Consider the following 226,386-nt stretch of genomic DNA (forward strand, 5'->3'; position numbering starts at 1 on the left):
GTTCACCCCTGCACCGCTGGCCGAGACGCTCACGGCGGATGACGCCGTCGTAAAGTTCCTGGCGATCACGCGCAAAGGCACGCCGGACGAGTTCCTTGCCGAGGTGCAGCCCGCGGTCCAGCATCTGGTGAGCACCACTCACTCAGCGCCACGGACTGCGATGCTGGAGATGTCCGTTCCCGGCATCAACAAGGCGGTCACTCTGGCTCAGTACGCAGAGTCGCTGGGGATCGAGGCCGCAGATGTTGTGGCGTTCGGGGACATGCCCAATGACGTTGAGATGCTCCGCTGGGCCGGTGACGGTTACGCGATGGCCAGCGGACACCCGGAAGCCATCCTCGCCGCCGGGCAGCAGGCGCCGCATTTTGACGACGACGGCGTGGCCCAGATTCTCGAGGCAAAGCTCAGCGGGCAGCGGGTCTAGTTCGCCGCGGGTGCGGAATCCAGCAGCGTACTGAGTCGCGGTAACGCCGGAAGTCGGCTCCAAACCGGCGTTCCAGATCAGCTTCCTCGTGTGGTCTCACGGCGTAATTCCACAGGAGCGAGCCGATGACGGCGTAGGCGATCACCAGCCACGAACCCAGTATCAGGCCAACAGCTGCTCCTTGGGAGATGCCCGCTACGGCCATGGGGTTCCGGACCCACCTGTACGGACCGGCGATGACCAGGCGGTTGGGCATGGCGGAGGGCAGAGGGGTGCCGCCTCCGGTTGAGGACATGGCCACTGCGGAAGCGACGCCAAGGCAACTGGCCAGAACAAGTATCACCAGACCGGCGGGTGCTGCCGCCGAGGGGAACGGCAGGGACACCAGCCACCGCTGCTCGAGCCACCATATGACGGACGGCAGTACCACCAGGAAAAATCCCCAGAAGAGGACCAACTGACCCATGGTGGCCCCCACGTTGGCTGCCGTGCGGCGGAGCGTGGGTGCCGGACGGAACGCGAACGGTCCCCTGACGATCAGCTCCGTAGGAACCCGGCCCTGCACCACAAGGAACAGCGCTACCACTGAACAAGCAGCCGCGGCCGCCATGATCAGGACACCCCATCCCGCTTCGGTGGTGATGGTGGCGTAGGCGGCCAGGAGGATCGAAACCAGGACCGTCCACCCGGTGGCCACCACGGCGGCTGCCCTGATGCCGAAGGCTGCCACGCCCGATCCGATGACGAACAGGGGGACATCAAAGGCCGCCACAAGTACCGGGTTAAGGCTGCCGAGTGTGGCCCCACGCACGGTTGGTGACAGGAAAACGGAAATCCACCACGCCAGTCCGGCCACGGCTTGTAAAGCGAAGTAGGACCGACCCCAACCCTGTGCCCGTGAAGCCGCAGCAGCCCCGCGGATCACGGGTGCCGCACGCCATCACCGGCCAGCAAGGAGCGGTACCCTTCCTGGTACGTAGGGAAGACGAACTGAAAACCGGTGGCCCGCAAGCGTTTGTTGGAACAGCGCTTGTCACCCGGCCCGGCGTCCGAAGCGCTGTCAGGTGCCGCCGTCGGGGGTTCCGGGCATCCCATCTCCGAGGCGAGGAACCGCATGACGTCGCCCATTTCCGCTGCGAGATCATCGACGCCTACGTAGACGGAATCCGGGGTGGCCTTCATGGTGGTGAGGTGGACGATCATGGCCGCGGCGTCGTCCCTGTGGACACGATTGGTATGCCGGGGCTGGGCCGGTATGACAGCCTTGCCGCTGCGGACCTGATCGATCAGACGAGTGCGTCCCGGACCGTAAATGCCGCCCAGCCGCAAGGAGATGGGCAGAATTGCCGTGCCTTGAGTCCGGGCGAACAACAGCTCCTCGGCTTCCACCAGCACCTTGCCGCTGAACCGCGTGGGTTCCGTGGGCGTGGACTCGTCCACCACAGCTCCGCCGGAATCCTTATACACAGCCGTGGAGGAGACAAAAAGGATCCGGTGCGGCTGGATGGCCTGCCGTTCCAGGGCGTCCAGCACGTTCTTGACGCCGTTCAGGTACGCCGCCCGGTACGCCTCTTCGGTGGAAGCATCAGCGGCGATGGCCACCACAACAATGTCCACGTCTTCAGGCAGTTCCGGCACTGAGGTGGAGAGGTCCGCATACAGGCCGCGGATTTCGGCGGGCAGCTTACCGGGGGATCGGCGCAATCCCACTACGTCCTGTCCCGCAGCAGCGAAGCGGAGTCCAACTTCGGTTCCAAGGTCGCCGCAGCCGGCAATCAACACAGTCATGCCCCTAGTCTGTCAGCCCCGCAGTGTCATCCAGTTCCCAGCTTCCATACAACCTGCGTTCAACTTGCCTCCGTAGGCTTCCAGCCAAGGACCCGTTCGCATGGTGTCTTACACGTCGGAATTTGCAGGGGGAACCATGGCTAAGCGCCGGATCAATAACGTCAACACCGCACCTTTGCGGCGGATCGAACCGGATCATCACTGGCGTTCGCTTCGCCAGGGCGATCGCGTCAAGGTGACCTTGACTCCCGGCTTCGAGTCGGCAGGTGTTGTGGACGCCGTCACCGGCGATGCCACGGCAGTGTGGGTGGAGCTCGACGGCGGACGCGGCCGCACGCTGTTACACGTCAGTGACGGTGTGGCGATCGTTCCGCAATCAACGACGGCGGCAGTCCCGCAGGAGAGCTAAACCCACCTTTGCAATGGGCTACGCTACGGGAGTGACGCTGCCCTATTTCCTCCGCAAGGACGGTTCCGTGGGCCCTCTGGCCTTCGCCCACCGGGGTTTCTCCTTGGATGGACTGGAGAATTCCATGGCCGCATTCCGCGCTGCAGTGGAACTGGGCACCGTTCACCTGGAGACGGATGTCCACACCACCTCTGACGGCGTACTCCTGGTGTTCCACGATTCCTCCCTGGACCGCGTGACTGATTCTGCAGGCCGTATTGCCGAGCTTTCTGCGTCTGAGGTCTCCGAGGCACGCATTGGCGGCGTGGAGCCCGTGCCAACCTTTGACGAACTGGTCACCTCGTTGCCCCAAGCCCGGCTGAATCTGGACGTCAAGGATTGGAACTCCGTAGGCCCCATGGCTGCGGCTATTGAGAAGCATGGCGTCCATGAGAGGGTTCTGGTCACCAGCTTCTCGGACAGGCGCCGCCGCGCAGTCCTTTCAAGGCTTTCCCGTCGTGTGGCCTCCTCTGCGGGCAGTTCACTCACTGCGCTCTTCGTTGTTCTTGGGCCGGTGCTTCCGGTTCCTTTGGCGCGCAAGCTGCTCTCCGGCGTCGACGTTTTCCAGGTTCCTGTCCGATACGGACGCTTGCCCGTGGTGACGCCGGGGTTTATCCGGCGCGCACACCGGTTGGGCCGGCAGGTTCATGTGTGGACCGTCAATGATCCGGCGGAGATGGAACGGCTGCTGGACCTTGGGGTGGACGGGCTCGTGTCCGATCGGCTGGATCTTCTCAAGGAAGTCCTGGTGCGCCGGGGCCAGTGGGTCTGATAGAGGGTTGCGTAGATTCCCGCGTGTCCTGATAGAGCGTCAGGTTTGGGGACGCTCTCTCACATCACCTGGGGGTTTGCGGGGTTGCTCTCTCACATCCCTCGGGTTTCGATCGCGGCCGGCCGGATTTGGCTGGCGCGGATCCTCTCCAGGTCGAACTTGTTGCTGCGGTCGAAGGTGAAGATGCCGTTCTTCTCCTGAAAAACGTCCGTGAGCTGGGTGTAGCAGTACCCGAACATGTCCGGGTTATCCAGCAGAACAGAGCAGAGACCGTCAAACCGGGTGTAGAACTCTTCCTCACTGCTGACGCGCTGGCCGTAACCCCATGAAGAGGCAACGTCGCTTCCGTCCACCGCCTGCCGGGCCTCAACCTCGTTCCACCAGATCCCGCCGAATTCCGAGACGAAATAGGGCTGGCCGGCGTAGGGGACTGAGTAGTCCTCGCCGTCGGCCTTGCGGTTGATATACGGCTTCCCTTCGGCGAGGCCTTGCTGTTCCATCCGGAAGCGGTCCGGGTCCTGCTCATACGAGTGGGAATCGTAGATGTCCGTTTCCCGGATGCGGTGGGAATAGCCGGAAGCATCAATGACCGGGCGTGTGGGATCCGCGAGCTTGGTGGCCAAGAACATCGCCTCGGTAACGTCGTCGAGGACTGTCAGGCGGTCGTGCAGAACCTGATGGGTCTCATTAAGCGGGCACCAGCCGATGATGGAGGGGTGGTTAAAGTCGCGTTTGAGCACTTCCAGCCATTGCGCCACGAAGCTCGCTGTGGGCTTCTGGTTGTGCCCCACGGTTCCTCCGCCGGAGACGCCCCAGTCGCCGAACTCCCCCCACACCAGGTAGCCGAGCCGGTCAGCGTGGTAGAGAAAACGCTCCTCGAAGACTTTTTGATGCAGCCGGGCGCCGTTGAAACCAGCAGCCATGGACAATTCGATGTCCTTGATCAAGGCTGCGTCATCCGGAGAAGTCATCAGCGACTCGGGCCAATAGCCCTGATCCAGGATGAGGCGTTGGAAGACTGCCTTGCCGTTGATGCGAACAACTTTGCCGTCCAAGGCAACGGACCGCACAGCTGCGTAGCTGCTGATGTGATCAACAGTGTTGCCGGCGGAATCCATCACGCTGACCTCGAGGTCATACAGGAAGGGATCTTCAATGGACCAAGGACGCAAGGACTCACGGGGGATTTCCAGCCGAAGGGAGGGTGTAAGGTCCAGGTCTGCTCTGGCCGTGGCCTCTACATGTACATCAGCCTTGTCGCTGAGGACGGCGGTGACAGTGTGCCCGTTCCGGTTCTGGCTGACGGGCACCTCAAGTGTGATGCTGGAGTCTGCCAGGTTGGGGGTCATCCGGAGGCGCTTGATGTGAACCTCGGGCACTGCCTCCATCCACACGGTTTGCCAGATTCCTGTGGTCCGGGTGTATTGGCAGTGGGTGTTGTTGTACCAGGTGGCTTGTTTGCCGCGGGCCTGCATCTCGTGGCGGGAATCCCTGGCCCGCACCACGATCACTGCCTCCGTTCCGGGCTCGGCCACTCCTCCAAGATCCGCAGTGAAAGGCGTAAAACCTCCCCGGTGCCTGGCGACTTCCACCCCGTTCACCCACACCGTGGCGTCGTGATCCACAGCGCCAAAGTGAAGCAGCACGTTCTGGCCTTCCCACTCCTGAGGGATGGTGACCGACCGCCGGTACCAGACTGCTTCCATGAAATCGACGTGTTCGATCCCCGAGAGCGCAGATTCCGGCGCGAACGGAACCAGGATTTCGCTGTTGAGTTCTCGGGTGGTGAGCCCGCGTTCCAAACCGGAGTCACCGGCGTCGATCTCAAATTCCCAAGTGCCGTTGAGGTTCAGCCACTTGTCGCGGACCAGCTGCGGGCGGGGGTGCTCGGGCTTGGGCAAGGTTCGGTTACGCGGGTCAGTCAAGGGATCTCCTTCGAAGGGATGCTTACGTCCTTTACAACGTTAGAATCATTTGCTCCGGGATGCCATAGGCCTTTGAGGTGGCATTACAACGCTCTCAACCCGCTATTGCGTTGTTGGGCAACGACGCCGCAGCGGGTTGACGACGACATTACTGGCGCGCCGCAAAATCACCGGCGGTCTTGAGTCCCACGCCTCGCCGCGCAAGGATGAATAGCGTGACCCGATTCCGTTTAGCCATCCTTGATGATTACCAGCAGGTCTCCGGCGATTACGCCCCGTGGGATTCACTGCTCGACGACGGCGTGAAGGTCAGCGTCTTCAGCGCACCTTTCCGCTCAGAAGAGCAAGCCGTGGCGGCCTTGGCGCCTTTCGACATCATTGTGGCCATGCGCGAACGCACGCGCTTTCCACAGGACGTCCTCGAGGCCCTGCCCAACCTGAAGCTGTTGGTGACCACCGGCATGGCGAATGCGGCGATTGACCTTGAGGCAGCGGCAGAACGCGGGATCGTGGTGTGCGGTACAGCGGGCTCACCTGCGGCCGCGCCCGAACTGACCTGGGCCCTGCTGCTTGCCTTTGCCCGCAACCTGTCTGTGGAGGAGAACTCGCTGCGGGCTGGTAGCTGGCAGACCGGCGTCGGGTTTGAACTCGAGGGTAAAACCCTGGGAATTGTTGGTTTGGGAAAAATCGGCAAGCGAATGGCAGGCTACGCCAGGGCGTTTGGAATGGATGTGCTCGCGTGGAGCCAGAACCTGACCGCGGAAGATGCCGAGGCTGCCGGCGCCCGCAAGGTCAGCAAAGAGGAATTGTTCAGCGAATCGGACGTGGTGACGCTCCACCTGCGGCTGTCCGAAAGGACCGAGGGAATTGTGGGCTCGGAGGAACTTCGGCTCCTGGGTCCGGACGGTGTGTTGATCAATACCGCACGCGGCCCCTTGGTGGATGAGGCAGCACTGATCCGTGCCTTGGAAGAGGGTTGGATCCGAGGTGCTGCCCTGGACGTTTTCGACGAAGAGCCTCTCCCCGCCGGGCATGCGCTGCTGCATTCGCCAAGGACGGTTCTCTCGCCGCACATCGGCTACGTAACGCGCGAGAGCTACCGGCAGTTTTACGGTGGGGCGTTCGAGGATGTGAAGGGTTGGCTTGATGGCGCCCCTGTTCGGGTGATCAGCGCGTAGTCCGGCGGTTCGCTTGCCGCGGAAGCGGGCGCGATTATCAGGAGCGACCCTGAACTGCGCGTCAGGAAGGTCCGGACGACTGAACCAGCCGCTACGTTACGCTGTGGGCAAGCGCTTTCCGAATGAAGCTGGCAAGATGGACCCATGCGTATTCTCATCGCCCCGGACAAGTTCAAGGGATCCCTGACCGCCGCCGAAGCCGCGTCAGCCATGGCCGAAGGTGCCTTGCGCGTTTACCCGGATGCGGTGACCACCCAGTTCCCAGTAGCCGACGGTGGCGAAGGGACCCTGGACGCAGCTATTTCGGCGGGCTACGAGGAACGGAACAACGCAGTGGTTGGGCCCATCCTCAAGCCGGTAGGAGCCTCGTGGGCCATCCGCAAGGACGCGTTTGGCGGAGCGAGCGCAGTGATCGAGACTGCCATGGCATCCGGCCTGGCGCACATGGAACCCACGCCCGAGAACTCGCTGCGCGCCCACAGCTACGGCTGCGGACAGCTCGTGGCTGCAGCCCTCGATGCCGGGGCCACGGAAATCGTGCTCGGACTGGGCGGCTCTGCAATGTCCGACGCCGGCAGCGGCGCCTTACGCGCTTTGGGGCTCAAACCCCTTGATGCAGCCGGCAATGTGGTGCCACTCGGCGGAGGTTCCCTGGCCGACGTCGTTGCCTTGGACGTCTCCGAGCTGGATCCCCGGCTGTCCGCCGTGAAGTTCAGGATCGCCGTCGACGTTCAAAACCCGCTGTACGGTCCGGAAGGTGCCGCGCACGTTTTCGGCCCCCAAAAGGGGGCGGATGAGGACGCCGTTGAGAAGCTCGACGCCGGACTCCGCAACTGGGCCTCGCTCCTTCGGGAGGCCACGGGCCGCGACGTCAACGTTCCGGGAGCTGGAGCGGCAGGCGGCTTCCCGGCGTCGTTCCTTGCTTTCACTGACTCTGCGCTGGAAGGCGGCTTCGCGCTGGTGGCGGGGCTGACGGGACTTGCCAAGCACCTGGGCGAGGCCGATCTGGTGATCACCGGTGAGGGATCCATGGACGAGCAATCGCTCACGGGCAAGGCGCCCATTGCTCTGGCTGACGCCGCGAGCGTGCACGGCATACCGGTGATCGCGGTAGCCGGACGCATTACGGTAACGCCGGAAGACCTCGCCAAGCATGGCATTGTTGCTGCAGCCCAGCTGCTGGATGTTGCGCAGCGCAAGGATGGGGTCCCGGATGTAGCCGACGCCGTGGCCAACGCAGCCAAGTACCTTGCGTGGGCCACCAGTCAGGTGCTTGAAGGGGCGTAGTTACTGCCGGTAGCCCTCAACCTCGCTGATAGGGCGCGGTTCAGCGCTGTCCGGGTTCTCCCCGGCATCCCGCTTTGCCCTGCGCTGGCGGAGGAGATCCCAGCACTGGTCCAGCTGGGCTTCGAGCTGAGCCAGACGGGCCGTGCTGTCGCCGTCATCTGACCCGGCAGCGTCGCGGAGGCGGTGCTCTTCCTCAACAAGAGACTGAATTCGTTCCAAAAGGTCCTGCTCGTCCATGTTCTTTCTCCTTCTTCACGCGGCGTTATGTTGAACCTAGTCCTGCTGATGGGGTGCGTCCACCCGTGACCGGCGGCATACTGGGGACATGAAATTTACAACCACCATTGTGGGCGAGGGCAACAAGGCGGGCATCGAAGTTCCGGACGAGGTAGTTGAGGGACTCGGTGCAGGCAAGCGGCCCCCGGTGGTGGTAACCATCAACGGGCAGAGCTACCGCAGCAGCATCGCTGTGATGGGCGGGAAGTACATGGTGGGCGTCAGCTCGGCCAACCGCGAGCTGACCGGGGCGGCGGCGGGGGACACCGTGGAGGTTGGCTTGGAGGTGGATACGGAGCCCCGCGTTGTGGAAGTACCGGATGATCTCGCGGCTGCACTGGATGCCGAGCCTGAGGCGAAGGAATTCTACGGAACACTCAACTACAGTGCCCAACGGCGGTACGTGGAACCGATAGGGGATGCGAAGACGCCCGAGACCCGTGCGCGACGCATCACCAAGGTGGTCTCTGATCTGAAAGCCGGCAAGAAATAGCATTCTAGGCGGGACCATTGAGTGACTGTTCCAGTGGTGTCCACAAGGAGGGAAGGCCGGGTACATGGCCCGGGCTGTTCTGGGTGACCTCCCAGGATCCTTCCGCAGGGTCGGTCCTTAAATGGGGGAGCCAAATTCGAATTACTTTCGTTGAGGATGGTCAAACCCGAAGCGACGTGCCGGAGCAGACGGGCGGGCCGCACCCGTCACTTAAGAGTCAAGCAGGGCCTGAGAAGAACGAGTAAAAGCAGCTCGAGAAAGCTGTCCGTTCCGTTGCAGAGCTCCCCGCGGCCAGCGAGCAAATGAGCACTTCCAATGACGCTGCCGTGAGTTTTGGCTTCGTCACCGGGATCCGAGCCACAGGACCACGGCCAAAAGGACGACATACCCGATTCACCCCGCTGAATCTGAATTGGGCTTGGACCAGCCCGTCCCACAGAGGGTTCGAGTGTCGAACCGACAGGCCTGGTTTCGACATATGCTCTGGGTTTAGTCGGGATTGGGGGAAGGATTCGTACATGAAAAGCCGAACGCGTCATTTGATGGGTCTCGCCCTGTTGCCTCTTGCCCTCGTGTCCTGTGGCGAGGTACCAAGCGAGGAAACCATCAGCTCTGACCCGTCGGGCCGCTGGCACGTGTCCGTTCTTGGCCCCAGGGAGAGTGATGCCTCGATAGAACACTGTTTGGAAGACCCACTCATCGACGAGGCAATTCAGTCTGCCAACTTGCCCTCAACGCATCTCAGCATCAGACTGCTCGAAACCGCTACTCAGAAGGAAGCCGAGCGAATCGCTGATTGCCTCCGAGCGAATGTAGGCAGCGGCAAAGTAAGCATCATCCGACAATAGAGCTGCTTACGGGAGACCAGCACCCCTACGCCGGCCGTCCCGCAGAGGGTTCCTACACTGAAGCATGACAGCTGAGAAGGGGACCGGCCCGACAAGACCGTCCGCCGGGGCGGGTTCCTTAGCCCTAACCGGGAGTGCATCTCTGAACGTAGGTGTCGCCAGCCTCAGATATGACCACCGCTGTTGGAAAGTGCACTGGAACCATGTGCTGCGGGCATACTCGGCCTTGGAAGCGGACTACCAGAACCTAGTGGATCGCAACAAGATGATGTTCGACGTGGACGCATTTTTCATTTTCAGCACCCATCTTCATGAGTGGATGAAGCGCGACATGGCGAAGGAATGCATGCTCACGCCAGAGCAGTTAAATGAGCTGAACAGGCTTTTCTACACAGACCCAGCCCTCGTCCTGGGAAAGGACATCGCGAACACGCAAAAGCACCATACCCGGACAGGTGGAAGAATGGCGTTCGTAGCTGAAGTATCCGTTTACTTCGTAGGTCAGCGCGCAGAAGCGCAGATCCAGGTAGTTGGGGAAGACGCTCCCAAGGATGCCCTGGGGCTTGCAACACAGGCTGTCGCTTCGTGGCAGGCCTTCATAGATGACCACAAGCTCCAGCCGACTTAGCCGTCTTCAGATGGTTTTTTCCGCGCATATAGTGAACGGTGTAATGGTCTGGTGTGAAGACAGGCACGAGGAGTACACAGTCATCTTGGGGCCATTGCCGTGCCATCAGGTCAAGCTGCTCCACGACCTGCGCCAGTGGGGATTTCGGCCCTATGTAGGGTTTCCTCTTTTCATCGAGCATAGGCTCGATGGCCTGTTGCCATTCCGAACCAAGGGTTAGGTGCGGATTCAAGATTGCTTGTAGCTTTTCGGCTTCCGCGTCTCCGTGGCCGCGCTTATCTTCAGTCGTCATTGCTTCTCCTGGGATGCAGAAACCGCCATAGCGAGCAGCTGCGATCACCTTACTCCACGGCCAAATACTCCAACTGCGGCGTCAGAATCCCTGCCCGCCTGCCGACACCAGTCCACCCGGGCGATAAGCGGCCGCCCAGCAGCCCGCAACAGTGAGCTGGGTATTTGCTGGTCGATTCGCTGTAGAGAGCCTGGATTCGGCCATATCAGGAGCGACGGTCCGCCAGGAGCCGTAGCTCACGGAGCGCTCAACGGCGTCATGGCTCTTGCTGGGTCGGCCACTGCCGAAGGCGAAGCAACGGTCCGGTTTGAAGTCATCATTCTCGCTGCTGGGAACCGCCCAATCGCAGTCCTCACGCGAGGGAGAGGAAGAGCTTTTCCAGGTCTTTCTTGTCCATCGTTGCGTCTTTTTGGACAATGCACTGCTCAAGGCCCGTTGCGATGATGGCGAACCCTGCCCGGTCCAGCGCCTTCGATACAGCTGCGAGTTGGGTGACGACGTCCTTGCAGTCCCGGCCTTCTTCAAGCATGCGGGTGACTGCCGACAGCTGGCCTTGGGCTCGCTTGAGCCGGTTGATGACAGGGGTCAGTTCTGAGGGATTGAGTTCCACGGGTTTCTCCAACTATTGATAACTTCCTTCAATCATATACCCCCTAGGGTGTTTTGACTACCCCCGGGGGTATCTGTAATACTCGGTGGGGTATCCACCCGACCCCTTCCGAGAGGCCAACCATGACTTCCAGTTCCGCGGCACCGACCGTCACTGCACTCGCCCCTGAAACTCTCCAGTCCTGGTTCAAAGAGCACCGGGACCTCGTGGTGATCGACGTGCGTTCCGCCGCTGAGTTCGAATCCATGCATATCCGTGGCTCCTACAACGTGCCCTTGCAGCTTTTGTCCGAGCACACGGACGAACTCGCCTCCCGCCTGAGCTCCCGTGTGGTCCTGGTCTGCCAGTCTGGCGTGCGAGCCGAGCAGGCCCGCCAGCGTCTTGCCAAGGCCGGCATCGACACCGCCTACGTCCTGACCGGCGGCGCACCAGGTTTCGCCGCCGCCGGCGGTGACGTGGTCAAGGGCAAGGACCGTTGGGATCTTGAGCGGCAGGTCCGCCTTGTGGCCGGTTCCCTCGTGGTCCTGGGCCTGGCCGGCGGCAGGTTCATCTCCCCGAAGATCCGGACGCTAGCCGGGGTGATCGGCACGGGCTTGACGTTCTCGGCCGCGACCAACACTTGCGCTATGGGCAAGGCCATCTCGGCCATGCCGTGGAACAAGGCCGCCCAGGAACCCACCCGCGAAAGCGCCATCCTCGCCCTGCCCGCGGTCATCAACAAAAGCACGGAAGCCGCAGCCTGATGACAGTCACCCTGCTCCTGGTTCTTGCCCTGTCGGTGGTGATCGGACTCTCGCTCGGCGTCCTGGGCGGTGGCGGATCCATCCTGACAGTCCCAGTCTTGGTCTACGTGGCCGGGTTCGAGGCCAAGGAAGCGATCGCAGCGTCACTGTTCGTCGTGGGCGTCACCTCCGCGGTGAGCGTAATCAGCCATGCCCGCGGGGGCAGGGTGATGTGGCGGACCGGCCTGATCTTCGGCGCGGCCGGCATGGCTGGCGCATTCGTCGGCGGCCTCCTCGGCGGGCATATCCCCGGCCAGATCCTGCTCATCGCCTTCGCCATCATGATGGTGGCCACCTCCGTGGCCATGCTCCGCGGCCGGAAGAAAAAGAATGTCGACGGCGCCGCCGCGCCGGTCAAGCACGAACTGCCCATTGGGCGGGTCCTGCTGGACGGGGCTGTCGTCGGACTCATCACCGGTCTGGTCGGCGCCGGCGGCGGATTCCTCGTGGTCCCGGCCCTTGCACTGCTCGGAGGCCTGCCGATGTCCGTGGCCGTGGGCACCTCCCTGGTGGTCATCGCCATGAAGTCCTTCGCCGGGCTCGCCGGATACCTCACCACCGTCCAGCTCGACTGGGGCCTCACCCTCGGCGTCACCGCCGCCGCCATCATTGGCTCGCTCATCGGCTCCAAACTCGTCGGCCGCATCCCGGAAGCCGCCTTGCGCAAAGCCTTCGGCTGGTTCGTCCTGGCCATGGGAACCTTCGTCCTCATCCAGCAAGCCCCGGCCGACCTCCGGTGGTTCATCGCCGCCGGAGTCGCAGCCCTCGCCGCAGCCACTGCGGGCATCTGCTGGTTCTTCATCAGCTCCTGCCCCCTGCGTAACCGCACCGGCCGCCGCAGCAAAATCCCCTCACCCGCCTGAACTCATCACCACCAAGGAGAACACCATGGGCCTCATCAGCTCTCTGAAAAAAGCCTTCAGCAAGCCCTACACAACGCTCTCAGTCGCTGAGGCCAAGGACCTCCTGTCCTCAGGCGCCGTCCTGATCGATGTCCGCTCCGCCCAAGAATGGCGCTCCGGACGGGCATCCCAGGCCAAGCACATCCCCCTGGACCGACTGCAAACCAGCCCCGCCGGAATCAACAACAACAAACCTGTCATCGCCGTCTGCGCCTCCGGAGTCCGCTCCGCCTCGGCCGCCCGGCTCCTCGCCTCGCAGGGGTACCAGGCCTACTCCCTGCGCGGCGGCATGAGCGCCTGGCGGGCAGCCGGCGAGCCCGTCCGCTAACACCAGCACACAATCTTTCGAAGGAGAAACATCATGGCTGAAATCACCATCACCGAACCGACCAGCGACGCTCCAGCGCCCGCATCCTTGATGTCCGCGAGGACGTCGAAGTCGCCGAAGGCATGATCCCCGGCGCCCTGCACATCCCCATGGGCCAGCTGCAGGCACGCCTGTCCGAACTGGACCCGGCAGTGCCCGTCATCGCGGTCTGCCGCAGCGGCAACCGCTCAACCCGCGTCGCCGACGCCCTCAACGGAGCCGGCTTCACCGCCGACACCATGGCCGGCGGCATGACCGCCTGGACCCGCGCCGGCCTCCCCACCACCTGACCCCTCCGGTCCCCGCCACCCCAGACGCCTTCCACCTACAACGCCCGAAAGGATACGAAAGACGATGGCAACCATCGACATCACCGAAAAGAGCTTCGCCCAGACCCTGGAGAGCAGCGAGATCGTCTTCGTTGACTTCTGGGCAGCATGGTGCGGCCCCTGCCGCCAGTTCGCCCCCACCTACGGCGCCGCGGCAGAACGGCACCCGGACATCACCTTCGCCAAAGTAGACACCGAAGCCGAACAGACCCTCGCCGCAGCAGCGAACATCACTTCCATCCCCACCCTGATGGCCTTTAAGGACAAAACCCTGGTCTTCTCCCAGCCCGGAGCCCTCAACGCCACCGGCCTCGAAGAAGTCATCCGGGCCGTCAAGAACCTGGACATGGATGAACTCCGCGCCCAAGCCGGACCCCAGAACGCCTGATGCGGTGCCAGAGGGCCAGACGTACCGCACGGTAACGGCAGACGAACTCGCCACGATGTGGCCGCGCGCCACCCTGGTGGACGTGCGGACCCGGGAAGAGCATGCCACCGCACACGTACCCGGGAGCCTGAACATCCCCCTGGACGAATTGCCCTTCCGGCTCGCCGACCTGCCCAACAACACGATCCATGTGCTGTGCGGGTCAGGAAAACGCAGCAGCCAGGCCGCACGGATCCTGACCGACCGCGGATACCAGACCGTCAACGTCGCCGGCGGGATCACCGAGTGGTATCGGGCAGGCCACCCCGTCACCTATCAACCCATTCCGGAAAACCCGTCACGGCAACAACCTAGCCACACCCCCGCACGCCAGCGCAGGCTCCTGCACAAGCTGTTTCACAGAAAAACGACCTAGGTCACAACCTGGTTGCGAAATACCCCCAGGGGTATTTAAGCTGGATTCAGAACACACCCCAAACCCCTTTCAACCAAAGGAGATCACCAGATGCTTATCGAGCGCATTTACGATGAAGACCTCGCCCAGGCCAGCTACCTGATCGGCTGCCAGGCCAACGGCACCGCCGTTGTGGTCGACGGCCGCCGCGACATCGCCGTCTACCAGGAACTCGCTGAGAAGAACGGCATGAAGATCATCGCCGTTACCGAAACCCACATCCACGCCGACTACCTCTCCGGCACCCGCGAACTCGCCGCCGCCACCGGCGCGAAGATCTACGTCTCCGGCGAAGGCGGACCTGACTGGCAGTACGGATTCGACGGCGAACGCCTCTACGACGGCGACAAGATCACTATCGGCAACATCAGCATCCAGGCCGTGCACACCCCGGGCCACACACCCGAGCACCTTTCCTTCCTGGTCACCGACGGTGCCTTCAGCGACCAGCCCGGCTACCTGCTCTCCGGTGATTTCGTCTTCTCCGGCGACCTGGGACGTCCCGACCTGCTGGACGAGGCAGCCGGCGGGATCGACACCCGCTTCGAAGGCGCAAAGCAGCTCTTCGCCAGCCTGCGGGACAAATTCCTGACCCTGCCGGACTACGTCCAGGTCCACCCCGCACACGGCGCCGGAAGTGCCTGCGGCAAAGCACTCGGCGCCATCCCCTCCTCCACCGTGGGTTACGAGCGGCTCTACTCCTGGTGGGGCCCCTACCTCGCAGCCAACGACGAGCAGGGCTTCATCGACGAGCTCCTCGACGGCCAGCCCGACGCGCACGCCTACTTCGGCCGGATGAAGCGCGAAAACCGTGAAGGCCCCGTCGTCATGGGAGAACGCGCACCGCTCGAGGAACTGGACACCGCAGACGTCGCAAAGGACCTGGCGGAGGACAAAGTCACGTTCATCGACACCCGCCCCAACAGCGAAGTCCACGAAGGCACGGTAGCCCGATCCCTGAACGTACCCGCCGGGAAGTCCGTGGCCAGTTACGGTGCATGGGTAGTAAACCCCGAGACCGACAAGAACCCTCTGGTACTGCTCGCAGCAGACCAGGAAGAGGCTAAGGACATGTGGGACCACCTGGTCCGGGTCGGCATCGACAACGTTGCCGGCTACGTCACCAGCATCGAAGGACTTCCCATGTCCACGCCGAAGCTGGTCCAGCCAGAAGAGCTGCAGGGTTCTGACGTCGCCTTGGTCGTGGACGTCCGCAACCGCAGCGAACACACCGCCGGGAACATCCCCGGCTCGTACCAGCTCAGTGGCGGCCGGATCATGTGGCACCTGGACAAGCTCCCCACGGACGGAACCATCGTGACCTACTGCCAGTCAGGCGTCCGGAACTCCGTCGCAGCCAGCGCCCTGCGCCGGGCCGGATACGACGTCGTCGAACTCGACGGCAGCTACGCAGCTTGGGACGCTTTCCAGCAGACCCGACAGAACGCCGTATCAGCAAAGTAGCCCTTAAGACCGCCCGGGCAGGACCCCCGTCCTGCCCGGGCCCGCCCGGACGCGTTCCCCCACGCGTCCGGGCACCTTTATGTTCCCGGCACGAAAGCGAGTACTCAGGAATGGCCAGAACAAAGGCGGAAAGCGTGCTGCACTCCACCCGCGCCGCACTGGGCCTGCGACAGAACCTGGCACAGTTCATGCTGCTGGTGGCAGTGAACGCCCTGGTGGGTGGAACGCTGGGCCAAGAGCGCACCGTGCTGCCCCTGCTCGCTTCCCAGACCTTCCACCTGGACCTTTACACAAGCGCCCTGACCTACATCCTCGCGTTCGGTCTGTCCAAGGCCGCGATGAACTACTTCGCGGGCACACTCTCTGACCGGTACGGCCGCAAACCCGTCCTCATCACGGGATGGCTGGTAGCGATTCCCGTCCCGCTTATGCTCATCTATGGCCCGTCATGGGAACGGATCGTTGCCGCAAACGTGTTACTCGGCATCAGCCAAGGCCTGACTTGGTCCACCGCCGTCATCATGAAAATGGACCTGACGGGCCCGAAACAGCGCGGCCTGGCCATGGGCCTGAACGAAGCAGCGGGCTACCTCGGAGTCGCCGTCACTGCCCTCGCAACCGGGTACATTGCCTCCGCTTACGGCCTCCGGCCTGGCCCGTTCCTCCTCGGTGCGGCCTACATCGCCCTCGGGTTAGGCCTATCCGTCCTGACCATTCGCGAGACCCATCACCATGCCAAAACAGAAGCCTTTCAGCACGTCAGTGCACACAGGAAGGCCGACGCCTGCCTCACCACAGGACAGGTTTTCACCCTCACCAGCTTCAAAGACCGCTCACTCTCCGCAGCCAGCCAGGCAGGACTGGTGAACAACCTCAACGACGGCCTCGCTTGGGGCCTCTTTCCAGTCCTCTTCGTCACCTCAGGGCTAAACGTGAACCAGGTAGGGATCCTGGCCGCCGTTTACCCCGCGGTCTGGGGCGCCGGGCAGCTCTTCACCGGTGCCGCCTCAGACCGGTGGGGCCGCAAATGGTTCATCGTGGCCGGAATGATCGTCCAAGCCGCGGGACTCGCCATAGTCGCCGCCTCCCACAGCTTCGGGGCCTGGCTCATCGCCGCTGTCCTCCTCGGACTCGGAACGGCCATGGTCTACCCCGCTCTCCTGGCCGCCGTCGGGGACGTTGCCCATCCCACTTGGCGTGCACGCTCCGTTGGGGTCTACCGGCTCTGGCGTGACGGCGGATTCGCCGTAGGGGCACTCCTGTCAGGTCTTCTCGCAGATCTTTATGGGATCCCCGCAGCCATCGCGACCGTCGCTGCACTCACAGCAGCCTCCGGTCTGGTGGTTGCCGTTCGAATGCGCGGCAGCGACCATCCCGCACGGCAGAAACTGGTCTAGCACGACGCGGCAATCCGCACGGCTGAGCCCAATGCAAAACTGACGGGACGGCACCCACTCCCGACTGCTGAAGTTGTCGACTCTTAGTGAATATCGGGGACGTTTTCTGTAGCGACTTTGGAAGGACCGGCCCGAGCCGGATCTACGTTCGCCCGCTGGATCATTGACGACGCGTCTTCATGGCTTTGAACTGGGCAAATACTTGGTGATCATCTGAACTACCGGATAATCCCGCTGAAGGCTATTACGAATGGCAGAAGACCGAGGATGGCAAGAAGATCCCGAACTATCTGTTCTCCGAAAAGGAACCGTTGCTCGGCTTTGCCGGCCTGTACGAGTTCTGGCCTGATCCGGAGCTGCCCGAGGACGACCCTGAGCGGTGGTTGCTGACCTGCACGGTGCTGACCACAACGACACAGGACGCTGGGGGCACGTCCTTGCGGTCCCATAGGAATCTAATAAAGGCTCTCAAAACCATGTCACGATTCGCCCGGTGGCATCACTTATAGGTAGTGGCAGGCTGCCGGGTGCATTTCGGATGCGGAACCGCAGCCACGGCTGACGGGAAGACGAGACCCTTTCGTCAGCCGGTCACTGCGCATTGGCAAGGCCCCATTTAGTTGGCTGGCCGGCCGTGCGTTTGTCCGCTTGCTCAGCGGACAGTGTGGCCGGCTCCGACCTAGACCCCCTGGGCCGGCCACACGCCTACCTGAGCCGCTCTCATCTGACGGATTCATCAGATGCGCTCCCTGTTCCGCGCCATGAATCGTCCCTGAACTCCACATAGTAAACGCGAGAGTTGTTGCGTTTGGGGGATGATTCATGAAGCAAGAGGAGTGCCGGAACACCCACTGCCTGGAGGGGTGGATCTGGAAACAAATGGGTGAGTTCCCAGATGGGCCTTGCCCGGATTGCTCAGCCGTGGATGAACCCTCCATTCAGAACCCCTCGCCGAAGCAGGTCAAAGCATCCCGGCTCCGGAGCTTTCTGCAGCAGTTTCTCCATGATTAGCCCGGGATCTTCCCGCTGGAGAGAACTACGGTAAGGGTCTTAACTTCGGTGCGGACCTGCGCTATCTTAATCCAACCTGCGTCGGGCTGGCTGGGGAGCGCACGCCACGTCAAACGAAGCGAGGTAAAGCAATGCGCATCAAAATTCTCTCCGCTGCACTGTGTGTTGGTGCCCTGACGGCGTTATCCGCCACTCCGGCATTCGCAGCCGGCCAGGTGGAAAGGGGCCCCGAAAACTCCAACTCCATCTGCTCATACTCTGGCCTGAACGATGAACCGAATGCTGCCTACCCTGAGGGTGGAAGAGTGCAGTCCTACGGACAAGGCGTCAGGCAGGGGCTCAAGGATGAGCTGGCCGCGCGTGGCGAATCGCCCAGCCTTCTCTGCAACGCCAACAGGCTCCCCTGGCAGGACGTGACGGGCAGTCATTGACGTTTGGTTCATGCAAATGGCTGCCTCTTCAGGGCATCACCGCGGGAGGCAGCCATCTGGACCCGTTCCCGCTTAGGCGGCCGCCGGCGTCGTGGATGCTTTCCGGGCTATCAGCCAGGTTCCCGACGGCGACGCGAGGAAGACCGCACCCAGCATGGCCCAGCCCAGAGCACCGTGTTCGACGACGGTGGCGGTCACCACGAGCGGCGCGAGCATAGCTCCCAAGGCAGATCCCATGCCGAACATCCCTTGGTAAGCGCCTGCTTGGAGAGGGTTGGCCAGTTCGAAGCTGAGCCCCCAGGCGCCCGCTTGGGACAGGATTTCGGCGAACGCATGCAGGAGGGCCGCGCCGCACAGCAGGGCGATGGCGGCGATAACCGGCGCCCCTCCCGCCGATGAGTAGAGCACGCAGGCTACAGCCATGAGCGTGCCACTAGTCATCACGATCTTTCCCGCACGACGAGGATGGTCGGTGCCCCGGGAGAGCGGCACTTGCAGCAGGACCACACAAAGGGTGTTGATGACAAGGATGACGGATATGAGGACATCGGGGGCGCTGGTGTCCTGCGAAATCCACAACGGAACGCCCATCTCGGCGAGCCCGAACTGCATGCCGAAAATGCCGGATAGTACGGTCAGCAGTACGTAGCGACGGTCCCTGAAGGGGGAGATTCCGCGCTTCGGTGCAGGCTTGGCGGGATCGCGGCGGGGTGCGTCCACACGCTGGGGGAGGCGGCGCAAGTGCAGGGCGCTCAGGATGTAGACCACGCCTGCGCACACCATCATTGCCCGAAATGCCTCGGCAGTTCCGGCCAACAGCGCGAGTCCGGCGATCATCCCTCCAACGGCAATGCCCAGGTTGGTGATGGTGCGGAGGACGGCCCGCGCATTCACGCGGCTGGGGCCGTCGAAGGCCCGGGCGATGATCGCCGAACGCGTGGCGTTCGCTCCACGGTTCACTCCAACAGCGATGCAAGCGATCACGACGGCGGTGCTGAAGTTGCCGGCGAACGTATAGCTGGCGATCGCCAGACCTTCTATGGTGACCATTCCAACAAGGAGCCGGCGCGCGGAGAAATGGTCGGCGAGGCGACCACCGATATACGACGTGGCAACGCCCACCCCGCTGGACACCGTGAGGATCATGGCGATTTCGAAGGCCGTTAGACCCACGAAGCGGCTGAAGTACAGGACTGTCAGGGTGAGGAAGATGCCGCGGCCAAGTGTGGCTATGAGGATTGCAGAAGCGAGGATCTTGAGCATGGGATCGGAGAGCGCGCCGCGGAGGCTGTGCTTTTGGGCGGGAGCGGTGCTTGCGGGGGATTTGGTCACACATGTAGTTCTGCCATCCCCTGCCATCGCTTGGTATTGATGTAGCGTAGTGCTTCATGTTGAGGTACGAGTTGTCAGAGGCGGATCTGGGCGGCGTGCGTTTTGGTATCTCGCCCCTCTGCGAACTGGGACTCTCATTGAGGGCTATCCGAGACCCCAGCCAGTATCCACTTCAACTGCCTTGGTTGCGCAGAACAGAAGAGGCCCGCGCGCGTTTGGACCTCGATGGATTGCTGGCTTTGGTAGATGACCGATTGTGGACGCCGGACTTCCTGAACCCGCGGCCAGCGTCCCCACTGACCCGGATCGATGACGAGTTTGCTGCATTGGAGCAGATACCCGCCGAGCAATTTCATGGGGACCTGATCCGGGTGCACGGCGCAGTACCCTCCATCTATTCCGGCCCCGTTGGGCCAGCGATCCGGCGCATGGTCCGTATCCTCCGGGAGTTTTGGGACTCCTGCTTCGAGCCGCATTGGCTGCGCATGCGCACCATCCTTGAAGCGGACATCGTCTACCGCGGCCGGCAGATCGCGCAGGGCGGGTTGTTTACCATGCTGAATGATTTGTCCGGCGCTGTGGAATTCGATGGCCACGTGATTTCCGTGAGGTTGAAGAACCCGGCATCCCGGACCGAGAAGACTGACGGACTGGGGTTGACCCTTGTTCCCACCATGTTCACCCGCAGGGCTTCAGCTCCCGTGAACCACGGCGACCCGCCGATGCTCATGTACCCGGCCCGGGGCCAAGGTGCCATGTGGGAGACGGAGCGAATCACCAATCCGGCCGCAATAGTTGCCGTATTGGGCGAGGTCCGGACCAGCTTGCTCACGGCTCTGTCTGCCCCGGCCTCTTCCACAGAGCTGGGCCTTCGCTTTGGCGTTACAACGTCCGCCGTGAATCAGCATCTCAGGGTGCTCCGGGACGCCGGACTCGTCACCTCAACCCGATATGGCCGCAGCGTGCTCTACTTCAGGAGCGAACTGGGGGCAGCGTTGCTGTTGGGGCCTGTTGGGTAAGCGCTGAGGCGGGCCGACGGCGGTGGTCGAGTGCCGCCGTCGGGCGCTTCAGTCCTTGCGCAGGCTGTAGGTGGTGACCACGTTGCCCTTACTGGTGGCGTACTGGTCCTCCAACACAAGCCGATGCAGGGGATCGCCGTCCTGGAAAAGCCGGCGCCCTCCGCCGGCCACAACGGGGTGCGTCATGAGGGTGAGTTCGTCCAGGATGCCCGCGAACAGCAGTTGACGGACCAAGGAGATGCTGCCACAGACGGCTATTTCGCCGCCGTCCCGCGACTTCAGCTCCGTCACGAACTGCTCAACGTCACCCTGGATCAGGTGCGAGTTTTCCCATTCCAGGGGCTCTGTGAGGGTGCGGGAGGCAACGAACTTTTCGATCGGGTTGATGAACGCCGCAAAATCGTCGTCTTGCTGCGCATTTGGCCAGTAGCCCGCCCATTCCTGGTAGCTGACGCGGCCCAACACCACGGTGTCCACGGTGTTGATCATCTCGGTAAGGCCCGTGCCCAGTTCGTCGTCAAAGCTGTCGAACTGGAACTTAAAGGGGTCCTGGACTACGCCATCCACGGAATGGAAGAGGCCGGCGGTGACTTTGCGCATCTGTTTCTCCTGGTGGAGGGCTTTTGATCTCGACGGCGGGGTGTTGAGCGGCGCTGTCAGGCGGCGCGGCTGGTGGTTTGGAGGCTGCGGGAGGGGAGGGCAGTCACGTTGGCGGGTTCCGCGGCAAGGCGAACCGGAACGGCGTGGACTGCGGCGTAGCCCTTCAGCTCATCCAGCGCGTCCTCATCAACGGTTGCCTGGGACAGGTCCATTTCGACGCCGAGGCCGCCACCCAGGCTCTTGGTGCGCTGGACCACCGGGTAGAGCCCTTGGAGGCTCGAGGTAGTCACGCGGCCTGTTGCTGCGATCTGGATCTGTTCACCGTCAACGTCGACGCGAACAACTACGGAGAGCTTCTCGCTGGCCAATGTACTGCCTTTCATCCTTGCTGCCACGCTGCAGCGTCCCCCAGCGTATGTGCCATGTGTGACCTGCGCAACATTACGACGATGGCGGGCGCTTAACGATCCGCGGGGGGTGAACGTGGTTCACCCCCCGTGGTTCCGTGCTGATGGCGGGTTAAGCCGGGGAGAGGAAGCCCGTGAAGTTCAGTGTGCCGGCGCCGCTGTTCAAGAGCGGAATGGGAGCGACGATGCCAGTTGCCGTGGTGCGGATGTCCCAGCAGAGCGTGACGGGGCATTGAAACTGGAGAAGGTTTGGAAGCCCAACCAGGACCATCGTGAAGTTCACGCACAGCTTGGTGGGTGTCACCGGGTAGCCGCTGACGATGGAGCCGCCCACGGGGAAGTTGATGCCCGTAAAGATCGCATTCATGTTGAAAGCGCTGATGGAGCCGAACGTTCCAACGCCCGTGCCAAGACCGGCAGTGGAATTGTAGGTGGTTCCGTCGGACATGGTCAGCGTGGCGCTGGTCATGATGGCCGTGTATGCCGGCTGGAACAGGCTGACATCGCAACCGCTGGAATCGACGTTCAACGCAGAAACTATAGCGAGGGTGCCTGACTTGTTGGACACGATGACCTGCGAGGTGAACGGCAGAGGTATGGCGCCGGGTTCAAAACATCCCGGGCAGGCGGGCGGCAGGACGGAAGCCGAAGCGGCCGGAGCTGCAACGGCCGCTGCGATAACGGGCAGCGACCAAGCCGCACCCTTGGCCACTTTACGTCGGGAAATCATGCTTTTTTCTTGAGCATCAGTCATCTCGATAAGCCCTTTCCGGGGGATAACTAGAATTGGAGAGTCTGGAATACAGCTATTGATGGCTCGAATGCTGCACTATCAATGGACTCTAAATCAGGGCACGGCAGTGGATGATTTGACCAACTCAAATGTCCTAGCTGAATTCGCTGTTTCAATAGCGAAAACTTGTGAAGCACCGTTTCTTGCCTAGGCTTGGCTGGTGGATTCACTCATGTTTTTATCGGCCTTGTCCGGCAGTCTCGCTGCCTGTGTTGCAGTCACGTTTCTCTTCGCGGCCTGGGGCAAGCTCATGTCCCCGGGGTCAGTAGCGGCGGGCATGGAATCCATGGGCATCCCTTCGTTTCTCAGGCACCGGCTAATTGCCCGCGGCCTCCCCTGGATTGAAATTGCCATTGCCGTTGGCCTACTGACCGCCCCTGGCATGTGGTTTCTGCTTTTCGCGGCAGGGGCACTGTTGCTTTCGGCAGCTTTCCTCGCCATAGTGTGGCTGGCGGCGATAAAGAAAGAACCGGCCCAGTGCAATTGTTTTGGCACCAAAAAAACCACCATCGGCCGGTGGACGGTCATCCGGAACGCCGTCCTCGCCATTGCGGCCGGCGCGGCTCTTGCTGGGGGCGGGCCAGGGTTCCTGTGGCGCGCGGACCTGCCTGCTGCTGTGGCGGGTTTCCTTGTTGTGGCCCTGGCGGTACTGGCCGGAGTGGCGGTGGCCCCCGAAATAACCGGCGTGGACGGAGGCTTGCCCGCGGTCAAACGATCCTCCGAACTGGGTCTCCGGGACGTCCGGCTTCAAACGGTGAACCTGCAATCAATTGCACGCGAATCCCCCGTTGTGCTGCTGTTCACCAGGAGGGGCTGCCCCTCTTGCATGATCGCCGGCGATGCTCTGAAAGCATGGCAGGCCCGGACTGCCGGACTTGCCACAGCACGCCTGGTCATGGACGAATCCCCTCAAAGCGCGCTTGAGCTGCATCCCGATCTAGCCGATCATTTGCTCCTTGATTCAGGGAAGATGGCTGCCCGCCTGATGAATATCAGCAAATTCCCCAGTGCGTTCCTGATCGGCCGCGACGGCGAGTTCGCCACCCCGGCCATTGAAGGACCGAAGGATATTGCCGAGTTCCTTGATGTTCTGGGCGACACCCTCATAGCCGCCCAAGTCGGAGCCGCGAAGTAGACCGCGGGTGAGCATGCAGCGAAACGGCAAGTGCCGCCGTCGTACTTCTTGTGAAAGTACGACGACGGCACTTGCCGTTGGTGGGTGGGTGACCGCTACGCTGTCTGGCCTGCGTGCTGGCCTTCGGAGATTTCCTCGACCACCTTGGCGTTGAAGGCCGGAAGGTCATCAGGGCTGCGGCTGGTGACCAGGCCCTGGTCCACCACCACTTCATCGTCAGTCCAGTTGGCGCCCGCGTTCTTCAGGTCCGTCTGGAGCGTGTGGTACGAGGTGACGTTGCGGCCCTTGATCACGGCGGCCTCGATGAGGATCCACGGCCCGTGGCAGATCGATGCCACTGGCTTGTGCTGCTCAAAGAAGGCGCGGGTGAAGTTCTGAGCGTCTTTGTCCGCGCGGAGGTGATCGGCGTTGACGACGCCGCCCGGTAGGACCAGTGCGTCAAAGTTGGAGGCGTCGGCGTCGGCCACTGCAAGGTCCACGTCAAAGGTGTCACCCTTCTCCACGCCGTTGAAACCCTGGAGCTTTCCCTTGGACAGAGCCACGAGGGTGGGCTCGCCGCCGGCATCCTTGACCGCCTGCCATGGGCTGGTGAGCTCCACTTGCTCCACGCCGTCCGTCAACAGGAATGCGACCTTCTTGCCTGCGATGTTGTGTTCTGACATTGTTCCTCCTCCATTGCGCGGCGGAGTGCTTTTTGAGCGTGGGCCACCGCTGTGAGAGTTGTTTGTCTGACCTGTTCAAGCCTAGGGAAAGAGATCTTAGTAAGCAAGCTGACTAATTCTGTGTACTGGCTGGGAGTGTTGCCTAACTATCGAATATCGATAGAATCAGGTTGTTGTTCGATAAAGGAGCGTCCATGGGAAAGCTGTCAATCCTCGCCTTGCGGGTAGTCATCGCGTTAGTACTTGCGGGTTCATTGTTTGTGCAGCTCAGGATGGTCCCGCTGCTTTCAATAGACTTGAGCGAAGCCGGCGCCCCGGATGGTCCGCGCATTGCGCTGCTGGCAATCGTGGTTCTGGGAATCCTGTGTGTTCAGGTGGTTGCTGTCTGTGTGTGGCGTTTGCTGACCATGGTGCGCCGCGGGACGGTGTTCTCCCACAGGGCCTTCCGGTTTGTGGACATCATCTTCGGTGCAATCGCTTTTGCGGCCGTCCTGATGTTTGGCATCGCAGTGATCCTGGCTCCGGGCGAAACAGCCCCGGGCGTGGTGTTGCTGATCTGTGGTGCGGCGCTGATGATCGGGGGAGTGGCACTGGTGGTGCTGGTGATGCGAACGCTGCTCGCCCAGGCTGTGGCGCGGGATGTGGAAGCCGCTGGCCTGCGGGCCGAGCTGGACGAGGTGATCTGATGCCCATCATTGTGGACATTGACGTGATGCTGGCCAAGCGCAAAATGCCCGTAGGAGTGCTCGCCGAGAAAGTAGGCATAACCCCGGCGAATTTGGCAGTACTCAAGAATGGGCGTGCGAAGGCTGTGCGTTTTACTACGCTTGAAGCGCTGTGCGAGGTTCTGGAATGTCAGCCAGGGGACCTGTTGAGATGGGAAGCTGAGGATCGCTGGGATAGCGGAGACCCATCTGCCGGCGAGCCTCGTCCAACAGCTCCATGGTCCCAACCGACTCCTCAGGAGTCATGAACGGGCTCTCGGTCAGCCCGGCCTGCAGGCAACGCGTCACTTCACGCAACTCGTAGCTGAATCCGTGCCCGAGTACCTTAAACCTCTCCGTCCGCAACGTGCCGTTTCGCGGCTGGATGATGATCTCGGCCGGGTTGAACAGGGATGCAGAGGACCGCAACCACCCCTCGGAGCCTCCCACTGTTACTACGCTGGGGCACTCCGCGCCGATTGAGGTGATGAGCTGCGCGTAGGTGCCAGTCCGGTAGTTCAAGGCGAGGGAGTTTTGCAGGTCCACGCCCTGTGGAGTCAAGGATCCGCTGGCAATCAGGCTGTCCGGCTCGCCGAACACTCCCAGCGCCCACGTCAACGGGTAAACAGCCAGATCCAGCAACGCTCCACCCCCGGCGGCCGGATCCCAGATCCGTGATGCGGGATCGTAGGCAGGGACGAAGCCGAGATCGGCCTGAAGCCACCGAGGCTCTCCAATTTCTCCCGAACGCAGGACCTTCATGGCGCGGCAAAAGCTGGGCAGAAACCGGGTCCACACGGCCTCCATCAGAAAAAGTCCCTTATCCCGCGCGAGGTCAGCCAGCTCGCGTGCCTGCGCGGCGTCCATGGCGATCGGCTTTTCACACAGGACGTGCTTGCCCGCGTGGAGCGCTGCCAACGCGACGGCGTGATGCTGCGCGTGCGGAGTGGCGACGTAAACGACGTCGACGGCGGGATCGGCCAGCAGCCGCTCGTAACCGGGCGTCCCGCGTGCGTCAGAGTAGGCCGTGGCAAAACCGAACTTCTCAGCAAAGCTCCTGGCCGAGGCCTCCGAGCGTGAGCTCACAGCCTGGAGGACAGCGTCCTCAAGGAGCGCCAGGTCCTCCACTACGCGTAGTGCAATGGAGCCCGTGGCCACTACTCCCCAGCGGAGGGGGCGGCCTGTTGCGAGCGAAGGTGCAACGGTGCTGACGGGAGCAGGAAGCATGGAATGGCCTTTCAAGGCATGGAGCTAAACGGAATCGCGGATAACGATCGAGGTGGGCATCCTGTTCACGCGCTCTGCCGGTTTACCCTCGATCAGGTTTACCAAGGTCTCGGCCATCTTCTTGCCGAGTTCAACAATGGGATGATGCACGGTGGTGAGGGCAGGGGTCACCGAGGTGGCGAAGGAATCGTCGTCAAAACCGACCACGGCGATGTCCTCCGGGATGCGCAGGCCCCGGCCCTGGATGGCGGTGTAGGCGCCGGCGGCCATCTGATCATTGGCAGCAAAAACGGCGTCAATGGGCACACCGCGATCCAACAGGCGATGCATTGCTTTGGCTCCGGAGGCCAGGGTGAAATCGCCTTCCTCCATCAAACCCTCACCAAGGCCTGACTCCCGCACGGCAGTCCTCCAACCGGCAAGCCGATCCAGGCCCGGGGGCATGTCCTGCGGGCCGGCAATGGTGGCCACGTTCTTGCGGCCGCTCTCAGTCAAAAGTTTGGTGACCTCGTAGGCCGCTTGCTCATTGGCCACATCCACGTAGTAACTCTCCTTGCCGCCCACCAGGGGCCGCCCGGCGAACACCATGGGAAGCGACCCTGAGAGGTGGGTCCAGGAGTTGTCACCACTGTGGTGCGAGACCACCAGCACCCCGTCCACGTTGCCACCGAGCAGGAAGCTGCGGGTCTTCTCAGGTTTCGACTCCGAGGAGATCACCATGTTCAGCGTGTACTCCGTATCGGTGAGATACAGGGCGATGCCCTGCACAACCGAGGCAAAGAACGGATCCGCGAAGACCTTGGACGTGGACTCCGGCACAATCAGCGTGACCGCATTCGCCCTGCGTTTGGCGAGCGAACGAGCAGCACGGTTTGGTGTGTAGTCCAGGGCCAGGATGGCTTTCCGCACAGACTGCGCCAACTCCGGGTCCACGCTGGGGCTGTCGTTGACCACACGGGACACAGTGGCCCGCGAGACCCCGGCCAAGGCAGCCACCATTTCAAGGGTGGGTACCGGCCGGGGGCCGCTGGTGTCCTGCGTCATTGTCATCTCCGGAACGTCAGAAAAAGTAAGCCTCTGAAGGCTACTTTAGGCGCTCACAGTGGCGGTGGCAGATGCCTTGGCCGCCGCAATGACCCGGGAATACGCCAGTCCGCTGTCCTTCACCGTCCGCTCAAAGGTGTCATAGTCCACCCGAACCACCCCGAACCGCTTGCCGTAACCCCAGGACCACTCAAAGTTGTCCAGGAGAGACCACACGAAGTAGCCGCGAACATCGGCCCCTTGGTCCAGTGCCTCCCCAACCGCCGTGATGTGGTCCAGAACGAACTGGGTCCGCTCGGCGTCGTGAACTGCACCGTCGGGACTGACCACGTCCTCGTACGCGGCACCGTTTTCCGTGATGTACAGCGGCGGCAGCATGGGGTATTCCTCGCCCAGACGCACCAGGAGCTTCCGCAGCCCATCCGGGTTGACCTCCCAGTCCATGGCCGTGCGAGGCAACCCGCGGCTCGGGAAGGAAATATCCTCCGAACCGATCCAGCACGACGACGTTGGACGGGTTGCGCCGCCCGAGTGGCCGTCGCCGTGTTCGGCAGTGGGGTGCCCGCTGATCAGGTCATCGTGATAGTGGTTGACCCCCAGGAAGTCGATAGGAGCACCTATGATCTCCAGATCGCCGGGCTTGATCACATCCCGGATGCCAAACTGCTCCAGATCATTCAGGGTGTCCTCCGGGTAGGCGCCCCGGAGGATCGGATCCAGGAAGATCCTGTTCTGCAGCGAATCATAGCGGCGGGCGGCATCAAGGTCCACAGGATCTGAAGGATCCCGCGGGATGGAATTGCTGAGGTTCAGTGTGATCCCCAATTGACGGGCACCCCGGGTCCGCAACTCATTGACCACCAGGCCGTGGGCGAGATGCTGATGATGGACAGCCGCAACAGCCGCCTCCGGTTCCTGGCGCCCGGGTGCGTGCACACCCGCCGCATAGCCGAGGAGCGACGAGCAGAACGGCTCATTGAAAGTGGTCCAGTGCTGAACCCGGTCACCCAGTGCCGAATAGACGTCGTTGGCGTAGTCCACAAAACGGTAGGCGGTGTCCCGGTTGGCCCAGCCGCCCTTCTCCTCCAGCGCCTGCGGCAGGTCCCAATGGTAAAGGGTCAACCAAGGGAGGATGCCGGCGTCGAGCAGTTCATCCACCAAACGTGAGTAGAAGTCCAGGCCTTCAGCGTTCGCGGTACGGCCGCCCGGCCGGACGCGGGACCAGCTGGTGGAGAACCGGTAGGAATCCAGGCCCAACTCCTTCATGATCCTCACGTCCTGGGGCATGCGGTGGTAGTGCTGCACAGCGTCCTTCAGCGTCTCACCGTTGGCAATAGCCCCGGGAATGCGGGCGAAAGCGTCCCACACGGAGTCTTCCTTGCCGCCTTCGTGGCTGGCACCTTCCACCTGGGCTGCGGCGGTAGCCGAGCCCCAGAGGAAGCCCTCGGGCCACACCCTGTTAAAGGGTGTGATGGCCGGGTGGGTTGTTGCTTCGAATGGCATTAGCCCTTCACTGCTCCTTGCATGATTCCGGAAATAAGTTGACGTCCCGCTATGACAAAGAGCGCCAGCAGCGGAAGTGTTGCCATGACGGCACCGGCCAGGACGATCGAATAGTCCACGTAGCGGGCCGACTGCAGTTGGCTGAGCGCCGTCTGCAAGGTGGGGTTGCCGGCGTCGAGCACCAGCAGAGGCCACAGGAAATCAGTCCAGGCCGTCATGAACGTGAACAGGCCCAGGATTGCCATGGCCGGACGCGCGGCGGGCAGCGCCACGTGCCAGAAAGTGGAGATCATGGATGCGCCGTCCATACGTGCCGACTCGATCAGCTCGTCCGGGATCACGTCCACCAAATACTGCCGCATGAAGAACACGCCGAACGCTGTGACAAGAGTAGGGATCACGACGGCGCCGATCTCACCTGTCCAGCCCAGCGTGCGCATCAGCATGAACAGCGGAATGATGCCCAGCTGCGTGGGGATGGCCATGGTGGCGATCACTGCCACCATCAGCCAGTTGCGGCCGCGGAACCGCAGCTTGGCGAACGCATATCCGGCCAAAGTGGAGAATCCCACCACAGAGATGGTGATGATGCCCGAGATCAGGACGCTGTTGCCGAGCGCGAGCCAGAACGGGACGGTGTCAAAAACTTCCCCCACGTTGGTCCAGAAGTTGCCGCCCGGGAACAGCGGCGGCCAGGTTTCACCCAGTGCCTCGTTGGAGCGGCTGCCGATGATCACCGACCACCACAGCGGATACGCCGAGGCCAGGAAGAAGGCCAGCAGCAAACCGTAGGTCAGGAAGCCGGGACGCCTGCCGTTGCCAAAGAGGGCTTTCCGGGTGGCCAGTGCTCGGGAGGTCTGCTGCGGAGCCGGGGTATGTGGCCGGTTCTGAGTGAGGGTCATTTCCCGCTCCTCGGGGTTGAGTCTGGTGCCGCTGCCGCCTGGGCGGTGAGGCCGGCGTCGTCCGCTTTTGCGCTCGCAGCCGAAGAACGCGGCCGACGGCGGCGGCTGGCTGCTCCGCGATCGTCACCGTTGGTGGCGATACGGCGTGAGATCAGCCAGTTCACGATCCCGAAGATCAGAATGATCAGGAACAGCAGCCAGGCGATGGTGGAGGCCTTGCCGAAGTTCTGCCGCTGGAAAGCCATCTCCCACAGGTACAGCACAGTGGTTTGGAACTGCCGGGCGGTTCCACCGGCGGCTACGGGATCGAACAAGCGGGGTTCGGTGAAGATCTGGAGCCCGCCGATGGTGGCCGTGACAATGACGAACACCATGGTGGGCCGGATGCTGGGCAACGTGATGCTGAAGAAGCGGCGCACAGAGCCGGCGCCATCTATTGCGGCGGACTCGTAAATATCCCGCGGAACCGACTGCATGGCGGCCAGAAGAATCAGCGCGTTGTACCCGGTCCAGCGCCAGTTCACCATGGTGGCGATTGCGATGTGGCTGGGAAGGGTGTCGTTCTTCCACATGATGGGATCGATGCCGAAGCTGGACAGGATGTTGTTGATCAGCCCGTACTGCTCGCCGAACATGTTGGTGAAGATCATGGCAACAGCCACGGGAGTCACAACATAGGGGAGCAGGATGCTCATGCGCCAGAACGTCTTGGCGCGAAGGTTCTGGTCCAGGACCGCGGCGATGATGGTGGCCATGATCAGCTGGGGAATGGTGGAGATCAGGAAAATGCTGACGGTGTTGAACAAGGAGTTCCAGAAGAACCTGTCCTGAAGAACCTCAGCGAAGTTCTGGAATCCCACAAACTCTCCCTGGCCTTTGAGCAGGTGCCAGTCGAAGAGGGAAACAAAGAACGTGTAGCCCAGGGGGAAGAGGCCAACCAGGGCAAACAGGATGAAGAACGGGGCGATGTAGAAGTACGGGGACGCCTTCATGTCAAAGACGTTCAGGCGTTGGCGGAAGGTGGGTTTCGGTTTGGTGGCGGCCGCTCTGCCGGCTGCCGGGCGGTTCAAGGTGGTGGTCATGGTCGGGTCTCAGACTCTGTGAGGGGGCCTCCGGTTTCCCGGAGGCCCCACGGCCGGGTGCTGCTAGTTGTTGACCACGAGGTCGTTGAGGAGCTTGACGGCTTCATTCCAGGCTTCATCTGCGGTGCCCTTGCCCGAGTCGAGCATCTTGAGGGCGGGGCCGAAGACGTTCTCCTGGATCACGGAGTCATCCGGACCCTTGAACTGGGCGATGACACCCTCGGCGCGGGATTCGAAGATGGCGCCATAGGGGGCGTTGTTGAACAGTTCGTTCGGCTTGGCTGCTTCCACGATCTTTGCCTGGGCTTCGAGGGTGCTGGGGAAGTTGTTCGCTGCAGCGGACTGCTTGATCTGCTGCTCAGGTGCGGTCAGCCATGCCGCCAGCTTGGCTGCTTCAGCGGGGTGCTTGGAGCTCTTGGGAACTGAGAGGAAAGCGCCGCCCCAGTTGGAGGCACCGCCGGGGAAGACGTCCGCTACATCCCAGCCGCTGGCTGCCCCGCCGCCGGCTGACTCGAGCTGGCCCTTGATGGTGCCGAGCATCCATGCCGGGCATACGTGCGTGGCGAAGGAACCGTCCACGAATGCCTTGCCGTTGCCCCAGTCGAACTGGGTCTGGTTGGATGACAGGCCATCGGCGGTGCCGGCAGCGAGCATGTCAAACTTTGCCCGCATTTCCTTGTTGCCCTCTACGTTCAGCTTGCCGTCCTTGGTGTAATAACCCTCGTCCATCTGGTTGACCATGGAGTTCCATACGAAGCCGGACTGGTCATACCAGGCTTTGCCGGTGGCCGCTTTGTATTGGCGGCCCAGCTCGAAGTACTTGTCCCAGCTCGCGTCCTTGCCGCCAAAGAGTTCTGCAACCTTTTCGCGGTCGCTCGGCAGTCCGGCTGCTTCGAAGAGTTTGCCGTTGAAGCACAGGGCCTGCGGTCCGATGTCCGTCCCATAGCCGATCACGCGGCCGTTGGGGTCAGTGCCCTGCTTGAACTTCCAGTCCACCCAGTTGCCCTTGATGTCCTCGGCGCCGTGCTCCTTGAGGTCCACGAACTGGTCCGAAACCTCCATGATGGAGCCGAGCCAGCCTTCCTCAATGGCCGTGACGTCGCTGAGGCCGGAGCCTGCGGCGAGCTTGGTAAATGCATCTGTCCGGGCGTTGGAACCACGGTCAATGTTGGTGGCCTCGATGGTGACGCCGGGGTTCTGCTTCTCGTATTCGGCATACAGGTCGTCGTATCCGAAGGTGCCGAAGGTGGTCACGGTCAGCGTGACGGGGTTGTCCGCACTTGCCGCTTTGTTGCCTCCGCCGCTGCAGCCTGCGGCTACGAGGGCAAGTGAGGCTACGCCCGCCAGGGCAGTGAATTTCCTTAGTCGCGAAAACTCCACGATCACTCCTTTGTGTGTTCGAGCGACCGTACGCCTAAGGCGAGAGAGCGCTCTCTGGGATGTGGACCCACAGTATGTGCTGCAAGTCACGTACGTCAAGAGAGCGCTCTCTGAGGTTGGCTGTGTGTCTTCTAAAGTCCACTCGCGCCGAGGGGCTAGCTCTCGAGGCTATCGAGAGCTCTTACTGCAGAAAGCTCGCCCCTCGATGAACGCTGTAGCCCGCCACCCCTCCGCCCCTTTATGCTGCAGGGGTCAGTTGCTACCGGTGTTAGCGTTCGAGGGTGCATTCTGTTGAACACGGGGCGGGGACGCCAATCTGATCATCCACGGATTCTGCGTCGATCATCGCCTTCTCGTGGGCCTCGACCCCGTGTTCAGTGCTCACGGTCAGTGGACCGGGTCTACGTGGACTCACTGGGGATGGGCCAATCCTCGGCTGGGCCCCGAGATCGACAGCGCGGATGCCGTGGCCGGAGCCGTTGCCTCCTTTGCCAGCAAGACCTTCAGCGACGAACGGTTTGCGGTCCTCGGGAACTCCTTCGGTGGCAGGATCGCCTGTCACTTGATGGCCGAATTCGTGGAACAGGTGCTGGGCCTGGCGCTCCTTTGCCCGGTGGCGGTTGCGGACCACGGACCACGCCTATCCATGCCGGGCGTCAAGGCCATGTAGTCGGGTTCAGGATCAGACTGCGCTGGCGGGCAGCTATCCACGGGCCATCGTCGCAGTCCTTGGCCGTGCCGAGATTGGAAGAAGGAGAGGGCCCAATAGTCCAATTGCAGACCGCAACTGCCGCGTGGCGTCCCTGGGTCCGCATCCGCTTAGGAGCCGGTCGCCAGACCAGGATCGAACAGAAGCATCCTGGCGCCTGCCTGAGACACCCAGGGTCCTATTCCGGAACAAGCAAGGAATGCTTGTTTGGGTTCTCAAACTAAGAGGGAGGACGGGCACCTTATGGGTGGCCTTTGGTGACTATGCCAAGACTCTTGGCCCTGCCCGAAGGCTGTCGTATAGGCCGACGAGCTGTGGGTGCTGGTATCCGACCGATCCCACCTTCTTGGTGCGTTTGAGCACGTGGGGGTCTCGAAGGACTTCGCTGTTGTGGATGTGTGTTTTGGTGCCGATCAGTCGGATCTTGGATTCGTACGTAAAGCTTCCGGTCAACTTTGATGAGAACTTCTCCTCAACCCAGGAAAAGGTCGAATCTGGGAGCAGTTGGTAGTCAGTTGCCCGGCCAACCAACCCACATACCCAGTCCGCGAATTGGACGCTGGAGTTAACCTTGCTGTCGATGTGGAGGGGAGGCTCGACGATGAGCCGCATCTCATCGAAGTTCTTGGTTCTTGCGTAGATGTGTCCGTACATCTGAGCGACAAGTTCCCGGCGGGACTTCTCGGTGAAGTCGTCCATGAATATAAGAACCTCTTCACCCTTGTGCTCAGCATGGCGACAGATGCGATTGATCGTCTCGCGAAGGGCCTCGACAGTATAGTCCTCCGACGTCTTCTTCGTTTGCTTGACGCTACCCCGGGGCTTTTCGTCACCATAGTAGAAAAGGCTGCCACCATTTGCTTGCAACTTCGTCACCAAACCGGTGAAAGCACGGACCTGTTCGGGGCGCTTGTTGATGCTTCCGGTACTGAAGTACTCAGCGCCTTTTCGTTCCCACTGACTAGGATTTTTATCTTGCTCGATCTCGGTCTTGAAAAGAGTCCGCTTCACCCTGAGGAACTCGGCTCCGAAGTAGCGGGCGTTCTTGGCAGGGATTATGTAGCCGGCGTACCCAAAGACTGGATGATCTTTGTACTTGGCATGGTCCCGACTGACATAGGGGCCCACGTGACCGAACTCGTCCAAGTATGCAATCAGCACGCTAAATCCCCATCCATCTGTTAACGCAAGAACCCACGCACGTGGCGTGGGCTCTTCGAAGTGGTGCGCAATCCATTATTTCAGGAACCGCTACCGAAGTAATACTAGGCACGGTTGTATAAATAATACAAATCCGGGTTGTTTTATTCTGGTGTCGGGATGAGTCATCGAACGTGGACTGCTGACGGGCTGCGCTGGCTCTACTCGGCTCGTGGAAGGCCGGAGGCGGGCACCTAACGGATATGAGAGGTCGCGAAGCGGCCATTGCCTCGTGACTCAATCCCATCGGTGAGTCGAATGGAGCTTTGCGCCCGACGTCCGCAGAGCGGCCAGCTATGCGCCGGAAGTTCCCTACTTCCCCTTCTTCCCGCCCCTCTTAGCCGCAGCGTTCATCGCCGACTTCACCGCAGGCGGCAGTCCCGCTGTCTCGGTTTCCGGCTCAGCGACGGTCCCGCGCCAGCGAGCCAGCCCCTTCATGCCGTGGTAGATCACCAGGGCAGCAGCCGACCCAAGGGCAATGCCCGTGAACTTCAGCTCGCCAATGGTCCAGGTGTAGTCAGCAATGCCGATAATCAGAGCAACAGCAGCGGTGGTCAGGTTGATCGGGTTGGAGAAGTTGACCTTGTTCTGCACCCAGATCTTCACGCCGAGCACGCCGATCATGCCGTACAGCATGGTCGCGGCGCCGCCCAGGACACCGGCCGGGACGGTGGCGATCAGTTCGCCGAATTTCGGGGAGAAGCTCAGCAGGATGGCGAAGATACCGGCCACCCAGTAGGCCGCCGTCGAGTAGACCTTGGTGGCGGCCATGACTCCGATGTTCTCCGCGTACGTGGTGGTACCGGAACCGCCGCCGAACCCGGCAAGTACGGTCGCGGCGCCGTCGGCCATCAGTGCGCGGCCGGAGACGCCGTCGAGGTTTTGGCCGGTCATCGCGGCCACCGACTTCACGTGCCCCACGTTCTCAGCCACGAGCACCAGCACCACCGGCACGAACAGCCCCACCACGCCGATGTGGAATTCGGGCGTCTGGAACAGCGGCAGGCCAATCCACGCGGCGGCGTCCATCTTTTCGTAGGACACCTCACCGCGCATCATCGCCACGATGTACCCCACCACAACACCCACCAGGATGCTCAGGCGCCCCAGGATTCCGCGGAACAGAACAGAAACCAGAATGATCGTCACCAAAGTGATCAGCGCGGTGACGGGTGCGAGGTCGAAGTTGGTCTTAGCCGCGGGCGCGAGGTTCAAGCCGATCAGCGCCACGATCGCACCGGTAACGATCGGCGGCATGAGCCGGTTGATCCATTCGGCGCCAAACTTCTGGACCACCGCACCAATAAGCGCCAGTACGACGCCGGCCAGCACCACGCCGCCCAAGGCGCCACTGACGCCGTACTGCTGTTGGGACGCCATGATGGGGGCGATGAAAGCGAAGCTCGACCCCAGGTAGCTGGGCACCCGGCCCTTGGTGATCACCAGGAAGAGCAGCGTGCCGATGCCCGAGAAGAGCAACGTGGTGGCCGGCGGCATGCCTGTGATGATGGGCACCAGGAACGTGGCGCCGAACATGGCGACTACATGCTGCATGCCGATGCCGATGGTCAAGGGCCAAGCCAGCCGCTCGTCGGGAGCCACCACGTGGCCGGGACGGATGGACTTGCCGTTGCCGTGGAGCTTCCATTTCATGCCGAGCATGCTCATGGCGGGGCCTTCCTCAGAAGAGTATTGGGATTCGGTGCAACATTACCGCCAAATCCCCGCCCGCATGCGGTGGGGACGCGCGTTTAGCGAGGTACCATCCGGAAGAGGAACTTGGTCTTCACCATCACCCACAGCGCGGCGAGCAGCGCGACGTACACGGCAGTGTTCAGCCAGAGGTTTCCGTCCCGCAAGGCAGGGATGTTGGCAATGGCCACAATGAAGAACACGTGCATGATGAACACGTAGAGCGTGGCTTGGCCCAAGGGTATGAAGAACCAGCCGACAGCACGTGACAACGGCTTCCAGAATGCGCTCAACAACGCGTACAAGGCGATGGTGATGAGGAAGACGTTGAGCACCCGTCCCGGCCCCAGGTAAGTCCGGCTGAAGAAGGTGTCGTAAACATACCTGAATGTGGTCTCGGGGATCAGTGCGAGCCTGATGTCCAGCTGGTTGGTCAGGTAAGGCCCGCTCCAGGAGAAGACGGCACAGGCGACCGCCAGGAAAATACACGCGCCGAGCAGTAGCCGTTGGCGTGGATGGGCAAACCACTCAATGATCCGGCGCCGGTAGAACCCGGCGGTCATCCCCACAACGAACAAGAGCTGCCACACCAGAAGCGGGAACGAGTCCTCGAACTGTGAGGGCAACAGGCGGAAACGGAAGATGGAGCCTGCAACGTAAAGCACAACGCTGAGCGTGAGGACCAGCCACGTGAATCCGCGGGATAAAGCCACCAGGATCAGCGGGCTGATGAGCAGCAGGACCACATAAAGTCCCATGATGTTGAACTGCCACGGCCCAACCTGCAGGAGCAGCAGAGCCGGGATAAGGCCCTCCGGAACAGGGAACTGAAGAAGTCCTTCCATCCCAGCGTAAAGATCGTACGTAGTGCCCGCAGCTGCGCGGCCGGCCCCGCCTGTACCTTGATCGGTAAATGTTGTGACTGCTGCGGCGTTGATGAAGGGAAGCAAGCTCAACCCGTACACGATCAGGACCACGGCGAGGGCCGTGAAATACAATTTCCAGGCGCGCTTCGTGGTGCCGTCCACTACATCGCCGAGGTCAGTGGCTATCCGGGGACCATAAACCATCCCCAGAACCACCCCGGAGAGCATCACAAACAGCTCCGCCCCGGAGACCACTCCCAGCGTCTCCTGGCTGAGCAGTTGGAATACGGAGTTAATGCCCACGTGGTTGACCACCACGAATACGATCGCCAGGCCCCGGAGCATGTCGATCCGCGCATCCCGCTTATCTGTGCCGGTGTAGGACCACTTGCCGGCGAAGGATCGCGAGGACAACATCCACAGCGCTGCCACAGCAATCAGTACTGATCCGGCCGAAGCCCAGGCAGCCCAGCCTTGGATGACGGTCCCCGACTTCGGCTGCGGTGCCTCAAGGCCGGGCACGTTGTCCAAGCCCTTCTCAGTAACCGGCCCAATAGTGAGGCCGGAGGTGTCCAAGGAGGTTCGGAAAGGGTCCGCCAGTGAAGGCTCAGCGGTGGCCCTCCAATCGATGGGCACCCCGCCGGGTTGGCGCACATCCGTGGTTTCGTTCCAGACCACTGCCCGGACAGCCCCGTTACCGGGTTCGGCTACTGAGGCGAAGACCTGGTGCCACCACGTTTCCTTGACGTCCAGCTCTGCAGCGCCGCCGGCACCGGGGGAGAAGAAAGCTCCGGTTTCCACCAAGAGCGGCTTGCCGCGGGCTTGAACGTAGCTGCTGTAGAAATTGTCCGTTCCGGCGTCCCCGCTGGAGGTTCCTCCACCGGACGCATGCAGGGCATCGTTGAACTCACCAGCTGCAGGCAGGGTATTCCTGGCAGCCCCTGCGCCGGTGGAATCGTGGTAGACGGACAGCCCCACCCAGTCCACCACGTCATCGCCGGGGTAATAAGGCTCAAAGGCGGAGTCGTCCTGATCCCACACCCCGTTGCCGCTGGTGTCCACCGAAGCGAGGGGCACACCCTTGCCCGGGGTGGAGGTGGCCAACTGAAAGGGGTAGTCCTTTTCAGCCGTCGGCGACCACACCATCACCGGATCCGGCAGTGCAGCCCTGAGCGATGCAGCAACTTTGTCGAAAGCAGCGCGGTACGCTTCCGGCTCCTGCCCCCAACTGACCCACGGGGCGTTCATTTCCGGTGCGAAGCGGACGAACACTTTGCCGCGAAAGCCAGCTGCCGCCGTCGTGATCTGACGAGCAAAAGTGGCCGCGACGTCGTCGTTAATGTCCTTCAGCTCAATCCCGGGGCGAACAGTGAGCAGTGCATGAGAGCCCTGATCGGCGACTTGGGAAAAGTAGCCCCTCAGGTATTCCCGGCCTCCATCGTCCACAGGCATGGACACGTTCTGACCGTAAAGCGCCGCGGGTGCACCCAGCCGCTGGGAGTAGTCCGCCGCCGAGTCCTTGTCCCAGTTCAGCAAAGCACCAAAGAAGCGCGCCCCGGGATCGTCCACGCTTGGCTGCTGCTGGACCGGATTCCGGGTTGGCGTGGACGCCCAAGCCTGCCCGGTTGGCATCAGGAACATCACCAAAAGCATCACAAAAACAGCCAGCGCCCGCTGACGGGCCACTAAGGGAAAGGTAGGCATCAGGCCCCTTCTGGTGTCGTCATTCCCACGGCTGAACGTCCCCCACTGGTGGCAGCTCGTATGCATGATGCTACCGACTTTCGCGCTGTGCCCAACGTCACGGGCCGTCACGGGAAGAGGACAAGGGAACTTGAAGTTGCAACCATGGAAAGCAGAAGTGCCCGGCCGGCTCAGGGTCAGGCCCAGCGAAAGGTTCATGACATGACGATCGCCCACGAAGAAGCAGTCATTGACGCAGCAGCAGTCGACGCCATTTTTGCCGAAGCCCGCACCGCCAACAGCTTCGCCGGTGAGGTCACCGACGAGCAGGCACGTGCCATCTACGAGCTCACCAAGTTCGGCCCCACCGCCTTCAACTCCCAGCCGCTCCGCGTGACCTACGTCCGCTCGGATGAGGCCCGCGCCAAGCTGGTGGACCACCTCTCGCGTGGCAACCAGGCCAAGACCGCGTCCGCACCGCTGGTGGCCATCCTTTCCTACGACACCGACTGGCAGGGTCAGTGGGACAAGTTCCTGCCCGCCTACGGCGCGCCTAAGGCCATGTACGACGCCGATCCCGCTTTCGCCGCTGCTACGGGCAACAACAACGCTCATTTGCAGGCGGGCTACTTCATCCTGGCCGTGCGCTCCCTCGGTTTCGCGGCTGGCCCAATGACCGGCGCTGACTTCTCGGCAATCGACGCCGAATTCTTCCCCGCCGGCGATCAGAAGAGCTTCCTGGTGGTCAACATCGGCCAGCCCGGCCCGGACGCCTGGGGCGAAGCCAAGCCGAAGTTCGCTTACGAAGAAGTGGTTCGCACCGTCTAATTCCCCGGACGCTCTATCACTTCCCTTGGGTGTTTTCCGGACGCTCTATCAGTTCCGCATCCCCAATCGGCAGTCGGTCGCGCCTACGTGCGAGAGGGATCAGGAATTAGCCGCGGGATGTGAGAGATGGTTGGTGTTTTGGCCGGGGGATGTGAGAGAGGGTTTTTGCCGGGCGGTGGCAAACTATGCCTATGCGGAACCTCATTTGGGTGGCGTTCACCGAGCCGGTGGAGCAGGGGCTGGTTTTTTCGCGCAGCGACTGGCCGTTGCACATCACGCTGTTAAGGTTCGACGTCGGCGCTGACCTAAGCGCCGACGTCGCCGATGTCCTTGCGGACCTGGCCGAAGCGCCGGTCAAGGGTGCGCTGGGAACCCTGCTGACCGTAGGCGAAGAGGCGGGCTTCGGGCATATGGGGTCCATCCCGGTGAGTTTGATCGAGCACAATCCGCTGCTTCAGGGGTTGCACCAGGAGATCGTGGACGCTGTGAACAACATCGGCGGCAGGATCGCCACACCGAACTACGTGATGGAACGCTACCGGCCACACATCTCGCATCACGACGGCAAGAGACCGAAGTCCGGAGACGTCGTCGTACTTGACCAAGTAGCCCTGGTGGACATGGCTCCAGACGGCGACCACACCATTCGGCGCATCCTCAGGCTCTGGACGCAGGACGTCGAAGGTGGCTGAAGACACGCCAGCGGGCTGAGGACACCCATATCCAAGCGTCCTCAGCCGTCCCAGGGTCCTTAGTGAATATGCGCGTCGCCAGTGGCCGAAGCCGCTGCAATCGCGGCACGAATGTCAGCCACCAGCCCCGGCGCGAGCTGTGAAATCCACTCGTATGGCTCTTCGGCGCGGGTGGCCCAGCGCTTCCCGATCATGTTCATGGGATGCACCACGATGTTGCCCGTTTTGTGATGCACGGTGGCTTCGGTGGCGCCGTCCGGATAGGTCCCCAGCACCCAGCGAAGCCCGGGAATCTCAGTGATCAAGTGATTTCCAAGAGCGGCGCCCATGATGTTGATCATGGGGTTGGGATCAAAATGGGGCTCATCCTCGCTGTGGCCAACGGTCATCTGCCACAGGGCATCGATGTACTGGAGGTCCGTGCGTGGCTGATCCGTCTCAGGTCCGTCCACCACGGAGCCCACATGCTGGAAGGAACCAAGGAGATCCTCGATCCACTGTTCCTCGGCCGGGGACATCTCCTCAATCAGCGGTCCCGCCACTACGCGATGACCCCGTCCACCAACGCCTTGGCCTCCTGCTGAACCTGGGCAAGGTGATCCGCGCCCTTGAAGGACTCGGCGTAGATCTTGTAGACGTCCTCGGTACCGGATGGACGTGCAGCAAACCAAGCATTCTCGGTGACAACCTTCAAGCCGCCAATCGAAGCGCCGTTGCCCGGAGCCTCCGTGAGCTTGGCCGTGATCTCTTCACCGGCAAGGGAAGTGGCAGTGACATCGGCGGCGGAGAGCTTGCCCAGCTTGGACTTCTGCTCGCGGGAGGCTGCGGCGTCAATGCGGGCGTAAACGGGAGCACCGAACTGATCGGTCAGGCCCTTGTAGAGCTGTGACGGGGACTTGCCAGTAACGGCTGTGATCTCTGATGCCAGCAGGGCCAGCAGGATGCCGTCCTTGTCCGTGGTCCACACGCTGCCGTCCAGTTTGTTGAAGGAAGCGCCGGCTGACTCTTCGCCACCAAATGCGCCTTCGCCGGACAGCAGCCCGGGAACGAACCACTTGAAGCCCACGGGAACCTCAACCAGCTTGCGGCCGAGCCCACCGGCAACGCGGTCAATGATCGAGGACGAGACCAGCGTCTTGCCCACTACGGACTCCGGGTTCCAGCCACTGCGGTTCCGGTAAAGGTAGTCGATGGCAACGGCGAGGTAGTGGTTCGGGTTCATGAGCCCGCCGTCGGGGGTGACAATGCCGTGGCGGTCGGCGTCGGCGTCGTTGCCTGTGGCCACGTCATAGGCTGCGGTGCCATCGGCACCCGCTGCCATCCGCTTGATCAGCGAGGCCATGGCCGATGGCGACGAGCAATCCATGCGGATCTTCTCGTCCCAGTCGAGGGTCATGAAAGCCCACTGCGGATCCACCGTGGGGTTCACAACTGTGAGGTTGAGCTGGTGGCGCTCGCCGATCTCACCCCAGTAGTCAACGGAGGCGCCACCCATGGGATCGGCGCCGATGCGGACACCCGCATCGCGGATCGCGTCAAGGTTCAGTACGGACGGAAGATCGTCCACATAGCTGCTGAGGAAGTCGAACTTGCCTGTGGTCTCTGCAGCCAGGGCATCGTTCAGCGGCATGCGCTTGACGCCCCGGAGCCCGTTTTCCAGCAACTGGTTTGCCCGGTCGGCGATCCATCCCGTGGCGTCGGTGTCGGCAGGGCCGCCGTGGGGTGGGTTGTATTTGAAGCCACCATCGCCCGGAGGGTTGTGGCTGGGGGTGACCACGATCCCGTCGGCCTGGGGGGTTCCCGGCGCGGCCTCGCGGTTGTACTTGAGGATTGCGTGGCTTAGGGCCGGCGTGGGGGTGTAGCCGTGGCGGGCGTCAACCAAAACGGTTACACCGTTGGCAGCCAAAACCTCCAGCGCGGAGTTCTGTGCGGGCTCACTAAGCGCGTGGGTGTCGCGGCCGATGAACAGCGGCCCGGTGATGCCCTGGCGGCCACGGTATTCAACGATTGCCTGCGTGATCGCGAGGATATGCGGCTCGTTGAAGGAAGCCTTCAAGCTGGATCCGCGGTGCCCGGATGTACCAAACGCCACGCGCTGCGCAGGGTCGCCCACATCCGGAGTTACGTCGAAATACGCGTCCAGCAGGGCTGTGATGTCAACAAGGTCCTGGGGTAGGGCAACTGTGCCCGCTCGGCTAGCCATGTGGTCCAGCATGCCAGACGGCGGGGCCCGCTGACACTGAATGTCCGCTGATCAGGCCCCTGTGACGTCGGATGGCGTGGCTCTTCCGCGCCCGGCGCACCCGTTCTCGCCCGGCGCGTCACTGGTTCTCCCGGGGCGCACCCTTTCCCGCCATCCGCTCCAGAGGTTGCGGTTGCGGGCGGCGGGAACGGTAGCGGGGACGAGCGACCACAGTCACAAGCCCCCGCGGCAACGCTAAACAGCGGTGTAGCCACCATCGACCAGTACGTAGGATCCGGTCATGAAGCTGGCCTTGTCCGAGAGGAGGAACGTGGTGACGTTCGCGATTTCTTCGGCCCTACCCAGTCGACCCAGCGGGTGCTTCGCTTCGAGCCCGTTGATGACTTCCTTCGGCGCGGCGGCCAGCAAGGGAGTGTCAATGTAGCCGGGGCCGATTGCGTTGACGCGAAGTCCCTGGGCTCCGTATTCAGCCGCGGCGTTCTTGGTCATGCCCACTACTCCGTGCTTGGCCGCGGTGTAGGCGGCGTTGCCGGGTGCGGCCACAGCGCCGTGGATGGATGCCATGTTGACGATTGCGCCTTCGGAAGCACCTGCAGCAAGGATGGCGGGAACCTGGTAGCGCATTCCGTAGAGGACGCCGCTGAGGTTGATGGCGATCACGCGGTCCCAGTCTTCAATGTCGATTTCTCCAACGGGAGCACTGGCGCCGCCGATGCCTGCGTTATTGACGGCGTAGTTCAGTGCACCGTACGTCTCCACTGCGAAGTCAACAGCCTTCTTGCTGTCCTCGGCCACGGCTGTGTTGCCTTGGAAGGGAACTGCCTTGCCGCCGTCGGCCGTGATCTGCTCGGCCACCCGGGTGGCGGCGTCCAGGTTAACGTCCACAACAACCACGTTGACGCCGTTTTTCGCGAGGTCCTTGCTGATTGCTTCTCCGAGACCGGAGCCTCCGCCGGTGACGAGCGCGGTTTTGCCTTCGAAGTTACCCATGATTCCTCCTTTGCGGGACGGGTCCCGCAGATTTTGTGTTGAGCGCTGATGAGGTCGCCATCAGTGAAAACCAAGTGAGGCTCGAAAAAATTCCATGTGTATGCATATAAGTGATCATGCTCGCACTTGCGTTACCTTCTGTGGTGCCCCCTGCGGCGGTAGTGTTGTGAGCAAAGACCAGATTCAGGGGGATACCTATGTCAGACCAGCCATCAAAGGACAACGAGGATAAGCCTGCAGGCTACGAGCCGCCGCAGTACGTCCCGCCCGCGCAGTTCAGCGCGCCGGAATTCAGCGCGCCGGAGTCCAGCTCGCCGGGGTCCAGCGCACCCTACCCGGGCTCGTCCGCGGAGAGCGGGTCCTCCGGGAACGCCCCTGAGCAGGGCGCGCCTGAGCACTCTGCCTACGGCGCGAACGCCACCCAGCCGCTCCCGCCGTATGAGCAGAGCGCCCACGGGCAGAACCCGTACACACCGGGCGATTACAGCCAGCAGCCCGCCTCGCCCTACGGTCAGCCTCCCAGCCCGTACCAGCAGCAGGCGTTCAACCAGCAGCCTTACGGCCAGCAGCCCTACGGTCAGCCGCAGTCACCCTACGGTCAGCCCGCCTACTACGCCATGCAGGCCGAGCCCAAGGGCCTGAGCATTGCCAGCATGTGCTGCGGCATCGCAATCTACGTTGGCTTCGGGTTCATCCTTCTTCCGCAGATCGCCGCCGTGATCCTGGGCCACCTCGCCCTGAAGCGCGAGCCCTCGGGCAAGGGAATGGCGATCGCCGGTCTGGTGATGGGTTACCTCGGCATCGCCCTGTCAGTCATCTTTATCATTTTCATCATTGGCGTCAGCACAGCCAGCAGCAGCCGCTACGGCTACTAGAGCACGTACGACGGCGACCCTTGCGTCAGGTGTGAATCCCACCTGGACGCGAGGGTCGCCGTCGTTAAGTCGTTAAGAGGAGGTCCGTCAGCCAGGAACCCTAGCGAACGCCGCCCATCAGCTTCTTGATGGCCGGTGATGCCGCAGCGAGGCCAACGGCCAGGACTACAGCAACGCCGCCGATTCCCAGGAAGTACGGGAGCTCATCCTCGGGGTTGTAAAGCCCGGCGAGGATGCCGGCCAAGGTGGTGCCGAGAGAGACGGACAGGAAGAACAGCGCCACCATCTGCGTGTGGAAGGCCTGCGGGGCGAGCTTGGTGCTCACGGACAGGCCAATGGGGGAGAGGAACAGTTCCGCCAAAGTGAACATGAACAGGATTCCCACAAGGGCCAGGAGGGGGGTCTTGTCCTCGCCGGCCAGCGGAATGAAGGCCAGGAATGCCAGGCCCATGATCAACAGGCCTGCGGAGAATTTCAGCGGGGAGCTCGGCTGCTTGGAGCCCAGCTTGGTCCAGAGGGCAGCCATCACGCCGGCGAAGATAATGATGAACACCGGGTTGATGGACTGGACCCAGGCGGCCGGCATTTCCCAGCCGAACAGGTTGCGGTCCAGCTTCTCCTGCGAGTACACGGCAATGAATGTGAACTGCTGCTGGAACAGTGCCCAGAACCCGGCCGATGCGATGAACAGCGGGATGAAGGCGATCACGCGTTTGCGCTCCACGCCGGTCACCAGGGGGCTGCGGAAAATCAGGAACAGGTAGATCACTGCGGCACCGATCGCGGCGTAAGCCATGCTGCTGGCCAGGTTGTTGGCGTTGACCAGTCCGGTGCCGAGCAGGACAGCCACCACAATGAGGATTGCCAGGAAGATCAGGCCGTACTTGGTGCGGTCCTTCGCCGGGAGCGGGTTGGGAACGCGGTGTGCTTCCTCAGGGAGGCGCTTGCGGCCCAGGGAGTAGATGACCAGGCCAATCGCCATGCCCACCGCTGCTGCGCCGAAGCCGACGTGGAAGCCGTAGCTCGTCTGCAGCCAGCCGGTGACCAGCGGGCCGATGAGTCCGCCAATGTTGATGCCCATGTAGAAGATGGAGAAGCCGGCGTCGCGGCGTTCGTCCTTCTCTCCATACAGGCTGCCCACCAAGGCTGTGGCGTTGGCTTTCAGGCCGCCGGAGCCGATTCCTACCAGCACCAAGCCGGCGATCAGGCCCGGAATGCCCGGCAGGAGTGCCAGCGCGATGTGGCCGGCCATGATCATGATGGCTGAGCCGAACAGGACCTTTTCGGAGCCGAAGAGACGGTCGGCGAGCCATGCGCCGAGGATCGTCGACAGGTAAACGCCACCACCGTACGCGCCCACCAGACCAGCAGCGAGCCCCTGGTCAATGGAAAGACCGCCCTGCTCGGCGGTGAAGTACATGTAGTAGAGCAGGATTCCCTGCATGCCGTAGAAGGAGAAACGCTCCCACATTTCCACGGAAAAGAGGCTGGCCAACATCTTTGGGTGGCCGAAGAATGACGTATCGCCCGCTGGCTTTGCGGACTCAGCCGTGGTTTGAGGTGTGCTCATTTTCTCAATGCTGGCACTGACTGCGGGCATTGTCACATCGATGAATGCCCGGGGCAACCACTTTCCATATGTTAGACGCGCGTATCAGCGTGCCTCGAGGACGGCTGCGAGCTGGAGAAGCAACAGTTCGGATCCGGGCCGGCCAATGAGCTGGATCCCCATGGGCAGGCCTCCCGGCGCAGTGTGCACAGGGATGCTGATGGCCGGGAGTCCGCACACGTTCACCATGGAGGACCACGGCGCATACTGGCACTGCCTCTTGTAGTCCTCATCAGCATCGCCTGCCCACTCGCTGGGCCACGGTTCGCCGCTGTGCCCGCCACCGGTAAACCATCCGATCGGCCGCGGCGTCTGCGCCAGGGTGGGCATGAGGATCAGGTCCCACTCCGCATACTGCGCCACGGTGTCGTGCTGGAACTGCCGCAGGAAACTCAGCGCTTCATTGACCTTCGATGCACTCCGCTGTTGCGCCCGACGCCGGAAAGTCCGGGTCAGCGGCGTCAACAACGCTTCGCGCTGGGGTGCTATCCGGGCACTCCCGACGCCGGCAGTCCAGGCTGTGGTGAAGGCCTCCGGATAGCGGTTGTCGTAGCGGATTCCGGCTTGGCCGACGCTGTGGCCGGCCTTCTCGAGCAGCTTGGTCCCCAGCTCCAGTGCAGCGATGGCTTCTTCGTCGATGTGGAACGGATAAATACCGGCCCATGGACTGTCTAAACTGACGCCGATCCTCAGGGGCTCCGGCGCCCGCCCAACATTGGCGAGGTATCCGCCGTCGGGCGCTTCATGCCGGGGGACCAAGGCATCCATGAGCAAGGCCGCATCTGCAGCTGTTCTTGCAAGGGGACCGGCAACCACCAGTTGCGCGGCGTCACCCGCACTGGCACCGGAGGGTACCAAGCCGCGTCCGGGCTTAAGCCCCACCAGGCCGCACGCGCCCGCGGGGATCCGGATGGATCCGCCCCCGTCAGTCCCCGGTGCAAACGGAATCAGTCCTGCAGCAACGGCGGCAGCACTGCCTCCGGAGGAGCCGCCGGAACTGCGTCCCATGGCGTGCGGATTGCGCGACGGCGGTGCCACGCGGTTTTCGCTGTAGGCGGTGAGTCCAAATTCCGGAACCTGGGTCTTGCCCAGCGAGATGACGCCTTGACCCTTCAACGTGGCCGCAAGGACGCCATCCTCCGGCGCTGGTTTGTGCTCCAACGCCGCGCTGCCGTGCGTGGTGGGAACGCCGGCCACGTCAGTGAGGTCCTTGAAAGCGATGGGCATCCCGTGCAGCACCGGGATCTCTTCACGACGTCCCTCCCGGGACAGCTGTGCGTGCAGCCGATCTGCAGCGCCCGCGTCCCTGAGGGCCTGCTCAGCTGTGACGGTGACAAAGGCGCCCAACTGCTTGTTCCTCTCTTCAATTACTGAGAGAAAATGCCCCGTGACTTCACGGGCGGACAGTGCGCCGGAAGCCAAGGCATCACGGAGCTCAACAGCGGTCAGCCGTGACACGTCGTGGAGGAAAGGATCAGCCAAGGAAACGTGGCTCCAACCGTTCCTCCACAGCAACAGCGTCCACGCTCTCGCCGGCACCGGCGGTCACCCGGAAGGCAGCCTTGTTCTTCAGCTCGGACACCACCTCTACAAGTTCAGTGCCCCGGTAAACCAGCCCCACGCCGTCGTCCGTACAGTGGGTTTCGCCCAGCGTTCCGTTGGCTACGAGTTTGTGGATGGCCGGTGCGCGCCTCAGTTCAGAGTCATAGTGGACGCCGCTGGCGTAGGGGAGGAACCCGAGCGCGTCCGTTACAGGCTGAAGCTCCGGGCCAAACGAATCGGTCACGCCACCCCGGTACCAACAAATGGAGCCGGCTGAAACACCAGCCAGGACCACTCCGCTTTCCCAGACCCTCCGGAGGATTCCGTCCATGCCGTGTGCACGCCACACGGCCAGCAGGTTCACCACGGATCCGCCGTTGACCCACACCACGTCCTGGTCCATCAGGTGGGCTTCCGGATCCGCGATGTTGGGCATGGTGAAAAAGTTCAGGTGGCTGAAGTGGAACCCGGCGATGTGTGCCGCCTGGTCCATCTCTGCCGCCCACCAGCGTTGATCCCCTGACGCTGTCCCGATGTGCGTAACCCGCGGCGCACGACCGGTCACGCCGGAAAGCTCAACGGCGTAATGCATCAGGTGATTGAACTCAATCCGGGTCCGTTCGCCCGGCTTATAGCCACCGGACGTCGCCAGAATGGTGGGTTCTCCAGCAGGCAAGGGGACTCCTAAGGGGCTGATGGTGGGTAGCGTTTTGGTTCCGGTCTTCGCGTCCGTCCCAGTCTTAACGTCGTGGCGCCGGGAAGCAAGGGCAACATTCCCGGAGGTGACATTTCACGGAGGTGACAGGTTGGTGCCGAAGTTACGGTGCCACGCCATGGGGACTAGGCTGGATGCTGGACTTAATCGATGGGAAGGGAACGCCATGAGCGACTTCGATACCGTACCTGTGGGCGACATTCCGGAAGGCGCCAGCATCCTGGACGTCCGCGAAGACTATGAATGGGTGGCCGGACACGCCGAGGGTGCACGGCACATCCCCATGGACCAATTGCCGGCGCGCCTGGACGAACTCGATCCCGACGACGACCTCTTTGTTATCTGCCGCACTGGGGGCCGGTCATTCCGCGCCGTCCAGTGGCTGGTGGGGCAGGGCTACTCCGCCGTGAACGTGGCCGGCGGCATGGACATGTGGTTCGAGGCCGGAAAGCCGATGGTCTCGGACAACGGCCTGAAGCCGGTTGTTCTCTAAGACGCACATATAACCAGCAAGGAATATTCAAAAATGCCGGCAAGCTATACGTTCCTGGGCCCCGAGGGAACCTTCACAGAGGCAGCCCTCATGCAGGTCCCAGGGGCTGCCGAAGCCGTCCGGATTCCTTGCAGCAACGTCAACACAGCCCTGGAACGGGTCCGCGCCGGCGAGGCCGATGCGGCCATGGTGCCCATCGAAAACTCGGTGGAGGGCGGCGTCACTGCCACCTTGGACGCGATCGCCGCAGGGCAGGAACTCCGGATCATCCGTGAGGCCCTTGTTCCCATCACCTTTGTGCTGGTGGCGAGGCCCGGCGTCGGGCTTTCCGAAATTAAACGGATATCAACCCATGGCCATGCCTGGGCGCAATGCCGGTTGTGGGTTGACGAGCACCTTCCCAACGCCGATTACGTTCCGGGATCCTCGACGGCGGCCTCCGCCATGGGCCTGCTGGAGGACGATGCCCCGTACGACGCAGCCATCTGTGCCCCGTTGGTTGCTGCTGCACAACCTGGCCTCAACATCCTTGCCGAGGACATCGGCGACAACCCCGAGGCTGTTACCCGGTTCATCCTGGTGAGCAGGCCCGGCCTCCTTCCGGACCGCACAGGCGCGGACAAGACCACCGTTGTGGTGCCCCTGCCGGAAGACCACCCAGGGGCGCTCATGGAAATCCTGGACCAGTTCGCCTCGCGCGGGGTGAACCTCAGCCGCATTGAGTCCCGGCCCACCGGGCAATACCTTGGCCACTATTTCTTCAGCATCGACGCCGACGGCCACGCCACGGACGCACGGGTTGCTGACGCTCTTGCAGGCCTTCATCGGATCAGCCCGGCAACCCGGTTCCTGGGCTCCTACGCCCGCGCAGACAAGCAGCAGGCCGTGGTTGCACCGCACACTTCGGACGCCGCATTCGCCTCAGCGCACGCGTGGGTGGCCTCCATCCTCAAAGGATCCTAGCGGCTGTCCACAGGCGGAACAGCGGCCCTTTCGCAAGGATGCTTCTGTGCGTATGCTTGCCTGATCCATAAACGATGGATGAATGCCAAATGAAAGGAGCGGTCATGTCTGTCCACCGGGATGACAAAGACGGCCAGGGCATGATCGTCAATCCGAAGCCCACCGGCGAGAACCAGGACGACTGGAATGGCGATGAAGCCGATCGCGCAGACCGGCTCCGCTTTGAAGAAGAACAAGCCATGATCAAGGAGCAGGCAGAAGCCCGCGCCGCAGCCAAGGCGGCTACTGAAGAAGCCGACAGGAACGCTGCCCAACCGGACGTCGGCAAAATCTAGACTGTTTGCGCCTTGGGTACCCGTACCAGCAGGGATGCCGGTTCAACTTGGACGGTGACCATTGTGGCCTCGCCCGAGGGGTCGCCGTCGAGCTGCGTGGCCATGGGTTCCTGGCTGCGGATGGTGACTTTGCCGGAGCGGTAGAAGCTCATCATGGGCAGGTTTGCGTTGTGCTTGAACAGGACCTTTGTGTACATGGCGAGCCAGCCGAAGGCGCTGCGTGGGCTCATCACCACAATGTCCAGCATGCCGTCATCGATCATGGCCTGCGGGATGAAGTCGATCCCGCCGGGAATCAAGCCGCAGTTGGCGAACAGCACGCTGCGGATCTTCCGTGACTGCTCGGGCTGGTCATCCATGGTGATGGTGACGCGTTTCCTGCGTCCTGGCAGGTGGCGGACACCGGCCTCCGTGTAGGCGAGCCAGCCCACGGTTTTTTTGAGGTCTTCCTTAGTGTCGCCAACAACCTCGGCGTCCAGGCCCATACCGGCGATCACCAGGAACGTGTGTTTGGCGGACTCACCGGTGATGTCATTGTCCACGCCCATGGTGGCGGTATCGATGTAACGCTGGTGGCCGAACAGTGCCACCTGGATGCAGTCCGCGAGGTCGGTCACGTCCAGGTCCACGTTGCGGGCCAGCAGGTTGCCGGTGCCAAGTGGGATGAGGCCCATGGCAACGTTCTTGTGCGCCAGCGACTCCGCCACAACGCGCACTGTGCCGTCGCCGCCGCACGCAAGAACGACGTCGGCCCCGTATGCCAACGCTTGGCGCGACTGACCGTAGCCGGGGTCTTCCACCGTGGTTTCGAAAAATTTTGGCGCATCCCAGCCGGCGAGATCGCAGGCGTCAATGATGGCCTGGCGGGCTTCCTCGGCGTTGTTTTTCACCGGATTGAGGATGACCGCCACACGCTGGTCCCCGGGGCCGGGCTTGTGTGAGTCCTCCCGGACTGCGCTCCTGATGTGGCGGGCTTTCAATCGGCGCACGCCCCACCAACTGGAGACGGCAAAAGCCACGCCCCCAGCGAGAATCAGGTACAGGATCCAGTCGCTCATGGTGCTCCAACACTATCCTCCTGGGCAGTTCCCTCTTGCCTTGGGCCTGGGGTGGGCGGACTTTGGCCATTGCGGGCCGGAAATCCGCGTGAGATTCGAATACTCTTGTGTGGTGATCGACGTAAAAGACCTCAGCGAAAATCCGGACAAGTTCCGTGCCAGCCAGCGCGCCCGTGGCGCCGACGAGTCCGTTGTGGACGCGATCATCTCCGCTGACTCTTCCCGTCGTGCCGCGCTGATCCGCCACGAAACCCTCCGCGCCGAGCAGAACGCTTTCGGCAAGAAGGTGGCGCAGGCCAAGGGCGAGGAAAAGCAGGCATTGCTGGCAGAGGTCAAGGAACTGGCCAACTCCGTGAAGGCAGCTTCCGCTGAAGCCGCCGCTGCGCAGGCCAAGCAGGAAGAGCTCCTCCGCGTCATCCCCAACCTGGTAGTTGATGGCGTTCCCGAGGGCGGCGAGGACGACTACGTTGTGGTCAAGACCGTGGGTACCCCGCGCGAATTCACTGACTTCGAGCCCAAGGATCACCTGGAAATCGGTGAGCTGATTGGCGCCATCGACATGGAACGTGGGGCCAAGGTCTCCGGCTCGCGCTTCTACTTCCTCCGTGGCGTGGGTGCCCGGCTGGAAATGGCACTGCTGCAGATGGCCATGGAGCAGGCAATCGATGCCGGCTTCGTTCCCATGATCACCCCCACTTTGGTGCGACCCGAGACCATGCAGGGCACCGGTTTTGACGTAAAGCACGACGCCGAGATCTACCGTCTCGCCGAAGACGACCTTTACCTGGTGGGAACCTCGGAAGTAGCCCTTGCCGGCTACCACGCAGACGAGATCTTAGATCTCTCCGCAGGCCCCATCCGCTACGCGGGACAGAGTTCCTGCTACCGCCGCGAGGCTGGCTCCCACGGTAAGGACACCCGCGGCATCATCCGCGTGCACCAGTTCAACAAGGTGGAGATGTTCATCTACACCACCGTTGAGGAAGCTGCTGCCGAGCACGAGCGCCTGCTGGCCTGGGAAGAGGAAATGCTGGCCAAGTGCGAGCTTCCGTACCGGGTAATCGACACCGCTGCCGGCGACCTCGGCATGTCCGCGGCCCGCAAGTTCGACTGTGAAGCCTGGGTCCCCACCCAGAATGCCTACCGTGAGCTCACCTCCACCTCCAACTGCACCACGTTCCAGGCGCGCCGCCTCAACATCCGCGAACGCGTAGTCAATGACGAAGGTGTTTCCAAGGGAACCCGCGCTGTTGCCACGCTGAACGGCACTCTGGCCACCACCCGGTGGATCGTTGCCATCCTTGAGCACCACCAGAACCCGGACGGCTCAGTCAACGTTCCCAAGGCACTCCAGAAGTACCTTGGCGGGCTTGAGGTTCTGCCGGTTCTCTAGTTCCTGGCGGATCCCGCTTTCGTTCGCTTCCTTGACCGCTATACGGCTCGCGTGGCGGCCCGGGCGGGATTTGCCGTTTCCATTTATGCGGGCTTGTGGGCAATCACTATCAGTTCACCCTGCCCGCTTCCCACGTCCTCGCCGGCCCAGCCACCGTGTATGCGGTCAACTGCGAAACCAGCCCTGTCCAGAGTCTGGCGTAGCTGCTCCTCTGTGCGGAATGCGAGGACCGAGATCTCTGTTTCCTCAGCGCTCCCGTTACAGAGTCGGCGCTCGGTGAGAGTAACGAGCCCATCGAATTCTGTGGCACTTTCAACCCAGGATTCCACCATGGAGCCGTCGGGAAGACTGTGTACGCCCCGCGTGTTTGCCGGAGTCCAGCGTTCCCAAGCCCGCGCAACAGGATCGCGGGAATCGAAGACCAAGCCACCTCCAGGGACCAACGCGCGCTGGATGTCGGCAAGCGTTCGGGACCAGTCGCCGTCGTCGGTAATCGCCTGGGCCACATGCGCCGTCATGATGGCCACGTCAAAAAGGCCGCCTCGGGGGATGGCTGCCGAGGTACCGTCAATCCACCGGACGGCTTCCGCGCCGGGCTTTCTTCGGGCAGCCGCAAGGGAGTGGGGGTTTGGATCGATGCCAACAACGCAGTGGCCTGCCGCAGCAACCGCCAGAGTCATTCGGCCGGTGCCGCAACCAAGATCCAACACCCGGCTTTCCGGCCGCTCATTTACGAAGGCCAGAAAAAAGTCGTCATCCTCGGCCCAGCGATTCTCCTGGTCGTAGAGGGCTGAAAGCTGAGCTCCGGTCATTGGTGAAGGCATCCGCCTACCCTAACAACCGCATGTGCTCCCAGGCTGGGACCGGGCCTACGGCAGCTGATCGGCGTTGGCGGCCAGTTTCCGCAGTTCATCCACGTGGGCTTTGAAGGCGCGCTGTCCGTCTTTGCTCAGGTGTACCCATGTTCGGGTACGTGTGTTGACTGCGCCTTTCCGGAGTCCAACGAAACCTGCCTGTTCCAGCACCTTTAGGTGTTTGCTCAGCACGGAATCGCTGAGGTGAAGAGCGTCGCGGATGACGCTGAACTCCACCTCTCCGGCGCCGGCAAGGAGTGCGCAGACCCGTAGGCGGGTGGGGACGTGAATCACCTCGCTGAAGCCGTCGCCCATCAGCGTGCGGTCTCCATCCAGTGCGCCAACTTCGCTTCCATGGCAGGCCCTGCAATGACTGTGAGAACGAACGCCAAAACAGCGGCCGCATAAGCAATCACATCGATGCCACTTAAGGCATGGAGCACCAGGGCGGCAGCGACGATAGCCGTAAAGGCGCCAAGGTAGAGCAGTCCCAGTGTTCGGCTTCCGCGGTGTGTGTAAACATCCACAAGCACCCGGGTTCGCGTGGACTGCAGGAGAGGGAGAACGCAGAAGACGATCACTGAGGCACCAAGGGCCACAGGCGCCCAGGGATACGTCCCGAACAGCACCAGCCCCAGGATGAACAGTGCCATACCCAAACCTTGGGCGGGGTACAGCCAGGCCGGTGATCCCACAAACGGGCCCAAAGCTCGTCGTGATTCTGAAACCGCGAGCAACGCCTGCTGCGCTTCCTCTGGACTTGGCCGGGGTGCATGGTTTGTCATGACTTCAACTTAGACTTTCCGCAACGGAAAGACAAGGCTTTCCACTACGGAAAGAACGGTCCCGGAACAAGCGTGGGAGCAGGAGGTCCCGGTCGGTAAAGGGCACAAAAATGGAAGGGAATTATCCCTTCCATACTCAATTTATAACCCACTGGGGGGCTTGCGGCAAGGCCCCCTACGTGCCGAACAATTGATCCACGAACCCCACCGCCCAAAGAAAAGGGAGTCGTGCGATGCCTGAAATCAGCCCGCTCAGAACCAGTGCCTTCGCGTTGCCTGAGCACCTTGCCCGCAAGGCCGATCCGAACCTGATCGGCAACGACGAACAGCAGTTCGAAGCCATCTCGACCAGTCTGTCTGAGTCCATGAGGGAGTTGTCCGCACATCTCGATGCCACAAGAAAGCAGCCAGGTGGTCGTGGACAGGCGGCCCTGGACCGGGATCAGGAGATTCACCGGATCACCGCGAGACTGCGTGCTCTGAGGCGCTTCGGCTTGGACCTTTGCTTGGGCAGGATGGTCACTGCGGACAGTCCGGAACCGGTCTATATAGGAAGGCTCGGACTAACTGACAGTGCGGGACGCCGGCTTCTGATCGACTGGCGCTCGCCGGCCGCTGAGCCCTTCTTCGGAGCGACCCACGCCAACTCGATGGGATTGGTGAGCCGCCGCAGGTATCGATGGACTCGGAGCCAGGGTGGAGATAGCCGGATCAGCGACTATTGGGACGAAGTATTCACTGCTGACGGCCTTGAGGGCAATGCTGCCCTTGATGAGCAGTCAGCTTTCATCGCCACTTTGGGCAGCAGCCGCTCGCCCCGGATGCGGGACGTCTTGGGGACCATCCAAGCTGACCAGGACCGGATCATCCGTGCAGGTTCACGCGGAGCTTTAGTGGTGGACGGTGGACCGGGAACCGGAAAGACCGTGGTGGCATTGCACCGGACGGCGTACCTGCTCTATTCGGATCCCCGGCTGAACCACCGCGGCAGCCACCGTAAGAGTGACGTTCTCTTTGTGGGCCCACATCAGCCCTACCTGAACTATGTGGCTGACGTTCTCCCAAGCCTGGGTGAAGAGGGTGTGCAGACGTGCACGTTGAGGGACCTTGTCCCGGAAGGTGCCACGGCCGTCGTCGAAAGTGACCCCGAAGTGGTGCGGCTGAAGTCATCCGTGAAGATGGTCAAAATGATTGAGGCGGCGGTGCATTTTTACGAAACGCCGCCAACTGATGGCATGGAGGTGGAGACGCCCTACGCGGATGTATGGCTCAGCAGTGAGGACTGGTTGGAGGCGTTTGATGCCGTGGGACCGGGCACCCCGCACAACGAGGCCCGCGATGACGTGTGGGAGGCACTGCTCACCATCCTGGTGGACAAGCTGGCTGAGCATGACCTTCCGGAGAGCCTGCTGCGCCGCGCGTTCACTCACAACGCGGAGCTGAACGCGGCGTTCGCAAAAGCCTGGCCGCTCCTTGATTACCTGGCGTTGGTGGCGGACTTATGGCGGGTACCGGCGTACCTGCGCTTGTGCGCACCATGGCTGCAGCCTGCCGAAACAGCAATGCTTCAGCGGGAACGCACCGCGCCATGGACGACGGCGGATCTGCCGCTTTTGGACGCAGCCCGCCAACGTTTAGGCGACCCGGAGGATTCGCGGCGCAGAAGGAAACGGAGGGCCGCACTGGCTGCTGAGCGGGAGCTCATGGACCGGGTGGTGGATGACCTGATAGCCGCGGATGACTCCGAAAACCTGGAAATGTACATGCTCCGCGGTGACGACATGCGGGAGACGCTCGTAGACGGGGACGCTTTGGAGCCTGCCGATCCCGATGTTCTGGCAGGGCCGTTCGCGCACATTGTGGTGGATGAAGCCCAGGAGCTGACCGACGCTGAGTGGCAGATGCTGCTTCTTCGCTGCCCTTCGCGGAGTTTCACGGTGGTGGGAGACCGGGCCCAAGCCAGGCACGGGTTCGCGGAATCATGGGAAGAGCGCCTGGGACGGGTTGGCCTTGGCAACGTCAACGTGGCCGCTCTCAGCATCAATTACCGCACTCCGAAAGAGGTCATCGCTGTTGCGGAACCAGCAATCCGCCAAGCGCTCCCGGACGCAAACGTGCCTACCTCGGTCCGCAGCAGTGGCATTCCCGTGGTCCACGATGTAACGAGCCGGCTCAGCACCATCGTGGATGAGTGGCTGGTCCGCAACCCGGAGGGCATCGCGTGCGTCATCAGCCGGAAGGGCACGATGGGCAGGACTCAACAGGACCGGGTCAGCTGGCTCACTCCTGAACTGGCGAAGGGCCTGGAGTTTGACCTTGTGGTCCTCATGGATCCGGAGACGTTTGGCCCGGGCATTGAAGGAGCAGTGGATCGGTACGTAGCCATGACGCGGGCCACCCGGCAGCTGGTGATTCTGGAGGGAATGACCACAATTCACCGTCCGTTAATGCCCGGCTGTGGCCCCGGTCCTAGTTCAGTGTCGGAGGTTTCTGCTCTACTGTAAGCATGACTATTTTGACTGATACTCCAGTTGCTGGCATCGATGACCAGCCAAATAACAACAACAAGTACATGGTGGCGTTGGACGTAGACGGCACTCTCGTGGACCATGACGGCCACATGACAGAGGCAGTTCGCTCTGCTGCGCAGGCAGTGGTGGCCAGTGGCCATGACGTCATGATTGCCACCGGCCGCTCGCTCAATGCCACGCTTCCCATCATCGAAAAAATCGGCCTCGAGCAGGGTTACGCTGTCTGCTGCAACGGAGGTGTGACCCTTCGCCTGGATCCGTCGTTGGATAAGGGTTACGAGATCATCCACAAGGCAACGTTTGATCCCGCACCGGCCTTGAAGGCCCTGCGGGAACGGCTGCCCAACGCAAAATACGCGCTGGAGGACGAGGACGGAAACTTCCTCTCCACTGAGCGTTTCCAGGACGCCAGCTTCGGCGTGGAGTCCATTGGCGTGGACTTCCAAACCATGCTGGACGCCACGGCTGTCCGCGTAGTGGTCTTCAGCAGCGAGAACACCTCGGAGGAGTTCAACGAGGCCATCAGGCACATTGGCCTTTCCGGTGTGACGTACTCGGTGGGGTGGACTGCCTGGCTGGACATCGCGGCCGAGGGCGTCACCAAGGCAAGTGCTCTGGAAGTTCTGCGCCACAAGCTCGGCACGGATCTGGCCAACACGGTGGCAGTGGGCGATGGCCGCAACGACATCGAGATGCTCACCTGGGCCGGGCGTGGGGTTGCCATGGGCCAGGCCCCGGATGAGGTCATCGCCGTCGCGGATGAAGTCACCGCTTCAGTGCTCGACGACGGCGCGGCACAGGTTCTGCGCAGCCTGCTGTAACTGCCACTCGTCTTAGCCGGCCCAACCCGGCATAAGCCGGCGCTTGTTCGCTACCCTCACCGCTCAGCGGCGGGGGTTTCAAACAAGGGCGGGATCAGCAACGCTACTTGAAGTACGTCTGGACCTGCCCGCCACCTGCGGATTCAACAATGGCCTGCGCCACCACCCGTAGCTTGACGTTCCGGTTGCTGGAGGCCTTCTTGATGAGTTCCATGGCTTCTTGTTGGGTGCAGCGGTTTTGGGCGATGATGACGCCCGTTGCCACGTCGATCACCGTGCGGGATTCCATGGCTGCCCGGAGGTTGGTGGCGGTTTGGCTGTGCTCGGCAATCAATACTGCCAAGCGCAGGCCTTTGGATGCCTGTTGCACGTAGTCGTTGACGCGTTGCACGGCGGCTTGGTCGAAGGCGTTCGCGTGTTCGGAATAGAGGTTCAGGCCGGCCCTGGTGGCGTCATCGCTGAGGGGGAACGGTACGGCGAGGACGGATCGGATGCCGTGTTCGGTGACCAACTCGTTGTATTCAGGCCAGGTGGTGTCCTTGGCGAAATCCGGTATGTGCACCTGTGTGATCTCACGGCAGGCGTGCAGGCAGGGTCCGTCCGCGAATTTGTATTGCAGCTCATCCAGCATCTTGGCGCGCTCGCCGCTGCTGGCCACCGTCCCTGCGGAGCGGCGTCGCATCAACGTGATGCCGCAGTAAACCTCGTTGCCAGGGGTGCTGAAGATGCTGGCAGAGTGTCTGGCCAGCTCCTCCAGGAACGCTTCCACGTCCGGTGTGTCGAGCAGCAGGTCCTGGATATCGGCCACCACTGTAGTCGGCTCCGCGAGTTGCGGGTCTTCCATGAGGAAACTCCCATCCATGGTTATGGCTACCTTTCGAGACTAACCCCGCGGACCCGTTGAAAGCTAATAGTAAGTGTGCTTCTCTTTTAAGGAGTCTTGCCGTGGGCTCTCCCTCACCATCAGGTCAAGGATTGAAGCCCCATGCGTCAAGCCCAACCTCTCACCATCCGCGCCAGGACTCCCGAGTGCAAGCCGGAAGGCAGCATCCGGCAGAGTTTCCAGGACAGTCTGGTCCTGGACCACCTCAATCTTGCAAAGTCCATCGCCGCAAGGTACTCCGCCCATACCCATGACCTCGACGACGTCAGGCAGGTTGCGTACATGGGCCTGATCAAGGCCTCCCGCGGGTACGACGAGTCAAAAGGCGTCAGCTTCCCCGCGTACGCCGCTCCCACCATCGCCGGGGAGGTCAAACGCTACCTCCGCGACCATTGCTGGGTGGTGCGTCCCCCACGGACCATTCAAGACGTTCGCCGCCAGGTGCTGGCGCGAACAGAGGAATTGACCCAGACCCTGCAACGCACCCCCTCTCCTGAAGAGGTGGCCGAAGATCTGCATCTGGAACCCTGCCAGGTCCGCGAAGCACTGATGGCAGGGACCAGCAAGCGCCCGGACTCCCTGGATGCCCCCGCGTCCGAGGGGCGTGACGGCCTCCAAGGATCACTTTCAGCTTTCGGATGCCCCACAGACCGGCTCGAGGACGTGCTGGCTCTGCGGAATGCCATCCGCGGCCTCAGCGCAGAGGACCGGCACCTGCTGTACCGCCGCTACTACCGTGAGGAAACGCAGTCCACCATCGCGGAGGCCTTGGGAATGTCCCAAATGCAGGTATCCAGGAAGCTCTCCAGGATTCTGGTTTCGCTCCAAACCCAACTGTTGGACGAAGAAGTCCAACTGCAGGACGGGACGGCCCCCTAACCACACATCGCCCCCAACCCCACATCACCCCCACCCCACATCAACAACCCAGCGCCTCCACGGCGTCCATAACGTCGCGGACGCTGACGGCCAGCAGTGCCGGATCAGGATCGGCTGAGAACACATCACCCCGGCGGAGTTCGACGGCGGTGAGCACCACGTGCGGTCCCGGTGGCGGTCCCCATTCTTCCGCGGGCGCAGGGCCAAACAGCACAACCGAAGGGCGTTCGTACGCGGACGCCAGATGAGCCGCGCCGGTATCGGCGGAAACCACAAGGCGGGCTTCGGCGATGGTGGCCGCAAACTCGGCCAGGCTCTGCCGCCCGGCCAGCAGCCCGACGTCGAGGTTTGTTCCTTTGAGCCCGGCCAAGGCAGCTGTCTCTTCTGCCCGGGCGCGCTCGGACGCGCCACCCGTGAGCACCACCTCGTGCCCCGCTGCGGCAAGTTCCACAGCAACCTCAGCGAACCGCTCCACCGGCCACAGCCTGCTGCCATAAGCGGCACCCACATGCACAACAGTGGCGCCGGGACGCGGTGACCGAACACTGGGACGGTTCAGCCGGTAATCCAGGGGATCGGCGTCGATTCCGTGCCAGTTGAGCAGACGCGTCCAGCGCTCGCGCTCCGGGATCCCGGTAATCCACTCGGGTCCGTCAGCCCCGTTGGAAGCGTGGGCCACCACCCGGTTGGCCTGCAGTTCTTCAATCCGCAAACGGCTCTCCGCGCCGTTCCCGTGAAGGTTCACGGCGATGTCAACAGCACCCCGGGGAACCGTCAGCGGGTCATCGAGCCCAGGGGTTGGCAGGTGGTCAATGCCGCCCACCAACTCCAAAGCCTCGGCAATCCATGCGGGCGCGGCATACAGAATCCGGTGCTCGGGAAAAGCCCGGCGCAAGCCGCGCAATGCCGGGACGGCAACCAGCAAATCCCCCAATTTCAGGGCCCGCAGAGCAAGCAGCAGGGGCTGATCGCTGTTCTCGTTACTGTCCAACGCTGTGTCCAAGGTGGCCTCCCGCTAGGAGTCTAGCGGCAGGAAACTTCTCGGGGCCGCATTGTTTAGCGCCGGGAGAACTGGGGAACGTTGCGGGTATGGGAGGAACCGTAACGTTGAAGGCGGTCCTGTTTGACCGCGACGGAACACTGGTTGTTGACGTGCCCTATAACGGCGATCCGCAGCTGGTGCGAGCCATGGACGGTGCCCTTGAAGCCTTACAGAAAGTGCGTGGGGCAGGACTGGCCGCCGGTGTAGTGACCAACCAGTCCGGCGTGGCACGTGGGCTGTTGACGTTGGAGCAAATGCACTCCGTCAACCAGCGGGTGGATCAGCTGCTGGGGCCGTTCGACGTGTGGGAATTCTGTCCGCACGGACCCCAGGACGGCTGCGCCTGCCGCAAACCCCGGCCCGGGATGATCCTGGCAGCTTGCCGGGCCCTTGGCATCAGGCCGGAGGAGGCTGCTCTTATTGGCGACATCGGTGCTGACATGGAGGCTGCCGCAGCTGCCGGGGCCAGGGCTGTGTTGGTGCCCACTGCCGTTACCCGGCGTGAGGAGATTGAAGCTGCCGGCACTATTGCCGAGGATTTGGGCCACGCCGTGGAGCTCCTTCTCTCCGACGCTCCGGAACGGGAAGCTCCGTCTAACCAGGCGACCGGCCCCGAGACGGACCGGGCACTGATCGAACAGGACGCTCCTGCATGAGCCGCGTCCTGGTGGCCCGTTTGGACAGCATGGGAGACGTCCTCCTGTCCGGTCCCGCCCTGCGAGCCGTGGCAAACGGAACCCGCCCCGATGGCAGCCGGCCCAATGACGTGGTGTTGCTCTGCGGTCCCGAAGGCTCCGGCGCGGCGGAGATGCTGCCCGGCGTGACACAGGTGCACACCTGGGCGTGTCCGTGGATTGTGAATCCGGCACCTCCCGTCACGGACGAGATGACCCGGGGCCTGATCGACTTTGTCCGCAGTTCACGGATTCAGGAAGCGGTCATCCTCACCTCTTTCCATCAGTCCCCGCTCCCGCTGGCCATGCTCCTGCGCCTGGCCGGGGTCAGGAAGATCACGGGTGCCTCAACTGACTATGCCGGCTCACTCCTGGACGTCCGGCTCAAACCCGGGGAGGACTTCCCGGAGGACCAACCCGAAGCGGTCCGTGCGCTCACCATTGCAGAGGCCGGCGGATACGTTCTGCCTCAGGGCGACGATGGGAAGCTGCGCATCACCTCCGGCCCGGATCCTGAAGGGGTGGCTGACGAGCTGGCTGATGAGGGCCCGTACATTGTGGTCCACCCGGGATCCGCTGCACCGGCCCGGGCCTGGCCCGCCCTGCACCACGCCGCCACCGTGGAACTTCTGGAAGCGTACGGGCACCGCGTTGTGGTGACAGGCGGCCCGCGCGAAACCTCCCTCACAGCAACCGTTGCCGGTCCCTCCGCACGGAACCTCGGAGGCGGAACCAACCTGCGGACGCTCGCCGCGGTACTGGCGGGAGCCGCCGTCGTGGTTACCGGAAATACCGGGCCCGCCCATCTGGCGGCAGCGGTGGGGACGCCAGTGGTGTGCCTGTTCGCCCCGGTGGTTCCGGCCATCCGATGGGCTCCCTACGGTGTTCCGCTGGAACTGCTGGGAGACCAAGAGGCTGCATGCAAGAACTCCCGGGCCCGTGTTTGCCCGGTCCCCGGCCATCCGTGCTTGAGCTCGGTAACTCCAGAGCAGGTTGTAGAAGCCGTTGAGAGGCTCCTGGGAGGCGTGTCCTCCCTGTCCACCCGACGAAAGGTTTGGAAACCATGAGGATTCTGGTGTGGCACGTCCACGGCGGATGGATGGAGGCATTCGTCCGCGGCCGGCATGAGTACCTGCTGCCAAAATCGTCCGACGGCGGCGCGTGGGGTTTGGGGCGAGGTGGCCGTGAGTGGCCCGCCGCCGCACAGGAAGTGGATCTGGAAAGCCTGGACCCGGGCAGCGTTGACGCTGTTGTCCTCCAGCGTCCTGAAGAAATCGCCGCCGTAGCCCGCTCACTGGGCCGCCGCCCGGGCGTTGACCTCCCCGCTGTGTACCTCGAACACAACACACCCAAGGGCGATGTCCCCTTTACCTTGCACCCGTTGGCGGACCAGAGCACCATCCCCGTTGTTCACGTGACCCACTTCAACCAGCTCTTCTGGGACACGGGCACGGCAACCACCACGGTGATCGAACACGGCATCCCGGACCCCGGACGCCTGTACACCGGTGAGCGGGAAGAGATGGGCGTAGTTGTCAACGAACCCGTCCGCCGCGGGAGGGTCACCGGGACGGATCTCCTCCCCGGATTCGCCCGCGTGGGGCCGTTGCGTGTCTTCGGCATGGGAACGGAGGCTCTGCCGGAAGCGCTGAACCTGAAGGGATTGGGCCTCAGCGAGGAACGGCTCCGCATTGCCGGGGACGTCCCGGCACCCAAACTCCACCCGGAACTGGCCCGCTGCCGGTTGTACCTCCACCCTCTCCGCTGGACCTCACTGGGGCTGGCACTGCTTGAAGCCATGCATCTTGGCATGCCCGTCCTGGCACTGGCCACCACTGAGGCGAGCCGCGCCATCCCGCACGGCGCGGGGCTGGTCTCCAACGACGTCGAGGATCTCCAGAGGTTCGCCCGGCGGCTCTTGGATGACCCCGACGACGCCTACGCCATGGGCATGGTGGCCCGTGAGGCGGCCCTGCAACGGTACGGGCTGGACAAGTTTCTTCGAGCCTGGGACGAACTCCTGGCCGAACTGCCACAGGGCAACCGTCACGACCCCGGCACGCGCCACGACCACAACGCCCGCCATGACCACAACGCCCGCCATGACACTGAGAGGACGCACCCATGAAAATCTCCATGGTCTCCGAACACGCCAGTCCGCTGGCCGCCTTGGGAGGCGTTGACGCCGGAGGGCAAAACGTCCATGTTGCTGCGCTTTCATCGGCTTTGGCAGATCGCGGCCATCAGGTCACGGTGTACACGCGGCGTGATGACCCCGATCTACCAGGGCATGTGCACGTTGGCCCCGGGCTCACAGTGGTTCACGTGGAGGCCGGCCCGGCACGTCGGATTCCCAAGGATGACCTCCTGCCGTACATGGGAGAGCTTGCTGACGGGATCTGCGCGGATTGGGCAGGCGATGTTCCTGATGTGGTGCACGCCCACTTCTGGATGTCCGGGCTTGCTGCCATCCAGGCCTCCCGCAGGGCAGGAGCTGCCGGCCCCGTTCCCGTAGTGCAGACTTTCCACGCCCTGGGTTCGGTAAAACGCAGGCACCAAGGCGCTGCTGACACCAGCCCACCGGCCCGGGAATGGCTGGAGCCGTGGGTGGGGCGCACCGCCGATTGGGTCATTGCCACCTGCCCGGATGAGGTCTTTGAACTCAAAGCACTGGGCATCAGCCGATCCAAGATTTCCATCGCGCCCTGCGGCGTGGACCTCACCCTGTTCCCTGGAACGTCCGACGCCGAACCCAAGACCCGCACGCACCGGATCCTCAGTGTGGGACGCCTCGTGCAACGCAAGGGCGTGGACCTCATCATCCAGGCTCTGCCGCTCCTGGCGGAGGCGGGTTTCAACGATGTTGAACTGCTGATTGTGGGCGGTTCCGGTGACGCCCTGAACCTCGAAGAAGATCCCGAGGCACAACGTCTCAGAGCCATGGCGAAGGAACTTGGGGTGGAGGACAAGGTGACCATGAGGGGGCAGGTCCCGCGTGATGCCATGCCCGCCATTTTCCGGAGCGCCGACGCCGTGGTGTGCACGCCCTGGTACGAGCCGTTCGGCATTGTGCCCCTTGAAGCCATGGCCTGCGGAGTGCCCGTGGTGGCGGCGGCTGTAGGCGGGCTCAGGGAAACGGTGGTGGATCAGAAAACGGGGCTGCATGTCCCGCCCCGTGACCCCGAAGCACTGGCCGACGCACTGGGGAAGTTGCTGGCTGATCCGGCCCTTCGAGCAGACATGGGCCGGGCGGGAGCACGGAGGGCACGCTCCCGCTACTCCTGGGAACGCATTGCAGCGGACACCGAGAAAGCCTACCGATCCGTTCTGGCGGCCGGGCTTTCCCGGCAAGCCGAGCGTTTGGAACCACTGGAAGGAACAGCGCTGTGACTACTAAGGGAACTGTGACTGCTGAAGGCTCCGTGACCCTCAAAACCGCCCCTTCCTCCGCCGCCCCGAACAGCGTTCCGGCACGATGGACTCCCGATCCCGCCGACTCCAACCACACCGCCGAGGTCACCAAGCACTTGGACAACGTCCTTCCCGCACTGGATTCCCTGCGCTCGCAGTCCGGACTTCTGTCCGAATGGGGAACGGTGCTGGCCAAGAGGCTGCTCTCCGGGCAACGCCTGCTGGCAGCAGGCAACGGCGGATCAGCAGCTGAGGCACAACACTTCACGGCGGAGCTGGTGGGCAGGTTCGATGAAGAGCGCGCACCCTTTTCCGCAATCTCCCTCCATGCAGAGTCCTCCGCAGTCACCGCACTCTCCAACGACTACGGCTATGAAGAGGTCTTCGCACGTCAGGTCAGGGCACACGGCCGAGCCGGTGATGTCCTCATCCTCCTGTCCACCAGTGGCCGCAGCCCCAATCTGCTCAAAGCGGTGCGTGCCGCGAAGGAACGCGGAATCACCACGTGGGCACTCACCGGTGCCGGTCCCAACCCGCTGGCTGACGCCTGCGATCAAGCCGTCACCGTTGACGCCATCTCCGCAAACGCCCAGGAAGGACACCTCATCGCCATCCATGCCGTATGCCGGGCCTTTGACGCAGAGGTAGCCCGGCGGGCCGGCTCAAACTCTGTTGGGGGCGGGCAGCCATGAGAATCACGGTAGTGGGGGACGTCCTCCTTGACGTGGACATCAACGGGGCCGCAACCCGGCTCAGCCCCGACGCGCCGGTGCCGGTGGTGGACGTCGCCGACGTCCGGCGTCGTGCAGGTGGTGCCGGGCTGGTAGCTACCGTGCTCGCGCAGGACGGTCATGACGTTGCTCTGGTCACCGCCCTCTCCGACGACGACGGCGCAAGCCACCTCCGGCGGGCACTGACAGGTGTGGCTGTGCTTGCGGGCGCCCCGCTGGCCCCTACGCCTACCAAGACGCGCGTGCGCATAGGCACACATCCCATGGTCAGGTTCGATCAAGGGTGCGCCCCCGCCCCCGTCCCGGCCACCACCGAGCACATGCTCGCAGCAATAGCCTCAGCGGAGGCAATTGTGGTGGCTGACTACGGCAGGGGAATCACAGCCAACCCCCACATCCGCGCCGCGCTCGCAGAAGCCGCCAAACGCGTGCCCGTGGTGTGGGATCCGCATCCTGCCGGTTCCCAACCCGTTGCGGGAGCCGCGGTTGTCACGCCCAACCTCGCCGAGGCACTGACCTCAGCGAAAGCGGGCGGCTTGGATCCGGCCCGGACAGGGGCTGAAGAAGCCGGCCGGTACTTGCTCGAAAAGTGGGGGAGCACCGCCGTTCTGGTGACCAGGGGTGAAGACGGGGCACTCCTGCTCTCAGCCGATGAGTGGGCGCAGGGCATCCCCGCTCCCAGGACCAACGTCAGTGATCCCTGCGGAGCAGGTGACCGACTGGCCGGCAGCCTCGCCCTGCATTTGGGCCGGGGGCTTGGCCTCGTTCAGGCGGCAACCAAGGCCGTGGAGGATGCATCAGCATTTCTCGCCGCGGGCGGAGCAGCATCGCTGGCGGTGGTGGAAGACGCGCCCGGCCCGGCAACCGAGCCCAGCCCGGCAACCAAGGTGAGTCCGGCAACCAAGGTGAGCCCCGTCGTCGAACTTAAAGGCTTGGAACTCCTTGACCCCGGCGAGCTGGAACCGGACGGCATCCGGCTGGCTCAAGCCGTGCGGAGCAGGGGCGGAACGGTGGTGGCCACCGGAGGATGCTTCGATCTCCTCCACGCAGGCCACGCCCGGACGCTGGCTGCCGCACGCAGCATGGGTGATTGCCTGATCGTGTACCTGAACTCTGATGAATCGGTAAGTCGGCTCAAAGGCGCGCACAGGCCCATTGTGAGCGTGGAAGACCGTGCCGAGTTACTGCTGGCGCTGGAATGCGTTGACGCCGTGGTGGTCTTCGGCGAGGACACCCCCGAGGCCTGCCTGAGGGAAATCCGGCCCGATATCTGGGTCAAGGGCGGCGACTACACCCCCGAAGAATTGCCGGAAGCCCGCTTGGTGTCGGGCTGGGGAGGGCGCTGCGTCACTGTGCCCTTCCACCCGGCACGCTCCACCAGCGGCCTGGCTGCAGCACTGGCCAAGGTCAGCTGACAACAAGCAAGCAACAACCGAGAGGAACCGCATGAACACGCAAACACCCGGCCGCGTCATCGTCACTGGAGGCGGCTCCGGACTTGGCGCCGCGATCGTGGAGGCAATCCGCGACGCCGGCGGAACACCGTTCGTCTTTGACCGGGACGTCAGCAACGTAGCCGGTGCCAAAGCCCTGGAAGTGGATGTATCAAACCGGGAGGCCGTGGAAGCCGCCGTCAAGGAAGCCGCCGAAACCCTGGGTGGCTTGGACGGCGTGGTCACCGCTGCGGGCATTGACCGCTGCGGAAAGTTGGGAGACGTCCCGGCAGAGGAATGGGAAAAGGTCATTGGAGTGAACCTCCTGGGCACGGTATCCGTAGTCCGTGCGGCACTGCCCTATCTGAAAGGATCCCGCGGCAGGGCCATTACCATCGCCTCCACGCTGGGCCTGCGGGCGCTTCCCGACGCCACAGCGTACTGCGCCTCAAAGTTCGGTGTGATCGGCTTCAGCCGTGCCCTGGCCGCAGAAACCGGGGGAGTGATCGGCGTTACCACTATCATCCCCGGTGGCATGAAGACCCACTTCTTTGACGACCGCGATGAACAGTACAAGCCCCAAGATGATTCCAAACTGAACGACCCCGCCAACGTGGCGCAGGCAGTAGTTTTCGCCCTCTCCCAGCCGTTCGGCAGCGAAGTCCGCGAACTCCTTATCTGCCCCGCAGAAGAAGGCTCGTGGCCGTAAGGTCCAGCACGTCCTGAACAACATCGGCCACGGCGATGCCGCTCACCACGGTGTCGTCGTGGCCGCAGTGCGGTGCCGTCCATCCCACCTGGGTAATGTCCGCACCGCAGCGGGGGCACTGAGTTACCCAGGACATGTGCACGCGGTGCATGCTCCTTCCGCGCGGCCCGGCGTTGAAGACGTTCCCCACCCAGAAGATTCCTACCGTCGGCGTCCCCAGCGCCTGCGCCAGGTGCCTGGGCCCGCTGTCGCTGGCGAGCATCACTGTTGCATCCGCCAGCAGCGCGGCCAAGTCCCCGATCTCCAGCTCGCCTGCCACCGAACGCACCGCGTGGTGCTCCGCTCCCGGCAAATGCCGGGCCGCCACTTCGGCCACTTCCTGCGCCAAGGCCTTCTCAGACCTGTCGCCCACCACCAGCACCTGGGCGCCTTCCCGCGCCAACCCAGCCGCAGCCTCAGCAAAGTACGACGCCGGCCAGCGCCTCCGCGGATCGGTGGCACCGGGATGGACTACTACCAGCGAAGACCGCTGCGGGTCACGAAGTCCCGCAATGTTCTGCTGATGCTCCGGCCGGGGGAGCAGGAGAGGGGAGATGATGCTCGGAGCTCCGGCGAGACCCGCCACTTCCAGCCACCGGTCCGGCTCATTCTGGTAATAGATGTAGTCCAGGTTCCGCTCCAGCGGCTCCGCATCCTTGGTGCGCGTGCCCACTGTATGCCGTGCACCAAGACGAAGCAGGAAAGGATTGGAAAACCGTCCGCCACCATGCATTTGGAACGCAACATCGAACTCCCGGGCCCGCATCGCCTCGAAAAAGGCCTCCTGCGCTGCCACATCCTCCGCGTCATCCTCAAAGCGCTCGCCGTTTCGGGGACCGTCATGGACTCCACGCGCTACGGGCAGCATCTCGACGGCGTCAACGGGGCCTTGCGTTGCTGCCACCACTGCGGCATGAATGGGCGTACCCAGGAGCGTGATGGACGCACTGGGATACGCGTTCTTCAGGGCGAAGAGCGCCGGGTAGGTGTAAATCAGGTCCCCCAGCCCACCTCCCCTGAGCACTGCGATTGAAGCGACGTTGCTGAACTTTTCCAGGACAGGACCAACGCCGGGGCTGGGAGTCGTCAACGGTTTTTCCATGGATGATTCCTTTCGCTGGCAAAGATGGCAGGCTGCTTCTTTCGAAAAGCCCGGCCTCCGTGGTTCCGTACGGAAACTCCCGGACCCGGCGTGTGAAGACCGCGCCTAGGGGTACCTGAGGGGAACAGGAAACTGTAAGCCCAATCGGAAGGTACCCCATGGCACGCCTATCCAATCAAGACGGCCAATCTGATCAGGACGGCCCATCCAATCTGGACGGCCCGTCCAATCTGGACGGCCCGTCCAATCCGGACGGCCCGTCCAATCAAGCGGGCCTGGCTCACCAAGAGGGCCTGGCCGACTGGTTGCCGGGTCGCTTGGCCGCGGAACGCCCTGTTGTGACGGTCATTGGCGATTCCATCCTGGACGGCTGGTGGGACGGGACCATTGAAAGGTTCTGCCGTGAAGCGCCGGCCCCTGTGGTGCAGGTCCGGCGCAGGGATTTCGCCCCTGGAGGTGCGGCCAACACCGCAATGAATCTTGCCGCGATGGGGGCTGAAGTGCGCTTTGTGTCGCTGGTGGGAGAGGACAGCGGGGGCCAGACGCTCCTGGACCAGCTCCGGTCCGCAGGCGTGGACGTCTCCCATGTGGTGTCCCACGCGGACATGACCACCACCACCAAGTTCAGGGTCAGCAGCGGCGGCCAGGTGATGCTGCGCCTGGACGATACCGCCACTGAGATCCCCGCTGACGGCCTCCGCCGCATGGCCGCTGCGCTTCCCGCTGCCCTCCCGGGCTCGTCTGCCGTGGTCCTCTGCGACTATGGAGCGGGCGCCTTGGAAGGGGCGGTGAGGGAGGCCCTGCTGGATAATTTGGGTCCGCGGAGCGAGGGATCCCGGCCTGGGGACATGGAGTCCGGCCTTCCGGCGGCCCGGCAGAACACGCTGGTAGTTGTGGACGCACACTATCCCGGACGCTGGGCCAACCTTAGGCCTGATCTGGCCACCCCCAATGCGCAGGAAGCGGCGAGGCTGCTCGGTACCGAGTTCCCGGGTGGAGCAGCCAGATGCCCCTTCGTGGAAGCCCACGCGGACCAGCTTCTGCGCGCCTCAGGCGCGGCCGCCGTCGTCGTGACCTTGGACCGGGAGGGGACGCTGACCATCCGGCCCAACGGTGAATCGCCACAACCGGCAACCCACCGGACGTGGGCCAGGCCGCAGGCGGAAAAGCAGGCATCCGGTGCCGGAGATACGTTCGTGGCGGCGCTGACCATAGCCCGCGCCGCGGGACTGCCGTTGACCACCAGCGTGGATCTGGCCCAAGCTGCCGCGGATGTGGTGGTGCACAGGCCGGGCACCTCGGTCTGCACCACTGATGAGCTGGCAAAGCACCTCCGTGGTTTCGCGGATACAGCCCTGACGGACGCTGAGCTGGCCGCCCAAGTGGAGGAGCACCGCCGGGAGGGCAAACGGATTGTGCTGACCAACGGGTGCTTTGACGTCCTTCACCGCGGCCACACGCGCTACCTCAACCAAGCCAAGCAACTGGGGGACGTCCTGGTGGTGGCGCTGAACAGTGATTCGTCCGTGCGGAAGCTCAAAGGCCCGGACCGGCCCGTCAACCACGAGGCTGATCGTGCGGCAGTCATCGCCGCACTGAGTTGCGTGGACCATGTGACCGTGTTCGATACCCCCACGCCCATACCGCTGATAGATCTCCTCCAGCCGGACGTTTACGCCAAAGGCGGGGATTACACACCGGAGATGCTCCAGGAGACCCAAGCCGTGGAACGCTATGGCGGCACGGTAACCATCCTGGACTACGTGCCGGAGCACTCCACCACAGCTGTCCTGGAACGAATCCGTTCCACAGGCGAAGCGCCAGAGGCCTAAGGAGACGGGCATGCGCATTGTAATCACCGGTGCAACAGGACACGGGGGCACGGAATTGCTGAAGCGGCTCCAAAGGGCACGCTCCGAAGAAGGCGCGGACCTTGAACTGGTGGGCGTTGTACGGCGGCAACCTGACCAGGACGCCGCCCCGTACCACGGCGTGGAATGGCACACCCTGGACATTAGCGCCGCCGAGGATCAGCCTGCTCTGGAATCAGCTTTGGCAGGAGCCGATGCTGTGGTTCACCTGGCATGGTTGATTCAACCGAACCACAACCGGGAGATGCTTCGCCGGACCAACGTGGCCGGAACAGCCCACGTACTCGCCGCCGCGCGCAAAGCTGGAGTAGGGCACGTGGTGTGCGCGTCTTCCGTGGGAGCGTATTCGCCGGCACCAAAAGACCAGCGGACCAAGGAAGGCTGGCCCACCGGAGGCATCCGCAGTTCCCATTACAGCGTGGACAAGGCAGCTCAGGAGAGGCTTCTGGACGGCTTTGCCAAGGAAAACCCGGACATTGTGGTGGCACGGCTCCGCCCCGCGTTGATGTTCAGTGCCGGCGGAGGCAGCGAGGTTGGGCGCTACTTCCTGGGCCGTGTCCTGCCTCGGCTGGTTCCGCGTAAACCTTGGCTGCCGCTGCTGGCCATCCCCAAGGAGATGGTGTTCCAGGCAGCCCACACCGCGGACGTCGCTGACGCCTATTGGCGCGTCCTGGAGCGGAAGGCCGAAGGCGCTTTCAACATCGCCGCCGAGCCGGTCATCGACCCCAACGCGTTGGCCTGGATACTCAACGCCCGGCGGGTGATGCCGTTCCCGCTGGCGGTGCTGCGCGCCGTCGTCGAGGTCAGTTGGCGACTCCGGTTGCAGGTGACCGACGGCGGGTGGGTGGACATGGCCGCCAACGCACCCATCATGGATACGGCCCGGGCGCACACACTCCTGGGCTGGTCCCCCAAGCATTCCTCGCTGGAGTCATTGGCGGAAATGCTGGACGGGATTGGTGCAGGAAAGGGCAGGGAGGCCTCGCCTCCGCTGAAGCCAAGGTAAGCCGTTATTCGGCGGACAACACCACGGTGAGGATCCGGCGCAGACTCATGGCCACCGACGCCGGGGCGTTCACGGGTGATTGGTCAGCGGCGGCCTCGGCCACGGCGTCGCTCAGGGCACCGATGCTGTCCTTTGCCCGTGCCAGGCGATTGGCCAGCTCGCCATTCTCCGCGTCGCGCCAATGATCCACCACCTCCGCCACAGATTCCAAGGCTTCAGAGAGCGGGGCCACCACGGCATCCGGGATGACGGTCCCCGCACCCTCCTCCCAGATGGCGCTGGCCAGGACGTCGGTAATGTCCTGGACGTGGAAAGTGAGCCGTTCAAGAGTGCGCAGGCCGGCGAGGTCGCTCGGTAGGCGGGTTGCACGACGCCGGGACCTGGGGTTCGCTTTGGCGCTCAGTTCCGCTTGATGAACCGCGGTCCGCACGCCCGCCGCTGTCAGCGAAAGTTCGTCGCTGCGGCTGGCCCACGCCTCATGGTTGGGCGGCCAGGACTCTTCCATGGCCCGGGCCATGTCCTTGAGTTGGCGGGAAAGTGCGCCTTGGTGGCCGGCAATTGCGGGATCGATTTCGTCCAGGTGCAGCGGGGGAAAAATCAGCCAATTCACGGCAAATCCGACCGTGACTCCCAAGCCCATTTGGAGGACGTAGGCGAAGGAGAAACCCTCCGCGTTGGAGTCGCCCAGTACCAGCACGAACAGTGCCGCCATGGGTATCCATTCAGATGCCGTACCCAGCCGGGGAAAGCCGCCGATGAGGACACCGAGTCCCACCACCACGGCAACCGCCAAAGCTGTAGGGGCGGCCACGGTGGTGATGGCGAAGGCCATGCCGATTCCCAGCACCAGCCCCGCCAGGCTCTGCAGCCCATGTTTGGCGGAGTCGGCCACGGTGGGGTGCATGCTTACCAGCGCACCCAGCGGCGCATAGTACGGATACTCGGCGGCTGGGCCGGGCATGAACGGTGCGAGGTACCAGGCCAGGCCTGCTGCAACAGCCGTTTTGGCGGCAAACAAGAGGCGGTGGCGGGTCACGGTTTTTCGTAGCGCGGGAATCAGCCGTCGCCTGTTGGGCAGTTGGCTCATCAAACCTACGTTGACAGGTTAGCCCTCCGCTGTCGAGTGGAAAGCGGCGAATGTGGGGCACAGCATCTTTTTGGAAATTTGGGCGATTAGAACCGGGGCAAGCGGGTACAGACCCATTGATAGTAACGATACTTACTATCCCGGCTGCTGTCCGCAGCCTGCCAACTGTGGAAAGAGAGCGACAATGACTGAGAGCCAATCGCCGCAGGACGGAAGCTTCGCGGCGCCACGGACCGGAGCCCATTCAGGGACCGAGCCATTTTCCGGAAGCTACCTCGACTCACCTGACGTTGAGACCCAAACTGCCGGAACCACCGGAATCGGTGGAACCCCCACGGGTTCGGGGACCGGTGCGGGCCATTCCGGCAAGGTAGATACCGCCAAGGAAGAAGCTGCGGGAGTGGCTGGGGCAGTATCGGATGCCGCTGGTGGTGTGGTGGAAACCGCCAAATCCGAGGCCGGCCACGTAGCCCACGAGGTCAAGGTGAATGCACGCCAGTTGCTCACGCAGACCAAGGGTGAACTCACCGATCAAGCCCAGGTCCAGCAGCAGCGTGTTGCCGAAGGTCTGCGATCAATCTCCGATGAACTGTCCACCATGGCCAACTCCAGCCAAAACGGTGGCGTTGCTACGGACCTTGTCCAGCAGGCAGCCCAGCGTTCATCCTCCATCGCCCAGTGGTTGGAAGGCCGGGATCCCGGATCACTCCTGGACGAGGTCAAGGGGTTCGCGCGCCGCAAGCCAGGTACGTTCCTGCTGCTCGCTGCCGGTGCCGGTGTTATTGCAGGCCGCCTCGGCCGGGGCATGGCAGACAACTCACCTGCAGGTGGCACGTCCAGTGGAACCACAGCCACCACTGAGACACCGCGCGCCGCTTACTACCCCACGCAGGGTTATCCCACGCAGGGTGGAGCAGTACCGCCTCCCGCCGTGGACCTTCCCGGGCCCACAACCACCACCGCCGGCTACGGTTCAGCCACCACCACCGGGGTAGCAACTGGTGGCGCTGCTACCGGATACGACGCCGGAACAACGGGCGGATACGACGGCTCCACTCTCCCTTACCCGGAGACGGACGCCGGCGGAGTCAAAGCCCAGGGTGATCCGCTTGCCGGGCCCAACGATCCCGACGGTCTGGAGCGCCCGGATGACCCCCAGTACGGAGGTTCCCGATGAGTAGTCCCGCCGACCTGCCTCACACAACAGCCCATGAGAAAGCGGAAAACCTTCCTCTCGGTGAGCTGCTGAGCGACCTGACGCGCGACGTCTCAACGTTGATGCGCCAGGAAGTGGAGCTGGCCAAGGTGGAAATCAAGGAATCCGCCACCAAGGCCGGGAAGGGTGCCGGCATGCTGGGCGGTGCTGCATACGCCGGCCACATCACCGTACTCTTCCTGTCCATCGCCCTGTGGTGGGCTTTGGGCCAGCTGGTTGGCCTCGGTTGGTCCGCTGTGATCGTTGCGGTCATCTGGGGAATTGTTGCGGCCATCCTTGCTGCCATGGGCCGCAAGGAACTGAACGCCATCAAAGGCATGCCCAGGACTGCTGAGACAGTCAAGGAAATACCCCCCGCTTTGAAACCGAACACTGAGGAGACACGATGACGCAGAACCCCGACGCCCTGCGCGCCGATATCGAAGAAACTCGCCGGCGGCTCAGCACCAACGTGGATGCCGTAGCTGACAAGGTCACGCCTTCACACATCGTTAACCGCCGGGTGGACAAGATCAAGACCGCCGTCTTCGGTGCACGTGATGACGTCCAATACCGTGCCAGCGAAACAGCGCACCACGCGGGGGACGCTGTGTCCGGGGTGGTTTCGGACATCAGTGACGCCCCTCAGGCAATCACTCGAAAGGCCCAAGGCAGCCCCATTGCGGCCGGACTGATCGCTTTCGGCGCCGGTTTGCTGGTTTCGGCCCTGATTCCGCCGTCAGATAAGGAACGCGAGGCTGCCCAGGCTCTGAAGGACGCTGCCCAGCCTTTCACGGACGAGCTGAGCCACGCAGCCCAGGAAGTTGCTGAGCACTTGCGCGAACCCGCTCAGGATGCGATGCAGAACGTTAAGGACAGCGCCACGGAAGCCGCAGCCAACGTCAAGGATGAAGGTCAGGCAGCTGCCGCTGACGTCCAGGACCGTGCGCAAACGGCCAAGGACAACGTCAGCAACCAGTAACGCGCCCCGCCAACCCAACTGAGTAGCAGTTGGCGTCGTTTTGACGGCTCAGAACGACCTGATCTGCTACTTAGTTGGGTTGGTTCTGCGTCTGGGTGGGAGCCGGTGGGTATTCGCCTTTGATGACAAAGTAGGAACCACGGATAACCCCGGCAAGCTTTGATTTCTGCCGGGCAAACTTGAACTTTTCTTCCAGCTCGGTGGGGATCTCCATCCCGTCGGCCAGCTTGAAACCCACGGCCCTTTTCCCGTCCTCGAGGCTGTACATCACGTTGATGGCCAGGCCTGACTCGTAGAAGACGTAGGCCATATGCAGGTCCTCCACCTGGAAGGCAGTGGCTTCCAGTGGCCGGGACCCAATAACAATGTTCCGCTCTTCCCGAAGGATCCGGCTGACGCGGTCAACTACCTCCGGGACCTCACTGGCCGGACTCACCACGAAAACATGGTTGTACTTGTTCTGGAAGTACCGGGCCTCGTTGGCGCGCAACCCGGCGGCAGCCTCAGCAACCGGCGACGATTCCAGGCCGACGGTAGAAACAGTCTTGAAGTCAACGGTGTAGGGCATGGGCTCTCCTGGTTGTCACTTATCCGGTCAGCGCACTTCGAGAATCATCTGAAGCAAACGGGCGGCGGCCGGGCGGGCGGCATGCTCCTCTGCCCACTGCGCACGTGCCAGCGCCTTGCTCACTGCCTGTGTGGTGATACCAAGCTCCTGGGCAACAGCTTTCTGCTGTCCCCGAACACCGGGCGTGAGTAGATCCAGCACCCGCCATTCGGCTGTACTCCGGTGCTGCACAATGTGCCCCAGGAGCCGCAGAACAGCTTCCGCTTCTGAAGCAAGCGCAGCAAGGGGGCCGTCAACTGCCACGGGGACACGTTCTTTGCCGTTGCGAAGACGATCCACCGCCCGCCGCGCGTACACGAGGCCATGTCCCGACGCGTCTTTGACCAGGTTGGGCAGAGGCTCGTTGATGGGCCCTACGCCGATTCCCACGTACCACTGACCGGTCCTGAGCGCGATCAAGGCTGTTTCCACGGCTTGGTGGCTGCATTCCACAATGCCCTGCACCTCATCTTCAACCGAGCGGTCAAAGTCGAGCCGGGCAGGAATGTGGCGCAGGTCCTTGAGCAATTGCGGCACAAGATCGCCGTCGCGGCGGCTGTCGCGTTGGTTGATGGTCAGAGTGAACATAGTGGATCACATGCTACCGGCTGGTAGCGGGTCTGCAAGAGCCAAATTTGCCCCTTGCCGGGCAAAACGGCTCAGTCCAGCGCCGTCCGCCCCGTCAGTACGACGGCGGGCAGCGCACCCGCCGCTGTCCTCGCGGCGTCCGGTATGCCGGCATCCCTCATAGCCCCCTGGATGGCGAGCACCAAGGGGGCAGGGTCCTGGTCCGCGGCGAATACCCAGAAGGTGCCGCGGGCTTGGAAAACCACTGCGCTACGGCCTCCGGCGCCCAGGGAAACCTTGCGGCTGGCAACTAGCCTATGGCCGGGATCAGTGCCGTCAGCCGTGGTCACGGCTTTGATGCTTACGGGCACAATGTCATGCCAGGGAATCACCAAAGTGGTGTGCTTCTGCGAGTACTTGGCCACCATTCCGCGATCAAAAACCAGTAACTTCCGGAAGCTCCCCAGCAGGGACATAGCCCACAGCACCAGTCCTGTCAGCACGCTGGTCAGGGCAAAAAACGCGGGATCGTTGAAGTGTCCGGCTTCCCTGGTGGAACGGATGGGGCTCACGAACTCGGCGATGGTCCCAAACACGAAACCCACAGCAAGGCATGGGAGCAGGATCCTCCAGAAGATCTTCCGTGAGGAGGCAATGTAGCGCAGCTGCCCCAGCTCAGGACCGAGCCTGCGCTCAACCCGGCGAACCAGCCAATTACGGCCGTGCATCCGGGCGCTGGCCGTAGAGGTTGGGCAGGTTTTGCCGATCAGTGGCGGCCGCCTGCTCTGCCGCCGCTACCTTGGGGTCCGGGACCGGCTGCTGGCCTTGGGCGATGCCGGAACGCCGGTCAATGGCTGCGAACTTCGGGTCCCACGTGTCATCCCCGCCGCCGCTTATTGCCGAAGCGATGAGCATCACCACGAAGAACGGGAAGAAGGACCAGCAGATGGCCCGCCAACCGCCCAACCAGGCCCCCGCCGTCGTGCCGTTCTTGATCCGCACGGAGCGCATGCCCGCCGCGGCGTCGCCCACACTGCCCACGGAACCCCAGATCATGCCGTAGACATACAACCCCGCAAACCACAGGACTACGTAGAGCGTCAGCCACAGGGCGTCGTTGTATCCGAGGGCCGAGCCACTGTTCATCATGGATTCCCGGACCACTGCAACAATCACGGCCAGGACCAGGTAGCCCACCAGGAACACCACCGCATCCAACACCCGCCCCCAGAAGTGGGCTGTCCCGGACGCTTTGACAAAATACGTGCCTGTGTCCGTGTGGCGGCGCACGGCACGTCCGGTCAGCGGATCCACCAAGCCAGTGGAAGTTGTGGGCTTAGGAGTGCTCATAAATGGCTTTCAGCTCGACGACGGGATATGGCCTTGGGAGCGGCGCGTTTGGGAGGGAACGTCAGGCCAAGCCCGCCAGCCCGCCCAGAATGCGGGCCAGCGAAGCAGCGGAAGTTTCCTGCAATTCAAAGGTCACGGGTCCGCCCTGCTCCGGAAGATCGGATGTTGTGGAGCCCTCCACGCGTGGAGTCAGCACGTGTACGCCGGACGGGCCGGTGTACACGGTAACTGTGGGGAAATCGTTGGTGTCGGAGTTGAATGCCACCACGTTGCTTGCAGCTTGAGTGTCGGCCAACGCAGTTGCAGCGTGTGCTTCGAACTGAGCTTCCGTGTAAAGGGCGGGATCGGTATCCCTTGCCGCCGACTGCTGGGGATCCACGAACTCGGCCAGTCGCGGAACCAGTTGATCGCGGGTGACCACAGTGAAACCGTGCAGGCCGCTTTCGTCCACTTCTTCGAGCAGGACGCCTTGAACGTGAAGGTAGCCGTAAAGCCAACGCTTGCCGGTGGAGACGGTACGTTCCACGGAGACAACGCTGCTGCCACTGCGGCGCAGGGTGAGCGTTCCGGTGATTTCCTCAGTGGCGTGCAGGCGCGAAGGCTCAGTTTCGCCCTCGAAGAGCACCGGGTACACGAGTTCCTTGGCCAACAGGCCGCGCAGGGCGATAGCGCACATCAATTCCTTGCTGGCATCCTGGGCAGAAAGCCATGGCAGGGCAACCAGTTGCTCGTGCTGAACACCGTCCAGGGCCACAACTTCTTCATCGGTCAGCGTGGGCAAAGGCACGCCAACTGCGCTGGCCGTTGCCAAAACCTTGGATGCTGCCTCAATGTCCCGTTGGGTCCATTTCATGGTGCTGGTGGTCATCCGAATATCCCTCCCACAAAGTTTCCGACTGACTTGGCGGCGTCACTGACCCCGTCTGCCACCTTACTGCCTACGTCCTTGGCGAAGCCCGCCACCTCCTTGGCGCCATCGGCGATGTAGCTGCCGGGATTGCGGGCGAAGTTGCTGATGGAGTCCCAGTTGTCCGCCACGAGGTTGCCCAGAGCCCAAGCACCGGCAACAATGCCGGCGCCAATCACAATGGGAGCGCCAATTGGGCCCAGAAGAGCAGCACCGCCAGCGGTCATGAGCATGATGCTCCCCACGCCGCCCACTACGGACAGGCCACCGGCAATGCGGTCACCGGTGCCGCGCCAACCGTCATGCTGGGGGTTGATGATGTCGCTGATGCCGCCCACAATGTTCAGCGGTGCCGCCAATGCTCCGGCCACCCGCAGTCCCTTGGAGAACTTGCTGGCATCCTGGAAAGCCTGGCTGTAAGGGATATTGGCTTTGAGGTCGGTAAGGACGTCAGTGACTTTCTCCCCATTACGCAGTGCCGTCATGGCGTCGCGCACCACAGTCCCGCCTGCCCGCCAGTTGGTGAGGACTTCGCGCGTCTTCACCCATTCGGCGTTGCCAAGCTTGAGGTACTTGTAAGCCGTCCACAGCGGGGCGGCCACGCCCTTGACGCCCATTGCGGTGTCATAAACGTCCTTGAGGACACCCACCGATGTGCCGGAGCCATCATTGTGGCTGGCGAACTCCTGCTGGTTGGCATGCTTCTTCAGTTGGCTTGCGTTCTCGCGCAGCATGTTGGCGGCCTTGACCAGGCTCTGCCGATGCTGGGAATTCCAATCGCCCTTGAAGACGGTGGCGTCGCGGCCCTGCCACGCGGTGGTGGAGTTGATCGCGTTGGACAACTGTGTGCTCTGCAGGCTGATGGCGTCGGCAGCTTTGCCCATCACGCCTGCCAGACTGCGAAGCTGCGCGATATCAGCGCCATAGAACCCAGCCAATGAAACCCCCTGTAAGCGAGCAATGAAAAGTCTGGTCCCAGCCTAGGCGGACCAGCCAACACCCGCGATGGGGAGACATGCCCATGTGCATAAACCGTTAAAGAACGACGGCGGCCGGTGCGGTTCGCAAGGAACCAAACCAGCCGCCGTCGGGCCTGAATCAGGGTGTGACTAGTGTGCTGCCGGAACGTAACGCTTGATGGAAGCTTCCAGCTCGGCTTCGGCAGCGGCGCGGTCGCCCCAGCCTTCAGCCTTGACCCACTTGCCGGGCTCCAGGTCCTTATAACGAGTGAAGAAGTGCTCGATTTCCTTGATCAGGAATTCGCTGACATCGCTGACTTCCTGGATGTGATCGAACCGTGCATCAACAGGAACGCAGAGGACCTTGGCGTCTCCGCCGCCGTCGTCGGTCATGTTGAAGACGCCGATGGGGCGGGATTCAACAATGACGCCCGGGTGGAGATCGAAGTCCTGGAGGAGCACCAATGCGTCCAGCGGATCGCCGTCTTCGCCCAAGGTGTTCTCAAAGAAACCGTAGTGCGTGGGGTACTGCATGGAGGTGAACAGGACGCGGTCCAGGCGGACACGGCCGGTTTCGTGGTCAACTTCGTACTTGACGCGCGATCCCTTGGGGATCTCGATGGTCACGTCGTGCTTCATGGAATGCTCCTTGACGGGGGTGGGTGGGGCGCGGCACGCAAAAAGCGCGGCCGGCGCCGCCGACTACTATTGAGGATATAGCGAGAGGCCCGGGTTTCTTGAACCGGCGGGGACATTTCAGGACTGACAGGACCAAGCAACTTCCATGATGGGCGTTAAAAAAGGGGGTGCCCGCAAGTGGGCGGCCTCGGCGTGGGGGCGCTTTACATGGCCATTGCTGCTGACCACTGTGTTGCTGTGCCTCGGCGCCGTAGTGGTGGCGGGCATGTTTCCCGGGTTGCTGAGTGCACCAAAACCCGTGCCTTCGGTTCCCGCATGGCAAACGGTGCCTGACCAACTGTCGGACGTCACAAGTGTGGCTCCGTTGGATGCGCAGGCGCCTGTTCCCGTGCCGGCCCAGGTGGCAAAACTCCTTGATGCCACTCTCAAACCCGATGGCGCAGGCAGCATCAGCGGCGTGGTGATGGACGCATCCACAGGCCAGGTCCTCTTTGACCGGGACGCCAATGCCAACCGCATCCCTGCCTCGAACATGAAGCTCCTCACCGCCGTTGCAGCCTTGAAGGCGCTCGGTCCCGAGTCACGGTTCACCACCCGCGTCCTTGCCTCAGAGAACCCCTCCACAGTGGTACTGACCGGGGGAGGGGACGTGCTGTTGGGCTCCGGCGCTTCCGATCCCGCTGCCGTTCTTGGCCGGGCCGGGCTGGCGTCCTTGGCTGCGGACACTGCTGCCGCTTTGACCGCCGCCGGGGTGAACGGGCCGATTACCGTGCAGGTTGACGACTCACTGTTCAGCGGCGCTGTGCTCAACCCGGCATGGAGCCTGGATGATGTGGCCGCCGGGGAAACCGCACCGCTCTTCTCCTTGGCGTTGAACTCAGGCCGCTACGCCCCGGATGTTCTCACCGGACCCCGGCCGCAGGATTCCGCCATCACCACCGCCCAAGCGTTCGCCGGGCAGTTGGCGGCTGCCGGCGTAGCGGTGAGTCCCGGCGTCGAACGCGGCAAAGGCCTCCCCGCCAAAGTGTTCGCTGCCGCTGAATCCGCCACCGTCAGCGAGCAAGTGGACCTCATGCTCGAATCCTCGGACAACTTCCTCGCCGAAGCACTGGGCCGGATGACCGCACTGGCGTCCGGTCAGGCTGGAACGTACGACGGCGCCACGGCAGCCGTGCGGCAAAGGCTGGGGGAGTTGGGGATCGCCACGGATTCGATGCTGTTGGCCGATGTTTCCGGCCTGGCCCTGGAAAATCAGGTCACCGCGCACCAGTTTGCTGAGGTGGTCCGCGCCATCACCAGCGGACCGGATCCTGCTTTGCGGACCGCGCTGGACGGTTTCCCGGTGGCCGGTCTTACCGGGACCCTGGGAGACAGGTACGTGGATGCGGGCACGTCCCAGGGCGCCGGCCTGGTCCGTGCCAAGACCGGGACGTTGAACACTGTGATCGCGCTGAGCGGTTACGTGGTGGATGCTGACGGGCGGCTGCTGGTGTTCTCCTTTATAGGTAATGGACTGGACCCCGGCGCCGCCGGTAACAAAGTGGCCATGGATCGTTCGGCGTCAGTGCTGGCCGAGTGCGGATGCCAAGGCTGATTCCTCAGCGCGGAGCGAACTTAAGGCTCACTGTCAGTTGTATGTGTTCTGATGGACCGTATGGTGTCATCTGCCCGAGATTCGTCAGCAGGGGCCCCGTCCCTGATCAATTGGGACCTGGCCGCCTCTACGGCTGCCCGGCTTGCCCCTCCCGGTCCGGAGCTAAGCGCCGGGGAGATCGGCAAGGCCGTGGACAATCTGCGCTTCAACGCGGATATCTCCGTCCCGCACGTGCACGACATCACCGGCCTGGACGCCGCCAGGGACCTGCGTGACTCGCACGTCCTGGTGGTGGACCGTGCCTCGTGGTCCAAGGCCAACACACAGAGCTTCGCGGTGATGCTGCAACCGGCTCTGAAGAAAATGCTGGAAAGCCGCAGCCCAGCGGCCATGACTCCGGCCGCGGCTGCTGCAAGCGGTGCCATCACCGGCGCCCAGCTCGGCGCGGTCCTCTCCTTCCTCTCCAGCAAAGTCCTCGGCCAGTACGATCCTTTTGCTGCCTTGGCCCCGGATTCCAACGTGCCCCCGGGCGGCAGGCTCCTGTTGGTGGCGCCGAACATCATCTCCGTCGAGCGGGAACTCAACGTCCATCCAGATGACTTCCGCCTTTGGGTTTGCCTGCACGAGCAAACGCACCGTGTCCAGTTTGCGGCCGCACCGTGGCTCCGGCACCACATGCTGGACGAGATCGAGAAGCTCAGCGGAAACCTCCTGGGCAACATGGATACTTTGGTTGAACGCGCCAGCGCCGCGGCCAAATCCCTGCGGGACCGCAACCCCTCAGAGAAGACACCGGGCCGTGGCGCCATTCTGGACCTCCTGCAGAACCCTGAGGAAAAGGCGTCCCTGTCCCACATAACAGCTGTGATGAGCCTGCTTGAGGGGCATGCCAACGTGGTGATGGATGCCGTGGATTCGAGCATTGTTCCTTCCGTGAAGACCATCCGCCAGCGCTTCAACGAGCGCGGCAAGGACCGCGGTGTGGTGGAGAAGTTCATCCGCAACGTCCTTGGCCTGGATGCCAAGATGCGCCAGTACACCGATGGCGCCAAGTTCGTCCGTGAAGTGGTTGCTGTGGCTGGCATGGACGGCTTCAACCGCGTGTGGGAGTCCGCCGAGTACCTGCCAACCGAGGATGAGATCCACAACTCCAAGCTGTGGCTTGAGCGGATGGGGCTTTGAGCGTTCCTGCTGATTCTGGTTCCGTAGGTGGCTCCACCGGCGGGTCCGCCATCGGTTCCGCAGCTAAAGGTCGACGCCGGCCCGGGCGTTTGGCGCCGGTGGTCGGCAAGGCACGCAAGCAGTTGCAGAACGCCTTGGCCTCCGCCGGGTACCCCTCGCATGTCCTGGTGGCCTGCAGCGGAGGGCCTGATTCGTTGGCATTGGCAGCCATAGCCTCCTATTTCGCCAGGCGGGGTCATGTGGACGGCCATCCGGTTTCCGTTGCCGGAGTGGTGGTGGATCATCAGCTGCAGGAGGGCTCAGCCGAAGTCGCGTCCCGAACCGCCGCAATGCTGCGTGAACTGGGCCTGTCTCCGGTGGAGGTACGCACTGTGGAAGTCGCCGCCACGGGTTTTGGGCCGGAGGCTGCGGCCAGGGATGCCCGTCATGCGGCGTTGGAAACGGCTGCGGACCAGCTCGGATGCGATGCGATCCTGCTCGGCCACACCCTTGACGACCAAGCCGAGCAGGTACTTCTGGGCTTGGCCCGTGGATCCGGAACGCGCTCACTGGCTGGTATGCGGCCCGTTCGCGGACGCCTGCTCCGGCCCTTCCTTGGCCTTCGTCGCCAGGAAACCCTGGAAATCTGCCGGGTGGAGGAGCTCTCTCCCTGGCACGATCCCAGTAATTCAGATCCCGCGTTCGCCAGGTCCCGGACACGTGTTGAAGTCATGCCCGTGTTGGAAGAAAAGCTCGGCCCCGGAGTTGCAGAGTCACTTGCCAGGACGGCCGCAATCCTGCAGCAGGACGCCGACTTCCTTGAAGAACTCGCCAGCGAGACCTATCTCTCACTGGTCCAGCCCATGGAGGGCGGCATCTGGCTACCGGAGGACGCCGTCCGCGAGCTGCCCGCAGCGCTGAGGTTCCGTGTCATCGCCAAAGCAGCGGCCGACGTCGGAGGTCAACAACCCGGCTACGGGCGCCTCCACGCTGCGGAAGCGCTGCTGCGGCGGCAAGGCTCCGCGGGTCCCGTTGAGCTTCCCGGCCACGTCAGTGTGTTCCGTTTATCCCTCAGTGATCTGGAGCAGGAACGTGCTGTTCCGGCGGGCGCTGCCGCTGACAGCGTTCCCCGACAGGCCTCCCCCTGTGGGAAGCTAGTATTCCGGCATCAGAAACCGTCCCAACAGTAGCCGCACCGAGCATCAAAACAGGAGCCATTGGTGGATTCAAACGACGTCCAGGCAGATCTCAAGCACGTTCTTTACACCAAAGAGCAAATCCAGACGCGTATCGCGGAACTTGCGGCGCAGATCGACAAAGACTACGAAGGCCGCGACATCCTCATTGTCGGTGTCCTTAAGGGTGCGGTCATGGTCATGGCTGACCTGGCACGTGCCCTGCACAGCCACGTCAGCATGGACTGGATGGCTGTTTCGTCCTACGGGTCCGGTACCCAGTCCTCCGGTGTTGTCCGGATCCTCAAGGACCTCGACACCGACCTCATGGGCAAGGATGTCCTGATTGTGGAGGACATCATCGACTCCGGCCTGACCCTGTCCTGGCTTAAGTCCAACCTTGAATCCCGTGGCACGGCGAGCGTCGAAATTTGCACGGCTTTCCGCAAGCCCACCGCCGCCAAGGTGGAAATCGACGTCAAGTACGTCGGCTACGACATCCCCAACGAATTCGTTGTGGGCTACGGCCTCGACTACGCCGAGAAGTACCGCAACCTGGACTTCGTGGGCACCTTGGCCCCGCACGTTTACGAGTAAAGCACTCCGTTTTCCCGGGTCTTCCCGGGCCCGCCGCCGCTACCTTTTCCGCTCTTCGCGCCCGTAACCTCTGGTGCGTGTGGCGGGAGTGGGTGCGGTGTTGGCGCTTAAGGGGTGCGCTGGGCGGTAGCGGGTGCGGTGGTTAGGGTTCGTGCACCCCTGCCGCTGCGGGTTCGCACTGATCACTTCTTTACGCCGCTACCTTTTCCGCTCTTCGCGCCCGTAACCTCTGGTGCCTGTGGCGGTAGTGGGTGCGGTGTTGGCGCTTAAGGGGTGCGCTGGGCGGTAGCGGGTGCGGTGGTTAGGGTTCGTGCACCCTGCCGCTGCGGGTGGTGGTGTTCCATTTGGCTGTGGTGGCGTTTCTTGGTGCCGCTACCTTTTCCGCTCTTCGCGCCCGTAACCTCTGGTGCGTGTGGCGGGAGTGGGTGCGGTGTTGGCGCTTAAGGGGTGCGCTGGGCGGTAGCGGGTGCGGTGGTTAGGGTTCGTGCACCCTGCCGCTGCGGGTAGCCCTCGCGCTAAACTGAACCATGACCGGTGCTCCCGCCCGTCTCTTGACGTGGCTCGCCGTCATGGCGACTCTCCTCACGGCCTGCACTCCTGCGGTCGATCTCACTGAGACCGATGCCGGGCAGTCACCTGCGTCCTCTTCCGCTCCGTCAACCACGGATGCAGTCGAAGCTGTGCCGTCAACGAGCGCCACCCAAAATCCGGTACCGCCGCAGCCCGCACCTCCTCCACCCGCTGTGCCTCAGGCTTTTGCCCTGAACCTTTACCAAGAGGGAGACTTTGTCCCGCAGTACACCTTCGACTGGTGTGTAGCGGCGAGCATCCAAATGGCGCATAACCTCATTGATGACACCGGAGGCGGAACCTGGACGTCCTCCGCGCAGCAAAGTGAGCTGTGGGAGATGGCCCGTGCACGGTCTTCGAATTCTTTCAACGGTGCAAACCCCCGGGGCTGGGCGCAGGTGTTGACCGAAGTTGGAATGGGCCCCTACTCGGTGGTCAGTATTGCGGGCTACGAGGACGCGTTGCAGACGGCGTCGCGTGCAATAGCCGAAACTGGGCGCCCGGTGGGGCTGGTCATGTGGAGCGGCCGGCATGCGTGGGTGATGAGCGGCTTTGAGTCCGTGGGTGATCCTGCTCAGTTCCCGGAGTTCCAGGTGACTGGGGTTCGCGTCCTGGATCCGCTCTACCCTTACGGCAGTGGACAGTGGGGTCCTTCTCCGGAGCCCAACAGCCTGCTTACGCCGGAGCAGTTGGCCGCACAGTTTGTTGTCCGCGAGCCCCGGCGCTGGAGCTCTGACCTGCCCACTGGTTACCTGCTGGTCCTTCCAGTCGCAGCCTGACTCAGTTGGGTGCTTTACGCCGCGCGCAGGGAGCGAAGACCGCCGTCGTTCAGAATGCGCGCGAACACACGTGGGTTCATCATGTCGGACCAGTCCCAGCGAACAACAGTGAGGCCCAGAGCCCGCAATCCGTTTTCACGGTCCTTCTCCGCCAGGACGGCCTGTTGGATGGTCTGGTTTCCTCGTAGCTCTTGTCTCAGGTACTTTCCGTGACCATCGAATTCCCCCACAAGATCAAGTTCGCGCCACCAGAAGTCAGTTCGGGCTGTTCGTCCGTTTCTCAGCGTAAAAGAGCCTTGGAGGCTGGGCATGGGGAAGTTGAGCAAAATCATTTGGGCTCGACTCATGGATTCACCCACCGACTCGGACTTTTCTGAAGAGAGATCCAGAACCGATTGGGCACGTCGTTTCCTCGAGGCACTGCTGAGAGCGGAGACAGCTTCAGCCAGTTCGTCCATGCGGGCCGGCGGACCCCACGCCCTGTCCTTAGCCCAATTGCCGGCCTCGAGAGCATCGCCCCACCTTTGATTTCGTCGGCTGGAGTCCACAACGGCCAATGCGTCAGCAAAGTTCAGCGCAGCGGCCAGCTCTACTGTGGTGCGCGCCTTGTCTGTGACCTGGAAATCGCCCAGTTGGGCCACCCCGCTATCAAGGGAGCCCAAGCTTCTCCGGATTCCATGCTTCGACCTGCCACCTCTGGGGTCATCAGTAACGGTGCATAAACGCTTCGGCGTACTCAGGATGCCCAGGCCCCACAGGAGCGAAGCCGTCTGGAGGTTAAAGATGGGCGGTGTCCTGGCGGCATTGACCAGTGCAGCAGCTTGAAGTCCATGCCGCTGGCGCTCGTTCAATTCCGCCCAGTAGGCAGCGCGAATGTAGGCGCCCCGTCGAACCCGAACAAGCTCGCCCCGTTTGGCCTGCTTGGCAAGGTGGCGCGCGTCCTGTCCGATGCGCGTCGCATCTGAAGCAAGTATGAGTTCCGAAATGACCATAGGTTCCACGTTTGCCGGTTCTCTGCGAAGTCGAAAGCACCCGACCGAGCTATGTGGAAAATCCGAGCTATGTGGAAAACACGAGGGATCGTAGGCAGGAATCCACCCCCGTTGCCACCCAAATCGCGGGCGAGTGCAGCCAGCACCAATGCATTCCTGCACCCCTTTCCGCCGTTCGCGCCCCACGTTCACCAGGCCCGCACCCGTTCCCGCCATCCGCGCCAGTGGTTACGGGTGCGGGTGGCGGGAGTGGGTGCGCCAGCCCCCGGCCAATAGCCCGCAACAGCACCGGAACTACGCAAAACCCCTGTTCCAGCAAACCCAACACGAGTATCCTGTGTACGCCCAGAGGGAACTTTTGCACTTTCCAATGCGTGAATTACTGGGAACGGTGTATAGCTTGAAACTGAAGCAGCACCACTCGCGCGCAGAAGTTGCGCCTTGCAGCACTACCAGGAGGGACGGGGCAAAACCCCGATCAGATGAAAGCTAAGAGTTTCTTCAAGGGCCCGGGCATCTGGATTGTTGTCGTCGTTGGCTTGCTCCTGGTGGCATTCGCAACACTGGCTCCGGGCGGTTCCACGCGCATTGACACCAAAGAGGGCCTGGAACTCCTTTCCCAAAGCGGAAAGGTTGAGCAGGCCAAGATATTCGACGCCGAGAACCGCGTCGATCTGGTGCTTAAGGACAACCTGAACCTGGATGGCCAGGACAAGGGCAAGAACGTGCAGTTCTTCTACGTCACGGATCGCGGTCCGGATGTGGTCAAGGCTGTTACCAACGCCAACCCGGACAAGGGCTTCACGGATCAGCCGGTGGAGAACAACTGGTTCTCCGGCCTGTTCTCCTTGCTGATTCCTGTACTGCTCCTGGGTGTACTGTTCTGGTTCCTGCTGTCCCGCATGCAGGGCGGCGGCTCCAAGGTGATGCAGTTCGGCAAGTCCAAGGCCAAGCTGGTCAACAAGGACATGCCGCAGGTGACCTTCTCTGACGTTGCCGGTGCTGACGAAGCTGTGGAAGAGCTCCAGGAAATCAAGGAGTTCCTTCAGGAGCCGGCCAAGTTCCAGGCCGTGGGGGCCAAGATCCCCAAGGGTGTGCTGCTCTACGGTCCTCCAGGTACCGGTAAGACGCTTCTGGCCCGCGCTGTTGCCGGTGAGGCGGGCGTCCCCTTCTTCTCCATCTCCGGCTCGGACTTTGTTGAAATGTTCGTCGGTGTTGGCGCTTCCCGTGTCCGCGACCTTTTCGAACAGGCCAAGGCAAGTTCCCCGGCCATCATCTTCGTTGATGAAATCGACGCCGTTGGACGTCACCGCGGTGCCGGCATCGGCGGCGGAAATGATGAGCGCGAGCAGACCCTGAACCAGCTCCTTGTTGAGATGGACGGGTTTGACGTCAAAACCAACGTGATCCTCATTGCCGCCACCAACAGGCCTGACGTTCTGGACCCCGCGCTGTTGCGCCCGGGCCGTTTTGATCGCCAGATCACCGTGGAAGCGCCCGACATGATTGGCCGCGAACAGATCCTCAACGTTCACGCCAAGGGTAAGCCGATGGCCCAGGGGATTGATCTGAAGAGTGTTGCCAAGAAGACCCCCGGTTACACGGGTGCGGACCTGGCCAACGTCCTCAACGAGGCTGCATTGCTGACTGCCCGGTCCAATGCCAACCTGATCGATGACCGCGCGTTGGACGAGGCAATTGACCGTGTCATGGCAGGCCCGCAGAAGCGCAGCCGCGTCATGAAGGAGCTTGAGCGTAAGATCACCGCGTACCACGAGGGCGGCCATGCGCTGGTTGCTGCCGCGTTGCGTAACTCGGCTCCGGTCACCAAGATCACTATCCTTCCCCGAGGACGCGCTCTCGGCTACACCATGGTGATTCCCGAGGACGACAAATACTCGGTCACCCGCAACGAGCTGCTTGACCAGATGGCCTACGCCATGGGCGGCCGCGTTGCTGAGGAGATTGTGTTCCACGATCCCTCTACAGGTGCTTCCAATGACATTGAGAAGGCCACTGCCACGGCTCGCAAGATGGTCACCCAGTACGGCATGAGCGAGCGTGTGGGTGCGGTGAAGCTTGGCCAGGGCGGCGGTGAGCCGTTCCTCGGCCGCGACGCCGCTCAGGAGCGCAACTTCTCCGATCAGATCGCCTACGTTGTGGACGAGGAAGTACGCCGTTTGATCGACCAGGCGCATGATGAGGCTTACGCCATCCTGACGGAAAACCGGGATGTCCTGGATCGTCTGGCCCTGGAATTGCTGGAACGCGAAACCTTGAACCAGGCCGAGATCGCCGAGATCTTCCACGACATCCGGAAGCGCGATTTCCGCGAGATCTGGCTGTCCAAGGAATCCCGCCCGGTACAGTCCATCCCGCCGGTGGAATCGCGCGCTGAGAAGGCTGAACGCGAAGCCCAGGAAGAGGCCAAGAAGGCCCGTCTGGACGAGCCTTTGGACGTCGTGGCGCCACACGCTCAGGGGGTCAGCAGCCAGGATTCATTCCAGGCCCCGCGCCCCGACGGCGGCAACGACCACCCGCATCACGGCTAAGCTTTCTGCTGTGACTCATTTCGACGACGACGACCTCGCCGCCGCCCACGGTTCCGCCGCGGGCTCCACGCACGGCCATAAGGTGGACCGCCCGCGCATTGAAGCGGCTGTTCGCGAGATTCTCCTGGCAATTGGTGAAGATCCTGAGCGTGGGGGCCTCCTGGATACGCCCAAGCGCGTGGCCAAGGCTTACGCCGAGGTCTTTGCAGGTCTCCACCAGCATCCCGCGGAGGTACTCTCCACCACGTTCGACCTCGACCATGAAGAGCTTGTCCTGGTGAAGGACATTCCCTTCTACTCGACGTGCGAGCATCACTTGGTGCCGTTCCATGGAGTGGCGCATGTTGGTTATATTCCGTCACATGACGGCAAGGTGACCGGCTTGAGTAAGTTGGCGCGCTTGGTGGATATCTTTGCGCGGCGGCCTCAGGTGCAGGAACGCCTCACCACTCAGATCGTTGAGGCGCTGGTGAAGCACCTCAACCCGCGCGGTGCGATTGTCGTCGTCGAATGTGAACACATGTGCATGTCCATGCGCGGCATTCGCAAGCCCGGCGCAAAGACCGTCACCAGTGCGGTGCGCGGTCAACTCCATGACCCGGCCACCCGCGCCGAGGCCATGAGCCTCATACTCGGAAGGTAAGCACAATGGACTCCCTCGCTGCAGCACCCGGAACCGGCCCGGCCACAAGCCCGTTGCCGATTCTCCGCAAACCGCGTCCAGCGGCCAGGTTCGAGGACCTGCCCAAGGACCGCACGCTCGTCATGGGAATCCTCAATGTCACCCCGGATTCCTTTAGCGACGGCGGTACTCACCGGACACCGGACACTGCCATCGCGCTCGGCCTGCGGATGTTTTACGCAGGCGCGGACATCATCGACGTCGGCGGTGAATCCACCCGTTCGGGCGCTGAACCGGTTTCTCCTGAGGAGGAACAGCGTCGCGTCATCCCCGTGATCCAGGCGCTGGTGAAGGCCGGCGCACTGGTCAGCATCGACACCATGCACACGTCCACCGCGGCGGCTGCAGTTGAGGCGGGTGCGGCCATCATTAACGATGTTTCCGGTTTGACGATTGAGCCGGATATGCCCGAACTCGTGGCGCGGACCAAGGTTCCGTACATCCTGACGCACCGCCGCGGCGATGCATTGACCATGGACAGCCTCACAGAGTACACCAACGTGACGGAGGACGTGGTGGCGGAGCTTAGCGGCGTCCGTGACAAGTTGTATGCCGCGGGAGTAGCGCCGGAGCAGATCATCATTGATCCGGGTGTTGGTTTTTCCAAGAACGAGGACCAGAACTGGGAGATCCTGAAGAATCTGGATCACCTTTTCTCGCTGGGACACAAGGTCATGGTTGCCGCTTCCCGCAAGCGCTTCCTTGGTTCCCTCCTCACCGTGGCCGGCAAGTCCGCTGCACCTTTGGAGCGCGACGCCGCTACCGCTGCCATTACCGCTTTGAGCGCCACCAAGGGTGCCTGGGCTGTTCGGGTTCACGACGTCGGCCCCAGCCTTGACGCCGTCAAGGTCGCCGCCCGCATTTCCCGCTGATTGGATACCGCTGTGGACAGGATCACGCTCACCGGCGTCACCGCCGTCGGTTATCACGGTGTGTTCGATTTTGAACGCCGTGACGGCCAGCCCTTTGTTGTGGACGCCGTGCTGCATACGGACTTCACCAAGGCTGCTGAGACGGATGATCTGCAGTACACGGCCCACTACGGCGAAGTGGCGGAGCTGATTACCAAGCACATCGAGGGTGAGCCCTTGAACCTCATTGAGGGCCTGGCGGTCAGGATTGCCGAGGGCATCCTGGAAAACTACAACGTGGCTGCCGTGGATGTCACCGTGCACAAGCCCAAGGCACCCATCGAGGTCCCTTTCGGCGACGTCACTGTCAGCGTCCACCGGGAGCGATCATGACGTCCGGCTATACCAAGGCCATTCTGGCCCTTGGCAGCAACCTGGGGGAGCGTAACGACACCTTGTCCACCGCCGTCGCGGATCTGGTGGACCCACCTGAGGTGCGCCTTCTTGGCGTCTCCCCTGTGGTTCAAACCAAAGCTGTGGGTGGTCCGGAGGGCCAACCTGATTTCCTGAACATGGTCATGGCTGTGGAGACCACGCTGAGCCCTATGGAACTGCTGAAGCACTGCCATGCCGTGGAGCAAAAGCATCACCGCACCCGGGAGGTGCGTTGGGGTCCGCGGACGCTGGACGTAGACGTGATCGTGTTCGGCGATGTCACCAGCGATGATCCGGTTCTGACCATTCCTCATCCGCGGGCAGCCGAGCGCGCTTTCGTGCTCTACCCGTGGTCCCTGCTGGAGCCGCATGCCACACTGAACGGCCAAAGCGTGGCTGAACTGGCCGCCGTCGCCGATGACATGCCGGACATCCGGCGTTTCGACGGTTTTGGTGACGTCGCCGGTGTGCCGGCTGCCGGAGCAGTGGAGCAGCCATGAAGGCTATGCGCCCCGTAGTTCTGGTGCTCATCGCCGTCATTGCTGCCGTCATTGGTTGGTTGGCTACGGTGGCTACCAACCGTTTCAGCATGCCAACGCCCGTGCTGCCCGTTTCTGCGCTCATCACCATGGCGGTCATTGCCGGGCTGACGCTGATCATGGGTGTTCGTGTGCTTCGTTGGAGGAACGGCAACAAGAAGAAGCTGCTTGATCCGATCCTGGCGGCGCGGACCCTGATTCTGGCCCAGGCCTGTGCCTACGCCGGTACGCTGCTGCTGGGCTGGCACGCGGGGATCGCCACGGATCTTCTCCGCATTGGTGGTTTGCGCGGCGGTGAAGGGATTCTTTGGAACGCCCTGCTGATGGGCGGCGGCGGCGTGGTAATGATTGTGGTTGGACTCGTGGTGGAGCGGTTCTGCCGCATTCCGCCGGAGGATCTGGAAGGTGGCACGGCCGGACCGGAGACCCGTCGCGGCGAAACCAAAGGTGAAGGCGAGTATGCGTACCGAGGCGATTGATCCCCCCGGTGTCCAGTGGCTTCGGGTTTCCCCGAAGTACGTCACGGTTCGCTTGGTGGAATGGGCAATCGGCAACATTGTGATGTTGGCGGTCCTCAGTTTGCCGCTGATTTTTGTTTTGCTCGGATGGTGGCGGTGGCCGCCGCTGTGGCTAGCGATTACGGTTCCGGCGGTCATGCTGGTGTTGGCGTTGTGGCGGCTGGTCCTGATTCCCCGTCAGGTGCGGGCAATCGGCTACGCGGAGCGCGACGACGACCTCCTTATTCGCCGCGGCATTTTCTTCCAGCGAACCATGGTGGTCCCTTATGGCCGGATGCAATACGTGGACGTCGCGGTGGGACCTGTTGAACGCAGCCTGGGGCTGTGCACGCTCAAACTTCACACGGCGTCGGCGGGAACCAATGCGCACTTGCCTGGCCTCCCCTCAGCAGAAGGGGCACGCTTGCGCGAGCAGCTTTCGGCTCGCGGAGAAGCCAGGCTGGCCGGGCTGTGAGCCTGGAGAGCGACGCCACTGACAGCCTTCCGGGCAAGCCGGAACAAACAGCCGACGGCCACTGGAACCGCGTCCACCCAGCGTCACCGTTCGTTCGCGGCTGGGTGGCGCTTGCCGCCGTCGGCTTCTTCTTTGGCCGGGACGCTTTTGAGAGGATGTTGCAGGGCCGGGATCTGATGGACCCGAACCTCAGCGGGCGGGTGCCGTGGCTCCTTGCGGGCGGCGCCGTGGTGTTGCTGCTGACGGTAGGCGGTTTCATCCTCAGCTGGTACTTCACGCGCTACCAGGTGGCGGAGGGGTATGTTCGGGTCAATACCGGATTCCTGTTCAAGCAGCAACGGCAGGCTCGTTTGGATCGCGTTCAGGCGATCGACATTGTGCAGCCGCTTTTGGCGCGGATTTTCGGTCTTGCTGAACTCAAGTTTGAAGTGGCCGACGCCGGCGAGTCGGCAGTGCGGCTGGCTTACCTTCCGCTGGACCAGGCCAAACAGCTGCGTGCCACCATCCTTGCAAGGGCCGCTGGGGTAGTGACCGGGCCCGAGTCGACCGAGGAAGTCCCGGAAGCTCCCGAGCATATTGTGCTGTCCGTGCCCCCGTCCCGGCTTATCGGATCATTGGTGCTCAGCGAGCAGACCGTCGGAATCCTTGCTGGTACCGCCGTGGTGGTGGCTGTCTCCGTATTCACGCAGAACCAGACACTTTTCCTGGCGCTCATCCCCGGTATCCTGGGAATTGGCGCCGCGTACTGGAGCTCCTTCAATAAGGGCTACAACTTCACGGCCGCAATTTCCCCGGACGGCATCCGTCTTCGATACGGCCTTTTGGATACCCAGGCACAGACTCTGCCTCCGGGACGGATCCAGGCGCTCATGGTCACGCAGCCGCCCTTGTGGAGGATCTTCGGCTGGTACCGGATGGTTGTGAATGTGGCTGGTTACGGGCTGTCCGGCTCTACTGAAGGTGCTTCCCGCACCATGCTGCTTCCCGTTGGCCTCAAGCCTGATGTCCTGCAAATGATGTCGTTGGTGCTGCCCGATCCTGGAGTTGAGGATCCGGAACGGGTATTCACTGACGGGTTGGATGGACTTGGGGCGGCCAAACCTGACTCAGGGCCGGGTGACCAGTTCACCACCACTCCCCGTGGCGCCCGGTTGTTGGCCCCGTTGGGATGGCGCCGCAACGGATTTCTTGCCACTAAGACTGCCTTGCTGATCCGCTCGGGACGCTGGTGGCACACGTTGGTGGTGGTTCCGCATCAGAGGACGCAATCCATGGCACTGCATCAGGGCCCGTTGGCGAGGCGCTTCGGCGTAGCTGATCTTGTCCTCCACACCACGGCCGGTCCTGTTTCTCCCAGGGTGTTCCAAGCCGGCGTTGAGCAGGCTGTGGAGCTTTTCGACCAGCAGGCTGCCCGCGCCCGCGAGGCACGGAAACGGCAAACCAGCGAACAATGGCTGGCGCAGGTTGCCCCGCAAGCCCCGGAGGTCGCGGCCACACTTACGGAACAACCCGCACAGCCGGAACCACCCCGCACTTCACCCCAACAGGAGGAACACCACCATGGCTAGGCCAGGACGACTCGGCGTCGGAATCATCGGCGCCGGCAAGGTGGGTGCCGTATTGGGTGCCGCTCTGCGCGCAGCCGAGCACGCCGTCGTCGGTGTTTCTGCTGTGTCGGAGGCGAGCCGCGAGCGTGCCGAGAACCTGCTTCCCGGCGTGCCGATCCTGGAGATCCAGGACATTGTGGAGCGTTCCGAGCTGGTTTTGCTGGCCGTCCCTGACGACGCCTTGGGTGAGTTGGTGGCGGGACTGGCCAAGCTCGGTGCCTGGCAGCCCGGGCAACTGGTGGCACATACGTCAGGCCGGTTCGGCGTCGGAATCCTCAACCCGGTCCGGGCAGCGGGTGCGATTCCGCTGGCCCTGCACCCCGCCATGACCTTCACGGGCATGAGTTTGGACCTGACACGACTCATGGATTGCACTTTTGGTGTTACAGCGGATGCCGCCATGTTGCCGATCGCCCAGGCCCTGGTGGTGGAGATGGGTGCGGAGCCCGTGGCCATCGCTGAGGCCGATCGAACCCTCTATCACGCATCCCTTGCGCACAGTTCCAATCACATGGTCACGCTGGTGGCGCAGGCGTCGCAGATGCTGCGGGAGATCGGCGTCGAAACCCCGGAGGCCATGCTTGGTCCGCTGTTGCGCGCCACTCTTGAGAACGCCCTGGCATCGGGCGAATCTGCGTTGACAGGACCTGTTGCGCGGGGGGATGTGGGTACCGTTTCCGCGCACGCCCAGGCACTGAAAGAGTACGACGGCGGTGCTGGCGGGGATGTCCTTTCGGCCTACCAGGCCATGGCGCGGGCCACTGCACGCAGGGCGGGAAACCGCGGACTGCTGCGCCCTGAACAACTGAACGATATTGACGAGGCCTTGGGTGCCGAACCCAAGGCTCCGGAAGGAAACTGAACAGCATGGCCATCAAACTCGTGACTACAGCGGCGGAACTGCGGGCCGAAAGCGCCAGGCTGCTGGCCTCCAAGGGTGGCAGTTCCCAGGGCTTGGTGCCCACCATGGGGGCCCTGCATTCCGGTCACGCAGCACTTGCCCGTACCGCCGTGGCGGAGAATGACGTGGTGGTGGCCACCGTCTTCGTCAACCCCTTGCAGTTCGGGGACGCCGTGGACCTGGACCGCTACCCGCGCACGCTTGAAGCGGACATGGCCTTGCTTGACGCCGAGGGCGTGGACCTGGTCTTCGCGCCATCCGTGGACGAGGTTTATCCCGGCGGCCAGCCGCTGGTGCGGGTGACAGCCGGCCCGCTGGGTGAAAAATGGGAAGGCGCCTCGCGCCCCGGACACTTCGACGGCGCCCTGACCGTGGTGGCCAAGCTGCTGCACTACGGGCTCCCGGGAGGTGCTGCAGCGGACGGCTCGACGGCGGCCTACCGCGCCTACTTCGGGCAGAAGGACGCACAACAGTTGGCGTTGGTGAGGCGCATGGTCGCGGACCTGAACTTTCCTGTAGAGATTGTTCCGGTGCCGATTGTTCGTAGTGACGATGGCTTGGCTCTTTCCAGCCGCAACCGCTTCCTTTCCGATGACGAGCGTGCTGCGGCACTGGTGTTGTCCCGTGCTCTACGCCTCATTGAATCCCGCGCAAACGCGCACGAACCGCTTGATCTCGAGTCCGCGGTCGCCCTTGTTGATTCCCAGCCGCTGGTGGAACTGGACTATTTCGACGTCGTTGACCCTGTCACGCTGGAACCGCTCGCGGAGAACTGCAAGGAGACACCCTTCCGTGGTGAAGGTCTGGCGATCATTGCAGCCAAGGTGGGCCCGGTGCGGCTGATCGACAACGCGCCATTGTTCTCCTAGCGTTTGGAATTTTTTCTCCTGACGGGAATTGGATGGGCGTTTAGACTGTTTTAGTCTTCACCGGCACAGATCGCCGGACACCAAATCCAAACCTTGGGGAATCCTCATGTCTACCGACGTCACGTCCGACGCCAACGGCAAGCCTGCATCGGGCGCTTCCGGCTCCGTCACCTCCGCAGAGGCGGCACCACCGGTGGTGCCGGAATCACAAGCGCCGGTCTCGAACGGCCCAGTGTCCGGGAAGATGTCACGCGAATCCGTCACTGTCATCGTCACGCTGTTGGTGGCAACGTTCGTTGTCATCCTCAACGAGACCATCATGAACGTAGCCCTCCAGCGGCTCATGGTCGACCTCCAGGTGAGCGCCTCCACCGTGCAGTGGCTGGCCACTGGCTTCATGCTGACCATGGCCGTGGTTATCCCCACCACCGGGTTCATCCTGCAACGGATGAGTACGCGCGGTGCGTTCATGTTGGCCATGGGACTCTTCAGCGGTGGAACTTTGCTGGCCGCAGTGGCACCGGGTTTCCTGGTGTTGCTGCTGGCACGCATTGTTCAGGCCGGTGGTACCGCCATCATGCTGCCGCTGCTGATGACCACCATCCTCACACTGGTACCGATTTCCAAGCGTGGTGTGGTCATGGGCAACGTGAGCATTGCCATCTCGGTTGCTCCGGCCATGGGCCCCACCGTTTCCGGCATCATCCTGGACAACTTCTCCTGGCGGTTCATGTTCGTGTTCGTGCTGCCCGTTGCCTTGGCTGCGTTCGCGATCGGTGCCAAGTACCTCACTAACGTGGGGGAACGCGAGAAGACCACGTTGGACGTCCCTTCGGTGATCCTTACAGTGCCCGCATTTGGTGGCCTGGTGTACGGCCTGAGTCAGATCGGTGGGGCCGAGGCCGGAGTGGTTCCCGTGATCGCACTGGTAGTTGGCATCCTCTGCCTGGCACTGTTCGTCTTCCGCCAGCTCAAACTCCAGAAGTCCGACGCCCCGCTGCTGGATCTGCGTGCTTTCAAGTTCCGTATGTTCACGGTGTCCACGCTGCTGATGGTGGTTGCCATGATGGCGCTGTTCGGCGGCGTGATCCTCCTGCCGCTGTACCTCCAGAACACCCTGCACTTGCAGCCGCTGGAGACTGGCCTGGCTCTGCTGCCTGGCGGTTTGGCCATGGGCTTGCTGGGGCCGGTCATCGGCCGGATCTTCGACAAAGTGGGTCCGCTCCCGCTGACGGTCACTGGTTCCGTGCTGATGGTTCTGACCCTCTGGCAGTTCTCCCGGCTGGATGAAGGAAGCTCGCTTGGCTGGGTTATAGCCCTGCACGTCGCCCTGAGCCTTGGCCTCGCCATGCTGTTCACCCCTGCATTCACCACTGGCCTGAACCCGTTGCCGCCGCACCTCTACTCCCACGGTTCGGCGATCATCAGCACCGCGCAGCAGGTTTCCGGTGCAGCTGGGACGGCCTTGCTCGTGTCCATTTATGCTGTGGTTTCGGCGTCTTCGGGCGAGGTAGCCGGCATGCAGACAGCATTCCTGGCAGCCACCGTTATCGCCGTTGCTGCCGTGGTGCTCGGCGCCATGATGCGCAAGACCGAAGGCGCCGGAGGCCACGGGGGCCACTAACCCTGCTCACCCCCCTCCGACGCTCTCTCATTTCCCCTGGGTTTTTACCGGACCGTCTTTCAGATCCCTCGGGTTTTTGCCGGACGCTCTCTCACTTTTGTGGGGGAGCGGTTCTGTTTAACGGCAGTGGGTTGGTTGTTAGGTCTTGATGTTCGACGGCGGTGGTTGGCTTTGGGTTCGGGGGCTGGTGGTGTTGGGGTTGGGTGGGGTTGTTGGTGGTGTGATGGGCTTCACGTGGGTTGGTTGTTGGGTGTTTGGCGGGTTTTGGGGTGTTGGTGGGGTTGTTTGCCGTGTGTTTGCGGGGGTTTTGGGTGGTGTTGGGGTGGATTTGGTGTGGGGGTTGGGCGCGTGTAAAGTTATTCGAGTCGCCGCCGCTGATGCGGAAAGATAGCGACCGACTCCCTTTCAAATTCGCCGGTTTCGGTGGTGCTTTTGTGCGCTGCTGGGTGGTGTGGGAGGCCCGGGTTCTGGTTTGCTTTGTGCGGCTGGTTCGGGTAAGTTTGAAAAGTTGCTCCGGAGCGATTCCGGGACCTGTGAGGGTTCTGGTTGGTGCCGGGTGTGTCTGTTGTTTGAGAACTCAATAGTGTGCCAAGTTTGTTGATGCCGATTGTTTTATTGATTGGTTGAAATTATGGCCAGGTCGTCATGCACCCCCGTGTGTGGTGGTCTGGTTTTCAGCTGGTTTCGAATTTTGTGCAGCCGTGTCCGCCGTTATTTCCGGTGGGTGTGGTTGTGTCTGTTTGATTTGTTTTACTTCAACGGAGAGTTTGATCCTGGCTCAGGATGAACGCTGGCGGCGTGCTTAACACATGCAAGTCGAACGATGATCCCAGCTTGCTGGGGGATTAGTGGCGAACGGGTGAGTAACACGTGAGTAACCTGCCCTTGACTCTGGGATAAGCCTGGGAAACTGGGTCTAATACCGGATATGACCATCTGGCGCATGTCATGGTGGTGGAAAGCTTTTTGTGGTTTTGGATGGACTCGCGGCCTATCAGCTTGTTGGTGGGGTAATGGCCTACCAAGGCGACGACGGGTAGCCGGCCTGAGAGGGTGACCGGCCACACTGGGACTGAGACACGGCCCAGACTCCTACGGGAGGCAGCAGTGGGGAATATTGCACAATGGGCGCAAGCCTGATGCAGCGACGCCGCGTGAGGGATGACGGCCTTCGGGTTGTAAACCTCTTTCAGTAGGGAAGAAGCGAAAGTGACGGTACCTGCAGAAGAAGCGCCGGCTAACTACGTGCCAGCAGCCGCGGTAATACGTAGGGCGCAAGCGTTATCCGGAATTATTGGGCGTAAAGAGCTCGTAGGCGGTTTGTCGCGTCTGCTGTGAAAGACCGGGGCTCAACTCCGGTTCTGCAGTGGGTACGGGCAGACTAGAGTGCAGTAGGGGAGACTGGAATTCCTGGTGTAGCGGTGAAATGCGCAGATATCAGGAGGAACACCGATGGCGAAGGCAGGTCTCTGGGCTGTAACTGACGCTGAGGAGCGAAAGCATGGGGAGCGAACAGGATTAGATACCCTGGTAGTCCATGCCGTAAACGTTGGGCACTAGGTGTGGGGGACATTCCACGTTTTCCGCGCCGTAGCTAACGCATTAAGTGCCCCGCCTGGGGAGTACGGCCGCAAGGCTAAAACTCAAAGGAATTGACGGGGGCCCGCACAAGCGGCGGAGCATGCGGATTAATTCGATGCAACGCGAAGAACCTTACCAAGGCTTGACATGAACCGGAAAGACCTGGAAACAGGTGCCCCGCTTGCGGTCGGTTTACAGGTGGTGCATGGTTGTCGTCAGCTCGTGTCGTGAGATGTTGGGTTAAGTCCCGCAACGAGCGCAACCCTCGTTCTATGTTGCCAGCGCGTTATGGCGGGGACTCATAGGAGACTGCCGGGGTCAACTCGGAGGAAGGTGGGGACGACGTCAAATCATCATGCCCCTTATGTCTTGGGCTTCACGCATGCTACAATGGCCGGTACAAAGGGTTGCGATACTGTGAGGTGGAGCTAATCCCAAAAAGCCGGTCTCAGTTCGGATTGGGGTCTGCAACTCGACCCCATGAAGTCGGAGTCGCTAGTAATCGCAGATCAGCAACGCTGCGGTGAATACGTTCCCGGGCCTTGTACACACCGCCCGTCAAGTCACGAAAGTTGGTAACACCCGAAGCCGGTGGCCTAACCCTTGTGGGGGGAGCCGTCGAAGGTGGGACCGGCGATTGGGACTAAGTCGTAACAAGGTAGCCGTACCGGAAGGTGCGGCTGGATCACCTCCTTTCTAAGGAGCTGCTAACAACTGGTTGCTGTGCCTGTATGGGTGTGGTGGTGGTTGTCAGTGTTGCCCATTGCGCAGGCGTCTGTTCTGCGGTGGGTGCTCATGGGTGGAATATCAACAAATCAAAGTTTCTTTGGCATGGCCTTTCCTGGTTGTGTCCTGGTGTTAGTACGGCTTCCTGTGTTCCTGCTTTGGTGGGGGTGTGGGTTGTGTGGAACGCTGCCGGGGCGTGGTTTGTGGGGGTTGTGTTTGGCGCACTGTTGGGTCCTGAGGCAACAGGACCTTTTTGCAGCAATGCATGGGGGCACTTCTGGTGTTTCTTTTGTTCCTGCGGCCGGTTCCTCTGGTCACCGTTGAGCGGCTACTCCTTTTGTTGGGGTGGTTGTGGTGGTTGGGGGTGTGGTTGACGGGGTTGTTGTTTGAGAACTACATAGTGGACGCGAGCATCTGAAACACACGCGTGGCTGGCTTCCTTTTTGGGGGTTGGTTGGTGTGTGTTTCTACAGCAATTTCTTATGAATGAACCTGGCCCTTGTGGTCATGGTTCTCTCGAGTAAGTTTTTGATCTTGTGTGGTCAAGTTTTTAAGGGCACACGGTGGATGCCTTGGCATTAGGAGCCGAAGAAGGACGTAGGAATCTGCGATAAGCCTGGGGGAGTTGATAACCGAGCGTTGATCCCAGGATGTCCGAATGGGGAAACCCCGCACAACGCTGTCATGGTGATTGTGTGACCCGCATCTGAACACATAGGGTGCGTGGGGGGAACGCGGGGAAGTGAAACATCTCAGTACCCGCAGGAAGAGAAAACAATAGTGATTCCGTTAGTAGTGGCGAGCGAACGCGGATCAGGCTAAACCGTTTCCATGTGTGATAGCCGGCGGGCGTTGCATGGGCGGGGTTGTGGGACTTTCCGTTCTGGTTCTGCCGGACCAGTGAGGTGAGGTGCAGGCATAGGTGAACGGTCTTGAAAGGCCGGCCAGAGAGGGTGTGAGCCCCGTAACCGTAATGTTGTGCACGGCCTGGGGAGTATCCCAAGTAGCACGGGGCCCGAGAAATCCCGTGCGAATCTGTCAGGACCACCTGATAAGCCTAAATACTTCCTAATGACCGATAGCGGACCAGTACCGTGAGGGAAAGGTGAAAAGTACCCCGGGAGGGGAGTGAAACAGTACCTGAAACCGTGTGCTTACAATCCGTCGGAGCAGTCGTGAGTAATCACAAGTAACTGTGACGGCGTGCCTTTTGAAGAATGAGCCTGCGAGTTAGTGTTACGTCGCGAGGTTAACCCGTGTGGGGTAGCCGTAGCGAAAGCGAGTCTGAATAGGGCGAGTGTAGTGGCGTGATCTAGACCCGAAGCGGAGTGATCTACCCATGGCCAGGTTGAAGCGACGGTAAGACGTCGTGGAGGACCGAACCCACTTCAGTTGAAAATGGAGGGGATGAGCTGTGGGTAGGGGTGAAAGGCCAATCAAACTCCGTGATAGCTGGTTCTCCCCGAAATGCATTTAGGTGCAGCGTTGCGTGTTTCTTGCCGGAGGTAGAGCTACTGGATGGCCGATGGGCCCTACAAGGTTACTGACGTCAGCCAAACTCCGAATGCCGGTAAGTCAGAGCGCAGCAGTGAGACTGTGGGGGATAAGCTTCATAGTCGAGAGGGAAACAGCCCAGACCACCAACTAAGGCCCCTAAGCGTGTGCTAAGTGGGAAAGGATGTGGAGTTGCGAAGACAACCAGGAGGTTGGCTTAGAAGCAGCCATCCTTGAAAGAGTGCGTAATAGCTCACTGGTCAAGTGATTCCGCGCCGACAATGTAGCGGGGCTCAAGTACACCGCCGAAGTTGTGGATTTCACATAATGCCCTAGCCTTCGTGGTTCAGGGGTGTGGAGTGGTAGGGGAGCGTCGTGTGGGCAGTGAAGTCGCGGTGGAAACCAGCGGTGGAGCCTACACGAGTGAGAATGCAGGCATGAGTAGCGAAAGACGGGTGAGAAACCCGTCCGCCGAATGATCAAGGGTTCCAGGGTCAAGCTAATCTGCCCTGGGTAAGTCGGGACCTAAGGCGAGGCCGACAGGCGTAGTCGATGGACAACGGGTTGATATTCCCGTACCGGCGAAAAACCGCCCATGCCAAGCGGGGGATACTAACCGCCCGGAGCCTGCCCGCCCACCCTTGTGGTGTGTGGGTTTTGGCCGAGCGCGGGACCTGATCCCGGGAGGTAAGCGTATTAACAGGTGTGACGCAGGAAGGTAGCCGGGCCGGGCGATGGTTGCCCCGGTCTAAGGATGTAGGGTCAGGGATAGGCAAATCCGTTCCTGTGTGCTTCGAGCACGATCCTGAGATCTGATGGGACCCCCGTATGGGGGGATCCGGTGATCCTATGCTGCCAAGAAAAGCATCGACGCGAGGTTTTAGCCGCCCGTACCCCAAACCGACACAGGTGATCAGGTAGAGAATACCAAGGCGATCGAGAGAATTATGGTTAAGGAACTCGGCAAAATGCCCCCGTAACTTCGGGAGAAGGGGGGCCTGCCCCGTGATGGAGACTTGCTCTCCGTGAGCGGGTGTGGGCCGCAGAGACCAGGGGGAAGCGACTGTTTACTAAAAACACAGGTCCGTGCGAAGTCGCAAGACGATGTATACGGACTGACTCCTGCCCGGTGCTGGAAGGTTAAGAGGACCGGTTAGCCCTTACGGGCGAAGCTGAGAATTTAAGCCCCAGTAAACGGCGGTGGTAACTATAACCATCCTAAGGTAGCGAAATTCCTTGTCGGGTAAGTTCCGACCTGCACGAATGGAGTAACGACTTCCCCGCTGTCTCAACCATAAACTCGGCGAAATTGCAGTACGAGTAAAGATGCTCGTTACGCGCAGCAGGACGGAAAGACCCCGAGACCTTTACTATAGTTTGGTATTGGTGTTCGGAGTGGCTTGTGTAGGATAGGTGGGAGACGTTGAAACCCGGACGCCAGTTCGGGTGGAGTCATCGTTGAAATACCACTCTGGTCACTTTGGACATCTAACTTCGGCCCGTGATCCGGGTCAGGGACAGTGCCTGATGGGTAGTTTAACTGGGGCGGTTGCCTCCTAAAAAGTAACGGAGGCGCCCAAAGGTTCCCTCAGCCTGGTTGGCAATCAGGTGTCGAGTGTAAGTGCACAAGGGAGCTTGACTGTGAGAGAGACATCTCAAGCAGGGACGAAAGTCGGGACTAGTGATCCGGCGGTACATTGTGGAATGGCCGTCGCTCAACGGATAAAAGGTACCTCGGGGATAACAGGCTGATCTTGCCCAAGAGTCCATATCGACGGCATGGTTTGGCACCTCGATGTCGGCTCGTCGCATCCTGGGGCTGGAGTAGGTCCCAAGGGTTGGGCTGTTCGCCCATTAAAGCGGTACGCGAGCTGGGTTTAGAACGTCGTGAGACAGTTCGGTCCCTATCCGCTGCGCGCGCAGGAAATTTGAGAAGGGCTGTCCTTAGTACGAGAGGACCGGGACGGACGAACCTCTGGTGTGTCAGTTGTACTGCCAAGTGCATCGCTGATTAGCTACGTTCGGATGGGATAACCGCTGAAAGCATCTAAGCGGGAAGCTCGCTTCAAGATGAGATTTCCATACACATTATGTGTGAGAGGCCCCCAGCCAGACCACTGGGTTGATAGGCCGGATGTGGAAGCGAGGACTAAAGACTCGTGAAGCTGACCGGTACTAATAGGCCAACAACTTACACCACACAACACACTGCACGCGTCCACTATGTGGTTCCCGAACAACAACCCACAACAGGTTGTTCCAGGAACCAACAACTGAATAACAACACCACAGTTGAAACAACACCACAGTTGTAACAACACCACAGTTGTAACCCAAAGATTTCCCACCCCACGGGGTCGGGTAACAGAGTTACGGCGGTCATAGCGTGGGGGAAACGCCCGGTCCCATTCCGAACCCGGAAGCTAAGACCCACAGCGCCGATGGTACTGCACCCGGGAGGGTGTGGGAGAGTAGGACACCGCCGGACAACCATTACAGAAAGGCCCCGACCACCAGGTCGGGGCCCTTCGCTCTTAACCACCAAACACCCAACACCCATCAGCTGAGGGCCGCTCTGAGCACCCCCACATAGTGATCAACCTTCCCGAGGTCCACCGCACCGCAGCTCGCTCCTCGAGGTGCGCCCAGAGGCTAGCTCTACAAGATGTCACGCCTGCCCGTAAGCGTCGAGGACGACCACCATGATTGACGTGACCATTATCGAGAGAAGCGGTATCCAAAACGCGATGCTGCGCTTGGTCAGCATCACGATCGTAGCTATTGCTGCTGCGAGTGGGATAAGGAAAATCAGAACGTAGGCAGTGGTTGCCGCCCATGGAGGTATTGAGCGGCTTCCGTCCATCCACTCGGACGCGCCGAGGGCCACAAGCAACTACTGGGCGTGCGCACCCGGCCCGACTGTGGATGTGAAGACGTGACTGTTCTCATCTCTGCTGACCGTGAAGGCCGCCGGGCAGTCGCGTACCTCAGATTCGCAGCGGCCGCGTAGCTCAAGGATCAGATGGCCACCGACTTCCACATCCAGATGCAGAACAGCTAACGCGGGGGCCGCCCTTGGTTCCGTAAATGGGGGCGGCTAGTTGCCGGCTGACTTGGCAGCCTTGGCAGCTGCTTTCGCTGCCTGCTTGCTGGCGCGGACTTTGACCAGGGATTCGGGGTCCACGATGTCGGCGACTGAGAGATACGAGCCCTCTTCGCCGTAGTGGCCGGCGGCTTCGCGCCATCCCTCCGCCTGCAGGCCGCATTGCTTGCCCAGGAGCGCCAGGAAGATCTTTGCCTTTTGATCCCCGAAGCCCGGCAGTGCTTTGAGCCGACGGAGTACCTCGGGGCCGTCAGGGTTTCCGCGCGTCCAAATGGCAGCAGCATCGCCATCCCAGTGAGCGTGTACGGTGGCGGCGAGGTCCTGGACCCGCGCAGCCATGGAGCCTGGGAACCTATGGACTGCAGGCCGTTCCTTGAAAACTTCCACGAACCCGGCGGGATCGTACTCGGCGATGGTCTCCGGATTGAGGGAGCCCAGCCTGGCGCGGATCTTCTCCGGCCCGGCAAACGCCGACTCCATAGTGACTTGTTGATCGAGCAACATACCCGTCAACAACGCAAAAGCGTCGTCACTGAGCAGTTGGTCGGCGGCGGCATCTCCGGTGATGTGCAGTTCCATGCGTTCCATCCTCCCATCAGGCGGCCACGACGTCATTTGTCCCCTCATTGCGACCCTCTTATTGCACCCGCAACGCGTGGATCTGTTGGCAGCTTGAGGTACGCCAGCGCAGACGCGTCGTTAGGTGGTGTTCGACGGCGGTGTTGTGGGGGTTTTGGGGGTGGTGGGGGTGTGGTTGGGGGTGGATTTGCGTTGGGGGTGTGGGGCGTGTATTGTTTTCTGAGTCGCCGGGTGCGAAACGGAAAGCCGGAAGGTGTGTACGGTTCGGTAGGCGGCCAAAAATAACTCTTCTTTTCCAATGGCCCTGTTGGGTGCGCTGCTTTGTGTGGTGTGCTGTGGGTGATGTTTTGGAGGGTCTGTTGTTTGAGAACTCAATAGTGTGCCAAGTTTGTTGATGCCGATTGTTTTATTGATTGGTTGAAATTATGGCCAGGTCGTCATGCACCCCCGTGTGTGGTGGTCTGGTTTTCAGCTGGTTTCGAATTTTGTGCAGCCGTGTCCGCCGTTATTTCCGGTGGGTGTGGTTGTGTCTGTTTGATTTGTTTTACTTCAACGGAGAGTTTGATCCTGGCTCAGGATGAACGCTGGCGGCGTGCTTAACACATGCAAGTCGAACGATGATCCCAGCTTGCTGGGGGATTAGTGGCGAACGGGTGAGTAACACGTGAGTAACCTGCCCTTGACTCTGGGATAAGCCTGGGAAACTGGGTCTAATACCGGATATGACCATCTGGCGCATGTCATGGTGGTGGAAAGCTTTTTGTGGTTTTGGATGGACTCGCGGCCTATCAGCTTGTTGGTGGGGTAATGGCCTACCAAGGCGACGACGGGTAGCCGGCCTGAGAGGGTGACCGGCCACACTGGGACTGAGACACGGCCCAGACTCCTACGGGAGGCAGCAGTGGGGAATATTGCACAATGGGCGCAAGCCTGATGCAGCGACGCCGCGTGAGGGATGACGGCCTTCGGGTTGTAAACCTCTTTCAGTAGGGAAGAAGCGAAAGTGACGGTACCTGCAGAAGAAGCGCCGGCTAACTACGTGCCAGCAGCCGCGGTAATACGTAGGGCGCAAGCGTTATCCGGAATTATTGGGCGTAAAGAGCTCGTAGGCGGTTTGTCGCGTCTGCTGTGAAAGACCGGGGCTCAACTCCGGTTCTGCAGTGGGTACGGGCAGACTAGAGTGCAGTAGGGGAGACTGGAATTCCTGGTGTAGCGGTGAAATGCGCAGATATCAGGAGGAACACCGATGGCGAAGGCAGGTCTCTGGGCTGTAACTGACGCTGAGGAGCGAAAGCATGGGGAGCGAACAGGATTAGATACCCTGGTAGTCCATGCCGTAAACGTTGGGCACTAGGTGTGGGGGACATTCCACGTTTTCCGCGCCGTAGCTAACGCATTAAGTGCCCCGCCTGGGGAGTACGGCCGCAAGGCTAAAACTCAAAGGAATTGACGGGGGCCCGCACAAGCGGCGGAGCATGCGGATTAATTCGATGCAACGCGAAGAACCTTACCAAGGCTTGACATGAACCGGAAAGACCTGGAAACAGGTGCCCCGCTTGCGGTCGGTTTACAGGTGGTGCATGGTTGTCGTCAGCTCGTGTCGTGAGATGTTGGGTTAAGTCCCGCAACGAGCGCAACCCTCGTTCTATGTTGCCAGCGCGTTATGGCGGGGACTCATAGGAGACTGCCGGGGTCAACTCGGAGGAAGGTGGGGACGACGTCAAATCATCATGCCCCTTATGTCTTGGGCTTCACGCATGCTACAATGGCCGGTACAAAGGGTTGCGATACTGTGAGGTGGAGCTAATCCCAAAAAGCCGGTCTCAGTTCGGATTGGGGTCTGCAACTCGACCCCATGAAGTCGGAGTCGCTAGTAATCGCAGATCAGCAACGCTGCGGTGAATACGTTCCCGGGCCTTGTACACACCGCCCGTCAAGTCACGAAAGTTGGTAACACCCGAAGCCGGTGGCCTAACCCTTGTGGGGGGAGCCGTCGAAGGTGGGACCGGCGATTGGGACTAAGTCGTAACAAGGTAGCCGTACCGGAAGGTGCGGCTGGATCACCTCCTTTCTAAGGAGCTGCTAACAACTGGTTGCTGTGCCTGTATGGGTGTGGTGGTGGTTGTCAGTGTTGCCCATTGCGCAGGCGTCTGTTCTGCGGTGGGTGCTCATGGGTGGAATATCAACAAATCAAAGTTTCTTTGGCATGGCCTTTCCTGGTTGTGTCCTGGTGTTAGTACGGCTTCCTGTGTTCCTGCTTTGGTGGGGGTGTGGGTTGTGTGGAACGCTGCCGGGGCGTGGTTTGTGGGGGTTGTGTTTGGCGCACTGTTGGGTCCTGAGGCAACAGGACCTTTTTGCAGCAATGCATGGGGGCACTTCTGGTGTTTCTTTTGTTCCTGCGGCCGGTTCCTCTGGTCACCGTTGAGCGGCTACTCCTTTTGTTGGGGTGGTTGTGGTGGTTGGGGGTGTGGTTGACGGGGTTGTTGTTTGAGAACTACATAGTGGACGCGAGCATCTGAAACACACGCGTGGCTGGCTTCCTTTTTGGGGGTTGGTTGGTGTGTGTTTCTACAGCAATTTCTTATGAATGAACCTGGCCCTTGTGGTCATGGTTCTCTCGAGTAAGTTTTTGATCTTGTGTGGTCAAGTTTTTAAGGGCACACGGTGGATGCCTTGGCATTAGGAGCCGAAGAAGGACGTAGGAATCTGCGATAAGCCTGGGGGAGTTGATAACCGAGCGTTGATCCCAGGATGTCCGAATGGGGAAACCCCGCACAACGCTGTCATGGTGATTGTGTGACCCGCATCTGAACACATAGGGTGCGTGGGGGGAACGCGGGGAAGTGAAACATCTCAGTACCCGCAGGAAGAGAAAACAATAGTGATTCCGTTAGTAGTGGCGAGCGAACGCGGATCAGGCTAAACCGTTTCCATGTGTGATAGCCGGCGGGCGTTGCATGGGCGGGGTTGTGGGACTTTCCGTTCTGGTTCTGCCGGACCAGTGAGGTGAGGTGCAGGCATAGGTGAACGGTCTTGAAAGGCCGGCCAGAGAGGGTGTGAGCCCCGTAACCGTAATGTTGTGCACGGCCTGGGGAGTATCCCAAGTAGCACGGGGCCCGAGAAATCCCGTGCGAATCTGTCAGGACCACCTGATAAGCCTAAATACTTCCTAATGACCGATAGCGGACCAGTACCGTGAGGGAAAGGTGAAAAGTACCCCGGGAGGGGAGTGAAACAGTACCTGAAACCGTGTGCTTACAATCCGTCGGAGCAGTCGTGAGTAATCACAAGTAACTGTGACGGCGTGCCTTTTGAAGAATGAGCCTGCGAGTTAGTGTTACGTCGCGAGGTTAACCCGTGTGGGGTAGCCGTAGCGAAAGCGAGTCTGAATAGGGCGAGTGTAGTGGCGTGATCTAGACCCGAAGCGGAGTGATCTACCCATGGCCAGGTTGAAGCGACGGTAAGACGTCGTGGAGGACCGAACCCACTTCAGTTGAAAATGGAGGGGATGAGCTGTGGGTAGGGGTGAAAGGCCAATCAAACTCCGTGATAGCTGGTTCTCCCCGAAATGCATTTAGGTGCAGCGTTGCGTGTTTCTTGCCGGAGGTAGAGCTACTGGATGGCCGATGGGCCCTACAAGGTTACTGACGTCAGCCAAACTCCGAATGCCGGTAAGTCAGAGCGCAGCAGTGAGACTGTGGGGGATAAGCTTCATAGTCGAGAGGGAAACAGCCCAGACCACCAACTAAGGCCCCTAAGCGTGTGCTAAGTGGGAAAGGATGTGGAGTTGCGAAGACAACCAGGAGGTTGGCTTAGAAGCAGCCATCCTTGAAAGAGTGCGTAATAGCTCACTGGTCAAGTGATTCCGCGCCGACAATGTAGCGGGGCTCAAGTACACCGCCGAAGTTGTGGATTTCACATAATGCCCTAGCCTTCGTGGTTCAGGGGTGTGGAGTGGTAGGGGAGCGTCGTGTGGGCAGTGAAGTCGCGGTGGAAACCAGCGGTGGAGCCTACACGAGTGAGAATGCAGGCATGAGTAGCGAAAGACGGGTGAGAAACCCGTCCGCCGAATGATCAAGGGTTCCAGGGTCAAGCTAATCTGCCCTGGGTAAGTCGGGACCTAAGGCGAGGCCGACAGGCGTAGTCGATGGACAACGGGTTGATATTCCCGTACCGGCGAAAAACCGCCCATGCCAAGCGGGGGATACTAACCGCCCGGAGCCTGCCCGCCCACCCTTGTGGTGTGTGGGTTTTGGCCGAGCGCGGGACCTGATCCCGGGAGGTAAGCGTATTAACAGGTGTGACGCAGGAAGGTAGCCGGGCCGGGCGATGGTTGCCCCGGTCTAAGGATGTAGGGTCAGGGATAGGCAAATCCGTTCCTGTGTGCTTCGAGCACGATCCTGAGATCTGATGGGACCCCCGTTTGGGGGGATCCGGTGATCCTATGCTGCCAAGAAAAGCATCGACGCGAGGTTTTAGCCGCCCGTACCCCAAACCGACACAGGTGATCAGGTAGAGAATACCAAGGCGATCGAGAGAATTATGGTTAAGGAACTCGGCAAAATGCCCCCGTAACTTCGGGAGAAGGGGGGCCTGCCCCGTGATGGAGACTTGCTCTCCGTGAGCGGGTGTGGGCCGCAGAGACCAGGGGGAAGCGACTGTTTACTAAAAACACAGGTCCGTGCGAAGTCGCAAGACGATGTATACGGACTGACTCCTGCCCGGTGCTGGAAGGTTAAGAGGACCGGTTAGCCCTTACGGGCGAAGCTGAGAATTTAAGCCCCAGTAAACGGCGGTGGTAACTATAACCATCCTAAGGTAGCGAAATTCCTTGTCGGGTAAGTTCCGACCTGCACGAATGGAGTAACGACTTCCCCGCTGTCTCAACCATAAACTCGGCGAAATTGCAGTACGAGTAAAGATGCTCGTTACGCGCAGCAGGACGGAAAGACCCCGAGACCTTTACTATAGTTTGGTATTGGTGTTCGGAGTGGCTTGTGTAGGATAGGTGGGAGACGTTGAAACCCGGACGCCAGTTCGGGTGGAGTCATCGTTGAAATACCACTCTGGTCACTTTGGACATCTAACTTCGGCCCGTGATCCGGGTCAGGGACAGTGCCTGATGGGTAGTTTAACTGGGGCGGTTGCCTCCTAAAAAGTAACGGAGGCGCCCAAAGGTTCCCTCAGCCTGGTTGGCAATCAGGTGTCGAGTGTAAGTGCACAAGGGAGCTTGACTGTGAGAGAGACATCTCAAGCAGGGACGAAAGTCGGGACTAGTGATCCGGCGGTACATTGTGGAATGGCCGTCGCTCAACGGATAAAAGGTACCTCGGGGATAACAGGCTGATCTTGCCCAAGAGTCCATATCGACGGCATGGTTTGGCACCTCGATGTCGGCTCGTCGCATCCTGGGGCTGGAGTAGGTCCCAAGGGTTGGGCTGTTCGCCCATTAAAGCGGTACGCGAGCTGGGTTTAGAACGTCGTGAGACAGTTCGGTCCCTATCCGCTGCGCGCGCAGGAAATTTGAGAAGGGCTGTCCTTAGTACGAGAGGACCGGGACGGACGAACCTCTGGTGTGTCAGTTGTACTGCCAAGTGCATCGCTGATTAGCTACGTTCGGATGGGATAACCGCTGAAAGCATCTAAGCGGGAAGCTCGCTTCAAGATGAGATTTCCATACACATTATGTGTGAGAGGCCCCCAGCCAGACCACTGGGTTGATAGGCCGGATGTGGAAGCGAGGACTAAAGACTCGTGAAGCTGACCGGTACTAATAGGCCAACAACTTACACCACACAACACACTGCACGCGTCCACTATGTGGTTCCCGAACAACAACCCACAACAGGTTGTTCCAGGAACCAACAACTGAATAACAACACCACAGTTGAAACAACACCACAGTTGTAACAACACCACAGTTGTAACCCAAAGATTTCCCACCCCACGGGGTCGGGTAACAGAGTTACGGCGGTCATAGCGTGGGGGAAACGCCCGGTCCCATTCCGAACCCGGAAGCTAAGACCCACAGCGCCGATGGTACTGCACCCGGGAGGGTGTGGGAGAGTAGGACACCGCCGGACAACCATTACAGAAAGGCCCCGACCACCAGGTCGGGGCCCTTCTGCTTTAACCACCAGACACTAACAGCGTCCGGCCTAGCGCTAAGGCGTAGGGCTTCCACCGTTGACGTTGAGCGTTTCGCCGATCACGTAGCTGGACTCGGGCGAGGCCAGGAACACATAGGCCGGCGCCAGTTCCGCCGGCTGGCCTGCTCGACCCAGGGGAGTGGATTGTCCGAACTCAGGCAGTTCTTCCTTGGGTTGCCCGCTGCTGACCTGCAGGGGCGTCCAGATGGGTCCGGGGGCTACTGCGTTGACCCGGATGCCCTTGGGTGCGAGTTGATGTGCCAGACCCTTGGTGAAGTTGTTGATGCTGGCCTTGGTGGTGGCGTAGTCCACCAGGGTTGGCGATGGGTTGTAGGCCTGAATGGATGTGGTGTTGATAATGGTTGATCCCGCAGGAAGGTGCGGCAGTGCCGCCTTGGTCAGCCAGAACATTGCGTAGACGTTGGTCTTCTGCGTGTGGTCGAACTGTTCGTCGGTAATCTCGGTCAGGTCTTTCTGTGCAACCTGCTTGCCGGCGTTGTTGACGAGGATGTCTACTCCACCGAGGACAGCTACGGCCGTATCCACCACTTCCTGGCAGGTGGCAGAGTCTTTGAGGTCCCCGGGCACTTTCACGGCTTTGCGTCCGGCTGCTTCGATGATGCCTGCGATTCGTGCTGCATCTTCTTCCTCTTCGGGCAGGTAGGAAAGAACAACGTCCGCCCCTTCCCGGGCGAAGGCGATAGCTGTGGCTGCGCCGATTCCCGAGTCGGCCCCGGTGACAATCGCTTTGCGGCCTTCCAGTCGTCCCGTGCCCCGGTAGCTCTCTTCACCCAGGTCAGCCTTGGGTGTCAGCTCGGCGTCAAGGCCGGGCTCGGGCTGGTGTTGTTTGGGCGGTGAGATCTGCTCGTAGGCGGTGACCGGGTTTCGGAATGTGTACTGGTCAGTCATGGTGGTCCTCCTGTTGCCGAGGTCTGGAACACGGAAGGTGCTGCGTGTGATTCAAGATCGACACAGCACCCACCCCTCAAAAGATAAGGGGGCTTGGTATTTATAGCCTAAGCGGGGGACAAGAGATCTGCCAAGCTGCAATACACCCGTGCACCGTTTGGCCGGCCCGCAGCCGGTACACCTAGCCGGAGAAGAACTCTGACAACTCCGAGATCAGCTTGTCCGGCGCCTTGTTGGGCCCGTCATGCCCGTACCCGGGAAGAATGGTGTAGCTGGACCCGGACAGGATGTCGTGGATCTGACCGCACGCAACACCGAAGTATGCCGGGCTCTTTTCACCCACCACAATGAGGGTTTCCAGGGGCAGCTCAACGAAAGGCTCGGCCGGCATGTCCGCAGCGATGACCGCTTTGATTTCGCGAACGCCGCATGTCATCAGCTCCCGCATCTGCTTGCCCAGAGGCGTGCCGGCGGCAAGCTTGTTTGCCAGGGTCAACATGGACAGGGGCATACGGGCAAAAGCGCCGCCGGTCTCCACTCCCTTGATGAGGATGGCGAGGGCGCGGTCATAGTCTCCCGCCGCCGTCGCGCGTTCATAGTCCGGTGTCCAGTCGGCCTTGACGCTGTGGTTGACCGACACTGCGGGGTCGTACACCGCAAGGCGCTCAACAGGAAGGGTCCGGGCCGCATGCAGCGCCACTGCGCCGCCGAAGCTGTGCCCGAACACATCAGTGCTGGACGTGTGCTTCATGACGTCGTGGAGGTCCCGAATGTCCGCTTCCAGCGTGTAGTCATCAGGTTGTGGGGACGAATCTCCGCGCCCACGCCGGTTGAACGTGTGGACAGGGCGGCCAAGGGCCTCGCTGAGTTTTTGGGCGAAGCGTGCGTAGTCGGTGGCCGTCACCATGGAGGCCGGAACGACGACGACGCCGGAGCCCGCCGCTGCCAGCTCACCGCCGGTGGTGAGTAGTTCCAGGTGTCCGCCGTCTTGGGTCATGATGATGTCGCGCGTCATGACTTGAGCCTAACTGAGCCACCTGACTGTGGGCAGCATGTCAACCCTTATGTGGATAACGAGGGGACGTGCTCAGCCCTTGAAGTAGTCCGAAATATCGGAGACCAGTTCATTGACCGCAGCGGGAACGGAGCCGTGAAAGCCTTTGGGTGAGACTTCCAGGGTGCTGCCGGGAACTGCCCTGTTCAGCCGTGCGGCGGTGACCTTATAAAACCGGGGACTCTTCTTGCCCACCATGAAATGGGTGGTGGGAGGCAGGACCGAAAAATCGCGCGGCGTATCGGCGGCATCGAAAGCTGCTTTGAGTTCGCCCACACCTGAGGGCATGAGTTCGCGGAAGAGCTTGTTGATCCTGGTCCGGGACACCACTGCCATCAACCCGGCCAGCACCGGCTCCGGAACCCGCGCCAAGGCAGTACCGGGGTGCATGCCACGCTTCATCCTGGCCAGTGCCCGCCCCACATCACCTTGATTGACGGACTCAGCGAATCCATCCAGCCAGGCGGTGTCCATGCTGCCATCAATGTTCACAGCGGCGTCGTACACGGCCAGCTTGTCCGGTTGGTGGGCTGTGCCCGCGAATTCCTGGGCTGCGTTCAGGGCAACGGCACCGCCAAGGCTGTGGCCCATGATGTTCCGGGCACCGGTGGCGTCCATGATGGTGCGGACATCGGCGATTTCCGTGGACATGGAGTAGTCCTGCGGCTGTTCAGTGGACTTGCCACGGCCGCGCCTGTCATAGACATCCACGGCCCAGCCTTCACCGAGACCCTTCGCCAAGGCTATGGAGAAGGGGCGGTAGATCAGGGCGGTGAGGAATGCGCCTCCAATGAGCACCACGCGGCGTTCCCCGGGCGCGTTTTCCGTACCGTAGCTGTACAAGGCGAGTTTGCCGCCGTCGTGCGTTTTGATGTCCCGTTCCTTCACCGGAACATCCTAGGTGGCAATGCCGGGTTCTTGCTCCACGGGGTTCCCGGACAGGAACCTCGCGATGCGCGCTGCGAGCCGTTTCCCTGGCCGGAGCGGACCTTCATGGAACTGCAGCGGCACCACAGCGAAGCTGATTGCCGGCACCGCACCGGCCAGCATCCGGCCGGTCTCCGCGAAGTACGACGGGCTCCAGCCGCCACTGAGCATGAGCGTGGGCGTGGACAACTTCATGAAATCGTGAAGATGGGCGTCGGCGTCCAGGACTGCCCGCATTTCCGTGACGGCCGTGGGCAGCAAGGAGCGCATCTCCAGGCCCAGTCGGGTCCGGGCGGAGAGGACGCTGAGTGCCCGGAGCGCACCCATGGGCAGATAGGAAATCGGCCCGGCGGTTCCCAGCCCCTGCACCAGATGGGCCCATGCATGGTCCAGTTGGCCGGACGTGACCGCTTCCTCAAGTTCGGGCCGCCACCGGCTGCTGAGATTGCCGGAGAGGGACACGGCGGCATCGTAGGTAACCAGCTTGTTGATCCGGGCCCGGCGGGCGGCTTGCAGTGCCACAAATCCGCCGTAGCTGTGTGCCACCACATCCGTTGAGCCGCTGTGTTCCATGACCGTCTGAAGGTCCGCGATCTCGGTATCTACGGAGTAGCCCGGCGGTTGTGGCGCAGAATGGCCCCTGCCACGGCGGTTGTAACTGTGCACGGGACGCCCCAGCATCACACTCAGGGTCCGCGCGAACGGCCAGTACAGGGAGTCGGTCACCAAGGTGCCATGAACAAGTACGACGCCGGCTGGTTCAGCAGGTGCCTTGGACCCCGGCAGCGAGGCAGACGAAGCGGGCCGGAAGGTGTGCACCTCAAGCTGCCCGCCGCCGTCGTTCGTTTCAACCGTCCACGTTTCCACAGCCCGAGTCTATGCGTTTCCCCGATCTTGGGGCCCGGAAGTAAAGCCCCGTAATCACCGGTAAACTTAAGGACTGTGACTTCCGCAAACACCCCCGCCCAGAACACCTCCGCAGAGCCCATCGACGCCAGCGAGCAAATGCGCATCCGTATGGAGAAGCGCGCCAAGCTGATCGAACGCGGCACCGAGGCCTATCCGGTGGGTGTTGAACGGACCCATTCCCTGAGCGAAATCCGCGAAAAATACGCGCATCTGGAAGCCGACGAAACCACCGGCGAGATTGTGGGCGTCACCGGACGCGTCGTATTCGTCCGCAACACCGGCAAGTTGTGCTTTGCAACGCTCCAGGAGGGCGGCGTGGACGGCAAGGGCGTTCGCCTGCAAGCAATGCTGAGCCTGGCCAACGTTGGTGAGGAAGCACTGGCCGACTGGAAGGCCCTTGTTGACCTCGGCGACCACGTCTTTATCAAGGGCGAGGTCATTTCCTCGCGTCGCGGCGAGTTGTCCGTCATGGCCGACTCCTGGTCCATGGCGTCCAAGGCCCTGCGCCCGTTGCCTGTCCTGCACGCTGAATTGAATGAAGAAACCCGCGTTCGGCAGCGCTATGTGGACCTCATGGTCCGCGACGAAGCCCGTGAAATGGTGTACAAGCGTGCAGCCATTACCCGTTCAGTCCGCGATACCCTGGACCGCCACGGTTACGTTGAGGTGGAAACTCCCATCCTGCAGCTGGTGCACGGCGGCGCTACTGCCCGTCCGTTCGAGACGCACATGAACGCGTTCGATCAGAAGATGACCCTCCGCATCGCCACTGAGCTTTTCCTCAAGCGCGCCGTTGTTGGTGGCATTGACCGCGTGTATGACATGGGCCGGGTGTTCCGCAACGAAGGCGTGGACTCCACCCACAGCCCGGAATTCACCACGTTGGAATGCTACGAAGCCTGGGCGGACCAGTTCGTCATGGCCGAGCGCATGAAGGAAATCATCCTCAATGTGGCCGACGTCGTGGGAACACGCACCATCCAGACCGACGCCGGGGAAATTAACCTCGACGGCGAATGGGCTTGGATTTCGGTGTACCCGGGTATTTCCGAAGCAGTGGGAATTGAAATCACTCCTGACACCACGGTGGATGAGCTGCTGGCAATTGCCGCCAAGCACGAAGTCAAGGTGGATCCCAAGTGGGACGCCGAGAAGATCGTGGTGGAGCTGTTCGGCGAGATCGTGGAACCCACGTTGTTGAACCCCACGTTTGTGTATGACTACCCGCCCTCCGCCCAGCCGCTGGCCCGCCCGCACCGTGAAGACGGCCGGCTGATTGAGGCCTGGGACCTGATTATTGGCGGCATGGAGCGCGGTACGGCGTTCTCTGAGCTCATTGATCCGGTGATCCAGCGCGAACGCCTCACGGAGCAGTCCCGCCGCTCCGCTGCCGGTGATGAGGAAGCCATGCAGTTGGATGAGGACTTCCTCCGGGCCCTTGAATACGGTGCGCCGCCCATGGGCGGTATCGGGCTGGGTATTGACCGCCTGGTAATGCTGTTCACCGGTGCAGGTATCCGCGAAACCATCCTCTTCCCGTTGCTGAAGCCTGAGGGTCACTGATTATGGAGTACATCGCAGTCCTGGCGCCATCCATTGTGGTGGGATTGATCTTCTGGTTTGCCATGAAGTCGATCTTCAATGCGGACAAATCGGAACGGCAGGCCGAAGCCAAGGCCCAGGCCGAAGCGAATTTGAAAAATTCAGGACCCACATCAGAGGGCCCGGCAGCTAAATAGCTCAATTGGGTTCAGCTAAGGGAAGAGAATCCAATAACGCTTTGACGTGCATGCTTGCCGTGAACGATAATCATCAAAGGAATCCGGGGAATTTCTGATTATCCAACCCTCCAAATGAGAGGCACCTCATGGCACAGAAAGTAAAAATCATCCTCGTTGATGACTTGGATGAAGGGGCTGCGGACGAAACTGTTCGTTTTGGCCTCGATGGCGTGAGCTACGAGATGGATCTGTCCACTGCCAACGCAGCCTCGCTGCGCAAGGCATTGGAGCCCTACGTCGCAAAGGCCAGGAAGACTTCTTCCGGGCGTGCTACCCGGGGCCGTGCAACAGCCGCACGTAACCAAGATTCCGCACAAATCCGCCAGTGGGCCCGTGACAACGGTTACACGGTCAACAGCCGCGGACGTATTCAGGCTGAAATTCAGGAAGCGTACCAAAAGGCCAATTCCTGATTCACCGCTTCAATGCCCCGGCAGTCGCTGCCGGGGCATTGGCGTTTAAGCCCGAAGTTTGTGGAGTCCGGCCCAAAGGCTTGGAATAACCTGTGAATCATCACGGCCGGCAAGCGTTGAATACTGCCGCTAAAGGTTTCAACAAAGCTGCGGTCCGGGAGGTGGGGGAATTGCCCGGGGTCGGCCGCGGCCGCGAGCTGTCAGGCAAGGCGGCAGGGTCCCACCGCAGGCTGGCCCGGGTCAAGGGCTGGAGCCGGATTTATTCCGCAATCACGTCATGTTTCCCCTGTGGCGAACACGCCCCAAAAGTGCTTCTCAGGCACGTAGCATCAAAGTACGTCGTAGCTAGGAGTGTGGCGAAATGTTTGAGAGATTTACGGACCGTGCCCGTCGCGTGGTCGTTCTTGCCCAAGAAGAGGCAAGGATGCTCAACCACAATTACATCGGTACCGAGCACATCCTCTTGGGTCTGATCCACGAGGGTGAAGGCGTTGCTGCCAAGGCGCTCGAGTCCCTGAGCATTTCGCTCGATGGCGTTCGTGAGCAGGTGCAGGAGATCATCGGCCAGGGCCAGCAAGCCCCGTCCGGTCACATCCCCTTCACGCCGCGCGCCAAGAAGGTGCTTGAGCTTTCCCTTCGGGAAGCACTGCAGCTCGGCCACAACTACATCGGTACTGAGCACATCCTGCTCGGCCTCATTCGCGAAGGCGAAGGCGTGGCCGCGCAGGTGCTGGTGAAGCTTGGGGCAGACCTGAACAGGGTCCGCCAGCAGGTAATTCAGTTGCTCTCCGGCTACCAGGGCAAGGAGACCGCAGGCAGCGGCTCCGGCCAGGGCCAGCCTGAAGGTACCCCTGCCGGTTCGGTGGTGCTTGACCAGTTCGGACGCAACCTCACCCAGGCTGCCCGCGAAAACAAGCTCGATCCCGTGATCGGCCGCGAGCAGGAGATGGAACGCGTCATGCAGGTCCTCTCCCGCCGTACCAAGAACAACCCGGTCCTGATCGGTGAACCCGGCGTAGGTAAGACTGCCGTCGTCGAAGGCCTCGCCCAGGCGATCGTCCGCGGCGATGTCCCGGAGACCATCAAGGACAAGCAGTTGTACACGCTTGACCTCGGTTCCCTGGTGGCCGGTTCCCGCTACCGCGGTGACTTCGAAGAGCGCCTGAAGAAGGTCCTCAAGGAGATCCGCACCCGTGGCGACATCATCCTCTTCATCGACGAGATCCACACCCTCGTTGGTGCAGGTGCTGCCGAAGGCGCCATTGATGCTGCGTCCATCCTCAAGCCCATGTTGGCCCGTGGTGAACTCCAGACCATCGGTGCCACCACGCTGGATGAGTACCGCAAGCACATTGAGAAGGACGCCGCTCTTGAGCGCCGCTTCCAGCCGATCCAGGTCAAGGAACCCTCTGTTGCCCACGCGATCGAGATCCTCAAGGGCCTGCGTGACCGTTACGAGGCACACCACCGTGTGACGATCACCGACGGCGCCCTCGCCTCTGCTGCCCAGCTGGCCGAGCGCTACATTTCGGACCGCTTCCTGCCGGACAAGGCGATCGACCTCATCGATGAAGCCGGCGCCCGCCTGCGTATTCGCCGCATGACTGCTCCGCCGGAGCTCAAGGCCATGGACGAGCGTATTGCGGACGTGAAGATGGAGAAGGAATCCGCGATCGACGCCCAGGACTTCGAGGGTGCTGCATCGCTGCGCGACAAAGAGCAGAAGCTCATTGCCGAACGCGCAGAGAAGGAGCGCACGTGGAAGTCCGGCGGCATGGACGACATCTCCGAGGTTGACGAGGACCTGATCGCTGAAGTTCTTGCGAACTCCACCGGTATCCCGGTCTTCAAGCTCACCGAGGAAGAGTCCTCGCGCCTGCTCAAGATGGAAGACGAACTGCACAAGCGCGTGGTTGGTCAGGACGAGGCCATCAAGGCCCTGTCGCAGGCTATCCGTCGTACCCGTGCAGGCCTGAAGGACCCCAAGCGTCCGGGTGGCTCGTTCATCTTCGCCGGCCCCACCGGCGTCGGCAAGACCGAGCTTGCCAAGGCACTTGCCGAGTTCCTGTTCGGTGAAGAGGATGCCCTCATCACGCTGGACATGTCCGAGTACTCCGAGAAGCACACGGTTTCGCGTCTCTTCGGTGCACCTCCGGGCTACGTCGGCTACGAAGAAGGCGGCCAGCTGACCGAGAAGGTCCGCAGGCGTCCGTTCTCCGTGGTCCTGTTCGACGAAGTGGAAAAGGCCCACGCGGACCTCTTCAACTCGCTGCTGCAGATTCTGGAGGACGGCCGACTGACCGACTCCCAGGGCCGCGTGGTGGACTTCAAGAACACCGTGATCATCATGACCACCAACCTTGGTACCCGCGATATTTCCAAGAGCGTGGCCACGGGCTTCCAGTCCGGTACGGACACCCAGACCGGCTACAACCGGATGCGTGCCCGGGTTACGGAAGAGCTCAAGCAGCACTTCCGCCCCGAGTTCCTCAACCGTGTTGACGACGTCGTGGTGTTCCCGCAGCTGACGCAGGACGAGATCATCGAGATCGTGGACCTGTTCGTCACCCGTCTGGAGCGTCGCCTCAAGGACAAGGACATGGGCATCGAGCTCACGCCCGCTGCCAAGGTCCTCCTGGCCACGCGTGGTTACGATCCTGCCATGGGTGCCCGGCCGCTGCGCCGCACCATCCAGCGCGAGATCGAGGACCAGCTGTCCGAGAAGATCCTGTTCGGCGAACTCCACTCCGGCGACATCGTTGTGGTGGACGTTGATGGCGAAGGTGACGACGCCAAGTTCACGTTCGAAGGCAACGCCAAGCCGCGGATCCCGGAGATCGCTCCCACCGCGTAAGCGCACAAGCACAAAAGCCCCGCCCGTTCACACTAAGGAACGGGCGGGGCTTTTGCTTTGACTCGTGCTGAGTTTTTGTACAGGTAATGCCCTTAAGGTGGCTTCATAAGGGCGTTATCTGTACAAAAACTCCGAGGAAGAGGAAGGGAAGAGTGCGGCCATATGCGGGTACTCATGGTGGCTCCGGGAACGCGGGGCGATGTTGCTCCTATGGCCGGGCTGGGGAGTCGCTTGCAGGGGTTGGGCTACGAGGTAGCCATTGCAGCTAATCCCGCCTATGCCCCTGTGGTTGTTGAGTCAGGATGCGAGTTCAGGCCGCTGCCCGGGGACCTGGAAGGGCTGATCAGACAACCAGCGCCCGGCGGCAAGGCATCATCTGCAGGCATGCTCACCTTCTGGCGGAAGCTCACTGAGTATATGGACGACGCCGCCACCGGAACCTTGGCTGCCGCCGAGGCCGGCGCCGACGTGATCATGCCTAACTCGGTGGCGCCCTATGGGTATGACATTGCCGAAGCCCTGGGCATTCCGGCCATCGGCGCACATTTGCAGCCCACGGAGCCAAGCGCGGCTTATCCGCCGGTTCTGATGAATTCTGCCCGGAGCCTTGGCGCACTGGGAAACAAGATCATCGGTGAGCGAGCAGCTGCCGGCCCTGCCCCTTATGACGCTCCGAGTGCCCGCATCCGCAAGGAATTGGGCCTGAGCAAGCAGGGCCGCGCGGTGGGTGAGCGCAGGCGTCGCAAGGCGCATGCAACCATACTTCACGGCATCAGCCCCTCGGTGCTGCCAAGGCCCGTTGATTGGCATGAGGGTTTGGTGATGGCGGGATACTGGTGGCCTGTCATGAAAGCGGATTGGCAACCCCCGGCGGACCTGGTGGACTTTCTCGCGGACGGCCCGGCGCCCGTTTTTGTTGGTTTTGGAAGCAGCGCCCACGTTGATCCCGGGTTCATCCTCGAGGCCACCCGCCGTGCCGGGGTGCGGGCTGTCATCCAGGGAGCGCCGGGTGCCGGTGCCGTACTGGGTGGGGACGCAATCGGCGTCGGGAGTGTTCCGCATGAGTGGCTGTTCCCGCAGATGGCGGCAGTGGTTCACCACGCTGGAGCCGGTACTGCGGCGGCCGGCTTCCGGGCGGGCGTTCCGGCCGTAGGTGTCCCGGTGTATACGGACCAGCCCCTCTGGGCATCCCGAATAGCGGCGCTCGGGGCGGGGCCCCGGCCGATACCCCACAAGAAGCTGACTCCTGAGCGTCTTGGTGACGCGATCAAGGAAACGGTGGGCACGGCGTCGTACGCGCAGCGGGCATCGAAGGTGGCGGCTGCAATCGCTCGGGAAGACGGGACGGTCCCGGTGGTTGACGCACTGCGAAGACTCTCCATTAAGTAGGACCGTAAAGCGGTGGGGTCCAGCCAGCAAAAGGGAATATGTGAAAGTACTGTTTCACTGTGAGTGAACCACTCTGTGATCGGCAGCACAATCAGTGTTGAATCGGACCATGGACTCTGCTGACACTCAAGCAAAGGGCGATCAGCCCGAAACTGCCTTTCACAACATTGACCACTACCTGGCCATCCCCAGGGTCAGTGGCCTCGCCCTCAGCCCGGATGGCAAACGCCTGGTAACCACCGTGACTACGCTGAACAGCAAAGGGACAGAGTTCGCCAGCGCACTTTGGGAACTGGACCCCAGCGGCCGGAACCACGCCCGCCGCATCACCCGGAGTTCCAAAGGTGAGGCCGGCGCGGTCTTCGCTGCCAACGGCGACCTCTACTTCACCTCGGCCCGCCCTGACCCTGAGAGCCCCGACGCGGACCCCGTGAACGCTCTATGGATGTTGCCTGCGGATGGTGGCGAAGCCCGCGTAGTGCACTCACGTTCGGGCGGGGTCGCTTCCGTCATGGCCGCCAAGGACGCCCACGCCACGTTCGTCAACGCAGAGGTCCTGGCCGGATCTACGGACGAGGAGAATGACGAGGAGCGGCGCAAAGCCCGTAAGGACAACAAAGTCTCGGCCATTCTGCACAGCGGCTACCCCGTGCGTTACTGGGACGCCGACCTTGGTCCGGCTGAGCCGCGGATCTTCGCGGTGGAGCAAGGTGACGAAGAGCCCGGCGGCAAGCCATCCACAGTGGACGCCACAGCGCCGCTCAAGCTCCGCAACCTGACGCCCGGCGTCGGCGGGTCGCTGCGTGAAAGCAAAACAGTGGTGAGCCCGGACGGCAAGACCATCTACACCAGCATCACCAAAGCGCTCGCAAAAGCTGACAGCCGCGAGGTGCTGGCCGCCGTCGACGTCGCGACCGGGACCGTTAAGGTGCTGCTGGATCACGACGCCATGAGCTACTTCCCCGGGCCGGTGAGCCCGGACAACAAGACGCTGGTGGTGCAGAGCGAGAGCGACACCACACCCCATCAAGCGCCGCAAGTGAAACTGCACCTGTTGAACGTCGCCGTCGGCGAGACCACGGACCTGGAGCCGCTCGCTCACCAATGGGACCGGTGGCCCAACCCGCTGGCCTGGCTCCCGGACGGCAGTGCGGTGCTGGCAACAGCGGACGACGACGGCGCGTCGCCGGTTTTCCGGGTCAACGTCGCTGACGGTTCAGTCACCAGGGTGACGAACGACGCGGCCGCCTACACCGACGTCGTGGTTTCGCCTGACGGAAGCGCCGCGTACGCGCTCCGGAGCTCGTACGAGTTCCCCGCCGAAGCTGTGCGGATCGATCTCGCATCCGGTGAGGTCCTCCGCCTGCAGGCTCCGGCGGAGCGGCCTGTCTTCAAAGGCAAACTGGAACGCGTGGAAACCACGGCCGAAGACGGCTCCCGCGTGCCCGCCTATCTGGCCCTTCCCGAAGAAGCGTCCACCGCCAACCCGGCGCCGCTCCTGCTGTGGATCCACGGCGGTCCGCTGGGCTCTTGGAACGCGTGGACGTGGCGCTGGAACCCGTGGCTGCTGGTGGCCAGGGGGTACGCCGTCCTGCTGCCGGACCCTGCGCTCTCCACCGGTTACGGACAGGAATTCATCCAGCGGGGCTGGGGGGAGTGGGGAAAGAAGCCCTTCGCCGACCTGATGGCCATCACCGACGCCGTGGTGGCCCGGCCGGACATTGATCAATCTCGAACCGCGGCGATGGGCGGCTCCTTCGGCGGCTACATGGCCAACTGGGTCGCAGGACAAACGGACCGCTTCAAGGCGATCGTCACCCACGCCAGCCTGTGGGCCTTGGATCAATTCGGTCCCACAACCGACGCCGCCCAATACTGGCTCAAGGAAATGACCGTGGAAATGGCGATGGAAAACTCGCCGCACCTGAACGTGGGCAACATCAAAACTCCCATGTTGGTCATCCACGGTGACAAGGACTACCGCGTGCCAATCGGGGAGGGTTTGCGCCTCTGGTACGAGCTCTTGTCCTCATCCGGGCTGCCGGCTGATGAGAACGGACAAAGCCCGCACCGTTTCCTGTACTTCCCGGACGAAAATCACTGGGTCCTGCAGCCGCAGCACGCAAAGATTTGGTACGGCGTGGTTGAGCATTTCCTGGCAAGGCAGGTGCTCGGCAAGGACGTTGCTTTACCGGAGGAGCTGGGAGTGTAGCCGGTTCCTTCCGGGCGACGACCGGGACATTTGCCGCGTGCTCGCTCGTTCCTCGCTTAGACGCACGCTACACAAATGTCCCGGTCGTCGGCCGTCGTGCCCGCACTCCGTCATACGCGGTACTGAAGCAACCGGTACCTGGCTGCCTCTCGTTAGGATGGGGGAGTGAATCCGACCTTCAGCCTCCGCCCTGCCCGTACAAGCGATGTGGCGGCTATCAAGAGGCTTGTGGCGCCCTTGGCCGAAGAGCGGATTCTCATGGCCAAGGAGACGGTGGCGTACTACGAGAGCCTCCAGGAATTCCGGATCGCCGAATCTGACGACGGCGAAGTCATTGGCTGCGGTGCCCTCCACGTGATGTGGGAGGATCTTGCCGAGATTCGCACCCTGGCCGCTGCCGACTCCTGGCGTGGCAGGGGCGTCGGTCACGTTCTGGTGGAGAACCTGCTGGAGGAAGCCCGGGCGCTGGGTGTGAGCCGGGTGTTCTGCCTGACCTTTGAGGTGGACTTCTTCAAGCGCCACGGATTCGAGGTCATGGAGGATCAGTCCGCTGTGGATCCCCAGGTGTACTCCGAGCTGCTGCGCTCGCATGACGAAGGCGTGGCGGAGTTCCTGGACCTCGCCCGCGTGAAGCCCAACACGCTGGGCAACACCCGCATGATCAAGCAGCTTTAGAGCTCCCGCGAGTGCCGCGATCGGCGCTCGATCAACCCTGCCCGATTATGGGTGATTTATTAACCCTTCTCTTATATCCACTTGATGGATAAACTGATGGAGGCTTGCTGGGGAAGCTTCCAATCCATCGGTCAATTGAGAGAAGATCATGCAGTCCCACGCGTCCTTTTCAGATGTTTCAGAACTCCAACTCAACGTGCACGGCCCCGTGTTCACGCCAGCCGATCCGGGTTTTGCTCCCGAAGTAGCGGCCTTCAACCTCTCCACACAGCACCAACCTGATCTTGCCTTCGGCGCCCTCGACGCAGAGGACGTTTCCGCGGCCGTCCGATGGGCGGCTGAGCGCGGCATCCCCGTCTCCGTCCAGTCCACCGGCCACGGTGCCACCAACGCCATTGAAGGCGGCCTGCTGATCAGCACCCGCCGGATGCTGGAGCTAAGCATCGATCCCATCGAGAAGACTGCCCGCGTTGGCGCGGGCGTCCGCTGGAAGGCCGTGGTGGAGCTCGCCGCGACCTTCGGCCTGATGGGGCTCTGCGGTTCCACAACAGACGTAGGGGTGGTGGGCTACACCCTGGGCGGTGGCTTGCCCATTCTGGGCCGCAAGTACGGTTTTGCCTCGGACCACGTGATTGCTTTTGAGCTGGTCACCGCCGACGGCACGCAGCGCCGGGTAACCAAAGACGAGAACCCGGAGCTGTTCCACCTGCTCCGTGGCGGCAAAGGCAACCTGGGGATCGTCACGGCCATGGAATTCCACCTGTTTCCGGCGGCTGACCTCTACGCCGGCGGGATGTACTTCGACGGCGGTTATGCCCCGGAAGTCCTGCGGGCATTCCGGGAATGGGTGCCATCGCTGCCGGTAGAGGCCTCGGCGTCCATGGCGTTCCTTCGCCTTCCGGAGATGGACATGATTCCTGAGCCGCTTCGGGGGAAGTTCGTCATTCATCTCCGCTACGCCTATCAGGGTGACGCGGCAACCGCCTCGGAAGTCCTGGAGCCAATGCGCAGCTGTGCCCCGTTCATGATGGATGCCACGGGACCTTTGAGCCCCACCCAATTTGACACTATCCACCAGGACCCGGACCAGCCTGTACCGGTCCGTGAGCACGGTTTCCTGCTGGATCGCCTGGACGAGCAAGCCGAAGATGCGCTCCTGCGGCACTTTGGCCCTGGTGTGGAAAGCCCTGTTTTGTTGGCGGAGCTTCGTCTCCTGGGCGGCGCGTTGGCGAAAAGTGCTGACGGCGAAGACGTTGTGGGTGGGCGCGACGCTGCGTTCAGCTTCTTCATGGGTGCCATTGCCGCCCCTCCCGTCCTGGATGTTTTGCCGACAGTCTTCAGCGCGGTCCACGAAGACCTCCGCCCGGCAGCGAACGCGGGGACGTTCGTGAATCTGCATGGCCATTTTGTGGACGCTGAAGACAGGGAACGGCCTTGGCTGCCCAGCGCACGCGAACGCCTCAGGAAAGCCAAAGCGGAATTGGACCCGAAGAACATGTTCAGCTTTGGGCACGTTGTGGGGCTTCCGGTCATTGACCAGACCGTGCTGCTGGAGGACGTTGTCACTGCCGGCGGCGACGCCGTCCTGAACAGCTGAAGGGGATGCGGACCATGGACCACAGGGTCACGTTCCCCGACTTCTCCGCATTTCAGATCGATATTCCGCACGGATCATGGCCACACGAATCCACGGGGCGGGATGCGGGTCACTCGAATCCGGATCTGTACTCGGCCTTCTGGCCGGAGTACCAGGCCAGGAACGAGCCCGAGGCGGTATTTGGTCAAGCCGCCGAGGATTAGCGGGACCGGGTAACAGCAACACCGGAAAGGGACGGTCATTGGGGGCTGTCCCTTTCTGTTGTTCAGTGAAGGGCTGACTGCGCTATTTATGCACAACCGCTCCTCAAGGCCTACCGTGCCCACAGCCGCCGGTAGTAGGGTCAGAGCACCAGCCACAGCATGCCCAGGAGCATCACATGAAAAAGCTCATTAATGATCCACGCGCAGTGGTGGACGAGTCCGTTGAAGGTTTTGGCATGGCCCATGCCGAGATCGTGGACGTCCATCCCGACCCCAAGTACGTCATCCGGAAAGGCGCGCCGGTGGCGGGCAAAGTTGCCCTTGTCTCCGGTGGAGGCAGCGGCCATGAGCCCCTGCACGCGGGCTTCGTGGGACTGGGCATGTTGGACGCAGCAGTCCCCGGCGCGGTTTTCACCTCGCCCACGCCTGACCAAATCATCCCGGCGACCGTCGCGGTGGACTCAGGCGCCGGCGTCGTGCATATCGTCAAAAACTACACCGGCGATGTTCTGAACTTCGAAACCGCCGCCGAAATGGCGCAGGCTGAAGGCGTGCGCGTCCGTTCAGTTCTGGTCAACGACGACGTCGCGGTGGAAGACTCGCTGTACACCGCCGGAAGGCGCGGGGTTGGCGGAACGGTCCTTGTGGAGAAGATCGCAGGCGCATCCGCCCAGCGCGGTGACGACCTTGACGCCGTCACGGCGATCGCCGAGCGTGTGGTGGCCAATGTGCGGACCATGGGCGTTGCCCTGTCCGGCTGCACTGTGCCGCATGCCGGTACACCGAGTTTTGAACTCGAAGAAAATGAAATCGAGATCGGCATTGGTATCCACGGCGAACCGGGCCGGCACAAGATTCCGATGGAAAACGCTGATGCCATCACGGACCGCCTCTTGGAGCCTGTGCTCGAGGACCTGGCCCTGGCTTCCGGGGACAAAGTGCTGTTATTCGTCAACGGCATGGGCGGTACCCCGCAGAGTGAGCTGTACATTGTGTACCGGCGCGCCGCGCAGGTGCTGGCCGAACGAGGTGCCACCGTGGAGCGCTCGCTGGTGGGGAATTACGTGACGTCCCTTGAGATGCAAGGCTGCTCCGTGTCCGTACTGCGCCTCGATGACGAGCTGACCAGATTGTGGGACGCTCCTGTCCACACTGCGGCCCTGCGGTGGGGAGCCTAAGCATGGGCCTGGATGTTAATTGGGCGCTGGACTGGCTGAAACTCTCCGGCAAAGCCATGGGTGAACACCGGGTGGAGCTTATTGAGCTGGACAGGGCGATCGGCGACTCTGACCACGGCGAAAACATGGATCGTGGTTTCCAGGCCGTGCTGCAGAAGATCGATGAGACCCCGCCGGAGACGCCGGGAGCCGCATTGAAGGCTGCAGCCATGGCACTGATGTCCAAGGTGGGCGGTGCCGCCGGGCCTCTTTACGGCACGGCGTATTTGCGGGCGGCGACGTCGCTGGGGGACGCCACGGATATCGATTCGGGGGCGCTGGCTGCTGCCCTTGCTGCTGCCCGCGATGGCGTGGTGGCGCGTGGAAAGGCCGAGCCCGGCGACAAAACCATGATTGATGCATGGACCCCGGCGGTGGAAGCGGCCCAACAAGCCGCTGCCGATGGCGCTGACCCGGTTGGCGTCCTGGAAGCGGCGGCTGAGGCTGCGGAAACTGGTGCTGTTGCCACCGACCCGTTGGTGGCCCGGAAAGGCCGGGCCAGCTACCTGGGGGAGCGCAGTGCAGGACATCGGGACCCGGGTGCCGCATCAACGGCGCTGCTGCTTCGCGCGGCCGCAACGGCTGCTACCGGTTCCACGAGTGACACGGGGACAGACGCCGTATGACCGTGGGGATTGTGGTGGTGTCACACAGCAGCAAGATCGCTGAGGGTGCGGTGGAACTCGCCGCGCAGATGGCCCCGGACGTGGAACTCGTGGCCGCTGGTGGAACGGACGACGAGCGGATTGGAACCAGCCTCGAGAAGGTGTTGGCCGCCGTCGAGCAGTCCCTGGTTGATTCGGGGGGCGACGGCGTGGTGGTGCTCACCGATCTGGGTTCGGCGGTGATGACGGCGGAGTCGGCAATGGAGTTTGCCAGTGATCCTGATGCTGTTCTCTTGGCCGATGCGCCGCTGGTTGAGGGGCTCGTGGCTGCCGCCGTAGCCGCCCAGGGAGGTGCCGCCGTCGGCGATGTCTGCAAGGCCGCGGAAGCGGTGGCGTTCGGAACGGTGCCCGCAGGCGTGGGTGGGCCGGAGGTCCCTGACGTCAAGGATGAGCCGGATGCAAGCGGCAATTTTGAGCTCATTAACCCGTTGGGAATGCACGCCCGGCCTGCGGCGAAAATTGCCGGGGGCCTGTCCGGTCTGGACGCGGAGGTGACCGTCAACGGTGTGGATGGCATGTCCATCATGGCGCTCATGGCGCTCATGGCGCTGGCCGCCGGCAAGGGTTCCACGCTGCGTGTTGAAGCAAACGGCAAGGATGCCCTGAAGGCCGTGCAGTACGTGGGCAGATTGGTGGAAGAAGGCTTCGGCGAACTCTAGATCCGGAGAATTTCTTCCCAAATATTGCTAAGTACACTGATTAGTGATGTTGTAGAGGTACAGGTTCACTACAAGGAAGAGGTACGAAACATGGGTGCTGACGACAAGATGGAGAACGCTGGCGAGAAGCTGGGCGGCAAGGCTAAGGAAGCTGCCGGCAAGCTGACCGATAACGAGCGCCTGGAAGCCGAAGGCAAGGGCGACCAGACCAAAGCCGACCTCAAGGGTGCAGGCGAGAAGCTCAAGGATGCCTTCAAGAAGGACTAAGAATCCAGGCAGGGCCGCTGCGATTGCAGCGGCCCTGCCTTGTTTTGAGGCAATTGTTGTTTGAGGCGATTGTTGTTTGAGGCGTCGCCCAGCGGCGCGCTATCTGATGGAGGATCTTCGTGAACATACTGGTGAAACTTTTCGGCCTGGCGGTGAGCCTTGGGGCTGGAACGCTTGCAAACAAGACGCTGGAAGGCATCTGGGAGAAGAAGACCGGTAAGCCCGCCCCCAAGGACGGCACCGACCTGAACGACTCCTTGCCCGGCGTGCTGGTCTTTGCGGTGGTGTCCGCCGGCGTCGGTGCCATAGTTCACGTCCTCACCCAGCGGGGCACCAAGAGCGCCCTGGCACGGATGAAGAAGACTGCAGACGAGGTTTAGAAAATGGCTATAGCTAAATTCCCCAGCGTTGTGATCGATTGTCCCGACGCTGCTGCCCTGGCCGCCTTCTACGGTGAACTCTTTGGTTGGGAGATCGAAGACAAAGGTGACTGGTTTGATATCCGGCCCGCCGATGGCAGCAACTGCATCTCTTTCCAGCAAGTAGAGGTCTACCAAGCGCCGGTGTGGCCAGGACAGACCCTTCCGCAGCAGATGCATCTGGACATGGTTGTTGAGGATTTGGACAAGGGTGAGGAAGTTGCGCTTTCCCTTGGCGCAACCAAGGCCGACCACCAGCCAGGTGAGACGTTCAGGGTGTTCCTGGATCCGGCCGGGCACCCGTTCTGCCTCTGCCTCAGCTAAAGCCCTGCTGGGCTTGGCCCTGCTGCCGGGGTTAGCCCTGCTGCGCCGCCCACTGGTCAACGCGGCGGTTGCTCTCCTCTTCTGAGAGGTCCTCAACGCGCGTCATGATGGACCAGCGCACACCAAAGGGATCGCGAATGCTTGCATAGCGGTCGCCCGAGACGAACGTGGACAGTGGCTCGCGGATGGTGGCCCCGGCTTGCTCAGCCTTCTTGACCAACCCGTCCGCATCCGCGCAGTAGAGGCCCAGCGAATAGCAATCGTCCTCGCCGTTGGGTGCCGGGACCAGGTGGTATTCGGGATTAGGCTCCCCAAGCTGCAGATGGCCGTTGCCGAAATCGAGTTCGGCATGGACCACAACACCGCCCATCTCGGTCTCGCCCACAACCCGGGCTCCGAACACATCGCGATAAAAAGCGATTGCTTCCTTGGCGTTGGGCACAGCAAGAAACGGCGTGAGGCTCGTCAGGCCGTTGGGGATGCCGTGGGTGGTGTGCTCGCCGTGGGCTGCTGTGATGGACTCTGGGCTTGTAATATCTGTCATGGTTATGACGCTACGGGCACCTTGCCTGGATGCGCTTGGATATTTGCGACATCTTTTGGTCCTCCAGGAAGGCTCCCATGGAAGGTTCGTTCAAGGGCATCCTCTATCCGGCGAGGCTGCCCACCTTCCACCGATTTCCCGCCCCTGCTTCCGTAGCCCACCTGGTGCAATGGTTCTGGATTCCGGAGTGGAACATCGAACCCGGCCGGTCATCGCGGCAACACGTGATCGCCTACCCAACGTCCAACCTGGTGGTGCAGGGAGACGCGGTGGAGTTCTCCGGGCCTACAACCCGGGCCGCTTACCGTGACCTTACGGGCCAAGGATGGGCTGTGGGCGCATTACTCCGGCCCGCCGCAGTGCCCCTGTTCGCCGACAACCCGGGAGCCCTCCGCGATCAGGAAGTGGTGCTTCCTTTGCCGGGGTTGCTCACTGCTGTGTCAGCAGCCATGACGGCAATTCAAGGCGGCAAGACGCACGACGACGGCGCTCGCCGCGAGCGGGCAGTGGAAGCCTTTGTTGCGTGGCTGGTTTCCCTGGAATGTGAGGTTGGCGAGGAAGCCATGCTCGCAAACCGGATGATGGACGTCATTGCTTCAGAGCGGGACGTGCTCCTTCTGGACGATGTGGCGGCCCGCCTAGCTGTGTCGCCAAGAACCCTGCAAAGACTTGCCGGTAAATACGTTGGTTTGAGTCCCTCCGCCCCCATAAGACGCCGGAGGTTGCAGGATGCTGCCGAGCTTGCCCGGTCCAATCCAACAGCGGACCTTGCCGCGATCGCCGTCGAACTTGGCTATTCAGATCATGCGCATCTGACGAATGATTTCCGGAAGTATCTGGGCTTTACTCCCAGCAACTACCGGCAGGAGGCCGGCGGCAGCTAGTCACCTGGCGTCGTCGTCGCCCGTGCCCGGTTCGCTGAGCCGCCGGCCGAAGGCGGCCCCCAAGGCGTCAGGCAGGATGTTGGAACCCAGGCCCATGGTCCGGGATTTGAGCGATCCGCCCAGGACATTGCCTTCGCCTTTCATGAGGGCTTTGAATCCCTGTTCGGCCACTTGGGCGGGATCGTCTTTCTGATCGGTGCCCACTTTGGTGTCCAACAGTTCTGCCTTCTCGAAGAAGGGAGTTTCCGTAGGGCCCGGCAGCAGGATGGTGACGCTGACGCCGGTGTCCATGAGCTCGTTGCGCAGGGACCAGGCGAAGGACTGAACGAAAGCTTTGGACGCTCCGTAAATCGCCTGGAAGGGCGCCGGCGTGCGGGCGATGATGGAGGACGTAAAGAGGATCCTCCCAGCACCGCGTGCCACCATGTCCCGGGCCACCCACTTTGCCACTGCCACCGTGGAAGTGACATTGAGATCGATGGTTCGCAACTCCTCGGAAAGATCCGTCTCAACAAAGGGCCCGCCAACTCCGATGCCCGCGTTGATGGCGACAGCTTCAAGAGGCCTGCTGAGCGCGCTGACAGCCGATTGCAAGGCGCCGGAGCCGGGCCTGGCTGCGAGGTCGATCTGCAGCGGGATGGGCGTCCCGCCGAGTCCGTCCAAGCTCCGGGCCGCTTCGCGGATGCTCTCGCCGTCAGCCACCATCACGGTGTCGAAGCCGTTCGTTAGGAATTGCCGTGCCAGCTCCAACCCGATGCCGCTGGAGGCGCCGGTTACCAAAGCAAGGGGGCGTTTACCGTCAGTCATGTTCCGGTGCCTTTCGGAATGCAGTAACGGGCAGGTTACTTAGCATTATCCGGTCTTGTGCCACCTTCAGTGAAGTAAGCACCTTGCCATTGCCGGGTCCGGGCGGCCTGCCGGCTACTGACCTCGGCCCAGGGCGGATACACCCGGAAGCCGCGCTTTCCGCCGGTACCGTCCACGGACACTATCCCGTGCTTGACCAGTGCAGTGGTTGGGAAGGCAAAGTGGCCCGTCCGGGTTCCTTCCCGGACAGCGATCACCAGCAGATCTGCGTCATCTCCTGCAGGAAACGGCTCGGTAGTCCCATCCTCAGCGCGTCGCCAGACGGCTACGAACAGGCCCACCTTGGTGGGGGTCACCTTAGCCACCCGGAACCGGAGCAGCTGCTGCCCGTTTCTGGCGACGGCTGCCCCGTAATCATGATTTTCGGCCTCGGGTACCGGCTTTGAACGGCGTCCGGAGGGCGGGACCAAGGCCTGAAATGCCTCGGCTACGTCGGGATGGATCTCAGGGGCAGGCACGCCCTCATCCTACGTCGCGGCCTCGCCCCGAAATTTCCGCAAGGCTACCGCTGCCGCAATCCTGCCGCATCCAATACCAGGCTGGCCGAGATGACCCGCCCGCATTGTTCGCCGTAGGGAAATTCGCCCTTGGGTTTGAACATCACGGTTCGCCCAGGAATCGCGAGGCCAGCGGGGGAAATTCCGGTCACGGATGCCTCAAGGGAATTTTCGCTGAGGGCCGGAAGCTCCAAGAAACCTTGGAGAGTCCCGTCCGGAGACGACGTCGCGGAGCACACGCCATCCGGCGTGCAGCCTTCATCTACAGACGTAGCCCCGGGGTTCAGCATGAGGTCTTTTTCGGTGCAGATCCCGTCCTGGCAGGCCTTCAACCGAAGCGAAGCAACCTCCGGGGCATAATCGGCCGCCACCGTCAGGGAAACGCCGGCCACATGTCCAATCGCCGGGCAAGCCACAGGCTCCGGGAAGCACCCGGGAAGCAACGCTGCGGTCCCGGCAAGGGTCAAAGCCAATCCGATCCTGCCCATGCTTCAGGGTAGGACTTTGGGCCGTAGGCGTCACCAAAATGCCGCTCCGACAACGCAAACGACGCCTGCATTGTTATGGATGCGGATACCTGTTGCTTCCGCGATACCGGGCCTTCGGAGGACCCCGGCTTGAGGATGCGTGACAGCATTCCTGGACGTTGAAGACGCCCTTCAAGTCGTTGACCGGTACGGCTTCCACATCCGCGATGTCGGCCTGCTGGCCTCGGCGCTGGCCAGGCCGGGCACAACGGTCATGGGCGCAGAAGCTTATTCAGATCTTGCTTTGAAGGCAGCCGCGCTGCTTGAATCCGTCGCCCGGTTCCATTCTCTTATCGAGGGAAACAAACGGACTGCGTGGACGCTCATGGTGCTGCTGCTTTGGGTCAACGGCTACAGGCACGACTTCGCCACAGACGAGGGCTTCGAGCTCGTCGTTGGTGTCGCCGCCGGCACCATCGAACTGCAGGATTCTGCCGCCAAGATTTCCCGGCATCTGGTGCCACGCTGATCTTGCGTCGATTCGCCACACGGGAGCGGCTAGCGAAGTCCCGCGGACAGACGGACGCTCACTCACGTGAGCAGTCCTCCTAAAGAACCTTGGGCCTCGCTCCCGTCGGCAGCGCGACCTTCGCATAACGGATGTCATGACACGAATAATGGCGCCAGCCGCGGCCGACCATCCCACCCAGGAGAGCACCGCAAATGATCAACTGTGGCCTTGGCAGGTTCGTACCCGGCAGAAGCTACGCCGGAAGCCGCAGCCCGCCGTCGTGCATTTCCGCTAAACCGTCCGTCAGCAGGCCTTCGAGGGCCCGCTCGAGTTGTTCGGGCGCCGAGTTAAGCCGGTGCAGTGCGGCGAGGGGAATTCCGACGCCGGACGGTGCGAACCCGAGGTCCGCCGGCGCTTGCTCGAACATCTCGCGGGGGACAGGGGTGGCAGCTTCGCGGAGGACTGCCATCACTGCGCCGCGAACCTGGCGGTCGGTGCCGTGCCATGACTGGCCCTTAGGGGTGTACGACGGCGGCGGCTCACCAGCCGCGAGCCAGGCGCAGCTTGAGCGGACGGGGCAGTCAGCGCACTTGGGGCGGCGGGCCGTGCACACCATGGCGCCAAGTTCCATGACGGACGCGTTCCAGCGGACTGAGAGGTCCTGCTCGGGAGGCAGAAGCGCCTCGGCCAAGCGCATCTCCGCGGCGGTCAACGCAGGAGCAGGGAGCGCGCTGCCGGAGATGAGCCGCGCGTGGACGCGCCGGATGTTGGTGTCCACCACGGTTTCGCGGCGGCCAAAAGCAAAAGCTGCGACGGCGGCGGCTGTGTAGCTGCCGACGCCCGGCAAACCGAGGAGTTCGCCGTAGGTGTCCGGGACGTTGCCGCCGTGCTGCTCACGGATGGCGACGGCGGCCGCGTGGAGCCGCAGTGCCCGGCGTGGATAGCCGAGTCGGCCCCAATGGCGGACGGCTGCGCCCGATGGTTCATCGGCAAGGTGGGAGGGCGTGGGCCAGCGTTCCATCCAGTCGAGCCACACCGGCAGGACTCGAACAACGGGTGTTTGCTGAAGCATTACTTCGCTGACCAGGATGCCCCACGGGCTGCAATCGGGCTCGCGCCACGGAAGGTCGCGTGCAGTCTCGGCGAACCACTGGTCAAGGGCTTCATGGAGGCCTGCCAGCTGGCCTGAATCGGGGAGTGTCATGCTGGAATCCACTGTAGTGGATTCCAGCCCGGGAGGAATCGCCCAGCAGGACCACCGGATGTGGTCCCGGCCAGCTAACGGGAAACGTTCACGGTAACCGTGGTGCCCTTCCCCGGGCTGCTCACAAGGTCTATCTGTCCGCCATGCGCCTCAACGATCGCTTTGCTGATGGACAGCCCCAAGCCGGCACCCGGGATGGCGGTCTTCATGGCGTGGTCGGATCGGAAGAACTTCGTAAACGCCTGCTCCTGTTCTTCCGTAGTCATGCCAATGCCCTGATCGCTGATGGAACAGATGAATCCGCCCTCCTGTTTTCTCAGTGCAACGGTGACTTCACTGCCCCGGGGCGAGAACTTGATGGCGTTGGAGAGCAGCTGATCAACGGCCCGGGTGAACTGGCCCGCATCCACCTCTGCCTCAATCCCGGCTTCGATCCGGTCATTGATGACGATCCCTTTGGCAACCGCCTCCTGCTCGGCAATTCGGGTGGCTTTATCCAGCAGATGGGAGAGGTTGGCCGGTTTCCGCCTTATCTCAAGGTCCTCGGAGGCCACCAGCAAAAGATCGTTGATCAGGGTCAGCAACCGGTGCGCGTTACGCTCTATCACCTTCAAGAACGCCGGATTCGGTTCGTCGCCCATGAGCTGCAGGTAGCCGAGCATGGAGGTTAACGGGGTTCGAAGCTCGTGCGAGACGGTGGCCACGAACTTGTCCTTCGCTTCGAGCGCGGTAACCAACGCAGTGACGTCCGTGAAGGCCAGCACTGACCCTTTTGCCCGGCCGGCGTCGTCGTGAAATTGCCTGGCAGCGACCGAGAAAATCATCGGCCGTTCCTCACTGCCCACGCGTATCAGTTTGTTGGTAAAGCTGCGCCCGGACATGGCAAGTACTGCCGGGCTCTCGGCAAGCTCGGTTACGTCGTGGGCTTCGGCTGCGAAGAACGGATTGTTGCCGGGCAGCTGTTGGGCGGCTTTCCTGTCCGTTCGGAAACGGTGGTTGGTCAAAATGTCATCACCGGCGGCGTCCATTGCCCACACGCCCACGTTCACCGTTTCCAGCACGGCGTCCAAAAGCTGTTGATGGTCCTGGGTGGCCTTGTGCAGGCGTACGAGCTCCCTGTCTTTCTCTCTTTGAACGTCTCTGTGCCTGACCACCACACCTGCCACCAGATGGGCGGTCAGGGCAAAACCGGCCAGGATGACAGGAACAACAATCATCCGAATGAGCTCAGCTTGCGCCACCTCGTGCCCCAAGAGGTAGGGGGATGCGATGATCCCGCCGAGAGGGCCCAGGATAGCCAAAACCAAGCGTGTGGCACTAGCGCTTACGGCGAGCCAGATCACCGGGAAAACCATCAGAAGCGTGACAACGCTCAGGACGGGACCGCCGAGTTCCCGGGTAAGTCCAAGGACAAAGAAGTCCGTCATGGGAATGAGCACAAAGCTCCAGGGAGGAAGCCTGTTCCACGGCAAAGCGGCGCAGGCTGCAAACATCAGCACGTGAACCACCAGCATCAGCTGGAAGGCTGTGTCGGCCATCGTTTCGGGGCTGAAGAGGACAACAAAAAGGATGATCAAACCCATGGCCAACGTCAGGGGCAGCTGGCACACAACAATGGCTTTGCGTCTGCCGATGTTGCCGAAGAAATCATCCAATGGCATGAAAACGGATGTGTCCTGCATGATCGCCAGCCCTCTCCCCGGAAGCCGCCAAATGACAGGCTTGATGCCATTAGCCACAGCATACTCACCAGACCCTGCTGCGGCGGGGTTTGGCGCCACTTACAGGACCCCCGGTCCGCACATCCCGCGCGCATGTCCGACGTCACACAGGCCGGGATGTGGCACTTGCGGCGTGGAGGTTAGGTACCCATGCAGCCGCGAGCCTAGCCTAGAACCATGGCCAACAAGGGTAAGCAACAGTCCAGCGGGCGCCCATCAGCGCCGGCGAAGGGTGCTGCCCCCGTCAAAAGGCGACGGCCGAGCCCGGCCGTGTACCGCCGTCGTCGGCAAGTTGTCTTCGGCGCTCTGCTGCTGGTGATCGCCCTGATCGTGGCAGGCGTGGTGGGGCTCAGCGGCGCGCTGGGCGGGAACCCCGAACCACAGGCCGTCAGCACGGCCGATGCCTCAACGGCGCCCACACCCGGGACTACCCCCACAGGATCAGCGGCACCGTCGCCGTCGGCCTCGCCCGTGTGCGACCTCAACCTGATGACCGTGGCCGCCAAAACCGACAAACCGGCCTACGGCCCCGAGGAAAAGCCGCTGCTGACCATGACCATCACCAACGGCGGCACAGCCCCGTGTGAAGTCAACGTGGGCACCTCCCAGATGGAATACCTGCTGATGAGCGGCTCGGACCGGATCTTTTCCTCAAAGGACTGCCAGGCAGGCGGCGAGGACCTCATCAAGACCATCCAGCCGGGCAAGAGCGAAACCGCAAACTTTCCGTGGCAGCGCAACCGGACGTTGGAAGGCTGCGCCAGCATTGCCGCCACGCCGGGCGCCGGTGGCGCTTACTACACGTTCGAGGCACGCCTGGGAAACAAGGCAAGCCCCAAGGTCGCCTTCCAGCTGAACTAGCGTTTCCGTTGAGTTGAGGCCCGACGGCGGCGCTCGCCTTTAGAGGAAACGGTCCAGCAGGCTCGCCTCAGCCATGCGGCTCAAGCCCTCGCGGACTGTGCGGGCCCGCTGATCGCCGATTCCGTCCACGGTCATGAGGTCATCAATGGTGGCCGCCATGAGGTTCTGGAGCCCGCCGAAGTAGTCCACCAAACGGTCCGCCACAGCCTTCGGCACCGACTTCAGGCCGGACAGTAGACGGTAACCACGCGGCTGAACCACTGCGTCTAGCTGCTCAACCCCACCGGCGAAGCCAATGATGTGGGCAATGCGGCTGAGGTCGATCAGTTCCGTGGGACCCAGATTGAGGAGTGCTTGGACGGCTTCCTCGATTTCCTCGGGCGTAGCGTCCGGATCGGAGTAGTCGCGGATGATCACGTCGCTGCCCGGTCCGCGGCCCATGGTGAGTTCCTCTACCTGCAGGGACAGCAGCCGGCCGTCTTCACCGAGTTCCAGCACGTACTGGGCGATTTCCTCGGAGATGCGGCGAACCATTTCCTGGCGCTGCAGCGTGACGGCAACGTCCCTGACCGTGACCAGCGCCTCGATCTCCAGGGCCGAAAGAGAGCTGGTGACCTGGTCCAGGCGGGCGCTGTACCGCTCCAAGGTTGCCAAGGCCTGGTTGGCGCGGGCAAGGACCTTTTCGGAGCCTTCCAGGACGTGGCGCAAACCGTTTACGTAGAGGGCGATGATTTGCATCGATTGGCTGACGGAAATAACGGGAACACCGGTCTGGATGGCCACGCGCTCTGCCGTGCGGTGCCTGGTGCCTGACTCCTGGGTTTCGATGCTCGAATCGGGCACCAACTGGACTGCGGCCCGGACAATGTTGCTGGCATCCTTGTCGCAGATGATGGCGCCGTCCATCTTGGCCAATTCGCGGAGACGCGTTGGCGAGAAATCGATGCCGATGTCGAACCCGCCCGAACAGATGGAGTCGATGGTGCGGTCGTAGCCCAGCACGATCAGCGCGCCGGTGCGTCCCCGGAGAATGCGTTCCAGGCCGTCACGCAAAGGAGTTCCGGGTGCGACTCTGGCAAGGGTCGCCTTGAGCGACTCTTCCGGGCTCCGGGCCATAGGGTTTCCCTTCGAAGGTGCAAGCCATGGCTCACAGACAAGCTGAATCCGGCGTCAGTGCGCTTAACAAAAATGCCCACATGACGACAAGCTCAATGATAGGGCTTCCAGGCGCCGTTAACCGCACCAGCAAGCCCCAAAGTGGGTCATTTCGTGATGTTCAGCGATGCCTTGAAAGTGCTTTGGCGGCCGTTTGTTGGAAACCCTATTTCCATCAACCGGCCGCCATGCCGCTAGCGCTGGCCGCGGCTAAGACCTGTCAGCAAGGCGTTGCGGGTTTCCTGCCACAGCCCTTGGATGCCTGGTGCAGCCGCGTTTTCTTCCAGATATTTAATCCAATCGCCGTACTCGCTAATGTCCCGCGCGCCTTCGGCCGCCACGGAATCGCAAGCGAATCCCACTGCCGTGCTCCCATCATCCAATGTGATGGACCCCAGCAACATTGGTTCGGGCAACCCGGCCAGGAACGATCCCAGACCGGCCTCGGAAAGCAACCACCGCTCGGCCACCAAGGCGGTTCCCTGGTCAGAGCGAACCACGCCGGGCTTGGGCGGTGTGGTTTCCAGGGCCACCATTCGGTACCGGGCCGCAGTAACCACCCGGCCGTCCCAGAACGCTCCACGCCGCTCGAGTTCCGCAGCCAAGGGCTGGCCCTTCCGGTGGGCACCCACCACAACCAAGGGAACGACGGCGGCGCCCGCGGCAACCGGCCAGGGAACCACTGGCGCGGCAGACCGGGGGGCGGCAGCGCCGGCAGCGAACAGTCCCGGCTTCTCAGGGGTGAGTTCGATTCGCCCGGCAATGTCCGCGGCCACGCCGTCCTCGAACGCTCCGGCGATGACCGTCAGGCCGAACTGCGAGACGCCGCCCTCGTCCGTGACCGTACCTGCCGGCACCGCAACGGCACTGAGATCAAACAGGTTGCAGAAATTGGTGTACGTACCCATCCGGGAATTGACTCCCACGGGATCGGCCGCAACCTCGGCCAGCGTCGGATGAAAAGGAGCTGTTGGCACAACCAGGGCATCGAAGCCCTCCAATCGTTGCATCGCTTCAGTTCTGAGCTGTTCCAAGGTAGCGGTGTCCGTCACGTACCGGTGCGCGGGAACCTTACCCGCAGCGCTGATGATCCCCGCCACTGTGGGGTCGAGCGTGGCGGCAACCCCCTCCGACGCCACCGAGTCAATGAAGCTGCCGACGGCGGCATAGCGTTCGGCCACCAATCCGCCGTCGTACAGCAGCCTTGCTGCCTCGAGGAAAACGTCCAGTTCGATGGGTTCGGCCACCACCCCGGTGGAGCGCAGACGCTCTATTTGTGCCTCGAACTCGAGCACCCACGCCTCCGGAAGCGCAGGCAGGGCAGCGGGATAGGCCACTCGCGGCGAGGGCGGCGCAGCAAGCTTGACGTCCGCGGGCCAGGCGAGGCCCTTCCCGGCCATGATGCCCATGGCGAGCTCGGCAGTGGCGAGGTGGCGGGCGAAGATCGTGGCGGTATCCCAGGAACGGCACGCAGGAACCACGCCTTCGGTGGACACCACGCCGAGGGTCGGTTTGATCCCCACAATCCCTTGCAGAGCGGCGGGAATCCGTCCCGAACCCGCCGTGTCCGTCCCGATGGCAATGTCCACGAGGCCAAGTGCCACTGCTACTGCAGAACCTGAACTTGAGCCGCCGGAAATCCGGTCAGGTCGCCGTGAATCGCGCACAGCCCCATAGGGGCTGCGGGTACCCACCAGTCCCGTGGCGAACTGGTCCAGGTTGGTGGCCCCCAACACTAAGGCGCCCGCGGCGCGAAGCCGCGCGACCGGCACCGCATCCCCGGCGGGCGCTTCACCAAATCCGGGGCACGCCGCCGTCGTGATCAAACCGGCAACATGCACGTTGTTCTTCACGGCGAGCAGGAGCCCGGCAAGCGGCAGGTCCTCCCCGGCGGCCGCAGCGGCGTCGATCCGCGCCGCCTCTGCCAGCAGTTCATCCCGCCCCCGCAGGTGGATCCAGATTTCAGGACGGTCGACGGCGTCAATCGCCTCAAGTGCCGCAAGGACGCGTTCCGCTGTGGTTCCCCGGGAGGTGGTCATGATGCGCTTCCTTCCAGCACGAGTGCGCGTTCCCGAATGTCCACAGGCTCAAGCACCACCAGAGCCTCGCCTGCTACCACCTGCGCGCCGGCCGTGGGCAGGACTTGTTGGACCACACCATCCACCGGAGCTTGGATGACCGTCTCCATCTTCATGGCCTCCAGGGAAACCAACGACTGGCCGGCCGTCACCACGTCGCCAGGTTCCACGTCCACTTTCCACACACTTGCGGCGAACGGGGACGTGACCAAGGTGCCGCCGTCGGGAATCACCACGTCGTCCACCGGCGGGGCCAAGGAAACAGCCTGCTCTGCGCGATCGAACTCGCCGGCTTCCTCCCACGCCTGACGTTCAACGGCGAAGGCGGCTGACTGGGTTTCACGGAACTCCGCAATGGAGACGCTGTTGCGTTCCAGGAAGTCTTCATGCTCGGCCAGCGAGAAAGTCCCTTCCGTGATCTCCACACCCCGGCCCCTGCCGGCAGCCATGTCCGCCCGGAGATCCAACAGTTCCTCAGGGCTGACGGGGTACCAGGAAATACGGTCGAAGAACCGGAGCAGCCACGGGGAACCCGGCTCAAAGGGTGCGGCATCCGCGTAGCGCGACCATACTTGCGTGGTCCGCCCAACAAACTGGTAACCGCCGGGACCTTCCATGCCGTAAATGCACATGTAGGCACCGCCGATGCCTACGGCGTTCTCCGGGGTCCACGTGCGGGCGGGGTTGTACTTGGTGGTGACCAGCCGGTGCCGGGGATCCAAGGGCGTGGCCACCGGCGCTCCGAGGTACACATCGCCCAGCCCCAGCACCAGGTACTCGGCGTTGAAGACGGTATCGAAGACGTCGTTGACGGAGTCCAAGCCGTTGATGCGGCGGATGAACTCGATGTTCCACGGGCACCACGGTGCGTCGTCACGGACACCGGCCATGTAGCGCTCGATTGCTTCGCGGGTAGCGGGGTCGTCCCAGGACAAGGGGAGGCGGACATTGCGGCTGGGCACCACCAGCTCCGAGCTTGCAGGAAGCGAAGCGTCCACCTCCCGCACCAGGCCCAACAGCGTGGAAGTGGGTAGGACCGACGGATCAGCCTTAATCTGCAAGGAACGGATGCCCGGGGTCAGATCCACGATTCCCCGGACCCTAAGACGTTCGAGTTCCTGGTGCAGGGCATGGACGCGTGCCCGCAGGCCGAGGTCGAGCACCATGTCCCCGTACTCCACCAGAAGGTTGTCATCACCGGAACGACGGAAGGTGACTGCAGGCCGTCCGTCGCCTTCCGGCACCCGGCCCAGCACGCCGTCGTCGCCGTCCCCGCGCAGCAGCCCGGTGGTGCCGGAAGCTGTGCCAGACACCGTGCCGGCGCTGAAGCCCGCATCGCCCGGCAGTATCAGCTGCCTCGCGGCGCCGAGTTCCTTTAAGGAAGGTGCCTCAACCGAGCGGATCGGCACGAAGCGGACCTTGTCCCCAGGACGGAGTTGCCCCAGCTTCCAGCGCTCGCCGGTCACAACGGTAACGGGGCAGACGAAGCCACCCAGGCTGGGACCATCCGGGCCCAGCAGAATGGGGGTATCGCCGGTGAAGTCCAAGGCGCCCACCGAGTAGGCGGTGTCGTGAATGTTGGAAGGGTGTAGTCCGGCCTCGCCGCCATCAGTGCGGGCCCACCGCGGCTTGGGCCCGATCAGGCGGACGCCCGTGCGGGCGGAGTTGAAGTGGACCTCGTACTCGGCGGCATAGAGTTCCTCAATGTCTTCGCGCTGGAAGAATTCCGGGGCGCCATGCGGTCCTTCCACCACTTTCAGCTCCCATTGCGACGTAAGCGCCGGGCGGCTCTCCGCGGGAACCGGGCCGGGGACTGTTTCAGGCAGGTGCCCGGTGACCGTGCGGAGCACATCGCTGGCGCGCAGCACACGGCCGCCGTGGCCGCCGAACTGGCCCAACGTGAACGTGGAAGCACTCCCGAGGTATTGGGGAACGTCCAGCCCGCCTTCAAAGAGGACGTAGCCCCTCAGCCCGGATCCGTCCGCGGAGCCCACATCCAGAAGGCCGCCTTCAGGGACGGTGATGGGCTCCCAAGTGGCGGCCGCGTTGCCATTGACCGTCACGGTAACGTCGGCGCCGGTGACGCACACCGTGGTGGCGTGAGTGAAGCGGAGCGCCGGCCCGGCCATGGTGAATTCCAGCCCGGGTGCGCCCTCCGGGTTACCCAGTGCGACGTTGCCCAGCCGGAACGACAAATCATCCATGGGACCACTGGGCGGAACGCCGATCTGCCACAGCCCGGTCCTGCCCGGCCAGTCCTGCACGCTGGTTTGGAGGCCGGGCCGTTCAACGGTGATCCGGGGCTCAGGATCGCCCACGGTGTTCAGGGTTCCAGTGGAATGTTCTGCTGCGCGGACTACTTCCATCCCCGCCACGGTACGCAGCATGCCCAAATTCGTTTCGATACCGTCGATCCGGGTCTCTGCCAGCGCAGCGGCCAGGGCGTCGAAGGCAGCGTCGCGGTTGGTACCGGACGTGATGACCTTGCCCAGCAGGGGATCGTAGCTGGTGGAGACTTCGCTGCCGGTCTCCACCCAGGCGTCAATGCGTACGACGTCGGAGGCCGGGTACTGCGCGTTGGTGACGGTTCCGGCGCTGGGTTGGAAATTCCGGGCGGGGTCTTCTGCGTAGATGCGGGCTTCCACGGCATGTCCTGAGACGGGCACGCTGTCCGGCACGCCCTGAAGCACGGGCTCCTGCTGGGCCAGATTCAGCATCCACTCCACCAAGTCCACTCCGGTGATGGCTTCGGTGACGGGGTGCTCAACCTGCAGCCGGGCGTTGACTTCCAGGAAGGATGCCTCTTGGCGGACGGGATCGTAGACGAACTCCACTGTGCCCGCAGAGCGGTAGCCCACGGAGGCGCAGAGCGCACGGGAGCTTCGGTGCAGTTCCTCCCGCAAAGCCTCCGGCAGATCCGGCGCGGGCGCCTCTTCGAGTACTTTCTGGTGGCGGCGCTGCAGTGAGCAGTCGCGATCACCGAGACTCACTACGCGGCCCTCACCGTCGCCGAACACCTGGACTTCCACGTGGCGGGCATGTTCGATGTAGCGTTCAGCGAAGACTCCGGCGGTTCCGAAGCTGGAGCTGGCTAAACGGGCCACCCGGGAGTAGTTGTCGCGGAGTTCGGCTTCTTCCCGGCAAACTGCCATGCCGATGCCGCCGCCCCCGCCGGTTGCCTTGAGCATGAGCGGGTAGCCGATGGTGGCCGCTGCTGCCACGGCCTGGTCCGCGTCGTCAAGCAGGCCGGAACCCGCGATCATGGGAACTCCGGCGCGTTGAGCGGCATCCCTTGCCGTGTGTTTGGTCCCGAAGATCCGGAGCTGTTCAGGGGTAGGCCCAACAAAGACGAGCCCTGCCGCCTCCACTGCTTCCGCGAACGCAGCGTCCTCGGACAGGAACCCGTAGCCGGGGTGAATGGCGCCGGCCCCGGTGGCCGCCGCCGCGCTAAGGATGGCCTCAACTTTGAGATAGGACTCCTTGGCGGGTGCGGGTCCCAACAGGACGGCCTCGTCTGCGAGCTTCACGTGCTTGGCGCCGCGGTCTGCTTCGGAGAAAACGGCGACGGTGCGCAGCCCGGCTTTCCGGGCGGATTCGATGATCCGGCAGGCGATCTCGCCGCGGTTGGCGATGAGAAGGGTGTGGAAACGGTTCATGCGCGGGCCTCCGGACGTGTGACGATCATGCGCACCGGCGTGGGGTTGAAGCCGTTGCAAGGGTTGTTGATTTGAGGGCAATTGGAGACCAGCACCAGGGTGTCCATCTCGGCGCGGAGGGCCACCCGTTTGCCGGGGGCGGACAGCCCGTCCACGATGCCCAAGGCGCCATCCGGGTCCACCGGCACGTTCATGAACCAGTTGATGTTGGACACCAGGTCTTTCTTGCCCAGGTCCCACTTGGCGCCTTCAATGAGGAAGTTCTCCACGCAGGCGTGCTGTTCATGGGTGTGCTGGCCGTAGCGGAGGGTGTTGGATTCCTGTGAGCAGGCGCCTCCGATGGTGTCGTGGACGCCAACCTCGTCCGCCACCACGGTCATGAGTGCCTGGCCGCTGTCTGCGCGCAGGACTGAGCCGGTGGTGAGGAAGATGTTGCCTTGGGTCGCGATAGTCACGGCGGCCGAGTAGCGGGTGCTGGTGTCTTGGGCCGCGTAGAGAATGCAGTCCACGGCCTGGTTACCGTTCAGGTCCACAATGGTGAGTACGTCTCCGGCCTCAACCACGGCGGACCACGGGCCGCGGGCTTCCACCAGTTCGTCCAGGACCACTTTCCCGGCGACCAGCGCGGGGCCGATATCTGCGATGGTGTTCATGCGGAAGTCCTTGCGTTGTAGTCGAGTTCTGTGTTGTTGAGGGCCAGTCGCCCTTCCGGGCCCAGATCAACAGTGGAGGTTCCGTCCACCAGGGCTGCGAGGTCCTGCGGAGCCCGCCACGCGACGATGTCCACGGCGCTGCCGGTGAACTCCGGACGCGGGTCCAGCGGGTGGGCTGTATTGGCCAGTAAAAGCACCGCGTCCATGTGGAGGAGAAGTTCGACGGCGGCCCCGGCGCCGGCGCTGCCGGCGAATTGGATGCTGCCGTCCCGTTCCACGGTGACGCCTTTGAAGAAGGACACCGACGGCGGTAGTTGCCTTTGGCTGACCCCGTGCTTCATGCCGCCGAGGGTGAGAAGTTCGCGGCCTGCCGGTGACGGGCTATGGGCTGATCCGGAACCGTACTTGGCAGTGTTACCGGCCAGGTTGGTGGTGCCGGTGAGGGCATCGTGCTTACCGGAAGAGTCGGCCACCACGGTTGCCATGAGGCGTCCGGCGTCGGAAAGAAGGGGGTGGCCTGTGGTCATGTAGGCCTGCCAGGGGACTTTGACAGTGTCCGCGACGTTGAGCCGCTCATGCTGGGCTCCACTTCGGATGATGACAGCGTGAACGCAAGCATCGCCGTCGAAGTCGGTGATCCTCAGGCGCGTCCCGCGGGCCAGCTCCAGATGGGTGTAGCGGCCGAAGGCCAGTGTCTCGGCCCAGATGAGGGAATCCTGTGCTTCTGCTGGGAGGTTCCGGGTCAACCGTGCCGGCGCCGTAGCAGGGGGGACGTGGATCATGGTCTCGGCTGTACGCCCGTGCTGGGCCCGTGCGTGCAGTTTGGCGCCGGCCGTCGTGGCGGTCCCGTTTTCCGGGGCCTGTGTTTCAAGAGTCTGTGTCATGGCAATCATTTCTGTGCTTGAACTTTGTCCGTGTTTGAACGTGAACTGGTCTAACCTGTGGGCGGGTCAGCCGGCGTTGACGGCTTCCGCAGCCTTGATCTCCCGAGCCCGGATGTTCCGCCGGACCCAGAGGCCCAGGAGCAGGACGGCGCCCACCATGATGGGGGCGGAGAAGAGCAGGACCCCATGTTCACCGGAGGGGTCGTACACTTCGGGGCGCGGCCAGGAAAGGTTGATGACCATCAGGGCGCCGTACAGCACGGCCAGAATGTTGACCGGCAAGCCCCAGCGGCCCAGCGAAAAGAGCCCAGCTGGCATGGTTTGCCCTACCCTGTCCCAATCGCCGCGGAAACGGCTGAGCAGCTGCGGTACCGTGACCATCAGGTATGCCAGGTACACCATCACGATGCACACACTGCAGAGGGTGGTGAACAGTGCGGAGTTGCCGATGTTGATGGCGAGGATTCCCACGGCCAGGGCACCGATAGCGATGGATGGCCACATAGGGGTTCCCCGCTGCGCGTGGACCTTGGAGAGTAGAGCGGAGGCTGGAAGCTTGCCGTCGCGGGCCATGGAGAACACAAGCCGTGAACCTGCGGTTTGGATGGCCAAAGTGCAGACGAAGATGGCGATTGCCACGTCAACCAGCAGTACTTTGCCCCAGAACGTGCCCAGCACAGCAGTGAGCACGTAGGGTAGCCCCTCGGTGGCTAGCCTGCCGTCGTCCAGGCTTGGTGCTGCCATCAGCGCGGCAATGATCATGAGCCCGCCGCCTATACCGGAGATGATCAGCGCCGAAAGAATGGTTCGCGGGGCGGTCTTGCGGGGGTTCTTGGTTTCCTCCGAGAGTTCACCGGCGGAGTTGAAGCCCACCATGACATAGGTGGCCATCAAACCGGACACCAGGAAGGCACCCACTGCGCCAAGATCCGAGGTTGTGACAACACTGACGTCCGCTACTACCTCCGGGCCGCGCTGCGCGGCTGCGAACAGTGCCAGGATCACCGCGGCGACGCCCACGATTTCGCAGGTCACGCCAATGGAGTTGACGTGTGACATGAGCTTCACGCCCAGGCAGTTGATGAGGGTGGTCAACACCAAGAGTGCGGCGCCGAGGATGACAGCGTTCGCCGCTCCGGTGGGGGACGTCAGGGTGGGGTCACCGCCAACCAGCTGGAAGCCATCCCACAATTGGGGGAGGACCACCTGGAGGGCGATGGCTGCTGCGGCAGCCGTGATGACCTGGGCGATGGACATGAACCAGCCCGCGAACCAGCCCACCACTTCACCACCCACGCGGCGCGACCATTGGTAGACAGCCCCGGACAACGGGTAACGGGCGGCGAGTTCAGCGAAGTTCAAGGCCACAAGGAGCTGGCCCACCAGCACCACCGGCCACGTCCAGAAGAAAGCAGGACCGGCGAAGGAGTAGCCGAAGGCGAAGAGCTGGAAGATGGTGGTGAGGATGGAGACGAATGAAAAACCTGCGGCGAACGAAGCGTAGCGGCCAAGCTTGCGGTGCAGCGTGGGCTGGTAGCCGAGCGCTGTCAGGTCTGCATCGTCGGTGCGGGCGGTCGCCGTCGAAAGGGTGGAAGTCATCAGTTTCTCCGTGTCTGGAACGGGATGTGGAACCAGCCCGGAGCGGTTTCTGATCACCCGTCCGGAATATCGGTCAAGTGATAGTTTTTCAGCGCGGTGTCCCCGCTGCGTTTCGCCCATGTAAAGCCTTGGTTACCGCGGATTTCCAGGATGTAAATGAAAACTCACCTCTCGGGGAGCGCGCCGTGAACGGCCTGTTTGAGGGTGCTGCGATGCAAGAATGAAGGGTGACTACAGCCGGACCGGGACGCCCACGAAAACAGCAGGCAGTGCGCCCGGGAGCCACCGCCCGTGACGAGATATTGGACGCGGCTGCAGAGCTCTTCACCAGCCAAGGGTTCGCCAACACCTCCACCCGGGCCATCGCCGACGCCGTAGGGATCCGGCAGTCATCGCTCTATCACCACTTCTCCACCAAGGATGAGCTTCTGGGTGAGTTGCTCGGCGGGACGGTGTCCACAAGCCTCGCCTTTGCCCGGACAGTAAACGACCACAAGGGCGACGACAGGGATGTACTGGCCGCAGCTGCGCGGTTACACGCGGTGGTGCTGTTCGACGGCTCGCAGCTCTGCAATTCCCGATGGAACCTCGGCGTGCTTTACCACCTGCCGGAGGCCAGGGCCCGGATCTTCCAGCCCTTCATGGCAGCCCGAAACGAACTCAGGACCATTTACGGAGAGTTGGGGCGCGAACTCGCGGCAGTCGCCCGGTCAGACGCAAGCCTGGGCGATACCGCTTTCCGTTTGGTGGAGTCCTTGATCAATCTCCGCGCGGACGGACTGATCGCTGCAGACTCCGCGTCTACCACGGCGGATACGGTCTTGATCCTTGCCGGGCTCAGGGAGGAACTTCCGGGAGTGAGGGCTGCCGGCGCGGAGCTCATCCGGCGGTTCGGAGGCTTGCCAGAACTTATGGCTGGCTAAGCCCTCGATAAGCGACGCCCAAAGGTGCGGGAGAGTCCCCCTCTCGGACGCCATTTCGTGCGACGTAGATGCTTTGTTCATCACTGCTGCCTGTCCTGTCATAGACGTACAGCGTCACTTCATCAAAGAGATCTGCCCGAGGATCGTTAAAGAAAGCCACGGCGTTGGCATTGCACGTGCTGGCTCTTGGCGCGCCGGTGGTATAGAGAGCGTCGATCGCCTCGGGAGGCGTGAATCTTCCGCCCAGGAGTGATCCAGTGCCGGCGAAGGCCTTTTCGCGACCACCCCACCAACGTTCGCTGGCTTGGCTTATAGCGGTATCACGGTTCACCTCTACGTTAACTACGGTGAGGTAGCTGTACTCGCCGGTCAGCAGCCATTCAAGATAACGGTCTTTGAGGATTGGCCATGAGAATGTTCCCTCAATGGCAACGTTCACGCCGTCTTCAATCGATCTCCTCAGAATCGCATTCGCCAGATCGGCAGATTCATTATGGACAAGCGAAGCAAGCTCATTGGGTAAGAGCGTCCGCCCGTCCTCTAACTGCAGACGAAGAAGATCATCAAAAATGCCGTCTCTGCGGGCCTTTTCAAGGAGGTGCTCCTTGATGACATCCGGGTCGATAACTCGATAACCGGTGAGCCCTAGTTTCTCGACCTCGGTCGACTTCCCGGCGCCGGGTGGCCCAGCAGTTATGATCGCCGCAGACCCGTCTTTTCCAAGGTCTGCGGCGTCAGCTGTGTAGCTTTCGATCAGTTCTGTATGGAACTTGCGGCGCTGCTTATCCCGCGCGTCGTAAAAAACCGCTGTTGATCGGTGGGAGTCCCTATTAAGTAAGGACCCAGGCTGTGTCAGACGAATCAACTCGCGCTCGGTGCGCAACCGCGCGTCCATTGCCGTCATCCAGGTCCCCCTTGGTGGTGCCCGCGAAGGACTTGCGAACATGCTCCAAGAGGTAGTCGAAGTCGTCATCACTCAGCAAGCCCCTGTGAAGCGCATCTGTGACTTGCTCCCAAGAGCCTGAGGTTCGAACGCTGAGCGGATTTTCCGGCTCTGCATCCTGCGCGAAACTGTAGTTCCAGCTTACAAGCTCGGTAAGCATCGACGTGTGATCCAGCTGACCGGCAGCGTGCCGTAGGATTACCTCACGCGGCGACCTCGCGACCGCGCCGGGAACTGCTTCAACACGCCGCAGGATTCTGGAAACTTCAGCCTGCGAGATCCCTGCATCATTGGCTATTGCCGTCTGTGAGGCGCCGTTCTTGTGTGCTGCCAACACCTCGCGTATGTGGTCCAAGCGCGCCAATTCCTTTTGCGCGTATGCGATCTGAAGAGGCCTTAGGGTCGTCGGCATGATTGAGTTTCTCCTTCCGCCGAAGGCTATACCAAATGTATAGCTGTACCTCAGTCTTGTCCCACGGCCGCGCACTGTCAACACGAGCTACGTCACTCTGCGATAAGTAGGGAGCCAAACTTCCTGGGTGTTCTAGTAATCCACCTGCCGCTTGAGCTTGTTTCCGAGCCAGAGCATCGCAAAGCTCACCACGACGAAACCCACAGTGATGGCCAACGCAAACACCACCACCCCGCCCCAGCCGCCGGCACGGGAAGGATCAATGAACCAGTACGGGTACCAGTTCACGAACGCGCCACGGATCAGGCTGTAGCTCAGGTAAAACACGGGGTAGATGAGCCAGTACCAAATGTGCCGGGCTTCAAGGCGGGCCCGCGGAGGTTGAAACAGCCAATCAGCCACCATCACCACCGGGATCAGGTAGTGGACCACGAAGTTGACCCACGGAACCATGGATCCCAGGTCCTGCCCCGTCAGGAGTGCACCGAACACAATGCCCACAATGGCCATGGCAATGGTGGCAGTGCCACGGGTGACGTCATCGGCTTCGGTGGGCCGTTTGCGGATAAGAACCCGGTAGCCGCTGATGAGGAGCACAGCGGCGGCGAACAGATTCGAAAGGTTGGTGAAGTAGCTGAAGAAGTTCCAGACATCGAACCCCAGGCTGATGTGGACAGCCAACTGGGTGCCCACCGCCACCAGGGTCAGGAGGCCAAAGAAGAAGCGTCCCCCAATAAGCACATTCCGTTTGGTCATGATCCAATCCTTACCGAATTCCCATTAAGCAGGCTCCCGACACCCCGTAAGGGTTAAGTGATCAGCAGTTCCAGCGCCTCAGCCAGATGGCCTACTTCCTTCACCGAGAAGCCATCCGGAATGACACCCGCGCCCGCCGGGCTCGCCGGAACAATGGCGTGGGTGAAGCCGAGCCGGTGAGCTTCCTGGATGCGCTGGTTGATTCCGGGCACGGGGCGCACTTCGCCGGCAAGCCCCACCTCGCCGAACGCTATGAGCCGTTGGGGGAGGGCCTTCCGTGACTTGGCCGATGCCACAGCCAAGGCAACTGCCAGGTCCGTGGCCGGCTCCGTCAGCTTCACGCCACCCACCGTGGCCACATAGGAGTCGTCCTTATGCAGCATGCAGCCCGCACGCTGCTGAAGAACAGCCAGCAGCATGGCAACCCGGGAACTCTCCAGACCACTGGTAGCTCGGCGCGGCTGCGAATTGGCGCTTTCGGCCAGAAGGGACTGAACCTCGGCCAGCAGGGGCCTGCGTCCCTCCATGGTCACCGTGATGCAGGTGCCCGAAACGGGCTCACGTGTCCGTGAAACAAACAACCCACTGGGATCCGCAAGGCCCTCAATACCAGTCTCATTAAGATCAAAGCATCCGACGTCATCCGTGGCGCCGTAGCGGTTCTTGACGGCCCTCAGCAGGCGTAGACGGGAGTGACGCTCGCCTTCGAACTGGCACACAACGTCCACCAGGTGTTCCAGCAGGCGAGGCCCTGCAATGGTGCCTTCCTTGGTCACATGGCCCACCAGCAGTGTGGTCATGTTGCGTCGCTTGGCCGCGGCGATGATGGAAGCAGCCACCTCGCGGACCTGGGAGACGCCCCCGGCGCTGCCCTCAACATCGGCACTGCTCAGCGTCTGCACGGAGTCCACAATCAGCAGCTTGGGCTCCAGTTTCTCCACCTGGCCCAGTGCCTGACCCAAGTCTGTTTCGGCGGAAAGATAAAGAGTATGGGCGACGGCGTCGATCCGCTCCGCACGCAGCTTTACCTGCGCCGCAGATTCCTCTCCGGTGATGTACAAGACATCCTGGCCTGTGCGGGCGAACTTCGCGGCCACGTCCAGCAGGAGCGTGGACTTCCCGACGCCGGGTTCCCCCGCCAGCAGGATGACGGCGCCGGGCACAAGCCCTCCACCGAGGACGCGGTCAAGCTCATCCACGCCGGTGGGCAGGAAGGCAGCAGTGGTCCCATCCACCTCAGCGATCCGGCGGGCCGGCTCCAAAACGACGGCGGCCGCCGTCGTACGCGCTACAGTGGCGCCGTATTCTTCAACGGTTCCCCAGGCCTGGCACTCACCGCACCGTCCCACCCACTTAATGGCGGTCCAGCCGCATTCGGCGCACTTGTAAGCGGGAGTCTTGGATGCGCGGGAGGTCTTTGTAGCCATGCGTTCAAGGTTAGTGGCGGGGACTGACAGTATTAGCCACCCGCACGCTACAGCGCCGGAAGCACCGCGCGGGCCTCGTCCGGCTCCATGCCGCTGGCCTCCAGCAGGTCCACCATGAGCGGGCGGAACAGCATGACCACTGTTTCGCCCTCAAGGCGCTGCACGTCCAGCATCTTGGGATGCAGCCGCGCAGCGATGTCCGAGAGCTCATTCCTGGCACGGCGCAGATGCACCCGGCGCGTACCTTCGCTTTGCTCGGACAAGCCAATGGTCATCTCATCGATCGCCGCAGCCGTTTCCTGGAGAACCTCGGAGATACTCTCGATCGCTTCATCGGACAACGCGGCATGGTTGATGGCGCTGGTGAGCCGCCGTGCAAACACCCGGCTGTTGCGGAGCGCAAGATCGATGTATTCCAGCGAATGCTCCAAACCGGCGAGTTCGTCACGGTGCCTGCGATGCGCCGGTGCCAGAGTGGCAACCTCACCGGAGGCACGCAGAGTCTGCCGCATCCGGTCCACCAGGGGCTGGCAATTGCGGCCCCGGATCAGGGCGTGCCAAGCCGTGGTTGAGTCACTGTCGATCATGGCTTTAGCGCATTCGCGCAGCACTTCGGCGAGCTCATGGAGAATCTTCTGCACGTCTTTCCGGGGCTCACGCCGCGGATCCTTCGGCACCAGGATGGTCACCAGCAACGCAAAGACGCCACCGATCACGGCATCGAGGCTGCGCGTAAAGGGCCCGCCGGCCGGTGCAGGCAGAAGTACCACCAGCAAGGACTGCAACCCCAATTGGGTGGTGAAGATTGTGCCGCTGTCCAAGAACCTGGCCAGCAGGATGGAGAAAAGCAGGACTATGGCGGCCTGCCAGATCCCCGCGCCCAACCAATGAAGCAAGAGGTCGCCCACCACGATGCCCAGCGTGCAGCCAAGACCCACCTCAATCACGCGGCGCAGGCGCGGATCGCGGGAAAAGCCCAGGGCAATCAAGGAAGAAGTAGCCGCGAACAATGGCCCCTGATGCCCCAGCACGTATTCAGCGAAAGCGTAGGCACCCACGGCACAGACAGTCATCTGGAGGGCAGGGGTCAACGAATTCCGGCTGCGGACCAGGCCCGTCCGGACTCTGGCGCGCAGGAACCTCTTGCTTGCAGAAAATCCCTTTGCGGCAGCCATGCCTCCCAGTCTATTTGCCCAACCCCTGCCAACTACCTCAAGCCAGCCGCCCCTCAAGGTGGCACGCGCCACATAACCCAATGGTCCGCCGTCGTTCACCTTCCGTTCACCTTGGACCGCAGATCCCGTTACCTGCACTCCTTACCTTCAGTAAAGGAACACATTTGGTCCACAGCTCGCGCACGCCGAAATCTCCGTTCGGCCCGCATCGAAGAATCCCTGGAAGGGGCACATCCAAGTGAAGGCAACTCACTTCGGCCGCAACGCGGCAATCGCGGTCATCGCAGCCGGCGCTCTCGCGCTCACTGCTTGCGGTTCAGATAACGCAACGGGCACCACTGGCGGCACCCAGTCTGCAGCCTCCGGCCCCAAGGTCACCGGCACCCTGACCGGAATCGGCGCCTCCTCCACCGGAGCAGCCATGGACGCCTGGAAGGCCGGCTTCTCCGCCGCCAACTCCGGCGCAACTGTTCAGTACTCCCCGGACGGTTCCGGCGCAGGCCGCAAGGCCATCATCGATGGCTCGGCGCAGTTCGCCGGCTCGGACGCCTACCTGAAGGACGAGGAGCTCGAAAGCTCCAAGGCCAAGTGCGGCCCCGAAGGCGCCATCAACATCCCGGTGTACATCTCCCCGATCGCTGTTGCCTTCAACGTCCCCGGCGTCACGGACCTGAAGCTCGACGCCGTCACCGTGGCCAAGATCTTCCGCGGCGAAATCGCCAACTGGAACGATCCCGCAATCGCCGCCCTCAACGAAGGCGTCACCCTGCCGGACCTCAAGGTCACCCCGGTAAACCGCTCTGACGACTCCGGCACCACCACCAACTTCACCGACTACCTCGCAGCTGCTGCTCCCGAGGTTTGGACGGACAAGGCCGCCGGCATCTGGCCTGCAACACTTCCGGGCGAAAACGCCAAGGGCACTTCCGGTGTCGTCAAGGTTGTCACCGACACCCCGGGTGCCGTGACCTACGCCGATGACTCCGCTGTTTCCGGCAAGCTGGGCACCGCGTCCATCAAGGTTGGCGACGAATTCGTCAAGATCTCCGCCGAAGCCGCTGCCAAGGCCGTCGAAGCCGGCAAGCCCGTTGACGGCCGCGCCGCCAACGACGTCGCCATCAAGCTGGACCGCAAGACCACCGCATCGGGCGCCTACCCCGTAGTCCTGGTCTCGTACCACGTTGTGTGCACCACCTACGAGACCAAGGAAGTTGCTGACCTGGTCAAGGGCTTCGAAACCTACGTTGTTTCAGACGAAGGACAGAAGACCGCAGCTGACGCCGCAAAGTCCGCGCCGCTGTCCAAGACGCTGCAGGACAAGGCCAAGGCCGCCATCGAAACCATCAAGGCCAAGGCCTAAGGTTTCCCGGCGGGTTTGCTGAACCCGGCTGAACACTGAAGTTCCCTGTCCCGCGCGAAGTTGCCCCTCGGTCCAGTGGCCGCAGAGCCACTCGCGCGGGGCAGGGAACTTAGCCATGTAAGACCAGTTCACTCCAGAATGAAGGAACGTGAAGTGACCACCAACTCCCTGACAACCTCCCAAGGCGCAGGACGCGCCGGGGACAAGGTTTTCTCCGGGGCCGCCATGGCCGCAGGGTGCCTGATTCTCGCGGTCCTCTTCGGAGTCGCGCTGTTCCTTGTGGTGCAGGCCATCCCTGCCCTCACCGCCCCGGCTGAGGATATCCAAGGCGGTAACGGCTTCTTCGCCTACATCGCCCCGATCGTGGTGGGCACCCTGATTGCCGCCGTGATCGCCCTCGTCATCGCCACCCCCGTGGCAATTGGCGTGGCACTGTTCATCTCCCACTACGCTCCCCGCCGCCTCGCTGCCGGCCTCGGCTACGTAGTGGACCTGCTGGCAGCCATCCCCTCTGTTGTTTACGGCGCCTGGGGTGCTGCTTTCCTGGCCAAGGAAATCTCACCGGCCTACGACTGGCTGGCCACCTACCTCGGCTGGATCCCCATCTTTGAAGGACCGGCCTCCGCCACCGGCAAGACCATCCTGACCGCTGGAATCGTCCTGTCCGTCATGGTCCTTCCCATCATCACCTCCCTGTCCCGCGAAATCTTCCTGCAGACCCCCAAGCTGCACGAGGAAGCCGCGCTGGCGCTGGGAGCCACCCGCTGGGAAATGATCAAAATGGCAGTGCTGCCCTTCGGCCGTCCGGGCATCATCAGCGCCATCATGCTGGGCCTCGGCCGTGCACTTGGCGAGACCATGGCTGTTGCCCTGGTGCTCTCCTCCGGTGTTCTCACAGCCAGCCTCATCCAGTCCGGCAACCAGACCATCGCAGCCGAAATTGCCTTGAACTTCCCCGAAGCCAGCGGCATCAAGGTCAACACGTTGATCGCCGCCGGCCTGGTGCTGTTCATCATCACCTTGGGCGTGAACATGATCGCCCGCTGGATCATCACCCGGCACAAAGAATTCTCGGGAGCCAACTAAATGTCCGCCACAGTAGTCCGCAAGCGCTCAGCGCTCACCAAGGGCCAGCTGCCCAAGTTCGCGCCCTACATTGTCCTGGCAGTTGCACTCATTGTGGGTGCGGCCATCATGGCGCTCATCGGCTTCAACGCCTTCGGCTGGGGCATCGTCTCCGCCATCCTGTTCGCCGTGGGCCTGGTGTCCTGGAGCGGGGTTGTTGAAGGTTCGCGGAAGGCCAAGGACAAGCTCGCCACGTGCCTGGTGGTGGGCTCGTTCCTGATTGCCCTCCTTCCCCTGATCTCGGTGATCTTCACCGTGTTGGTCAACGGCATCCCCGGCCTCATCACCCCCGGCTTCCTGGGCACCTCCATGAACGGTGTCACCGGCGCGTACGACAACAAGGCAGTGGAGGAAGGCGCCCCGGTACTCGGCGGCATCTACCACGCACTGCTGGGCACCATCCAGATCACGCTCCTTGCCACGGTCATCTCCGTACCTGTGGGCCTCCTGACCTCCATCTACCTGGTGGAATACGGCAACGACCGTCCGCTGGCCCGCGCCATCACGTTCTTCGTGGATGTCATGACCGGCATCCCCTCGATCGTGGCAGGCCTCTTCGCGGCAGCGTTCTTCTTCGCCATCGTGGGCCCCGGCACCAAGACCGGTGCGGTAGCCGCCGTCGCGCTTTCAGTCCTGATGATCCCTGTTGTGGTCCGCTCCAGCGAGGAAATGCTCAAGATCGTCCCCAACGAGCTCCGCGAGGCCTCGTACGCGCTGGGCGTGCGCAAGTGGCGCACCATCACCAAAGTGGTTATTCCGACGGCGATCTCCGGCATCGCGTCCGGCGTCACCTTGGCGATCGCTCGCGTTATCGGCGAAACCGCGCCGATCCTGGTGACCGCCGGCTTCGCAACCACCATCAACAACAACGTCTTCGGCGGCTGGATGGCCTCGCTGCCCACGTTCATTTACACGCAGATCCTCAACCCCACCTCGCCGTCCAACCCTGAGCCGTCGGACCAGCGTGCTTGGGGCGCGGCGCTGGTGCTGATCATCCTGGTGATGCTCCTGAACCTCGGAGCCCGCCTCATAGCCCGTCTGTTCGCGCCCAAAACGGGACGCTAGCCGGGCCGGCCGCCGGTTATCCGCAGCGGCCCCCTTCAAACTTCCACACCCCCAAGGAACAAAGGAACACCATGTCCAAGCGCATCGACGTCAAAGACCTGAATGTCTACTACGGCAACTTCCTGGCCGTCGAGGACGTCAACATCAACATCCAGGCCAAGTCCGTCACGGCCTTCATCGGCCCGTCCGGCTGCGGCAAGTCCACCTTCCTGCGCACGCTGAACCGCATGCACGAGGTCCTTCCCGGCGCGCGCGTCGAAGGCGAGGTCCTCCTGGACGGCGACAACCTTTACGGCCCCGGCGTGGACCCGGTGACCGTCCGCACCCAGGTGGGCATGGTCTTCCAGCGCCCCAACCCGTTCCCCACCATGTCCATCCGCGACAATGTGCTGGCCGGCGTGAAGCTGAACAACAAGAAGATCTCCAAGGGCGCTGCCGATGCCCTGGTGGAGAAGTCCCTGGTGGGCGCCAACCTGTGGAACGAGGTCAAGGACCGCCTGGACAAGCCCGGCTCCGGCCTTTCCGGTGGTCAGCAGCAGCGCCTCTGCATCGCCCGCGCCATTGCCGTTGAGCCCCAGGTGATCCTCATGGACGAGCCCTGCTCTGCCCTGGACCCCATTTCCACCCTTGCCGTTGAGGACCTCATCAACGAGCTCAAGGACCAGTACACCGTGGTGATCGTGACCCACAACATGCAGCAGGCTGCGCGTGTTTCGGACAAGACCGCGTTCTTCAACATTGCAGGCACCGGCAAGCCCGGCAAGCTGATCGAGTTCGCGGATACCACCAGCATCTTCAACAACCCTGCCCAGAAGGCAACGGAAGACTACGTCTCCGGCCGCTTCGGATAAGGGTTTTTCAGGTTCCGGCTTCTATGGGGGGAGTCGGCACAGAACGACGGTGGCCGTCGCCTTGGGGGTACGGCCGCCGTCGTTTTTTCTTGCCCAACTGACCAGATGGTTTGGATTAGAGGTCCGCGAGGGGCGAGAACGCCAGCTCCAGGACGAACGCCGCCGCGGCTGTGATCAACGGCGTGGCCACCCAGAACAGCAGGATGCTCCGGACCAGGCGCCTGTTCACGGTGTGAAACCGCTGGTTCACACCGGCACCCAGCACCGAGGCCGTGAGCGTGTGTGTAGTGGAAAGCGGCAAGTGAAACCCGATTGCGCCGATGAACAGCATCACGGACGTCAAAGTCTGCGCCACGAAACCCCGCAGCGGATCCACTCGAATGAGTTTGTGGCCCAGGGTGTGGGAAATCCGCCAGCCGCCAAACATGGTGCCTGCCGTGAGCATGATGGCCGTGAGAAGCAGGATCCAGAGCGGGACGTCGCTGCCGCCGGACAACCCGGCAGCAACCATGGCCAACACCATCACTGCAGCCGTGCGTTGACCATCCTGCAGCCCGTGGCCGAAAGCCACCGCAGCGGTTGCGACGGCCTGCGCCCGGCGGAAACGCCGGTTCACCACGTTGGGCTGTGTGTAGCGGGCAGCCCACGTCACAGGCCACACCAGCAGGTACGCAGCCACGAACGCGATCACGGGGGACAGCACCAACGGCAGCACCACTTGGGTGAGCATGACGTTGTCCATGCCGCCCACCGCGTTGCCGCCCACAAGGACGCTCGCGGCACCGGCCCCAATCAGACCGCCAACCAGTGAGTTGGTGGAGGACAACGGGATCCCGCGCCACCACGCATACACGCCCCACAAGATGGCTGCGGTCAGCGCTGAGGCGAGCATGGTGAGCCCGCTGGTTCCGCTGGGCAGAGTAATCCAGGACTGCGTGAAGGCGAGGATGAAGGTGCCGCTAAGCATGGCACCCACAAAGTTGAAGATCGCGGCGAGCAGGACAGCTATGGACGGTGTCAGGGCGCGGGTCCGCGTGGAAAGCGCGACGGCGTTGGAGACATCGCGGAAGCCGTTGAGGAACGCAAACCCGGAGGCCAAAGCAACTACCAGGACCAGGAAGGCGATGATCACGTCATGATTCCTTGACGATGATGCTGCCTACCTGGGTGGCGACCTTCCGCATGTCCTTGGTAACTTCCACCAACTGGTTGGCGATGTCCCGGTGCCGCGCGAACTGAGTGGACTTCATATCCTTGAGCATCTCGGCCACCCAGATCCGGTGCGAGCGTTCTGCGCGTTTGGCCAAGCGAAGGATCTCAATCCAATAGTCCTCGAGCTCGTCCAGGTCCTCCAGCTTCCGCATGGCGTCCACGGTGAGCTCGGCCTGCCGGCTGATGATCTCCAGCTGGTCCGCAGCGCGTTTGGGCAGTCGATCCAGTTTGTAGAGCGCCACGAGGTCTCCGGCGGCGTCGAGCTTCTCCATGGCCTCATTGAGGTGTCGGGAGAGGGTGTACATGTCCTCGCGGGGGAGCGGGTTCACGAAGCTGGTCCGCATATGCGTCAGCAGCGCGAAATGCAGGTCCAGGGATTTGGACTCGTGCTCATGGAGCTCTTCGGCGAGGCGCTGGTGTTCACTGGCCGGCGCGCCGAGTATTTCGGAGAGCGTTCCAGTCGCGGCAACAATGACGCCGGCCATCTGCGCGAGCAGTACAAGCCCGGCAGGTTCCTGGGGAAAAAGGCGCAGCTTCATTTCGCTTCCGGGCCGGGGACGGATGGGCACGGGCGATGTGACTTGACGCAGCCCGTTTCGGTCCCAACTTTACCGGTCCAATGGTGGCGGCCGCGAAGCCCCGGGGGTGTCGCGGGCACTTCTCCCCATCGCAGCGGACCCAGGAATCATGCGACACTGTTGAAGCACCTGATAAATCCACTCAATGGGGGAACCATGCGACTCAACAATGTCATGAAAATTTCCGGCATCGCCGCAGCCGGCCTGATGGCCCTGACCGCCTGTGGCGGAACCCCGGCAAGCTCGACGACGGCTGCTTCCGAGCCGTCGTCGTCCTCCTCGGCCTCAGCGCCCGCTTCAACGTCAGCCTCGGCGTCCCCGTTGGCCTCCACCTCTTCAGAGGGGGCCGGAACCTCGTCCGGCTCGTACAAGGTTGCTGCCTGGGCGCTGCCGATCTCCGAGGCTGGAGACAAGCTGGGCACCGTCAAGGGCGACAGCTTCAGCGTGGATATCTACCAAGTGGCCACCGATGTGGCGTCCAAGGACAGCATGTTCGTGGACAAGGACACCAAGGAAAACCTGCTCAAGAAGGGCGACCCCGTGGTGTACCTCAACTACGTGGTGACCAACACCTCCTCAGCTGAGATTCCCCTGAGCCACTCGCTGATCACTCCCAACGCCAAGTACACGGACTGGAAGTACCTCGGCGGGATGCCCTCGGACTCCAGCAGCGATGGTTACAAGAAGCACGGTCTTTCGAGCTCCGGCGTGAAGCTGAAGGAGAAGGACCCGTTCGTGCTCAAGCCGGGTGAGTCCTTCAACATTGCGGAGAACTTCGCTTACACCGCTGGCAAGGAAACCGAAATCAAGGTCACCATGACGCCTCAGGGTGCCGATGGCGACCTCGATCACGACAAGAAGGAAACGGCCGAAACCACGGTCACACTGAAATAGTTTTCACCGCGAAGGCCCGGGCCGGCATCAACGCCGGTCCGGGCCTTCTGCTTCCGGGCATAAAAATGGTGCCGAACCGGATACGCCTCTCGGCGGTAGGCCGCTCGAAGCGGCTAAATGTTGAAGCCCGGGGGTTTCGCGGTTCGACACCAGTTTTAGTTTTCACCGTCAGGCGGGCTAAGTCAACATTGACAGGCCGGGTCCGACGTGGGTAGCTTTAGCCCCTTTTTTGGCTAGTCCAGCTCACCCAGGCGCCACGCATTGGCCGCGTGCTCAAGGTCTTCTGCGGTCTTCACCAGCTGATGGGAATTGCGCGTGAGCTTGCTGGCGTGGCCTTCGTTGCTGTGCTCGGCGCCGTCGGCGAGGGTCGCCTGGCCAAGCGCCACCACGCGGCAGAAGGCGGCGGAACGTTCCAGCGCGACGTCGAACTCGCCGTCGAAAGCACCGGACAGGATGGCGTCAGCCATGGTCTTCATTTCATCGGCTCCCGGCGGCTCGGCAGCACCTGCCACCACGTTGGAAACCTGTGCGGTATCGCGGCCGGCCCTGAAGTAGACGGAAATTTTCTCCGGGTTCTGAATAGTCGCGGCGCGGAGGGCGTAAAGCCGCCAGAGGGCGCCGGGCAGAGACCGTGCCGGGCTCTCGGCCCACATTTCGGCAATGGCTTCGAGGCCCTGCTCGTCCGCCAGCTTCACCAAACGGCGGGTGACCTTGGGGTCGTCACTGTCGCGGCCGCGTCTGACCAGCGCCTGGGCAGCGAGGTGGGCTGCCTCCGAGACCCGCGCGGGGTCGGCACCACCTGCGAACGGTTCGAAATCGATGGGCGCGAAGGGCTTGGGCTTGTGGTGCCTGTTTGCTCCGCCGTACGCACGTGATCCTGGCTGTTCGCTCATGAGTTCACCGTACTCCTGTGCTCTGGTGGGGTCGAGTAACGGTTGCCGACGGCGCACGTCACCGTCAGTTCCACAGTGGCCTTGACGTTGGGGTACAGTATTCATGGCTGTTTCAACAGCTGGAGGGCCTTTAGCTCAGTTGGTAGAGCATCGGACTTTTAATCCGTGGGTCGTGGGTTCGATCCCCACAGGGCCCACCCTCCAAATCCCCCGGAACCACACGGTTCCGGGGGATTTTTTATGTGCCCGGATTGTGGGCAGATTCTCCGCGCTGCATCCGCTTCAGCTCGGCAAAGCCGTGGCGGACGGAGGGTGTGGGGCTGCTCATGAGCTGAGGATCTCGAGGATGCCTCTGAAGATCCGGGCGGGCGAGCGGTACCAGGGGAGATGAGTGACCTTCAAGGAGCCGTCCTCGAACTCGGTCACGAGCACCCGATCCTTGGCCACGAAGCGGAAGCGCTTGGAGAGTGGCAGATTCGAGCCTTCGCGCGGATCCCGTACTCGTTCGAATCTCCCGCCGCACAAGGGTGAGGCAGGCGAACAAGGCAGGGTTGCCGCCCTGAAAGTCAGAGCTTGGTGCGGATGGCAGTGATCGCCGCGTGGGGGCGCGCTTCGGGGTCGACGCGGGAGTGTGCGCTGACCATGGTGAAACCGGCCTTCAGTAGTCGTGCCGACATTTCCTCCACAGACCAGAAGTAGGCGGGAGTCACTGCATGCGGGAACGACTCACCGGACGGGCCATCGAAGAATCCGAGTAAGAGGCCCCCGTCGGGCTTGGTGCATCGGGCAAACTCGTCCAGAACCCGGCCAATGTTGGCTGGGGGAGTGTGAATCACCGAGTACCACGCGAGGATCCCCGCCAGCGATTGATCCGGTGTGGGCAGCGTTTCAAATGAGCCCAGAGAGAACGGAACTTCCGGGAAGTTCTGCCTGGCAGTCTCGAGGAACTCCGGGACTAAATCCACCCCTTCGACGTCAACCCCGGCAGAGTGCAGGAAGTTGGTCCACTGCCCAGGTCCGCAGCCAGCATCCAAAACTTTGCCGGACAGGCCACTGGCCCACTCGAGAACGAGTTGCTGATCTTCCGGTTGCGCGCTGTTGATGGAGCCGAAGAGCGAGGTGTATTCGGCCGCGCGCGCAGAATATGCGGCGCTCACGACTACTGAGGACATGTACTCAGCCTAGAGGCCAGCAGTGCTCCCGCTCTCGTTCAAATCTCCCGCCGCACAACGGTGAGGCAGGCGAACAAGGGCGGGACCGGGCGCGGATGCGGCAAGAAATCTCTTGACTCCCGCACCACGGCCACGTCAGCATGGTTTCTATAACGTTGTAGAAACCCGCAAACCAGCCAAGCAGAAAAGGACCCACCCTTTGGGAAACCAAGAGAACCCCACGGCCAAAATCACCATCGACCCCGCATTCGTCGTGGGCCCTGTCAGGAGGAAGACGTTCGGGGCCTTCGTGGAGCACCTCGGCCGCTGTGTGTACACGGGCATCTTTGAGCCCGGGCATCCGAAAGCGGACGACGACGGATTTCGCACCGACGTCCTGGAGCTCACCAAGGAACTCGGCGTCTCCACGGTCCGGTACCCGGGCGGCAACTTCGTCTCGGGCTACCGCTGGGAAGACGGCGTGGGACCCAAGGAAGACCGCCCAACAAGGCTCGATCTTGCCTGGCACTCCAGCGACCCCAACCTGGTGGGTGTGGACGAGTTCGCCAAGTGGTCCGCGAAAGCCGGAGTTGAACCCATGATGGCCGTCAACCTGGGCACCAGGGGCACTCAGGAAGCTCTGGACCTGCTGGAGTACTCCAACATCAAGGGCGGAACGGCCCTGTCCGAACAGCGCAAGGCGAATGGCGCCGTCGAGCCTTACAACATAAAGATGTGGTGCCTCGGGAACGAGATGGACGGCTTCTGGCAGATCGGCCACAAGAAAGCGGCAGAGTACGCGCGGGTGGCTGCTGAAACCGCGCGGGCAATGCGCATGGTCAATCCTGATCTGGAACTGGTGGCTTGTGGAAGTTCGGCGCCCACCATGCCCACGTTCGGCGAATGGGAGCGAGTGGTCCTCAACGAGACCTACGAGCTGGTGGATCTGATCTCGGCGCACCAGTACTTCGAGGACTTCGGGGATCTGCAGGAGCACCTGTCCGCAGGGCACCGGATGGAGGCGTTCATCAAGGATCTGGTGTCACACATTGACCACGTGAAATCGGCGAATAAGTCCGGGAAGCAGGTGAACATTTCCTTTGATGAGTGGAACGTCTGGCACATGTCCCGCGATGAGTCCAAGGCGCCCACCGGTGACGATTGGCCCGTGGCACCCGTGCTGCTGGAGGACCGTTACACGGTGGCCGACGCAGTGGTGGTGGGTGATCTGCTCATCACGCTGCTGCGCAACACGGACCGCGTTCACTCAGCGAGCCTCGCGCAATTGGTCAACGTGATTGCCCCCATCATGACTGAGCCGGGTGGCCGGGCCTGGAAACAAACCACGTTCCACCCCTTCGCGCTCACTTCACAGCACGCCTCAGGAACGGTGCTGAACCTTGCCGCTGAGTCCCCGCTGCTGGAGACCCAAAAGACGGCCGGCTTCACCGCCCTGTCCGCAGTGGCAACGTTGGACGCGGAAGCCAGGCAGGCCGTGGTGTTCGTGGTGAACCGCTCGGCGACGGACGCGCTGACGCTGGACGCCGCCGTCGGAAGCCTCAACCCAAAGAGGGTAATCGAGGCCGTTACGTACGCGAACAAGGACCCGTACTGGCAGGCGACGGCTGACGATTCCACGTCAGTGCTGCCGTCCGAGAATGTCAGTGTAAAGCTCGACGGCGGCCGTCTCACCGCCGAACTTCCGGCTGTGAGCTGGAGCATGATCCGTCTGGAATTGAACCCCTAGGCGATCGCCTGGGACCCGTCCGTGAAGAGCGGAAACGCCGAGATTGGTGTGACGGTGGCTGTCCTGGTGGGCTCCGGTGTCTGCGTTGCAGGCGTCGGAGCCGGCTCTTCGCTGGTCACGATTTCCATGGATTCCATGTCCAGCAGGCGTCGGCTCCCGGTCTCGTCCTGAAGCCAGAAGAGCTCAGTGCCCGCTACTGTTTTGACTACCGTGCCCCGGTGATAGAGACGGCCGTTATGCCAGGCCTCTATGTACTCGCCAGGCTTCAGCGCATGCGGCTCGTCCTGGCTGCCCGGCAGCGTGCCGAAGGCCTGTGCCAAGCTGGCCTGTGTCTTCAGCGCCTGGAAAAGATCCCTGTTTGCAATGCTCATTTCTGCTCCCCTCCGCTGGATGCGTCATCCATGAGATCCAGCTTTACGCATGTATGTTGCGGGCGCGTTGCAGGAAAATGAGCGGTGTGTGTCAGGCTACGGGGAAGCCTGACCATCCTCGGGGGAATCGTTTTCTTTCCCGGATGGCTGCTCGTTCGGCGGGAACTCATCAGAGTAGGGTGCGCGGGGACCAGCCCCGAACATCAGCTCGTTTGCAGCCATGGCAAGAAGATCGCGTTCGAGTTCGGGCAAAGAAAGCATCCCTTGGAGATACGCCTCAACCTCGTACTCACCAACTGATCCGCCGATGCTGAAGTACTGCAGCCAGAGAGCGCCTACGGTGATGCTGGCGCCCGAAAGCACCGCCTTCAGTCTTTGGCGTTGCTCAGGTTCGTTGCTGTCGAAGCCCATACTGCGGCCCTAGTTCCGGTCTGCCGGGATCCCGGCTACCAGCTCCACGCTGACGTCCTGCAGGCTTTGGTTCTTCTGCCGTGAGGTCAGAATCAACTGCTGGAGGGCTCGCTCGTGGGTGATCTTGTGGCGCTCCATGAGGACGCCGCAGGCGCGGTTGACCACGTCCCGGCTGTACAGGGCTGCCTGCAAGCCGGCGCTGATACGTTGTGGTGTTTCAGCGCTTTGAATGTGGGAGAGGAGAGTGGCGGCGGGGGAAGCGAAGAGTTCCATCAGCCCGGCGGTGGCTGCATCAAAAACAGCGGGCTCCGGGGCGTAGACCTTGATAGCGCCGATGCTGTGTCCATTGGCCAGGAGCGGAGCGCTGACCACTGACCTGATGGGCAGTTTGCTGACAGCTGCGCTCCATTCGGGCCACCGGTTATCCGTGTGCACATCGCGGATGAGCACGGTTTCCTCGGACGCCCAGGCTGTAAGGCAGGGTCCTTGCCCCAGCTCATACTGCAGATGATCGGCCTGCTCCACAATGCTGTCCGTAAATCCGGTGCTGCTCCGCCGCGCCTGGGCATCAAGGATGGACACCCCTGCACCCGAGCTTCCTGGCACGGATTCCTTGATGGCCTGGGAGAGATTCTGTACGGCGTGGTCTACTTTTTCCTCCGTGAGGAGTAGCCCCAGGATCCTGCCGATGGCACCAGAGAGTTCATCCAAAGGAAGTTGCTTCTTTGTCATGTCTTCTCCCCAGCCGATTCACGTCGGAAGACCGACGACAGTTCTGTGAGTCCTGGACTCCCGCGTAGCAATTCCAGCCTAATGGTTGAATCTGCCCAAACCCGAACTGCAGAAAGCAATTTTCCTACTCCTCAAATGAAGCAGAAATTCTGCGGTCTCCAGCAATATGGGCGATGACTCCTTCTGCAACTGCGCGCAACTTGATATTGCGATGGCTTGAGGCGCTGACCAGGATTTGGAACGCCGCATCCCGGCTGCAGCGGTTCTGCGCCATAACAATTCCCACTGCGGTGTCGATCGCCGTCCGGGACTCCAGCGCGGCCGTCAGGTTTTCGCGGGCATCGCGCAACTGAGCCATCTTCAGGGCGAGGTGCAACGCCTTCGCTCCCGTTGCGGTGACCCTCTCAGCAGCCAAAATTGCATCGTGGGAGAAGCCATGGGGCAACTTTGAGTAAAGGTTGACTACGGCTTCGGCCGTGCTGTTCAGTTCCATGGGCAAAGCCAAAATAGAACCGACGTCGGTGCAGGCAGCGGCTTTCATATAGTCCGGCCACCGTGTTTCCTGACGAACGTCCGGGACATTGGCGATGGTTCGCGTACGCAGCGCCGTTAGGCATGGGCCGTCGCCGAAGCTGTTTTGGATGTAGTCCAACTTGCGAGCCAAAGGATCGCTATCGGCCACAGCAACCGGCTTTTTCTGCCGAATAACAGTCACTCCGCAGGCTATGACGTTGCCTTTGCTGGTGAGTTTCCTGGCTGTCATGGAGACGAGGTCCTGGAGGAACTCCCGGATATCGGCGTTTTCCACCAGAAGGTGCTGGAGGTGTTCGAGGAAGTCGGTGAGGTTGACACTCTCCTCTTCCATTCCAGAACCTGAAATGTGCTGTGAGGGCTGGGTTTCAGTCATCTAACTTCCTCCGCTGTGTGCCGCGCCATCGACGCTACCGTCCTTCCTGGTGGCCGGTCCCGGCTCTGTCCAGAATGTCACTGGCAATCTCATGAAGCCGTTTATTGCTGTCCCGCGAAGCCAACTGAATGAGGCGCAGCGCGGCGTCACGGCTGCAGCGGTTCTGGACCATGACCAGGGCAATTGCAGCATCAGTGATGGCCCGCGATCTGAGTGCGGACCGCAAATGTTCAGGATACGGATCCTCGGCATGCAGACGCAGGGCCAGCCTCAGAATCCTTGATAAGGACCCGGCATGGGCTTCAACCCGGGCGACCGTGGCGGGGTCGAAAGTCCCCAACTCGGTGGAGTAGCAGTTCAGGGCAGCTTTTGCCCCATCTTCAGTGTGAATGGGCGCAGCCATGATTGTCCGGATGCCCTCACTGGAAATGGCCTGCGCATAATGCCGCCACTGTTCGTCCGAGGGAAGATCCGGGATCAACACCGTGCGCTGTTCGCGCAGCGCAGTGAGGCACGGGCCGTCGTCGAATTCGTATTGCTTTTCATCCAGCCGCCGGGCAGCCTCTGTGCTGCTGGCAACTGTGGTGGGGCCGCCATTACGCTCCACCGTTATGGCGCACAGCATGGGCGAGTCACCCCCAAGCAAGGACGCTGAGATGGTTGCAAGTCCAAGAAGGAACTCAGTGAACCCGGGGCTTTCCAAGAGCAGATCCTGCAACTGTTCAGCTGAAGGCACTGCGTCACTCTGGGCCATGCGGCCTCAATTCCAGCAGCGCCGGAGTCCACGTGTCTCCGGCTGGGCGGCAGTGCGCTCGTGTTCGCGCAAAGCCCGGACATTCAACTCCGGACCATATGCCACACCCGAAATCTCCTACTTTTGACACTACGCCCATGCCATGGAACAAGACAGGGCAAACGACCAGCCGTGATGGAATGTGGAAATCATCGTCCCGTTCCAAGGAGCAGCGTGGGACGTAGTTCGCGCGGCCTTTGGCGACCACGATGTTCCCAGTACCCTCATGGGCGTCACGGTGCTGGGTTACGACCATCAGCTGGTGGAAATTGAGGCGGTTGCTGCCGTGATGAATCCCGCATAGCTCACACATCTGCAACGATGTACTCCGAGCCGAGAGTAAACCGCAGAGAAGGAGCCCCTGCATGGCCGTGACCATGAACGATGTTGCACGTGCGGCCGGAGTGTCCTTAAAAACGGTCTCCAACGTGATCAACAATTACGAGTTCATCCGGCCCGCCACCAAACAGCGAGTCCTTGATGCGATTGAACAGCTCGGCTACGAAGCGAATCTGACGGCACGAAGCCTCCGGTCAGGGAAGACCAGCATGCTCGGCCTGGTTCTTGCCGATCTCTCCATTCCGTACTACGCCGAGTTGGCATCGGACATCATGAAGGCGGCGTGGTCCCGCGGCTACCGGGTGCTGGTGGAGCAGTCAGGTAACGAGGCAGAGCATGAGAAAGCGGCACTCCAGGGCCAGTTCCGCAGCCTCACGGACGGCCTCCTTTTTATCCCCTTGGCACTGGATGCAGATCAGATCATCGCCTCGTCCGGTAAGAAACCGTTGGTCCTCCTGGGCGAATACGTGCAGGATCCGCGCCTGGACATGGTCCTCATCCAAAATCAGGAGGCTGCCGCGGCCGTCACCTCACATCTGCTGGCGGGAGGCCGCCGTCGTATAGCGGTCCTGGGCGCTCGCGACGGCGACGAAACCGGCAGTAACGGCCTCCGCCTCCGCGGATACCGGGCTGCGCTCGCTGCCGCCGGTGTGGAGCATGACCCGGCTTTGGTGGTTCCTTGCGATTGGAGGCGCGACGGCGGTGCTGACGCCACCGCGAGGTTGCTGGACAGCGGCGTGGAGTTCGACGCTGTTTTTGGACTGAACGATGCTGTGGCGTTGGGGGCTTTGCACGAACTTTTGCTCCGGGGCCGGAAAGTCCCTGAGGAGATCGCCGTGGCCGGGTTTGATGACATTGACGAGTCGCGTTTCGCATCGCCGTCGTTGACTACCGTGGCGCCGGGGCGGGCGGAAATTGCGGAGCGCGCCGTTGAACTCCTCATCCAGCGGATCGAAAGCAAAGACGCTTTGGCTCAGGTGCAGCAGCCGCACGCAGCGTTTGAGCTCCGGGTCAGGCAGTCGGCTCCGTAAGGGCCCGCCTTTCCGGCCCGTGCGGCCCGGCCGTTAGGGTTTGAGGAATGAACGTGATTCCTGCTGCCGTTACCACCCCCGCCGTCCTGATCGACGTCGATGTCCTTGACCGGAACATTGAACGGATGACTTCCAGCATGCGTGGGCGCGGGCTGGGGCTCCGTCCGCATGTGAAGACGCACAAGACGTTGGAGATCGCGCGCAAGCAGCTCGCGGCTGGAGCCGTGGGCATCACTGTGGCAACCATTGGCGAAGCAGAGGTGTTCGCTGCGGACGGCGTGAAGGACATCTTCATCGCGTACCCCCTCTGGGTTGAAGCACCGCACGCGGAACGGCTCCGGGCCCTGGCTGCTGCCAGCCGCGTGGCTGTAGGCGTGGACTCAGCGGAAAGCGCGACGGCGATGGGCGGCCAACTCGGTGCAGAGGCCGGGAAGATTGAGGTGCTGATCGAAGTGGACAGCGGGCATCACCGGAGCGGCGTCCTGCCCGATGATGTGGTGGAGGTTGCCCGAGCCGCCGCCTCCGCCGGATTAAAGGTGTCGGGGGTCTTTACGTTCCCGGGACACAGCTACAGGCCCGGCATGCCCACTGGCGCGGCGGGCAACGAGAACGAGTCGTTGGGACTTGCCGCAGCGGCGCTGACTTCGGCTGGTTTCAGTGTGAAGACCATCAGTGGTGGATCCACCCCCACCGCGCTCATTTCCGGTGACTCGGCAGCAACTGAGTTGCGTCCCGGAGTGTATGTGTTCGGTGACGCCCAGCAACTGGAACTGGAACGCTGCGGCTGGGAGGACATCGCACTGACCGTTGCCGCCACAGTTGTCAGCAGGCACGAAGCCCGTGGCGGTAACGTGCGCAGGGTTGTGCTGGACGCCGGCAGCAAGATCCTGGGCAGTGACCGCCCGGACTGGGCTACCGGATACGGGCGACTTCCCGAATACCCTGAAGCCAGGGTGACAGCACTGTCCGAGCACCACGCCACGGTTGTGTGGCCGGATTCTTCAGAGCTTCCGCCCCTGGGCACGCGGTTACGGGTGATTCCCAACCATGTGTGCCTGACAATGAACCTGGTGGATGAGGTTGTTGTGGTGCGTGACGGGGCTGTGGTGGAGCAGTGGACTGTCGCGGCGCGGGGGCGGAACAACTGACGGCTGCGGGTTCCTGCGGAGGGTGCGCTAACGGCCGCCGGGACCTTTGGGCCCCTCTGACTAGCGGGGAACCATGTGCTGGGATATCAGGCCGGAAGCATCCCGCAGGTCGATGGTGCCCGCGGCGACATCAACAACGAGTTCGAAGCCCTGATCCGTGGTGAAGTCATGTCGATGTCCATGCACCCAAAGCAGTAGCACCATGAGAGTCCACGCGGTTCGCTTATTGCCGTCCAGAAGTGGGCAAAGCCGGGCGACGGACTCGAGCAGCGCGGCCGCCTCCACAGCGAGATCTGGATAAGTTTTCTGCGCCCCTCACGGTGGTGGCCGGTCCGGCGAGGGCCGAGGCTAACAAGCCAACATCCCGGATATGGAAGCCGAGCCGGTCAACAACCTGGAGTGCGTCCTCAATGTCCAAATATGCGCTCACGCGTCCTCAAGACGCGTCAGCAGTACAGCATCATGGCCCAGGACAAAATCAAGGCCTTGACTGATTTCGCGTCGGCGCGCGTGCCGTTGCAGAACCAACTCGGCGCCTTCCCACTGGCTCAATGGCGATGGATCACAAGAACAGCCCGCACCACGGACACCTACCCCAACGCAGGAGCGCGAGACAATCCTCGAAAAGCCTCTTTTCGTTCAGCCGCAGTCAAGCGCAGGGCAATCGTTCCCGCCGAGGCTAAATGAATGGCAGAAGACCGTAGACGGCAAGAAGAGCCCGAACTATTTGTATTCCGGAAAAGAGCCGCTGGTGAGGTTCGCGGGCTTGTATGAGTTCTGGCCGGATCCGGAACTGTCCGAGGATGACCCGGCACGATGGCTGCTCACTGTACAGTGCCCATCACAACGACGCAGGACGCGCTGGGCCACGTCCACGATGGCTCTCCGGTCATCATCCCGGAGGACCATTTCGCCGAGTGGCTGAACCCGGATCTCACAGATAAGGCTGATGTTCAGCACCTGATCAAATCGCTGCCAAAGCCAATGCTGACACCGAGGATTGTGAGTTCGCGGGTGTTCAGTGTGCGGAACAACGGACCTGAGTTGATTGAATCTGAAAAAATATGATCGAAGGGAAGAGGGGAATTCGCTGTCGCGAGTTCCGGCACCTTTCTTTTCCGCCAAGCCAGAAGGTAGTCCCAGTTGCTTGCGACGCCTTTGGACGCCGAACGGACGGAAAAATTAGTGATTTGAATTTTGTGATTAGCGTCACGTTCCGCTGTGTGCACGCACTTAGGAGGTGTAAGAGCAAGACTAATCCATCTCATTGGGGGATAAAATGCGATTCGTTCGCAAATCCGCAATAATTTCGACAGTTGTTTTGACAGCCATGATGGGCATGGGGGCGGGTGCCGCTAGTGCCGTTGACGGCGAGAGTAGCTCATCAGGCAGCATTGTCTACGTGGGAGAAGGTACCGCAGGGCCAACGGTTGATTCCGGCGAAGTCATTACGCTTGAAAACAGCCGTAAACTAAGTGATGGCGAAGTCCGGAGCTTGTACAGCGTCAAGGACATGGTCGAGCATGGGAAGAACCTGGGAGAAATCAAGAAATACTACCCCGCGACCACGGGGGGCAGATCTCAAAGTCATCAAGCGAGATTTCACGACAACTCCAGAGTTGCTAATCACCAACCCGATTTGCAACAATGTGGATTTCTTCAGCATCGTTCGTGATTTTGATGAAAAGGAATACTGCTTTGCCAACTCTGGGAGCATGTCCTTCTACATGCCGAATATTTATAAGATTTGCCCAGGGAATAATCAGGGGTACGTCAGCTACACTCCAGCCAGTGGCGGGTACTACACCAGCTCTGTGGTGGGTCCTGTAATCCCGGGGACCACCTGCTTCTTCTTCGGCATGAACGTCACAGTGACGGGCGTAACGATTTACTAGTGATCTCATAACCTGCAACGGAAAGAAACGCGGCACCTGGATGTTGATATTCAAGGTGCCGCGTTTATCTGTGAAGTCGCTGATTTGGTGGCGAAGTATCCAATAGTAGTTGGCACTCAGCTGGCCAATTTCGCGTGTCCTAAGGTGCTCTTTGGGGCAATTGGAGACTCCCAGCTAAGGTTTAGCCAGCGAACTTAGTGCCATCTTCGAGGGTGTAGATGACGCGACCCTTTTCATCGACCGGGAAGCTGTCAATGACTTTGTCGGTTGCTGTGTCGATAATGACGACAGAGCTGGCAGGCCAGGTCGGGTCCGGTGCAACTTGATATGTGGAATCTGAAGCTAATGTCTGTTGGCCGGCGTCAGCCTTCGCCCGGTTGAAGTAGTCCACGATCGTTCCGGTGTTGGTATTCACGGCCACCACATCCGGGGGACCAAGGGGGCTTCCATCGAGCGGAGTTGAGTTCCACCAACCCATATACCCGCCGATGTGGGCTTCTGCCATCGAGGCCCTCAATTGAGACCCGGGATCCTGCGGCGTCGTGGCGTTGGCTTGGACGCTTACTGCGACGGCACCAGCAAGCACTACCGCCGTGCCGAGTGTTCCTAGGACGAGTTTCATGTTTTTCTCCTTGGTAATCTGCGACAGGAGGTTCCCACCGCGATGTGTGAGGTCGTAAAACCTCGATGCCGCGGATGAACATGCAGCGCCAAACAGCAAGGAGGCGGTTGATATCCCGACGCTTGGACCATCCAGGAGGTCAGCTCTCCACTGTTCTTCCCGAAGTGGCCGAATCCTTGCGGGCGTCAAAGCAAGGCACGCCGCAATTACTGCCTCCGTGTACTTCATACAGCGCTCCATCCGCCTTCATTGAAAGCAGGTGTTGGTCGTACAGCAGATGACGCCTTTGATCTTTGCGCTCTCACAAAGTCCCGCGCCAAAGGGCGCGCGTCGGCAAGGAGGCGGTAGTAGCGCCGTCGGGGTCCTTTGCGTTCCTCCGATGTTTCCCATTCCCCTTGGACCCAGCCGGCGGCTTCGAGACGCTCCAGGATGGGGTATACCGTGCCTGGCTTTTTGCCGGTATCCTTGACGATCTGCAGCCCCCACACGCTGTCCGCTGACAAGAGCGATTCGAGGACAAGCGCAGTAGCGGGCGTGACCCGTCCCAAGTTCTTCATGAGATTAATCTAACTATATAGATTTAGAAGTCAAGTCGGCGTTCGTTACTCCAAACCTGTGAGTCCGATCATCGCGGGACAAAGGACGATTACTATCTCACTCCAAGAAGCTCTCGCGGCGCCACAGCCTGAGGAGCGCAGTGAGCCTCGAACCCGGGCGTAAATCGCACACCTAACCCAACGCCGGAATCCCCTCCAGCAGGGTGTGGAACTCCCGGTTGTGGTAAATCAGCGGAGCTGAACCTGACGGGGTAGCCCGAATCTCCAGGACCCTGGCTGCCAGCAGCACGGAACCGCCCAGCGGCGCCCGGTGGATGATTTCGCACCGCAGCGCCCAAGCGGCTTCCGTGAGGAGGGGCTCGCCTGTGGGGAGCAGCTCCCACTCCATCCCATCAGTGAATCGTGGCGCGCCGGGGTCCGCGAAAGTCCGGGCGAGATCCAGGTGGTCTGCGCCGATGAGGTGGACCACGATCGTTTGCGCGGCTGCGATGTGCGAGGCCGAGCGGCCGCCGGTGACAGAGAACGCGAGCGTGGGTGGATCCACGGCCACCGATGCCACCGAGGAGGCCGTCAACCCCACTGCTCCCTCCGGGCCCATTGCGGTGACAATGGAGACCCCTGCCGGATGAGCGCGAAACGCGGCCTTGAAGAGTTCGCCGACTGGTTCGGATGGCAGGGACTTGGGGTGGGTCATCAATGCACTTTCATGGGACTGGCGAGGGACGGCGGCCTTGGCAGGGGCACACCTCATTGATGCTAGAACCTCAACATTGGTTGAGGTCAATTCCTCGGAAACTGACCCCTCGTTGAGACGATTTGGAAACGTAGCCGAAACTTCCGCTCCCTACGCTGAACTCAATCTGTCCAAGCGCCCGGCGTCCAAGGAGTAACCATGCATCTTTTGCCCCGTGAGCAGGAGAAACTCATGATCGTGGTGGCCGCCGATCTCGCCAGGCGCCGGCAAGGACGGGGCCTCAAGCTGAACTATCCCGAAGCCGTGGCAGTCATCAGCTACGAGCTGATTGAAGGTGCCCGCGATGGCAGGACGGTTGCGGAACTCATGAGCTACGGAACCACCCTGCTCAGCCGCGACGACGTGATGGAAGGCGTTCCGGAGATGATCCACGACGTCCAAATCGAGGCCACGTTTCCGGATGGCACCAAACTCGTCACCGTCCACAACCCCATCCGATAGGAGCCCCCATGATCCCCGGCGAATACAGGCTCCAGCCCGGATCCATCGCATGCAACAGCGGCCGTGAGGCAACCGCCGTCGAGGTGGTGAACCGTGGCGACCGTCCCGTCCAGGTGGGCTCGCACTATCACTTCGCCGAGGCCAATGCCGCTTTGGAATTCGATCGCGAGGCCGCGTTCGGCCGCCGCCTTGATATCCCCGCGGGCACGGCCGCGCGTTTCGAGCCCGGCGACAGGAAAACAGTCTGGCTGATTGAGCTCGCGGGCACGCGCGAGGTTTTCGGGCTCAGTAACGCAGTGAACGGAAAGCTCGACGGCGGAAGTCGCCCCGGCGCTTCTGCTTCAGAAGGAGATGGCCAGTGAGCTTCGAAATTCCCCGCAAACAGTATGCCGAGCTGTACGGTCCAACCACCGGCGACGCCATCCGTCTGGCCGATACCGAACTGTTCCTCGAAATCGAGAAGGACTGCACGGTGTACGGCGAAGAAGTGGTGTTCGGCGGTGGGAAAGTGATCCGGGACGGCATGGGTCAGAACGGCCAACTAACCCGCTCGGAAGACATCCCGGACACCGTGATCACCAACGTGATTGTGCTCGACTACAGCGGCATCTACAAGGCTGACGTTGCTTTGAAAGATGGCCACATCTTCAGAATTGGCAAGGCCGGCAACCCTCAGATCACCAGCGGCGTGGACATTGTGATCGGGTCCAGCACGGAAATCATTGCCGGTGAACGCAAAATCCTGACAGCCGGCGGCATCGATACTCATATCCACTTCATCTCGCCGGAACAGGTCCCAGCCGCCCTGTGCAATGGCATCACCACGATGGTGGGCGGGGGCACCGGCCCAGCCGAAGGAACCAAAGCCACCACCGTAACCCCCGGCGCCTGGCACATCTCCCGGATGCTGCAGGCCGCCGAAGGGCTACCGGTCAACATCGGCCTGTTCGGCAAGGGCCACGCGTCCGCCGTCGAGCCCCTCGCCGAGCAGATCCGTGCCGGTGCCGTCGGTCTCAAAGTTCATGAAGACTGGGGCTCAACCACATCGTCCATAGACATGTCCCTCCGTGTGGCCGACGAATACGACGTCCAAGTGGCCATCCACACGGACACGCTCAACGAGTGCGGCTTCGTGGAAGACACCATCCGGGCGATCAACGGGCGCGTCATCCACACCTTCCACACCGAAGGCGCAGGCGGTGGACACGCCCCGGACATCATCAAAATCGCGGGCCTGCCCAACGTGCTCCCCGCCTCCACGAACCCCACCCTTCCGTACACTAAAAACACCATTGAAGAGCACCTGGACATGCTCATGGTCTGCCACCACCTCAACCCGGACATCCCCGAAGACGTGGCCTTCGCAGACTCCCGTATCCGTGCCGAAACCATCGCTGCCGAAGACGTCCTGCACGATCTCGGCATCTTCGCCATCACCTCCTCCGACTCCCAGGCCATGGGCCGCGTAGGCGAAGTAGTGACCCGCACCTGGCAGGTAGCCGACGCCATGAAACGCCAACGCGGCATCCTGAAAGACCCCTCCGGAGCCACCCACGGGTCCGCCGAATCGGACAACTTCCGCCTCAAACGCTACGTGGCCAAATACACCATCAACGCCGCCATCGCCCAAGGCATGGCCGACGTGATCGGCTCCGTGGAAGAAGGAAAATTCGCTGACCTCGTCCTCTGGGACCCCGCCTTCTTCGGCGTGAAACCCGAGCTCGTCATCAAAGGCGGGCAGATCGCCTACGCGCTCATGGGAGACTCCAACGCCTCCATCCCCACACCGCAACCGCGCACCATGCGGCCCATGTTCGCCACGTACGGGAAGGCCCTCCAACAGACGTCCATCACATTCCTGTCCAAAGCTGCCATCGACGCCGGAGTGCCCGCCGAACTCGGCCTCGAACGCATCATCAAACCCGTCAGCGGCATCCGCAACCTCAGCAAAGCGGACCTCAAATACAACGGCGAAACCCCGGACATCGCCGTCGACCCCGAAACCTACAAAGTGACTGTCGACGGCGTCGAAGTCACCTCCCAGCCCTCCGACGTACTGCCCATGGCCCAGCGCTACTTCCTCTTCTAGGACCCACCATGATCATCGAAAAAATCCTGGGCAACCTCCACGAGGAACCCAACAACTACGCAGGCCGCCACAAAGAAAAAGTAATCCTGCCCAGCTCATTGCTGGTCAAACGCATCCAACGCGTCACCACCGACCACGGCAAAGAACTCGGCATCCGCCTCCCCGCAGGAAACGGTGACCTCCGCGACGGCGACATCCTCGCCCTGGACGACCACAACGTCATCATCATCTCCGTGCTGCCCACTGACGTCCTGGTCATAGCGCCGCGGAGCATCCACCAAATGGGCGTCGTGGCACACTCACTCGGCAACCGGCACCTGCAAGCCCAATTCTTCGACGCGGCCTCCGAGTACGGCGCTGAAGTCATGGTTTGTCAGTATGACCACACTGTTGAGGACTATCTGAAAAGCGTCGGCGTCCCCTACGACAGGCAAGAGCGGGTCATGCCGGTGCCCTTCCGCCATGCTGAGCATTCGCACTAGGGGAATGCCGGTGCTGGCTTTCGGGGGTGGCAAGCCTCCGGCGGGTGATAGGGGCCGTGCCCGCTCCGCGATGCCCTCCACACCGCGGCCCCTATCACCCGCCTCCGCTTGTTGGCCCAAGTTCCAGCGCGGTGCGCTTTGAGTGCGACATATCAGCTGGCTCTTCAACAGTTGACCGACTCCGCGTTGCCTACGGGGGCGTTTGCTCATTCTCTTGGGTTTGAGAGCTACATCGAGCGTGGGCTTGTGGGGGATGAGGGGTCTTTTGGGGAGTGGTTGCGGGCTTTTGTGGGGCAGCAGTTGGTTTATTCCGATGGGTTGGCCCTGCGGTTCTTGTATGAAGGGGTGGATGTGGGGGTGTTGGACTCCTTTCTTTCTGCGCAGTTGTTGGCTCGGGAAGTGCGGGAGGCTTCGCTCAAAATGGGTGGGCGGCTGTTGGAGATTGGCGGGGAAGTGTTCCCGTCGGGGGAGTTGGAGGAGTATCGGGATCTCGTGAGGGCGGGGTTGGCCTCTGGGCATCAGCCTTTGGCTTTTGGGGTTATTGCGCGGTCGCTAGGGGTTCCTGGTGAGATGGCACTTTCCGCCTATTTGTTTGCCACGGTGACTTCGCTGACGCAGAACGCCGTGCGGGCCATTCCATTGGGGCAGAACGCCGGGCAGCGGGTACTTCGGCAGGCGCACGACGTCGTTGCTGCCGCCGTCAAGGATGTAGCACAGCTGTGCTGGGACGACTTTGGGGCCGTCAGCCCGGGCCTCGAAATTTCACAAATGCGGCACGAACGGCAACGCGCCCGCATGTTCATGAGCTAAATCAGGAGGACGGGACACATGTCAGAACCCATCAAAATCGGCGTCGGCGGACCAGTCGGAGCAGGCAAAACCCAGCTCGTGGAACGCATCACCCGGCACATGAGTGGCGGGATTTCCATGGCCGCCATCACCAACGACATCTACACCATCGAAGACGCAAAAATCCTCGCCGCCAACGGCATCCTCCCCGAGGACCGGATCATCGGCGTCGAAACCGGCGGCTGCCCCCACACCGCCATCCGCGAAGACACCTCCATGAACACCGCAGCCATCGAGGAACTCAAGGTCAGGCACCCCGACCTCCAAGTCATCTTCGTCGAATCCGGCGGTGACAACCTCTCCGCCACCTTCAGCCCCGAACTCGTGGACTTCTCCATCTACATCATCGACGTAGCCCAAGGCGAAAAAATCCCGCGCAAAGCGGGCCAAGGCATGATCAAATCCGATCTCTTCATCATCAACAAAACCGACCTCGCACCCCACGTCGGAGCGGACCTATCAGTCATGGAACGGGACTCCAAGGAATTCCGCGGAAACAAGCCGTTCTGCTTTACGAACCTCAAAACGGACGAAGGCCTGGACGAGGTCCTCAACTGGATCCGCCGCGACGTCCTGATGCTCGACTTGGCGTCGTGATCGGCGGGGCCGCGGCGGCTACGCCGGATTTTGGGCCGTGCCCGCTTCGCGATGCCCGCCACGCCGCGGCCCAAAAATCCGGCTCCGCCGCCGCAGCGGTCGGCTCGCGTCGCGGCAGCGAGCAGCGGACGTTGCGGGCCGCACCGAGCCCTTTGGGAAAGCTGGGGCCGCACGCTGGGTTGGCTTCTTTGGAGGGGCCGGTTCGGGGGCGGTTGGAGCTTGGGGTTAGTGTGCGGGGTGGGCGGTCCGTTGCTTCTCGGCAGTTCCATGAGGGTGCGCTGCGGGTGCTCAGGCCTCATTACCTGGATGAGAGCGGGCAGGTTTGTTATGTCATGGTCAATCCGGGCGGGGCGTATTTGGGGGCGGACCTGTTCTTGATTGACGTGGAGGTTGAAGCGGGGGCGGATCTGTTGCTGACTACGCAGTCCGCTACCAAGGTGTACCGGACCCCGGGCTCGTTTGCTGAGCAGCGGATGCGCGTCCGGCTGGGGGAGGGCTCGCGGTTGGAACTGATGCCGGACCAGTTGATCGCGTACCGGGAGGCGAGCTACCGGCAGAATTCGCGCATCAGCCTCCACCCGACGTCGAGCCTTGTCATGGCGGAGGTCATCACGCCAGGGTGGTCGCCGGACGGGGCAACCTTCAAGTATGAGGAGGTCCGGCTGCGCAATGAGATCTGGATCGAGGACGCACACGATGCGAAGTTGTTGGCGCTGGACAATCTCCTGATCCGGCCACCTCTCAACGACGTCACCGGCATGGGCTTCATGGAGGGCTTCAGCCATTTGGGTTCGTTGGTGGTGGTGGACCCGAGAGTGGATCAAGGGCTTGCTGACGAACTGGACCAGATCGCCGGGAACTTTGATGCCTATACCGGGGTGTCCTTGACGGCGGCTATTGCCGGGAGCACCGGGCTTGTGCTGCGATCGTTGTCGAACAGCACTGAGGAACTCAACACATTACTGGGTGTCTGCGCCGGTGTTCTGAGGGAACGCTGGTACGGGCAGGCGCCTTTGAACCTGAGGAAGTATTGATGACTGCCATGACCGAGTTCGCCACCATGTACCGGGAGCGGGAGCAGTTGTCCCTGCGGACCCGGCTGCTGTTCACCTTTGGTGCGGTGGCCGCTTTGCACCTTGCCGCCGTGGTGCTTTTGCTGGTGGGAACAAGCGGTGGCGCGCAGCCACTGGCACTGGGGCTGGTGATCACCGCCTATGTGGCGGGCATCAAGCACAGCTACGACTGGGACCACATCGCGGCGATCGATAACTCCACCCGCAAGTTCGTGGCGCAGCATAAAGATCCTGTGAGTGTGGGCTTTGCCTTCAGCCTGGGCCACAGTTCCGTGGTGGTCCTGGCCGGGCTGCTGGTGGTTGCCGGGGCCACGCTGATTGGGCAGTTCATGGAGGACGGCACCACGGGCAACAAGGTGCTGGGCCTGATCGGCAGCGGAGTGTCCGGGCTGTTCCTGCTGGCCATGGGTTTGTTCAACGGCTCGGCGTTCGTCCGCGCAAGCCAGGCGTACAAGAACGTGCAGGCAGGCGGTGAAGTCCGTCCGGAAGACCTTGAAGCCAAGGGCTTTGTTGCCCGGTTGCTCGCCAAACCGCTCAGCAGGGTGGAGCGGCCGCGGAACATCTACGTGATCGGTTTCCTGTTCGGGCTGGGGTTCGATACCGCCACTACCATCGGGCTGCTGGTCATCACCACGACGGCGTCACTCGCCGGTGTTTCCCCTCTCGCCTTGTTGGCGCTGCCGCTCGCGTTCACCGCCGCCATGACCCTGTGCGACTCCATCAACGGCGTGGCCATGATGAAGATGTACACCTCCGCCATTCACAACCCGAAGCGGAAGCTCGGCTTCAACGCTGTGATCACCGGCATCTCGGCAGTCTCGGCATTGTTCATCGCCGTCATCACGCTGGGAGGGTTCGTGAACTCCGCGTTCGAACTCCAGGACCCCATCACCACCTGGCTGGGCGAGATAGACCTCGGCGACGCCGGCCTGATCCTGGTGGGACTGTTCGTGATGGTGTGGGCCGTATCCGCAGTGCGCGGGAGGGCAGCCAGAAGCAGCTAGCAGCCAGAAGCAGCTAGGACGCCGCCACTGCGTTGAACAGCTCGTTCGTGTCCACGCCATATTCCGGGGCGTCCAGCACGTTGGTCAGGAACACCACGCAGCGGTCCTGCTCCGGGAACATCCACCACTCCGTTCCGGACCAGCCCGGGTGCCCGTAGATTCCCTGAGCGAAAAGCTCGGACTGGTTGGCCGGCATCTGGAATCCGAGCCCTGTGTGACTGAGGGGCTTAGGGCGGGTGGTGATGTGCGAAACCTCGGTGGTCCGGGGGCGGCGCATGGCGGCAAGCGTCGCTGGACGGACGGCGTTACCGGAATCCCGCAGAAGCTCGGACCCCAGATTGAGCAGATCTGCGGCAGTGCCGAAGAGGCCCGCGCCGGGATGCCTGTTCTTATACATGGCTTGGACGTCGAGGCCCGCAGCATCGGTGCCGTGGACGGTGTGCGGGTTGGACTCCGTGTTGAAGGTGAGGCCGTGGGCTCCGGTGTCCGCTGCCAAGGCCAGGAGCTGTTCTTCGAAAGGGCGTCCGGCGGCCCGCTCGGCCAAGGCTGCGGCCCCTTCAAAGGCGATGTTGCAGTACTGCACCAGGGAACCGGCGTAGAAGGCCTGGCCTGCGGAGGTGAGCGCTTCGCGGAGGGGAATGCCGTCGTCGAGCGCTGGATCAGCAATCCCCGAGCGGTGGCTGAGCAACTGCTCCAAAGTGACCGTGTCTGTGCGTCCGGCGCCGAAGCCCGGGAGGGAATCAGCGAGCGGGGCCGCCAACGACAACCGCCCCAGCTCAACCTGACGCATCACCGTGAGGGCAGTAATCGGTTTGGTGACCGAGAACAACGCAAAGTGGTCATCCGTTGCGGCGTGCCTGCCGGCGTCGGACCCGAACGCCACGATGTCCTCAACGCCCCGGCTTGAAGCGATTCCCAGCACCGCCACGGGCACGCGCCCGAGCTCTACCTGCTTGCGGGCCCAATCCACGGCCGGTCCTGTAGTCATCATGGTTTTTCACGCCTTCACTCGGGGCTTTTTCTAAATCTATCGCGGGCTCTGGGAAGAAGCGTCAAAACTGCAGCGGTCATAGAGACCCTCCGCATATATGACAAGTCAATGACAAGCTCGTTAATTACATGACTAACTTGTAGATAGAAACCCATAATTCCCGTAGCCTGTAGTCGTCGTAACGCAGTGAATGGGGTGCCTGGTTTCGATTGCTTTCCTGCGTGCGGCCCCGGACCGGTCTCAAGCAAAGGATTCGCACCATGAAAACCCCTTCTTCACGAACACGGGCCATCGCGGCCTTCACGGCTGGGCCCATCGCCATACTTATTGCCGGAGCAATGGTCTGGCAGGGTTCACAAGCCGCATTTACGGCAACCACCCGTAACTCCGGCAGCGCCTGGAGCACCGGCAGTGTCACCTTGACCGATGATGACCTCGGTGCCGCGGCATTCACCGTGGAGAACATTGTTCCGGGCCAAACAGGCCAGAAATGCATTGTGGTGACATCCAATTCAAACGTTGCCGGTGAAGTTCGCGCCTACACACAGAACCTGATTGCGGACCGCGGCCTGGAAGACCGCATCTTCTTTGACCTGGAACAAGGCACGGGCGGCTCGTTCAATGACTGCACTGGCTTCACTCCCATAGCCAACACGGTTCCCGAGCTGCCTATCTCCACGCTGGCAACCCAGAACCGCGACTTCGCCACGGGCGGCTCCTCCTGGGATACAACCGGCACACCCGGAGAGACCCAGAGCTACCGCGGAACATGGCGGTTCGACACCACCGGAATGACGCAGGAGCAGATCAACGGCCTGCAGGGCGCCCGCGTGGGAATCGACCTCGTATGGGAACTGCAGTCGGACACCGCGCCTACTCCGTAGGCTGATTGGACTCATTGCTGCCTCGTGAGCTTGGACACCAGGAACAGCGCCGGAACGGCCCTGTTCTCCGCTGATGGATGGGTTCCATTCGTCGTGGGCATCATCGCCAGGGTATATCTGGGTGTTTCCCTGAGCCTGGCGCTGATCGCTCTCTTTCCGGCCCTCTTTGGCTGGAGCGGGAGCGTAGTGCAAAGCGGTTCCATGGAACCGCACATCAGCCCCGGCGACGTGGTTCTCACCTCCAAGCTTTCCGACGCCGAGCCGGTTCCCATGGGCGGTGTGGTGGCCTACCTCAGCCCTGGAGAGGCCGAGCCCGACGGAACAGAAAAGACACGGCTCCACCGCATAGTGGGTGCCAACAACGACGGCAGCTACATCACAGCCGGCGACGCCAACATGGACGTGGACAGCACGCCCATGCAACGCGGGCAAATCAGCGGCAGGGCCCGCATTTTGGTGCCCATGATCGGCTTGCCGGGGCTCTGGATAACGCACGGAACGTTCCCGCAGATCGCCATCTGGTCTGCGGGAACGCTCCTGGCCGTGGTCTGTGCCATCTACCTGGGCGGCTCCACCGGCGAAACGCCAGCACCCCGTCCCCGGCGGGACACCCCCAAAACCCGACGACGGTCAGCGGGCCAGGTAACCGCCGGCACACTCACCGCCCTGCCGGCCTTCTGGGCCAACCCACGCATCAAGGGCATTGCGGCGTTCCTCCTCGCCGCGGTCATTGCCGTCCTGGTCATCCTCGGCGCCACGGCCGGAACATCCGCAGCGGCCTTCACCTCAGTCACGTCCACCCCCGCGAACACTTGGGCGGCTTCCCCTGATTGGAATCCGCCTACAGTCGCGCTCGCTGACCCGGGCTCCTCGGTCAAGGACACCGTTGCCATCCCGGCCACAGCGCAGGATGCTGAGTCCGGTATCCGAAGCATCGACGTCGAATATCTGCGGGACGGCACCACCACGTGGACCACCATCTGCTCTGCAGCTACGGCAGCTGTAACGTGCCAATGGAATACAAAAGCAGTGCCCGACGGCGGCTACAGCCTCCGCGCGCGGGCTACGGACAACGCCGGGTTCGCCGCTGTTTCCGCCCTCCGGACCACCACTGTGGCCAACAACCTTTTGGTGGTCCTCGCCAGCCCGGCCGAAGCAGTCCGCGGCAGTATTCCCCTGTCCACCAGCTTGCTGGGCGCGGGCAACACGCTCTACAGCGTGCGGGTTGAGTACTCGTTGGCCGGGGCGAACAAGTGGAGCACCCTGTGCCTTTACGTCGCAGCTCCCTATAACTGCACGTGGAACACGGCGCTCACCGCCAATGAAACCTACGATCTCCGTGCTGTTGCCGTAGCTGGTCTGACCACCACATATTCGGCGGTGGTCACGGACATCACCGTGGACAACCTTGCTCCAACAGTGGCCATGACGGACCCCGGGACACCCCTGAGCGGCGTACGCACGTTGGCCGCAACATCCACGGATGCCCACTCCGGGGTGGCTCAGGTCAGCATCCAGTACGCCCGCACAGGGACAAGTACTTGGACCACCGTGTGCACAGTGACCGAGAGTCCCTACTCTTGCCGCTTTGACACCACCACCGTGGCCGATGCCGGCTACTCCTTCAGGGCTGTCAGTGTGGATGCCGCGGGCAACAGCGCTACGTCCGCCACCCTCAGCAGAACCGTGGACAACACCGTGGCATCAGTTTCCGTGAACGATCCCGGCGCCTATGTCACCGGCACCGTGCCGCTGACGGCCGCGGCGAACTCCACTGCCGGGGTGGCTTCCGTACGAATACAGGTGGCACCCGCCGGGACCACAACGTGGAGCACGCTCTGCACCCTTGCCACGGCACCCTACAGCTGCAGCTGGAACACCACCGCTTACACGGACGGAACGTACGATCTCCGGGCGATACTCACGGACCGGAACGGCAAGGAAACCATCTCCGCAACAGTGGCTGCCAGAAGGGTGGATAACAGCCCCCTCCGCGCCGCGGACATCCGAACCACCAATGGCGGGGCCATCCAAGGAAGACTCGAAACGGGGGATTCCATGAGTTTTGTCTACAGCCAGCAGGTCAACCCGGCCACCGTGACGCCGGGCTGGGCCGGGGCGGCACTCCCGGTGACCGTGCGTTTGCGTGACGGCAACCTGCTGGGCTTGGGCAACGGCCAGGACGTCCTGGATGTGCAGCGGACCGGAAGCAGCGTCAACCTCGGCTCCGTAAACCTGAAACAGAATTACGCCAAGAACCGCAAGACTGTGGTGTTCAACGCCACCATGACCGCCACCACCGAAACCGTGGGCGGAGTTCCCCGCACGGTGGTGACCGTGGTGTTGGGTAGCGCGGCCAGCGGAGGCGCCGGAGTGCGGACGGCAGGTGCGGCAGCCACCATGGTGTGGACACCGACGTCGGCGGTTATTTCCACCGCCGGAGTCGCCTGCTCCCTGGCACCCCTCAGTGAACCAGGGACGCTGGATCGCGACTTCTAGCGGGGGCGGTTCCGGAAAACTTTCCTGTGGCCTGTAACCTTGACCGCCCGGCCGGAAACTATACAAGTATCCTGCAGTTCAGAGCTCTATCCATCAGGGGGAACAATCGTGCTTTCAGAGCGCGAATTGGCGTTTATCGCCATTCACAAAGACAGCTACCCATCCGTTTTCAAGTTCGTCTGCCGGCGTGTTGAATCTGTGGATGTAGCTGAGGAGATCGCGGCCGACGTCTACCGGATCGTCTGGCAAAAATGGGCCGACGATTCCCGCCCTGACCTTCCGTACCTCCTGACGGTTGCAAGGAACCTCGTGGGAAATGCGTACCGGAGCCGTGACAGGCGCCTGGCGCTGCAGGAAAAGCTGCGTACGACGGCGGTACAGCGCTTTGGTGGCGACTCCGAAAACGTCGCGGTTCAGGACGCGATGGAACGCCTGCGGGAGAAGGACCGGGACATTTTGCAGATGGCGTACTGGGACGAATTGGGCACCGCCGATATTGCCAAAGTGCTGCAATGCAGCGAAGCGGCGGCCAAAGTCCGCCTTCACCGGGCCCGCACGGCATTCCGGAAACATCTGCCTGCCGGGGCCAACTCGACTACACAGAAGATGGGGGTCTGAAGACAATGGATCCGATCAAGAACCAGATATCAGCGATTGACCCGCTCACTATCGAACCAGTGGCGGAACCCAACGGCGAAGAAGCGCTCCATAAGATTCTTTCGGGCACCACGGTGTTCAGCGATAACCGCCCCCTCGCCGCAGTGACGTCCTTGGAACAACGCAGGCGCCGCAAAGCTCAAATTGCCGGGGGACTGTTGCTCGGCGCAGCGGCTGTCACGGCAGGCGTCCTCGTTGCCTCGAGCTTCGAGACGGTCAGCTCCAATCCAATGCCCGCTGTGACACTCCCAACCTCAACGCCCACGCCCAGCGTTTCGGTCACTCCAACGCCCACTCCGACGCCGTCGGTCACCCCGTCGGCAACGCCCACAGCGGCCGCACCGCTTACCACCCCGCCCGTGGTTCCTACAGTGCCGGCAGTGGCGCCAACACTTGCTCCAACGCAGCCGCCGGTTCCGGTGGCGACGTCGCAGACGTTCACCTTCCCGGACGGGCATCTCTCCTTCACCTATCCGGTGGGCTGGAGCGTGAAGACGGAGCAGGGGGCATATTCCACCGAGGCGGACAAAGCTGCGTCCACCCTCGCCAGGATCCTGGACAACGCAGGCGCTGAAGTTGCCATAATATTCAACGGCAACTATGGCGACGGTACGGCAGGTACGGTGGACCGAACCATCCTCGACAGGGCTGTGGTTCCCGGGGTTCGGGATAATTCGGGTGAGCTGGTGGAGTTCGGGTTCTCCTCGAATCAGGCGCAGTACATTCCCTACGACGGACCCCCCTACGAGGGAATGCCCTCACCGCGAACGGGACCTGTCGAAGGTCCTCCGACCTACATCATGGATGTACGAAAGTCCTCGGAACTCCAGGCGGGAGTCAGCTCCTCCGGGACCAACCAGGTCCGCGTTCCCAACGGAATCATGAGTGCCTACGTGATGTTTGACATCAACAAGCAGCCAGCTTTCGCCACCCCGGAAGCAGCCAAGGCCTGGATGGGCACCACGCAGTACGCCCAGCTGAAGTCGATGCTCCTGAGCCTGAGCTACAAATAGCCCCATCTGGGTAACAGCGAACGTCGCTCTGACAATTCAGAGCGACGTTCGCCGTTTACCTGCCTGCGTTGGCGGCCACTTCGTTTAACGGACGGTAACCAGGTGGCTGGCGGGGTCGTACAGGAAGGTGACAGGGCCGCCGTCGTGCTTGAACGTGATGTTGCTGCCGTTCGGGGCTCCGGCCAGGCCATAGTTCTCGGCCCAGGATCCGTTGATGGCTGCTTTGAACTCGTAACTTCCGGCTGCGAGGTTGGCCACGGAGAGCTTCCAGAGCCCATCAGCGGCATCCAGGGACAACTGGGCCTGGGCGCAGTCGGGCATCCAATCACCGGCACAACCGAGCTCGGAGTTGAGGCTGCCCGGCACGGACACGGCGGCTGGTTGCTGGCCCGGAACAGCGGCGCTGATCACGTTGGTGGCGTGGTCGTACAGGAACGTGACCGCACCACCGGTGTGTGTAAACACCACGTTGGGGCCATCCAGCTCGCCGCCAGCACCATAGTTTTCGTCCCAGCTGCCGTTGAGCGCGGCCTTGAACTCATAGCTTCCGGCCGGCAGGTTGGGGACGCTCAGCTGCCATAAGCGGTGTGTCGGCTCGTAGCTCATGAGCGCCTGCTCACAGCCCGGTTGCCAATCCTCTGTGCAGCCCAGTTCGGTGTTGAGGCTGCCGGCCACGGTGACGGTTTCGGGCTGTGTGGCCTCACCCACCACTCCGCTCTTCGGCTCGCTCGCCGCGGTATGCCCACGGTTGTCCAGCACTACCGCGCGGTACTCCACTGCGGAGCCGGTTTCCAGGGACGAGACGTCGTGGAACACCTGGTACGGGGCGTTGTCGTCAGTGCCGATCGGCGTCCATTCGCCGCCCGCTGGCCGCGCCTGGAAGGTGACCTCATAGAACGAGTTACCGTCGACGTCGGCCGTCACCTTGAGGCGGGAAGCATCGCCGGCCGCCGTGACCGGCTTTTCAAGCACGACGCCGGGCGCCGCCTTGGATTTGGCCAGTTGCCCGGTGGCTTCATAGACCACGGCCGAAAGCGGCGGAACGGTGACGGCGAGGTTCGCCTGGGAATCGGTCTTGGCGTTCTTTGGAGCGTCACCGTAGACCAGCTTGAACGGCTGCTTGGCTTCATAGGTGGGGATGGCCGCGGTTTGGGCGGTTTCGCTGTTGTTCACGGCCACGATGTATTCGCGCTGATCCTTGGCGTCAATGCGGGAGAAGGCGTAGATTCCGGCGCCGTCCGCGGCGTAGCGGTTCTGCTGGGCGCCGCTGCGCAGTGCTGGGTGCTCAGCCGTGAGGGCCGCGAGTTCGCTGATCTTTTTGTACAGCGGGTGCTCAGTGTTGAAGTTGTCTGCGGCGTGGGTGGCGCTGGTGCCCAGGAGGTCGTCATCCAGGTATTCCTGGACTTTACTGGCGAACATGGTCTGCCGTGAATCCTGGTCGCCACCGGCACCGGTGAATCCCTGCTCGTCTCCGTAGTAGATCACGGGGTTACCGCGCGAGAAGTACATCAGTTCATGGGCCAGCTCGTCGCGCTCCACCAGTTCGGCGTCGGAGGCTCCCGCGTTGTCCTGGGCGATGAAGGTGCCGATGCGGCCCATGTCATGGTTGCCCAGGAAGGTGGGCAGTTGGTAGACGTTGGAGTCGGCGTCCGTGTACCAGTCATCTCCGTTGAAGAAGTCCGCCAGGCCGGTGGCCTTGCTGCTTTGGGATGCGAAGCTGCGGGCCGCGCCCTGGAAGCCGAAGTCCAGCACGGCCTGCATCCGGTTCTTGGTGGTGAACTTGGACGTGATGCTCTTGGAGGTATCGAACACTTCACCGAACATGAAGAACTCGTCCTTGCCCTGTTCTTTGGCGTAGCTGAGAACCTGGGGCCCGAACTGCTGCCAGAACTCGTCATTGACGTGCTTCATGGTGTCGATGCGGAAGCCGTCAATCCCGAAGTCGCGGATCCACGTTTTGTAGACGTCCATCATTCCGTTCACCACTGTGGGGTTCTCGGTGAACAAGTCATCCAGCCCGAAGAAGTCGCCGTAGAGGGAGTCTTCGCCGGCAAAGTTGGTGTTGCCGCGGTTGTGATAGAGCGTGGGGTCGTTCAACCAGGAGGGAACCTTGACGTCCTTCTCGGCCGCGGGGACCAGGGGTGTGTAAGGGAAGGACGTCGCGGCGTCCAGCGCAGGAAATTCCTGCTTACCGGCATAATCGCGGTCATCGAAGACCTCTCCCGTGGCGGTCCTGTAGGGCTCGCTTTCCTTGGAAATGTAGGGCGCGGAGCTTGTCTCCTGGTATTGGATCACGTCCGCGGTGTGGTTGGTGATGATGTCGAAGTACACCTTCATGCCACGGGCGTGTGCGGCGTCAATGAGGGTTTTCAACTCGGCGTTTGTGCCCAAATGGGGGTCGATCTGCGTGAAGTCCGTTACCCAGTACCCGTGGTAACCGGCTGAACTGTTCGCCAGGGTGCCGTCACCCTGAACCGCCTTGTTCTTGAAGCTCGGGGTTAACCAGAGGGAGTTGGTGCCCAGCCCCTGGATGTAGTCCAACTGATCCTGGAGTCCCTTCAAGTCTCCGCCGTTGAAGAACCCTTTGCGGGTGGGGTCGAAGCCGGAGACCATTGGATCGGAACCCAGCCCGCCGTCGTCGTTTGTTGTGGTGCCGTTGTTGAAGCGGTCCGCCATGACGAAGTAGAAGTTTTGATCGCTCAGGCCGCCCCGGATGGAGTGTTGGGCTGCGGGATCAGCTGTGTTGGCGGGTGCAGCCCCCGCGGGCAGGATGGCTGTGGCGGTAAGGGCAGCCGTGGCCAGGACGACGGCGGCGATCCGGTTAAGTGGGCGTTGGGGGCAGTGATGAGGCCTATTGCGAGATAACAAGTGATGAAACCTTCCGCTGAGCGACGGTGCTGTGAGGTGGAAGCTGTTGTACAAGTCACAAATGTAAGCGCTTCCGCCAAGTTAATCCACAACTATCCGGCACTGGCGTAGGTGAATAAGCGCATAAAGCAGCATGGGTTGGAAGCGCTTGCACCACGCTTGGCCAAAAAATCGCACAATCGTCACTGTGCTGATGCATCACTCAATTCAAGAACGCTATGCATCTGTCCATAACCAAGCCGCTGTGACTTACATAGGGTTGAAGAGATCTGCTTCACAAAACACCCCGATCTACCGCCCCCGAACTATCCAAGGATGAGTTTCAACGATGAAGAGCATCGCCCTCCTGCGCGAACGAGCCACCCGCGTCATGCCTACCGGTTCCCACTGCCCGGCATCGGGCTTGTGGAGCCCGGATTCCGAGCCTGAGGCCGTCCAGGTTTTCGCCGAAGGTCATGTCCTGCCGGCCCACCAGGGCGTACCCACCGTTTGGCGGCGCCGCACTGCCGCAGAAGTCTCGGCATGACCAGCACCATCCTGAACAGGCCCGCCGACTACCGTCACGTTCCGGCCGCAGAGTGGACCGGGCTCAACCCCGGTGATCCCGTATGGATCTACGATGTCGCCTGGGGTGCCGGCACCGGACGCGTGGACGATGTTTCCAAGCACCAGGAGCTGCTGTGGGTGGTCCTGGAACCCACAGGCCGCAGGCTCATCTGCGGAACAGACGACGTGGAAGTCTGGACCGCCTGAAAACCCGCCGGGACGGCAGTCGGCACCAATGTTCGAGCGGAGCATGGGTGCGAACTGCCGTCCCGGTGTCATTTAAGAGGCTGGAAGCAGCATGCTTGGTGAGCCCATTTCCACGCGACTCACCGGGCCATCCGGAAGGCCTGTTGCCGGGTCCAGAGTGAAACTTACGACGTCGTCAGAGCCTTCGTTGGCCACGTAAAGCCAGCCCTCGCGGACCAGATGATGGCGCGGCCACTCGCCGCCGCACGGCACCTCTGCCACGGGCTCCAGCTCAGTCCCGCCGTTGGACACTTTCAATACGCAGATGCGGTTGGAACCCCGCACGCCCACGTATGCGAAACGACCATCCGGGGACAACGCAATCTCCGCGCCGGCGTCGCCGTCCTTGGCGCCTGTGGCACTGGCCGGAACCATGGTTGCCAGCTCATACGTGCCGTCCGGTTCCATCCGAAGCACGGCAACTTCCACCGAGTATTCGGTGTCCACCAGCACAGTTCCGCTGTGATGCCGGGCCATGTGGCGCGGACCGGAACCCTTGGGCAGGATCACCTGGTGATCCAGCTGCAGGCCTTCACCCGGGACAACACGCCACACCCGCACGAGGTCATGCCCCAGGTCAGTGGTCATCACGCGGCCGTCCGGCAGCATCAGGCTTGAATGCGCACGGCTGGGCCGCTGCTCCTGGAGAGACGTTGCAGTGTGGGGGTCCACGGCGGCTGCCGCGCTGGTGCGCGAGGTGATGGCGCCGTCGTGGTCCAGTTCGTACAGGATGACCTGGCCGTCGCCCCAACAGGTGGCCACGATAAAACGCCCGTGCGGATCAGTGGCTACGTGGCAGGTAGCCTCACCGGCAGGCCAAGGTTCGCCAAGGGGCTCCAGTCCAGCATCGCCGGTCCGCCGATACGCCCGTACTGTCTGTGCTTCCTCGGCTATGGCATAAAGCACCGGAAGTGTGGGGTGCGAGGCCAAAAATGACGGCGAATCAGCAGCCACAGCCAAGCCGAGGGACGTCAGCCGGCCGTGGTCATCGGCCGAAAGCGCGGCAATACCCTCACCTTTGGCATTCCTGTCCGCCGTGTAGGAACCAACCCAGATCAGTGTCTGTCCGTTATCCATGCTCAGTGCCCCTGTACGTCCGAGTCCACGCCGGCGTCCGGACCGGCGTCGAGGGTTTGCAGCCTGGTGAGATCGTCCTGGTCCAACTCGAAATCAAAAATGTCCAGGTTCTCCTTCATTCGTTGGGGATTCGCGGTTTTAGGTATTGCCACCAGGCCCTGCTGAACGTGCCATCTCAAGACCACTTGGCCCGGCGTTTTCCCGTGCTTCGCACCAACGGCCTCCAATACCGGAGCGTTCAGAAGTTCGCTGCCGGCACCCAGCGGGCTGTAGGACTCAGTGACGATTCCATGGCGGTCATTAAAGGCCCGTGCCGCCGGACGCGGAATGGAGGGACTGATCTGGATCTGGTTGACCGCAGGGACAATATCCGTTTCGCGGAACAGCTGGTCCAAGTGGGCCGGCTTGAAATTGGAGACACCTATGGAGTGTGCCTTGCCGGAAGCCTGCAGTTCCTCGAAGGTCTTCCACGTTGACACAAACTCGCCACGGCGGGGGAGCGGCCAGTGAATCAGGAGCAGGTCCACGTACTCCAGGCCCAAGCGTTCCAAGCAGCCATCCAGCCCGGCAACAGCCTTTCCGGAACCTTGGAATTCCCCGTCCAGCTTGGTGGTGATGAACAGTTCCTCACGATTCAGCCCGCAGGCACGGATGCCCTTGCCCACGCCCTTCTCATTGCCATACTTCTTGGCGGTATCCACATGCCGGTACCCATGCGACACCGCCTCCACCACGGCGTCGGCAACCTGGGCATCATTCAACGGCCACGTTCCGAGCCCCAACTGCGGGATCTTATTGCCATCGTTGAGTTCAATGAGCGGGGCAAGCGTCATGCGCGCACATACCTTTCATAAAGCCGATCGCATAGCTCCATATAGTCCTCTTGGACCACCTGGAGCTCAGGATGCTGATCATGCCATGCCACGATCTCCCGCGCACCGTCTGCAAAGGGAATCGTGGCCCTGTAATCAGGGACAAGTGCTTTGATTTTCGAATTATCAAACACCACGGAGTGCGAGCGGTCACCCAGCAAATTGGGTCCCAGTTCCGGGCTGTGGGTCGCGATGGTCTCCGAGGAAACATGGAACAATTCCGGCTCCTCCACCCCAGCCGCACGCGCGAACAATCGGTAGATCTGATTCCACGGCAGGAACTCGTCCGAGGTAATGGTGTAACTCTCACCCACAGCCTGTGGCCGGCCAAGAAGAGCAACGAAAGCCTTGGCGAAATCCCGGCTGTGCGTCAAAGTCCACAAAGACGTTCCATCGCCATGCACCATGACGGGCATCCCGGCGCGCATCCGGTGAATATCCGTCCACCCACCCACCATGGCGATCTTGGTCCGATCATAGGTGTGGGAAGGGCGGACTACGGTCAGAGGGAAGTCCAGCTCACGGTAGGCCTGGAACAACAACTCCTCGCAGGCAATTTTGTCCTGTGAATACTGCCAGAACGGGTTCTTGAGCGGCGTGGATTCCCGGATGGGCAGGGTGGTGGGCGGCTTCTGGTACGCCGATGCTGAACTGATGAAAACGTACTGACCCGTCCGCCCGCGGAACAAATCCACGCCGGCCCGCGCCTGATCCGGGGTGTAGGAGATGAAGTCCGCAACGGCGTCGAACTCTCTTCCCTGAAGAACCTCCCTGGCGGCGTGAGGATCGCGGATGTCCGCGTGGAGGACCTCGGCCCCTTCCGGAACCGGCCGCCCGGCTGACCGCCCCCGGTTGAGGATGGTCAGCCGGTGGCCCAGAGCGACCGCGCGTTCAGCCGCCGCCGCACTAATGACTCCGGTCCCGCCAATAAACAGGATGTTCCTCGGCGAGACGGTGTCCGCCGCCAACCCCAGCGGGTGGGGGAGGGCGCTGTGGGGGAGGACGCTCACCAGGCGTAATCCTCCGGTGCGGTGCGGTGACCCGGGAAGATGTCATCCAGCCGCTTGAGGGCGTCCTCGTCCAGCGTGACGTCCAAAGCCCGAATGGCTGCATCAAGTTGTTCCTGCGTTCTAGGCCCTACGATCGGAGCCGTCACGGCAGGCTGATGGAGCAACCACGCCAGCGCAACGTCCCCGGGCGCGTGGCCAAGTTCATCCGCGAAATCCTCATACTGGCGGATCTGGCCCTCGTGCTTCTTCAGCGTCTCAAGTGCACGGCCCTCAGCCCGGCGAACGCCCTGCTCCTCCTTCTTCAGCACGCCACCCAGCAGGCCGCCCTGCAGCGGAGACCAAGGAATCAATCCCAAGCCATACTGCTGCGCAGCCGGAATGACCTCAAGCTCAAGTTCGCGCCGGAACAGGTTGTAAATGGACTGCTCACTCACCAGGCCCGTGTAATTACGCCTCCGGGCAGCTTCCTGCGCCTGCGCAATATGCCATCCGGCAAAGTTGCTGCTGCCCGAATACAGGATCTTGCCCTGCTGAACGGCAACCTCAATGGCCTGCCAGATCTCGTCCCACGGCGTATCACGATCAATGTGATGGAACTGGTAGAGGTCAATGTAGTCCGTCTGCAAGCGCTTCAGGCTCGCATCAAGGGCACGGCGGATGTTCAGGGCCGACAACTTGGACTCGTTGGGCCGATCCGTCATGGTGCCATACAACTTGGTGGCAATAACTGTGCGCTCACGGCGCTCGCCGCCCTGGGCGAACCAGCGGCCGATGATTTCCTCCGTCCAGCCGCGGTGACCGGTGCCGCCATAAACGTTGGCGGTGTCGAAGAAGTTGATGCCGGAATCAAGCGCGGAGTCCATGATGGAGTGCGCTGCTGCCTCGTCCGTCTGCGGCCCGAAGTTCATGGTGCCCAGGCAGAGACGTGAAACTTTCAGACCGGAACGGCCCAGATGGGTGTACTGCATGGTTGTCCTTTTTCCTTAGAGCTGGGTAAAAGCAGCGACGGCGGGATCGGAACCAATGCGGGCGCCCGCCTCAAGTGCGGTGATGGCTGCCAGCTCGGATTCGGTGAGGGTAAGGTCCGCAGCGCCGAAATTCTCGCGCATTCTCTTCGAGTCCGCGGACTTGGGGATCACGATTGTCCCCTGTGCCAGATGCCAGGCCAGGATGACCTGTGCGGGAGTAGTGCCGTGCGCCGCCGCCACCAGTGCCACCTGTTCTGCATTCAGATCCTTGCCCTGGCCCAGTGGACTGTACGCCTCCACGGCGATGCTGAGATCGCGGCACTTGTTGGCCAGTTCACCCTGCTGGTAGGTGGGATGGACTTCGATCTGGTTGACGGCCGGAACCACCTCAGCCTCTTTGAGCAGCGTGTCCACGTGATCGGAGAGGAAGTTGGAAACGCCGATGGCCCGGATCTGCTTGTCCTGGTACAGCTTCTCCATCTCCTTCCACGCCTGGGTGTACAGGCCTTGCGAAGGGACAGGCCAGTGGATCAGGTACAGGTCAACCACCTCAAGGCCCAGGGCGTCACGGCTGCGCTGGAAGGCGTCATACGCTTGGCCCTGCTCGCCGTTGCGGAGCTTGGTGGTGATGAAAAGTTCTTCCCTGGGAATGCCCGACGCCGCCACGGCAGCACCCACTCCGGCCTCGTTGCGGTAGGCAGCGGCGGTGTCTATGTGGCGGTAGCCCGCTTCCAAGGCGTCCTCCACTACCTTCTGGGTTTCCTCAGCCGGTACTTGGAAGACACCGAATCCAAGCTGGGGAATGGTGACGCCGTTGTTCAATGTCAGCTCTGGCATAACGGTCTCCTTCGACGGGATGGTGGTGACGCTCCGCCTCTCTGTTTTCCAGAAAGCGTTTTCGGAGGCTCTGTATTGAGCCTATTCATTTTTGGTGCGAGAGTCAGCAATCCAACGTGATCCTGTTTTTCCTAGGTCTGGTAGTCCTACCCACAAAGGTGGCCTTTCACACGCAGTGACCCGCAAAATGGACAGATGGGTCAAAGCGCCGAGTTCGGCAAGTTCCTCAAAGTCATGCGTGCCCGCCTCTCGCCCGAGGACGCCGGAGCGCAGGAGTCCAGCGGGGCGCGCAGGGTGCCCGGGCTCCGGCGTGAAGAAGTTGCCCGGCTCTCCGGGGTGAGCACCGATTACTACACGCGGCTCGAGCAGGGCCGCAACATCCACCCCTCCAAAGCCGTACTAGACTCCGTGGCCCGCGCACTGCGCCTGGACGCAGGGGAGCAAGCACACATGATGGACCTGCTGGAGCACTGCGCAAGCTCCGCAGCCAGCCCCGGCCCGGTGCAAAAGGTGAGGCCGGCCCTCCGGCAGTTGCTGGACGCCGTGGGTGATGTCCCGGCCATGGTGCTGGGGCGGCGTGCGGACGTACTGGCCGGAAACCGGATGGCACACCTGCTCTTCACCGATTTCGCATCGCTGCCGGCCCCGGAACGGAACCTGACGCGCTGGATCATCCTGGACCCCTTGGCCGGGGCACTTTTCAAAGATTGGAAGACCGTGGCCGCTGAAGCCGTGGGTGCCCTGCGCATGGATGTGGGCCGGCACCCCAACGATCCCCAAACCAACCAACTGGTGGGAGAGCTCGCCGTGCACAGCGAGCATTTCCGGCAGTGGTGGGCGGGACACAAAGTGGCCTCCCGGTCCGCGGGCACCGTCCGGCTGCACCACCCGGTGGTGGGCGATCTTGAACTGAACTTTGAAACGCTCAGTCTCCCGGACGACCCCGACCAGATGCTGAGGATCTATTCCGCGAAAGCCGGCTCGCCGTCGTCGGACGCTTTGACGCTGCTGAACTTCGGAGATGTAGCCGCCGGGCCCGTCAACGCACCCGAACCTGCCCGCCGGGACGGCAGTCAATGACAATCCGGAGCTGCCGAATTGCCATCAACCGCCATCGCGCGGGTTGGTGATTAGCGCTCCAGGCGGAAACCGAGCTTGATGGTGACCTGCCAGTCGGCCACGGCGCCGTCCTCGAGGTGTCCGCGGATTTCCTTGACCTCAAACCAGTCCAGGTTCCGCAGGGTTTGGGAGGCTGTTGCGATGCCGTTCTTGATCGCGTCGTCAACGCCCTCTGTGGAAGTTCCTACAATTTCGGAAACGCTATATGTGTGGCCAGCCATGGTGCTCCTCATCAACGTCTTACGAATCTCTGGAATTGAAAATCCGGCCCGCCAGGCAGGCCGTTCATGCAGACTAGCCCACGGATCTCCATGCGGCCAGAGCCTGCAGGGGCCTAGCTTTCGCGCCAGTCGTTGCTGGTGATGTGCGAGCCTGCCTGCGGTCCCATTTGCAGCATTCCGCCGTCCACCGGCCACGAAGCGCCGTTCACGTAACTGGAATCCGGTGACGCCAGGAAGGCGATAACGGCGGCGACTTCCCGGGCATCGCCGGGGCGGCCCACCGGAACTCCGGGGCGTTCCTTCTGCCTGGGGTCCTCATCTTCCTGGCCCGTCATGGGAGTGGCAATTTCGCCCGGCGCCACGCTGTTCGCCGTGATTCCGTGCTCAGCGAGTTCCAAGGCCATGGTCTTGATAAGCCCGCCCAGGCCGTGCTTGGAAGCGTCATAAGCCGAGGCGCCAACGCGCGGCTGGAACTCGTGGACGCTGGTGACGGCGATGATCCGCCCGCCGCGGCCGGCTTTCACCATGCGCCTGGCGGCCGTTTGCATGGCAACGAAAGCGCCGTTGAGGTTGGTGTCCAGGGTGGACATCCAGGTGTCGTAGTCCAATTCCAGGAACTTGGTGCCATCTCCCGTTCCGGAATTGTTGACGAAGACGTCCACACCGCCAAGTTCCTCAGCCAGCTGCTCTATGGCCGTGGCTGTTCCCCGGACATCGGTGGTGTCCAGCTGGCGGACCACTGCTTTCCGTCCCAGGCCGCGGACCTCCTTGGCCGTTTCCTCAGCGCCCTGCTGGTCCGAGTGCCAGGTGATCCCCACGTCCATACCCGCCTTGGCCAAAGCCACGGCAGTTGCTTTTCCGATCCCTGAATCCGATCCCGTGACGATGGCGGTCTGCGGGGAAAATGGTGCGTCGCTCATTGTCCTGCCTTTCGGTGATGTGATCGTTCCCAATGACTTATCCCTACCCAGTGATTCCGGCCGTAAACACTCCCGGCGCAAGCGGTCATCCCGGCGGATGGGGATCGAGTGTAGATTTCTTTGCAGCAGCACCCAGCGAATCCCCACAACCAGGAGTACTCATGTCAGAAGTTATTGTGGTCGGCGTTGACAGCAGCGAGACCGCCAAGCGGGCAGCAGTGGCAGCAGCGAAGCTAGCCACTGCGCTCGGCGCAGAACTGCACGTGATCAGCGGCTTCTCCGATGACCGCATTGAAGAATTCGGCAGCGGCAGCGATCGCATCACCGTCTCCTCGGCGGACTCCGCCGAGTATGTGGCCCGCAAGGTCTCTGAAGAACTGGACGTTCCCGCCGGCAACATCAAGTACTTCGCAGCCCGCGGCACCCCGGCCAACGCCCTCATCAACTACGCCGAGACCAACAACGCCTCACTGATTGTTGTGGGTAACAAGCGCATGAAGGGCCTTGGCCGTGTCCTGGGCAGCATCGCCAACAGCGTGGCGCACGGCGCTCCGTGCGACGTGTACATCGTGAACACCGACGTCGAGGCGTAGCCAACCCACGCAGGTAGCAGCACAGGCCGTTCCGAGGGCTTGGAGCGGCCTGTGCTGCGACTCAGTTGGGTTACCCCGACGTACCGTTCAGCACCGCCACGTTGGTACGGCTCACTCCGATGCCTGTGACCAGCAGGACGTGCCCGGACTGAGGGGTATCGGAGGTGACAGTGAGGTCCCGCAAGGCAGAACCGTCCGCAGCCACCAGCAGGGTGACGCCTTCGCTGTTGGTCAGGATGACATCCTCCGCATTTCCCGTTGCCCCGGCCAGTGTGATGTTCCGGCGGTCGCCCCATATCACCGCGGGCTCGTGGTAAATCCCCGGTTGCAGCAGCACTGTGACAGCTCGTGGGTTATTCGCAGGGATTGCGCCAACGGCCGCCCGGATGCTGGCAAAATCGCCCGTTCCGTCCAATGCCACGGTGATGACGTCCCGGAGCGCCGGCTCGGTCCCGGCCAAGGGCCCGCCGAAGGCACGTACCAGCGCCGGAACGGCCTTGGTGGGGGTCAGGTCATAGGAGTAGGGAACGTGGAAGGCTGAGCCCCGTTCCTGGCCGGTGTTCCCGGTGCAGTCCTCGAAAACATTGTCCCGGGCTACCAGCGCACCGCCGGGCCCTTGGTGGTGAAGCGGGTTCCGGACGTCCCGGAAGTAATTGCCCTCCACCAGCAGCAAGGCAGCGTTCCGCCCGAGCATGCCATAGCTGGAAATGTTCTCCAGGTAGTTGTTGTAAACATGCGAGGCGGCCGTATTGTCCAGGCTGGCGTTGCGCTGGTGCGTGTTCCGGATCCAGTTGTGATGCAGCGTCACCCGGGTAATAACGTTCTGGGTCCAACCCTCTCCGAGGGCCTTGTTGTGGTCTGAAAAGACGTTCCAGGACAGCGTGACGTTGTCGCAGTCCTTCCGGATATCCACCAGGCCGTCGCCCAGCCGGGTGAAGTGCATATGGTCAACCCAGACGTGGGTGCTGGTGTCCATTTGGATCCCGTCCCTGTCATTGTCAGGGCGTTTTCCCACAAAGTCGCCGGGAATGTAGGAATCCCGGAGTGTGAAGTTGCGGAACACGATGTTGGCCACGTTGACCAGCTTGAAGCCGGCATTGACCACTGCAACCCCAGCGCCGGCGCCGAGGAAGGACTTGTTGGAGGTCACCGTCAGTTTCTCGTACTGAATGAACTCCAAGGTGCCGTGCAGGATCACCACCAGCGCTTCAGGGCTTTTCGCGAAGGCGCGGAGCTCCTCCGGCGTGCGGGCATGGACCAGCCGGCCGCCCGCTCCACCGGTGGTACCGTCACGGCCGTGGGATGCGACGCCGGCGAAACCCTCGGGTGCCGGCGTCCAGGAACCGCCGCTTCCGCGGTTCACCGGCAGCCCGGCTTCGTCCCAGCCGTGGGGATCGACGCCGGACGGGGCACCGTCAGTTGCCGGTGCCGCCATTGCCGGGCTGAAGAGGCCGGCGGAGGCCAGAGTGCCAGCCGCCAGTCCAGCGGTGAGGAGGGACCGGCGTCGGATGTTCAGCTTCTGTGCGTCCCGCATCTCAAGCACCTGCCGCCGGAGTCCAGTCGCCGAGGAACGTGTCCTTGGTGAATTTCAGGGCCTCTTGCGCCGTGAGCTGCGGGTGGAACTCGTTGATGTACGCGCCGGGTCCTGTGTTGTTGTACTCCGCGAAGCGGCCCTCCGTCCAAGCATGTCCGCTCATGTCCGACCAACCCTGAACGGCGATGTGGTTGCCCAGGTTCGAGTCGCGGATAACTGCCATGGGGTGCGCATTGGGGTCGCTGCTGGCAAACCACGGGCGCCCCAGGCTGACGGTTCCAGGCGCTGCGTCAGAAGTCAGCGTGCTGTTCACGATCAGGAAACCGTAGGGGTTGGAGTTCTTGGTGCTGGGCGCCACGATGTAGCCGTTGTTGGTATCGCTGCCGCGGTCCAGGGAGTGGATGGTGCAGCCGTCAAACACTGCGGTGCCCCGGCCGTAGAGGAAGTCCACGTCACCCTCGATGTAGCAGTTTTTCAGATAGGTGCGGGCAGTCGCATCCCGGCCCGTGGTGTCTGCGAGGTAGGTGTCCTGATTGCCGAGGAACCTGGTGTTCTCGAAGGTGATTTTGTCTGCCACCGTCCGCACCGCGAGGGCCTGGCTACCTCCGTGAACGGCCTCGTCATAAGCGTTTTCCACTGTGAGGTTCCGGACCGTGGTGTTTTCCGCCAGGACGTTGAGAGTGGCACTTCCGGCCGCACCCCAGGTCCCGCCGAAGAACTTTGCGCCGTTTGCAGGGGTGTCATAGGAAATGACGACGTCGGCGGGATCATCTGTTGCTCCGCGCAGCGTCACGTTGGGTCGGTCAGCCCAGATGTTTACCGCTTCCCTGTAGAAGCCGGGCTTGATGGTGATGGTTCGGGGCTGGGTGTTGCCCACCGGAATCGATCCGATGGCCGCCTGCACACTCGCGAAGTCGCCGGTGCCGTCCAGCGCCACCGTCACCTCCGCCGTCGTATTCGGTGCCTTGTTTTCACGGGGTCCGGCGCTGGAGGAAACCAAGCCGGGTACCGTGGCGGCGTTGTCCTTGGAATAGGCGTAGAACTGCGTGGGCTCGAAAGCGCTGCCCACGTTGTCCTTGCGTCCACGCGTGGAATCGAAGATGTTGCCACGATTCACGATTTCCGTTGCAGGGTCCTTGGCCACCACAGGATCTGCCACGGCGGTGAAGTAGTTGTCCTCAAGGACCACCTTCGCGGCGTTGCGGCCCATCATGCCGTACTGGCCGATGTCCTGGAGGTAGTTGTTGTAAACGTGGGCTGCGGCGGTGTTGTCCAGGCTGAAATTCCGCTGGACAGTGTTGCGGATCCAGTTGTGATGGATGGTCATTTTGGTGACCGCGTTGCTGGTCCAGCCGACACCCAGTGCCTTGTTGTTGTCCGCGAAGACGTTCCACGAGTAGGTCAGGTAGTCCGAGTCCTTGCGGGTATCGATCATCCCGTCACCCATGCGCTCAAACTTCATGTGGTCCACCCAGACGTGGTGGGAGGTATCGAGCTGAATACCGTCGCGGTCGTTATCCGGGCGCTTCCCGTCCCAATCGCCAGGAATGTAGGAATCGCGCACAGTAAAGTTCCTGAAGATGACGTTGGAAACGTTGATGAGCTTGAAGCCCGCGTTGACCAGCTCCACTCCTGCTCCGGTGCCGATGAAGCTCTTATTCGAGGTCACAGGGATCTTGACGTAGTCCTGTGCGGTGATGCTGCCTTTTAGGAAGATGACCAGTGGCTCCTCGGCCGCGGCGTAGGTTTTGAGTTCCTCCAGTGAGGACACGCTCACGTGCCTCCCCGCCTGGCCTCCGGTGGTGCCCTCAAGCCCGTTGCCGGGCAGGGATGCGAAACCGTCCGGCCTTTGCTTCCACAGAGCTGCCGCTTCGGCCGGGGCGTTGGTGCCGCTGGCCTGGGTTTCTGCCCGGGCGGGCGCAGCGGTAAGGCTTCCAAGAATAACGACGGCGGTAAACGCGCCGAGTAATGGTCGCAGGCGCATGCAAAACTCCTTTGTCTTGTCTTGTCTTGTCTGGGTTGGTGTTGCAGATACTGGATGTGGCTATTTGAGTCCGGTGGTGGCGATGCCGTTGATCAGGTACTTCTGCCCCGCTATGAAGAAGCCGATGATGGGGGCGATGGACACCACTGACATGGCGAACATTGGCCCCCACATGCTTTGCCCTTCCGAGTCCATGAAGGCACGAAGGGCCAAGGGAACGGTGTACAGGTCCTGGTTCTGGATGTAGAGCAGCGGACCAAAGAACTCATTCCATGTGGAGATGAACGTGAAAATGGCCGTAGTGGCCATGGCCGGCACGCAGAGGGGCAGGATGACCCGGATGAAAGTCCGGAACGGCCCGCACCCGTCAATCTGGGCTGCGTCATCCAATTCCTTGGGCAGCGACTTCATGAATTGCACCATGAGGAAGATAAAGAAGGCATTGGTGGCCATGAAGTTGGGGACGATCAGCGGCAGGTAGGTGTCCAGCCAGCCGAGCTGGGAGAAGATGATGTATTGCGGGACCAGGAGTACGTGGCCCGGCAGCATGAGTGTTCCCAGCATGAGGGCAAAGAACAACTTCCGGCCGGTGAATTCCATCCGCGCGAAGGCGTACGCAGCCAGGGCGCAGGAGAAAATGTTGCCGATGATGGAGAAAATCACCACGATCATGGAGTTGATCAGGTAAACGTGGAACGGCTGGTCCAGCGCAGTCCAGCCCTGGGCGTAGTTGGAAAAATCCCAGTTCTCCGGCCACAGACCCAGCTGCCGGAAAATATCATTGCTGGGCTTCATCGAACTGGAAATCAGCCACAACAGCGGGTAGAGCATTACCAGCCCCACCAGGCAGAGGATCAGGTGCCGTGAGAAGCGGGAAGCCGGGGTTCCCGTCAGGGCGTCTTCGGGTTGGTCCTGCTTGGCCAGCTTGCGCTTGAGAGGTAAATCAAGGAGTGCCATGGGGTTGCCTTAATTGTCGTAGAAGACCCAGAACTTGGATGCGATGAAATTGATGGCTGTGAAAATCGCGATGATCATCAACAGCAGCCAGGCCATGGCCGAGGCATACCCCATCTCAAACTCGGTGAAGCCCTTCTGGTACAGGTACAGGTTGTAAAACAGCGTGGAGTCCGCCGGGCCGCCGGTGCCCCCACTCATCACATAGCCCTGCGTAAACGTTTGGAATGAACCGATGAGCTGCATGATGAGGTTGAAGAAAATAATGGGGCTGATCAGGGGCAGTGTGATGCTGCGGAACTGCCGCCACTTGGAAGCCCCATCAATGGAGGCGGCCTCGTAATACATCCCGGGAACCTGCCGCAGGCCGGCAAGGAAGATCACCATGGGGGAACCGAAAGTCCACACGTTCAGCACAATGAGGGTACTCAGGGAGAACTGCGGATCTGTGACCCAGGCTGGGCCCTGGATCCCGAAGATCCCAAGGAACCCGTTCACGATTCCGTCGTTGCCGAAAATGTAGCGCCACAACATCACGATTGCCACGCTGCCGCCCAGCAAAGAGGGCAGGTAGTAGACAGAGCGGTAAATCGACAAGCCCTGAAGTCCCCGGTTCAGCACCAACGCAACCAACAAGGCAACAGCGAGGGAGATAGGCACCGAGACGAAGGTGTAAATGAAAGTGACCTTCAGCGACTGAATGAGCCGTGGGTCCTCGAACATGGCCTGGAAGTTGGCCAACCCCACAAAGTTGGGCTCAGTGAAGAGGTTGTAATCCGTAAAAGCCAGATACAGCGAGGCGAAGAACGGAATGACGGTAAACAACATTCCCAGGAACCACGGGAGAAGGAAGAGATACCCGGAGCGCTGCTTCCTGCGCCGGGAAGGGCGGATGCGTGGTGCGCCGCCAGGCGAGGCCGACGCCGGGGCTGCTCCCCGCGGCTGTTTGGTCAGAACTGTCATAGCTTCAAAACCCCTTCGGAAGCAGCCACAGGCTTACTTATTGATTGCTGCATTGCTCTTCTCCATGAAGGTCTTCGCTGCATCAGCGGGGCTGATCCGGCCGAACTCCACTTCCGTGGTGAGCTGCTTGAGGGTATCGGCTACAACGCTGGCACCTTTCGGATAGACGTAGGCAGGCGGCAGGTCCTCTTCCTGGATGGCGGCCATCAGGTTCACGAACGTCTTGTCATCCGCGCTCAGCTTGGGGGTGATGGAATCGGCCACCTCCGGGTTGATGGGGACACCGCGCTGGGTGAGGACCTCGGCGGCGCCTTCAGCGTCGTTCGTCAGGAAGTCCACCAGTTTGGCTGCTTCCTTGGGGTGCTTGGACTTGGCCGCGATTGACCACAGCATGGTGGGGTCGGCGGAGTAGCCACGGCGCTCGCCGCTTGTTTCGCCTGGAATGCGCAGCAGGACAACCTCGCCCTCAACAGCCTCGTTGTAGCCACGGAAGTTGTTGATGGGGATGATCTGCGAAGCGACCGTGCCCTTCGCGAGATAGGACTGCGCCGGCGAGCCGCCAATTTGCTCGAAGAATCCTGCGGGCGGATAGCCGCCGGCTTTACGGAGGTCCACGCTGTACTGGAACCAGTCCTCGATGGTCTTCTCGCTGACACCGAGCTTGTTGTCCTTGGTGTAGAAATCCTCACCGCGTTGGCGCGCGAGCATGATGGGTCCTGTTTCCGTGGCGACGTCGTAGCCCGCTCCGTAGACTTTCCCGCCGGTTTTCTGCGTGACTTCGGTGGCGAACTTGGCGTAGTCCTCCCAGCTCCAGGTCTTGTCGTCCGGGATGGTGACGCCGGCCTGGTCCGTGATGGTCTTGTTGACCACCATGCCGATGGTGGTCACGCCGGTAGCGAGGCCGTAAAGCTTCCCGTCAACCTCGCCACGGCTGAGGGTGGTTTCCGGAACCTTGTCCAGGTTCAGCTCCGGGAGTGACTTGAGGTCCGCGAGGGTTCCACGCTGTGCGTACTCAAGGAGGCTGCGGTTGGCCATGGCCAGGACGTCCGGCGGGTTTCCGCCGGCAAAGCGGGTAGCGAGCTTATCGGCGTAGGGTGCGCTGTCCTGGTACTCGGTTTTGACCGTGATGCCGGGGTTCTTTTTCTCAAAGATCCGCAGGGCAGCTTCGGTCATCTTGGCCCGGTTGGCATCGCCCCAGAAGACGAAGTTCAGTTCCACGTTGCCGCCGCTGCTGCCAGCGCCGGAGGTGCCGGCCCCGCCTCCGCCGCAGGCGCTGAGGGCAAGCCCCGCGGCCACCACCGCCGCCCCCAGGACAACCCTGCGTGGTATGGGAGTGTTTGTTGTCTTCTTCATTGAATGACGCCTTTCTGATGCCCCATCCCGGCACCCGGATACAGGTTTTTTCGAGTATTCGAACAGAAACTTTCTGTGCTGATAGCAACTCGATGTGAGACCTGAATCCCGATGTAGACCAAGGATGGGGAGAAAAATTACTGAGTAAACGATTTCTAGCAACAATTTGCTGTGACTGTCAACACATAAGAGTGCTGGTGTGGAAAATAGTTGAAAGAAACTTTCATGAAGAGTTGCCGAACGCTTTCTGGTCTGACTATGCTGAACCTCACCAAGCCGCCAACCCATCACAAGGAGGTCGAATGGGAAGCTTCCAGCTCCAAGGCGCAACCGTGGCGCAGGTGCGCAATGGCGTTGATGTGGCAGCGGTGCTGGCACCCAGGCCGTACCTTCATCCCCTCCGGACTTTGGGCGGTGTGACGCTCACCGAAGCCGGTCCTGCCGATCACCCGCACCACTTGGGACTGTCTCTCGCTTTCTCGGACGTGAACGGAAGCAACTTTTGGGGCGGATCCACCTTTACCCGGCGGGGCCCGGAGGTTCTTCCCAACCACGGCCGCCAAGTCCCCTCCAACTGGCGTTTCACGGAGGGGACAGGCGAGGGCACGGTGACCTGGTTTGGCAGTGACGGTGGAGAGCTGGCATTGGAGCAACGGAGTTACAACTGCCGGATGCACCACGCCGCAGATACCTGGAGCCTTTCCTTTGATTCCGTACTCCGGCCAGCGGCCGAGGTGGAACGGTTGTCCGTGTCGTCGTCGGCCGTCAAGGGGCGCGCTGGCGCCGGCTATGGCGGCATCTTCTGGCGCTTTGCGTCCGGTGACACTCCGGCGGAGGTCCTGTGTTCAGAAGGAGCCGGAACCGTGGCCGCCCACGGATCCCTCTCTCCCTGGCTCATGGTGGGGATCAGGCAAGGGGGAAAGGACGTCAGCGTGGTCCTGGCGCAGGAGCCCGGCAATCTGCTCCCGTGGTTCGTCCGGACGGAAGGCTATGCAGGTGCCGGTCCCGCCGTCGCGTGGAACCAGCCAGCCACGGCGGACCGGGCACATCCGCTCCGCCTCAGCCTCCACGCCCTAGTCCACGACGGCCGAATAACCAGCAACCGGCACGTTGAGGAACTCCTTCTCCACCACTTCAGCAGCACTCCCGACAGGACATCATGACAACCATGGGAAACCGACACCGCATCCCCGTCTACAACAACCCCATACTCAACGGCGACTGGCCGGACCCGGATGCCATCCAGGTGGACGGCGTCTATTACCTCATTGCCTCCAGCTTCAACCGGGTGCCCGGGTTGCCGGTGCTTCGCTCCAAGAACCTGGTGGATTGGGAGCATGCCGGGCACGCCCTGCCCGAACTCCCTCAGGTGGGGCACTACTCTCTGGTGCGGCACGGAAGTGGCGTGTGGGCGCCGGCGCTGCGCCACCACGATGGCAAGTTCTGGATTTTCTATCCGGATCCGGACCATGGGATCTTCGTCCTCAGCGCGGACAAAGCCGAAGGCCCTTGGAGCGCACCCCATCTTCTCTATGCCGGCCGTGGCCTCATTGACCCCTGCCCTTTGTGGGACGAGGACGGCACCGCATATCTGGTGCACGGCTGGGCCAAGAGCCGGATCGGGGTGAAGAACCGGCTCACGGTACATCGGATGAGCCCTGATGCTTCAAAGCTTCTGGATCACGGAACCCACGTCATCAACGGCGAGGACCTTCCGGGGTTCACCACCCTGGAGGGGCCCAAGTTCTACAAGCGCGACGGCTGGTACTGGATCTTCGCTCCGGCGGGCGGCGTGGCCACCGGGTGGCAGTCGGTCTTCCGCTCGCGGTCGCCTTTTGGGCCCTATGAGGAACGGCGGGTCCTGGAACAGGGCGATTCTCCGGTGAACGGCCCGCATCAAGGTGCATGGGTTACTACTCCCCAAGGTGAAGACTGGTTCCTTCACTTCCAGGACCGGGGGGCTTACGGCCGGGTGGTCCATCTCCAGCCCATGGGTTGGGGTGCGGACGGCTGGCCCTGGATGGGCAAAACAGCTGACGACGGCGGACCGGGAACCCCGGTTCTGAGCCACCCTTACCCGGTGGGCACCTCGCCTGAAGACATTGCACCACCCACCAGTGACAACTTCACATCTCCTGGCCTGGGGCGGCAGTGGCACTGGCAGGCGAACCCCCGGGATGAATGGCTCTCCACCTGTGGAGGAGGGCATTTGGTCCTTCGTCCGCAAGCCAACGATCCCATCAACCTCCGTGAACTCCCCAACGTCCTGGCCCAGATCCTCCCCGGTGAACCGTCCACCTTCACCACCACCGTGGAACTGGACGATGTCCCCGTTGGCACCCGGGCCGGCGTCGTGGTTTTGGGTCAGCGGTACGCCTGGCTGGGCATCGTCCGCACGGAACACGGTTATGTCCTGGGCAGCGGTACCGGAAGCGAAGGTCCGCACGAACAGCACATAGGGCGCGCCGTGGCACTCCCGGGCCCTCGGATTGAGCTTCAGATCCGAACCGATGAGGCCCCTCAAGCAACGTTTGCGTGGCGTGTTGGTCCTACGGATCCGTGGCAGATTCCCATCTGGGATTTTGACGTTGTGGAGGGCCGGTGGATCGGTGCTGAACTGGGGATTTTCGCTGCGTCACCCCTGGGCTCTCCTGAACACGGCAGTGTTAGGGTTGGACCCGTGCGGGTGGACACTGCGCCGGTCCTCCGGGCAACCACCCAGCGCATTGCCGCTCCCGTATCCCCATGAGTTCAAGGACCGCCCCGTTGACCGCCACTCCGCGCCCCAAGATTGCAGATGTGGCCGCGGCTGCAGGCGTTTCGGTGCCCACCGTGTCCAAGGTGCTCAACGGCCGTTCGCATGTTTCCGAGGCTACGCGCGCCCGCGTCCAGCAGGCCCTGGAGGAGCTGGATTACACCAAGAGGAACTCACCCAGCGAACCCGGACTGCTGCAGTTGGTGGTGAACAACTTTGATTCCCCGTGGGTGCTGGAAACCATGGAGGGAGTGGAGGCTGCGGCCACCCGTCTGGGGTACACCGTGGCCTACACACGGGCGGTGAACGCCACCGCGGAGAACTGGCAAAAGCTGCGTGAACCCTCCAGCAACCGGCTTGACGGTGTGATGCTTCTGGCCCCGCGGCAGGGTTCCCCGTTGGTGGAGTTGGCGCGGACGCTGAACATCCCCGCAGTAGCCATCGATCCCGAAGGCTCCCAAGGTTTGCAGATACCCAGCGTCAGCCCGGCGTCGTTCTCAGGAGCGTTGCGGGCGGTGTCCCATCTTCTTGAACTGGGGCATGAGCGCATTGGCATCATTACCGGTCGCGTCCACAGCCCGGGCCATGGACGTGCCCGTTACGCTGCCTACGCGGCAGCCCTGCACGAAGCCGGGCTGCCGGTACTTCCCGAGTTCGTCCGGGACGGTGATTTCAGCATCGAATCCGGGTCCCGCCTGGGCGGGGAGCTTCTGGATTTGCCGGAGCGGCCAACCGCGATCTTCACGGGCAGCGATTTACAGGCCCTCGGCGTCATGAACGCGGCAGCGCAACGGTCCTTGAAAATCCCCGGCGACCTCAGCGTTGTGGGATTCGACGACATCGCCCAGGCAGCCCTCACCTCACCTCCCCTCACCACGGTTCGCCAGCCGCTTGCGCAGTTGGCGTCCATGGCGGTGGGCATGCTCACGGAGCAGATCGATCAGGGGAAGGGCTCCACGGCCGCACTCGAAGTTGCCACCGAGCTGGTTGTCCGCGGAAGCACTGCCCCTCCCCGCTAGTGGCCTTGGAATGCTTCGGCGAGCCACCACGAGCCGCCGTCGGAGGCGATTTTCGCGTCGATCACCAAGGGACGGTCCTGCGTTCCGGCTTCGTAGGACGCGATCCATGGGCGCACAGCGTCGAGGTCGCCCACGGTCCGGACGGTCACTCCTGCAGCGCCGAATCCGCGGGCTATGGCGGCGATGTCCGTCTCCGGGAAGACCACGCTGGCGAGTTCGGCTTCGGTGTGTTCGGGTGCGAAGTGGTGCACCTCTGCTCCGTAAGCTGCGTCGTTGTAGACGATGCACACCAGGGGGAGTTTGAGGCGGACAGCGGTCTCCAACTCGCTGATGCCCATGAGGAACCCGCCATCACCCGCCCCCAGAACCGGCAATCGCTGTGGTTGAGCCACGGCAGCACCAATCGCGGTGTACAGGCCAAGCCCGATCGCTTGGAATGCCTGGGTGAAACAGAAACCGAACTCATCCGGCACGGCAAGATACTGGCTGGGGTAGCCCATGAAGTTCCCCGAATCCACGGCCACGATCCTCTCGGCAGGCAGCAGCGAATCCAGTTCGCGGGTGAGGACGCGAGGATCGATGGATGTTGCCGTGGACAGGTCCTCGGTGTGCACGTCCCGCCACCGTGAGCTCTGTTTGATGGCCAGGGCGTTGTTTTCGGTGCGGTACTTCCCGGCGGGTTCCGGCTGCGCAGACCGCAGCGCCGTCAGGGCATCCGCAGCCGTCAGCGCGGAATCGCCCAGCACACCCAGGGTGATGGGCCGGTTGGCGCCGAGGGCTGAGTCTTCGACGTCGATCTGCACCACGGTGGTGCCGGTGGAGATGAGTCGTCCGTGGCGCATGGTCCACATGTTCAGTGCGCAACCCCAGCCCACGATCAGGTCCGCGCCGCTGATCAACTCCGCTGTGACAGGGGATGAGAAGCCGCCGGAGATGCCCAGATTGTGGGAGTCGCCGTTGAACAGCCCGCTCGCCACTGCCGAGGTGGCCACCAGCGCGCCGGCATGGCGTGCCAGCTCCAGGATTTCGTCCCGGGCACCGCGTCCTCCGCGGCCGGCGACGAACACGGGCCGTTCGGCGGCCGTGATCAGCGCCATCAGCTGCTCAACGGCGGCGGCGTCAGGGCGGATCTTCAACGGCTCAGGCACGACGACGGCACTCACCTCATCTGCCGCAGTTGGGGCTGGGGCGTGTTGGATGTCCAAGGGCAGGCTCAGGACTACCGTGCGGCGCTCGTTGACCGCGGTGCGGTAGGCCCTGAGAGTGTCTGCCACAGCGGTGGCGGGGGAGTGAATCCGCTCGGCCACAGCGCCGATGCTGCGGGCCAGGTTGTCTTGGTCGATTTTGAAGTTGGAGCGGATGGCCGCGGCCTGGGTGTCGGCGGTGAGCACGATCATGGGGGTGCGGCTTTTCGCGGCTTCCCCGATCCCAGTGATGGCATTGCTCAGCCCGCAGCCCTGATGGGTGGTGACCACACCGACTTTCCCGGACATCCGCGAATACGCGTCCGCCATGGTGGCAGCACCGCCCTCGTGCCGGGCCGCGGTGAAGGGGACGCCCTGGGCCATGAGGGTTCCGGTGACCTCGAAGTTCCCGGAGCCCACCACCCCGAAAACGTGCCCGACGCCGAGCTTCGCCAAGGTCCTGCCTACCAGCGCTGAAACCCGTTCCTGCCCACTCATGCTTTCTCCGCCGCATCTTTTTCGACCACATGTTTTTCCACCAGGGCGTACACGCGGCTGGGGCTGCCCGTGCCGCCGACGATCGGCAACGGGGCCACCACCAGCGTGGCGCCCGTGACAGGGAGCCGGTCCACGTTCCGCAGTGAGGTCACGCCGTACTTGTCCGCCCCGAGCAGGAATGAATGAACGGGGAACATCGGATCCAGTCCGCCGGCCTGCCCCGCGTCGATGCCCACGGTCTCCACACCGAAACCGGAGATCGAGGCGTTTCCGGCGAGCCACTTCGCACCTGCCGCGGAGACCCCGGGAGTGTGGGGTCCGGCGTCGTCCGCGTTGACGAAAGCCGCAGCGTCAGCGCCGCGAGCCGCCCAACCGGTCCGGAAGATCACCCAGCAGTTCTCCGGGAACAACCCATGCTCAGACTGCCACTGCTCAAAATGCTCCGGTTCCAGCAGGAAATCAGGGTCCGCGGAAACCTCGGTGGTCTTGTCGATCACCACGATGGGGCCAACCAGCCGGTGCGGTTCAATCTGGTCCACAGACTTGCCGTCCTTGCCCGTGATCCAGTGAACCGGAGCATCCAGGTGCGTCCCGGCGTGTTCGCCCACAGTGACGTCGTTCCACGCCCAGGCCGGGCCGGCGTCGTCGAAATTACTCACCGGCGAAACGGACAAGCCCACGGTGTTCGCGAACGGCTGGGGCAGGTTCAGGATGGGGGTCTCGGAACTGAGTGGTGTGGTGAGATCGATGATTTCCACTGAACCACTCGAAAGGGCTGCAGTGAGCCCGGCCAGAACAGACATTGTTCTCCTATCGCTTGCTTGGTTTAAGTGCTGCTTGAAGACGGGAAAGTGCTGAGGGTGGTGCGGTGAGTTTCTGGGCCACCAAGTGGCCGGAACCGCCGGAAAGTCCGGGGCCAGGGTGAGTTGATGCGCCAATGTGCCAGAGGCCTTCGACGCCGGTTTGGTGGCCCGCCGCTGCCGGGAAAGGCCGCCACAGCAGGTTCTGGAACAGCTCCGCGGAGCCGCCATAGGGGTCGCCGTTGACGGCGTTGGGGTTAGCCGCTGCCAGGTCCGTTGGGGCAAGGATGTCTGCGGCAAGAACTGTGGCACGTGTTCCAGGCGCAAACTGCTCCAACCGGGCAAGGACCCGCTCCAGATATCCGTGCTTCAACTCGTCAGTCCAGCCGTTGTTAACGGACAGCTCGCCCGCAGCGTCGCCTACGGGGGCGAACGGCACTTCCTGCAGTTGCAGCCATAACGTGGCTTTACCCTCCGGGGCCCGCGACGGGTCCAGGACGCATTGTTGACCCACCACCACCGTGGGTTCGTTGGGCAACAGTCCGGCTTCGGCTTGGGCGCAGGCAATCCCGGTGCTGTCCGAGCCATTGCTGATATGAACCAGCGGTACGGTGTTGAGCCGGGGATCGAGCCATTCCACAGGCTTGTCCAAAGCCAGATGGACCTGCATGGCTCCACGGCCATTCTGGTAGCGTTCGGCGGCGTCGGCAGTACCGGCCGGTGGCTGGCGAAGAAGCCGCGTATACAGGGCCTGGGGCGAAACGTTGGCGAGCACGGTTCCGGCGGAAACCACACCTTGGGAAGTGCGGACGCCGGCCACTGACCCGCCAGCCACCAGAATCTCCTGAGCCTCAGTGCCCAGCATGATGCGGACCCCGTTCTCGCGCAGCAACGACTCAAAAGCTTCCACGAACCTCGAAGCTCCGCCCTTCACAATAGGGAGCCCGAAGCTGTGCATGCTCATGGCCATCACCGGGAGCATCACTCCGCCGGTGGCTTGGTCCGGGCCGAGTCCTGCATGCAGGAGCCACGGTGACCACAGCTGGTCCGTTTCCCAACCGTCAAAGCGGCTGCGGACGTAATTCCGGCCGCTCATCACGGAATCCCGGACGAACGCTTCCGTTCCTTGGAAGCGCCCGCGGCGTACGGCGCCAAACGCAATCCTGGCCACCTCCCCAAAGGACCGAAGCTCGGCTCCGAAAGCGCCGAACACCGTTCCTGCATTGCGGCCCAAATCATCCAACATGGCCAGATACGCGGCTTCATCCCGGGGCTCCTTGAAAGCGGCCGCCGTTTCGGCGGGATCCCGGTGCGCGATGACCACACGATAGGCACCGCTCGTCGGGTCCGAAGCGACACTGGCCGTCACCGCGCCGGTGGTATTGCAATACTCCAAGCCCCGGGCATGGAGTTCCTTACCCAACGCCCCGTAAGCGGCGCCGGAGACGAACAGCGGGTGCCAGGAGGAGAAAGAATCGTGGAGGAAGCCCGGAAGGGTCCTCTCAGCGGAATGTATGAACCCTCCCAGCCGGTCCGAGAGCTCAATGATGCACACGCGCTTACCGGCCAAGGCCAACTCCGCCGCCGCCACCAAGGAATTGATGCCGGAACCGATGATGGCCACATCCACCGAGCCATCCATGTCAACTGAATCGTCCATATCCGCACCTTTCAAAAGAGGGCCGCTAGAAATCCGGATGGCTGGCGGTGGCGTGGTACTTGCCGCCGTGGAACACCAGGGGAGCGCCGCCGTCGTGCTTGTAGCTTTCCACTTCACCCACGTAGATGACGTGGTCCCCGGCGTCATGTCGCGAAACTGTGCGGCACTGGAAGGTTGCCACGGCACCGTTCAGCAGCGGAACGCCGGCGATTCCCTCGGTGGTTTCCGCGCCCACAAACTTGTCCGCGGCCGGCGTTGCGAACTGGCGTGAGAGGACGTGCTGGTCACTGGCCAGGATGTTGATGGCAAAGTGCGTTGCATCCTCAAAATCGCCCAGGCTGGGCGCGCGTTTGCTGGGGCACCAAAGCACCAGCGGCGGTTCCATGGACACCGACGTGAACGAGTTGGCGGTCATGCCTACCTTTCGGCCGTCCGCCGCCACCGTGGTGACCACGGTGACGCCGGTGGCGAACTGGCCCAGGGCACTCCGGAAATCACGGACATCGAAGACCGAGGTGTCCTCTTCTTTCCTGGCCTGCATGAAGTCCGCGGCGGCAGCAGAGTCAAACCACCAGGGGTACGACGTCCGCGGGTCATCAAAACCGCTAACGATGCTTGCTGCCAGCGCCGGATGGTCCGCGGCCTCACTCAGCAGCGTCTTCTGATGATCCCTGCGCGGTTTCAGGAGATCGTTGGTCCACTCCACCGCCCATTGCCCCCAGCCCCGCCAGAACTCATCGAACGTGCGCTCCATCCAGGTCCGGTCAAAAGCCTGCTGACCGCGGCGAACAATCGCGTCAAGGTAGTACTTCGCTGCCAAGGTGGCGTTGTTGGAGCCCTGCCCGGTAAGAGGATCGTTGAGGACCACAGCGTCGCCGAGCCCGAACACCAACTTCCCGTTGCCAAGCTCCCCAACGGCAGACCTCACTGTGGGTGTGATGCGACCCAGGAGCGTGGCGCCATCATCCGTCAGTTCCGCGTCGGCGAAGTTCGCTGCCTCGTGCGGGAAATGCTCTCGAAGGATTTCCAGCGAACGTTCGAGCTGCTCCTCCGGGCTCCCGACGTCGGTCCAGCGGTCCATGGGGCCGCCCACCACCCCTTCGAACACCATCATGCGGCAGGGGCCCGACACGGTTAGGCCCGGGAACGTAAAAAACTCGCCGACGCCGGGGGCCATGGACATGCGGATGGCGTTACTGTCCGCAGTGTCGGAGCTGGCGGAAGCGCCGCCGTCGGTCTTGACGTAGTTGAGGGCCAGCACGCGCTGCGGGCGGTCGAAGGGCGACTTCGCCTTATCCCGGGGAAAGATCTGGCCGATCTCGCCCTTGCCGGTGCTGACAATGACCAGCTCGTAGTCATGGGCGAGTTCCTCGAGCATCCGCGGGGTGACTTTCTCAATGCGGAAATCACCCCCGGCCGCTATGAACGTCTCGATCCAGAGGGCGCTTTTGATGCGCTGATCTATGGAGCGGGCGGGGCCGTCCAGTGGTGCTTCCCACTCAATGGGGTCCTTAGCATCCACCCGAAGCCGGATGGAGGTGATTCCCGGGACGGAACCGGACTCGTAAAACCCGGTGAGTGCCGTCCCCATCTGGGCCTCGGCGTCCAGGGCTGTGGGGAACATGCACTGGCTGGACATGACTTTGCCGGTCCGGATCTGGGCCGCGGAACGATCGGACAGAAGCGTCACTGCGTAGCCGTCCCGTTGGAGGCCCAAGGCCAGTTGGGCGCCGGATTCGCCGGCCCCAATAATTGCTATCTTGCGCATAACGGAGTCCTTATTAGCAGGGTTGTGCTAGGAAACCTTGGCGGCAGAGAGGCCGGCCAGGTAGTCAGCAGCTTTGTCCGGGTACATGAACCATTCCTGGAATTCCGGTGGGTGGTTGAAGCCGTTGGCAAAGCGGTGGGCAATGTCCGGCTCACTGTTCGCGGCGCCCAGGAGTTCAAGGACGTGGGGTGGCGGCGGTGCCAGGAGGGCATTTGTCCAGTGTGCAACGTGCTGGGCGTAATCCCAATAGCGCTCGAACGTGGCCTGCATGAACGGTGCATCGAAGGCCTGTCCGTCGTGGGCGATGATGCTGGCCAGATACGACGCTGCGCACTTGCTGGCGTTGTTGGAACCCTGCCCGGTGATGGGATCGTTCAACACCACGACGTCGGCCAGGCCCAGTACCTGCCTGCCGCTGGGCAATGTGGCAATCGGGTGGCGGACGGTAGGTGCAAAACGTCCCTGAAGCACGCCGTTGGGATCGGTCAGTTCCACATCCGTGGCACGCTCGGCCTCCCACGGCAGGAAGGTGTTAAGGATGTTTTTGGAGTTCTCCAGGTGTTCCTCGGGGGACAGGCCCTTCCATGTATCCATGGGGCCGCCCGGAACTCCTTCGAAGACCATGATTTCGCAAGGGCCGGACGTAGTCAGTGCCGGGAAGACGAAGTATTCGCCAACGCCGGGGATGAGATTGAACGAGACCGCGGAGTACTCTTCCCGCGGCTTCAGGCCCTTCACATAGGTCAGGGCCAGTGCCCGCTGCGGTGCGTCGTAGGTGCTGCGTTCGGCGTCGCGGGTGAACAGTTGGGCGATCTCACCCTTGCCGGCGGCCACAATCACCAGATCCGAGTTCTGCGTGTATTTCTCCAGCTCAGCGACGCCTGCATCTTCGAACACCAGCTCGCCGCCCCGTGCGGTGAACTCCTCCATGAACTTGGGGAACTTGACCCGCTGATCGATGGACTTGGCGTGGTGGTCCAAACGGGAAGCCCAGCTGATGGCCTTCTCGCCCGGCAGTTCCGGGTGCGGAATGGTGAAGGAGATCCCGTCCACGGTTGGCGCGTCCGGCCAGAAATCCAGCCCGAGGTCCCGCTCGTGCTCCAGGGCGTTGTGGAAGATGCACTGGCTGGAGGCTACTTTGCCCTCGGCAATCTCTTCGGGAGTGCGGTTGGAGATGGTGGTCACTTGGTAGCCGGCGTCGAGCAGGCCGATGCCGAGCTGCAGCCCGGACTGGCCGGCGCCGACGATGGTGATGTGGCGTTGCGTCATGATGTTTCCCTTTTCTGGTCTGGTTGCGATGGTCAGTTGGAGGCAAGCAGGGGAATGGTTTCTTCAGCGCGTTCAGGCCCCAGGGCCGAGTAGCCGCCGTCGACGGCCCAATCAGCGCCGGTCACGAAACTTGCTTCGTCGCCGGCGAGAAACGCCACAACGGCACCCACCTCGTGGGGTCGGCCCACGCGCTTGAGTGCGTGGAACGGAGCCGCTACGGCATCTGTCTTCTCCAGGTTCCCGTTGCTGAGGGAGTCCATGATGTTGCTCCACACCCAGCCGGGGCTCACGGAATTTACCCGGATGCCGTCCGCTGCGAAGTCCACGGCCATGCTGCGGGTGACCTGGACCAGGGCTGCTTTGCTGGCCGGGTAGAGCCAGCGGCCGGTCTGGGCTACTGAGCTGGAAATGGAGGTGAAGTTGATGATGGCGCCGTGGCCGGAGGCCTTCAGGTAGGGGCGGGCTGCATTGCTCGCCACCACGGCGCTGACCAGGTTGACGTTGAGTGCTTCGAGCCAGTCGGCTCGCCCGGAGGCTGCGCCGTCGTCCTTGTAAGTGCAGGCGAGGTTGACCAGGATGTCCAAGCCGTCGTGTTGGGCGGCCGTCCGGCTGATCAGCCGCTCCATTGCGTCGTCATCAGTGATGTCGGTGTGGGAGTAGGTAATCCTCTCGCCCAGCCCGGCGGTGAGAGTGGCGCCGTCGGGGTCTATATCTGCCACCACCACCGTGGCCCCGGCGTCCCGCAATGCGGTGACCACGCCTTGGCCAACCTTGGTGGCTCCGCCGGTAACAATTGCTGTCCTGCCCTTGAGTGCTGACATGTGCCGAACCCTTTCCCGCGATGACGATGTTACGCAAATATGACGTGCGTCATATTTGCCCTGCAAGCGACTCTAGGCAGCCACTGCCGGAGGGAATATCCACTTGGCGCGGAAATTATCCGAATTACGCAGGGTCTTCCTCTTCTTCGTGCCAACCAACCCATGCCGCGGAAGTGACGCGGGTTTCCCTCCTTTGAAGCTCCGCCGCCCAGAGTTCGAAATGGCTCCTGTCCCATTCGTCCCTGCGGTCGTGTGCCACCTTGATGTTCTTCACTGGTCCTCACCTCGCTTCGGTTGTTGGTATGGTTTGTGAGCTGCGTCATACTTGTCTTAAAAGCGACTCTAGGCAGACGCTGCACTCCGGAATATCCACTTGGCGCGGGGATCATCCGAAAGGCGAAAAGCTCCAAAAACCGTGTGACGCAATTACCCGTGAAGTAGGTGGCGGATGGTCAGGATTCTTGCCCGGGATGTTCTCCGGGGACAGCCAACAACGGCCACAAGCAACGTGGATGAGGCGCATGCCAAGATTGCGGAGTTGTTCTGCAGCCACGAGCTCGCCCCGCGGACACGCGCATCCCTGATGGACATGAAGCTGCGTTCCTTGCACCGTGGCGATGTTGGGATCGAATTCCTGGACTACGGGGCCGACGTTCGGATTGAACCCGAGGGCCTGCAGGATTTCCATCTGGTCCAGATCCCGCTGGCCGGGCACGCTTCCATGCAGGTGGGTGCACGCACCGTGGAATCCAGTCCACGCATGGCTACGGTGCCGCCGATCGACCGCCCGTTTTCCATGAGTTGGGACGGCGGTAGCCCTCATTTGATTGTCTACGTGAGGCGCTCCGCGCTGGAGCGGGTGGCAGGGCAGCTGTATGGCGACAGCGCCGTGGACCTTGGCTACGGCATGGACCTTTCAGGTGCCGCCGGCCGCGCATTCTTGAGGTCCGTCGTCGAGCTTCATGACGACATGATCAGCCAGCCACAGTCCGCGGCTCCCGCCTTTGTGCAGGGGCTGTTGGCGGACAGCATGGTGTCGCGTTTGTTGATGGCCATGGAGCCGCCCGGCGAGGATGCCCGGGACGCAGATTCCGAGAGTCGCCTGGTCCGCGAATGCCGGGAGCTGCTGGAAAAGCATGCTTTCGAGGAACTCACCGTGCCGGACATCGCCGAGTGCTTGGGTGTATCAGTCCGAACGCTGCAAACGGCCCTCCGGGCGGAAACCGGAGCGACGCCGTCGGAGCTGTTGCGCAGTATCCGGCTGGACCGTGCCCGGGAGATGCTTCTCGAGGCGAACCCCCGCGAGCAGAGCGTCACGGCCGTGGCTGAACTATGCGGCTTCACGCACCAAGGGCGCTTCTCTGCGCTCTACGTGAAGGCCTTCGGCGAGCTGCCCAGCGAGAGCCTGCGTCGCTAGGCAAGGGCATCTGCAGCCGCGGAGATCATTGTGAATCGCGCAGAATGCGGGGCAGGAATCCCAGCCGATCCAGCTCCCGAACCAGGAGGGGTGTTAGCTCACTCGGGGCGAGGCGAAGCCGGTAGGATCTCTTGCCTTCCGCCACCGGTTCAATGACTCCGCGGTCCAAGAGTTTTCGAATGTCTTGGCTTCGTGTCGCGGCTGAGCCCGTGAACGCTGTACTAAGGTCTCCCGCCTTCACTTCGACTCTGCGCGCGATGATTTTCAAGGCGAGGGCTTCTTCTCGGGTAAAGCGCGATGACGCAAGGCCTCTTTCGATAGCGGGAATCAGGAGACCTTCCGTGACGAAGTCCTTGTTGCCGAGTTTCACCAATCTGCTGAGGTCCGTCAACAATCCTTCCAAGACGTAATTCGACCAGCGAATCAAAGATTCGGGTTCAAGGGAGTCGGCGTCTTCGAGCCGTTCGTAGTAGAGGTCGCGGTTCTCCCCAAACACGGCCGTTGGGTTGAGGGCTCCGTATCCAGCGGCGTCGGAGAACCCTTGCTGTCGCATGGCTGCGTACGTCAGGAGTCTCCCGACTCGACCGTTCCCATTGCCGAAAGGATGAATCCAGACGAACCGATGGTGGGCAAGTGCGATCTTGAGCAACTCATAGTTCTGATCCACATCTTCATTGATGAAGTCCAGGAGTGCCGTCATGTCACCGTGCACGCTCCCCGGCGGTGGGGGTCGGTGCGACGAGCCACTGATGATGACATCGGCGAGTCTGTAAGCGCCAGGCGTGCGGTCCCCTTCGCGTTCTAAGCCGGTAACGGATATGCGGTGCAGCTCCCGGACGAACCCATGCGTCAGTGCCGTCCCCCGGTCAATGGCGGAGTCGACGAAGGCTGTTGCTTCTTGAAGCTGGACAATTTCTTGGACCCCATCGTCCGTCGCGACGTCAGTGCGGTGCGCGTGCTGAACACCGGCAACAGCATCGACAATTGACGTGCGGTTGCCTTCGATACGTGCGCTCATGATGCTCGACAGCAACTGAAACAGAGTGCGGAGCTGCGCGAAGACCTCGGGAGGGGTGGTTCCTTCCCCTAAAGCTGCGCGAACCCGTTCAAGTTGGATGATGGCTTTCGCCAACGGAGAGCTAAAGGGAAACTCGGGAAACTCAAGTGGTCTCACGCGCAGAACTTTCGAAGGGCGACAGCAACAATTAAGAGCATGAGGCAATTCTGCCGTAAAAATCAAGGATTCTCTGATCCCGCACCAGTGCAAGATTTAAATCAGCTGCGCCCAACACTTAAGGTGTTGCCTGCCTGTCACGCCTCCAGCACGTACGTCTTCAGATCGTCCAGCGTCTGCTGCATGTGGGCGTCCATGGCGAGCCGCGCTTCCTGCGGATTGCGCGATTCCAAAGCGGCGGCGATCTTCCGGTGATGGCCGATCGCGTGTTCCTGGATCTCGGGGAACGCTGAAGTCTCGGCGCGCCGGGCCTCCAGTACCCTGTGCAGGGGTTCGAAAAGCACTGCCACAAAGACGTTGCCGGAAGCGTGCAGTATGACGTCGTGAAAGGCGAGGTCAGCTTCCACAAACCCTGCGAGGTCGTTGACTTCGTGCGAGGCTTGCATCTTTTCCACGTGGCCCCGGAGTGCGGCGAGCTCGTCATCGGAGATGCGTTCGGCGGCCAGTTCGCAAGCGCCGGTTTCGAGCATCCTGCGGAGCTCGATCAGTTGGATCGCAGCGGCCGCGTCCTTGGTTCCTTCGGAGGCGGCACGCAGCACGGCTTCCAAGGATGCCCACTGATTGAGGGGGTTGACGAAGGTTCCGCGGCCGCGTTCGACGCTGAGAATCCGCTGCGCCTCGAGCGTTTTCATGGCCTCGCGCACGGTCATGCGGCTTACCTCGTGTTTGGCGCTGAGCTCCAGCTCGCCCGGTACAACCGTTCCGGGCGGAAACTCGCCCGCGATGATGCGGTCCAGCAGCTCATCAGCGACGACGCCCACCAGCGACTTACGTGCCATGTATCCCCATTTCCTGTACTTCTGACCGCCCGGCTCCCCTTGGATTTCCCTCGGGACGGGTGGATGTCAGACATCTTACGCTGGCGGTGGCCAGCTTGTTTCCCAAAACTCAGTGAGTGCCTGTGCGCATTGTTCGGGCTGTTCCCAGTGGACGTTATGGCCGGCGCCCGGGATGGCTTGCAGCTGGCGATCCGGGTTTTCGGCCACGAATGCGCGCATTTGTTCCATGGGGCGCACCTGATCTCCAGTCCCGGCAATCACCAGCAGTGGCGCGTGGACGCGCCCCGGCACTGAAGGTTCGACGCCGGACATGGCCGCCACAGCGCTGGCGGACAGAACCTGGACGGGCGTTTTGAACCCTGCGCTGAGCCGCACCATGTCTGCTGCGGACAGATCCCCGTACCAAGCGTGCATGAGCTTTGCTATGGTCCCGGAATCGAAGAATCCTTGGTCCAGTTGCGAGTTGAGCACTGTTTTGAACCCCTGATTCTGCGGCACCGGCGCCATGCCCACCAGGGTCAGTGAGGCCACCAGATCGGGACGGGCTGCAGCGAGTGTCAACGAAACACTGCCGCCCATCGAATGTCCCACCAGATGCACGGCAGGCCGGCCTGCGGGCGCGGCACTCCGGGCGGCGGGCGCGGCACTTCGGCCCGCGGGCGCGGCACTCCGGGCGTCGAGGGCTGCTGCCACCGAAGCCGCTGCCGAGTCCAAGGTCCATTCGAAGTCCGGCGGCAATTCCTCGCCCGGGTGGTAGCCGGGGAGGTCCACGATCCAGACCTCGCGGCCGGCGTCGAGCAGTTTCCTGGCGAGGGGTTCCCAGTACACGGAACCGGACGCCCAGCCGTGGATCAGCACTGCGGGAACCGGCTGACCTGCGGGAATGGCAGGCGTGAGGACGTTCACGAACGGGAGCGGAACAGCGCTGTCAGCCATCCACCCAGCCTAGTGATGCGCAGCACCTTGCGCGGTCAAGAGCCGTGTGTCACACTAATTCAAATGTTAGATGTCTGACATCTTACATTCATCAAACCGCTACAGAGATTTCCCACGATGGAGTGCACAGTGACCCTTGAAGCCGACGTTCTGGCCGCCTTCCCGGCGGAAGTGCAGATTCCTGCTCAGTTGGTTGCCGACGCCGTTGCGGCGTCCTCGGCAACGTCTCCCCGCGTCCTGGTAGTCCTCGACGACGACCCCACCGGCACGCAATCCGTCGCGGATCTGGCCGTGCTCACCCGCTGGGACGTCGCGGACTTCACCTGGGCTTTCACCCACATCCGTGAGAACCAGACCAAGCCTGCTGTCTACGTCCTCACCAACACCCGCAGCCTCGACCCGGCCGAAGCTGCGGCGCGCAACGAGGAAATCGTCCGCAATGCAGTGGCGGCAGCAACGCCGGCAGGTTTGGCGCTGGGTTTCGTCAGCCGCAGCGACTCCACCCTCCGCGGCCACTACCCGCTGGAACCGGACGTCATCGCCGCCACCGTGGCCGCCGAGACCGGCGAAGCCACCGACGGTGTGGTGATCGTTCCAGCATTCCCCGACGCCGGCCGCGTCACCATCGGCGGTGTGCACTACATGCGTGGCGACTCCGGCTCCCTCACCCCTGTTGCGGAGACGGAATTCGCCAAGGACGCGAGCTTCGGTTACGCCAACTCCGAGATGGCCAAGTATGTGGAGGAGAAGTCGCAGGGCCGGTTCCCGGCCAGCGATGTGATCGTCCTGGACCTGAACATCATCCGCGCCGGAGCGTCAGCGCAAGATCCCACCATCTCCGCCAAAGCGATCGCCGACGCCTTGGAATCCGCCACCAACTCCACGCCGATCGTGGCCGACATCGTCACCGAGAACGACTTCCGTGCCCTCGCCCTGGGCTTGGAGGAAGCAGAACGCCGCGGCAAGAAACTCCTCTACCGCGTTGGTCCGCCCTTCGTCCGCGGACGCATCGGTCAGGAAATCCGTACGGCCCTGACGTCCGAAGAAGCTTTCGCAGGCAACACTCCCTCCACAGCCGGGGGCTTGATTGTGGTGGGCTCCCACGTTGGCGTCACCACCAGGCAACTCAATGACCTCACAGCCGCGCACAGCTCGGCCCGGACCATCGAAATTGACGTTGAGAAACTGATCGCCGGTACCCAAACCGCCGGCGAAGCGGAAGCCGATGTCTACATCGAATCCGTCGTGTCCGACGTCGTTGAAGCCCTCCGCAAGGGCGACGTGATTGTCCACACCAGCCGCCTGCTCATCAAAACCGATGACGCCGCAGCCAGCCTGAAGATTGCCCGCACCGTCTCGGCCGCCGTCGTCGCAGTGGTGAACCGGACGCTGAAGACCTTCCCACCGCGGTTTGTGATCGCCAAGGGCGGTATTACGTCCTCGGACGTGGCCGCGCACGGCTTGGAAATCCGCCACGCCATTGTCCGCGGCCCCATGCTCCCGGGCATCGTCTCGCTGTGGGAGCCGGTGGACGGCCCCGCAAAGGGCATTCCATACATCGTCTTCGCCGGCAACGTGGGCGACGACCAGTCCTTGACGCACGTCACCCGCAAGCTCAGCGCCACTTTCTGACAGCAAAATTCAATGGAGACACCATGACCAGCAGCAACTACACCGTCACCGTCCTGGGCCTCGGCGCCATGGGCCTGCCCATGGCAACCCGGCTCGCGTCCGAGTTGACCGTCCACGGCTTCGACATTGCCGAACCCCGTCTGGAGCTCGCCGCCGCGGCGGGCATCAAAACCTTTGCTTCAGCCCGCGAAGCTTCGCAGGACGCCGACGCGTTGCTGTTGGCGGTCCGCAATGGCGAACAGCTCAACGATGTCCTCTTCGGCGAGAACGGTGTGGCCTCGGTGCTGAAGCCGGGCGCCGTGGTGATCCTCGGCAGCACTGTGGGCACGGAAGCCATCCCCGCCACGGTCGCCAAGCTGGCCGAGTACGGCGTTTCGCTGGTTGACGCTCCGCTGTCCGGCGGCCCCAAGCGTGCCGGCGAAGGTGACCTGCTGATCGTCGTCGGCGCCGAGCCCGAGGCCCTCGAAAAGGCTCGCCCCGCACTTGAACTGCTGGCCTCCACCCTGAGCATCGTGGGCGACAAGCCCGGTGACGGCCAGGCACTGAAGACCGTCAACCAGCTCCTGTGCGGCGTCCACATTGCCGCCGCCGCAGAAGCCATGGCCCTCGCAGACGCCCTCGGCCTCGACCAAGCCAAGACCCTCGCCGCGCTGGAAGCAGGCGCCGCCGGTTCCTTCATGCTTTCCAACCGCGGCCCGCGCATCCTTGAGGCCTACACCGAGGAAGGTGCCGAGGTCCTCAGCCGCCTGGACATCTTCGTCAAGGACATGGGCATCGTGGGCAAGGCAACCCGGGCCGCCGGCCTCGCCGCACCCGTTGCCGCCGCTGCTGAACAGCTTTACCTTCTCGGCCAGGCCCAGGGCCTCGCCGCCGCCGACGACTCCGCAGTCATCAAGGTTGTTGCGCCCTCCAAGCGCACCGCCTAACCACTCCCAACAAAGAACCCGCGACGACGGCGGTCCCCCCTTCGCCGTCGTCGCCACCTCCGCCGGTCTTCCCTAGACTGGTATGTCAAAGGAGACACCCCCAATGAATCCCCTCGTTAACTCGTTGATGGTTCAGGCGGCCGACGCCCCCGCCATCAAGCCCGCAGTGGAGCTGGGAACACCGCTTCTGCTGACCATCGCTGCGGCCGGTATCGCACTTTTGCTGGTGCTGATCATCCGCTTCAAGATCCAGGCTTTCGTAGCCCTGTTGGCCGTCAGCATCCTGGTGGGCGTCGCAGCCCAGATTCCGCTCAAGGACATCTTCACCGTGGTGACCACGGGCGTTGGCAGCACCATGGGCAAGGTGGCGTTGCTGATCGCCCTCGGAGCCATCCTCGGCCGCATGATCGAGGTATCCGGTGGAGTGCAGTCGCTGGCCACCCACTTCACGGAGAAGCTCGGAGCCAAGCGCGTTGCTGTCGCTTTGACGGCCGTGGGCTTCCTGGTGGCCATCCCCGTGTTCTTCGAGGTTGGCGTGATCGTCCTGGTCCCCATCGTCTACGCCTTCGCCAAGATCGCGAACGTTCACCCCATCAAGTTCGGCCTGCCCATGGCCGGCATCATGCTCTCCATCCACGTTGCAGTCCCTCCGCACCCGGGCATCGTGGCCGGCGCCGGCGTCTTTGGCGCGGACATCGGACTCATCACCATGATCTCGCTGATCATCTGCATCCCCCTCGGGTTCCTGTCCTACTGGGTTGCCAGCATCATGAACCGCAAGGACTACGAGCTTCTCCCCGGAGTGAAGCAGCAGGTGGAAGAATTCGGCTCCGAATCCCTGGTCCACGTGGGCCACGATGGTCCCGGCGCCCGTGCGATCGCACCTCCCCGTCCCGGCCTGATCATGTTCCTGATCGCCGCACCCATCGCCCAGATCCTCCTCGGCACGGTCGGCACACTGACCATCCCCAAGGACAACTACTGGTACGGCGTGGCCGCGTTCATCGGCAACCCGTTCTTCGCACTCCTGGTCGCTGTGGCCCTCTCCTTCTTCCTGTTGGCTGTACGCCGCAACTGGTCCCTCAAGGAAACCGGCGAAATCTTCGAAGGCGCACTGCCTCCCATCGCGTCCATCCTCATGGTGGTTGCGGCCGGTGGCGTGTTCGGCGAAGTCCTCCGCACCTCGGGCATCGGCGCCGCGCTGTCCCACACGCTGGACAGCCTTGGCCTTCCGGTGATTGTGCTCGGATTCATCATCTCCTTGGCCCTCCGCGCCGCGCAGGGTTCGGCCACGGTGGCAATCGTGACCACCACGGGCCTGCTCACCTCCGCTGTGATGGAAGGCGGCTACTCGCCAGCCCAGATCGCCGTAATTGTTATCGCCATCGGTTTCGGCTCGCTGGGGCTGTCCCACGTCACTGACGCGGGCTTCTGGACCGTGATCCGCTATTACGGCCTCACGGTTTCCGACGGCCTCAAGACCTGGACCGTTCTCACCACCATCCTGGGCCTGGCCGGCTTCGCCCTGACCTACGTTGCCTGGATCCTGGTAGGAGGCCTGGCCCACTAATGCGCACCACACTCGATCAGCTGGTCACCTCAGCCCTGGCATCCGGCTCCGCCGTTCCGGCCTTCACTTGCTACGACTTCACCACCGCGCTGGCTGTAGTGTCGGCGGCGGAAGAAGCCCGGCTCGGCGTGATCCTGCTGGTGGCTCCGAAGACCGCGTCCACGCCCAACGGCCTGCGCCTCATTGCAGCCCTGCGTGGCCTCGCCGACGACGCCAGCGTCCCTGTTTCGGTCCAACTGGACCACGCCTCGGACCTCAAGGTCATCCTGGACTCGGTGGCCGCAGGTGCGGACGCCGTTCTGGCCGACGGTTCGTCCTTGTCCTACGAGGACAACATCGCCTTGGTTCGCGAAGTCCGTGCCGCGCTGAACGCGCACGGTGCTTCCGGCGTCGTTATTGAGGCGGAGCTGGGCGGCCTTGCGGGCGATGAGGACAAGGCGTTCGGTGCCGATGATTCAGCGCACGACGCCGGCGCTTCCGTTGCGGGGCTCACCAACCCTGCGCAGGTGGCTGACTTCGTGGAGCGAACGGGTGCGCAACTCCTGGCTGTTGCCGTGGGAAACGTACACGGCAAGTACAAGGGCGAGCCGAACATCCGTTGGGACGTGCTCCAAGACGTCGCAGCGGAGACTGAGGTCCCGCTGGTGCTCCACGGAGCCTCAGGTATACCCGCCAATGAACTCGCCAAAGCTCCGTCCCTGCGGGTAGGCAAGGTGAACTTCAACACTGAACTGCGCACCGGCATCCTCTCCACGCTGGAGGCCGAAACCGCAGCCCACCGCGCCGATGGCGAGAACCTCCAAGGTTTGCTGGCCCAGTGGAACGGCTCGGCTGCCACCTTTGCCGGCGCCACGCTGGAGTTGCTCAGCGCCTGACCAGCAGCTCAAGAACACAGGGAGGCTAGGATCAAAACATGATCCTGGCCTCCCTGATTTTCGCGACGATTGCCGCCCTGCTCCACGTCTACATCTTCACCATGGAGTCCATTACCTGGACCAAGCCCAAGACCTGGAAAACGTTCAGCATCACCTCGCAGGCGGACGCGGAAACCACCAAACCACTCGCCTACAATCAGGGTTTCTATAACCTGTTCCTGGCCATTGGTGCCTTGATCGGCATCATCGCAGTAGCTATGGGAGCAACCCAAGTGGGGTGGACCCTCGTCTTCAGCAGCTGCGGCTCCATGCTCCTGGCCGCCTTGGTGCTGGCAGCCAGCGGCAAGAAGTACCTCCGGGCGGCAACGCTCCAAGGCACCACGCCACTGCTCGCCGTGCTGCTGGGCGTCCTGGCAATAACGCTGGGCTAACTCGCGGAAATCAGGACTCCGGCGGACCATCCTGTGCCGCAGTGGAGTCCATCCACACCACTTCCCAGTGGTGCCCGTCCAAGTCGCGGAACGCGCGGCCGTACATGAACCCCATGTCCATGGGTTCGTAGGTTTCGGAACCACCGGCTTCCAGCGCCTTCGCAGCAAGGGAATCCACGTCCTCGCGGCTGTCCGCCGAAATGGCGACAATCGCCGCCGTCGAGTTTTGCGTGTCCGCAATGGGCTGTTTGGTGTACTGACTGAATTTGTCATGGGTCAGCAGCATGGTGAAGATGGTGTCGCTGAAGACCACGCAGGCGGCAGTTTCATCGGAGAAGTTCGGGTTGATGGTATAGCCAAGGGCAGTGTAGAAGTTCTTGGATGCCTCGAGGTCGCTGACGGGCAGGTTCACGAAAATCGACGTAGTCATGGCTACGATCCTGCCGTTATTCGGGCCCTTCGTCCATAGTCAATTACGGCCCTGTGGACAGTCGGGCAGGACCCGGCACGCCCGCCTGCTGGCCCCGCCCCTCGCCTGGGCGGACAATGAAGTCAGCACGCGAGCGCGTGCCACCGCAGGGGAGAGCCATGGAGATGGACGCGAATCCTCCCGCCGGCCGGGGAATGGCCGTGGAACGGGACCCCGTGATCGACCTTGTCCGTTTCACGTGCCTGCTTCTGGTTGTAGTGGCGCATTGCATGATGGTCAGCCCTGTCCTGCTGAAGGACGGAACTGTCAGCACCCAGAACGTCCTCATGGAGCAAAAATGGTCCACCCCGGTGCTGTGGGTCCTCATGATTGTGCCGCTGTTTTTTGTCCTTGGCGGGGTTACCGGCCTGCAATCGTGGCGGCGGCTTAGAGCCCAAGGCGGTACGGGGTTCGGCTTTGCACAAGTGCGGCTTCTGCGCCTGGTCCGTCCCGCTATGGCTTTGCTGGCAGTGATGTGGGGAGCGTTGTGGGTGGCGCTGCTGCTTGGCGTGCATCCGCAGGTCATTGCGTTGATGACCTCGGGAGCCGCCATGCCCCTCTGGTTTTTGGCTGCTTACCTTACAGCCCAACTCAGCGTTCCCCTCATGGCCCGGTGCCACGAGCGTGCGCCGCTTCTGACCTTCGCCGGCCTGGTAACGCTGATCATCACGGTGGACTCCCTCCGCGGCACCCTTCCCGTCCTGGCGTTCGCGAACATGATCTTCGTGTGGTGTGCCGTCCAGCAGCTGGGATTTTTCATGGCTGACGGATTCTTTGAGCGCCGGAGCCGCACCTGGCTTGCAGGGGCCGTTGTGTCCAGCAATCTTCTGTTGGGACTGGTGACCG

The 226,386-nt window shown here is 62.2% G+C and carries 214 protein-coding genes, 1 tRNA gene, 6 rRNA genes and 5 pseudogenes (2 of these 226 running past the window's edge); 125 read left to right on the forward strand and 101 right to left on the reverse strand.

Features of this window, described 5'->3' with window-relative positions; translation table 11 throughout:
- Positions 1–424, forward strand: partial view of an HAD family hydrolase gene (locus ABI796_RS00285; protein ID WP_174754499.1) — the 3' portion only. It extends 386 nt beyond the left edge of the window; only the last 424 of its 810 coding nucleotides appear in the window; its start codon lies beyond the left edge, outside the window; its stop codon occupies positions 422–424.
- Here the strand turns inward: ABI796_RS00285 and ABI796_RS00290 are convergent.
- Positions 405–1,346, reverse strand: a complete 942-nt coding sequence (locus tag ABI796_RS00290; RefSeq protein WP_174754498.1) for an isoprenylcysteine carboxylmethyltransferase family protein — start codon at positions 1,344–1,346, stop codon at positions 405–407. The genes ABI796_RS00285 and ABI796_RS00290 overlap by 20 nt on opposite strands.
- Complete coding sequence (locus ABI796_RS00295) at positions 1,346–2,212, reverse strand: SDR family oxidoreductase (RefSeq protein ID WP_141282869.1); 867 nt, start codon at positions 2,210–2,212, stop codon at positions 1,346–1,348. The genes ABI796_RS00290 and ABI796_RS00295 overlap by 1 nt, the downstream gene beginning before the upstream one ends.
- 136 nt (positions 2,213–2,348) lie before the next feature.
- Between ABI796_RS00295 and ABI796_RS00300 the strand changes: the two genes are divergently transcribed.
- Together ABI796_RS00300 and ABI796_RS00305 are read left to right on the forward strand one after the other, a co-directional pair.
- Complete coding sequence (locus ABI796_RS00300; RefSeq protein WP_141282867.1) at positions 2,349–2,621, forward strand: hypothetical protein; 273 nt, start codon at positions 2,349–2,351, stop codon at positions 2,619–2,621.
- Positions 2,622–2,634: 13 nt separating this feature from the next.
- Positions 2,635–3,432 (forward strand): glycerophosphodiester phosphodiesterase, encoded by a 798-nt coding sequence (locus tag ABI796_RS00305; protein WP_141282865.1) that lies wholly within the window; start codon positions 2,635–2,637, stop codon positions 3,430–3,432.
- A 92-nt stretch (positions 3,433–3,524) separates the two neighbouring features.
- On the opposite strand, the gene ABI796_RS00310 is transcribed toward ABI796_RS00305, so the two are convergent.
- Complete coding sequence (locus ABI796_RS00310; protein ID WP_174754496.1) at positions 3,525–5,357, reverse strand: glycoside hydrolase family 2 protein; 1,833 nt, start codon at positions 5,355–5,357, stop codon at positions 3,525–3,527.
- Positions 5,358–5,563: 206 nt separating this feature from the next.
- On the opposite strand from ABI796_RS00310, the gene ABI796_RS00315 reads away from it, so the two are divergent.
- Both ABI796_RS00315 and ABI796_RS00320 read left to right on the forward strand, forming a co-directional pair.
- The gene (locus ABI796_RS00315; protein WP_141282863.1) at positions 5,564–6,535 is read left to right on the forward strand and encodes a D-2-hydroxyacid dehydrogenase family protein; all 972 of its coding nucleotides are present in this window, start codon (positions 5,564–5,566) and stop codon (positions 6,533–6,535) included.
- 144 nt (positions 6,536–6,679) lie between these two features.
- The gene (locus tag ABI796_RS00320) at positions 6,680–7,822 is read left to right on the forward strand and encodes a glycerate kinase (protein ID WP_141282861.1); all 1,143 of its coding nucleotides are present in this window, start codon (positions 6,680–6,682) and stop codon (positions 7,820–7,822) included.
- On the opposite strand, the gene ABI796_RS00325 is transcribed toward ABI796_RS00320, so the two are convergent.
- Complete coding sequence (locus ABI796_RS00325; RefSeq protein WP_141282859.1) at positions 7,823–8,059, reverse strand: DUF2630 family protein; 237 nt, start codon at positions 8,057–8,059, stop codon at positions 7,823–7,825.
- A gap of 88 nt (positions 8,060–8,147) precedes the next feature.
- Between ABI796_RS00325 and ABI796_RS00330 the strand changes: the two genes are divergently transcribed.
- Together ABI796_RS00330 and ABI796_RS00335 are read left to right on the forward strand one after the other, a co-directional pair.
- A complete protein-coding gene (locus ABI796_RS00330; RefSeq protein WP_141282857.1) occupies positions 8,148–8,591 on the forward strand; it encodes a YdeI/OmpD-associated family protein in 444 nt (147 codons plus the stop codon).
- A 912-nt stretch (positions 8,592–9,503) separates the two neighbouring features.
- On the forward strand, positions 9,504–10,067 hold the full coding sequence (locus tag ABI796_RS00335; RefSeq protein WP_141282855.1) for a hypothetical protein: 564 nt from the start codon (positions 9,504–9,506) through the stop codon (positions 10,065–10,067).
- Here ABI796_RS00335 and ABI796_RS00340 read toward each other — a convergent pair.
- Both ABI796_RS00340 and ABI796_RS00345 read right to left on the reverse strand, forming a co-directional pair.
- Positions 10,036–10,359: a hypothetical protein gene (locus ABI796_RS00340; protein WP_141282853.1), complete on the reverse strand. Its 324-nt coding sequence runs from the start codon at positions 10,357–10,359 to the stop codon at positions 10,036–10,038. The two genes, ABI796_RS00335 and ABI796_RS00340, sit on opposite strands and share 32 nt — an antisense overlap.
- A 352-nt stretch (positions 10,360–10,711) precedes the next feature.
- Positions 10,712–10,969 carry a metal-sensitive transcriptional regulator gene (locus ABI796_RS00345; RefSeq protein WP_014920545.1) on the reverse strand — a complete coding sequence of 86 codons (258 nt, stop codon included), beginning with the start codon at positions 10,967–10,969 and terminating at the stop codon, positions 10,712–10,714.
- 122 nt (positions 10,970–11,091) lie between these two features.
- Here ABI796_RS00345 and ABI796_RS00350 point away from each other — a divergent pair, with 122 nt between their 5' ends.
- The 10 genes and pseudogenes from ABI796_RS00350 (at position 11,092) to ABI796_RS00395 (ending at position 18,494) form a co-directional block, all read left to right on the forward strand.
- On the forward strand, positions 11,092–11,712 hold the full coding sequence (locus tag ABI796_RS00350; RefSeq protein ID WP_141282851.1) for a rhodanese-like domain-containing protein: 621 nt from the start codon (positions 11,092–11,094) through the stop codon (positions 11,710–11,712).
- Positions 11,712–12,614, forward strand: coding sequence for a sulfite exporter TauE/SafE family protein (locus tag ABI796_RS00355; RefSeq protein ID WP_141282849.1), 903 nt, complete (start codon positions 11,712–11,714; stop codon positions 12,612–12,614). Before ABI796_RS00350 ends, ABI796_RS00355 begins: the two co-directional genes overlap by 1 nt.
- Positions 12,615–12,639: 25 nt before the next feature.
- Positions 12,640–12,981 carry a rhodanese-like domain-containing protein gene (locus ABI796_RS00360; RefSeq protein WP_141282847.1) on the forward strand — a complete coding sequence of 114 codons (342 nt, stop codon included), beginning with the start codon at positions 12,640–12,642 and terminating at the stop codon, positions 12,979–12,981.
- Between the two features lie 33 nt (positions 12,982–13,014).
- Positions 13,015–13,310, forward strand: a pseudogene (locus tag ABI796_RS00365) (rhodanese-like domain-containing protein).
- A 64-nt stretch (positions 13,311–13,374) separates the two neighbouring features.
- On the forward strand, positions 13,375–13,737 hold the full coding sequence (locus ABI796_RS00370) for a co-chaperone YbbN (protein ID WP_141282845.1): 363 nt from the start codon (positions 13,375–13,377) through the stop codon (positions 13,735–13,737).
- Positions 13,700–14,152, forward strand: coding sequence for a rhodanese-like domain-containing protein (locus tag ABI796_RS00375; protein ID WP_141282843.1), 453 nt, complete (start codon positions 13,700–13,702; stop codon positions 14,150–14,152). The genes ABI796_RS00370 and ABI796_RS00375 overlap by 38 nt, the downstream gene beginning before the upstream one ends.
- A gap of 90 nt (positions 14,153–14,242) precedes the next feature.
- The gene (locus tag ABI796_RS00380) at positions 14,243–15,655 is read left to right on the forward strand and encodes a rhodanese-like domain-containing protein (RefSeq protein ID WP_141282841.1); all 1,413 of its coding nucleotides are present in this window, start codon (positions 14,243–14,245) and stop codon (positions 15,653–15,655) included.
- 110 nt (positions 15,656–15,765) lie between these two features.
- A complete protein-coding gene (locus ABI796_RS00385) occupies positions 15,766–17,052 on the forward strand; it encodes an MFS transporter (protein ID WP_141282839.1) in 1,287 nt (428 codons plus the stop codon).
- Positions 17,053–17,294: 242 nt separating this feature from the next.
- Positions 17,295–17,561, forward strand: a pseudogene (locus tag ABI796_RS00390) (SOS response-associated peptidase family protein); the annotation flags it as partial.
- Between the two features lie 633 nt (positions 17,562–18,194).
- Positions 18,195–18,494: a hypothetical protein gene (locus ABI796_RS00395; RefSeq protein WP_141282837.1), complete on the forward strand. Its 300-nt coding sequence runs from the start codon at positions 18,195–18,197 to the stop codon at positions 18,492–18,494.
- Positions 18,495–18,566: 72 nt separating this feature from the next.
- Here the strand turns inward: ABI796_RS00395 and ABI796_RS00400 are convergent, their stop codons facing one another.
- Positions 18,567–19,826: an MFS transporter gene (locus ABI796_RS00400; protein ID WP_246095728.1), complete on the reverse strand. Its 1,260-nt coding sequence runs from the start codon at positions 19,824–19,826 to the stop codon at positions 18,567–18,569.
- Between the two features lie 185 nt (positions 19,827–20,011).
- Between ABI796_RS00400 and ABI796_RS00405 the strand changes: the two genes are divergently transcribed.
- Complete coding sequence (locus ABI796_RS00405; protein WP_246095727.1) at positions 20,012–20,845, forward strand: DUF5937 family protein; 834 nt, start codon at positions 20,012–20,014, stop codon at positions 20,843–20,845.
- A 48-nt stretch (positions 20,846–20,893) separates the two neighbouring features.
- Here the strand turns inward: ABI796_RS00405 and ABI796_RS00410 are convergent, their stop codons facing one another.
- The 3 genes from ABI796_RS00410 to ABI796_RS00420 form a co-directional block, all read right to left on the reverse strand.
- Positions 20,894–21,445 (reverse strand): dihydrofolate reductase family protein, encoded by a 552-nt coding sequence (locus ABI796_RS00410; protein WP_141282831.1) that lies wholly within the window; start codon positions 21,443–21,445, stop codon positions 20,894–20,896.
- Positions 21,446–21,501: 56 nt separating this feature from the next.
- Positions 21,502–21,828: a hypothetical protein gene (locus tag ABI796_RS00415; protein ID WP_141282829.1), complete on the reverse strand. Its 327-nt coding sequence runs from the start codon at positions 21,826–21,828 to the stop codon at positions 21,502–21,504.
- A gap of 136 nt (positions 21,829–21,964) precedes the next feature.
- Positions 21,965–22,582, reverse strand: a complete 618-nt coding sequence (locus ABI796_RS00420; RefSeq protein ID WP_170224881.1) for a hypothetical protein — start codon at positions 22,580–22,582, stop codon at positions 21,965–21,967.
- Between the two features lie 223 nt (positions 22,583–22,805).
- Here ABI796_RS00420 and ABI796_RS00425 point away from each other — a divergent pair, with 223 nt between their 5' ends.
- Positions 22,806–23,780: a MauE/DoxX family redox-associated membrane protein gene (locus ABI796_RS00425; protein ID WP_141282825.1), complete on the forward strand. Its 975-nt coding sequence runs from the start codon at positions 22,806–22,808 to the stop codon at positions 23,778–23,780.
- Positions 23,781–23,875: 95 nt separating this feature from the next.
- On the opposite strand, the gene ABI796_RS00430 is transcribed toward ABI796_RS00425, so the two are convergent.
- Complete coding sequence (locus ABI796_RS00430; protein WP_141282823.1) at positions 23,876–24,442, reverse strand: type 1 glutamine amidotransferase domain-containing protein; 567 nt, start codon at positions 24,440–24,442, stop codon at positions 23,876–23,878.
- Between the two features lie 194 nt (positions 24,443–24,636).
- Here ABI796_RS00430 and ABI796_RS00435 point away from each other — a divergent pair, with 194 nt between their 5' ends.
- Together ABI796_RS00435 and ABI796_RS00440 are read left to right on the forward strand one after the other, a co-directional pair.
- Entirely contained in the window at positions 24,637–25,128 is a 492-nt protein-coding gene (locus tag ABI796_RS00435) for a DUF2975 domain-containing protein (RefSeq protein WP_141282821.1), read from the forward strand.
- Positions 25,128–25,415, forward strand: coding sequence for a helix-turn-helix domain-containing protein (locus ABI796_RS00440; RefSeq protein WP_141282819.1), 288 nt, complete (start codon positions 25,128–25,130; stop codon positions 25,413–25,415). The genes ABI796_RS00435 and ABI796_RS00440 overlap by 1 nt, the downstream gene beginning before the upstream one ends.
- Before the next feature lie 166 nt (positions 25,416–25,581).
- Here the strand turns inward: ABI796_RS00440 and ABI796_RS00445 are convergent.
- The 6 genes and pseudogenes from ABI796_RS00445 to ABI796_RS00470 form a co-directional block, all read right to left on the reverse strand.
- Positions 25,582–26,373: pseudogene (locus ABI796_RS00445) on the reverse strand (Gfo/Idh/MocA family protein); the annotation flags it as partial.
- Positions 26,374–26,397: 24 nt separating this feature from the next.
- Entirely contained in the window at positions 26,398–27,417 is a 1,020-nt protein-coding gene (locus ABI796_RS00450) for a LacI family DNA-binding transcriptional regulator (RefSeq protein ID WP_141282817.1), read from the reverse strand.
- 45 nt (positions 27,418–27,462) lie between these two features.
- Positions 27,463–28,920 (reverse strand): GH1 family beta-glucosidase, encoded by a 1,458-nt coding sequence (locus tag ABI796_RS00455; protein WP_141282815.1) that lies wholly within the window; start codon positions 28,918–28,920, stop codon positions 27,463–27,465.
- A complete protein-coding gene (locus ABI796_RS00460) occupies positions 28,920–29,822 on the reverse strand; it encodes a carbohydrate ABC transporter permease (protein WP_141282813.1) in 903 nt (300 codons plus the stop codon). The genes ABI796_RS00455 and ABI796_RS00460 overlap by 1 nt, the downstream gene beginning before the upstream one ends.
- Positions 29,819–30,904: a carbohydrate ABC transporter permease gene (locus ABI796_RS00465; protein ID WP_141282811.1), complete on the reverse strand. Its 1,086-nt coding sequence runs from the start codon at positions 30,902–30,904 to the stop codon at positions 29,819–29,821. Before ABI796_RS00465 ends, ABI796_RS00460 begins: the two co-directional genes overlap by 4 nt.
- A 63-nt stretch (positions 30,905–30,967) precedes the next feature.
- Positions 30,968–32,284 (reverse strand): ABC transporter substrate-binding protein, encoded by a 1,317-nt coding sequence (locus tag ABI796_RS00470; RefSeq protein ID WP_141282809.1) that lies wholly within the window; start codon positions 32,282–32,284, stop codon positions 30,968–30,970.
- 355 nt (positions 32,285–32,639) lie between these two features.
- On the opposite strand from ABI796_RS00470, the gene ABI796_RS00475 reads away from it, so the two are divergent.
- Positions 32,640–32,954, forward strand: a complete 315-nt coding sequence (locus ABI796_RS00475) for an alpha/beta fold hydrolase (protein ID WP_170224884.1) — start codon at positions 32,640–32,642, stop codon at positions 32,952–32,954.
- A gap of 300 nt (positions 32,955–33,254) precedes the next feature.
- Here ABI796_RS00475 and ABI796_RS00480 read toward each other — a convergent pair whose 3' ends face one another.
- The 3 genes from ABI796_RS00480 to opgC form a co-directional block, all read right to left on the reverse strand.
- Positions 33,255–34,154 (reverse strand): DUF3800 domain-containing protein, encoded by a 900-nt coding sequence (locus ABI796_RS00480; RefSeq protein ID WP_170224883.1) that lies wholly within the window; start codon positions 34,152–34,154, stop codon positions 33,255–33,257.
- A 351-nt stretch (positions 34,155–34,505) separates the two neighbouring features.
- Positions 34,506–35,861: a uracil-xanthine permease family protein gene (locus ABI796_RS00485; protein ID WP_141282804.1), complete on the reverse strand. Its 1,356-nt coding sequence runs from the start codon at positions 35,859–35,861 to the stop codon at positions 34,506–34,508.
- A gap of 83 nt (positions 35,862–35,944) precedes the next feature.
- Entirely contained in the window at positions 35,945–38,455 is a 2,511-nt protein-coding gene (gene opgC / locus ABI796_RS00490) for an OpgC domain-containing protein (RefSeq protein ID WP_141282802.1), read from the reverse strand.
- Positions 38,456–38,656: 201 nt separating this feature from the next.
- On the opposite strand from opgC, the gene ABI796_RS00495 reads away from it, so the two are divergent.
- Complete coding sequence (locus tag ABI796_RS00495) at positions 38,657–39,262, forward strand: malonic semialdehyde reductase (RefSeq protein WP_141282800.1); 606 nt, start codon at positions 38,657–38,659, stop codon at positions 39,260–39,262.
- Between the two features lie 191 nt (positions 39,263–39,453).
- Positions 39,454–39,954: a 2'-5' RNA ligase family protein gene (locus ABI796_RS00500; RefSeq protein ID WP_141282798.1), complete on the forward strand. Its 501-nt coding sequence runs from the start codon at positions 39,454–39,456 to the stop codon at positions 39,952–39,954.
- Between the two features lie 59 nt (positions 39,955–40,013).
- Here ABI796_RS00500 and ABI796_RS00505 read toward each other — a convergent pair whose 3' ends face one another.
- From ABI796_RS00505 to ABI796_RS00515, 3 genes are all read right to left on the reverse strand, one after another.
- Positions 40,014–40,496, reverse strand: a complete 483-nt coding sequence (locus ABI796_RS00505; protein WP_141282796.1) for a DUF3806 domain-containing protein — start codon at positions 40,494–40,496, stop codon at positions 40,014–40,016.
- A complete protein-coding gene (gene pgm / locus ABI796_RS00510) occupies positions 40,496–42,157 on the reverse strand; it encodes a phosphoglucomutase (alpha-D-glucose-1,6-bisphosphate-dependent) (protein WP_246095726.1) in 1,662 nt (553 codons plus the stop codon). Before pgm ends, ABI796_RS00505 begins: the two co-directional genes overlap by 1 nt.
- A 234-nt stretch (positions 42,158–42,391) precedes the next feature.
- Entirely contained in the window at positions 42,392–43,147 is a 756-nt protein-coding gene (locus ABI796_RS00515) for an SDR family NAD(P)-dependent oxidoreductase (protein ID WP_141282792.1), read from the reverse strand.
- A gap of 197 nt (positions 43,148–43,344) precedes the next feature.
- On the opposite strand from ABI796_RS00515, the gene ABI796_RS00520 reads away from it, so the two are divergent.
- Positions 43,345–44,022 carry a DUF4190 domain-containing protein gene (locus tag ABI796_RS00520; RefSeq protein ID WP_141282790.1) on the forward strand — a complete coding sequence of 226 codons (678 nt, stop codon included), beginning with the start codon at positions 43,345–43,347 and terminating at the stop codon, positions 44,020–44,022.
- A gap of 100 nt (positions 44,023–44,122) precedes the next feature.
- Here ABI796_RS00520 and ABI796_RS00525 read toward each other — a convergent pair whose 3' ends face one another.
- The 3 genes from ABI796_RS00525 to ABI796_RS00535 are packed head-to-tail and all read right to left on the reverse strand — an operon-like array spanning position 44,123 to position 47,849.
- Entirely contained in the window at positions 44,123–45,622 is a 1,500-nt protein-coding gene (locus ABI796_RS00525) for a peptide MFS transporter (protein ID WP_141282788.1), read from the reverse strand.
- A 54-nt stretch (positions 45,623–45,676) separates the two neighbouring features.
- Positions 45,677–47,113, reverse strand: coding sequence for an amidase (locus ABI796_RS00530; protein ID WP_141282786.1), 1,437 nt, complete (start codon positions 47,111–47,113; stop codon positions 45,677–45,679).
- Positions 47,106–47,849, reverse strand: coding sequence for a peptidase E (locus tag ABI796_RS00535; RefSeq protein ID WP_141282784.1), 744 nt, complete (start codon positions 47,847–47,849; stop codon positions 47,106–47,108). Before ABI796_RS00535 ends, ABI796_RS00530 begins: the two co-directional genes overlap by 8 nt.
- Positions 47,850–48,054: 205 nt before the next feature.
- On the opposite strand from ABI796_RS00535, the gene ABI796_RS00540 reads away from it, so the two are divergent.
- The 3 genes from ABI796_RS00540 (at position 48,055) to ABI796_RS00550 (ending at position 49,679) form a co-directional block, all read left to right on the forward strand.
- Positions 48,055–48,381: a rhodanese-like domain-containing protein gene (locus ABI796_RS00540; RefSeq protein ID WP_141282782.1), complete on the forward strand. Its 327-nt coding sequence runs from the start codon at positions 48,055–48,057 to the stop codon at positions 48,379–48,381.
- A gap of 33 nt (positions 48,382–48,414) precedes the next feature.
- Entirely contained in the window at positions 48,415–49,344 is a 930-nt protein-coding gene (gene pheA / locus ABI796_RS00545; protein WP_141282780.1) for a prephenate dehydratase, read from the forward strand.
- A gap of 104 nt (positions 49,345–49,448) precedes the next feature.
- Positions 49,449–49,679: a hypothetical protein gene (locus ABI796_RS00550; protein ID WP_141282777.1), complete on the forward strand. Its 231-nt coding sequence runs from the start codon at positions 49,449–49,451 to the stop codon at positions 49,677–49,679.
- On the opposite strand, the gene ABI796_RS00555 is transcribed toward ABI796_RS00550, so the two are convergent.
- Positions 49,676–50,737: a diacylglycerol kinase family protein gene (locus ABI796_RS00555; protein WP_141282775.1), complete on the reverse strand. Its 1,062-nt coding sequence runs from the start codon at positions 50,735–50,737 to the stop codon at positions 49,676–49,678. The two genes, ABI796_RS00550 and ABI796_RS00555, sit on opposite strands and share 4 nt — an antisense overlap.
- Before the next feature lie 112 nt (positions 50,738–50,849).
- On the opposite strand from ABI796_RS00555, the gene serS reads away from it, so the two are divergent.
- Positions 50,850–52,130 (forward strand): serine--tRNA ligase, encoded by a 1,281-nt coding sequence (gene serS, locus ABI796_RS00560; RefSeq protein ID WP_141282773.1) that lies wholly within the window; start codon positions 50,850–50,852, stop codon positions 52,128–52,130.
- 83 nt (positions 52,131–52,213) lie between these two features.
- Here serS and ABI796_RS00565 read toward each other — a convergent pair whose 3' ends face one another.
- The 3 genes from ABI796_RS00565 to ABI796_RS00575 are packed head-to-tail and all read right to left on the reverse strand — an operon-like array spanning position 52,214 to position 53,769.
- Positions 52,214–52,954: a class I SAM-dependent methyltransferase gene (locus ABI796_RS00565; protein WP_141282771.1), complete on the reverse strand. Its 741-nt coding sequence runs from the start codon at positions 52,952–52,954 to the stop codon at positions 52,214–52,216.
- Positions 52,955–52,999: 45 nt separating this feature from the next.
- Positions 53,000–53,299 (reverse strand): transcriptional regulator, encoded by a 300-nt coding sequence (locus ABI796_RS00570; protein WP_141282769.1) that lies wholly within the window; start codon positions 53,297–53,299, stop codon positions 53,000–53,002.
- Entirely contained in the window at positions 53,299–53,769 is a 471-nt protein-coding gene (locus ABI796_RS00575; protein WP_141282767.1) for a hypothetical protein, read from the reverse strand. The genes ABI796_RS00570 and ABI796_RS00575 overlap by 1 nt, the downstream gene beginning before the upstream one ends.
- A 233-nt stretch (positions 53,770–54,002) precedes the next feature.
- Between ABI796_RS00575 and helR the strand changes: the two genes are divergently transcribed.
- Together helR and ABI796_RS00585 are read left to right on the forward strand one after the other, a co-directional pair.
- Entirely contained in the window at positions 54,003–56,273 is a 2,271-nt protein-coding gene (gene helR, locus ABI796_RS00580; RefSeq protein WP_218028005.1) for an RNA polymerase recycling motor ATPase HelR, read from the forward strand.
- A 2-nt stretch (positions 56,274–56,275) separates the two neighbouring features.
- On the forward strand, positions 56,276–57,121 hold the full coding sequence (locus ABI796_RS00585; protein WP_141282765.1) for an HAD family hydrolase: 846 nt from the start codon (positions 56,276–56,278) through the stop codon (positions 57,119–57,121).
- Positions 57,122–57,224: 103 nt separating this feature from the next.
- Here ABI796_RS00585 and ABI796_RS00590 read toward each other — a convergent pair whose 3' ends face one another.
- Positions 57,225–57,965: a GAF and ANTAR domain-containing protein gene (locus ABI796_RS00590; protein ID WP_141282763.1), complete on the reverse strand. Its 741-nt coding sequence runs from the start codon at positions 57,963–57,965 to the stop codon at positions 57,225–57,227.
- Between the two features lie 141 nt (positions 57,966–58,106).
- Here ABI796_RS00590 and ABI796_RS00595 point away from each other — a divergent pair, with 141 nt between their 5' ends.
- Complete coding sequence (locus ABI796_RS00595) at positions 58,107–58,883, forward strand: sigma-70 family RNA polymerase sigma factor (protein ID WP_141282761.1); 777 nt, start codon at positions 58,107–58,109, stop codon at positions 58,881–58,883.
- 40 nt (positions 58,884–58,923) lie between these two features.
- Here the strand turns inward: ABI796_RS00595 and ABI796_RS00600 are convergent, their stop codons facing one another.
- Positions 58,924–59,886: a glycosyltransferase family 9 protein gene (locus ABI796_RS00600; RefSeq protein ID WP_141282759.1), complete on the reverse strand. Its 963-nt coding sequence runs from the start codon at positions 59,884–59,886 to the stop codon at positions 58,924–58,926.
- A gap of 86 nt (positions 59,887–59,972) precedes the next feature.
- Here ABI796_RS00600 and ABI796_RS00605 point away from each other — a divergent pair, with 86 nt between their 5' ends.
- From ABI796_RS00605 to ABI796_RS00635, 7 genes are read left to right on the forward strand one after another with little or no spacing between them, the layout of a single operon-like run.
- Positions 59,973–60,581, forward strand: coding sequence for a D-glycero-alpha-D-manno-heptose-1,7-bisphosphate 7-phosphatase (locus tag ABI796_RS00605; RefSeq protein WP_141282757.1), 609 nt, complete (start codon positions 59,973–59,975; stop codon positions 60,579–60,581).
- Positions 60,578–61,666, forward strand: coding sequence for a glycosyltransferase family 9 protein (locus ABI796_RS00610; RefSeq protein WP_141282754.1), 1,089 nt, complete (start codon positions 60,578–60,580; stop codon positions 61,664–61,666). Before ABI796_RS00605 ends, ABI796_RS00610 begins: the two co-directional genes overlap by 4 nt.
- Positions 61,663–62,727: a glycosyltransferase gene (locus ABI796_RS00615; protein ID WP_141282752.1), complete on the forward strand. Its 1,065-nt coding sequence runs from the start codon at positions 61,663–61,665 to the stop codon at positions 62,725–62,727. The genes ABI796_RS00610 and ABI796_RS00615 overlap by 4 nt, the downstream gene beginning before the upstream one ends.
- Positions 62,724–63,989 carry a glycosyltransferase gene (locus tag ABI796_RS00620; protein ID WP_141282750.1) on the forward strand — a complete coding sequence of 422 codons (1,266 nt, stop codon included), beginning with the start codon at positions 62,724–62,726 and terminating at the stop codon, positions 63,987–63,989. The genes ABI796_RS00615 and ABI796_RS00620 overlap by 4 nt, the downstream gene beginning before the upstream one ends.
- Positions 63,990–64,003: 14 nt before the next feature.
- Entirely contained in the window at positions 64,004–64,702 is a 699-nt protein-coding gene (locus ABI796_RS00625) for an SIS domain-containing protein (RefSeq protein ID WP_373093021.1), read from the forward strand.
- On the forward strand, positions 64,699–66,156 hold the full coding sequence (locus ABI796_RS00630) for a PfkB family carbohydrate kinase (protein ID WP_141282748.1): 1,458 nt from the start codon (positions 64,699–64,701) through the stop codon (positions 66,154–66,156). Before ABI796_RS00625 ends, ABI796_RS00630 begins: the two co-directional genes overlap by 4 nt.
- A gap of 31 nt (positions 66,157–66,187) precedes the next feature.
- Complete coding sequence (locus ABI796_RS00635) at positions 66,188–66,883, forward strand: SDR family oxidoreductase (protein WP_141282746.1); 696 nt, start codon at positions 66,188–66,190, stop codon at positions 66,881–66,883.
- Here the strand turns inward: ABI796_RS00635 and ABI796_RS00640 are convergent.
- Positions 66,849–68,024: a glycosyltransferase family 9 protein gene (locus ABI796_RS00640; protein ID WP_170224882.1), complete on the reverse strand. Its 1,176-nt coding sequence runs from the start codon at positions 68,022–68,024 to the stop codon at positions 66,849–66,851. The genes ABI796_RS00635 and ABI796_RS00640 overlap by 35 nt on opposite strands.
- Positions 68,025–68,182: 158 nt before the next feature.
- On the opposite strand from ABI796_RS00640, the gene rfaE2 reads away from it, so the two are divergent.
- Positions 68,183–69,856, forward strand: a complete 1,674-nt coding sequence (gene rfaE2 / locus ABI796_RS00645) for a D-glycero-beta-D-manno-heptose 1-phosphate adenylyltransferase (RefSeq protein ID WP_246095725.1) — start codon at positions 68,183–68,185, stop codon at positions 69,854–69,856.
- Between the two features lie 10 nt (positions 69,857–69,866).
- Entirely contained in the window at positions 69,867–70,901 is a 1,035-nt protein-coding gene (locus ABI796_RS00650) for an NAD-dependent epimerase/dehydratase family protein (RefSeq protein ID WP_141282744.1), read from the forward strand.
- 4 nt (positions 70,902–70,905) lie between these two features.
- Here ABI796_RS00650 and ABI796_RS00655 read toward each other — a convergent pair whose 3' ends face one another.
- Positions 70,906–71,988: an FUSC family protein gene (locus ABI796_RS00655; RefSeq protein WP_246095724.1), complete on the reverse strand. Its 1,083-nt coding sequence runs from the start codon at positions 71,986–71,988 to the stop codon at positions 70,906–70,908.
- A gap of 184 nt (positions 71,989–72,172) precedes the next feature.
- Between ABI796_RS00655 and ABI796_RS00660 the strand changes: the two genes are divergently transcribed.
- Genes ABI796_RS00660 through ABI796_RS00670 form a run of 3 tightly spaced genes read left to right on the forward strand, consistent with a single transcriptional unit; the run spans position 72,173 to position 74,165 of the window.
- Positions 72,173–73,165 (forward strand): hypothetical protein, encoded by a 993-nt coding sequence (locus ABI796_RS00660; RefSeq protein ID WP_174754495.1) that lies wholly within the window; start codon positions 72,173–72,175, stop codon positions 73,163–73,165.
- A complete protein-coding gene (locus ABI796_RS00665; RefSeq protein ID WP_141282742.1) occupies positions 73,162–73,593 on the forward strand; it encodes a phage holin family protein in 432 nt (143 codons plus the stop codon). The genes ABI796_RS00660 and ABI796_RS00665 overlap by 4 nt, the downstream gene beginning before the upstream one ends.
- Positions 73,590–74,165, forward strand: coding sequence for a DUF3618 domain-containing protein (locus ABI796_RS00670; protein ID WP_141282740.1), 576 nt, complete (start codon positions 73,590–73,592; stop codon positions 74,163–74,165). The genes ABI796_RS00665 and ABI796_RS00670 overlap by 4 nt, the downstream gene beginning before the upstream one ends.
- A gap of 70 nt (positions 74,166–74,235) precedes the next feature.
- Here ABI796_RS00670 and ABI796_RS00675 read toward each other — a convergent pair whose 3' ends face one another.
- From ABI796_RS00675 to ABI796_RS00705, 7 genes are all read right to left on the reverse strand, one after another.
- Positions 74,236–74,733, reverse strand: a complete 498-nt coding sequence (locus ABI796_RS00675; protein WP_141282738.1) for a phage tail protein — start codon at positions 74,731–74,733, stop codon at positions 74,236–74,238.
- Between the two features lie 27 nt (positions 74,734–74,760).
- Positions 74,761–75,360: a hypothetical protein gene (locus ABI796_RS00680; protein ID WP_141282736.1), complete on the reverse strand. Its 600-nt coding sequence runs from the start codon at positions 75,358–75,360 to the stop codon at positions 74,761–74,763.
- Positions 75,361–75,431: 71 nt separating this feature from the next.
- Positions 75,432–76,067: a hypothetical protein gene (locus ABI796_RS00685; RefSeq protein WP_141282734.1), complete on the reverse strand. Its 636-nt coding sequence runs from the start codon at positions 76,065–76,067 to the stop codon at positions 75,432–75,434.
- Positions 76,054–76,689, reverse strand: coding sequence for an RDD family protein (locus ABI796_RS00690; RefSeq protein WP_141282732.1), 636 nt, complete (start codon positions 76,687–76,689; stop codon positions 76,054–76,056). The genes ABI796_RS00685 and ABI796_RS00690 overlap by 14 nt, the downstream gene beginning before the upstream one ends.
- A gap of 61 nt (positions 76,690–76,750) precedes the next feature.
- Positions 76,751–77,557, reverse strand: coding sequence for a hypothetical protein (locus ABI796_RS00695; RefSeq protein ID WP_141282730.1), 807 nt, complete (start codon positions 77,555–77,557; stop codon positions 76,751–76,753).
- Complete coding sequence (locus ABI796_RS00700) at positions 77,554–78,534, reverse strand: hypothetical protein (protein ID WP_141282728.1); 981 nt, start codon at positions 78,532–78,534, stop codon at positions 77,554–77,556. Before ABI796_RS00700 ends, ABI796_RS00695 begins: the two co-directional genes overlap by 4 nt.
- 171 nt (positions 78,535–78,705) lie before the next feature.
- Positions 78,706–79,194, reverse strand: coding sequence for an inorganic diphosphatase (locus ABI796_RS00705; RefSeq protein ID WP_024818962.1), 489 nt, complete (start codon positions 79,192–79,194; stop codon positions 78,706–78,708).
- Positions 79,195–79,342: 148 nt separating this feature from the next.
- Between ABI796_RS00705 and dacB the strand changes: the two genes are divergently transcribed.
- From dacB to ABI796_RS00730, 5 genes are all read left to right on the forward strand, one after another.
- A complete protein-coding gene (gene dacB, locus ABI796_RS00710; protein ID WP_141282994.1) occupies positions 79,343–80,788 on the forward strand; it encodes a D-alanyl-D-alanine carboxypeptidase/D-alanyl-D-alanine-endopeptidase in 1,446 nt (481 codons plus the stop codon).
- 60 nt (positions 80,789–80,848) lie between these two features.
- The gene (locus ABI796_RS00715) at positions 80,849–81,970 is read left to right on the forward strand and encodes a zinc-dependent metalloprotease (protein ID WP_141282993.1); all 1,122 of its coding nucleotides are present in this window, start codon (positions 80,849–80,851) and stop codon (positions 81,968–81,970) included.
- A gap of 122 nt (positions 81,971–82,092) precedes the next feature.
- Positions 82,093–83,139 carry a tRNA lysidine(34) synthetase TilS gene (gene tilS / locus ABI796_RS00720; protein ID WP_141282992.1) on the forward strand — a complete coding sequence of 349 codons (1,047 nt, stop codon included), beginning with the start codon at positions 82,093–82,095 and terminating at the stop codon, positions 83,137–83,139.
- A 30-nt stretch (positions 83,140–83,169) separates the two neighbouring features.
- Positions 83,170–83,721 (forward strand): hypoxanthine phosphoribosyltransferase, encoded by a 552-nt coding sequence (gene hpt, locus ABI796_RS00725; protein ID WP_011772910.1) that lies wholly within the window; start codon positions 83,170–83,172, stop codon positions 83,719–83,721.
- Positions 83,722–84,248: 527 nt separating this feature from the next.
- Positions 84,249–85,070 carry a hypothetical protein gene (locus tag ABI796_RS00730; protein WP_141286638.1) on the forward strand — a complete coding sequence of 274 codons (822 nt, stop codon included), beginning with the start codon at positions 84,249–84,251 and terminating at the stop codon, positions 85,068–85,070.
- A 14-nt stretch (positions 85,071–85,084) separates the two neighbouring features.
- Here the strand turns inward: ABI796_RS00730 and ABI796_RS00735 are convergent, their stop codons facing one another.
- Entirely contained in the window at positions 85,085–86,062 is a 978-nt protein-coding gene (locus ABI796_RS00735; RefSeq protein ID WP_141286636.1) for a type IV toxin-antitoxin system AbiEi family antitoxin domain-containing protein, read from the reverse strand.
- A gap of 482 nt (positions 86,063–86,544) precedes the next feature.
- On the opposite strand from ABI796_RS00735, the gene ftsH reads away from it, so the two are divergent.
- The 14 genes from ftsH (at position 86,545) to rrf (ABI796_RS00805) (ending at position 103,383) form a co-directional block, all read left to right on the forward strand.
- Entirely contained in the window at positions 86,545–88,614 is a 2,070-nt protein-coding gene (gene ftsH, locus ABI796_RS00740) for an ATP-dependent zinc metalloprotease FtsH (protein ID WP_141286634.1), read from the forward strand.
- 10 nt (positions 88,615–88,624) lie between these two features.
- Positions 88,625–89,257 (forward strand): GTP cyclohydrolase I FolE, encoded by a 633-nt coding sequence (gene folE, locus ABI796_RS00745; protein WP_141286632.1) that lies wholly within the window; start codon positions 88,625–88,627, stop codon positions 89,255–89,257.
- A 5-nt stretch (positions 89,258–89,262) separates the two neighbouring features.
- Positions 89,263–90,168: a dihydropteroate synthase gene (gene folP, locus ABI796_RS00750; protein WP_141286630.1), complete on the forward strand. Its 906-nt coding sequence runs from the start codon at positions 89,263–89,265 to the stop codon at positions 90,166–90,168.
- A gap of 12 nt (positions 90,169–90,180) precedes the next feature.
- Positions 90,181–90,540 (forward strand): dihydroneopterin aldolase, encoded by a 360-nt coding sequence (gene folB, locus ABI796_RS00755; protein ID WP_141286628.1) that lies wholly within the window; start codon positions 90,181–90,183, stop codon positions 90,538–90,540.
- Positions 90,537–91,082, forward strand: coding sequence for a 2-amino-4-hydroxy-6-hydroxymethyldihydropteridine diphosphokinase (gene folK, locus ABI796_RS00760; RefSeq protein WP_141286626.1), 546 nt, complete (start codon positions 90,537–90,539; stop codon positions 91,080–91,082). Before folB ends, folK begins: the two co-directional genes overlap by 4 nt.
- Positions 91,079–91,600: a DUF3180 domain-containing protein gene (locus ABI796_RS00765; protein ID WP_141286624.1), complete on the forward strand. Its 522-nt coding sequence runs from the start codon at positions 91,079–91,081 to the stop codon at positions 91,598–91,600. The genes folK and ABI796_RS00765 overlap by 4 nt, the downstream gene beginning before the upstream one ends.
- Positions 91,581–92,093 carry a PH domain-containing protein gene (locus tag ABI796_RS00770; protein ID WP_141286622.1) on the forward strand — a complete coding sequence of 171 codons (513 nt, stop codon included), beginning with the start codon at positions 91,581–91,583 and terminating at the stop codon, positions 92,091–92,093. Before ABI796_RS00765 ends, ABI796_RS00770 begins: the two co-directional genes overlap by 20 nt.
- Positions 92,090–93,661, forward strand: a complete 1,572-nt coding sequence (locus ABI796_RS00775; protein ID WP_141286620.1) for a PH domain-containing protein — start codon at positions 92,090–92,092, stop codon at positions 93,659–93,661. The genes ABI796_RS00770 and ABI796_RS00775 overlap by 4 nt, the downstream gene beginning before the upstream one ends.
- Positions 93,654–94,562 carry a Rossmann-like and DUF2520 domain-containing protein gene (locus ABI796_RS00780; protein WP_141286618.1) on the forward strand — a complete coding sequence of 303 codons (909 nt, stop codon included), beginning with the start codon at positions 93,654–93,656 and terminating at the stop codon, positions 94,560–94,562. Before ABI796_RS00775 ends, ABI796_RS00780 begins: the two co-directional genes overlap by 8 nt.
- 5 nt (positions 94,563–94,567) lie before the next feature.
- On the forward strand, positions 94,568–95,470 hold the full coding sequence (gene panC, locus ABI796_RS00785; RefSeq protein ID WP_141286616.1) for a pantoate--beta-alanine ligase: 903 nt from the start codon (positions 94,568–94,570) through the stop codon (positions 95,468–95,470).
- A 106-nt stretch (positions 95,471–95,576) separates the two neighbouring features.
- Positions 95,577–97,094: a DHA2 family efflux MFS transporter permease subunit gene (locus tag ABI796_RS00790; RefSeq protein WP_141286614.1), complete on the forward strand. Its 1,518-nt coding sequence runs from the start codon at positions 95,577–95,579 to the stop codon at positions 97,092–97,094.
- A 755-nt stretch (positions 97,095–97,849) separates the two neighbouring features.
- Positions 97,850–99,371 (forward strand): 16S ribosomal RNA (locus tag ABI796_RS00795).
- Between the two features lie 570 nt (positions 99,372–99,941).
- Positions 99,942–103,095 (forward strand): 23S ribosomal RNA (locus tag ABI796_RS00800).
- Between the two features lie 171 nt (positions 103,096–103,266).
- Positions 103,267–103,383 (forward strand): 5S ribosomal RNA (gene rrf, locus ABI796_RS00805).
- Positions 103,384–103,992: 609 nt separating this feature from the next.
- Here rrf (ABI796_RS00805) and ABI796_RS00810 read toward each other — a convergent pair.
- The gene (locus ABI796_RS00810; RefSeq protein ID WP_141286744.1) at positions 103,993–104,586 is read right to left on the reverse strand and encodes an HhH-GPD-type base excision DNA repair protein; all 594 of its coding nucleotides are present in this window, start codon (positions 104,584–104,586) and stop codon (positions 103,993–103,995) included.
- A gap of 540 nt (positions 104,587–105,126) precedes the next feature.
- Here ABI796_RS00810 and ABI796_RS00815 point away from each other — a divergent pair.
- The 3 genes from ABI796_RS00815 (at position 105,127) to rrf (ABI796_RS00825) (ending at position 110,660) form a co-directional block, all read left to right on the forward strand.
- Positions 105,127–106,648 (forward strand): 16S ribosomal RNA (locus ABI796_RS00815).
- 570 nt (positions 106,649–107,218) lie between these two features.
- A 23S ribosomal RNA gene (locus tag ABI796_RS00820) occupies positions 107,219–110,372 on the forward strand.
- 171 nt (positions 110,373–110,543) lie between these two features.
- Positions 110,544–110,660, forward strand: a 5S ribosomal RNA gene (gene rrf / locus ABI796_RS00825).
- Together the 16S, 23S and 5S rRNA genes form the textbook arrangement of a ribosomal RNA operon.
- A gap of 81 nt (positions 110,661–110,741) precedes the next feature.
- Here rrf (ABI796_RS00825) and ABI796_RS00830 read toward each other — a convergent pair.
- The 4 genes from ABI796_RS00830 to ABI796_RS00845 all read right to left on the reverse strand — a co-directional run bounded on the left by ABI796_RS00830 (position 110,742) and on the right by ABI796_RS00845 (position 114,483).
- Complete coding sequence (locus ABI796_RS00830; protein WP_141283326.1) at positions 110,742–111,635, reverse strand: glucose 1-dehydrogenase; 894 nt, start codon at positions 111,633–111,635, stop codon at positions 110,742–110,744.
- A gap of 181 nt (positions 111,636–111,816) precedes the next feature.
- Positions 111,817–112,650 (reverse strand): alpha/beta fold hydrolase, encoded by an 834-nt coding sequence (locus ABI796_RS00835; protein WP_141283327.1) that lies wholly within the window; start codon positions 112,648–112,650, stop codon positions 111,817–111,819.
- Between the two features lie 72 nt (positions 112,651–112,722).
- Positions 112,723–113,577, reverse strand: coding sequence for an alpha/beta fold hydrolase (locus ABI796_RS00840; RefSeq protein WP_141283328.1), 855 nt, complete (start codon positions 113,575–113,577; stop codon positions 112,723–112,725).
- 9 nt (positions 113,578–113,586) lie between these two features.
- Positions 113,587–114,483, reverse strand: coding sequence for an alpha/beta fold hydrolase (locus tag ABI796_RS00845; RefSeq protein ID WP_141283329.1), 897 nt, complete (start codon positions 114,481–114,483; stop codon positions 113,587–113,589).
- Between the two features lie 75 nt (positions 114,484–114,558).
- Here ABI796_RS00845 and lysS point away from each other — a divergent pair, with 75 nt between their 5' ends.
- The 15 genes from lysS to ABI796_RS00920 all read left to right on the forward strand — a co-directional run bounded on the left by lysS (position 114,559) and on the right by ABI796_RS00920 (position 129,200).
- Entirely contained in the window at positions 114,559–116,088 is a 1,530-nt protein-coding gene (lysS, locus tag ABI796_RS00850) for a lysine--tRNA ligase (RefSeq protein WP_141283330.1), read from the forward strand.
- Positions 116,089–116,090: 2 nt separating this feature from the next.
- On the forward strand, positions 116,091–116,264 hold the full coding sequence (locus tag ABI796_RS00855; protein WP_170224906.1) for a hypothetical protein: 174 nt from the start codon (positions 116,091–116,093) through the stop codon (positions 116,262–116,264).
- Positions 116,265–116,392: 128 nt separating this feature from the next.
- The gene (locus ABI796_RS00860; protein ID WP_014920382.1) at positions 116,393–116,719 is read left to right on the forward strand and encodes a histone-like nucleoid-structuring protein Lsr2; all 327 of its coding nucleotides are present in this window, start codon (positions 116,393–116,395) and stop codon (positions 116,717–116,719) included.
- 361 nt (positions 116,720–117,080) lie between these two features.
- Complete coding sequence (locus ABI796_RS00865; RefSeq protein ID WP_026541632.1) at positions 117,081–119,573, forward strand: ATP-dependent Clp protease ATP-binding subunit; 2,493 nt, start codon at positions 117,081–117,083, stop codon at positions 119,571–119,573.
- A gap of 162 nt (positions 119,574–119,735) precedes the next feature.
- Complete coding sequence (locus ABI796_RS00870; protein ID WP_141283331.1) at positions 119,736–120,962, forward strand: glycosyltransferase; 1,227 nt, start codon at positions 119,736–119,738, stop codon at positions 120,960–120,962.
- A 109-nt stretch (positions 120,963–121,071) separates the two neighbouring features.
- On the forward strand, positions 121,072–123,174 hold the full coding sequence (locus tag ABI796_RS00875) for a S9 family peptidase (RefSeq protein WP_174754522.1): 2,103 nt from the start codon (positions 121,072–121,074) through the stop codon (positions 123,172–123,174).
- Positions 123,175–123,339: 165 nt separating this feature from the next.
- Positions 123,340–123,849, forward strand: a complete 510-nt coding sequence (locus ABI796_RS00880) for an amino-acid N-acetyltransferase (RefSeq protein WP_141283333.1) — start codon at positions 123,340–123,342, stop codon at positions 123,847–123,849.
- Between the two features lie 148 nt (positions 123,850–123,997).
- Complete coding sequence (locus tag ABI796_RS00885; RefSeq protein ID WP_141283334.1) at positions 123,998–125,446, forward strand: FAD-binding oxidoreductase; 1,449 nt, start codon at positions 123,998–124,000, stop codon at positions 125,444–125,446.
- A 14-nt stretch (positions 125,447–125,460) separates the two neighbouring features.
- On the forward strand, positions 125,461–125,649 hold the full coding sequence (locus ABI796_RS00890) for a hypothetical protein (protein ID WP_141283335.1): 189 nt from the start codon (positions 125,461–125,463) through the stop codon (positions 125,647–125,649).
- A 176-nt stretch (positions 125,650–125,825) separates the two neighbouring features.
- Complete coding sequence (gene dhaK, locus ABI796_RS00895; protein ID WP_141283336.1) at positions 125,826–126,827, forward strand: dihydroxyacetone kinase subunit DhaK; 1,002 nt, start codon at positions 125,826–125,828, stop codon at positions 126,825–126,827.
- 2 nt (positions 126,828–126,829) lie between these two features.
- Positions 126,830–127,492 (forward strand): dihydroxyacetone kinase subunit DhaL, encoded by a 663-nt coding sequence (dhaL, locus tag ABI796_RS00900; RefSeq protein WP_141283337.1) that lies wholly within the window; start codon positions 126,830–126,832, stop codon positions 127,490–127,492.
- Entirely contained in the window at positions 127,489–128,190 is a 702-nt protein-coding gene (dhaM, locus tag ABI796_RS00905; RefSeq protein ID WP_141283338.1) for a dihydroxyacetone kinase phosphoryl donor subunit DhaM, read from the forward strand. Before dhaL ends, dhaM begins: the two co-directional genes overlap by 4 nt.
- A gap of 90 nt (positions 128,191–128,280) precedes the next feature.
- The gene (locus ABI796_RS00910) at positions 128,281–128,457 is read left to right on the forward strand and encodes a CsbD family protein (protein WP_035760998.1); all 177 of its coding nucleotides are present in this window, start codon (positions 128,281–128,283) and stop codon (positions 128,455–128,457) included.
- 119 nt (positions 128,458–128,576) lie between these two features.
- On the forward strand, positions 128,577–128,837 hold the full coding sequence (locus ABI796_RS00915; RefSeq protein WP_141283339.1) for a DUF4235 domain-containing protein: 261 nt from the start codon (positions 128,577–128,579) through the stop codon (positions 128,835–128,837).
- Between the two features lie 3 nt (positions 128,838–128,840).
- Positions 128,841–129,200 carry a VOC family protein gene (locus tag ABI796_RS00920; RefSeq protein ID WP_141283340.1) on the forward strand — a complete coding sequence of 120 codons (360 nt, stop codon included), beginning with the start codon at positions 128,841–128,843 and terminating at the stop codon, positions 129,198–129,200.
- A 31-nt stretch (positions 129,201–129,231) separates the two neighbouring features.
- On the opposite strand, the gene ABI796_RS00925 is transcribed toward ABI796_RS00920, so the two are convergent.
- Entirely contained in the window at positions 129,232–129,744 is a 513-nt protein-coding gene (locus ABI796_RS00925) for a glyoxalase/bleomycin resistance/extradiol dioxygenase family protein (RefSeq protein WP_141283341.1), read from the reverse strand.
- A 77-nt stretch (positions 129,745–129,821) separates the two neighbouring features.
- On the opposite strand from ABI796_RS00925, the gene ABI796_RS00930 reads away from it, so the two are divergent.
- Complete coding sequence (locus ABI796_RS00930; protein WP_141283342.1) at positions 129,822–130,628, forward strand: helix-turn-helix transcriptional regulator; 807 nt, start codon at positions 129,822–129,824, stop codon at positions 130,626–130,628.
- On the opposite strand, the gene ABI796_RS00935 is transcribed toward ABI796_RS00930, so the two are convergent.
- Genes ABI796_RS00935 through ABI796_RS00945 form a run of 3 tightly spaced genes read right to left on the reverse strand, consistent with a single transcriptional unit; the run spans position 130,629 to position 132,480 of the window.
- Positions 130,629–131,435 (reverse strand): SDR family oxidoreductase, encoded by an 807-nt coding sequence (locus tag ABI796_RS00935; RefSeq protein WP_141283343.1) that lies wholly within the window; start codon positions 131,433–131,435, stop codon positions 130,629–130,631.
- A 35-nt stretch (positions 131,436–131,470) separates the two neighbouring features.
- A complete protein-coding gene (locus ABI796_RS00940; RefSeq protein ID WP_141283344.1) occupies positions 131,471–131,953 on the reverse strand; it encodes a MepB family protein in 483 nt (160 codons plus the stop codon).
- A gap of 44 nt (positions 131,954–131,997) precedes the next feature.
- Positions 131,998–132,480: a hypothetical protein gene (locus tag ABI796_RS00945; protein ID WP_141283345.1), complete on the reverse strand. Its 483-nt coding sequence runs from the start codon at positions 132,478–132,480 to the stop codon at positions 131,998–132,000.
- Between the two features lie 139 nt (positions 132,481–132,619).
- Between ABI796_RS00945 and ABI796_RS00950 the strand changes: the two genes are divergently transcribed.
- Positions 132,620–132,988, forward strand: a complete 369-nt coding sequence (locus tag ABI796_RS00950; protein WP_141283346.1) for a type II toxin-antitoxin system death-on-curing family toxin — start codon at positions 132,620–132,622, stop codon at positions 132,986–132,988.
- Positions 132,989–133,223: 235 nt separating this feature from the next.
- On the opposite strand, the gene ABI796_RS00955 is transcribed toward ABI796_RS00950, so the two are convergent.
- Positions 133,224–134,174 carry an A/G-specific adenine glycosylase gene (locus ABI796_RS00955; protein WP_141283347.1) on the reverse strand — a complete coding sequence of 317 codons (951 nt, stop codon included), beginning with the start codon at positions 134,172–134,174 and terminating at the stop codon, positions 133,224–133,226.
- Between the two features lie 74 nt (positions 134,175–134,248).
- Complete coding sequence (locus tag ABI796_RS00960) at positions 134,249–135,856, reverse strand: cell wall metabolism sensor histidine kinase WalK (RefSeq protein ID WP_141283348.1); 1,608 nt, start codon at positions 135,854–135,856, stop codon at positions 134,249–134,251.
- Positions 135,857–136,072: 216 nt separating this feature from the next.
- Between ABI796_RS00960 and ABI796_RS00965 the strand changes: the two genes are divergently transcribed.
- Complete coding sequence (locus ABI796_RS00965; protein ID WP_141283349.1) at positions 136,073–136,756, forward strand: hypothetical protein; 684 nt, start codon at positions 136,073–136,075, stop codon at positions 136,754–136,756.
- Between the two features lie 39 nt (positions 136,757–136,795).
- Here ABI796_RS00965 and disA read toward each other — a convergent pair whose 3' ends face one another.
- From disA to ABI796_RS00995, 6 genes are all read right to left on the reverse strand, one after another.
- Positions 136,796–137,872: a DNA integrity scanning diadenylate cyclase DisA gene (gene disA, locus ABI796_RS00970; protein ID WP_024819020.1), complete on the reverse strand. Its 1,077-nt coding sequence runs from the start codon at positions 137,870–137,872 to the stop codon at positions 136,796–136,798.
- Between the two features lie 233 nt (positions 137,873–138,105).
- Positions 138,106–139,950, reverse strand: a complete 1,845-nt coding sequence (gene atzF / locus ABI796_RS00975; RefSeq protein ID WP_141283350.1) for an allophanate hydrolase — start codon at positions 139,948–139,950, stop codon at positions 138,106–138,108.
- Complete coding sequence (gene uca / locus ABI796_RS00980; protein WP_141283351.1) at positions 139,947–143,645, reverse strand: urea carboxylase; 3,699 nt, start codon at positions 143,643–143,645, stop codon at positions 139,947–139,949. Before uca ends, atzF begins: the two co-directional genes overlap by 4 nt.
- Entirely contained in the window at positions 143,642–144,298 is a 657-nt protein-coding gene (locus tag ABI796_RS00985; RefSeq protein ID WP_141283352.1) for an urea amidolyase associated protein UAAP2, read from the reverse strand. The genes uca and ABI796_RS00985 overlap by 4 nt, the downstream gene beginning before the upstream one ends.
- On the reverse strand, positions 144,295–145,191 hold the full coding sequence (locus ABI796_RS00990) for an urea amidolyase associated protein UAAP1 (protein WP_141283353.1): 897 nt from the start codon (positions 145,189–145,191) through the stop codon (positions 144,295–144,297). The genes ABI796_RS00985 and ABI796_RS00990 overlap by 4 nt, the downstream gene beginning before the upstream one ends.
- A gap of 57 nt (positions 145,192–145,248) precedes the next feature.
- Positions 145,249–146,781, reverse strand: a complete 1,533-nt coding sequence (locus ABI796_RS00995) for an amino acid permease (RefSeq protein ID WP_141283354.1) — start codon at positions 146,779–146,781, stop codon at positions 145,249–145,251.
- Positions 146,782–147,008: 227 nt separating this feature from the next.
- Between ABI796_RS00995 and ABI796_RS01000 the strand changes: the two genes are divergently transcribed.
- Positions 147,009–147,704 (forward strand): TetR/AcrR family transcriptional regulator, encoded by a 696-nt coding sequence (locus tag ABI796_RS01000; protein WP_141283355.1) that lies wholly within the window; start codon positions 147,009–147,011, stop codon positions 147,702–147,704.
- On the opposite strand, the gene ABI796_RS01005 is transcribed toward ABI796_RS01000, so the two are convergent.
- From ABI796_RS01005 to ABI796_RS01020, 4 genes are all read right to left on the reverse strand, one after another.
- The gene (locus tag ABI796_RS01005; RefSeq protein WP_170224907.1) at positions 147,691–148,608 is read right to left on the reverse strand and encodes a zeta toxin family protein; all 918 of its coding nucleotides are present in this window, start codon (positions 148,606–148,608) and stop codon (positions 147,691–147,693) included. The genes ABI796_RS01000 and ABI796_RS01005 overlap by 14 nt on opposite strands.
- A 583-nt stretch (positions 148,609–149,191) precedes the next feature.
- Complete coding sequence (locus tag ABI796_RS01010) at positions 149,192–149,815, reverse strand: Pr6Pr family membrane protein (protein ID WP_141283357.1); 624 nt, start codon at positions 149,813–149,815, stop codon at positions 149,192–149,194.
- Positions 149,816–149,868: 53 nt separating this feature from the next.
- Positions 149,869–151,242, reverse strand: a complete 1,374-nt coding sequence (radA, locus tag ABI796_RS01015; RefSeq protein WP_141283358.1) for a DNA repair protein RadA — start codon at positions 151,240–151,242, stop codon at positions 149,869–149,871.
- Between the two features lie 47 nt (positions 151,243–151,289).
- On the reverse strand, positions 151,290–152,417 hold the full coding sequence (locus ABI796_RS01020) for an aromatic acid exporter family protein (RefSeq protein ID WP_141283359.1): 1,128 nt from the start codon (positions 152,415–152,417) through the stop codon (positions 151,290–151,292).
- A gap of 238 nt (positions 152,418–152,655) precedes the next feature.
- On the opposite strand from ABI796_RS01020, the gene pstS reads away from it, so the two are divergent.
- The 4 genes from pstS to pstB all read left to right on the forward strand — a co-directional run bounded on the left by pstS (position 152,656) and on the right by pstB (position 156,818).
- Positions 152,656–153,777, forward strand: coding sequence for a phosphate ABC transporter substrate-binding protein PstS (pstS, locus tag ABI796_RS01025; protein ID WP_011772965.1), 1,122 nt, complete (start codon positions 152,656–152,658; stop codon positions 153,775–153,777).
- A gap of 153 nt (positions 153,778–153,930) precedes the next feature.
- Positions 153,931–154,863, forward strand: a complete 933-nt coding sequence (gene pstC / locus ABI796_RS01030) for a phosphate ABC transporter permease subunit PstC (protein WP_141283360.1) — start codon at positions 153,931–153,933, stop codon at positions 154,861–154,863.
- Entirely contained in the window at positions 154,864–155,967 is a 1,104-nt protein-coding gene (gene pstA / locus ABI796_RS01035; protein ID WP_141283361.1) for a phosphate ABC transporter permease PstA, read from the forward strand. It abuts the gene before it with no gap.
- Between the two features lie 71 nt (positions 155,968–156,038).
- Positions 156,039–156,818 (forward strand): phosphate ABC transporter ATP-binding protein PstB, encoded by a 780-nt coding sequence (gene pstB, locus ABI796_RS01040; protein WP_017197024.1) that lies wholly within the window; start codon positions 156,039–156,041, stop codon positions 156,816–156,818.
- A 115-nt stretch (positions 156,819–156,933) separates the two neighbouring features.
- Here pstB and ABI796_RS01045 read toward each other — a convergent pair whose 3' ends face one another.
- Together ABI796_RS01045 and ABI796_RS01050 are read right to left on the reverse strand one after the other, a co-directional pair.
- Positions 156,934–157,950 carry an inorganic phosphate transporter gene (locus ABI796_RS01045; RefSeq protein ID WP_141283362.1) on the reverse strand — a complete coding sequence of 339 codons (1,017 nt, stop codon included), beginning with the start codon at positions 157,948–157,950 and terminating at the stop codon, positions 156,934–156,936.
- A 1-nt stretch (position 157,951) separates the two neighbouring features.
- Entirely contained in the window at positions 157,952–158,569 is a 618-nt protein-coding gene (locus ABI796_RS01050) for a DUF47 domain-containing protein (RefSeq protein ID WP_141283363.1), read from the reverse strand.
- A gap of 195 nt (positions 158,570–158,764) precedes the next feature.
- On the opposite strand from ABI796_RS01050, the gene ABI796_RS01055 reads away from it, so the two are divergent.
- On the forward strand, positions 158,765–159,502 hold the full coding sequence (locus ABI796_RS01055; protein WP_141283364.1) for a hypothetical protein: 738 nt from the start codon (positions 158,765–158,767) through the stop codon (positions 159,500–159,502).
- A 233-nt stretch (positions 159,503–159,735) separates the two neighbouring features.
- Here ABI796_RS01055 and ABI796_RS01060 read toward each other — a convergent pair whose 3' ends face one another.
- A complete protein-coding gene (locus ABI796_RS01060) occupies positions 159,736–160,395 on the reverse strand; it encodes a hypothetical protein (RefSeq protein WP_011772972.1) in 660 nt (219 codons plus the stop codon).
- A 124-nt stretch (positions 160,396–160,519) separates the two neighbouring features.
- Here ABI796_RS01060 and ABI796_RS01065 point away from each other — a divergent pair.
- Positions 160,520–160,592, forward strand: a tRNA-Lys gene (locus ABI796_RS01065).
- A gap of 369 nt (positions 160,593–160,961) precedes the next feature.
- On the opposite strand, the gene ABI796_RS01070 is transcribed toward ABI796_RS01065, so the two are convergent.
- Positions 160,962–161,567 (reverse strand): class I SAM-dependent methyltransferase, encoded by a 606-nt coding sequence (locus ABI796_RS01070; RefSeq protein WP_141283365.1) that lies wholly within the window; start codon positions 161,565–161,567, stop codon positions 160,962–160,964.
- Positions 161,568–161,766: 199 nt separating this feature from the next.
- Here ABI796_RS01070 and ABI796_RS01075 point away from each other — a divergent pair, with 199 nt between their 5' ends.
- Complete coding sequence (locus ABI796_RS01075; RefSeq protein ID WP_141283366.1) at positions 161,767–163,293, forward strand: alpha-N-arabinofuranosidase; 1,527 nt, start codon at positions 161,767–161,769, stop codon at positions 163,291–163,293.
- Here the strand turns inward: ABI796_RS01075 and ABI796_RS01080 are convergent.
- The 5 genes from ABI796_RS01080 to ABI796_RS01100 all read right to left on the reverse strand — a co-directional run bounded on the left by ABI796_RS01080 (position 163,290) and on the right by ABI796_RS01100 (position 166,450).
- Positions 163,290–163,664 carry a hypothetical protein gene (locus tag ABI796_RS01080; protein WP_141283367.1) on the reverse strand — a complete coding sequence of 125 codons (375 nt, stop codon included), beginning with the start codon at positions 163,662–163,664 and terminating at the stop codon, positions 163,290–163,292. The genes ABI796_RS01075 and ABI796_RS01080 overlap by 4 nt on opposite strands.
- 96 nt (positions 163,665–163,760) lie before the next feature.
- A complete protein-coding gene (locus ABI796_RS01085) occupies positions 163,761–164,075 on the reverse strand; it encodes a hypothetical protein (RefSeq protein ID WP_141283368.1) in 315 nt (104 codons plus the stop codon).
- A gap of 9 nt (positions 164,076–164,084) precedes the next feature.
- On the reverse strand, positions 164,085–164,807 hold the full coding sequence (locus ABI796_RS01090) for a GAF and ANTAR domain-containing protein (protein ID WP_141283369.1): 723 nt from the start codon (positions 164,805–164,807) through the stop codon (positions 164,085–164,087).
- 124 nt (positions 164,808–164,931) lie between these two features.
- A complete protein-coding gene (locus ABI796_RS01095) occupies positions 164,932–165,714 on the reverse strand; it encodes a GAF and ANTAR domain-containing protein (protein WP_141283370.1) in 783 nt (260 codons plus the stop codon).
- A 34-nt stretch (positions 165,715–165,748) separates the two neighbouring features.
- A complete protein-coding gene (locus ABI796_RS01100; RefSeq protein WP_246095765.1) occupies positions 165,749–166,450 on the reverse strand; it encodes a GAF and ANTAR domain-containing protein in 702 nt (233 codons plus the stop codon).
- A 226-nt stretch (positions 166,451–166,676) separates the two neighbouring features.
- Between ABI796_RS01100 and ABI796_RS01105 the strand changes: the two are divergent.
- The 4 genes and pseudogenes from ABI796_RS01105 to ABI796_RS01120 form a co-directional block, all read left to right on the forward strand.
- Positions 166,677–166,811: pseudogene (locus tag ABI796_RS01105) on the forward strand (RidA family protein); the annotation flags it as partial.
- Positions 166,812–166,872: 61 nt separating this feature from the next.
- On the forward strand, positions 166,873–167,877 hold the full coding sequence (locus tag ABI796_RS01110) for a LacI family DNA-binding transcriptional regulator (RefSeq protein ID WP_141283372.1): 1,005 nt from the start codon (positions 166,873–166,875) through the stop codon (positions 167,875–167,877).
- Between the two features lie 47 nt (positions 167,878–167,924).
- Positions 167,925–169,025 carry a D-TA family PLP-dependent enzyme gene (locus ABI796_RS01115; RefSeq protein ID WP_141283373.1) on the forward strand — a complete coding sequence of 367 codons (1,101 nt, stop codon included), beginning with the start codon at positions 167,925–167,927 and terminating at the stop codon, positions 169,023–169,025.
- 75 nt (positions 169,026–169,100) lie between these two features.
- Positions 169,101–169,223, forward strand: coding sequence for a hypothetical protein (locus ABI796_RS01120; protein ID WP_281283979.1), 123 nt, complete (start codon positions 169,101–169,103; stop codon positions 169,221–169,223).
- A gap of 42 nt (positions 169,224–169,265) precedes the next feature.
- Here the strand turns inward: ABI796_RS01120 and ABI796_RS01125 are convergent.
- Positions 169,266–169,310 (reverse strand): annotated as a pseudogene (locus ABI796_RS01125) (hypothetical protein); the annotation flags it as partial.
- Between the two features lie 135 nt (positions 169,311–169,445).
- Here ABI796_RS01125 and ABI796_RS01130 point away from each other — a divergent pair.
- The 3 genes from ABI796_RS01130 (at position 169,446) to ABI796_RS01140 (ending at position 170,920) form a co-directional block, all read left to right on the forward strand.
- Positions 169,446–169,712: a hypothetical protein gene (locus tag ABI796_RS01130; RefSeq protein WP_246095766.1), complete on the forward strand. Its 267-nt coding sequence runs from the start codon at positions 169,446–169,448 to the stop codon at positions 169,710–169,712.
- Positions 169,713–169,841: 129 nt separating this feature from the next.
- The gene (locus ABI796_RS01135) at positions 169,842–170,093 is read left to right on the forward strand and encodes an SOS response-associated peptidase family protein (protein ID WP_246095767.1); all 252 of its coding nucleotides are present in this window, start codon (positions 169,842–169,844) and stop codon (positions 170,091–170,093) included.
- 455 nt (positions 170,094–170,548) lie between these two features.
- Positions 170,549–170,920, forward strand: coding sequence for a beta/gamma crystallin domain-containing protein (locus ABI796_RS01140; protein ID WP_170224909.1), 372 nt, complete (start codon positions 170,549–170,551; stop codon positions 170,918–170,920).
- A gap of 181 nt (positions 170,921–171,101) precedes the next feature.
- On the opposite strand, the gene ABI796_RS01145 is transcribed toward ABI796_RS01140, so the two are convergent.
- From ABI796_RS01145 to ABI796_RS01155, 3 genes are all read right to left on the reverse strand, one after another.
- Positions 171,102–171,770 carry a hypothetical protein gene (locus tag ABI796_RS01145; protein ID WP_141283375.1) on the reverse strand — a complete coding sequence of 223 codons (669 nt, stop codon included), beginning with the start codon at positions 171,768–171,770 and terminating at the stop codon, positions 171,102–171,104.
- On the reverse strand, positions 171,767–172,099 hold the full coding sequence (locus tag ABI796_RS01150) for a PadR family transcriptional regulator (protein WP_141283376.1): 333 nt from the start codon (positions 172,097–172,099) through the stop codon (positions 171,767–171,769). The genes ABI796_RS01145 and ABI796_RS01150 overlap by 4 nt, the downstream gene beginning before the upstream one ends.
- Positions 172,100–172,271: 172 nt before the next feature.
- Positions 172,272–172,793: a flavin reductase family protein gene (locus ABI796_RS01155; RefSeq protein ID WP_141283377.1), complete on the reverse strand. Its 522-nt coding sequence runs from the start codon at positions 172,791–172,793 to the stop codon at positions 172,272–172,274.
- A gap of 198 nt (positions 172,794–172,991) precedes the next feature.
- On the opposite strand from ABI796_RS01155, the gene ABI796_RS01160 reads away from it, so the two are divergent.
- From ABI796_RS01160 to ABI796_RS01195, 8 genes are all read left to right on the forward strand, one after another.
- Positions 172,992–173,294, forward strand: a complete 303-nt coding sequence (locus ABI796_RS01160) for an urease subunit gamma (protein ID WP_141283378.1) — start codon at positions 172,992–172,994, stop codon at positions 173,292–173,294.
- Positions 173,295–173,302: 8 nt separating this feature from the next.
- Positions 173,303–173,656 carry an urease subunit beta gene (locus tag ABI796_RS01165; protein ID WP_141283379.1) on the forward strand — a complete coding sequence of 118 codons (354 nt, stop codon included), beginning with the start codon at positions 173,303–173,305 and terminating at the stop codon, positions 173,654–173,656.
- Positions 173,653–175,383 carry an urease subunit alpha gene (ureC, locus tag ABI796_RS01170; RefSeq protein ID WP_141283380.1) on the forward strand — a complete coding sequence of 577 codons (1,731 nt, stop codon included), beginning with the start codon at positions 173,653–173,655 and terminating at the stop codon, positions 175,381–175,383. Before ABI796_RS01165 ends, ureC begins: the two co-directional genes overlap by 4 nt.
- Before the next feature lie 8 nt (positions 175,384–175,391).
- On the forward strand, positions 175,392–175,865 hold the full coding sequence (gene ureE / locus ABI796_RS01175; RefSeq protein WP_141283381.1) for an urease accessory protein UreE: 474 nt from the start codon (positions 175,392–175,394) through the stop codon (positions 175,863–175,865).
- 138 nt (positions 175,866–176,003) lie between these two features.
- Complete coding sequence (locus ABI796_RS01180) at positions 176,004–176,675, forward strand: urease accessory protein UreF (protein ID WP_141283382.1); 672 nt, start codon at positions 176,004–176,006, stop codon at positions 176,673–176,675.
- Between the two features lie 18 nt (positions 176,676–176,693).
- On the forward strand, positions 176,694–177,311 hold the full coding sequence (gene ureG, locus ABI796_RS01185) for an urease accessory protein UreG (RefSeq protein ID WP_141283383.1): 618 nt from the start codon (positions 176,694–176,696) through the stop codon (positions 177,309–177,311).
- 188 nt (positions 177,312–177,499) lie between these two features.
- Entirely contained in the window at positions 177,500–178,345 is an 846-nt protein-coding gene (locus ABI796_RS01190) for an urease accessory protein UreD (protein WP_373092908.1), read from the forward strand.
- A complete protein-coding gene (locus ABI796_RS01195) occupies positions 178,345–179,388 on the forward strand; it encodes a HoxN/HupN/NixA family nickel/cobalt transporter (RefSeq protein WP_141283384.1) in 1,044 nt (347 codons plus the stop codon). Before ABI796_RS01190 ends, ABI796_RS01195 begins: the two co-directional genes overlap by 1 nt.
- 13 nt (positions 179,389–179,401) lie before the next feature.
- Here the strand turns inward: ABI796_RS01195 and ABI796_RS01200 are convergent, their stop codons facing one another.
- Positions 179,402–180,379 (reverse strand): serine hydrolase, encoded by a 978-nt coding sequence (locus tag ABI796_RS01200; RefSeq protein WP_141283385.1) that lies wholly within the window; start codon positions 180,377–180,379, stop codon positions 179,402–179,404.
- Between the two features lie 260 nt (positions 180,380–180,639).
- On the opposite strand from ABI796_RS01200, the gene ABI796_RS01205 reads away from it, so the two are divergent.
- From ABI796_RS01205 to ABI796_RS01220, 4 genes are all read left to right on the forward strand, one after another.
- A complete protein-coding gene (locus ABI796_RS01205) occupies positions 180,640–181,263 on the forward strand; it encodes a hypothetical protein (protein ID WP_141283386.1) in 624 nt (207 codons plus the stop codon).
- A 24-nt stretch (positions 181,264–181,287) separates the two neighbouring features.
- The gene (locus ABI796_RS01210) at positions 181,288–183,762 is read left to right on the forward strand and encodes an Ig-like domain-containing protein (protein ID WP_141283387.1); all 2,475 of its coding nucleotides are present in this window, start codon (positions 181,288–181,290) and stop codon (positions 183,760–183,762) included.
- 108 nt (positions 183,763–183,870) lie between these two features.
- Complete coding sequence (locus ABI796_RS01215) at positions 183,871–184,380, forward strand: RNA polymerase sigma factor (protein WP_141283388.1); 510 nt, start codon at positions 183,871–183,873, stop codon at positions 184,378–184,380.
- A gap of 5 nt (positions 184,381–184,385) precedes the next feature.
- Positions 184,386–185,432, forward strand: a complete 1,047-nt coding sequence (locus ABI796_RS01220; protein ID WP_141283389.1) for a hypothetical protein — start codon at positions 184,386–184,388, stop codon at positions 185,430–185,432.
- A gap of 84 nt (positions 185,433–185,516) precedes the next feature.
- On the opposite strand, the gene ABI796_RS01225 is transcribed toward ABI796_RS01220, so the two are convergent.
- Positions 185,517–188,300 (reverse strand): alpha-amylase family glycosyl hydrolase, encoded by a 2,784-nt coding sequence (locus ABI796_RS01225; RefSeq protein WP_141283390.1) that lies wholly within the window; start codon positions 188,298–188,300, stop codon positions 185,517–185,519.
- 328 nt (positions 188,301–188,628) lie between these two features.
- Between ABI796_RS01225 and ABI796_RS01230 the strand changes: the two genes are divergently transcribed.
- Both ABI796_RS01230 and ABI796_RS01235 read left to right on the forward strand, forming a co-directional pair.
- On the forward strand, positions 188,629–188,826 hold the full coding sequence (locus ABI796_RS01230) for a hypothetical protein (protein ID WP_141283391.1): 198 nt from the start codon (positions 188,629–188,631) through the stop codon (positions 188,824–188,826).
- A complete protein-coding gene (locus ABI796_RS01235) occupies positions 188,823–189,053 on the forward strand; it encodes a hypothetical protein (protein ID WP_141283392.1) in 231 nt (76 codons plus the stop codon). The genes ABI796_RS01230 and ABI796_RS01235 overlap by 4 nt, the downstream gene beginning before the upstream one ends.
- Positions 189,054–189,125: 72 nt before the next feature.
- Here the strand turns inward: ABI796_RS01235 and ABI796_RS01240 are convergent, their stop codons facing one another.
- From ABI796_RS01240 to ABI796_RS01260, 5 genes are read right to left on the reverse strand one after another with little or no spacing between them, the layout of a single operon-like run.
- A complete protein-coding gene (locus ABI796_RS01240) occupies positions 189,126–190,169 on the reverse strand; it encodes a beta-propeller fold lactonase family protein (protein ID WP_174754524.1) in 1,044 nt (347 codons plus the stop codon).
- A 2-nt stretch (positions 190,170–190,171) separates the two neighbouring features.
- Positions 190,172–191,002, reverse strand: coding sequence for an aldo/keto reductase (locus ABI796_RS01245; RefSeq protein ID WP_141283393.1), 831 nt, complete (start codon positions 191,000–191,002; stop codon positions 190,172–190,174).
- Positions 190,999–192,051 carry an NAD-dependent epimerase/dehydratase family protein gene (locus ABI796_RS01250; RefSeq protein ID WP_246095768.1) on the reverse strand — a complete coding sequence of 351 codons (1,053 nt, stop codon included), beginning with the start codon at positions 192,049–192,051 and terminating at the stop codon, positions 190,999–191,001. Before ABI796_RS01250 ends, ABI796_RS01245 begins: the two co-directional genes overlap by 4 nt.
- The gene (locus tag ABI796_RS01255) at positions 192,048–193,019 is read right to left on the reverse strand and encodes an aldo/keto reductase (protein ID WP_141283394.1); all 972 of its coding nucleotides are present in this window, start codon (positions 193,017–193,019) and stop codon (positions 192,048–192,050) included. The genes ABI796_RS01250 and ABI796_RS01255 overlap by 4 nt, the downstream gene beginning before the upstream one ends.
- 15 nt (positions 193,020–193,034) lie before the next feature.
- Positions 193,035–193,856, reverse strand: coding sequence for an aldo/keto reductase (locus ABI796_RS01260; protein ID WP_141283395.1), 822 nt, complete (start codon positions 193,854–193,856; stop codon positions 193,035–193,037).
- A 195-nt stretch (positions 193,857–194,051) separates the two neighbouring features.
- Between ABI796_RS01260 and ABI796_RS01265 the strand changes: the two genes are divergently transcribed.
- Positions 194,052–194,936 (forward strand): helix-turn-helix transcriptional regulator, encoded by an 885-nt coding sequence (locus ABI796_RS01265; protein WP_141283396.1) that lies wholly within the window; start codon positions 194,052–194,054, stop codon positions 194,934–194,936.
- A gap of 50 nt (positions 194,937–194,986) precedes the next feature.
- Here ABI796_RS01265 and ABI796_RS01270 read toward each other — a convergent pair whose 3' ends face one another.
- A complete protein-coding gene (locus tag ABI796_RS01270; protein ID WP_011773002.1) occupies positions 194,987–195,196 on the reverse strand; it encodes a dodecin in 210 nt (69 codons plus the stop codon).
- Positions 195,197–195,309: 113 nt separating this feature from the next.
- Positions 195,310–196,116: an SDR family oxidoreductase gene (locus ABI796_RS01275; RefSeq protein ID WP_141283397.1), complete on the reverse strand. Its 807-nt coding sequence runs from the start codon at positions 196,114–196,116 to the stop codon at positions 195,310–195,312.
- A gap of 161 nt (positions 196,117–196,277) precedes the next feature.
- Between ABI796_RS01275 and ABI796_RS01280 the strand changes: the two genes are divergently transcribed.
- Positions 196,278–196,709, forward strand: a complete 432-nt coding sequence (locus ABI796_RS01280; RefSeq protein WP_017197055.1) for a universal stress protein — start codon at positions 196,278–196,280, stop codon at positions 196,707–196,709.
- 70 nt (positions 196,710–196,779) lie between these two features.
- Here ABI796_RS01280 and ABI796_RS01285 read toward each other — a convergent pair whose 3' ends face one another.
- Genes ABI796_RS01285 through ABI796_RS01305 form a run of 5 tightly spaced genes read right to left on the reverse strand, consistent with a single transcriptional unit; the run spans position 196,780 to position 203,497 of the window.
- Positions 196,780–198,243, reverse strand: coding sequence for a pectinesterase family protein (locus tag ABI796_RS01285; RefSeq protein ID WP_141283398.1), 1,464 nt, complete (start codon positions 198,241–198,243; stop codon positions 196,780–196,782).
- A gap of 1 nt (position 198,244) precedes the next feature.
- Positions 198,245–200,227 carry a pectinesterase family protein gene (locus ABI796_RS01290; protein ID WP_141283399.1) on the reverse strand — a complete coding sequence of 661 codons (1,983 nt, stop codon included), beginning with the start codon at positions 200,225–200,227 and terminating at the stop codon, positions 198,245–198,247.
- 60 nt (positions 200,228–200,287) lie between these two features.
- Complete coding sequence (locus ABI796_RS01295; RefSeq protein WP_141283400.1) at positions 200,288–201,184, reverse strand: carbohydrate ABC transporter permease; 897 nt, start codon at positions 201,182–201,184, stop codon at positions 200,288–200,290.
- Between the two features lie 9 nt (positions 201,185–201,193).
- Positions 201,194–202,144: a carbohydrate ABC transporter permease gene (locus ABI796_RS01300; protein ID WP_141283401.1), complete on the reverse strand. Its 951-nt coding sequence runs from the start codon at positions 202,142–202,144 to the stop codon at positions 201,194–201,196.
- Between the two features lie 33 nt (positions 202,145–202,177).
- A complete protein-coding gene (locus tag ABI796_RS01305; protein ID WP_141283402.1) occupies positions 202,178–203,497 on the reverse strand; it encodes an ABC transporter substrate-binding protein in 1,320 nt (439 codons plus the stop codon).
- A gap of 302 nt (positions 203,498–203,799) precedes the next feature.
- On the opposite strand from ABI796_RS01305, the gene ABI796_RS01310 reads away from it, so the two are divergent.
- Genes ABI796_RS01310 through ABI796_RS01320 form a run of 3 tightly spaced genes read left to right on the forward strand, consistent with a single transcriptional unit; the run spans position 203,800 to position 207,271 of the window.
- Positions 203,800–204,660, forward strand: coding sequence for a PmoA family protein (locus ABI796_RS01310; protein ID WP_141283403.1), 861 nt, complete (start codon positions 203,800–203,802; stop codon positions 204,658–204,660).
- A gap of 5 nt (positions 204,661–204,665) precedes the next feature.
- A complete protein-coding gene (locus ABI796_RS01315; protein ID WP_141283404.1) occupies positions 204,666–206,246 on the forward strand; it encodes a glycoside hydrolase 43 family protein in 1,581 nt (526 codons plus the stop codon).
- Complete coding sequence (locus ABI796_RS01320) at positions 206,243–207,271, forward strand: LacI family DNA-binding transcriptional regulator (protein WP_141283405.1); 1,029 nt, start codon at positions 206,243–206,245, stop codon at positions 207,269–207,271. The genes ABI796_RS01315 and ABI796_RS01320 overlap by 4 nt, the downstream gene beginning before the upstream one ends.
- Here the strand turns inward: ABI796_RS01320 and ABI796_RS01325 are convergent.
- From ABI796_RS01325 to ABI796_RS01355, 7 genes are all read right to left on the reverse strand, one after another.
- Positions 207,268–208,953, reverse strand: coding sequence for a thiamine pyrophosphate-binding protein (locus tag ABI796_RS01325; protein ID WP_141283406.1), 1,686 nt, complete (start codon positions 208,951–208,953; stop codon positions 207,268–207,270). The two genes, ABI796_RS01320 and ABI796_RS01325, sit on opposite strands and share 4 nt — an antisense overlap.
- Entirely contained in the window at positions 208,950–209,756 is an 807-nt protein-coding gene (locus ABI796_RS01330; RefSeq protein WP_141283407.1) for a cyclase family protein, read from the reverse strand. Before ABI796_RS01330 ends, ABI796_RS01325 begins: the two co-directional genes overlap by 4 nt.
- Before the next feature lie 7 nt (positions 209,757–209,763).
- Entirely contained in the window at positions 209,764–211,413 is a 1,650-nt protein-coding gene (locus ABI796_RS01335; protein ID WP_246095769.1) for a phytoene desaturase family protein, read from the reverse strand.
- A gap of 25 nt (positions 211,414–211,438) precedes the next feature.
- The gene (locus ABI796_RS01340; protein WP_141283408.1) at positions 211,439–213,181 is read right to left on the reverse strand and encodes a flavin reductase; all 1,743 of its coding nucleotides are present in this window, start codon (positions 213,179–213,181) and stop codon (positions 211,439–211,441) included.
- Between the two features lie 27 nt (positions 213,182–213,208).
- Positions 213,209–214,450, reverse strand: a complete 1,242-nt coding sequence (locus ABI796_RS01345) for a styrene monooxygenase/indole monooxygenase family protein (protein WP_141283409.1) — start codon at positions 214,448–214,450, stop codon at positions 213,209–213,211.
- Between the two features lie 32 nt (positions 214,451–214,482).
- Positions 214,483–215,271: an SDR family oxidoreductase gene (locus ABI796_RS01350; RefSeq protein WP_141283410.1), complete on the reverse strand. Its 789-nt coding sequence runs from the start codon at positions 215,269–215,271 to the stop codon at positions 214,483–214,485.
- Between the two features lie 124 nt (positions 215,272–215,395).
- On the reverse strand, positions 215,396–215,545 hold the full coding sequence (locus ABI796_RS01355) for a hypothetical protein (protein ID WP_170224910.1): 150 nt from the start codon (positions 215,543–215,545) through the stop codon (positions 215,396–215,398).
- Between the two features lie 174 nt (positions 215,546–215,719).
- Here ABI796_RS01355 and ABI796_RS01360 point away from each other — a divergent pair, with 174 nt between their 5' ends.
- A complete protein-coding gene (locus ABI796_RS01360) occupies positions 215,720–216,688 on the forward strand; it encodes an AraC family transcriptional regulator (RefSeq protein WP_141283411.1) in 969 nt (322 codons plus the stop codon).
- Between the two features lie 25 nt (positions 216,689–216,713).
- Here the strand turns inward: ABI796_RS01360 and ABI796_RS01365 are convergent, their stop codons facing one another.
- The 3 genes from ABI796_RS01365 to ABI796_RS01375 all read right to left on the reverse strand — a co-directional run bounded on the left by ABI796_RS01365 (position 216,714) and on the right by ABI796_RS01375 (position 219,637).
- Entirely contained in the window at positions 216,714–217,706 is a 993-nt protein-coding gene (locus ABI796_RS01365) for a Fic family protein (protein WP_141283412.1), read from the reverse strand.
- A 293-nt stretch (positions 217,707–217,999) separates the two neighbouring features.
- Positions 218,000–218,701: a FadR/GntR family transcriptional regulator gene (locus ABI796_RS01370; RefSeq protein ID WP_141283413.1), complete on the reverse strand. Its 702-nt coding sequence runs from the start codon at positions 218,699–218,701 to the stop codon at positions 218,000–218,002.
- Positions 218,702–218,776: 75 nt separating this feature from the next.
- The gene (locus tag ABI796_RS01375; protein WP_141283414.1) at positions 218,777–219,637 is read right to left on the reverse strand and encodes an alpha/beta fold hydrolase; all 861 of its coding nucleotides are present in this window, start codon (positions 219,635–219,637) and stop codon (positions 218,777–218,779) included.
- A 129-nt stretch (positions 219,638–219,766) separates the two neighbouring features.
- Between ABI796_RS01375 and ABI796_RS01380 the strand changes: the two genes are divergently transcribed.
- From ABI796_RS01380 to ABI796_RS01400, 5 genes are all read left to right on the forward strand, one after another.
- Entirely contained in the window at positions 219,767–221,269 is a 1,503-nt protein-coding gene (locus ABI796_RS01380) for a four-carbon acid sugar kinase family protein (protein ID WP_141283415.1), read from the forward strand.
- Between the two features lie 23 nt (positions 221,270–221,292).
- Entirely contained in the window at positions 221,293–222,195 is a 903-nt protein-coding gene (locus ABI796_RS01385; protein ID WP_141283416.1) for an NAD(P)-dependent oxidoreductase, read from the forward strand.
- A gap of 103 nt (positions 222,196–222,298) precedes the next feature.
- Complete coding sequence (locus ABI796_RS01390; RefSeq protein WP_141283417.1) at positions 222,299–223,765, forward strand: GntP family transporter; 1,467 nt, start codon at positions 222,299–222,301, stop codon at positions 223,763–223,765.
- Positions 223,765–224,640: a class II fructose-bisphosphate aldolase gene (locus tag ABI796_RS01395; RefSeq protein WP_141283418.1), complete on the forward strand. Its 876-nt coding sequence runs from the start codon at positions 223,765–223,767 to the stop codon at positions 224,638–224,640. The genes ABI796_RS01390 and ABI796_RS01395 overlap by 1 nt, the downstream gene beginning before the upstream one ends.
- Before the next feature lie 38 nt (positions 224,641–224,678).
- Entirely contained in the window at positions 224,679–225,071 is a 393-nt protein-coding gene (locus tag ABI796_RS01400; RefSeq protein ID WP_141283419.1) for a DUF1304 domain-containing protein, read from the forward strand.
- A 10-nt stretch (positions 225,072–225,081) separates the two neighbouring features.
- Here the strand turns inward: ABI796_RS01400 and ABI796_RS01405 are convergent, their stop codons facing one another.
- On the reverse strand, positions 225,082–225,501 hold the full coding sequence (locus ABI796_RS01405; RefSeq protein ID WP_141283420.1) for a VOC family protein: 420 nt from the start codon (positions 225,499–225,501) through the stop codon (positions 225,082–225,084).
- 158 nt (positions 225,502–225,659) lie between these two features.
- Between ABI796_RS01405 and ABI796_RS01410 the strand changes: the two genes are divergently transcribed.
- Positions 225,660–226,386 carry the 5' portion of an acyltransferase family protein gene (locus ABI796_RS01410; protein ID WP_141283421.1) on the forward strand. Its footprint extends 629 nt past the window's final position, so 727 of the gene's 1,356 nt are visible here — the first part of the coding sequence; it begins with the start codon at positions 225,660–225,662; its stop codon lies off the right edge, out of view.

The organism is Paenarthrobacter aurescens (genome assembly GCF_041549525.1).
Lineage (GTDB): Bacteria > Actinomycetota > Actinomycetes > Actinomycetales > Micrococcaceae > Arthrobacter > Arthrobacter aurescens.

Excerpts from the sequence above, each read along its gene's own strand:
- dacB (WP_141282994.1), top strand. The coding sequence starts at position 79,343 with ATGGGCGTTAAAAAAGGGGGTGCCCGCAAGTGGGCGGCCTCGGCGTGG.
- ABI796_RS00685 (WP_141282734.1), bottom strand. The coding sequence starts at position 76,067 with ATGCACGGCCGTAATTGGCTGGTTCGCCGGGTTGAGCGCAGGCTCGGT.
- ABI796_RS00670 (WP_141282740.1), top strand. The coding sequence starts at position 73,590 with ATGACGCAGAACCCCGACGCCCTGCGCGCCGATATCGAAGAAACTCGC.
- ABI796_RS01020 (WP_141283359.1), bottom strand. The coding sequence starts at position 152,417 with ATGGCTGCCGCAAAGGGATTTTCTGCAAGCAAGAGGTTCCTGCGCGCC.
- pheA (WP_141282780.1), top strand. The coding sequence starts at position 48,415 with ATGCCGGCAAGCTATACGTTCCTGGGCCCCGAGGGAACCTTCACAGAG.
- ABI796_RS00350 (WP_141282851.1), top strand. The coding sequence starts at position 11,092 with ATGACTTCCAGTTCCGCGGCACCGACCGTCACTGCACTCGCCCCTGAA.
- ABI796_RS00450 (WP_141282817.1), bottom strand. The coding sequence starts at position 27,417 with ATGACGCAGGACACCAGCGGCCCCCGGCCGGTACCCACCCTTGAAATG.
- ABI796_RS01340 (WP_141283408.1), bottom strand. The coding sequence starts at position 213,181 with ATGCGCAAGATAGCAATTATTGGGGCCGGCGAATCCGGCGCCCAACTG.
- ABI796_RS00320 (WP_141282861.1), top strand. The coding sequence starts at position 6,680 with ATGCGTATTCTCATCGCCCCGGACAAGTTCAAGGGATCCCTGACCGCC.
- ABI796_RS01195 (WP_141283384.1), top strand. The coding sequence starts at position 178,345 with ATGACTGCCATGACCGAGTTCGCCACCATGTACCGGGAGCGGGAGCAG.
- ABI796_RS00585 (WP_141282765.1), top strand. The coding sequence starts at position 56,276 with ATGACTATTTTGACTGATACTCCAGTTGCTGGCATCGATGACCAGCCA.
- ABI796_RS00675 (WP_141282738.1), bottom strand. The coding sequence starts at position 74,733 with ATGCCCTACACCGTTGACTTCAAGACTGTTTCTACCGTCGGCCTGGAA.
- ABI796_RS01385 (WP_141283416.1), top strand. The coding sequence starts at position 221,293 with ATGACCAGCAGCAACTACACCGTCACCGTCCTGGGCCTCGGCGCCATG.
- ABI796_RS01155 (WP_141283377.1), bottom strand. The coding sequence starts at position 172,793 with ATGACCCACCCCAAGTCCCTGCCATCCGAACCAGTCGGCGAACTCTTC.
- ABI796_RS00930 (WP_141283342.1), top strand. The coding sequence starts at position 129,822 with ATGGAAGGTTCGTTCAAGGGCATCCTCTATCCGGCGAGGCTGCCCACC.
- ABI796_RS00430 (WP_141282823.1), bottom strand. The coding sequence starts at position 24,442 with ATGTCAGAACACAACATCGCAGGCAAGAAGGTCGCATTCCTGTTGACG.
- ABI796_RS00495 (WP_141282800.1), top strand. The coding sequence starts at position 38,657 with ATGACGATCGCCCACGAAGAAGCAGTCATTGACGCAGCAGCAGTCGAC.
- ABI796_RS00455 (WP_141282815.1), bottom strand. The coding sequence starts at position 28,920 with ATGCCATTCGAAGCAACAACCCACCCGGCCATCACACCCTTTAACAGG.
- ABI796_RS01320 (WP_141283405.1), top strand. The coding sequence starts at position 206,243 with ATGAGTTCAAGGACCGCCCCGTTGACCGCCACTCCGCGCCCCAAGATT.
- ABI796_RS01290 (WP_141283399.1), bottom strand. The coding sequence starts at position 200,227 with ATGCGCCTGCGACCATTACTCGGCGCGTTTACCGCCGTCGTTATTCTT.
- ABI796_RS00860 (WP_014920382.1), top strand. The coding sequence starts at position 116,393 with ATGGCACAGAAAGTAAAAATCATCCTCGTTGATGACTTGGATGAAGGG.
- pgm (WP_246095726.1), bottom strand. The coding sequence starts at position 42,157 with ATGGCTAGCCGAGCGGGCACAGTTGCCCTACCCCAGGACCTTGTTGAC.
- ABI796_RS00680 (WP_141282736.1), bottom strand. The coding sequence starts at position 75,360 with ATGTTCACTCTGACCATCAACCAACGCGACAGCCGCCGCGACGGCGAT.
- ABI796_RS00385 (WP_141282839.1), top strand. The coding sequence starts at position 15,766 with ATGGCCAGAACAAAGGCGGAAAGCGTGCTGCACTCCACCCGCGCCGCA.
- ABI796_RS01365 (WP_141283412.1), bottom strand. The coding sequence starts at position 217,706 with ATGAGCGCACGTATCGAAGGCAACCGCACGTCAATTGTCGATGCTGTT.
- ABI796_RS00780 (WP_141286618.1), top strand. The coding sequence starts at position 93,654 with ATGGCTAGGCCAGGACGACTCGGCGTCGGAATCATCGGCGCCGGCAAG.
- ABI796_RS00300 (WP_141282867.1), top strand. The coding sequence starts at position 2,349 with ATGGCTAAGCGCCGGATCAATAACGTCAACACCGCACCTTTGCGGCGG.
- ABI796_RS00380 (WP_141282841.1), top strand. The coding sequence starts at position 14,243 with ATGCTTATCGAGCGCATTTACGATGAAGACCTCGCCCAGGCCAGCTAC.
- ABI796_RS01335 (WP_246095769.1), bottom strand. The coding sequence starts at position 211,413 with ATGGACGATTCAGTTGACATGGATGGCTCGGTGGATGTGGCCATCATC.
- ABI796_RS00960 (WP_141283348.1), bottom strand. The coding sequence starts at position 135,856 with ATGCAGGACACATCCGTTTTCATGCCATTGGATGATTTCTTCGGCAAC.
- ABI796_RS01395 (WP_141283418.1), top strand. The coding sequence starts at position 223,765 with ATGCGCACCACACTCGATCAGCTGGTCACCTCAGCCCTGGCATCCGGC.
- ABI796_RS00705 (WP_024818962.1), bottom strand. The coding sequence starts at position 79,194 with ATGAAGCACGACGTGACCATCGAGATCCCCAAGGGATCGCGCGTCAAG.
- dhaL (WP_141283337.1), top strand. The coding sequence starts at position 126,830 with ATGGGCCTGGATGTTAATTGGGCGCTGGACTGGCTGAAACTCTCCGGC.
- ABI796_RS01315 (WP_141283404.1), top strand. The coding sequence starts at position 204,666 with ATGGGAAACCGACACCGCATCCCCGTCTACAACAACCCCATACTCAAC.
- pstA (WP_141283361.1), top strand. The coding sequence starts at position 154,864 with ATGTCCGCCACAGTAGTCCGCAAGCGCTCAGCGCTCACCAAGGGCCAG.
- ABI796_RS01050 (WP_141283363.1), bottom strand. The coding sequence starts at position 158,569 with ATGAAGCTGCGCCTTTTTCCCCAGGAACCTGCCGGGCTTGTACTGCTC.
- ABI796_RS00715 (WP_141282993.1), top strand. The coding sequence starts at position 80,849 with ATGGTGTCATCTGCCCGAGATTCGTCAGCAGGGGCCCCGTCCCTGATC.
- ABI796_RS01240 (WP_174754524.1), bottom strand. The coding sequence starts at position 190,169 with ATGGATAACGGACAGACACTGATCTGGGTTGGTTCCTACACGGCGGAC.
- ABI796_RS00485 (WP_141282804.1), bottom strand. The coding sequence starts at position 35,861 with ATGAGCATGCTCGGCATGAAATGGAAGCTCCACGGCAACGGCAAGTCC.
- ABI796_RS00990 (WP_141283353.1), bottom strand. The coding sequence starts at position 145,191 with ATGATTGCCATGACACAGACTCTTGAAACACAGGCCCCGGAAAACGGG.
- ABI796_RS01145 (WP_141283375.1), bottom strand. The coding sequence starts at position 171,770 with ATGAAGTACACGGAGGCAGTAATTGCGGCGTGCCTTGCTTTGACGCCC.
- ABI796_RS01310 (WP_141283403.1), top strand. The coding sequence starts at position 203,800 with ATGGGAAGCTTCCAGCTCCAAGGCGCAACCGTGGCGCAGGTGCGCAAT.
- ABI796_RS00605 (WP_141282757.1), top strand. The coding sequence starts at position 59,973 with ATGGGAGGAACCGTAACGTTGAAGGCGGTCCTGTTTGACCGCGACGGA.
- ABI796_RS00730 (WP_141286638.1), top strand. The coding sequence starts at position 84,249 with ATGACCGGTGCTCCCGCCCGTCTCTTGACGTGGCTCGCCGTCATGGCG.
- ABI796_RS01085 (WP_141283368.1), bottom strand. The coding sequence starts at position 164,075 with ATGGGCTTCGACAGCAACGAACCTGAGCAACGCCAAAGACTGAAGGCG.
- folP (WP_141286630.1), top strand. The coding sequence starts at position 89,263 with ATGGACTCCCTCGCTGCAGCACCCGGAACCGGCCCGGCCACAAGCCCG.
- ABI796_RS01200 (WP_141283385.1), bottom strand. The coding sequence starts at position 180,379 with ATGATGACTACAGGACCGGCCGTGGATTGGGCCCGCAAGCAGGTAGAG.
- ABI796_RS00630 (WP_141282748.1), top strand. The coding sequence starts at position 64,699 with ATGAGAATCACGGTAGTGGGGGACGTCCTCCTTGACGTGGACATCAAC.
- ABI796_RS01400 (WP_141283419.1), top strand. The coding sequence starts at position 224,679 with ATGATCCTGGCCTCCCTGATTTTCGCGACGATTGCCGCCCTGCTCCAC.
- ABI796_RS00865 (WP_026541632.1), top strand. The coding sequence starts at position 117,081 with ATGTTTGAGAGATTTACGGACCGTGCCCGTCGCGTGGTCGTTCTTGCC.
- ABI796_RS01390 (WP_141283417.1), top strand. The coding sequence starts at position 222,299 with ATGAATCCCCTCGTTAACTCGTTGATGGTTCAGGCGGCCGACGCCCCC.
- folK (WP_141286626.1), top strand. The coding sequence starts at position 90,537 with ATGACGTCCGGCTATACCAAGGCCATTCTGGCCCTTGGCAGCAACCTG.
- ABI796_RS00890 (WP_141283335.1), top strand. The coding sequence starts at position 125,461 with ATGGACCACAGGGTCACGTTCCCCGACTTCTCCGCATTTCAGATCGAT.
- ABI796_RS00660 (WP_174754495.1), top strand. The coding sequence starts at position 72,173 with ATGACTGAGAGCCAATCGCCGCAGGACGGAAGCTTCGCGGCGCCACGG.
- atzF (WP_141283350.1), bottom strand. The coding sequence starts at position 139,950 with ATGACCACCTCCCGGGGAACCACAGCGGAACGCGTCCTTGCGGCACTT.
- ABI796_RS00810 (WP_141286744.1), bottom strand. The coding sequence starts at position 104,586 with ATGGAACGCATGGAACTGCACATCACCGGAGATGCCGCCGCCGACCAA.
- ABI796_RS01265 (WP_141283396.1), top strand. The coding sequence starts at position 194,052 with ATGGGTCAAAGCGCCGAGTTCGGCAAGTTCCTCAAAGTCATGCGTGCC.
- ftsH (WP_141286634.1), top strand. The coding sequence starts at position 86,545 with ATGAAAGCTAAGAGTTTCTTCAAGGGCCCGGGCATCTGGATTGTTGTC.
- ABI796_RS01095 (WP_141283370.1), bottom strand. The coding sequence starts at position 165,714 with ATGACTGAAACCCAGCCCTCACAGCACATTTCAGGTTCTGGAATGGAA.
- ABI796_RS01005 (WP_170224907.1), bottom strand. The coding sequence starts at position 148,608 with ATGACGGCAATGGACGCGCGGTTGCGCACCGAGCGCGAGTTGATTCGT.
- ABI796_RS00575 (WP_141282767.1), bottom strand. The coding sequence starts at position 53,769 with ATGACAAACCATGCACCCCGGCCAAGTCCAGAGGAAGCGCAGCAGGCG.
- ABI796_RS00925 (WP_141283341.1), bottom strand. The coding sequence starts at position 129,744 with ATGACAGATATTACAAGCCCAGAGTCCATCACAGCAGCCCACGGCGAG.
- ABI796_RS01295 (WP_141283400.1), bottom strand. The coding sequence starts at position 201,184 with ATGGCACTCCTTGATTTACCTCTCAAGCGCAAGCTGGCCAAGCAGGAC.
- ABI796_RS01205 (WP_141283386.1), top strand. The coding sequence starts at position 180,640 with ATGAAAACCCCTTCTTCACGAACACGGGCCATCGCGGCCTTCACGGCT.
- ABI796_RS00375 (WP_141282843.1), top strand. The coding sequence starts at position 13,700 with ATGAACTCCGCGCCCAAGCCGGACCCCAGAACGCCTGATGCGGTGCCA.
- ABI796_RS00460 (WP_141282813.1), bottom strand. The coding sequence starts at position 29,822 with ATGACCCTCACTCAGAACCGGCCACATACCCCGGCTCCGCAGCAGACC.
- dhaM (WP_141283338.1), top strand. The coding sequence starts at position 127,489 with ATGACCGTGGGGATTGTGGTGGTGTCACACAGCAGCAAGATCGCTGAG.
- ABI796_RS00885 (WP_141283334.1), top strand. The coding sequence starts at position 123,998 with ATGCAGTCCCACGCGTCCTTTTCAGATGTTTCAGAACTCCAACTCAAC.
- ABI796_RS01330 (WP_141283407.1), bottom strand. The coding sequence starts at position 209,756 with ATGTCTGTTCTGGCCGGGCTCACTGCAGCCCTTTCGAGTGGTTCAGTG.
- ABI796_RS00945 (WP_141283345.1), bottom strand. The coding sequence starts at position 132,480 with ATGGGCAGGATCGGATTGGCTTTGACCCTTGCCGGGACCGCAGCGTTG.
- ABI796_RS00620 (WP_141282750.1), top strand. The coding sequence starts at position 62,724 with ATGAAAATCTCCATGGTCTCCGAACACGCCAGTCCGCTGGCCGCCTTG.
- ABI796_RS00695 (WP_141282730.1), bottom strand. The coding sequence starts at position 77,557 with ATGACCACCAGCACCATGAAATGGACCCAACGGGACATTGAGGCAGCA.
- ABI796_RS01140 (WP_170224909.1), top strand. The coding sequence starts at position 170,549 with ATGGGAAGAACCTGGGAGAAATCAAGAAATACTACCCCGCGACCACGG.
- ABI796_RS00650 (WP_141282744.1), top strand. The coding sequence starts at position 69,867 with ATGCGCATTGTAATCACCGGTGCAACAGGACACGGGGGCACGGAATTG.
- ABI796_RS00440 (WP_141282819.1), top strand. The coding sequence starts at position 25,128 with ATGCCCATCATTGTGGACATTGACGTGATGCTGGCCAAGCGCAAAATG.
- ABI796_RS00335 (WP_141282855.1), top strand. The coding sequence starts at position 9,504 with ATGACAGCTGAGAAGGGGACCGGCCCGACAAGACCGTCCGCCGGGGCG.
- ABI796_RS00635 (WP_141282746.1), top strand. The coding sequence starts at position 66,188 with ATGAACACGCAAACACCCGGCCGCGTCATCGTCACTGGAGGCGGCTCC.
- ABI796_RS01300 (WP_141283401.1), bottom strand. The coding sequence starts at position 202,144 with ATGACAGTTCTGACCAAACAGCCGCGGGGAGCAGCCCCGGCGTCGGCC.
- ABI796_RS01255 (WP_141283394.1), bottom strand. The coding sequence starts at position 193,019 with ATGCAGTACACCCATCTGGGCCGTTCCGGTCTGAAAGTTTCACGTCTC.
- ABI796_RS01135 (WP_246095767.1), top strand. The coding sequence starts at position 169,842 with ATGGCTGCTCACTGTACAGTGCCCATCACAACGACGCAGGACGCGCTG.
- ABI796_RS00305 (WP_141282865.1), top strand. The coding sequence starts at position 2,635 with ATGGGCTACGCTACGGGAGTGACGCTGCCCTATTTCCTCCGCAAGGAC.
- ABI796_RS01070 (WP_141283365.1), bottom strand. The coding sequence starts at position 161,567 with ATGTCCTCAGTAGTCGTGAGCGCCGCATATTCTGCGCGCGCGGCCGAA.
- ABI796_RS00920 (WP_141283340.1), top strand. The coding sequence starts at position 128,841 with ATGGCTATAGCTAAATTCCCCAGCGTTGTGATCGATTGTCCCGACGCT.
- ABI796_RS00595 (WP_141282761.1), top strand. The coding sequence starts at position 58,107 with ATGCGTCAAGCCCAACCTCTCACCATCCGCGCCAGGACTCCCGAGTGC.
- uca (WP_141283351.1), bottom strand. The coding sequence starts at position 143,645 with ATGAACCGTTTCCACACCCTTCTCATCGCCAACCGCGGCGAGATCGCC.
- ABI796_RS01325 (WP_141283406.1), bottom strand. The coding sequence starts at position 208,953 with ATGAGTGGGCAGGAACGGGTTTCAGCGCTGGTAGGCAGGACCTTGGCG.
- ABI796_RS01370 (WP_141283413.1), bottom strand. The coding sequence starts at position 218,701 with ATGGCACGTAAGTCGCTGGTGGGCGTCGTCGCTGATGAGCTGCTGGAC.
- pstB (WP_017197024.1), top strand. The coding sequence starts at position 156,039 with ATGTCCAAGCGCATCGACGTCAAAGACCTGAATGTCTACTACGGCAAC.
- ABI796_RS00325 (WP_141282859.1), bottom strand. The coding sequence starts at position 8,059 with ATGGACGAGCAGGACCTTTTGGAACGAATTCAGTCTCTTGTTGAGGAA.
- ABI796_RS00525 (WP_141282788.1), bottom strand. The coding sequence starts at position 45,622 with ATGCCCGCAGTCAGTGCCAGCATTGAGAAAATGAGCACACCTCAAACC.
- ABI796_RS00665 (WP_141282742.1), top strand. The coding sequence starts at position 73,162 with ATGAGTAGTCCCGCCGACCTGCCTCACACAACAGCCCATGAGAAAGCG.
- ABI796_RS01130 (WP_246095766.1), top strand. The coding sequence starts at position 169,446 with ATGCGCTCACGCGTCCTCAAGACGCGTCAGCAGTACAGCATCATGGCC.
- ABI796_RS01150 (WP_141283376.1), bottom strand. The coding sequence starts at position 172,099 with ATGAAGAACTTGGGACGGGTCACGCCCGCTACTGCGCTTGTCCTCGAA.
- ABI796_RS01115 (WP_141283373.1), top strand. The coding sequence starts at position 167,925 with ATGAACGTGATTCCTGCTGCCGTTACCACCCCCGCCGTCCTGATCGAC.
- ABI796_RS00465 (WP_141282811.1), bottom strand. The coding sequence starts at position 30,904 with ATGACCACCACCTTGAACCGCCCGGCAGCCGGCAGAGCGGCCGCCACC.
- ABI796_RS00500 (WP_141282798.1), top strand. The coding sequence starts at position 39,454 with ATGCGGAACCTCATTTGGGTGGCGTTCACCGAGCCGGTGGAGCAGGGG.
- disA (WP_024819020.1), bottom strand. The coding sequence starts at position 137,872 with ATGGCCCGGAGCCCGGAAGAGTCGCTCAAGGCGACCCTTGCCAGAGTC.
- ABI796_RS00640 (WP_170224882.1), bottom strand. The coding sequence starts at position 68,024 with ATGGAAAAACCGTTGACGACTCCCAGCCCCGGCGTTGGTCCTGTCCTG.
- ABI796_RS01275 (WP_141283397.1), bottom strand. The coding sequence starts at position 196,116 with ATGAGCGACGCACCATTTTCCCCGCAGACCGCCATCGTCACGGGATCG.
- ABI796_RS00615 (WP_141282752.1), top strand. The coding sequence starts at position 61,663 with ATGAGGATTCTGGTGTGGCACGTCCACGGCGGATGGATGGAGGCATTC.
- opgC (WP_141282802.1), bottom strand. The coding sequence starts at position 38,455 with ATGCCTACCTTTCCCTTAGTGGCCCGTCAGCGGGCGCTGGCTGTTTTT.
- ABI796_RS00315 (WP_141282863.1), top strand. The coding sequence starts at position 5,564 with ATGAATAGCGTGACCCGATTCCGTTTAGCCATCCTTGATGATTACCAG.
- ureG (WP_141283383.1), top strand. The coding sequence starts at position 176,694 with ATGTCAGAACCCATCAAAATCGGCGTCGGCGGACCAGTCGGAGCAGGC.
- ABI796_RS00965 (WP_141283349.1), top strand. The coding sequence starts at position 136,073 with ATGGCCAACAAGGGTAAGCAACAGTCCAGCGGGCGCCCATCAGCGCCG.
- ABI796_RS00995 (WP_141283354.1), bottom strand. The coding sequence starts at position 146,781 with ATGACTTCCACCCTTTCGACGGCGACCGCCCGCACCGACGATGCAGAC.
- ABI796_RS00565 (WP_141282771.1), bottom strand. The coding sequence starts at position 52,954 with ATGCCTTCACCAATGACCGGAGCTCAGCTTTCAGCCCTCTACGACCAG.
- ABI796_RS00570 (WP_141282769.1), bottom strand. The coding sequence starts at position 53,299 with ATGGGCGACGGCTTCAGCGAGGTGATTCACGTCCCCACCCGCCTACGG.
- ABI796_RS00655 (WP_246095724.1), bottom strand. The coding sequence starts at position 71,988 with ATGAGCCAACTGCCCAACAGGCGACGGCTGATTCCCGCGCTACGAAAA.
- ABI796_RS00870 (WP_141283331.1), top strand. The coding sequence starts at position 119,736 with ATGCGGGTACTCATGGTGGCTCCGGGAACGCGGGGCGATGTTGCTCCT.
- ABI796_RS01305 (WP_141283402.1), bottom strand. The coding sequence starts at position 203,497 with ATGAAGAAGACAACAAACACTCCCATACCACGCAGGGTTGTCCTGGGG.
- ABI796_RS00520 (WP_141282790.1), top strand. The coding sequence starts at position 43,345 with ATGTCAGACCAGCCATCAAAGGACAACGAGGATAAGCCTGCAGGCTAC.
- ABI796_RS00790 (WP_141286614.1), top strand. The coding sequence starts at position 95,577 with ATGTCTACCGACGTCACGTCCGACGCCAACGGCAAGCCTGCATCGGGC.
- ABI796_RS00340 (WP_141282853.1), bottom strand. The coding sequence starts at position 10,359 with ATGACGACTGAAGATAAGCGCGGCCACGGAGACGCGGAAGCCGAAAAG.
- ABI796_RS00875 (WP_174754522.1), top strand. The coding sequence starts at position 121,072 with ATGGACTCTGCTGACACTCAAGCAAAGGGCGATCAGCCCGAAACTGCC.
- radA (WP_141283358.1), bottom strand. The coding sequence starts at position 151,242 with ATGGCTACAAAGACCTCCCGCGCATCCAAGACTCCCGCTTACAAGTGC.
- ABI796_RS01110 (WP_141283372.1), top strand. The coding sequence starts at position 166,873 with ATGGCCGTGACCATGAACGATGTTGCACGTGCGGCCGGAGTGTCCTTA.
- ABI796_RS01230 (WP_141283391.1), top strand. The coding sequence starts at position 188,629 with ATGAAGAGCATCGCCCTCCTGCGCGAACGAGCCACCCGCGTCATGCCT.
- ABI796_RS00855 (WP_170224906.1), top strand. The coding sequence starts at position 116,091 with ATGGAGTACATCGCAGTCCTGGCGCCATCCATTGTGGTGGGATTGATC.
- ABI796_RS00550 (WP_141282777.1), top strand. The coding sequence starts at position 49,449 with ATGTCTGTCCACCGGGATGACAAAGACGGCCAGGGCATGATCGTCAAT.
- ABI796_RS00330 (WP_141282857.1), top strand. The coding sequence starts at position 8,148 with ATGAAATTTACAACCACCATTGTGGGCGAGGGCAACAAGGCGGGCATC.
- ABI796_RS01245 (WP_141283393.1), bottom strand. The coding sequence starts at position 191,002 with ATGACGCTTGCCCCGCTCATTGAACTCAACGATGGCAATAAGATCCCG.
- ABI796_RS00555 (WP_141282775.1), bottom strand. The coding sequence starts at position 50,737 with ATGAGCGACTGGATCCTGTACCTGATTCTCGCTGGGGGCGTGGCTTTT.
- ABI796_RS00830 (WP_141283326.1), bottom strand. The coding sequence starts at position 111,635 with ATGACTGACCAGTACACATTCCGAAACCCGGTCACCGCCTACGAGCAG.
- ABI796_RS01160 (WP_141283378.1), top strand. The coding sequence starts at position 172,992 with ATGCATCTTTTGCCCCGTGAGCAGGAGAAACTCATGATCGTGGTGGCC.
- ABI796_RS00420 (WP_170224881.1), bottom strand. The coding sequence starts at position 22,582 with ATGATTTCCCGACGTAAAGTGGCCAAGGGTGCGGCTTGGTCGCTGCCC.
- ABI796_RS00985 (WP_141283352.1), bottom strand. The coding sequence starts at position 144,298 with ATGAACACCATCGCAGATATCGGCCCCGCGCTGGTCGCCGGGAAAGTG.
- ABI796_RS00590 (WP_141282763.1), bottom strand. The coding sequence starts at position 57,965 with ATGGAAGACCCGCAACTCGCGGAGCCGACTACAGTGGTGGCCGATATC.
- ABI796_RS00410 (WP_141282831.1), bottom strand. The coding sequence starts at position 21,445 with ATGCGCAAAGTCACCGCCGGCCTCTTCCATTCCGTGGATGGCGTAGTC.
- ABI796_RS01350 (WP_141283410.1), bottom strand. The coding sequence starts at position 215,271 with ATGTCAGCACTCAAGGGCAGGACAGCAATTGTTACCGGCGGAGCCACC.
- ABI796_RS01080 (WP_141283367.1), bottom strand. The coding sequence starts at position 163,664 with ATGAGCATTGCAAACAGGGATCTTTTCCAGGCGCTGAAGACACAGGCC.
- ABI796_RS00415 (WP_141282829.1), bottom strand. The coding sequence starts at position 21,828 with ATGAAAGGCAGTACATTGGCCAGCGAGAAGCTCTCCGTAGTTGTTCGC.
- helR (WP_218028005.1), top strand. The coding sequence starts at position 54,003 with ATGCCTGAAATCAGCCCGCTCAGAACCAGTGCCTTCGCGTTGCCTGAG.
- ABI796_RS01405 (WP_141283420.1), bottom strand. The coding sequence starts at position 225,501 with ATGACTACGTCGATTTTCGTGAACCTGCCCGTCAGCGACCTCGAGGCA.
- ABI796_RS00690 (WP_141282732.1), bottom strand. The coding sequence starts at position 76,689 with ATGAGCACTCCTAAGCCCACAACTTCCACTGGCTTGGTGGATCCGCTG.
- ABI796_RS00835 (WP_141283327.1), bottom strand. The coding sequence starts at position 112,650 with ATGACGCGCGACATCATCATGACCCAAGACGGCGGACACCTGGAACTA.
- ABI796_RS00395 (WP_141282837.1), top strand. The coding sequence starts at position 18,195 with ATGCGCATCAAAATTCTCTCCGCTGCACTGTGTGTTGGTGCCCTGACG.
- ABI796_RS01055 (WP_141283364.1), top strand. The coding sequence starts at position 158,765 with ATGCGACTCAACAATGTCATGAAAATTTCCGGCATCGCCGCAGCCGGC.
- ABI796_RS01165 (WP_141283379.1), top strand. The coding sequence starts at position 173,303 with ATGATCCCCGGCGAATACAGGCTCCAGCCCGGATCCATCGCATGCAAC.
- panC (WP_141286616.1), top strand. The coding sequence starts at position 94,568 with ATGGCCATCAAACTCGTGACTACAGCGGCGGAACTGCGGGCCGAAAGC.
- ABI796_RS01280 (WP_017197055.1), top strand. The coding sequence starts at position 196,278 with ATGTCAGAAGTTATTGTGGTCGGCGTTGACAGCAGCGAGACCGCCAAG.
- ABI796_RS01375 (WP_141283414.1), bottom strand. The coding sequence starts at position 219,637 with ATGGCTGACAGCGCTGTTCCGCTCCCGTTCGTGAACGTCCTCACGCCT.
- ABI796_RS00610 (WP_141282754.1), top strand. The coding sequence starts at position 60,578 with ATGAGCCGCGTCCTGGTGGCCCGTTTGGACAGCATGGGAGACGTCCTC.
- ABI796_RS00295 (WP_141282869.1), bottom strand. The coding sequence starts at position 2,212 with ATGACTGTGTTGATTGCCGGCTGCGGCGACCTTGGAACCGAAGTTGGA.
- ABI796_RS00370 (WP_141282845.1), top strand. The coding sequence starts at position 13,375 with ATGGCAACCATCGACATCACCGAAAAGAGCTTCGCCCAGACCCTGGAG.
- ABI796_RS01345 (WP_141283409.1), bottom strand. The coding sequence starts at position 214,450 with ATGACGCAACGCCACATCACCATCGTCGGCGCCGGCCAGTCCGGGCTG.
- ABI796_RS01270 (WP_011773002.1), bottom strand. The coding sequence starts at position 195,196 with ATGGCTGGCCACACATATAGCGTTTCCGAAATTGTAGGAACTTCCACA.
- ABI796_RS01360 (WP_141283411.1), top strand. The coding sequence starts at position 215,720 with ATGGTCAGGATTCTTGCCCGGGATGTTCTCCGGGGACAGCCAACAACG.
- ABI796_RS00515 (WP_141282792.1), bottom strand. The coding sequence starts at position 43,147 with ATGGGTAACTTCGAAGGCAAAACCGCGCTCGTCACCGGCGGAGGCTCC.
- dhaK (WP_141283336.1), top strand. The coding sequence starts at position 125,826 with ATGAAAAAGCTCATTAATGATCCACGCGCAGTGGTGGACGAGTCCGTT.
- ABI796_RS01060 (WP_011772972.1), bottom strand. The coding sequence starts at position 160,395 with ATGAGCGAACAGCCAGGATCACGTGCGTACGGCGGAGCAAACAGGCAC.
- ABI796_RS00935 (WP_141283343.1), bottom strand. The coding sequence starts at position 131,435 with ATGACTGACGGTAAACGCCCCCTTGCTTTGGTAACCGGCGCCTCCAGC.
- ABI796_RS00955 (WP_141283347.1), bottom strand. The coding sequence starts at position 134,174 with ATGACACTCCCCGATTCAGGCCAGCTGGCAGGCCTCCATGAAGCCCTT.
- ABI796_RS01220 (WP_141283389.1), top strand. The coding sequence starts at position 184,386 with ATGGATCCGATCAAGAACCAGATATCAGCGATTGACCCGCTCACTATC.
- ABI796_RS00360 (WP_141282847.1), top strand. The coding sequence starts at position 12,640 with ATGGGCCTCATCAGCTCTCTGAAAAAAGCCTTCAGCAAGCCCTACACA.
- ABI796_RS00910 (WP_035760998.1), top strand. The coding sequence starts at position 128,281 with ATGGGTGCTGACGACAAGATGGAGAACGCTGGCGAGAAGCTGGGCGGC.
- ABI796_RS01260 (WP_141283395.1), bottom strand. The coding sequence starts at position 193,856 with ATGCCAGAGCTGACATTGAACAACGGCGTCACCATTCCCCAGCTTGGA.
- ABI796_RS01285 (WP_141283398.1), bottom strand. The coding sequence starts at position 198,243 with ATGCGGGACGCACAGAAGCTGAACATCCGACGCCGGTCCCTCCTCACC.
- ABI796_RS00540 (WP_141282782.1), top strand. The coding sequence starts at position 48,055 with ATGAGCGACTTCGATACCGTACCTGTGGGCGACATTCCGGAAGGCGCC.
- ABI796_RS00770 (WP_141286622.1), top strand. The coding sequence starts at position 91,581 with ATGCGTACCGAGGCGATTGATCCCCCCGGTGTCCAGTGGCTTCGGGTT.
- ABI796_RS01090 (WP_141283369.1), bottom strand. The coding sequence starts at position 164,807 with ATGACAAAGAAGCAACTTCCTTTGGATGAACTCTCTGGTGCCATCGGC.
- ABI796_RS01010 (WP_141283357.1), bottom strand. The coding sequence starts at position 149,815 with ATGACCAAACGGAATGTGCTTATTGGGGGACGCTTCTTCTTTGGCCTC.
- ABI796_RS00355 (WP_141282849.1), top strand. The coding sequence starts at position 11,712 with ATGACAGTCACCCTGCTCCTGGTTCTTGCCCTGTCGGTGGTGATCGGA.
- rfaE2 (WP_246095725.1), top strand. The coding sequence starts at position 68,183 with ATGGCACGCCTATCCAATCAAGACGGCCAATCTGATCAGGACGGCCCA.
- ABI796_RS01235 (WP_141283392.1), top strand. The coding sequence starts at position 188,823 with ATGACCAGCACCATCCTGAACAGGCCCGCCGACTACCGTCACGTTCCG.
- ABI796_RS00435 (WP_141282821.1), top strand. The coding sequence starts at position 24,637 with ATGGGAAAGCTGTCAATCCTCGCCTTGCGGGTAGTCATCGCGTTAGTA.
- ABI796_RS00735 (WP_141286636.1), bottom strand. The coding sequence starts at position 86,062 with ATGGTCATTTCGGAACTCATACTTGCTTCAGATGCGACGCGCATCGGA.
- ABI796_RS00765 (WP_141286624.1), top strand. The coding sequence starts at position 91,079 with ATGAAGGCTATGCGCCCCGTAGTTCTGGTGCTCATCGCCGTCATTGCT.
- ureE (WP_141283381.1), top strand. The coding sequence starts at position 175,392 with ATGATCATCGAAAAAATCCTGGGCAACCTCCACGAGGAACCCAACAAC.